At 58.7% G+C, this 230126-nt stretch carries 198 protein-coding genes and 2 tRNA genes (2 of these 200 only partly in view); 121 read left to right on the forward strand and 79 right to left on the reverse strand.

Annotation, left to right across the window (positions count from 1 at the left end; translation table 11 throughout):
- From ung to Q0Y02_RS12420, 3 genes are all read left to right on the forward strand, one after another.
- Window positions 1-482: the 3' portion of a uracil-DNA glycosylase gene (gene ung, locus Q0Y02_RS12410; protein WP_297769442.1), read on the forward strand. The gene continues 181 nt to the left of window position 1, outside the view; only the last 482 of its 663 coding nucleotides appear in the window; its start codon lies off the left edge, out of view; it ends in the stop codon at window positions 480-482.
- A gap of 161 nt (window positions 483-643) precedes the next feature.
- A complete protein-coding gene (locus Q0Y02_RS12415) occupies window positions 644-1756 on the forward strand; it encodes an enoyl-CoA hydratase/isomerase family protein (protein ID WP_297768812.1) in 1113 nt (370 codons plus the stop codon).
- A 259-nt stretch (window positions 1757-2015) separates the two neighbouring features.
- The gene (locus Q0Y02_RS12420; protein WP_297768815.1) at window positions 2016-3509 is read left to right on the forward strand and encodes a cytochrome c peroxidase; all 1494 of its coding nucleotides are present in this window, start codon (window positions 2016-2018) and stop codon (window positions 3507-3509) included.
- Between the two features lie 220 nt (window positions 3510-3729).
- Here Q0Y02_RS12420 and Q0Y02_RS12425 read toward each other — a convergent pair whose 3' ends face one another.
- The gene (locus tag Q0Y02_RS12425) at window positions 3730-4668 is read right to left on the reverse strand and encodes a folate-binding protein (RefSeq protein WP_297768818.1); all 939 of its coding nucleotides are present in this window, start codon (window positions 4666-4668) and stop codon (window positions 3730-3732) included.
- Between the two features lie 230 nt (window positions 4669-4898).
- Here Q0Y02_RS12425 and Q0Y02_RS12430 point away from each other — a divergent pair, with 230 nt between their 5' ends.
- Window positions 4899-5159, forward strand: a complete 261-nt coding sequence (locus Q0Y02_RS12430; RefSeq protein WP_297768821.1) for a succinate dehydrogenase assembly factor 2 — start codon at window positions 4899-4901, stop codon at window positions 5157-5159.
- Window positions 5125-5520 (forward strand): hypothetical protein, encoded by a 396-nt coding sequence (locus Q0Y02_RS12435; protein WP_297768825.1) that lies wholly within the window; start codon window positions 5125-5127, stop codon window positions 5518-5520. Before Q0Y02_RS12430 ends, Q0Y02_RS12435 begins: the two co-directional genes overlap by 35 nt.
- A gap of 151 nt (window positions 5521-5671) precedes the next feature.
- Here Q0Y02_RS12435 and nadB read toward each other — a convergent pair whose 3' ends face one another.
- Window positions 5672-7264, reverse strand: a complete 1593-nt coding sequence (gene nadB / locus Q0Y02_RS12440; protein WP_297768827.1) for an L-aspartate oxidase — start codon at window positions 7262-7264, stop codon at window positions 5672-5674.
- Between the two features lie 169 nt (window positions 7265-7433).
- Here nadB and rpoE point away from each other — a divergent pair, with 169 nt between their 5' ends.
- From rpoE to pdxJ, 12 genes are all read left to right on the forward strand, one after another.
- Window positions 7434-8018, forward strand: a complete 585-nt coding sequence (gene rpoE / locus Q0Y02_RS12445; RefSeq protein ID WP_297768830.1) for an RNA polymerase sigma factor RpoE — start codon at window positions 7434-7436, stop codon at window positions 8016-8018.
- A gap of 4 nt (window positions 8019-8022) precedes the next feature.
- Window positions 8023-8589, forward strand: coding sequence for a sigma-E factor negative regulatory protein (locus Q0Y02_RS12450; RefSeq protein WP_297768835.1), 567 nt, complete (start codon window positions 8023-8025; stop codon window positions 8587-8589).
- Window positions 8590-8592: 3 nt separating this feature from the next.
- Window positions 8593-9558, forward strand: coding sequence for a MucB/RseB C-terminal domain-containing protein (locus tag Q0Y02_RS12455; RefSeq protein WP_297768838.1), 966 nt, complete (start codon window positions 8593-8595; stop codon window positions 9556-9558).
- Window positions 9558-10034, forward strand: a complete 477-nt coding sequence (locus Q0Y02_RS12460) for a SoxR reducing system RseC family protein (protein ID WP_297768840.1) — start codon at window positions 9558-9560, stop codon at window positions 10032-10034. The genes Q0Y02_RS12455 and Q0Y02_RS12460 overlap by 1 nt, the downstream gene beginning before the upstream one ends.
- A gap of 12 nt (window positions 10035-10046) precedes the next feature.
- The gene (locus Q0Y02_RS12465; protein ID WP_297768844.1) at window positions 10047-11495 is read left to right on the forward strand and encodes a DegQ family serine endoprotease; all 1449 of its coding nucleotides are present in this window, start codon (window positions 10047-10049) and stop codon (window positions 11493-11495) included.
- 266 nt (window positions 11496-11761) lie between these two features.
- Entirely contained in the window at window positions 11762-13561 is a 1800-nt protein-coding gene (lepA, locus tag Q0Y02_RS12470; RefSeq protein ID WP_297768847.1) for a translation elongation factor 4, read from the forward strand.
- Window positions 13561-14352, forward strand: coding sequence for a signal peptidase I (lepB, locus tag Q0Y02_RS12475; protein WP_297768850.1), 792 nt, complete (start codon window positions 13561-13563; stop codon window positions 14350-14352). The genes lepA and lepB overlap by 1 nt, the downstream gene beginning before the upstream one ends.
- Before the next feature lie 2 nt (window positions 14353-14354).
- On the forward strand, window positions 14355-14735 hold the full coding sequence (locus Q0Y02_RS12480) for a DUF4845 domain-containing protein (protein WP_297768853.1): 381 nt from the start codon (window positions 14355-14357) through the stop codon (window positions 14733-14735).
- Window positions 14732-15418, forward strand: a complete 687-nt coding sequence (gene rnc / locus Q0Y02_RS12485) for a ribonuclease III (RefSeq protein ID WP_297768856.1) — start codon at window positions 14732-14734, stop codon at window positions 15416-15418. Before Q0Y02_RS12480 ends, rnc begins: the two co-directional genes overlap by 4 nt.
- The gene (gene era, locus Q0Y02_RS12490) at window positions 15411-16319 is read left to right on the forward strand and encodes a GTPase Era (protein ID WP_297768859.1); all 909 of its coding nucleotides are present in this window, start codon (window positions 15411-15413) and stop codon (window positions 16317-16319) included. The genes rnc and era overlap by 8 nt, the downstream gene beginning before the upstream one ends.
- A gap of 164 nt (window positions 16320-16483) precedes the next feature.
- A complete protein-coding gene (recO, locus tag Q0Y02_RS12495; RefSeq protein WP_297768862.1) occupies window positions 16484-17146 on the forward strand; it encodes a DNA repair protein RecO in 663 nt (220 codons plus the stop codon).
- Between the two features lie 149 nt (window positions 17147-17295).
- Complete coding sequence (gene pdxJ, locus Q0Y02_RS12500; protein ID WP_297768865.1) at window positions 17296-18027, forward strand: pyridoxine 5'-phosphate synthase; 732 nt, start codon at window positions 17296-17298, stop codon at window positions 18025-18027.
- A gap of 417 nt (window positions 18028-18444) precedes the next feature.
- On the opposite strand, the gene Q0Y02_RS12505 is transcribed toward pdxJ, so the two are convergent.
- From Q0Y02_RS12505 to Q0Y02_RS12515, 3 genes are read right to left on the reverse strand one after another with little or no spacing between them, the layout of a single operon-like run.
- Window positions 18445-19245 carry a DUF4198 domain-containing protein gene (locus Q0Y02_RS12505; protein ID WP_297768869.1) on the reverse strand — a complete coding sequence of 267 codons (801 nt, stop codon included), beginning with the start codon at window positions 19243-19245 and terminating at the stop codon, window positions 18445-18447.
- A gap of 29 nt (window positions 19246-19274) precedes the next feature.
- Window positions 19275-19763, reverse strand: a complete 489-nt coding sequence (locus Q0Y02_RS12510; RefSeq protein WP_297768872.1) for a DUF2271 domain-containing protein — start codon at window positions 19761-19763, stop codon at window positions 19275-19277.
- Window positions 19764-19775: 12 nt separating this feature from the next.
- A complete protein-coding gene (locus Q0Y02_RS12515) occupies window positions 19776-20384 on the reverse strand; it encodes a PepSY-associated TM helix domain-containing protein (RefSeq protein ID WP_297768877.1) in 609 nt (202 codons plus the stop codon).
- Window positions 20385-20542: 158 nt separating this feature from the next.
- Between Q0Y02_RS12515 and Q0Y02_RS12520 the strand changes: the two genes are divergently transcribed.
- The 3 genes from Q0Y02_RS12520 (at window position 20543) to Q0Y02_RS12530 (ending at window position 24721) form a co-directional block, all read left to right on the forward strand.
- Window positions 20543-21253 carry a response regulator transcription factor gene (locus tag Q0Y02_RS12520; protein WP_297768879.1) on the forward strand — a complete coding sequence of 237 codons (711 nt, stop codon included), beginning with the start codon at window positions 20543-20545 and terminating at the stop codon, window positions 21251-21253.
- On the forward strand, window positions 21253-22593 hold the full coding sequence (locus Q0Y02_RS12525) for a sensor histidine kinase (RefSeq protein WP_297768882.1): 1341 nt from the start codon (window positions 21253-21255) through the stop codon (window positions 22591-22593). The genes Q0Y02_RS12520 and Q0Y02_RS12525 overlap by 1 nt, the downstream gene beginning before the upstream one ends.
- Before the next feature lie 181 nt (window positions 22594-22774).
- A complete protein-coding gene (locus tag Q0Y02_RS12530) occupies window positions 22775-24721 on the forward strand; it encodes a ligand-gated channel protein (RefSeq protein WP_297768885.1) in 1947 nt (648 codons plus the stop codon).
- A 61-nt stretch (window positions 24722-24782) separates the two neighbouring features.
- Here the strand turns inward: Q0Y02_RS12530 and Q0Y02_RS12535 are convergent, their stop codons facing one another.
- Entirely contained in the window at window positions 24783-25181 is a 399-nt protein-coding gene (locus Q0Y02_RS12535; protein ID WP_297768887.1) for a DUF4168 domain-containing protein, read from the reverse strand.
- Window positions 25182-25485: 304 nt separating this feature from the next.
- On the opposite strand from Q0Y02_RS12535, the gene Q0Y02_RS12540 reads away from it, so the two are divergent.
- The 24 genes from Q0Y02_RS12540 (at window position 25486) to Q0Y02_RS12655 (ending at window position 57435) form a co-directional block, all read left to right on the forward strand.
- Entirely contained in the window at window positions 25486-25998 is a 513-nt protein-coding gene (locus tag Q0Y02_RS12540) for an outer membrane beta-barrel protein (RefSeq protein WP_297768889.1), read from the forward strand.
- A 177-nt stretch (window positions 25999-26175) separates the two neighbouring features.
- Window positions 26176-26886, forward strand: a complete 711-nt coding sequence (locus tag Q0Y02_RS12545) for a phosphoadenylyl-sulfate reductase (protein WP_297768892.1) — start codon at window positions 26176-26178, stop codon at window positions 26884-26886.
- Between the two features lie 113 nt (window positions 26887-26999).
- Entirely contained in the window at window positions 27000-29333 is a 2334-nt protein-coding gene (gene pbpC, locus Q0Y02_RS12550; protein WP_297768895.1) for a penicillin-binding protein 1C, read from the forward strand.
- A 348-nt stretch (window positions 29334-29681) separates the two neighbouring features.
- On the forward strand, window positions 29682-30170 hold the full coding sequence (locus tag Q0Y02_RS12555; RefSeq protein WP_297768898.1) for a hypothetical protein: 489 nt from the start codon (window positions 29682-29684) through the stop codon (window positions 30168-30170).
- A gap of 22 nt (window positions 30171-30192) precedes the next feature.
- Window positions 30193-30636, forward strand: a complete 444-nt coding sequence (gene tssJ, locus Q0Y02_RS12560) for a type VI secretion system lipoprotein TssJ (protein ID WP_290510950.1) — start codon at window positions 30193-30195, stop codon at window positions 30634-30636.
- A 26-nt stretch (window positions 30637-30662) separates the two neighbouring features.
- Entirely contained in the window at window positions 30663-32000 is a 1338-nt protein-coding gene (gene tssK / locus Q0Y02_RS12565) for a type VI secretion system baseplate subunit TssK (protein ID WP_297768905.1), read from the forward strand.
- A 2-nt stretch (window positions 32001-32002) separates the two neighbouring features.
- Window positions 32003-32740, forward strand: coding sequence for a type IVB secretion system protein IcmH/DotU (icmH, locus tag Q0Y02_RS12570; protein ID WP_297768910.1), 738 nt, complete (start codon window positions 32003-32005; stop codon window positions 32738-32740).
- A complete protein-coding gene (tssM, locus tag Q0Y02_RS12575) occupies window positions 32740-36360 on the forward strand; it encodes a type VI secretion system membrane subunit TssM (RefSeq protein ID WP_297768913.1) in 3621 nt (1206 codons plus the stop codon). Before icmH ends, tssM begins: the two co-directional genes overlap by 1 nt.
- The gene (tagF, locus tag Q0Y02_RS12580) at window positions 36360-37370 is read left to right on the forward strand and encodes a type VI secretion system-associated protein TagF (RefSeq protein WP_297768916.1); all 1011 of its coding nucleotides are present in this window, start codon (window positions 36360-36362) and stop codon (window positions 37368-37370) included. Before tssM ends, tagF begins: the two co-directional genes overlap by 1 nt.
- Window positions 37367-38866: a TssA family type VI secretion system protein gene (locus Q0Y02_RS12585; RefSeq protein ID WP_297768919.1), complete on the forward strand. Its 1500-nt coding sequence runs from the start codon at window positions 37367-37369 to the stop codon at window positions 38864-38866. The genes tagF and Q0Y02_RS12585 overlap by 4 nt, the downstream gene beginning before the upstream one ends.
- Before the next feature lie 42 nt (window positions 38867-38908).
- Window positions 38909-39421 (forward strand): type VI secretion system contractile sheath small subunit, encoded by a 513-nt coding sequence (gene tssB, locus Q0Y02_RS12590; RefSeq protein ID WP_290538841.1) that lies wholly within the window; start codon window positions 38909-38911, stop codon window positions 39419-39421.
- Between the two features lie 25 nt (window positions 39422-39446).
- The gene (gene tssC, locus Q0Y02_RS12595; protein WP_297768924.1) at window positions 39447-40976 is read left to right on the forward strand and encodes a type VI secretion system contractile sheath large subunit; all 1530 of its coding nucleotides are present in this window, start codon (window positions 39447-39449) and stop codon (window positions 40974-40976) included.
- Between the two features lie 157 nt (window positions 40977-41133).
- The gene (locus Q0Y02_RS12600; protein WP_290510958.1) at window positions 41134-41619 is read left to right on the forward strand and encodes an Hcp family type VI secretion system effector; all 486 of its coding nucleotides are present in this window, start codon (window positions 41134-41136) and stop codon (window positions 41617-41619) included.
- A 61-nt stretch (window positions 41620-41680) separates the two neighbouring features.
- Entirely contained in the window at window positions 41681-42109 is a 429-nt protein-coding gene (gene tssE, locus Q0Y02_RS12605; protein ID WP_290510959.1) for a type VI secretion system baseplate subunit TssE, read from the forward strand.
- On the forward strand, window positions 42093-43805 hold the full coding sequence (gene tssF / locus Q0Y02_RS12610; RefSeq protein WP_297768928.1) for a type VI secretion system baseplate subunit TssF: 1713 nt from the start codon (window positions 42093-42095) through the stop codon (window positions 43803-43805). The genes tssE and tssF overlap by 17 nt, the downstream gene beginning before the upstream one ends.
- Window positions 43769-44749, forward strand: a complete 981-nt coding sequence (gene tssG, locus Q0Y02_RS12615) for a type VI secretion system baseplate subunit TssG (RefSeq protein WP_297768931.1) — start codon at window positions 43769-43771, stop codon at window positions 44747-44749. The genes tssF and tssG overlap by 37 nt, the downstream gene beginning before the upstream one ends.
- Window positions 44750-44764: 15 nt before the next feature.
- The gene (gene tssH, locus Q0Y02_RS12620) at window positions 44765-47440 is read left to right on the forward strand and encodes a type VI secretion system ATPase TssH (RefSeq protein WP_297768934.1); all 2676 of its coding nucleotides are present in this window, start codon (window positions 44765-44767) and stop codon (window positions 47438-47440) included.
- A gap of 30 nt (window positions 47441-47470) precedes the next feature.
- The gene (gene tssI / locus Q0Y02_RS12625; RefSeq protein WP_297768937.1) at window positions 47471-49735 is read left to right on the forward strand and encodes a type VI secretion system tip protein TssI/VgrG; all 2265 of its coding nucleotides are present in this window, start codon (window positions 47471-47473) and stop codon (window positions 49733-49735) included.
- Window positions 49736-49837: 102 nt separating this feature from the next.
- Window positions 49838-53785 carry a contractile injection system protein, VgrG/Pvc8 family gene (locus tag Q0Y02_RS12630; protein ID WP_297768940.1) on the forward strand — a complete coding sequence of 1316 codons (3948 nt, stop codon included), beginning with the start codon at window positions 49838-49840 and terminating at the stop codon, window positions 53783-53785.
- Window positions 53782-54738, forward strand: a complete 957-nt coding sequence (locus tag Q0Y02_RS12635; RefSeq protein ID WP_297768943.1) for an SUMF1/EgtB/PvdO family nonheme iron enzyme — start codon at window positions 53782-53784, stop codon at window positions 54736-54738. Before Q0Y02_RS12630 ends, Q0Y02_RS12635 begins: the two co-directional genes overlap by 4 nt.
- 235 nt (window positions 54739-54973) lie before the next feature.
- The gene (locus Q0Y02_RS12640) at window positions 54974-55600 is read left to right on the forward strand and encodes a hypothetical protein (RefSeq protein ID WP_297768946.1); all 627 of its coding nucleotides are present in this window, start codon (window positions 54974-54976) and stop codon (window positions 55598-55600) included.
- A 25-nt stretch (window positions 55601-55625) separates the two neighbouring features.
- Window positions 55626-55928 (forward strand): hypothetical protein, encoded by a 303-nt coding sequence (locus Q0Y02_RS12645; protein WP_297768948.1) that lies wholly within the window; start codon window positions 55626-55628, stop codon window positions 55926-55928.
- Between the two features lie 166 nt (window positions 55929-56094).
- Window positions 56095-56877 (forward strand): SUMF1/EgtB/PvdO family nonheme iron enzyme, encoded by a 783-nt coding sequence (locus tag Q0Y02_RS12650; RefSeq protein ID WP_297768951.1) that lies wholly within the window; start codon window positions 56095-56097, stop codon window positions 56875-56877.
- A 129-nt stretch (window positions 56878-57006) separates the two neighbouring features.
- Complete coding sequence (locus tag Q0Y02_RS12655; RefSeq protein WP_297768954.1) at window positions 57007-57435, forward strand: hypothetical protein; 429 nt, start codon at window positions 57007-57009, stop codon at window positions 57433-57435.
- A 237-nt stretch (window positions 57436-57672) separates the two neighbouring features.
- On the opposite strand, the gene Q0Y02_RS12660 is transcribed toward Q0Y02_RS12655, so the two are convergent.
- The 6 genes from Q0Y02_RS12660 to Q0Y02_RS12685 all read right to left on the reverse strand — a co-directional run bounded on the left by Q0Y02_RS12660 (window position 57673) and on the right by Q0Y02_RS12685 (window position 65096).
- A complete protein-coding gene (locus Q0Y02_RS12660) occupies window positions 57673-58716 on the reverse strand; it encodes a 3-deoxy-7-phosphoheptulonate synthase (protein WP_297768957.1) in 1044 nt (347 codons plus the stop codon).
- 536 nt (window positions 58717-59252) lie between these two features.
- Window positions 59253-59873, reverse strand: a complete 621-nt coding sequence (locus Q0Y02_RS12665; protein WP_297768959.1) for a hypothetical protein — start codon at window positions 59871-59873, stop codon at window positions 59253-59255.
- Window positions 59874-59934: 61 nt separating this feature from the next.
- Complete coding sequence (locus tag Q0Y02_RS12670) at window positions 59935-61701, reverse strand: DUF1302 domain-containing protein (protein ID WP_297768962.1); 1767 nt, start codon at window positions 61699-61701, stop codon at window positions 59935-59937.
- A 520-nt stretch (window positions 61702-62221) separates the two neighbouring features.
- The gene (locus tag Q0Y02_RS12675; protein ID WP_297768965.1) at window positions 62222-63424 is read right to left on the reverse strand and encodes an acetyl-CoA C-acyltransferase; all 1203 of its coding nucleotides are present in this window, start codon (window positions 63422-63424) and stop codon (window positions 62222-62224) included.
- 77 nt (window positions 63425-63501) lie between these two features.
- Window positions 63502-64422: an SDR family oxidoreductase gene (locus tag Q0Y02_RS12680; protein ID WP_297768970.1), complete on the reverse strand. Its 921-nt coding sequence runs from the start codon at window positions 64420-64422 to the stop codon at window positions 63502-63504.
- A gap of 206 nt (window positions 64423-64628) precedes the next feature.
- On the reverse strand, window positions 64629-65096 hold the full coding sequence (locus Q0Y02_RS12685; protein WP_297768973.1) for a MaoC family dehydratase: 468 nt from the start codon (window positions 65094-65096) through the stop codon (window positions 64629-64631).
- Between the two features lie 214 nt (window positions 65097-65310).
- Between Q0Y02_RS12685 and Q0Y02_RS12690 the strand changes: the two genes are divergently transcribed.
- Entirely contained in the window at window positions 65311-65940 is a 630-nt protein-coding gene (locus tag Q0Y02_RS12690) for a TetR/AcrR family transcriptional regulator (RefSeq protein ID WP_297768976.1), read from the forward strand.
- A gap of 147 nt (window positions 65941-66087) precedes the next feature.
- Here the strand turns inward: Q0Y02_RS12690 and Q0Y02_RS12695 are convergent, their stop codons facing one another.
- Window positions 66088-66864: an enoyl-CoA hydratase-related protein gene (locus tag Q0Y02_RS12695; RefSeq protein WP_297768980.1), complete on the reverse strand. Its 777-nt coding sequence runs from the start codon at window positions 66862-66864 to the stop codon at window positions 66088-66090.
- 183 nt (window positions 66865-67047) lie between these two features.
- Here Q0Y02_RS12695 and Q0Y02_RS12700 point away from each other — a divergent pair, with 183 nt between their 5' ends.
- The 5 genes from Q0Y02_RS12700 (at window position 67048) to Q0Y02_RS12720 (ending at window position 71966) form a co-directional block, all read left to right on the forward strand.
- Entirely contained in the window at window positions 67048-67725 is a 678-nt protein-coding gene (locus tag Q0Y02_RS12700; protein WP_297768982.1) for a histidine phosphatase family protein, read from the forward strand.
- A 51-nt stretch (window positions 67726-67776) separates the two neighbouring features.
- Window positions 67777-68985, forward strand: coding sequence for an acyl-CoA dehydrogenase family protein (locus Q0Y02_RS12705; RefSeq protein WP_297768986.1), 1209 nt, complete (start codon window positions 67777-67779; stop codon window positions 68983-68985).
- Between the two features lie 79 nt (window positions 68986-69064).
- Window positions 69065-70111, forward strand: a complete 1047-nt coding sequence (locus Q0Y02_RS12710; RefSeq protein ID WP_297768989.1) for a phosphotransferase family protein — start codon at window positions 69065-69067, stop codon at window positions 70109-70111.
- Window positions 70112-70182: 71 nt separating this feature from the next.
- Window positions 70183-70947: an SDR family oxidoreductase gene (locus Q0Y02_RS12715; protein ID WP_297768992.1), complete on the forward strand. Its 765-nt coding sequence runs from the start codon at window positions 70183-70185 to the stop codon at window positions 70945-70947.
- A gap of 248 nt (window positions 70948-71195) precedes the next feature.
- Window positions 71196-71966, forward strand: coding sequence for an SDR family NAD(P)-dependent oxidoreductase (locus Q0Y02_RS12720; protein WP_297768994.1), 771 nt, complete (start codon window positions 71196-71198; stop codon window positions 71964-71966).
- Window positions 71967-72309: 343 nt separating this feature from the next.
- Here the strand turns inward: Q0Y02_RS12720 and Q0Y02_RS12725 are convergent, their stop codons facing one another.
- From Q0Y02_RS12725 to Q0Y02_RS12735, 3 genes are all read right to left on the reverse strand, one after another.
- Entirely contained in the window at window positions 72310-74355 is a 2046-nt protein-coding gene (locus Q0Y02_RS12725; RefSeq protein WP_297768998.1) for a TonB-dependent receptor, read from the reverse strand.
- A gap of 246 nt (window positions 74356-74601) precedes the next feature.
- On the reverse strand, window positions 74602-75537 hold the full coding sequence (locus tag Q0Y02_RS12730) for a metal-dependent hydrolase (protein ID WP_297769001.1): 936 nt from the start codon (window positions 75535-75537) through the stop codon (window positions 74602-74604).
- Window positions 75538-75725: 188 nt separating this feature from the next.
- Entirely contained in the window at window positions 75726-77150 is a 1425-nt protein-coding gene (locus tag Q0Y02_RS12735) for an aldehyde dehydrogenase family protein (RefSeq protein ID WP_297769004.1), read from the reverse strand.
- A 286-nt stretch (window positions 77151-77436) separates the two neighbouring features.
- Between Q0Y02_RS12735 and Q0Y02_RS12740 the strand changes: the two genes are divergently transcribed.
- Window positions 77437-78237: an IclR family transcriptional regulator gene (locus Q0Y02_RS12740; RefSeq protein WP_297769007.1), complete on the forward strand. Its 801-nt coding sequence runs from the start codon at window positions 77437-77439 to the stop codon at window positions 78235-78237.
- Window positions 78238-78261: 24 nt separating this feature from the next.
- Window positions 78262-78717, forward strand: coding sequence for a PaaI family thioesterase (locus tag Q0Y02_RS12745; protein ID WP_297769010.1), 456 nt, complete (start codon window positions 78262-78264; stop codon window positions 78715-78717).
- Between the two features lie 310 nt (window positions 78718-79027).
- Here the strand turns inward: Q0Y02_RS12745 and Q0Y02_RS12750 are convergent, their stop codons facing one another.
- The 10 genes from Q0Y02_RS12750 to Q0Y02_RS12795 all read right to left on the reverse strand — a co-directional run bounded on the left by Q0Y02_RS12750 (window position 79028) and on the right by Q0Y02_RS12795 (window position 91768).
- Window positions 79028-79474, reverse strand: coding sequence for a chemotaxis protein CheX (locus Q0Y02_RS12750; protein ID WP_297769013.1), 447 nt, complete (start codon window positions 79472-79474; stop codon window positions 79028-79030).
- A gap of 10 nt (window positions 79475-79484) precedes the next feature.
- The gene (locus Q0Y02_RS12755; RefSeq protein WP_297769016.1) at window positions 79485-80309 is read right to left on the reverse strand and encodes a protein-glutamate O-methyltransferase CheR; all 825 of its coding nucleotides are present in this window, start codon (window positions 80307-80309) and stop codon (window positions 79485-79487) included.
- A complete protein-coding gene (locus tag Q0Y02_RS12760; protein WP_297769018.1) occupies window positions 80306-81421 on the reverse strand; it encodes a chemotaxis response regulator protein-glutamate methylesterase in 1116 nt (371 codons plus the stop codon). Before Q0Y02_RS12760 ends, Q0Y02_RS12755 begins: the two co-directional genes overlap by 4 nt.
- Window positions 81418-81810, reverse strand: a complete 393-nt coding sequence (locus Q0Y02_RS12765) for a response regulator (RefSeq protein WP_297769021.1) — start codon at window positions 81808-81810, stop codon at window positions 81418-81420. Before Q0Y02_RS12765 ends, Q0Y02_RS12760 begins: the two co-directional genes overlap by 4 nt.
- Window positions 81811-81825: 15 nt before the next feature.
- Window positions 81826-83844, reverse strand: coding sequence for a methyl-accepting chemotaxis protein (locus tag Q0Y02_RS12770; RefSeq protein ID WP_297769023.1), 2019 nt, complete (start codon window positions 83842-83844; stop codon window positions 81826-81828).
- A gap of 26 nt (window positions 83845-83870) precedes the next feature.
- Window positions 83871-84344 carry a chemotaxis protein CheW gene (locus Q0Y02_RS12775; RefSeq protein WP_297769026.1) on the reverse strand — a complete coding sequence of 158 codons (474 nt, stop codon included), beginning with the start codon at window positions 84342-84344 and terminating at the stop codon, window positions 83871-83873.
- Entirely contained in the window at window positions 84334-86565 is a 2232-nt protein-coding gene (locus tag Q0Y02_RS12780; protein WP_297769029.1) for a chemotaxis protein CheA, read from the reverse strand. Before Q0Y02_RS12780 ends, Q0Y02_RS12775 begins: the two co-directional genes overlap by 11 nt.
- A gap of 56 nt (window positions 86566-86621) precedes the next feature.
- Window positions 86622-87017: a response regulator gene (locus Q0Y02_RS12785; protein ID WP_297769032.1), complete on the reverse strand. Its 396-nt coding sequence runs from the start codon at window positions 87015-87017 to the stop codon at window positions 86622-86624.
- 395 nt (window positions 87018-87412) lie between these two features.
- The gene (locus Q0Y02_RS12790) at window positions 87413-90544 is read right to left on the reverse strand and encodes an efflux RND transporter permease subunit (RefSeq protein WP_297769035.1); all 3132 of its coding nucleotides are present in this window, start codon (window positions 90542-90544) and stop codon (window positions 87413-87415) included.
- A 27-nt stretch (window positions 90545-90571) separates the two neighbouring features.
- Window positions 90572-91768, reverse strand: a complete 1197-nt coding sequence (locus Q0Y02_RS12795) for an efflux RND transporter periplasmic adaptor subunit (RefSeq protein WP_297769038.1) — start codon at window positions 91766-91768, stop codon at window positions 90572-90574.
- A 160-nt stretch (window positions 91769-91928) separates the two neighbouring features.
- Here Q0Y02_RS12795 and Q0Y02_RS12800 point away from each other — a divergent pair, with 160 nt between their 5' ends.
- The 14 genes from Q0Y02_RS12800 to Q0Y02_RS12865 all read left to right on the forward strand — a co-directional run bounded on the left by Q0Y02_RS12800 (window position 91929) and on the right by Q0Y02_RS12865 (window position 111224).
- Window positions 91929-92573 (forward strand): TetR family transcriptional regulator, encoded by a 645-nt coding sequence (locus Q0Y02_RS12800; RefSeq protein WP_297769043.1) that lies wholly within the window; start codon window positions 91929-91931, stop codon window positions 92571-92573.
- Window positions 92574-92891: 318 nt separating this feature from the next.
- Window positions 92892-94583: a long-chain fatty acid--CoA ligase gene (locus tag Q0Y02_RS12805; protein ID WP_297769046.1), complete on the forward strand. Its 1692-nt coding sequence runs from the start codon at window positions 92892-92894 to the stop codon at window positions 94581-94583.
- 150 nt (window positions 94584-94733) lie between these two features.
- The gene (locus Q0Y02_RS12810) at window positions 94734-95585 is read left to right on the forward strand and encodes a branched-chain amino acid ABC transporter permease (RefSeq protein ID WP_297769049.1); all 852 of its coding nucleotides are present in this window, start codon (window positions 94734-94736) and stop codon (window positions 95583-95585) included.
- Window positions 95585-96649: a branched-chain amino acid ABC transporter permease gene (locus Q0Y02_RS12815; protein ID WP_297769052.1), complete on the forward strand. Its 1065-nt coding sequence runs from the start codon at window positions 95585-95587 to the stop codon at window positions 96647-96649. The genes Q0Y02_RS12810 and Q0Y02_RS12815 overlap by 1 nt, the downstream gene beginning before the upstream one ends.
- Window positions 96642-97409 carry an ABC transporter ATP-binding protein gene (locus Q0Y02_RS12820; RefSeq protein ID WP_297769055.1) on the forward strand — a complete coding sequence of 256 codons (768 nt, stop codon included), beginning with the start codon at window positions 96642-96644 and terminating at the stop codon, window positions 97407-97409. Before Q0Y02_RS12815 ends, Q0Y02_RS12820 begins: the two co-directional genes overlap by 8 nt.
- Window positions 97396-98103: an ABC transporter ATP-binding protein gene (locus Q0Y02_RS12825; protein ID WP_063508089.1), complete on the forward strand. Its 708-nt coding sequence runs from the start codon at window positions 97396-97398 to the stop codon at window positions 98101-98103. The genes Q0Y02_RS12820 and Q0Y02_RS12825 overlap by 14 nt, the downstream gene beginning before the upstream one ends.
- A gap of 69 nt (window positions 98104-98172) precedes the next feature.
- Window positions 98173-99360: an ABC transporter substrate-binding protein gene (locus Q0Y02_RS12830; protein WP_297769062.1), complete on the forward strand. Its 1188-nt coding sequence runs from the start codon at window positions 98173-98175 to the stop codon at window positions 99358-99360.
- Between the two features lie 250 nt (window positions 99361-99610).
- Window positions 99611-101698 carry a 3-hydroxyacyl-CoA dehydrogenase NAD-binding domain-containing protein gene (locus tag Q0Y02_RS12835; protein WP_297769065.1) on the forward strand — a complete coding sequence of 696 codons (2088 nt, stop codon included), beginning with the start codon at window positions 99611-99613 and terminating at the stop codon, window positions 101696-101698.
- Window positions 101699-101962: 264 nt separating this feature from the next.
- Window positions 101963-103159, forward strand: a complete 1197-nt coding sequence (locus Q0Y02_RS12840; RefSeq protein WP_297769068.1) for an acyl-CoA dehydrogenase family protein — start codon at window positions 101963-101965, stop codon at window positions 103157-103159.
- 12 nt (window positions 103160-103171) lie between these two features.
- Window positions 103172-104314 carry an acyl-CoA dehydrogenase gene (locus Q0Y02_RS12845; RefSeq protein ID WP_297769072.1) on the forward strand — a complete coding sequence of 381 codons (1143 nt, stop codon included), beginning with the start codon at window positions 103172-103174 and terminating at the stop codon, window positions 104312-104314.
- A gap of 256 nt (window positions 104315-104570) precedes the next feature.
- Complete coding sequence (locus Q0Y02_RS12850) at window positions 104571-105599, forward strand: NADP-dependent oxidoreductase (RefSeq protein ID WP_297769075.1); 1029 nt, start codon at window positions 104571-104573, stop codon at window positions 105597-105599.
- 170 nt (window positions 105600-105769) lie between these two features.
- Window positions 105770-106690: a 2-dehydropantoate 2-reductase gene (locus Q0Y02_RS12855; RefSeq protein WP_297769078.1), complete on the forward strand. Its 921-nt coding sequence runs from the start codon at window positions 105770-105772 to the stop codon at window positions 106688-106690.
- A 311-nt stretch (window positions 106691-107001) separates the two neighbouring features.
- Entirely contained in the window at window positions 107002-110355 is a 3354-nt protein-coding gene (locus Q0Y02_RS12860) for an Ig-like domain-containing protein (protein WP_297769080.1), read from the forward strand.
- A gap of 14 nt (window positions 110356-110369) precedes the next feature.
- Window positions 110370-111224, forward strand: a complete 855-nt coding sequence (locus tag Q0Y02_RS12865) for an OmpW family outer membrane protein (protein WP_297769083.1) — start codon at window positions 110370-110372, stop codon at window positions 111222-111224.
- A gap of 154 nt (window positions 111225-111378) precedes the next feature.
- Here Q0Y02_RS12865 and Q0Y02_RS12870 read toward each other — a convergent pair whose 3' ends face one another.
- The gene (locus Q0Y02_RS12870) at window positions 111379-112347 is read right to left on the reverse strand and encodes a zinc-binding dehydrogenase (RefSeq protein ID WP_297769085.1); all 969 of its coding nucleotides are present in this window, start codon (window positions 112345-112347) and stop codon (window positions 111379-111381) included.
- A 172-nt stretch (window positions 112348-112519) separates the two neighbouring features.
- Between Q0Y02_RS12870 and Q0Y02_RS12875 the strand changes: the two genes are divergently transcribed.
- A complete protein-coding gene (locus tag Q0Y02_RS12875) occupies window positions 112520-113539 on the forward strand; it encodes an MBL fold metallo-hydrolase (RefSeq protein ID WP_035250328.1) in 1020 nt (339 codons plus the stop codon).
- A 178-nt stretch (window positions 113540-113717) separates the two neighbouring features.
- Here Q0Y02_RS12875 and Q0Y02_RS12880 read toward each other — a convergent pair whose 3' ends face one another.
- Both Q0Y02_RS12880 and Q0Y02_RS12885 read right to left on the reverse strand, forming a co-directional pair.
- A complete protein-coding gene (locus Q0Y02_RS12880) occupies window positions 113718-115130 on the reverse strand; it encodes a hypothetical protein (protein WP_297769089.1) in 1413 nt (470 codons plus the stop codon).
- A 50-nt stretch (window positions 115131-115180) separates the two neighbouring features.
- The gene (locus Q0Y02_RS12885; RefSeq protein ID WP_297769445.1) at window positions 115181-116338 is read right to left on the reverse strand and encodes an acyl-CoA dehydrogenase family protein; all 1158 of its coding nucleotides are present in this window, start codon (window positions 116336-116338) and stop codon (window positions 115181-115183) included.
- Between the two features lie 323 nt (window positions 116339-116661).
- On the opposite strand from Q0Y02_RS12885, the gene Q0Y02_RS12890 reads away from it, so the two are divergent.
- The 5 genes from Q0Y02_RS12890 to Q0Y02_RS12910 all read left to right on the forward strand — a co-directional run bounded on the left by Q0Y02_RS12890 (window position 116662) and on the right by Q0Y02_RS12910 (window position 121626).
- A complete protein-coding gene (locus Q0Y02_RS12890; protein WP_297769092.1) occupies window positions 116662-117864 on the forward strand; it encodes a 3-oxoadipyl-CoA thiolase in 1203 nt (400 codons plus the stop codon).
- 45 nt (window positions 117865-117909) lie between these two features.
- On the forward strand, window positions 117910-119076 hold the full coding sequence (locus Q0Y02_RS12895) for an acyl-CoA dehydrogenase (protein WP_297769095.1): 1167 nt from the start codon (window positions 117910-117912) through the stop codon (window positions 119074-119076).
- A gap of 150 nt (window positions 119077-119226) precedes the next feature.
- Complete coding sequence (locus Q0Y02_RS12900) at window positions 119227-120069, forward strand: YbaY family lipoprotein (protein ID WP_297769098.1); 843 nt, start codon at window positions 119227-119229, stop codon at window positions 120067-120069.
- Between the two features lie 82 nt (window positions 120070-120151).
- A complete protein-coding gene (locus tag Q0Y02_RS12905; protein WP_297769100.1) occupies window positions 120152-120499 on the forward strand; it encodes a DUF3302 domain-containing protein in 348 nt (115 codons plus the stop codon).
- Complete coding sequence (locus Q0Y02_RS12910; protein ID WP_297769103.1) at window positions 120499-121626, forward strand: HlyD family secretion protein; 1128 nt, start codon at window positions 120499-120501, stop codon at window positions 121624-121626. Before Q0Y02_RS12905 ends, Q0Y02_RS12910 begins: the two co-directional genes overlap by 1 nt.
- Here Q0Y02_RS12910 and Q0Y02_RS12915 read toward each other — a convergent pair.
- On the reverse strand, window positions 121620-121865 hold the full coding sequence (locus tag Q0Y02_RS12915) for a hypothetical protein (protein WP_297769106.1): 246 nt from the start codon (window positions 121863-121865) through the stop codon (window positions 121620-121622). The two genes, Q0Y02_RS12910 and Q0Y02_RS12915, sit on opposite strands and share 7 nt — an antisense overlap.
- A 57-nt stretch (window positions 121866-121922) precedes the next feature.
- On the opposite strand from Q0Y02_RS12915, the gene Q0Y02_RS12920 reads away from it, so the two are divergent.
- The 3 genes from Q0Y02_RS12920 (at window position 121923) to Q0Y02_RS12930 (ending at window position 123983) form a co-directional block, all read left to right on the forward strand.
- A complete protein-coding gene (locus Q0Y02_RS12920) occupies window positions 121923-122540 on the forward strand; it encodes a YigZ family protein (RefSeq protein ID WP_366516924.1) in 618 nt (205 codons plus the stop codon).
- Window positions 122541-122684: 144 nt separating this feature from the next.
- Complete coding sequence (locus Q0Y02_RS12925; RefSeq protein ID WP_297769109.1) at window positions 122685-123092, forward strand: DUF1330 domain-containing protein; 408 nt, start codon at window positions 122685-122687, stop codon at window positions 123090-123092.
- 159 nt (window positions 123093-123251) lie between these two features.
- On the forward strand, window positions 123252-123983 hold the full coding sequence (locus tag Q0Y02_RS12930) for a dienelactone hydrolase family protein (RefSeq protein WP_297769112.1): 732 nt from the start codon (window positions 123252-123254) through the stop codon (window positions 123981-123983).
- A gap of 105 nt (window positions 123984-124088) precedes the next feature.
- Here Q0Y02_RS12930 and Q0Y02_RS12935 read toward each other — a convergent pair whose 3' ends face one another.
- Together Q0Y02_RS12935 and nth are read right to left on the reverse strand one after the other, a co-directional pair.
- Window positions 124089-124508, reverse strand: coding sequence for a DUF3617 domain-containing protein (locus tag Q0Y02_RS12935; protein ID WP_297769115.1), 420 nt, complete (start codon window positions 124506-124508; stop codon window positions 124089-124091).
- Window positions 124509-124580: 72 nt separating this feature from the next.
- A complete protein-coding gene (gene nth / locus Q0Y02_RS12940; protein WP_297769118.1) occupies window positions 124581-125219 on the reverse strand; it encodes an endonuclease III in 639 nt (212 codons plus the stop codon).
- Window positions 125220-125304: 85 nt separating this feature from the next.
- On the opposite strand from nth, the gene gltS reads away from it, so the two are divergent.
- Window positions 125305-126489 (forward strand): sodium/glutamate symporter, encoded by a 1185-nt coding sequence (gene gltS / locus Q0Y02_RS12945; RefSeq protein ID WP_297769121.1) that lies wholly within the window; start codon window positions 125305-125307, stop codon window positions 126487-126489.
- 60 nt (window positions 126490-126549) lie between these two features.
- On the opposite strand, the gene Q0Y02_RS12950 is transcribed toward gltS, so the two are convergent.
- Both Q0Y02_RS12950 and Q0Y02_RS12955 read right to left on the reverse strand, forming a co-directional pair.
- Window positions 126550-127080 (reverse strand): glycine zipper 2TM domain-containing protein, encoded by a 531-nt coding sequence (locus Q0Y02_RS12950; protein ID WP_297769124.1) that lies wholly within the window; start codon window positions 127078-127080, stop codon window positions 126550-126552.
- A 389-nt stretch (window positions 127081-127469) separates the two neighbouring features.
- Window positions 127470-128033: a hemerythrin domain-containing protein gene (locus Q0Y02_RS12955; RefSeq protein WP_297769127.1), complete on the reverse strand. Its 564-nt coding sequence runs from the start codon at window positions 128031-128033 to the stop codon at window positions 127470-127472.
- 113 nt (window positions 128034-128146) lie between these two features.
- On the opposite strand from Q0Y02_RS12955, the gene Q0Y02_RS12960 reads away from it, so the two are divergent.
- Window positions 128147-128572 carry a hypothetical protein gene (locus Q0Y02_RS12960; RefSeq protein ID WP_297769130.1) on the forward strand — a complete coding sequence of 142 codons (426 nt, stop codon included), beginning with the start codon at window positions 128147-128149 and terminating at the stop codon, window positions 128570-128572.
- A gap of 253 nt (window positions 128573-128825) precedes the next feature.
- On the opposite strand, the gene Q0Y02_RS12965 is transcribed toward Q0Y02_RS12960, so the two are convergent.
- From Q0Y02_RS12965 to rsxA, 6 genes are read right to left on the reverse strand one after another with little or no spacing between them, the layout of a single operon-like run.
- On the reverse strand, window positions 128826-129539 hold the full coding sequence (locus tag Q0Y02_RS12965) for an electron transport complex subunit E (RefSeq protein ID WP_297769133.1): 714 nt from the start codon (window positions 129537-129539) through the stop codon (window positions 128826-128828).
- Entirely contained in the window at window positions 129532-130179 is a 648-nt protein-coding gene (gene rsxG / locus Q0Y02_RS12970) for an electron transport complex subunit RsxG (RefSeq protein WP_297769136.1), read from the reverse strand. Before rsxG ends, Q0Y02_RS12965 begins: the two co-directional genes overlap by 8 nt.
- Window positions 130176-131216: an electron transport complex subunit RsxD gene (gene rsxD, locus Q0Y02_RS12975; protein WP_297769139.1), complete on the reverse strand. Its 1041-nt coding sequence runs from the start codon at window positions 131214-131216 to the stop codon at window positions 130176-130178. The genes rsxG and rsxD overlap by 4 nt, the downstream gene beginning before the upstream one ends.
- Window positions 131216-134101 (reverse strand): electron transport complex subunit RsxC, encoded by a 2886-nt coding sequence (rsxC, locus tag Q0Y02_RS12980; protein ID WP_297769143.1) that lies wholly within the window; start codon window positions 134099-134101, stop codon window positions 131216-131218. Before rsxC ends, rsxD begins: the two co-directional genes overlap by 1 nt.
- Window positions 134098-134682 carry an electron transport complex subunit RsxB gene (rsxB, locus tag Q0Y02_RS12985; RefSeq protein ID WP_297769146.1) on the reverse strand — a complete coding sequence of 195 codons (585 nt, stop codon included), beginning with the start codon at window positions 134680-134682 and terminating at the stop codon, window positions 134098-134100. The genes rsxC and rsxB overlap by 4 nt, the downstream gene beginning before the upstream one ends.
- A complete protein-coding gene (gene rsxA, locus Q0Y02_RS12990) occupies window positions 134679-135263 on the reverse strand; it encodes an electron transport complex subunit RsxA (RefSeq protein WP_035250378.1) in 585 nt (194 codons plus the stop codon). Before rsxA ends, rsxB begins: the two co-directional genes overlap by 4 nt.
- A gap of 281 nt (window positions 135264-135544) precedes the next feature.
- On the opposite strand from rsxA, the gene Q0Y02_RS12995 reads away from it, so the two are divergent.
- The 4 genes from Q0Y02_RS12995 to Q0Y02_RS13010 all read left to right on the forward strand — a co-directional run bounded on the left by Q0Y02_RS12995 (window position 135545) and on the right by Q0Y02_RS13010 (window position 139671).
- The gene (locus Q0Y02_RS12995; protein ID WP_297769151.1) at window positions 135545-136681 is read left to right on the forward strand and encodes an aminotransferase class V-fold PLP-dependent enzyme; all 1137 of its coding nucleotides are present in this window, start codon (window positions 135545-135547) and stop codon (window positions 136679-136681) included.
- Between the two features lie 189 nt (window positions 136682-136870).
- Window positions 136871-137521 carry an alpha/beta hydrolase gene (locus Q0Y02_RS13000; protein ID WP_297769154.1) on the forward strand — a complete coding sequence of 217 codons (651 nt, stop codon included), beginning with the start codon at window positions 136871-136873 and terminating at the stop codon, window positions 137519-137521.
- Between the two features lie 1189 nt (window positions 137522-138710).
- Complete coding sequence (locus Q0Y02_RS13005; RefSeq protein WP_297769157.1) at window positions 138711-139100, forward strand: hypothetical protein; 390 nt, start codon at window positions 138711-138713, stop codon at window positions 139098-139100.
- 199 nt (window positions 139101-139299) lie between these two features.
- Window positions 139300-139671, forward strand: coding sequence for a hypothetical protein (locus Q0Y02_RS13010; protein WP_297769160.1), 372 nt, complete (start codon window positions 139300-139302; stop codon window positions 139669-139671).
- On the opposite strand, the gene Q0Y02_RS13015 is transcribed toward Q0Y02_RS13010, so the two are convergent.
- The 4 genes from Q0Y02_RS13015 to metG form a co-directional block, all read right to left on the reverse strand.
- On the reverse strand, window positions 139668-140024 hold the full coding sequence (locus Q0Y02_RS13015; RefSeq protein ID WP_297769163.1) for a hypothetical protein: 357 nt from the start codon (window positions 140022-140024) through the stop codon (window positions 139668-139670). The genes Q0Y02_RS13010 and Q0Y02_RS13015 overlap by 4 nt on opposite strands.
- Window positions 140025-140141: 117 nt before the next feature.
- Window positions 140142-141482 (reverse strand): oxygenase MpaB family protein, encoded by a 1341-nt coding sequence (locus Q0Y02_RS13020; RefSeq protein ID WP_297769166.1) that lies wholly within the window; start codon window positions 141480-141482, stop codon window positions 140142-140144.
- Window positions 141483-141757: 275 nt separating this feature from the next.
- Complete coding sequence (locus Q0Y02_RS13025) at window positions 141758-142543, reverse strand: class II aldolase/adducin family protein (protein ID WP_297769169.1); 786 nt, start codon at window positions 142541-142543, stop codon at window positions 141758-141760.
- 202 nt (window positions 142544-142745) lie between these two features.
- Window positions 142746-144776 carry a methionine--tRNA ligase gene (metG, locus tag Q0Y02_RS13030; RefSeq protein WP_297769173.1) on the reverse strand — a complete coding sequence of 677 codons (2031 nt, stop codon included), beginning with the start codon at window positions 144774-144776 and terminating at the stop codon, window positions 142746-142748.
- Window positions 144777-145023: 247 nt separating this feature from the next.
- On the opposite strand from metG, the gene Q0Y02_RS13035 reads away from it, so the two are divergent.
- A complete protein-coding gene (locus Q0Y02_RS13035) occupies window positions 145024-147114 on the forward strand; it encodes an ATP-binding protein (protein ID WP_297769176.1) in 2091 nt (696 codons plus the stop codon).
- On the opposite strand, the gene Q0Y02_RS13040 is transcribed toward Q0Y02_RS13035, so the two are convergent.
- Entirely contained in the window at window positions 147081-149879 is a 2799-nt protein-coding gene (locus Q0Y02_RS13040; RefSeq protein ID WP_297769179.1) for a hybrid sensor histidine kinase/response regulator, read from the reverse strand. The genes Q0Y02_RS13035 and Q0Y02_RS13040 overlap by 34 nt on opposite strands.
- A gap of 129 nt (window positions 149880-150008) precedes the next feature.
- Between Q0Y02_RS13040 and Q0Y02_RS13045 the strand changes: the two genes are divergently transcribed.
- From Q0Y02_RS13045 to Q0Y02_RS13080, 8 genes are all read left to right on the forward strand, one after another.
- Window positions 150009-151421 carry an alkaline phosphatase D family protein gene (locus tag Q0Y02_RS13045; protein WP_297769182.1) on the forward strand — a complete coding sequence of 471 codons (1413 nt, stop codon included), beginning with the start codon at window positions 150009-150011 and terminating at the stop codon, window positions 151419-151421.
- A 282-nt stretch (window positions 151422-151703) separates the two neighbouring features.
- Window positions 151704-152018 carry a DUF2288 domain-containing protein gene (locus Q0Y02_RS13050; protein WP_272979952.1) on the forward strand — a complete coding sequence of 105 codons (315 nt, stop codon included), beginning with the start codon at window positions 151704-151706 and terminating at the stop codon, window positions 152016-152018.
- A gap of 264 nt (window positions 152019-152282) precedes the next feature.
- On the forward strand, window positions 152283-157094 hold the full coding sequence (locus Q0Y02_RS13055) for an NAD-glutamate dehydrogenase (RefSeq protein WP_297769189.1): 4812 nt from the start codon (window positions 152283-152285) through the stop codon (window positions 157092-157094).
- A gap of 206 nt (window positions 157095-157300) precedes the next feature.
- A complete protein-coding gene (locus tag Q0Y02_RS13060; RefSeq protein ID WP_297769192.1) occupies window positions 157301-158356 on the forward strand; it encodes a PA0069 family radical SAM protein in 1056 nt (351 codons plus the stop codon).
- Window positions 158357-158524: 168 nt separating this feature from the next.
- A complete protein-coding gene (locus Q0Y02_RS13065; RefSeq protein WP_297769195.1) occupies window positions 158525-159286 on the forward strand; it encodes an SDR family oxidoreductase in 762 nt (253 codons plus the stop codon).
- Window positions 159287-159470: 184 nt separating this feature from the next.
- Window positions 159471-160088 (forward strand): TetR family transcriptional regulator, encoded by a 618-nt coding sequence (locus tag Q0Y02_RS13070; protein ID WP_297769198.1) that lies wholly within the window; start codon window positions 159471-159473, stop codon window positions 160086-160088.
- The gene (locus Q0Y02_RS13075) at window positions 160088-160726 is read left to right on the forward strand and encodes an alpha/beta fold hydrolase (protein WP_297769450.1); all 639 of its coding nucleotides are present in this window, start codon (window positions 160088-160090) and stop codon (window positions 160724-160726) included. The genes Q0Y02_RS13070 and Q0Y02_RS13075 overlap by 1 nt, the downstream gene beginning before the upstream one ends.
- Window positions 160727-160756: 30 nt before the next feature.
- Window positions 160757-162157 carry a hypothetical protein gene (locus Q0Y02_RS13080; RefSeq protein WP_297769201.1) on the forward strand — a complete coding sequence of 467 codons (1401 nt, stop codon included), beginning with the start codon at window positions 160757-160759 and terminating at the stop codon, window positions 162155-162157.
- Here the strand turns inward: Q0Y02_RS13080 and Q0Y02_RS13085 are convergent.
- Complete coding sequence (locus Q0Y02_RS13085) at window positions 162141-163463, reverse strand: rhomboid family intramembrane serine protease (protein ID WP_297769204.1); 1323 nt, start codon at window positions 163461-163463, stop codon at window positions 162141-162143. The genes Q0Y02_RS13080 and Q0Y02_RS13085 overlap by 17 nt on opposite strands.
- A 164-nt stretch (window positions 163464-163627) precedes the next feature.
- Complete coding sequence (locus Q0Y02_RS13090) at window positions 163628-164101, reverse strand: hotdog fold domain-containing protein (RefSeq protein ID WP_297769208.1); 474 nt, start codon at window positions 164099-164101, stop codon at window positions 163628-163630.
- 131 nt (window positions 164102-164232) lie between these two features.
- Between Q0Y02_RS13090 and Q0Y02_RS13095 the strand changes: the two genes are divergently transcribed.
- Both Q0Y02_RS13095 and Q0Y02_RS13100 read left to right on the forward strand, forming a co-directional pair.
- A complete protein-coding gene (locus Q0Y02_RS13095; RefSeq protein WP_297769211.1) occupies window positions 164233-167175 on the forward strand; it encodes a DUF748 domain-containing protein in 2943 nt (980 codons plus the stop codon).
- 2 nt (window positions 167176-167177) lie between these two features.
- Complete coding sequence (locus Q0Y02_RS13100; protein WP_297769214.1) at window positions 167178-167924, forward strand: class I SAM-dependent methyltransferase; 747 nt, start codon at window positions 167178-167180, stop codon at window positions 167922-167924.
- A gap of 92 nt (window positions 167925-168016) precedes the next feature.
- Here Q0Y02_RS13100 and Q0Y02_RS13105 read toward each other — a convergent pair whose 3' ends face one another.
- A complete protein-coding gene (locus Q0Y02_RS13105) occupies window positions 168017-169957 on the reverse strand; it encodes a transglycosylase SLT domain-containing protein (RefSeq protein WP_297769217.1) in 1941 nt (646 codons plus the stop codon).
- Window positions 169958-170139: 182 nt separating this feature from the next.
- On the opposite strand from Q0Y02_RS13105, the gene Q0Y02_RS13110 reads away from it, so the two are divergent.
- A complete protein-coding gene (locus Q0Y02_RS13110; protein WP_297769220.1) occupies window positions 170140-171114 on the forward strand; it encodes a methyltransferase in 975 nt (324 codons plus the stop codon).
- Between the two features lie 99 nt (window positions 171115-171213).
- On the opposite strand, the gene Q0Y02_RS13115 is transcribed toward Q0Y02_RS13110, so the two are convergent.
- Window positions 171214-172194 (reverse strand): SDR family oxidoreductase, encoded by a 981-nt coding sequence (locus Q0Y02_RS13115; protein ID WP_297769224.1) that lies wholly within the window; start codon window positions 172192-172194, stop codon window positions 171214-171216.
- A 163-nt stretch (window positions 172195-172357) separates the two neighbouring features.
- Between Q0Y02_RS13115 and Q0Y02_RS13120 the strand changes: the two genes are divergently transcribed.
- Window positions 172358-172431, forward strand: a tRNA-Gly gene (locus Q0Y02_RS13120).
- A gap of 54 nt (window positions 172432-172485) precedes the next feature.
- Here the strand turns inward: Q0Y02_RS13120 and Q0Y02_RS13125 are convergent.
- Window positions 172486-172770, reverse strand: a complete 285-nt coding sequence (locus tag Q0Y02_RS13125) for a hypothetical protein (RefSeq protein ID WP_297769228.1) — start codon at window positions 172768-172770, stop codon at window positions 172486-172488.
- Window positions 172771-172937: 167 nt separating this feature from the next.
- Here Q0Y02_RS13125 and umuD point away from each other — a divergent pair, with 167 nt between their 5' ends.
- Complete coding sequence (umuD, locus tag Q0Y02_RS13130; protein WP_297769231.1) at window positions 172938-173375, forward strand: translesion error-prone DNA polymerase V autoproteolytic subunit; 438 nt, start codon at window positions 172938-172940, stop codon at window positions 173373-173375.
- Between the two features lie 5 nt (window positions 173376-173380).
- Complete coding sequence (gene umuC / locus Q0Y02_RS13135) at window positions 173381-174652, forward strand: translesion error-prone DNA polymerase V subunit UmuC (protein ID WP_297769234.1); 1272 nt, start codon at window positions 173381-173383, stop codon at window positions 174650-174652.
- Between the two features lie 22 nt (window positions 174653-174674).
- Here umuC and Q0Y02_RS13140 read toward each other — a convergent pair whose 3' ends face one another.
- The 4 genes from Q0Y02_RS13140 to Q0Y02_RS13155 all read right to left on the reverse strand — a co-directional run bounded on the left by Q0Y02_RS13140 (window position 174675) and on the right by Q0Y02_RS13155 (window position 178618).
- A complete protein-coding gene (locus tag Q0Y02_RS13140) occupies window positions 174675-176135 on the reverse strand; it encodes a DUF3336 domain-containing protein (RefSeq protein WP_297769237.1) in 1461 nt (486 codons plus the stop codon).
- 247 nt (window positions 176136-176382) lie between these two features.
- Entirely contained in the window at window positions 176383-176691 is a 309-nt protein-coding gene (locus tag Q0Y02_RS13145; RefSeq protein ID WP_297769240.1) for a hypothetical protein, read from the reverse strand.
- Between the two features lie 197 nt (window positions 176692-176888).
- On the reverse strand, window positions 176889-177917 hold the full coding sequence (locus Q0Y02_RS13150) for an AraC family transcriptional regulator (RefSeq protein WP_297769243.1): 1029 nt from the start codon (window positions 177915-177917) through the stop codon (window positions 176889-176891).
- A complete protein-coding gene (locus tag Q0Y02_RS13155) occupies window positions 177917-178618 on the reverse strand; it encodes an SIMPL domain-containing protein (protein ID WP_297769246.1) in 702 nt (233 codons plus the stop codon). Before Q0Y02_RS13155 ends, Q0Y02_RS13150 begins: the two co-directional genes overlap by 1 nt.
- Before the next feature lie 163 nt (window positions 178619-178781).
- Here Q0Y02_RS13155 and apbC point away from each other — a divergent pair, with 163 nt between their 5' ends.
- Window positions 178782-179867 (forward strand): iron-sulfur cluster carrier protein ApbC, encoded by a 1086-nt coding sequence (apbC, locus tag Q0Y02_RS13160; RefSeq protein WP_297769250.1) that lies wholly within the window; start codon window positions 178782-178784, stop codon window positions 179865-179867.
- Between the two features lie 95 nt (window positions 179868-179962).
- Window positions 179963-180532 carry a dCTP deaminase gene (gene dcd / locus Q0Y02_RS13165; RefSeq protein WP_290538703.1) on the forward strand — a complete coding sequence of 190 codons (570 nt, stop codon included), beginning with the start codon at window positions 179963-179965 and terminating at the stop codon, window positions 180530-180532.
- Between the two features lie 36 nt (window positions 180533-180568).
- Here dcd and Q0Y02_RS13170 read toward each other — a convergent pair whose 3' ends face one another.
- From Q0Y02_RS13170 to purM, 4 genes are read right to left on the reverse strand one after another with little or no spacing between them, the layout of a single operon-like run.
- Window positions 180569-181282 (reverse strand): DUF3108 domain-containing protein, encoded by a 714-nt coding sequence (locus Q0Y02_RS13170; RefSeq protein WP_297769257.1) that lies wholly within the window; start codon window positions 181280-181282, stop codon window positions 180569-180571.
- A gap of 2 nt (window positions 181283-181284) precedes the next feature.
- Window positions 181285-182007, reverse strand: coding sequence for a DUF3108 domain-containing protein (locus Q0Y02_RS13175; RefSeq protein ID WP_297769260.1), 723 nt, complete (start codon window positions 182005-182007; stop codon window positions 181285-181287).
- Complete coding sequence (gene purN, locus Q0Y02_RS13180) at window positions 181967-182608, reverse strand: phosphoribosylglycinamide formyltransferase (protein ID WP_297769263.1); 642 nt, start codon at window positions 182606-182608, stop codon at window positions 181967-181969. Before purN ends, Q0Y02_RS13175 begins: the two co-directional genes overlap by 41 nt.
- Window positions 182605-183648: a phosphoribosylformylglycinamidine cyclo-ligase gene (purM, locus tag Q0Y02_RS13185; RefSeq protein WP_297769267.1), complete on the reverse strand. Its 1044-nt coding sequence runs from the start codon at window positions 183646-183648 to the stop codon at window positions 182605-182607. The genes purN and purM overlap by 4 nt, the downstream gene beginning before the upstream one ends.
- Before the next feature lie 213 nt (window positions 183649-183861).
- On the opposite strand from purM, the gene Q0Y02_RS13190 reads away from it, so the two are divergent.
- The 3 genes from Q0Y02_RS13190 (at window position 183862) to Q0Y02_RS13200 (ending at window position 190166) form a co-directional block, all read left to right on the forward strand.
- Entirely contained in the window at window positions 183862-184860 is a 999-nt protein-coding gene (locus Q0Y02_RS13190; RefSeq protein WP_297769269.1) for a DUF2066 domain-containing protein, read from the forward strand.
- Window positions 184861-184863: 3 nt separating this feature from the next.
- On the forward strand, window positions 184864-185553 hold the full coding sequence (gene hda, locus Q0Y02_RS13195; protein ID WP_297769271.1) for a DnaA regulatory inactivator Hda: 690 nt from the start codon (window positions 184864-184866) through the stop codon (window positions 185551-185553).
- 161 nt (window positions 185554-185714) lie between these two features.
- Window positions 185715-190166 carry a choice-of-anchor Q domain-containing protein gene (locus Q0Y02_RS13200; protein ID WP_297769274.1) on the forward strand — a complete coding sequence of 1484 codons (4452 nt, stop codon included), beginning with the start codon at window positions 185715-185717 and terminating at the stop codon, window positions 190164-190166.
- Here Q0Y02_RS13200 and Q0Y02_RS13205 read toward each other — a convergent pair.
- Complete coding sequence (locus Q0Y02_RS13205) at window positions 190128-190424, reverse strand: hypothetical protein (RefSeq protein ID WP_297769277.1); 297 nt, start codon at window positions 190422-190424, stop codon at window positions 190128-190130. The two genes, Q0Y02_RS13200 and Q0Y02_RS13205, sit on opposite strands and share 39 nt — an antisense overlap.
- A gap of 153 nt (window positions 190425-190577) precedes the next feature.
- Here Q0Y02_RS13205 and sthA point away from each other — a divergent pair, with 153 nt between their 5' ends.
- Complete coding sequence (gene sthA, locus Q0Y02_RS13210) at window positions 190578-191975, forward strand: Si-specific NAD(P)(+) transhydrogenase (RefSeq protein ID WP_297769280.1); 1398 nt, start codon at window positions 190578-190580, stop codon at window positions 191973-191975.
- Between the two features lie 148 nt (window positions 191976-192123).
- On the opposite strand, the gene smrA is transcribed toward sthA, so the two are convergent.
- Complete coding sequence (gene smrA / locus Q0Y02_RS13215; protein ID WP_297769283.1) at window positions 192124-192717, reverse strand: DNA endonuclease SmrA; 594 nt, start codon at window positions 192715-192717, stop codon at window positions 192124-192126.
- A 90-nt stretch (window positions 192718-192807) separates the two neighbouring features.
- Here smrA and Q0Y02_RS13220 point away from each other — a divergent pair, with 90 nt between their 5' ends.
- Window positions 192808-193131 (forward strand): hypothetical protein, encoded by a 324-nt coding sequence (locus Q0Y02_RS13220; protein WP_297769286.1) that lies wholly within the window; start codon window positions 192808-192810, stop codon window positions 193129-193131.
- 347 nt (window positions 193132-193478) lie between these two features.
- Here the strand turns inward: Q0Y02_RS13220 and Q0Y02_RS13225 are convergent, their stop codons facing one another.
- Window positions 193479-194237, reverse strand: coding sequence for a glutathione S-transferase N-terminal domain-containing protein (locus Q0Y02_RS13225; RefSeq protein WP_297769288.1), 759 nt, complete (start codon window positions 194235-194237; stop codon window positions 193479-193481).
- Window positions 194238-194516: 279 nt separating this feature from the next.
- Here Q0Y02_RS13225 and Q0Y02_RS13230 point away from each other — a divergent pair, with 279 nt between their 5' ends.
- Both Q0Y02_RS13230 and Q0Y02_RS13235 read left to right on the forward strand, forming a co-directional pair.
- Window positions 194517-195728 carry an acetyl-CoA C-acetyltransferase gene (locus tag Q0Y02_RS13230; protein ID WP_297769292.1) on the forward strand — a complete coding sequence of 404 codons (1212 nt, stop codon included), beginning with the start codon at window positions 194517-194519 and terminating at the stop codon, window positions 195726-195728.
- 29 nt (window positions 195729-195757) lie between these two features.
- Window positions 195758-197923 carry a 3-hydroxyacyl-CoA dehydrogenase NAD-binding domain-containing protein gene (locus tag Q0Y02_RS13235; RefSeq protein WP_297769294.1) on the forward strand — a complete coding sequence of 722 codons (2166 nt, stop codon included), beginning with the start codon at window positions 195758-195760 and terminating at the stop codon, window positions 197921-197923.
- Between the two features lie 76 nt (window positions 197924-197999).
- Here the strand turns inward: Q0Y02_RS13235 and Q0Y02_RS13240 are convergent, their stop codons facing one another.
- Window positions 198000-198410, reverse strand: coding sequence for a VOC family protein (locus Q0Y02_RS13240; RefSeq protein WP_297769297.1), 411 nt, complete (start codon window positions 198408-198410; stop codon window positions 198000-198002).
- A gap of 66 nt (window positions 198411-198476) precedes the next feature.
- On the opposite strand from Q0Y02_RS13240, the gene Q0Y02_RS13245 reads away from it, so the two are divergent.
- Both Q0Y02_RS13245 and Q0Y02_RS13250 read left to right on the forward strand, forming a co-directional pair.
- Window positions 198477-199292 carry a PPK2 family polyphosphate kinase gene (locus Q0Y02_RS13245; protein WP_297769300.1) on the forward strand — a complete coding sequence of 272 codons (816 nt, stop codon included), beginning with the start codon at window positions 198477-198479 and terminating at the stop codon, window positions 199290-199292.
- A 9-nt stretch (window positions 199293-199301) separates the two neighbouring features.
- Window positions 199302-200825, forward strand: a complete 1524-nt coding sequence (locus tag Q0Y02_RS13250) for a Na/Pi symporter (protein ID WP_297769302.1) — start codon at window positions 199302-199304, stop codon at window positions 200823-200825.
- Between the two features lie 9 nt (window positions 200826-200834).
- Here Q0Y02_RS13250 and Q0Y02_RS13255 read toward each other — a convergent pair whose 3' ends face one another.
- Window positions 200835-201230 (reverse strand): response regulator, encoded by a 396-nt coding sequence (locus Q0Y02_RS13255; protein ID WP_297769306.1) that lies wholly within the window; start codon window positions 201228-201230, stop codon window positions 200835-200837.
- Between the two features lie 274 nt (window positions 201231-201504).
- On the opposite strand from Q0Y02_RS13255, the gene Q0Y02_RS13260 reads away from it, so the two are divergent.
- Entirely contained in the window at window positions 201505-202524 is a 1020-nt protein-coding gene (locus tag Q0Y02_RS13260; RefSeq protein ID WP_273009443.1) for an AraC family transcriptional regulator, read from the forward strand.
- 24 nt (window positions 202525-202548) lie between these two features.
- Window positions 202549-203421 (forward strand): formyltetrahydrofolate deformylase, encoded by an 873-nt coding sequence (gene purU, locus Q0Y02_RS13265; RefSeq protein WP_273009441.1) that lies wholly within the window; start codon window positions 202549-202551, stop codon window positions 203419-203421.
- 61 nt (window positions 203422-203482) lie between these two features.
- Here the strand turns inward: purU and Q0Y02_RS13270 are convergent, their stop codons facing one another.
- Complete coding sequence (locus Q0Y02_RS13270; protein WP_297769311.1) at window positions 203483-204154, reverse strand: outer membrane beta-barrel protein; 672 nt, start codon at window positions 204152-204154, stop codon at window positions 203483-203485.
- Between the two features lie 77 nt (window positions 204155-204231).
- Between Q0Y02_RS13270 and rlmM the strand changes: the two genes are divergently transcribed.
- Genes rlmM through tusA form a run of 3 tightly spaced genes read left to right on the forward strand, consistent with a single transcriptional unit; the run spans window position 204232 to window position 206770 of the window.
- Complete coding sequence (gene rlmM, locus Q0Y02_RS13275) at window positions 204232-205293, forward strand: 23S rRNA (cytidine(2498)-2'-O)-methyltransferase RlmM (protein ID WP_297769313.1); 1062 nt, start codon at window positions 204232-204234, stop codon at window positions 205291-205293.
- A 2-nt stretch (window positions 205294-205295) separates the two neighbouring features.
- On the forward strand, window positions 205296-206537 hold the full coding sequence (locus Q0Y02_RS13280; protein WP_297769315.1) for an MFS transporter: 1242 nt from the start codon (window positions 205296-205298) through the stop codon (window positions 206535-206537).
- A complete protein-coding gene (gene tusA, locus Q0Y02_RS13285) occupies window positions 206534-206770 on the forward strand; it encodes a sulfurtransferase TusA (protein ID WP_297769318.1) in 237 nt (78 codons plus the stop codon). The genes Q0Y02_RS13280 and tusA overlap by 4 nt, the downstream gene beginning before the upstream one ends.
- A 165-nt stretch (window positions 206771-206935) precedes the next feature.
- Here tusA and Q0Y02_RS13290 read toward each other — a convergent pair whose 3' ends face one another.
- Window positions 206936-207622, reverse strand: a complete 687-nt coding sequence (locus tag Q0Y02_RS13290; protein WP_297769321.1) for a hypothetical protein — start codon at window positions 207620-207622, stop codon at window positions 206936-206938.
- Window positions 207623-207908: 286 nt separating this feature from the next.
- On the opposite strand from Q0Y02_RS13290, the gene Q0Y02_RS13295 reads away from it, so the two are divergent.
- Window positions 207909-208364, forward strand: a complete 456-nt coding sequence (locus Q0Y02_RS13295; protein WP_297769324.1) for a gamma-glutamylcyclotransferase family protein — start codon at window positions 207909-207911, stop codon at window positions 208362-208364.
- Between the two features lie 160 nt (window positions 208365-208524).
- Here Q0Y02_RS13295 and Q0Y02_RS13300 read toward each other — a convergent pair whose 3' ends face one another.
- Window positions 208525-209880, reverse strand: coding sequence for an MATE family efflux transporter (locus tag Q0Y02_RS13300; protein WP_297769327.1), 1356 nt, complete (start codon window positions 209878-209880; stop codon window positions 208525-208527).
- Between the two features lie 112 nt (window positions 209881-209992).
- On the opposite strand from Q0Y02_RS13300, the gene Q0Y02_RS13305 reads away from it, so the two are divergent.
- Entirely contained in the window at window positions 209993-210493 is a 501-nt protein-coding gene (locus Q0Y02_RS13305; RefSeq protein ID WP_366516926.1) for an elongation factor P hydroxylase, read from the forward strand.
- Between the two features lie 177 nt (window positions 210494-210670).
- Here Q0Y02_RS13305 and Q0Y02_RS13310 read toward each other — a convergent pair whose 3' ends face one another.
- Genes Q0Y02_RS13310 through arsC form a run of 9 tightly spaced genes read right to left on the reverse strand, consistent with a single transcriptional unit; the run spans window position 210671 to window position 218689 of the window.
- Window positions 210671-211981 carry a DUF58 domain-containing protein gene (locus Q0Y02_RS13310; protein ID WP_297769334.1) on the reverse strand — a complete coding sequence of 437 codons (1311 nt, stop codon included), beginning with the start codon at window positions 211979-211981 and terminating at the stop codon, window positions 210671-210673.
- Window positions 211978-212949: a MoxR family ATPase gene (locus Q0Y02_RS13315; RefSeq protein ID WP_297769337.1), complete on the reverse strand. Its 972-nt coding sequence runs from the start codon at window positions 212947-212949 to the stop codon at window positions 211978-211980. Before Q0Y02_RS13315 ends, Q0Y02_RS13310 begins: the two co-directional genes overlap by 4 nt.
- Window positions 212946-214253, reverse strand: coding sequence for a DUF4350 domain-containing protein (locus Q0Y02_RS13320; RefSeq protein WP_297769340.1), 1308 nt, complete (start codon window positions 214251-214253; stop codon window positions 212946-212948). Before Q0Y02_RS13320 ends, Q0Y02_RS13315 begins: the two co-directional genes overlap by 4 nt.
- Window positions 214246-215751 (reverse strand): DUF4129 domain-containing protein, encoded by a 1506-nt coding sequence (locus Q0Y02_RS13325; protein ID WP_297769343.1) that lies wholly within the window; start codon window positions 215749-215751, stop codon window positions 214246-214248. The genes Q0Y02_RS13320 and Q0Y02_RS13325 overlap by 8 nt, the downstream gene beginning before the upstream one ends.
- On the reverse strand, window positions 215732-216724 hold the full coding sequence (locus tag Q0Y02_RS13330; protein WP_297769346.1) for a stage II sporulation protein M: 993 nt from the start codon (window positions 216722-216724) through the stop codon (window positions 215732-215734). The genes Q0Y02_RS13325 and Q0Y02_RS13330 overlap by 20 nt, the downstream gene beginning before the upstream one ends.
- Entirely contained in the window at window positions 216721-217401 is a 681-nt protein-coding gene (locus tag Q0Y02_RS13335) for an RDD family protein (protein WP_297769349.1), read from the reverse strand. The genes Q0Y02_RS13330 and Q0Y02_RS13335 overlap by 4 nt, the downstream gene beginning before the upstream one ends.
- Entirely contained in the window at window positions 217391-217732 is a 342-nt protein-coding gene (locus Q0Y02_RS13340) for a DUF2069 domain-containing protein (RefSeq protein ID WP_297769352.1), read from the reverse strand. The genes Q0Y02_RS13335 and Q0Y02_RS13340 overlap by 11 nt, the downstream gene beginning before the upstream one ends.
- A gap of 2 nt (window positions 217733-217734) precedes the next feature.
- Window positions 217735-218328, reverse strand: a complete 594-nt coding sequence (gene wrbA / locus Q0Y02_RS13345; RefSeq protein ID WP_297769355.1) for an NAD(P)H:quinone oxidoreductase — start codon at window positions 218326-218328, stop codon at window positions 217735-217737.
- 7 nt (window positions 218329-218335) lie between these two features.
- Window positions 218336-218689 carry an arsenate reductase (glutaredoxin) gene (gene arsC / locus Q0Y02_RS13350; RefSeq protein ID WP_297769357.1) on the reverse strand — a complete coding sequence of 118 codons (354 nt, stop codon included), beginning with the start codon at window positions 218687-218689 and terminating at the stop codon, window positions 218336-218338.
- Between the two features lie 77 nt (window positions 218690-218766).
- On the opposite strand from arsC, the gene Q0Y02_RS13355 reads away from it, so the two are divergent.
- The 5 genes from Q0Y02_RS13355 (at window position 218767) to Q0Y02_RS13375 (ending at window position 223966) form a co-directional block, all read left to right on the forward strand.
- Window positions 218767-220062: a YihY family inner membrane protein gene (locus Q0Y02_RS13355; protein WP_297769360.1), complete on the forward strand. Its 1296-nt coding sequence runs from the start codon at window positions 218767-218769 to the stop codon at window positions 220060-220062.
- Window positions 220046-220321, forward strand: a complete 276-nt coding sequence (locus Q0Y02_RS13360; protein ID WP_297769363.1) for an acylphosphatase — start codon at window positions 220046-220048, stop codon at window positions 220319-220321. The genes Q0Y02_RS13355 and Q0Y02_RS13360 overlap by 17 nt, the downstream gene beginning before the upstream one ends.
- Window positions 220318-221193, forward strand: a complete 876-nt coding sequence (locus tag Q0Y02_RS13365; RefSeq protein WP_297769365.1) for an alpha/beta hydrolase — start codon at window positions 220318-220320, stop codon at window positions 221191-221193. Before Q0Y02_RS13360 ends, Q0Y02_RS13365 begins: the two co-directional genes overlap by 4 nt.
- Before the next feature lie 356 nt (window positions 221194-221549).
- Window positions 221550-223052, forward strand: a complete 1503-nt coding sequence (locus Q0Y02_RS13370; RefSeq protein WP_297769368.1) for a fumarate hydratase — start codon at window positions 221550-221552, stop codon at window positions 223050-223052.
- A gap of 143 nt (window positions 223053-223195) precedes the next feature.
- Window positions 223196-223966 (forward strand): hypothetical protein, encoded by a 771-nt coding sequence (locus Q0Y02_RS13375; protein ID WP_297769371.1) that lies wholly within the window; start codon window positions 223196-223198, stop codon window positions 223964-223966.
- Window positions 223967-224437: 471 nt separating this feature from the next.
- On the opposite strand, the gene Q0Y02_RS13380 is transcribed toward Q0Y02_RS13375, so the two are convergent.
- Together Q0Y02_RS13380 and Q0Y02_RS13385 are read right to left on the reverse strand one after the other, a co-directional pair.
- Entirely contained in the window at window positions 224438-227098 is a 2661-nt protein-coding gene (locus Q0Y02_RS13380; RefSeq protein WP_297769373.1) for an MMPL family transporter, read from the reverse strand.
- 25 nt (window positions 227099-227123) lie between these two features.
- Window positions 227124-227555, reverse strand: coding sequence for an SRPBCC domain-containing protein (locus Q0Y02_RS13385; protein ID WP_062816225.1), 432 nt, complete (start codon window positions 227553-227555; stop codon window positions 227124-227126).
- 163 nt (window positions 227556-227718) lie between these two features.
- Here Q0Y02_RS13385 and Q0Y02_RS13390 point away from each other — a divergent pair, with 163 nt between their 5' ends.
- Together Q0Y02_RS13390 and Q0Y02_RS13395 are read left to right on the forward strand one after the other, a co-directional pair.
- Window positions 227719-228738 (forward strand): AraC family transcriptional regulator, encoded by a 1020-nt coding sequence (locus tag Q0Y02_RS13390; protein ID WP_297769379.1) that lies wholly within the window; start codon window positions 227719-227721, stop codon window positions 228736-228738.
- Window positions 228739-228826: 88 nt separating this feature from the next.
- On the forward strand, window positions 228827-229891 hold the full coding sequence (locus tag Q0Y02_RS13395; RefSeq protein ID WP_297769381.1) for a transporter: 1065 nt from the start codon (window positions 228827-228829) through the stop codon (window positions 229889-229891).
- A gap of 66 nt (window positions 229892-229957) precedes the next feature.
- Here the strand turns inward: Q0Y02_RS13395 and Q0Y02_RS13400 are convergent.
- Together Q0Y02_RS13400 and Q0Y02_RS13405 are read right to left on the reverse strand one after the other, a co-directional pair.
- Window positions 229958-230033: transfer RNA gene (locus Q0Y02_RS13400), tRNA-Thr, on the reverse strand.
- 56 nt (window positions 230034-230089) lie between these two features.
- Window positions 230090-230126 carry the 3' end of a 4-hydroxyphenylacetate 3-hydroxylase N-terminal domain-containing protein gene (locus Q0Y02_RS13405; protein ID WP_297769384.1) on the reverse strand. It continues 1475 nt past the right edge of the window, so only the last 37 of its 1512 coding nucleotides appear in the window; its start codon lies beyond the right edge, outside the window — the gene reads right to left on this strand; it ends in the stop codon at window positions 230090-230092.

Here is a 230126-nt window from a genome sequence, read left to right on the forward strand (position 1 = left end):
AGGACCCATACCACGGTCCGGATCAGGCCCATGGCCTGTGTTTTTCCGTGCAGCGAGGCGTCAAAACCCCACCGTCGCTGGTCAATATCTACAAGGAAATACATCGGGATCTGGGTATCGAGATCCCGCCCCATGGCAATCTGACTCACTGGGCGGAGCAGGGCGTGCTGCTGCTCAATGCGGTGCTTACCGTGGAGGCCGGCCAGGCCGCCTCTCACCAGAAGCAGGGCTGGGAGCAGTTCACCGACCAGGCCATCGAGCACCTGAACCGGGAAAGAGAGGGGCTGGTTTTCCTGCTTTGGGGCAGCCATGCCCAGAAGAAGGGGAAGCTGATCGACCGCAACAAGCACTGCGTACTCACCGCCCCGCACCCGTCGCCCTTGTCCGCCCACCGGGGCTTCCTCGGCTGCGGCCATTTCTCCAGGGCCAATCAGTATTTGTTGCAGCAGGGTAAGACGGCCATCGACTGGAAAATCAGTTAATAGTGAACAGTTAAGAGTGAATAGCTCGCGAGAGGTTCTTTTGTTTTTCAAAGCAAGAGGCCGCGCCCAGAATTTTGGCGCGGCCTCTTGGCTATCAACATCACTAGCCCGCGCGCTATTAACTGTTCACTATTAACTATTCACTGCTTTATGGAGTTGTCGTGTCTGACTGCGTGTTGTTTTCCGAAATCGAAACCCGCTGCGGCCGTGTGATCGCCCGGGCCACCCTGAATGCCCCCAAAGCCCTCAATGCCCTGAGCCTGGAAATGATCCAGACCCTGAGCAAGCAGATGGACGAATGGGAGCAGCGTGACGATGTGGTGGCGATCTGGCTGGACGGCGCCGGGGGCAAGGCGTTCTGTGCCGGCGGTGATATCGTGCAGATGCACAAGTCCATGGTGAAGCATGCCGGGCAGGGCAGAAATCCCTTCACGGAGCAGTACTTCGCCGAGGAATACGCCCTGGATTACCGCCTCCACACCAGCCGGATCCCGGTGGTGGTGTTTGGCGATGGCATTGTCATGGGCGGTGGCATGGGGCTGCTGCAGGGCGCGGATTTCCGTCTGGTGACACCGCGTTCGCGCATGGCCATGCCGGAAATTACCATTGGCCTGTTCCCGGATGTGGGCGGCAGCTGGTTCCTGAATCGTTTGCCGGGTCGCGCGGGGCTGTTCCTGGGCCTGACCGGTGTGCACATCAATGGCCGCGAAGCGGTGGAAATCGGCATGGCCGACCGTATGGTGGATGGCGATGCGGATAACCTGCTGGCGGCGCTGGCGGAGCAGGACTTCGCCGATGACGTCACCGACAACCGGGCCGTGCTCTATCGTCTGTTCAAGCAACAGGCCGCGGACATGAGTGAGCTGCCTCAACCGCTGATGGATCACCTGCCGCAGATTAATCGCCTCTGCGACGGCGAGAGCCTGCCGGTGGTGGTGGAGCAGCTGCTGACTGCCAAGGATCGCGATGCCTGGCTGGACAAGGCGCTGGGTAACCTGGAGCGCGGCTGCCCGCAAACCGCGCACCTGGTGTGGGAGCAGCTGGCCCGTTCCACCTATTTGTCCCTGGCCGATATTTTCCGCATGGAATGGTGTCTGGCGGTACAGTGCTCTCTGCACGGCGACTTCCGCGAAGGGGTACGCGCCTTGCTCATCGACAAGGACGGTAACCCCGGCTTCCGTCACCGCAGCGTCAATGATGTTCCTAGAGAATACATTGAGGGTTTCTTCGAGTGCCCGGCGCCAAAGCACCCGTTAGAGGCAATTGATAGTTGATAATAGATAATTGATAACGGCGCGAGCCGGGCTTTCATGGTTCGTAAAGCAAAGAGGCCGCGTCCGCTGTTTGGGCGCGGCTTCTTGCGTTTGTGGCCACTGCCACGACCAAGCTGCAGGCTATTCACTGCTCACTAATGACTAGACCCCTTCGCCCTCATTGCTGTGAATTTTTTATAAATGCCTTGTTTATTGTGTGGGTTTGGTAAAAAATCAGCCCGCAAACAATATGCAATAAATCACACTTTTGGGGAAAGGGATGATACAGAGTCCATGGACGGTCAGTGGGGTACTGGCGTGTCTGTTGCTGCTAGGTGGTTGTGGTGGTGACAGTAATGACAAAGCGAGTTTCCAGCCAACGCTGGATGAACGAGTGTCCGCAGTAGCACAGCAGCAGGGAATCAGTGGCGACCCGAGTGTGGGCCGGAGCCTACCGGATATTGCGTCGCCCAAGGCGCAGCTGGGCATGCAGCTTTTCTTTAGCAAGGGCCTGGGGGGAGATCTGGACTCCGCTTGTGTTTCCTGTCACCACCCCATGCTGGGTGGCGGTGATGACCTTTCCCTGTCGATTGGCGTGGAAGCAGTTCAGCCGGACCTGCTGGGGCCAGGGCGCCTGCATTTGAGCACCGGAACGCATTTTGACGGCGGGCCGACGGTGCCACGTAATGCGCCTTCCACGTTCAATATCGTGTTCTACGATGAAGTGCTGTTTCACGACGGCCGGGTAGAAAGCCTGGACAAGACTGCCGGCCTGAATGGCGCCGGTGGGGGCATCCGCACGCCGGACAGCGCCTTTGGAGTGGCGGACCCGGATGCCGGAGCCAACCTCTCCATAGCCCAGGCTCGTTTCCCGGTAACATCCCCGGAGGAAATGCGCGGTTTCAGTTTTGAGGCTGGCAATAATAATGCCGCGTTGCGTACCCACCTTGAGCAGCGGTTGCGTGGCAGCGATGTTGAGCTCGCGCTAGTGACCAATCAATGGCTGGATGCCTTCCGTCAGGGGTTTGAGCAACCGGCAGCGGATGCGAATACCCTGATCACCTACGACAATGTGGCAGAGGCGCTCGCCAGCTACCAGAACTCTCAGGTGCTGATCGACTCACCCTGGAAGGCTTACCTGGAAGGGGAGCTACAGGCGATTAGCGATCAGGCCAAGCGTGGCGCCTTGTTGTTTTATAACGGCAAGGAGCAAGGCGGCGCGGGCTGTGCGGGTTGCCACAGTGGTGATTTCCTGACCGACGAGCAGTTCCATGTGGTGGGAATGCCCCAGGTGGGCCGCGGTAAGGGTGATGGTCCGGATGGCAGTGAAGACTTTGGCCGTTTCCGGGAAACCGGTGATGCCGACGACAAGTACGCTTTCCGCACCCCGCATCTGCTTAATGTGACCGAAACCGGTCCCTGGGGGCATGCTGGTGGTTATACTTCGCTGGAAGCCGTTATACGCCATCACCTGAATCCGCAGCAGGCCATCGACAACTTTGATTTCAGCCAGCTGGACCCTGCCGTGCAGGTGAGCAATATGACAGCCAATACCCAGAAGGCGCTGGACCAGTTGGCCAGCCTGCGACTGGCAGGCAAGTCACAGCTGCCGGACACCGTGCTGAGCGATGAACAGGTGGATCAGTTGCTGGCGTTCCTGGAGACGCTCACCGACCCTTGCCTGAAAGATCGTGACTGCATGGCGAAATGGATCCCGGACAACACCGTGGCCGACCCGGACGGGTTGCGGCTGCAGGCCCAGTCCACACTCTAAGGTTGAGTGTCGCTTGTGGCGCGATGTTGTTGTGGCGAATGCCGCCATCGCGACGCCAGTGCTCCCCTCATTGATAGGGGCGTGGTTTTCGTAGGGTCCACTGCTTTACAACCCAAGAGGCCGCGCCCAGGCATTAGGCGCGGCCTCTTGCGTTTGAAGATAACAACGATGCGGCCTCGCGCCGCTGTTAACTATTCACTATTAACTGTTAACTGAATTCTCACTCTTTCCACGGCAACGAATAAGGCAACGCGCCAAGCTGGCTCTCCAGCGCCTGTTCTTCCCGGAATAGCACCCCATCGGTATCCCTTCGCAGCACCACCAGAGCGGCACCGCCATGTGGGGTGCGGGCGGCGCTGACCACCTCGCCGGCGGCTTTGCTGTTGCTGTCGCGCAGGGTTTCGCCCGGAGTCAGCTCCACATCGGCGCTGTAGTTGATTCGCTGCATACGCTGCTTGAGCTTGCCCTTGAAGTGCATGCGGGCGACGACTTCCTGGCCGGTGTAGCAGCCTTTCTTGAAGTTCACCCCGGCGGTGACGTCGTAATTGAGCACCTGGGGCAGAAACAGGTCTTGCGCACCGGGGTAGACCATGCCTTCGCCAGCATCGATGTCGGCGAGCTGCCAGCCGTTGGCGCCAGTGGTGGCCCGATCAGTAGCGAGGGTCTGCCAGACGTGTTCGGCGTTGTCCTGCTTGACGAGCAGCAAGGCATGGTCGGTGAAAGGGTAGCGCAGCCACAGGCCCTGATCGGTCTCGGCGCTGTTGCCGTGATCGGGGGCTTCGGCGGGGAGATTACCGGCCAGACCCAGCACCACGACATCGTCGTCCACAGTGAATTCCACCTTGGCGCGCAGCCGGTATTTCATCAATGCCTTGATCACCGCGTCGCTCAGATCCGCAGGGCATAGCAACAGGTAATCGTCGCCATCCCGGGCAATACGTGCGCTGATCAGGCCGCGGCCTTTGAGAGTCAGGTGCATGCCGTTGCGGTGGCCCTGTTGATCCACTTCGCGCAGATCGCAGGACACCTGGCCCTGCAGATAATGGCCGGCTTCTTCGCCATGGGCGCGGATCACGGCCAGGTGGTCGCAATGACTGATGTAGGGAGCCTCGGCACTGTTGGCCAAGGCCTGGGCGGCAATGAAATCGGACCAGCTCATGGGGCTCCTGTTATTGCTCGTTTGGCGTGCGATAGAGATGAAAAATCATCGGACATGGTACCTGAATCCAGGCCTGCCGCGTGGTTCCATGAGGCAGGAATTTGCTGTCTCTGGCAATTTTTTGACGGCAAAGACCGGGGCTTGACGCTGGAGTCAGTAGGGCAGGTGTTGGATAATGGGCATACGGCGCGGAACGCGGTGCCGCAATTTCTGATCAGGATAATGCAGTAATGAGTCATGATGACCTGAAACGTCAATATCGTTGGCAGTGCCGCCGCGGAGCTTCGGAGGCAGAGGTAGTGTTGTTCGCCTACCTGGACGATCACTTCGATAATGAATCGCCGGAGCATCAGGCCTGGTTCCCGAAGCTGCTCGCCTGTGAAGATGCGGACATGTTCGAGTGGTTTACCCGCCGCAGTGAGCCACAAGACCCGGCATTGCGTGAGTATGTACGGCATGTCCTTGCTCTGGTCTCCGCGAAAAAAAGTTGAGCTGAATTCCTCTCGCTATCCCGCCCGGATTCGCTGGCTGGCGATGGCGGCGGTGGCCCCGGCGATTTTGCTGGCGCAAATGCCGTGGTGGGCGTCGGTATTGATGCTGCTGGCGTTGCCGCTGTTGGTATGGAGATGGCGGCCTGCCCAGCTCGCCCAGATGGAACTCCACGAACAACGCCTTACCCTCATCGGTCGCCACTGGCAGGAGCTGGAGAGCCCCCGCCGAGTCCTGCGCGCCGGCCCCTGGATGGCCATCCAGACCCCCAAAGGTTGGCTACACCTGTTCGACGACCAGGCCCCCCGGGAGCAATTGCAGCCGTTTTATCAGTGGCTGTGGACCAACAGGAAAAGCAGTTAATAGTTAACAGTGAATAGTTAACAGCGCGCGCGACAGGTTTCCGGTTCTGTTACGCAAGAGGCCGCGCCCAGAGTCTGGGCGCGGCCTCTTGCTTTGAAAATAGCAACAACGCCAACTCGCGCGCTGTTCACTATTCACTGTTAACTGTTCACTACTGTTCCGGCGTCAGCACCGTATCCACAATCTCATCATTCACCCCCGGGAAGTCGCGCATGAAATGCAGCCCCCGGCTTTCCTTGCGTTGCATGGCGGAAAGGATGATGAGTTCGGCGATGACGACCAGGTTGCGCAGTTCCAGCAGGTCGTTGCTGATGTGGTAGTTGCTGTAGTACTCGGCAATTTCGCTTTTCAGCATGTCCACCCTGTGCTGGGCGCGCTGCAGGCGTTTTTCGGTGCGTACGATGCCCACGTAATCCCACATGAAGCGGCGGAGCTCGTCCCAGTTGTGGCTGATGACCACGTCTTCGTCGGAATCAGTGACCTGGGATTCGTCCCATTCCTTGTGCTCGCGGGGGTCGGGGACGTCGGCCAGGGTGGCGCCGATGTGTTCGGCGGAAGCCTTCCCGTAGACCAGGCATTCCAGCAGGGAATTGCTGGCCATGCGGTTGGCGCCGTGCAGGCCGGTGAAGCTGGTTTCGCCGATGGCGTAGAGGCCGGGCACATCAGTCTGGCCGTTTTCGTTGATCATCACGCCGCCGCAGGTGTAGTGGGCGGCGGGCACCACCGGCATGGGATCGCGGGTGATATCCAGGCCCAGTTGCAGGCACTTGGCGTAGACGGTGGGGAAGTGCTCGATGATGAAATCTGCCGGTTTGTGGCTGATGTCCAGATACAGGCAGTCGGCGCCAAGGCGTTTCATCTCATGGTCGATGGCGCGGGCCACCACGTCCCGGGGCGCCAGTTCGCCGCGCTCGTCAAAGCGATGCATGAAGCGCTCGCCGCTGGGCAGTAGCAGGTGGCCGCCTTCGCCGCGAATCGCCTCGGTAACCAGGAAGCTCTTGGCCTTGGGGTGGTAAAGACAGGTGGGGTGGAACTGCATGAATTCCATGTTGGCCACCCGGCAGCCGGCCCGCCAGGCCATGGCGATGCCGTCGCCGGTGGCCACGTCCGGGTTGGAGGTATACAGGTACACCTTGGAGGCCCCGCCGGTGGCCAGCACCACGGCTCGAGCCAGGATCACATCGGTTTCGCCGGTGTCGATATTATGTACATAGGCCCCACAGCAACGCTTTTCGCCGTTGTGCTCCTGCAGGATCAGATCTACCGCTACCCGGTATTCAAAGCGGGTGACGTTGGGGCGGTTGCGCACCTGGCCGATCAGGGTGCCGGAGATAGCCTTGCCGGTGGCGTCGGCGGCGTGAATGATGCGCCGATGGCTGTGGCCGCCTTCGCGGGTCAGGTGATAGGGCAGGGAGCCTTCGTTGTTGCCGGCCAGACGGGTGAAATCTACCCCCAGATCAATCAGCCAGCGGATCGCATCGGGGCCGTTTTCCACGGTGTAACGCACCGCATCGTCATGGCACAGGCCGCCCCCGGCCACGTGCGTATCGGCCACATGGCTTTCCAGGGAATCCTCCTGATCCAGCACTGCGGCGACACCGCCCTGGGCATAATAGGTGCTGGCGCTGGTCAGCTCGCCTTTGGATAACAGGGCGATCCGGCAATCATCAGGCAGGCGCAGGGCGGTGGTTAATCCCGCCGCTCCGGAACCAATGATGAGTACATCGTGTCGGAAGGTGGCCATGAGCAATCCTTAGAACGCCCGAACAAATGTTCAAGCAATGTGAAAAGGGTAGGCAAAACAGCCCCATAGTATAGCCGGGACCCTCACACCTGCTACAATGGCCTGCTTTAATTGGTCGTTATGCGACCATTGCCATGTATCCGCGTTTCGCGAAAGATCCGGGGGATCGGTGTCAGACGAAGAGTTGGTCAAGAAAGCCAAAACCGGCGATCAGCGTGCCTTTGAAGTGCTGGTGCGTAAATATCAGCAGCGTATTTTCGCCCTGATCAGCCGCTATGTGCGTGACTCCGATGAAGTGCAGGACGTGGCCCAGGAAGCCTTTATCAAAGCCTGGCGTGCATTGCCCCGTTTCCGGGGTGATAGTGCTTTTTACACCTGGCTTTATCGTATTGCCGTGAATACCGCCAAGAACCATTTGGTGGCCGCTGGTCGGCGGCCACCCGGCTCGGACCTGGATGCGGCCGAGGCCGAGCAGTACGCCGGTGCAGAAATGCTGCACGAGATTGGAACCCCGGAGTCCCTCGTGTTGTCACAGGAATTGGAGGCAGTAATCCATCGAGCCATCGAAGAGCTGCCCCATGAACTGAAAACTGCCGTGACCCTGCGTGAATTCGAGGGTCTCAGCTATGAGGACATCGCGGCGGTAATGGAATGCCCGGTGGGAACTGTTCGTTCCCGTATCTTCCGGGCCCGGGAAGCAATTGATACGGCTGTGCGCCCGCTTTTGGGCTCCCAGCGTGGCGACAAAGGGTGAGTGTATGAGCAGGGACCTGGAAACACTGTCTGCGTTCCTTGATGGGGAAACCAGCGAGCTGGAAACCCGTCGGGTAATGCGTGATATCGACAATGCCGATCTGGATGCACTGTCTCGTTGGCAGCTTGCCCGGGATGTGATGCATAAGCAGCCATCCACGAGCGTGCCCGCGGGCTTCAACGCCAGCCTGTCTGCGGCACTGGCCGCCGAACAGGCGCCAGCGCGTCGCCCGGCCTGGCTGGGCAGCGTGAGCCGTCTGGCGGTGGCTGCGTCCGTGGCAGCGGCTACGGTGGTGGGCTGGCAGAGCTGGGATGCAACCCAGTCTCCCGGTGCTGCGCCGGTGATGGCGTCGGCCCAGGATAGCCGCATGAGCCGTCCGTTTGCGGAGGCGTCGCTGGTATCCCGGTCTTTCAATGGCAACAATCCGGTGGCAACACCGGCAGCCCAGGTCCAGCCTCGTGGTAACGACATGTTGCTGCGGCACAGTGAGTTTGCGGCCCGTAACAGTGGCCAGGGGATGATGCCTTTTGCTCGCCTGGTCAGTATGGACGCACGCAGTGGAGCCCGCTAACGGATGATGCTGCGCGCACTCGCCCTTTCCCTGTCTCTATGTACGCCCCTGGTGGCGCTGGCGGATGATTCGTCGGCGCACAACCAGCTTCAGGCCATGGCCGAGGCCAACCGTTCCCTGAGTTACACCGGTCGCTTTCTTTATCAGTTCGGCGCTGAAATCAGCACCATGGAAGTCAGCCACGCGGTTATCGAGGGTCGCCAGTACCAGCGTCTGACCCATCTGGACGGCCGCCTGGTGGAAGTGATCCGCCGTGGTGACGAGGTGCTCTGTCTGCACCCGGATCGCAGTCTCACCCGCCTTAATAGTCAGCAAGCCGGCCCCCTGGCATTGGGGGATCGCCTGGCCAGTGACCTGCCGGAACAGTACAACATCCTGGTGGATGGTGATGGCCGGGTAGCCGGCCGCCATGCCACTCGTATGCGGGTGGCGCCGCTGGATACCCATCGTTACGGGTATCGTTTGTGGCTGGATCAGGAATCCCGCCTGCTGCTCAAATCCGAAATCGTGGATGGTAGTGGTGTAGCCCTGGAGCGCGTGGAATTTGTCACTCTCACCTTGTCACCGCAGCTGGGTCTCGATCATTTCGCAGTGCCGGAAGCTCGCCATGAAAAAGCGCTGGCGCCGGTAGCCGAGTCTCATCCTTCCATGAAGCTGACCGTCAGTCCGGAATGGCTGCCGGCCGGTTTCCGTGCCATGAAGCAGGATTGGCGGCAGGCGACAACGGATCGCGCGCCGGTGGCGGCCCGTGGTTTCAGTGATGGCCTGGCGGCCTTCACGGTGTTTGTGGAAGCTATTGGCGAGAACAGCGTGGAAGAGGGGGTCAGCCGGGTTGGGCCGACGGTAGCGGTAAGCCGCCGCCTGGCCGCCCCCAGCGGTGTTTATCTGGTGACCCTGGTCGGTGAAGTGCCTCAGAGTACGGCGCTGCGTGTGATCGATGGCATCAGCGTCAGGGACAGCCAACCGTAATGCTTCTGGAGCAGGGCACAGTGGTCGCGGTGGAAGCCGAAGCCATCTGGGTAGAGACCATACGTGCCTCGACCTGCGGTGCCTGCAAGGCCAAGGCCGGATGCGGCCACCATCTTGTCAATCAACAGCAGAGTGGGCAGCGTGCCCACCTGCGTGTTCCTGTTTCTTCCCGTGAGATTCATCAGGTCGGTGATACGGTGCAATTGGCACTGCCGGAAGGCGCGCTCATGCGTGGCGCCCTGTGGGTCTATGGTCTGCCGCTGGCTCTGCTGGTGGGCGGGTCTGTGCTGGGGACGTTGCTGCCGGTGACGGCGTTTGATGCATCGGCCCTGTTTGGCATGGGTGGCCTGGTGCTGGGGTTTGTAATCAACCGTGTACTGAGTCGAAGCGCGAGTCATAATCGGGCTTATCAGCCGTATCTGGTGACATCCGGGGACGACGGTTGCCAGGCGGTTGTGGTGCAGCCTGCAAAATAAAAGGAGAGCCCAATGAGCGGATTTCAGCGAGTGGCGACACTGTGTCTGGTGATTTTCACGGGCCTGTTGGTGGCTTGTGCCGAGCCGGAGAGCAAGGCTTCCCGGGAACGGGCCGAACCGCTGGTAACCGGCCTGCCGGATTTTACCCGCCTGGTGGAGAAAGAAGGCCCGGCGGTGGTGAATATCAGCACCATCACCCGTCAGAGCGAAGAATCTGTTCGTGATCAGCTTGATCAATTGCCGGAATTCTTCCGTCGCTTTTTTGAACAGTTCGGAGGTGAAGACGGCGTGCCCTCCATGCCTCAGGAACGAGAGGCGCGTTCGCTGGGGTCCGGTTTCATAATTTCCGCCGATGGCTATGTCCTCACCAATAACCATGTGGTGGCCGAGGCGGATGAAATCATTGTGCGTCTGCAGGATCGCCGTGAGCTGAAGGCCGAGCTGGTCGGTGCCGACGAACAGAGCGATCTGGCCTTGCTGAAGCTGGATGGCGAAGACCTGCCGGTGGCCAATATCGGGTCCTCTGACGATCTCAAGGTCGGCGAGTGGGTGCTGGCCATTGGTGCGCCTTTCGGCTTCGACAGCAGCGTCACTGCCGGGATTGTCAGCGCCAAGGGCCGCAGCCTGCCCAATGACAGCTATGTTCCCTTTATACAGACCGATGTGGCGATCAACCCGGGCAATAGTGGCGGCCCGCTATTCAATCTGAGCGGAGAAGTGGTGGGCATCAACTCCCAGATCTTCAGTCGTTCCGGTGGCTATATGGGGGTCAGTTTTGCGATTCCCATTGATATGGCCATGGACGTGGTCAGCCAGATCAAGGAGTACGGTAAGGTCAGCCGTGGCTGGCTGGGTGTGCTGATTCAGGAAGTGGATCGCGATCTGGCGGAATCCTTCGGGCTGGATCAGCCAAAGGGGGCGTTGGTCTCCCAGGTGCTGGAAGGCTCCCCCGCTGAGGCGGCCGGTATCCAGGCCGGTGACATCATTGTCTCGTTCAACGGTGAAACCATCTATCGCTCCTCCGAGCTGCCTCGCTGGGTTGGTCGGGTGAAACCGGAAACGGATGCCGACATGGTGGTCATCCGCGACGGCAAGGAAAAGGAACTGGAAGTGACTATTGGGCTGCTGCCGGACGACCCGGAGATGGCTCTGCGTGGTGCCGCCGGCCAGGCTGCGCCGGATGGCGCCAATGCTCTGGGGCTGAAAGTGCGCGCCGCCAGTGCCGCCGAGCTGAGCCGCCTGGATCTGAAAGCCGGGGTGATCGTCACCGAGGTGGGTGATGGCCCGGCCGCCAAGGCAGGCATTGCCAGCGGGGATATTCTGGTGACGCTGAACAATGAACCGGTGAACGACCCGGAATCCTTCGGTGAGGTGGTGGCGGCTCTGCCCGAGAGCGGCACCGTGGCCGCCCTGATCAACCGGGACGGCAATCCCCGTTTCCTGCCCATAAAGTTGCCCTGAGGGCCTCCCAGCAGACTCACAGCGCTGCAGGAACGGAGCCGTGGCCCAGTACGCACGTATTACAGTGCGGCCCGAAGGGTGAGTGTAGTGAATAACCTATGCTTGCATGGCGAAATTGGGCCTCTGCCCCGTTCCCATGCAAGCTGTTGTCATGCGCTGGCGGGCACAGGATAGCCAACCCCCGTGCAACCCCCTCCCGTTCAGGCTAGAATCGCGCCCCACTGCGTGCCGTTTTCACGGCAACACTCTTTTGTGCAACAGGCCCTATGACTGACATCAAGAATATTCGCAATTTCTCCATCATCGCCCACATTGACCATGGCAAATCCACCCTGGCGGACCGCTTTATCCAGGTCTGCGGGGGGCTGACCCAGCGCGAGCTGAAAGAGCAGGTACTGGATTCCATGGAGCTCGAGCGTGAGCGGGGCATCACCATCAAGGCCCAGAGCGTGACGCTCTATTACAAGGCCCGGGATGGGGAAACCTACCAGCTGAATTTCATTGATACCCCGGGACACGTGGATTTCTCCTATGAGGTATCCCGTTCCCTGTCCGCCTGTGAAGGGGCCTTGCTGGTAGTGGATGCAGCCCAGGGCGTGGAAGCCCAGTCCGTGGCCAACTGCTACACCGCTATCGAGCAGGACCTGGAAGTGCTGCCGGTGCTCAACAAGATTGATCTGCCCCAGGCTGAGCCGGATATGGTGATCAACGAGATCGAAGAGATCATCGGCCTGGATGCTCACGATGCCTGCCGGGTTTCCGCCAAGACCGGGGTTGGCGTGGATGATCTGCTGGAGCAGTTGGTGGAACGCATTCCCGCCCCTGAAGGCGAGCGGGAAGGGAATATGCAGGCGCTGATCATCGATTCCTGGTTCGATAACTACCTGGGCGTGATTTCCCTGGTGCGGATGAAGCATGGCCGCCTGAAAAAAGGCGACAAGATTCTGGTGAAATCCACCGGGCAGACCCATGTGGTGGATCAACTCGGTATCTTTACGCCGAAACGGACCGAGACCAAACACCTGGAAGCCGGGGAAGTGGGCTGGGTGAGCGGCAGCATCAAGGATATTCATGGTGCGCCGGTGGGCGATACCCTGACTCTGGCCAAGACCCCGGATGTGCCGGCTCTGCCGGGCTTCAAGAAAGTGAAGCCACAGGTGTATGCGGGTATGTTCCCGGTCAGTGCCGATGATTACGAAGACTTCCGTGATGCCCTGGCCAAGCTGACCCTCAACGATGCCTCGCTGTTCTATGAACCGGAAACCTCCGATGCCTTGGGCTTCGGTTTCCGGGTGGGCTTTCTGGGCATGCTGCACATGGAGATCATCCAGGAGCGTCTGGAGCGCGAATACGACCTGGACCTGATCACCACCGCGCCCACGGTGGTCTATGAAATCCTGCTGGTCGATGAATCCGTGCTTTACGTGGATAACCCCTCAAAGCTGCCGGACGCCAACAAAATTGAGGAATTCCGTGAGCCCATCGCCCGCGTCAACATCCTGGTTCCCCAGGAGTTTGTGGGCAATGTGATTACCCTGTGTGTGGAGCGCCGGGGCTCGCAGATCAATATGCAGTATCTGGGCAAACAGGTGGCGCTGACCTACGACATCCCCATGGCCGAAGTGGTGCTGGATTTCTTCGATCGCATCAAGTCCGTGAGCCGGGGTTTTGCCTCCATGGACTATGCCTTCGAGCGCTTCGAAGCCACCAAGCTGGTGCGGGTTGATGTACTGATTAACGGCGACAAGGTGGATGCCCTGGCGATGATTTGTCACCTGGACCAGTCCGCCTATCGCGGCCGGGCCCTGTGCGAAAAGATGAAGGAGCTGGTGCCGCGGCAAATGTTTGATGTGGCCATTCAGGCGGCCATCGGCAACAAGGTCATTGCTCGCCAGACCGTCAAGGCATTGCGCAAGAATGTGACCGCGAAGTGCTACGGCGGTGACGTATCGCGCAAGAAAAAGCTGCTGCAGAAACAGAAAGAAGGTAAGAAACGCATGAAGCAGGTGGGTAATGTGGAAATCCCCCAGGAAGCGTTCCTTGCAGTACTCAAGGTGGATGATTGATGGATATCGATATTGGTTTCTGGCTTTCCCTGGCGCTGCTGCTCACCGTTACAGTCTGGGTCATCGACAAGATCTTCAAGCTCAAGCAGAAAGGCGGGCGCGTGGAAGGGGCTGTGGAAACCTCAAATTCCCTGATTTCCGTTTTCTTCGTTGTGCTGGTAATTCGCTCCTTCATCATCGAGCCATTTACCATCCCGTCCGGATCCATGCTGCCGACCCTCCAGGTGAACGACTTCATTCTGGTGAACAAATTCGCCTACGGCCTGCGCCTGCCGGTGACCAACACCAAGATTGTCGAGACCGGTGAACCCCAGCGTGGCGACGTTCTGGTATTCAAATTCCCGGAAAATCGCAGCCAGAACTTCATCAAACGAGTGGTTGGTCTGCCTGGTGATAGCGTGCAGGTAAAAGACAACATGGTCACGGTCAATGGCGAACCGGTGAAGCGGGAGCTGGCCCGGGAGTGGGAAGGCTCCGGTGCCTGGCGGCGCGAGTATGTGGAGCAACTCGGTGACAGCCGCCACCTGATATGGCAGGAAGGCAAGATCAACCCCTTCACCGGCCGCAAAGTGCCGCAGAGCCGGACTCAGGGTGAATGGCAAGTGCCGGAAGGCGCCTACTTTGTGATGGGCGACAACCGGGATAACAGTAACGACAGCCGATTCTGGGGTATAGTCCCGGAAGAGCTGGTAGTGGGGGAGGCTTTCCTGATCTGGATGCACTGGAAGCCGATCTTCTCGATACCCAGTTTTTCTCGTAATGGCGCCATAGACAAGGTGGAGGCGAACTAACAATGATGACAAAGCCATCACAGCAACGTGGGATCTCTTTGGTGGGTTGGGCGGCGATACTGCTGGTTGCTGCTGTCCTGGGCACTGCAACACTGCGAATGGTGCCCGCCTACATGGAACACAACACCATCTCTTCGTCAGTCAAGTCCTTGATGCAGGATAGCAAGACCGCATTGATGTCACCCCGAGAGGTGCGTGACGCGCTGAGAAAGCGGTTCTCCATCAATCAAGTCACCGTGATAAACGTCGAGGATCTGGCAATCACCAAGGATGCCGGGGTGCTCAAAATTACTACTGATTATGAAGTCCGCGAACCCATGTTCTACAACGTCAGTATCGTGATGACCTTTCAGGACGAGTTCAGCAAAGACGTTCGCCAGTGAATAATGATCTCGACAGGTTGATGGCTCGCTTGGGCTATCGTTTCAATGATATTGAACTGCTGGCACTGGCACTGACCCATCGCAGTGTCAGCCGCCATCGCAACTACGAACGCCTGGAATTTCTTGGTGATGCCCAGCTCGGGCAAATCATTTCCATTGCCTTGTTTGAGCGCTTTCCGGATGCGGCAGAAGGGCAACTCACCCGGATGCGGGCCTCGCTGGTTCGCGGCCAGACTCTGGCCCTGGTGGCGCGAGAACTGGGCCTGGGAGATTATCTGGTGCTGGGCGGTGGCGAACTGAAAAGTGGTGGCTTTCGCCGCGATTCCATTCTTGCTGATTCTCTGGAAGCGATAATCGGTGCCATCCTGCTGGACGGTGGTGAGTCACCCTGCCGGGACGTGGTGTTGAACTGGTTTGATGAACGGCTGCAGATCATTACTCCGCAGAGTGCCCAGAAAGATGCCAAAACCCGCCTGCAGGAGTGGCTGCAGGCCCGCAAATTCGAATTGCCCACTTACCAGGTCACTCAGGTGGAGGGTCTCGCTCCCAAGCAGACCTTTGAAGTGACCTGCGAACTGGAGCAGATGCAACAAACCTTCAAGGCCCAGGGAGCCAGTCGCCGCAAGGCCGAGCAGCAGGTCGCGGCCACTGTCCTGAGCTGGCTGGAGCAGCAGTATGACTGACGTAACACCGACCCGTTGTGGAATGATCTCCATCGTTGGTCGCCCCAACGTGGGTAAATCTACCCTGATGAATCACCTGATCGGGCAAAAGGTCAGCATTACCTCGCGCAAGCCGCAAACCACCCGTCACCGTATCCACGGTATCCATACCCGTGACAACTATCAGATTATCTTTGCGGACACCCCGGGGATTCATACCGGTCAGGAGCGAGCGCTTAATCGGGCCATGAACGAGGCCGCAGTATCCACGCTCAGTGGCGTGGATGTGGTCTGCATGATGGTGGATGGCCTCAAGTGGACTCCGGCAGATGAGTATGTGTTGTCGCTACTGCCCGAACACCCGGAAATGCCGGTGCTGCTGATCATCAACAAGGTGGACAGCCTGGACGACAAGGCCCAGTTGCTGCCGCATATAGAAGCGCTTACCGAGCGTTACCCTTTCGATGCTGTGGTGCCTGTGTCTGCGCTCAAGGAACAGAACCTGATGGAGCTGGAAAAGGCGCTGGTCGAGCGCTTGCCGGAAGGGGAGTTCTGGTACGACGAAGACCAGCTAACCGACCGCAGCCTGCGCTTCATGGCGGCAGAAATTATTCGTGAAAAAGTGGTGCGCCAGCTGGGCCAGGAGCTGCCCCATCAGGTCAGCGTGGAAGTGGAAATGTGGGAAGAGGGCGCCCGCGTCACTGAAATTTCTGCCGCTATCCTGGTGGAACGTCGTGGCCAGAAAAAGATTCTCATTGGTGATGGTGGTGACCGTATCAAGCAGATCGGCACCCAGGCCCGGGAAGACATTGAGCGCCTGATTGATCGCAAGGTAATGTTGAATCTATGGGTGAAGATCAAGGCTGGCTGGTCCGACGATGCCCGGGCGTTGCGCTCGCTTGGCTATGACGAACGGAATTGAGCTGCGAGCTTCTAGCTACTAGCTGCTAGAAAATATTGTATTTGGCTTTAGGCGAGGCACCATTCTGAAAGCTAGAAGCTAGAAGCTAGAAGCTAGAAGCTAGAAGCTAGAAGCTAGAAGCTAGAAGCTAGAAGCTAGAAGCTAGAAGCTAGGAGCTGTCCCCCGTGAACCCCACCCTGCAACCCGCCTGGCTCTTGCACCGCCGGCCCTTCCGTAACACCAGCCTGATCGTGGAACTGTTTGTGCCCGCGCTGGGGCGTGTGGGGGCGGTGGTGCGAGGTGGGCGCAAGGATCCGTTGCTGGCACCCTTTACCCCGCTGTGGATCGAACTGAAAAGCGCCGGCGAGCTTTACAGCTTTCGTGGCTGCGAACCTCGTGGCCAACGCCTGGCCTTGCAGGGCAAGCCTCTGTATTGCGGCTTTTACCTTAATGAGCTTCTGACTCGCCTGTTGCACCGGGACGACCCGCACCCGGGGCTCTGGCCTCTTTATGAACAGGCGCTCAATGCTTTGCAGGAAGGGCAGTGGCTTGATGTGGCTCTGCGGCAATTCGAGTTGGGCCTGCTGGAGGAAATGGGCTACGGCATCGCACTGGGGTACGATATTCACGGCGAGGCATTGCGCCCTGACGGATACTACCTGCTGGACCCGCAGCAGGGCCTGTTGCCCGCACAAGAGGGGTATCAAGGCAACGATTTACTGGCCATCGTCAACGGTGACTGGCAACCGCCAGCCCGAAAAACCGCCCTCCACCTGTGCCGGGCTTTGCTGGCTCCGCACCTGGGGGACAAACCCTTGAAAAGCCGCGAGCTGTTTCGGGAGAAGTGAAAAGCAGAGTCTAGCTTTGAGCTACTAGCAACTAGCAACTAGAGAAAAAAAACATTGTGTGCCGATTCAGGCGGAGCTCCATCCTGAAAGCTAGAAGCTAGAACATCGAATTGCCCGCTACGCAAAGAATCCGTTTTAAGGTGAGTATTATGTCCAGAGTATTGCTCGGCGTTAACATCGATCACATCGCCACCCTGCGCCAGGCCCGTGGCACCCGCTATCCGGAGCCCGTGCAGGCGGCGCTGGTAGCGGAGCAGGCGGGGGCGGATGGGATTACTGTGCATCTGCGTGAGGACCGCCGCCATATCAATGACCGTGATGTGGAGTTGCTGGCGCAGACCCTGCAGACCCGCATGAACCTGGAGATGGCCGCCACCGAGGAAATGGTTGCCATTGCCTGTCGCATCAAGCCGCCCCATTGCTGTCTGGTGCCGGAAAAGCGAGAAGAGCTGACTACGGAAGGTGGTCTGGATGTGGTGGGTAACCAGGCATGGATTGCCCAGTGCTGCCAGCGCCTGGGGCAGGCGGGTATCGATGTGTCCCTGTTTATCGATGCGGATCCGGCGCAAATCCGTGCCGCCCGGGAATGTGGTGCGCCGACCATCGAAATTCATACCGGGCATTACGCCGATGCCACGGACCCGGCCAGCGAGCAGCAGGAACTGGCAAAAATTCGTGATGGCGTCGCCTATGCGCTGGAGCAAGGTCTGGTGGTTAACGCCGGCCATGGCCTGCATTACCACAACACCTTGCCCATCGCCGCTATCCCGGGCATCAACGAACTGAACATCGGCCATAGCATCATCGCCCGGGCCGTGATGTCCGGGCTGGATGAAGCGGTGCGCACGATGCGGGGTCTGATTGACGGGATTAGCCGCTAGCTCGAGCCACGCTCGTTGGATAACGAAAGGCCAAAAACTCCCAGGATCTCTGCATTTCTACGAAGCCGCTCGTGGGAGCTATTCTTGTCCCCCCGGGGGATCTGCGACATCCGAACCGAGCGTAGCGAGGCGACAGAGCTCAACCTCTATTTACCATTATTTCTGGAGAGACCTGTTCCGCTTTGGGATGCCGGATCACCTTTCGATGATTTCCGCGCAAGCGCGGTTTGCGACCCAAACTCCGTATTCGCTACGCTCAGCCTTCGGGCCGACCTACGGTCGTTACTCCCCCTACGCTACGTTCCTGCAGCGGCTTCGTAAAAGAATTAGGGATAACTGTCGCGGACAGGGTGCGGGCCGTCTGGCTCGGCCCCTCCCGCCTTGTAGCATGAAGCTTGTGGCTCGCAGCTGTTCTCTTCACATCGGCAACACTTCTACCGTTCCCAGATACTGCAGCCGTCGCTGATCGGCTTTTTTGTTGCTGACCTTGTCATCAGAGCTGGAGGCTTCCAGGTAGTAGCGACCGGCCTGGGGCCAGGTGATGGACAGCATGCCCTTGTCGTCGCTGGTCACGATCCAGTTGTCCTGGCTGTCGCGGTAGCGGGTGCCACCGGAGACCAGTTCCATCTCCACACCAGAGGCCGGTTCACCGTCCACCAGCAGGCGCCACTGTGCGGTCTCGCCGGCATAAAGGTCGTTGGGGTGAGTGAGCATTTCCAGTTCCATGCCCTTGCCGGTGGGCCGGATGGTCGTCGGCGCGCCCAGGGTGATCACGGTTTCCAGACGGTTGTGGACTTCGCTCAGTGTCACGTCACTGGCATTTTCCGGCAGCTGGGCTAACAGTGTGCCGGCATCCATACCGCGGGCGCGTTTGCGCTCACCATCCACCTGGTACATCAGAAAATAACCGGGTTTGGCCACGGCGATGCGATAGCTGCCGGGCTTGTCCAGATTCACATCGAAGACACTTCGACGGTGGCCCTTGAGGAGATTTTCCACAGTGGCGGCCTTGCCATCAGGCCCGGTCACTTCCAGGTCGTCCAGCGGGTAGGGGCGCTCTACGCCGAAGATTTCGTTGGAAATGCTGGCATCCACGGTGACCCATTGCGGTTCGGAGACACTGGTGTGGCTGGGTAGCAACCAGAGTTTGTGAGCCTGGACCGGCAAAGCGGTTGCCAGTAGCGACAGCATGCCGAGGCGTTTTAGCGTGATGTTCATGGCGTTTTTCCTTTTCATGTTTATTGGCTTCAGGGTTTTACGCTGAGCGTGACGGTGCCCAGCTCGCTGGTACCGTCAACCTGTCGTTGCTGGTGGTTTTTGGCCGGCCATTGGAAGGGCAGGTGCACCACTTCCCGGCCGCCGACTTCCCGGGAGGCTTCCACTACCAGTTGGTAGTCACCCGCGGCAAGATTCTGCAGGCTTTGCAGGTCGCTGAAATCCATCGGGTGCTTGCCAGGGCTGCGGGTGGCGCCGGTGAGACCGTCATAAGGTTTTTGCTGGCTACGGCCGGTACGTCGCCACCACTGGCGAATATCCTTGAGCCACTTTTCCTGGTCGTCGTACCACAGGCCCAGGGGCACGATGGTGCTGCGGTCGGCGTTTTCCACCCAGAAGGCCACGTAGGGAGCGTGGTATTCCGCCACCCGCAGCCGGGGGACTTCGACTTCTACCAGGAAGGTGTCGGCGCTGGCATAACTGGCCAGCAGGGAAAACAGTGCGAGGGGGAGTAAACGCATAGGACTGTCCTTTTAATGCATGAAAACCACGATCAGCAGCCAGGGCAGCACCAGCCCGGCCAGTGTGACCGGCCAGGTGGCCGGCCGGCGTTTGGCGTGCAGCATCATCAGTCCCAGGCCGGTGAGTGCGAACAGCAGGCTGGCCACGGCAAAGATGTCGATAAACCAGGACCAGGCGATGCCGGTGTGCCGCCCCTTGTGCAGGTCGTTGAAAAACGCGATCCAGCCTCGGTCGGTCTGCTCGGCCAGCACGGCACCATCATCAAGATCAATGGCCAGCCAGGCATCGCCGCCGGGCCGGGGCAGGGCCAGGTAGACTTCCCCGGCAGACCATTCGGCGGCCTTGTCGCCGACGCGGATCTGCATCTCCCGATCCAGCCAGTTGCGCACCGCAACGGGTAGGGCACCCGCTTGGTGAAAGCCGAGCTCTTCCAGTAGAGGCGCGGGCAGGGAGGCTACCTGTTCCCGGATGGCCGGGTCGGCGCTGATGGCACTGGCATGGTTCAGCGTGATTCCGGTGATGCTGAACAGCAGCAGACTGATCAGGCACAGGGCCGAGGTAATCCAGTGCCACTGGTGGAGCTGTTTTAACCAGAAGGCTTTGCGTTTCTTGTTCACCACGGAAAAGGGCTCGGCATATTTCGATGGCAGCGATGTTAATGAGAATGGTTCTTTTTAAATAGTCGTGAGGGTGTAAAGAATGTAAGGGATATTGGCGGGCAGTGAATTAAGTTCAAATAACCCTGGATTTGTTAAATGATAATTTCTATCATTCGCGAATGAATGCTGTTGCCCAAATTCCCTCCCGTTTGCTGGTCATCGAAGACGATGCTGTGCTCAGCGCGCATCTCCATGATTTCCTGTCTGAGCGCCGTTATCAGGTCACCCTCTGTATGGATGGCACGCTCGGCTTGGCGGCGGCGTCATCTGGAGACTTTGATCTGGTATTGCTGGATATTTTGCTACCCGGGATGAATGGCCTGGAGTTGCTGGGCCAGCTTCGCCACAGGAGCCCGGTGCCGGTGATCGTGGTTTCTGCACTCGGTGATGAGCAGGCCAGGATTCAGGGCCTGATCGGCGGGGCGGATGACTACCTGCCCAAGCCGTTCAGTATGGCCGAACTGGCGGTGCGGGTAGAGGCAGTGCTGCGCCGGGTGAGCATGGAGCGACACCGGGCGGTGCCGTCGAATTCAGTGGGTGGGCTGGTTCTGGAAGAGGCGGCCGAGACCGCTTGTTATCGCCAGCGTGATCTGGGGCTGACCACCACGGAATTTCGTTTGCTGCAGGTCCTGCTGGAGCACCATGACCAGGTTCTCAGCAAACCCTTTCTTTACCAGACTGTGTTATATCGGGGCTGTGGTCGCCATGACCGGAGTCTGGATCTGCATGTAAGCCACCTGCGTCGCAAGTTGCGTGATGCCGGCGTGCCCGAATCCTCTGTTCGCACCGTCTGGGGCCAGGGATACACCCTGATTACCGAGAACTTGTGATGCTGCGCCGACATTCCCTGTTGTGGCGGCTGGCGTTGCTGTTGATGGTGACGGTGGTTTGCACCGTGACACTGAGCGACTGGCTTAACCGCACTCTCAGTAGCCGTGCCCTGTTACTCAGCGATGAGGCGAAAAACGTCATGCGCGGTTATGCCGCCGACGCGGAGCAGGCCTGGCGAGTGAACGGTGCAGCGGGGGTGGAGCACTGGATCGCTGCCATGCGTGATCGTGAACCCGGTGACATCATGGTAGTCAGCCAGGATGACCAGTCACTCAGTGGCATTCCCCTGACAGAATCGGAACGGGCCGGCCTGCGATTTCAACGGGGTCTGGAGTGGCGCATGAGTTTTCGCTATCGCTCCATGCCCTATATCGGAGTGCCTTTCCCTGACAACGCGGAGCAGGGCAGCCTGGTGATGCAATTGCCACCCCGTTATATGCCCGGGCAGGACTGGCCACTATGGAAGTCCTTGCTGATGGTGGGTCTGCCGGCATTGGTGGCACTGATTCTCGGTCTGTTGCTGTTTTGGCGCCTGCGTGTGCCGCTGCGAGAATTGCAGCACCAAGTGCTGCAATTCAAGGATGATCCGCAGGCCCGGGTCCAGCCGTCGCTGAGCAACCGTCGTGATGAATTTGGCGATGTGGCGCGCAGTTTCAATCACATGGCCGAGCAGGTGTCGGCCATGCTGGCCACCCAGCGTCAGCTTCTCAACGATATGTCCCATGAGTTACGCACGCCACTCAGTCGTCTGGCGGTGGCATTGGAGGGTGATCTGGATGAAGCGAGGCTACGACAGCGGGTGGCACGTGAGCTGGTCCAGATGCGTACCCTGGTCAACGATACGCTTACCCTGGGTTGGCAGGATACGGAATCCGTTGACGGTGGGCAGGAGCCGATCCCGTTGCAGGCTCTATGGGATGTGGTAAGCGACAACGCCGCCTTCGAAAGTGGCTGGCTCCAGTCACGCTTTCCCTGCGACCTTCCTGCCGATGCGCAGGTCCGTGGCAATCTCAATGCGCTGGCTCAGGTGCTGGAAAATCTGGTGCGCAATGCGGTGCGCTATTCTCCGGCGCAGGGGCGGATTTCCCTGTCGGGGACCCGAGAGGGGGAGTGGTGGCATCTGTGGGTCACTGATCAGGGACCCGGTGTGCCTGCGGATCGGCTGGAGGACATCTTCGCACCTTTCGTCCGTCTGGATAGTGCCCGGGCCGGCAACAGTGGTTTCGGGTTGGGGTTGAGCATTGCCCGCCGTTCCGTGCAGCGGCTTGGCGGCCAGTTGTGGGCAGAAAATACCGTCCCCGGCCTGCGGGTCCACCTGCGATTGCCGGCCGCTGTATAGTTTGTAAATCTGCTTTATCTGCAAATAAGAATCAATATCATTCTTTCCCGTGAAGCATGTCCCTACATGCCCTGTGCGGCCCTATGGCCGCGTTTCGGGGGATCAGTCTCTGTCTGACAGTCAGGGGGTGTCTGGGCCCCGACCGTATGTCGAGATAATTGAGGAGAGAAGGAAGATGGTAATGCGTTTGGGGAACCTGGGGTTGGTGCTGGTAGCGACCAGCGGTATTGCCTGGGCTGAGCAGGAAAGCCACGAACTGGGTCAGATTTCGGTGACTGCCGGGGGGTATGCCCAGCAGGTGGAAGATGCGCCGGCTTCCATCAGTGTGATCAACCGGGAGCAGATCGAGCAACGCTATTACAAGGATGCCACCGATGCTCTGCGGGATATCCCCGGGGTGATCGTGACCGGTGGCGGTTCCGGCGATCGCGGCACGGATATTGTCATGCGTGGTATGCCTTCGTCATACACCCTTATCCTCGTCGACGACAAACGCGTCTCCACCCGCGAAACCCGCCCCAACGGCAGCGCCGGTTTCGAGCAGGACTGGTTACCGCCCTTGCAAGGCATCGAGCGAATTGAAGTGGTGCGCGGGCCCATGTCCACCCTGTACGGCTCCGATGCTCTTGGTGGCGTCGTTAACATCATCACCCGTAAAGTGGCTGACGAGTGGGGTGGCTCGGTCCAGCTGGATACCATCATCCAGGATGATTCCCGATCAGGAGATATCAAGCAGGGTAATTTCAGCCTCAACGGCCCCCTCAAGGAAGGGCTGGTGGGGTTGCAACTCTATGGTCGCTTTCAGGACCGGGAAGAGGATTTGTTTGAAAACGGTTTTGAAGAAAAATCCCTGAAGAACCTGACTGCCAAGGTATCGGTGACGCCCAGCGAGGATCATGACCTTGTGCTGGAGGCCAGTCAGGTGGATCAGCGTCGTCGTTCGCTGGTCGGTTACAGCGCTCAGGCCACCGGCTGTCGTGGTGGCTGTACGGATTCCGATAATCGCAGCAGCCGCGAAGCGTTCTCGCTGAGCCATACCGGGCGCTGGGCGATCGGTACCTCCGACACCTACGTGCAACGGGAAAGAGCGGAAAACGAAAACCGCGAGATGGTGATTACCAACACCACAGCGAAATCGTCACTGGTAATGCCGCTGGGTAATCATAGGGTCACCATGGGGGCGGACTTTATTGAGGAAGCGCTCTCGGACAAGACGTCCAACCGGATTTCCGACCTAACCCGTATCGATACCGCAAAATATGCACTGTTCGCAGAAGACGAATGGATGCTGACTGATACCTTCTCTCTCACCGCCGGGGCGCGGATGGATGACGATGACAATTTTGGTAGTCACTTCAGCCCCCGACTTTATGGCGTGTGGGGCTTCAGCCCTCGCTGGACCCTGAAAGGGGGTGTCTCCACCGGTTTTCGTTCTCCCTCGCTGCGGGAAATTACCCCGGACTGGGGACAGGTGAGTCGTGGTGGCAATATCTATGGCAACCCGGATCTGGAACCGGAAACGTCGGTAAACAAGGAGCTGGGGCTTTACTTCAATGCCGGACGTAGCCTGATGGCGAACGTCACCGTTTTCCATAATGATTTTGAAGACAAGATAACCCGCATTGCCTGCCCGGTTGCTATTTGTACTGACGGTGCCAACCAGTTCGGCTCTGACCCCACCTACCGAGTCAATGTGGACGAAGCGGTAACCCGGGGGGTGGAAGCTGCCCTGTCGACTACGCTGTATCGAGTGCTGACACTGAACCTCAGCTATACCTATACGGATTCCGAGCAGAAATCCGGCGAATACAAGGGAGAACCGCTGAATCAGTTGCCGGAACATCTGGCCAGTCTGCAAGCCAACTGGCAGGCCACAGATACCGTATCGCCTTGGGCGACTGTGCGCTACCGCGGGGAAGAGAGTCAGCCGACTACCGGGCCTTCCAGCAGTGCCATTATCGCGCCGTCAAATACGCTGATCGATGCGGGGGTGGGGTTCCGGTTGTCGCCGCAGGCAAAGCTGAACACTGGCATCTATAACCTGACGGACAAGGAAATCCTGATGGATGAGTATGGTTATGTGGAAGATGGCCGGCGTTACTGGTTGGGGGTAACCGTGAATTTCTGATGGTTTTTGAAACAAAAAAACGCCGGCTAATGCCGGCGTTTTTTTGTCTTCAGCCTTACGGTTACAGTTTTTCCTGAAGGCTGGCGCGGAAGTCCGCATCATACTGTGCCAGACGAACGATCTGGTTGTATTTTTTCAGTTCCAGGCCGTTGTCTTCCACGGCTTCTACCATTTTTTGCTGGGCTTCCTGCTGTACTTCCATCGCTTTCTTGGGCTTGTCCTGGTTGGCCTTCAGCTTCTGGGAATACTTTTGTTGAATGCCTGCCATGTCTTTCTGAGTGGCAACAAATGCATCCAGGTCAGCATCGGAAAATTCGGATGCATCCGGCAGGTTCTGTTGCTGAGGCATGTTCTGGGATTGCGGAGCGCCTTGTTGCGTGCCGGGCTGCTGTGCGGTGGCGGTGGCGGTCAGAGCGCTGGAAAATAGCAGTGCGGCCATGGCGATTATTGGCTTTTTCATAGATCAGTCTCCTTTACGTCTTCATGCCCCCCTGCATGGGTGAGAGGGCAATGTTGTACCACGGCGTATCGATTCGTCGCGTATGGCACCTGCCAATTCCGACAAGTCTGACAGTATCCGTTCCGTGTCTTTTGTTAAGTTATGTAAATAAGTGCTGCAGTCGTCATTCACCGCGTGTCACTGGTAATTGACCGTCAAACATCCCGCTACGCCCAACACTTTCCTTTTGACGCTATGACCGTTTCAATAGGTATGTGGACTTTTGTCCACGATGGGACTGATAAGAAAAACCAAGGAGAGCTGAATGTTGAAAAGATCCGGAATTTTTCGCGGAACGCTTGCAGCAGGAATGTTGTTTGCCGGCACGGCGGCACAGGCAGAGTTCTACACCGGTGCCCAGGTCAATATGATGAACATCGATCGTGGTTCGGTCAGCAATGTGACCCTCACTGGTCTGACACTGCGTGGTGGCATGGTACTGCACGAGCTGGTTAGCGCCGAGGTTCATGCCGGCAAGGCATTCGATGATGATTCCTACCGCGGTGTGGAAGTGGAGAACGACTTTCACTACGGCGTCTACGCCCGGCTGACACCACCGCTGGCCGGTCCGGTTCGCCCCTATCTGATCGGGGGCTACAGCTATGTGGAAAATGACTTCAATGGCGAAACCCTGCGTGACGATGGCGCCTCCTACGGCGGTGGCTTTGATCTGGGCATGGAAGAGCACATCAGCATGAGCCTGGAGTATTTGCGTCTGGTGGATAATGACTTCGGTACCCAGGAACTGATCGGACTGGGGCTTAACTACAAGTTCTGAGGCAGTAAATGTCGGGTCGTACCGGGGATAAGGCGAGTAGTCCATGTTCCCGGTGCGATTACCGGTTGCCGTTTCATATGTCTCATAGTTATAAAAGTATCACTATATATTCCTTTATCTTCTTCGCTGACCCCCTATCATGGCACTCGCAATTCCTGTTTTGAGGTGCTGTAGATCATGGGTAGTGCACAGCTTATTACACGATTCGGAGACAACACCGCCGGCCTGTCCAAAGAGGCACTGGAGGAGCTGAACCGTGTCTATGGTCCGTTGAGTTTTGAGGAACGTATCGCCCGCGTATTCGAGGATTTTTCCCCCGAGCGGATTATGGTTACCTCTTCCTTCGCGGCGACCTCCGCCTATTTTCTGCACATCATCTCAACGATTCGTCCTGAACAGCCAGTACACTTCATCGATACCGGCTATCACTTTGAGGAAACCCTCAAGTATAAGGACTACCTGGTGGAGCGCTTTGGCCTGACTGTCGTTGACGTGACGCCGGACCCGGATCATCACCAGGTGTCCCTGGAAAACCGCATGTGGGAATCCGATCCCGATCTGTGCTGTCAGGTGAACAAGGTGAACCCCCTGGATGAGGCCAAGGAAAACTACGACCTGTGGATTTCCAGCCTGATGGGTTGGCAGACCGAGCACCGCGCCGGGCTGCAGGTATTCGAAGAGCGTGGCGGGATGATCAAGTTCAACCCTATGATCGACGTCACCAAGGAACAGCGCGATAGCTATATCGAAGAACACGATCTGCCGTTCCATCCGCTGGTGGCGGAAGGCTATAACTCTATCGGCTGCAGCCACTGTACCTTCAAGGGCGAAGGCCGCGAAGGTCGCTGGAAAGGTCAGCAGAAGACTGAGTGTGGCCTCCACCTTTAAGTCCTTCCTGAACCACACAAACCGGGCGCTTAATGCGCCCGTTTTTTTGTTCGGTCGACCCTCTCCCCATTGTTGAGTAGGCTTTCGGTTTCTCTCTCTCTGCCTGCCAGCCCATGAAGCGACAATATTCCAAAAGACGATTTCTTCTGACAGGCGTGTTGCCTGGGTTGCTACTGATGCTGGCGGCCCTGCAATGGTGGCCACTGCCCGAGCGACTGCATAACACGCCTTATGCCACCTTGATGCTTGATCGTAACGGCCGTTTGCTGGACGCCCGGATTGCCGAGGATCAGCAGTGGCGCTTTGTGCCGGTGGATCAGCTGCCTGACAAGTACGAGCAGGCGTTACTGCTGTTCGAAGATCGACGTTTCTACCAACACCCGGGCATTGACCCGCTAGCCATCGCCCGCGCCATGCGCCTGAACCTGGAAGCGGGCAAGGTGGTCAGTGGCGGCTCCACCCTGACCATGCAGCTGGCCCGCCTATTGCGCGATGACCCGCCGCGAACCCTGATTGAAAAAGCTCGTGAGGCGCTACTGGCATTGCAGCTGGAGTGGCACTTCAGCAAGCCGGAGATCCTTGTGCAGTACGCCAGCCGGGCTCCCTTCGGTGGCAACATTGTCGGTTTGCGTGCCGCATCTTGGCGTTATTTCGGCCGCCAACCGGGTGCCCTGAGCTGGGCGGAAGCGGCCTTGTTGGCGGTGCTGCCCAATTCGCCTTCGCTGATCCATCCTGGGCGTAATCGCGAACGCCTGCTGGCCAAGCGCAATGCTTTGCTGCAGCAGCTTCACCACCAGGGTGCCATGGCAGAGGCAGATCTTCGCCTGGCGCTGATGGAGCCTTTACCTGCTGCGCCCAGGCCCCTGCCGGGTCTGGCCCCTCACTTGCTCAACACTTTGTCAAAGGCTTCCTCGCGGCGACTACTGACCACAACGCTGGATGCGGATATCCAGCAGCGAGTTCAGGAGCTGGCCCGGCAACATGGCCGGCGGTTGGTCCGCGATGGAGTGCATAACGTGGCAGTGGTGGTCATTGATCATCAGCAACGGGAGACCCGCGCCTATGTGGGCAATGTCTCCCACGGTAATCCTGTGGAATACGGGGCTGCCGTGGATATCGCCAGTGCCCCTCGTTCCACCGGTAGCGTGCTCAAGCCGTTACTGTATGGTTTGATGCTGGATGACGGGCGCTTGCTGCCCGGCACCCTGGTGGCGGATCTGCCTACCAACTACGGCGGTTTCAGTCCGGAAAACTTTGACCATGGCTATCGGGGGGCGGTGCCAGCCCACCAGGCCTTGAGCCAGTCGCTGAACATTCCCGCCGTACGCATGCTGAAAGACTACGGGTTGGGCCGCTTTCATAGCGAGCTACGGCGTCTGGGCATGACAACCCTGTTTCGCAGCGCGGAAGACTACGGGCTCACTCTGATTCTCGGCGGCGCAGAGGGGCGCCTGGATGAGCTCACAGCAATTTATGCACAGATGATGGCGAGCGCCAGCGGGCTACCAGCAGACCCGGTGCGAACACTGGCAGGGCAGCAGACTGTGACAGCACCGGGAATGGCAATGAGCCCCGGCGCTGCCTGGCTGACCCTGGAAGCGTTGCGAGAGGTCGCCAGACCGGGCACGGCACAACAGTGGCGACTGTTCACCTCCAGTCAGCCGATTGCCTGGAAAACTGGCACCAGCTACGGTTTGCGCGATGCCTGGGCCATCGGCAGTAATGGGCAATACACGGTGGGTGTCTGGGCGGGTAACGGCAATGGTGAACCTGCTCCGTCCCTTGGCGGGGCAGCGACGGCTGCACCACTGATGCTGGATGTGTTTAGCCTGCTGGGCACGGCGTCCTGGCCACAGCCGCCACTGGGTGAACTGAAAACCGTTCAGGTCTGTGCCGATGATGGCTACCTGGCAGGGGGGCGGTGCGAGACCGTGGACCAGTGGGCGCCGAGACAAAGCCATTTTCAGGCCGTCACGCCACACCATATCCGTGTGCACCTGGATGCTAACGGCCAACGGGTGCACAGCCAGTGCGAATCAGTGAGCCAGATGCATCATCAGGACTGGTTTGTGCTGCCACCGGCCCAGGCCTGGTTCTATCGCCGTCACCATCCTCGTTATCGGCCCTTGCCCGCCTGGCGTGCCGACTGTGTAGCCGGCGCCCGCGCCATGCAAAGCGAGCCACCCATGGCGCTGGTTTATCCCCACGCCGGCACCGCCATTTATATTCCTGTTGAGCTGAATGGTCGTTTGGGCCGGGCGGTGTTCCGCGCCGTCCACCAACGCAGCAAGGCAGAACTGTTCTGGCATCTGGACGACAATTTCCTGGGAAAAACCCGACACTTCCACGAACAGGCCATCGTCGCCGAACCCGGCTGGCATACGCTGACACTGGTCGACGACCAGGGGTTCCGGTTACGTCATCGCTTCAAGGTGTTGGGGAAATAGCAGCTGATTTTTCTGCAAATAGAAAATCAGTATTGCAAGCCAGGCTCTGGATAATGACCGCAATTTAAAGAGTTTATCCTAACTTCGTGTAAGCAATATCTGACAGTCTCTGTAGGTGAAATTTCTTCCCTTTGTAAATACCAAGCGACTGCTCGTGAGACATCTCACACTAATGCATGTACTACCGTTTCAACTGGCTTAAATTTGCTTAAATAACAAGCAGTCGAGAGGAATTTCATCACACTTTCGATAAATTTTGGGTTTTTGACTCTGCTCTTCATTACCGAAAAAATCGCCCCCGGATTTTGATCATCGACTGGATTTGTCGAGCAAATCTCTGGGGGCGGCATGGATAGCGGCACAAAAAGGAAAAACCGAAAAGCATTGTCATCACGCTCAATCAGCGCATTGGTTTCTGGCGTGTCCCGTCTGGTAGATGGGCAGAAGCAGTTTGCTGACGAAATGGGTTTGCCTTATGCGCGTATCTTTCAGGACGGTTTTGAAGCGTTCAAGGATGCCCCGGTCGAAGAGGTAATTCTTTCCTGGCTGGACTCCGGCAGCGGCGGCCATGAAAACATTGAGCAGCTTTTCGTGGATCTGCTGGGCCACCAGATGGCGTTGGTGGAGGCCCTGGCGGAAATTCGCAGCCAGCCGCCAATGCGCCCCGCCTCACTACAAAACCTGTTCGGGCTGTTCCAGTCCGGCAGCAATCATCACACACAAGCATCGCATCGCAGCTATATGGAAGTGACCGCACCTGCGTTCATCGCTGCGTATGCACGTGCCCGGGAGCAGGGACGCTTCGACAGGCCGTTAATGGATAGTCGTTCAAGATAACTTCACTTTGGTAGGTCTCATTATGCGTTTATTCGTTGTAATAGCGTGCGCTTTTCTTTTGTCCGCTTGCGGTACCCCTGCACTGAAATTCGGCGTGTCGTCCACCGCAGACATCAACAAGAACGAGTATGGCGAACCCCTGGCCGTGGTGGTCAGGGTCTACCAGCTCAAGGACAAGCGCAGTTTCGAAAATGCCAGTTTTGATGAGCTGTGGAAGGAGGATTACAAGGCATTGGGTAACGACCTGGTGATGAAAGAGGAAGTCACCATGGACCCGGCCTATCAGCGCCACCTGGAACTTCCCCGTCATGATCAGGCCGAGTATCTGGCCGTCATGGCGGTCTACCGCGAACCGGAAAACATGAGCTGGCGGGACATCGACGAGATGCCGGGTAATTTCTTCACCCGCCGTTTTGACAAGAAAGTGCGCATCACCCTCGAGAAGAATCGCATCCTCCTTGACTGAATGACCTTGATTTGACGAGTAGTGCCATGAGTCAGCGACAGCAGAAAATTGTTTGGGCAGAGGGCCTGTTTCTTGGACAGCAGCATTTCCAGCAATGGGACCGGGTATTCCAGCGGGAGCTGCAACAGCGTAGCCAGCTCACCACTCCACACTGCTGGGGCCTGGTATCGCTGAACCTGCTGGAAGAGGCGCTGGAAATGGGTCAGTGCCGCCTCGAATCCATTACCGCCATTCTGCCCAACGGTCAATGGGTTGTGCATGACAGCCAGCGCGATGGCGGTCCGCTGTTGTGTGATCTGACCGCAGGAGGCGACCGGGTGGATGTGTGGCTGGCGTTGCCGGATAACGATCGGGTGGCCGGCATCAATGGCTACCGGGAGCAGGGCAGGCTGTGTGCCTGGCGGGCGGATTACCAGGAAGTGGCGGATGAACACGACCCCTCCCGTACCCGCGAAATCATTGTCGGCAAGCCCAACCTGTCCCTGCTGCGGGGCGATGAAAGCCGCGAGCATTATTCCTGTTTCAGGCTGGCCAGCTTTGAGCAACAAGGCGATGGCCGTTATGCCCAGGTGGAAAACTATATTCCCCCGGTGGTCACGTTGCAGGCCAGCGAGCAGTTGCAGGCCTGGATGGCACGCATTCGTGACCTGCTGTCTGCCCGGGTTCGCCAGTTGTCGCAACAGCGCAACAGCTATGGCGATATCGCCGATATGGGCAGCCGGGAAATGGGCCAGTTTCTGCGCCTGCTGCAACTGCGGCCCGCGCTGGCCACCCTGGATCATTTGATCCAGCAGGAAAGCAGCCAGCCGGAAACCCTTTACCGGGAGATGCTGCGCTTGATCACCGGCCTGAGAGATTTTCAGGCGGATATGCCGGAGCTGGAGTTGCCGCTGTATCAGCACGGGGATCTGGGATCGGTGTTCGCCACCCTGGAAACCCTGTTGCGTGAATCCCTGGCGCAAAGTGCCAAAACCGCCAGTACCGCACTGTCTCTCAATCAGGAAAGCCCGGCCCTGTTACTGGCGGAGGGGGTTCCCTGGAGCAACCTGGACAAGCAACACCTGTATCTCGGTGTATACCACGAATCCGAAGACCCGAACTGGGTCACCGACTTTTCCCGTCAGGCTAAATCCGGCAGCCGTGAGGATCTGGAGCTGATTCTGGCATCCGCATTACCCGGTATCAGGCTGGCCCATACCCAGCGTCCGCCCAACAAATTGCCGGTGAAAAGTGGCTTCGAATATTTCCGTTTCGAACCCAGCGGCGAATTCTGGCCCCGGGCCATGGAGGCGGAAAGCCTGGCGGTGTTCCTGCCCGGTCAGTTCCAGGGTAGCCGTTTTGAACTGCTGTGCGTGGAGGATTGATTATGAGCGACTCACTCGTAGCAACTACCAATCCTTTGCTGGAATGTACTGCGCACCTGTTCACTCTGGTTATGCCTCTCCGGGCGGGCGGCAGCGACGCGCCGGATGATCTTTACGAACAGGTATTGAATGGGTTCGATCTGTTCGAGCGGTTGGCGTTTGAACGGCAGATTCCCACCGCCGATGTGCAGAACGCGAAATTTGCTATTGCCGCTTTCATTGATGAAGCGGTCATGGCCTCTTCCTGGGCACGCCGTATGGAATGGATGTCCCAGCCCTTGCAGCTGAAGCTGTTTGGCGAACATCTGGGGGGCGAAGCATTTTTCATCAAGCTGGGAGAGCTGCGCCAGCGTGGTGAGCAGAACCTGCACCTTCTCGAACTGTATTACGTCTGTCTGCAACTGGGGTTTGAAGGCGTCTACAAGTTACGCGGCCTGGAACAGTTGATGGCGTTGCAGGTAGATCTGCGCAGCCAGATTGATGGCCACCGTGGTGTTCCCGATCCGCGTCTGGCACCCAACGGTGCCGCCCGCGAGCATGTGCTGGCCCGGGTGGGGCGCCAGATTCCCTACTGGGTCATCGCAGCGGTGACCGTGGCCATCGTCTTCTTCAGTTATACCGGCTATACGGCCGTCAGCATGAAAAGCGCCAGTGATGCCGCCGCGGACATTGCCCTGTTTCGTGAAAACCTGTTGACCTCGCCTTCCTACTCCTCGCTGTCAGAAGGGGACCTGAAATAATGTCGCTGGGCTCATTTTCTCAAATACTGAAAAAACTCGTTCTGTCACGCTTTGGCAGCTCCGCCATCGGTCTGCTGGCGGTAGTTGCCCTGATCTGGTTTGCCGGCCCGCGTCTGGGGCTGACAGGTACCAATCGTTATCTGGCGGTGGCCGCCGTTGTCGGGGTTTTTGCCCTGATCATGGGGATTCGTTTCCTGCTGGCACGTCGACACGGCTCACGGTTGCAGAAAGAAATCGGTGGCAACGAGGGCAGCGATGATGTGGATGCCCTCAAGGAAAAAATGACCGATGCCATCTCTTCATTGAAGGCGTCGCAGCTGGGGGCCGGTTACCGGGGCAGTGCCGCACTCTATGCCTTGCCCTGGTACATGGTGATCGGCCCGTCTGCAGCTGGCAAAAGCACCTTGCTGCGCAATTCCGGCCTGCACTTTCCCTATGCCGATGCGGACGATCTGCATTTTCGTGGCGTGGGCGGTACACGTAACTGCGACTGGTGGTTCTCCGATCAGGCGGTGCTGCTGGATACTGCCGGGCGTTACACCACGGAAGAGGATGATCGTCAGGAATGGTTTTCTTTCCTGGAAATGCTGCGCAAGGAGCGCAAGCAAACGCCGATAAACGGTGTCATGGTAGCCATAAGTGTGGCGGACCTGCTCACCGCTGACAGCGAAGCCATGGAAAGGCATATCAAGATCATCCGTGAGCGCATCAATGAGCTCATGGAGCGTCTTGGGTTGTTGTTCCCGGTGTTCATCGTCTTCACCAAGACGGATTTGATTCCCGGTTTCGAAGAGTTTTTCGAAGACCTGAGTCACAGTGAAAGGGAACAGATCTGGGGCGCTTATCTGTTGGAAGAGGGCGCTGATTCCAGCCCCGCCGAGCAGTTCGAAAACCATGCCCAGGAGCTGTATCAGAAGCTCTGCGACCTGCGCCTGCGCAAGCTGTCCATGCAGAGAGACCTGGAGCGCAAAGCCGCCCTGTACGGCTTTCCTGACCAGTTTCAGGTGGCCGCAGAAAAACTGTCGGAATTCATCAACCTGTTGTTCCGGGACAATCCCTATCAGGAAATGCCCCGTTTTGCCGGCGCCTATTTCACCAGTGGCACCCAGGAAGGCACCCCGTTGACCCGACTGGTGGGCAATATTCGCCAGGCCTTCGGTCTGCCCAGCCAGGAACGCCCGGCATGCAGTACTCCACCCAAACCCTTTTTCATCCACCGCTTTTTCACCGAGGTGGTCATCCCGTTGCAAGGCGTGGCTCAGGGCAACCGCCGAAGTTTGATATGGCAGCGTGGCCTGAAAACCCTCTCCATAGGGGTTGCCCTGTCGATGGTGGTGGGCACGCTGCTGTTGCTGGGGGCTTCTTACGGGACCAACAAGATGCTGCTCGACAAGGGAGTGGCCCTGTCCCAGAAGGCAACCCTGGCCCTGCAGGATGACCGCTACGACAGCCTGGAACGGTTCCAGGTGCTGGACGCGCTTTACCAGCATTACCAGCAGCTCAAGGCCTATGAAGACCACAAGCCCTGGCGTTTTCGCTTCGGGGTCTATACCGGAGATCGCCAGCTGCCGGAGTTGCAAGACCTGCTGATGACGTCCATGGACGTGCTGTACCGGGATACCGCTATCCAGTCACTGGAGTATGCACTGGAAAATCATGCCAGAGCCTGGGAGTCCTCGGACCGTCAGGGCCAGGAAGCGATTCGGGAAGATTACTATGCTGCCCTGAAAAGTTATCTGATGCTGTCACGGGCGCCGCAGCGCATGCAGGCGGATCAGGCTGTCCCGGTGCTGAATCGTTTGTGGCTGGACCGTAAGGGGCTGCAGAACGAAGCGGTGTTCAAGGAAGCAGATACCGATAGCTCTCATTCCCTGTACGGCATTGCCCATTTTTATCTGACTGAACGGGCAGAGCGGGACCAGCGCTGGAAAGCCCGCCAGGAACTGATCGACCAGGGGCGAGCTCACCTGAAAACCCCGCCCAATGCCCAGCAAATGTATGCCCAGGTGATTTCCAAAGGCAGCACCGAGCTAAAACCCTATGGCATCGAGGACATGCTCGACCGCAATGCCCGCAAGGTAATCGGTGCAGGCACCAAGGTGGAAGGGGTGTACACCCGTCACGGCTGGGAAGACTTTGTGATGCCGCAGATTGATGCGCGCATCGAATCTGCCACTCGCGGTGACTGGGTGCTTACCGGGCAATACGGTCTGCGCGAAGGCGAAGATGCGGATGGCCAGCTGATTGATGAAGCCCTGGCGACGGAGCTGCGTGCGCAGATTCGCGATCTGTACTTCAGCGACTATGCCAAGGCCTGGCTGAGTTTCCTTTCTGATGTGCGTATCAAACGCTTCACCTCCCTGGATGACGGGGTGAAAAAGCTTGATCGCCTGTCTCGGGGGGATGGCCCCATCGGCCAGCTGATGAACCAGACCAGCAAGAACCTGGCGCTTTATGAAGCCGCGCCGGATCTGGTGGATGGCGCTGTTGAGGCGGCGGCGCTGGAGCAGCGCAGCACCATCAAGGCACTGGATGAGCGCACCACCGAACTGCGCCGTTTCACCAAAGCCGCGGAAGAGCGCTCGGTCAGTGAGCTGATCCATCAGTATCTGCTGATCGTCTCTGCCCTGAAAACTGACATGGAACGCTTGTCATTGTCCGTGGATGTGGGACGTGAAGCAGAAGTCTATGCAGGTAGTATTCTCGGGCGGGGTGGCTCGGAAACCGAACTGTACAAGAGCTGGGTCACCATCAGCAGTCTGCTCAGCGGTGCAGACGTTACCACCCGTGAGGCGCTGCGCCCGCTGTTTGAAGGTGCGATGCGGGAAAGCTGGCGCAATGTGCTGGTGGAAGCCCGTGGCGGCATCGCCGACCAGTGGCAGACCGAAGTGGCCAGTGTGTTCGACAGTCGGCTGCGCAAGAAATTTCCGTTCGCCGAAAAAGGTCGTGATGCCACCCTAGATGACATGGCCGATTTCTTCCAGCCGGGCAATGGCCGGCTGTGGCGGTTTGTCGACGACAGCTTGAGCCCCTTCCTGGAACAGACCCGCCGAGGTGGCTGGACAGAGCGGCAATGGCTGAACCAGGGGCTGGGTCTGTCCAGACAGTTCATGGGTAGCCTGGCGTCGGCTCAGGTGATTACCGAGAGTCTGTTTGGTCGGGGTGGGCGCCGTCCGGAAATGAGCTTCTATCTGTATCCGCTGCCGGCCCGTGGTGTCAGTGAAATCATGCTGGAAAGCAATGGCCAGTCCTACCGTTACCGCAATGGCCCCCAGGAATGGCGCCGGTTTACCTGGCCGGGTGATCAGAACACTCTGGGTGCACGGGTAGCAGGGGTGTCCCGCCGTGGGCAGGTTCGTGACGAGGTGAAGGTCAGCGGGCCCTGGGCACTGTTCCGCCTGCTGAATCAGGCCGCCATTTCCCGGGAAAGCAGCTCCGAGTTCGTATTGAAGTGGGAGCTTAACGGCGGGCTCAGCGATCCGCTGGTGGTGCGCTATCGGCTGCGTGCTGATCGTCAGGCCAATGTTTTCAGTCAGCGGGTGCTGAGCAGTTTCAACCTGCCCCATGACATGTTGCGGCCCCTGGTGCCGTCCGCTGGCAGTGTGCTGGAGGCGGGCTGATGCTTGGATTTCTGAAACAGCCCAAGCCGGTTGCCGCCAGTATGGCGGTGGCGAGCAAGCCGAAAATCGCTGCCTTTGGCAAACTTCCCATTCGTGCGGATTTCATCAAGCTCAATGTGGTTGAGCGGGAAATTCGCGAACTGGACGGTTGGGTGCAGGAAGGCTATGCATTGATCTCCCGGCGCCTGAATGGCGCCCAGGGTGAGCAGGCGTTTCCCTCTGCTGGCATCCACCATCTGGTGTTCTCGGCCACGGAAGAGCGGCGCCCGGTGCTGGCCACCATTGGCCCGGGCAGTGACCAGAGCGGGCGCTGGTATCCCTTTCTTATCAGCACCGTTACCCAGATTCCCTACCTGAAAGAAACCCAGGCGGCCGTGCCGGTGGTGTATCAACGGTTTTATCAGCAATCCGCCTCTGTGATCGGGCAGCGCTGGAAGACCGAACCACTGGATATTCTGCTGGGCTGCCTGGAAACCATTGCCGGTGAATGCCATCAGGATGAGCGCTCCCAGGCGGTCAAGCAGGAGCTGGGGTTGCTGCGTGCCACCTCGGTGGATTGTATTCATGAGCTGGCCGCAGCCTACGGCGATACCGCGCTTTTTTATCAGGGAGTCTGCGACCTGCTGGCCAATGTCATGCGCCGTGGACCGGCGAGAACCGGTTGGGGGATTCGTCTGCCATTACCGGGCGGCGAGCACGGTCAGGTGTGCCTGGTGTTCTGGCTGCGGCTGATTGACAGCCTGCTGGGTGGCAACTGGTCGGCCAACTATTTCTGGCGCTGGGGACAGGAAGGGGCGCAGGGGCAGTTGATCCTGTTTTTTCGCCGCGTTCCCCCCAGCTTTCTGCCTTACCTGTTTGATCCGACCCTGCGCGACGGCAATGTGCAGACCCTGTCCGACATGCTCAAGGGAACGGTGACGCCGTCCCAGCGAGCCAGAGACCTGGCGGCACTGGAGCAGGGCAGCTTGCTGGATCTGCTCAGCCGCTTTGTCAGTGGAGGCCGGCTATGAGCAAGACGCAGAGCGAACTGCTGGCAATTCTGTCGCAGTGGGAAAACCGGGAAGCCGGTGAAGACCCCCGTTACAGCGATGGCTTTGCCCAGCTGCGCGGTGAAGTGGAAAAGCTCAGCGGCAACGACTTCGAGCGCATCCGCGATCTCTCCCATGCGGTGCTGCGTGAGCAGGCCCTGGATCTGCGGGTGCTGGCGTATACGTCACTGGCCTACGCCTACTTGTATGGGGTCAAAGGCCTGGCGGATGCGCTGGCGGGATGGTGCTGGGCGATCGAGTATGCCTGGGAAAACTGTCATCCCGCTCGCCCCAATGCTCGCCTGGGCGCTTTTGAATGGCTGAGGAATGAGCGCTTCCCGGTTTATCTGAACAAGCATGTTTGCAACCAGGATGATCTGGAACAGCTGGAAACCCAGCTGACACGTTTTCACACCTTGCTGGATTACAAGATTGATGACGGCCCCCGTCTGAAAGCGATTACTGACTGGTTGGCCGAGCAGAAGAAAAAACAGCCGGCAGTTACCGAGTCGGCTGCTCCAGAAGAGGACAACGCTGATCAGCCACAAGCGGAGTCAACACCGCAGACATCCACACGGCAGGAATTCGCTGCCGGCCCGGCGACACCGGTGGGCAATATCGACAACGACAAGGCAGAGCGGAAGGCCCTGCGCGAATTGCTGGCCTGGTATCGCCACGAAAAACGCTATGAACCCATGGTGCGTCTGTCTCGCTCCATGCGCTGGTCTGCGTTGGCAGTGCCTCCCGCGGACAAGGGAAAAACCCGTATTGCACCGCCGCGCCCGGCTTCGCTGAATGCAGTGTCTTCGGCATTGGATCGACAGCAATGGGATGAGGCCCTGTTGGCTGCCGAGCGCACTTTCCTGGAACCGGGCGGGCAGTTCTGTCTGGCGTTGCAGCACGCTGCCTTCCAGGCCGCTCAGGGTTTGGGGCTTGGCAACCTGGCGGATCTGATCAGCCGAGAATGCCGGGCCCTGCTCACTGCCCGGCGCGATCTGATCAAGTTGCAGTTCAGTGATGGCACTCCCTTTCTGGATGGCACCGCCGCCAACTGGGTGGAATCGCTGATGACCGATGACAAGGACAGTACCGCCAGCGATGACAGCCTGTGGGGCCAGGTGGGGGTGGAAGCCGCCGCCGCCAGCCAGCAGGACGGCTTGGTGGCCGGGCTCAAGGTAATCGATCAGACACCGACCCGGGGGCGAAAAGCCCGCTCCGAGCAGGATCTGCTCAAGGCCGAGCTGTGTTTGGTGAACCAGCGCCATGATCTGGCGCTGCCCTTGCTGGATGCCGTTGCAGAACGTCTGGACGACCACGGCATACCCGCCTGGGAGCCCACGTTTGCACTGCGCGTCTGGCGCCTGCTGCAGCAGGCGCTGCGTGCCCAGGATAACAACGAGCAGGCGCAGATGCGTCTGGAGCAGATCGGCCAGCACATCAGCCGCACCGATATCACCGCCGCCGCAGCCATGCTGTAACGGCACTAATGTTCATGGATCGACAAGTCAACGAGGGGAATCATGTCTAAAAGCTTTCAGAATGAAGTGCCGCGGGCACGGGTCAATATCACCCTGGATCTGGAAACCGGTGGCGCCAAGAAGAAACTCGAACTGCCGCTGAAACTCCTGGTCATGGGGGACTACAGCAATGGTCAGGCGGAAGGACGGCTGGCCGAGCGCGAACGGGTACGTATTGATCGCAACAATATCGATGATGTGCTCAAGGACATGGCTCCCCGGGTGAAATACACGGTGGAGAACCAGCTCCGTGAAGACGGTTCCGAAATAGAAGTGGACCTGGCGTTCGACAGCTTCAAGTCATTCAAACCGGAAGCGGTGGCCCAGAGCATCCCGCAGCTCAACGACATGCTGGCCATGCGCAGCCTGCTCAAGGATCTGAAATCCAACCTGCTGGATAACAGCAAATTCCGCCGCGAGCTGGAGCGCATCGTCAAAAATCAGCCCGAGCTGGAATCCCTGATGGGCCAGCTGGAATCCCTGGTGCCACTGGATGGCGAAAGCAGCGGCGAATAAGTGCAGTGCAGCAAGGAGAGATCGCATGAGTACACAACAGACACAACAGGCCACCACCGAGGTGGAAAGCAAGGAAGAAGGCAGCATCTACGAGCGCCTGTGCAGCATGGTGGATATCGATCCGGTGGGGCAGCCACTGACCCTGCAGACCTTTCACCACAGCGAGAACCTGGCAGAAGTGCCGCTGGAGCAGCGATTGACGGCGGCGCTACAGGTCTTTCTCGACCTGGCCAGCCGCAGCGACAAATTCGATCGTATCGACAAGACCCTGCTGGACCAGTACATCGCCCGCATCGACAGCGCCATCAGCACGCAACTGGATGCGGTCATGCACCACCCGGAATTCCAGAAAGTGGAATCTGCCTGGACCTCCCTGAAGTTCCTGGTGGACCGGGCCGATCCCAAGGCCAACATCCGCGTGGAGTTGCTGGATTCCAGCAAGGAAGACCTGGCCGAGGATTTCGAGGATGTGCCGGATGTGACCCAGTCCGGGCTGTTCAATCATCTCTACATCCAGGAATACGACACCCCGGGCGGTGAACCCATGTCCGCGGTGATTTCCAACTTCGAGTTCGACTGTTCCGCACCGGATATTTCCCTGCTCACGGAAATCTCCCGGGTGGCCGCCGCGTCACATTGTCCCTTCCTGGGCAGTGCCGGCAGCAAGTTCTTCGGCAAGGATGCCATTGAGGAAGTGCCGAAGATCCAGGATATCGGCAGCTACCTGGAAAAAGCCGAGTACACCCGCTGGCGCAGTTTCCGGGAAAGCGAAGATTCCCGTTATGTGGGCTTGGTAATGCCGCGTTTCCTGCTGCGTCTTCCCTATGGGGAAAGTAATCCGGTGCGCCAGTTCAACTACCAGGAAAGCGTGGCCGGCGAAGACCACGAGAAATACCTGTGGGGCAATGCCACTTTCGCTTTCGCATCCAACATGGCGCGCAGTTTCAAACAGTACGGCTGGACGGTAAACATCCGTGGCCCGGAAGCGGGCGGCAAGCTGGAAAACCTGCCGCTGCATCATTACGACGTGGGCCGTGGCACTCAAGCCAAGATTCCTACGGAAATCCTGATTTCCGAAACCAAGGAACTGGAATTCGCCGAGGAAGGGTTTATTCCACTGAGCTTCTACAAGAACAGCGACTACGCCTGCTTCTTTTCAGCCAATTCCGCCCAGAGACCGGCTGAATATACGACAAAAGAAGCCACCGCTAACTCACGCATTAATTCGCGTTTGCCTTACATCTTCCTGGTGTCGCGTCTGGCACATTACCTCAAGGTTCTGCAGCGCGAAAACATTGGTGCCAGCAAAAGCCGCCAGGAACTGGAAAACGAACTCAATGACTGGCTCCAGGGCCTGGTCACCAAGATGAACAATCCGGACCCGGAACTGGTGGCCAATTACCCGCTGCAGGATGGCTATGTGAAAGTGCAGAGCATTCCTGAAAACCCGGGCTACTACCGGGTGGACATGGCCGTCATGCCGCATTTCCAGATAGAAGGGGTGGATGTGCGCCTGTCACTGGTGTCCCAGTTGCCGGCAGGCAAAGACGGCTGATCACTTTAGCAGGCAGAGAGCTAAAGACGCTCCTTGCCTGCATGGAACACATCCTTGAGCCGTGAGTAACAACAAGGTTGTTGCCCTGGGGGGAGGGTGTGCGGGGCTGGCATCAGCCGGCCTTTGATAAAACTGAAACTGAACAGGAGGTTTTCCTATGGCGATTCCCGCCTATATGTGGATCAAGGACGATCAGGGGAGCGAGATTGAAGGGTCTGTTTCCATTGCAGATCGGGAAGGGAGCATCGAGGTGCTGCATTTCGATCATGAGCTGCGTATCCCCACCGATGGTGATACCGGCTCCCTGACCGGCACCCGCAAGCATGAACCCTTTGTCTTCACCAAGGGTTTCGACAGTGCCTCACCGTATCTGTACAAGGCTTGCAGCAACGGTCAGACCCTGAAAGAGCTGGTGCTGCGTTGGTTCCGCATCGACGATACCGGTACCGAGAAGGAATATTTCCGTCACACCCTCAAGGACGTGAAAATCACTTCCGTGAAGCCGGTGATGCACAACGTGAAGGACATCGACAAGGAAAGCTATCCGCATCTGGAAGAGGTGTCCGCGCGCTATGCAGCGATCACCTGGACCTATGTGGACGGCAACATTGAGTTCTCCGACTCCTGGACCGAAGGCCGCTAAGAGCCCGGGGGCGGATTTTGTTCGCCCCCACCCAATCCATTTTGTTGCATCACGAGGGATTATGTCCGCTGCCCTGTTCGAGATCATTCATGGCCGGTTTGCCGATGGCACACCGGTGGCATCGCTGGAAGGTCGCGAGGCGCGCCTGCGTAGCATTCACGATCATCTACAGCGATTGCTCAATGCCCGCTATGACGTGCTGGAGCACCTGCCCGAACACGGCTTGCCGGATTTGCCGTCTCTCTATGATGCCTTGCCCTATTCAATCGACACCCTTGCTCGCCTGGTGCGCGAGACCATCGTTCGCTTCGAACCGCGCTTGCAACATATCCAGGTAACGGCGCGACGGGAGAGCTCCACGGACTGTGTAGTGCAGTTGGAAGTGACCGGTGTGGTACCGGAAGGCGGCGTGGCCCGTTTCCGTACCTATTTCCAGAGCGACGGGGGTGCCGATATCAAGGCGGGAGCAGCCAATGCGCGAGTATTTTGAATCCGAAATGCGGTTGCTGCATGAGGCTGCCGCTGATTTTGCCAAAGCCCATCCCGAGCAGGCCAGGATGCTGAACCTGGCCGAAGTCCGTGACCGCGATCCCTATGTGGAGCGTTTGCTGGAAGGGATGGCATTTATCGCAGCACAGATCCGCACCCGTATTGATGACAGCGAAAACGCTATCAGTGAGCAGCTGCTTGAGCAGCTGTGCCCAGGGCAGTTGCGTGGCTATGCCAGCCGCACGGTGATGAACTTTGCCCCGGATGCCAATGCCCAGGGTGGCAAGAGCCTGCCGGCTGGCAGCATTATCCGTTCCGCTCCGGTGGGGGAGGGCAGGCAGCAATGTCACTTTTCCACGCTGGCTGACTTACAGATCCTGCCATTGCAGGTCAGCGGCGTTCAGACCCACGAAACCGGTAATGGCAGCACTGAACTGACCCTGACACTGGCCCATGCTGGCGCCGGTAATCTGGCGGATCTGGATCTGTCTACTCTGGAAATTTACCTGCACTGCGACCCGGCCCTGGCGCTGGCGTTGTGTCATGGCCTTAGCCGGCCGAAAGGAAAGCTGGGCTTTTCGGTGGATGGCTCATCCTGTGGTGAACTGGACGCCGCTGATGTCAGCATGCCGTATCTGGAGGAGTTGTCCCATACCGGTCACCACCGTGGGCTGCCCGGTTTTTCCCTGCTACAGGATTATTTTGCCTGGCGGGAACGGTTTTTCTTTATTCGTATTGCCGGTCTGTCGCAGCTGACCTTCCCGGACAAGGGGCGTGAATGTCAGTTGCAAGTGGAACTACCTTTGCAGCTGCCGGCGGAGCATCAGCTCAAGCGCGAGCATTTTCAGCTTAACTGTGTGCCGGCCGTCAACCTCTACGAGCTGGACGCGGACCCCCTCGATGTGGATCAGAAACGGGCGGAATACCGTTTCCTGCCGGACCAGAAATACCCGGATACGGTGGTGCTGCATGAGATCCTGTCGCTGACCGGCCGCGATCATCGCAGTGCCCGGCTTACCGATTATCAGCCGTTCTATCGTGCCCATGATTTCAGCCAGGGCGAATACTGTTATCGATTAACCCGTCGTGATCTTGGGCTGGCCACTCCACAACCGTTTATCAGCCTGTCTGGTCCCGGCCTGATCCCGGCGCAGACGCTGTCTGCTCGTGTCAGAGTCAGTGACGGCTATTTGCCACGCCGTTATCTGGCGGAAAACCAGATTACCCGGCCCGGTGAGGGCGTGCCGTCGTCCCTGTCGATCCGTAACCTCAATCGCCCCTGCAGCTACCTGCCGTGCCCGGACAGCAGCGCCTACCGTTGGCAATTACAGGCCCTAATGCAGCTTTCTGCGGTGGGGCTGGCCAACCGTAACAGCCTGCAATCACTGATGGGTTTGTTGGACTGGACTGACCGGCAGGAAAACCAGCGCCGGCGCCAGGCCCTGCAGGAGGTGAGTGTCACGCCGGTGACTCGGATGCTCAAGGGAATGCTCTACCGGGGCGCGGTGGTAACGGTGCAGCTGAGCCAGGGTGATTTTTTATCGCTGGACGATATCTACCTGTTCGGCTGCGTACTACACCGCCTGCTCAGCCAGCTTGCACCGATCAACGAGAGCGTGGAATTGCGCGTTATCGCTCAACCCAGTCAGAAGGAGTTTGTATGGGAACCTCAGGTGGGTTGCGCGGCGCCGATGTAATGCAGGGGCTGTTACGAACGCCCCAGCAATTTGATTTTGCCCAGGCCATGGAGTTGCTGGAAGCCAGTGACCCGGAAGGGGCGGTGTTTGGTCAGGGGTTGGAAAAGCGGGTACGCCTGTTGCCGGATGACAATCTGGTCTTTCCGGCTTCCGATATCCGTGGCTGCCAGCAACAGTCAGCACAGTTGACCTTGTTGATGGGCTTTTTCGGTTTGTATGGCGTTGATGCACCGGTGCCCCATTACCTGCTCGACCGGACCACTGCCGAGGATGACGATGCCGCACGCATGCGCGACTTCCTCAATATTTTCAATCCACGCTTTTATGCCCTGTTGTATCGGGCCATGCAGATTTCACGGCCGGCGGCGGGGCGCTTACCCGCCGCCTTCCGCGGCAGTGCAGATGCGCTTTCCGGCCGGCTTGGCGGAGGCAATGATCAACAAGGTGAAGCTGACAGGGACAGACGCTATTTCCCGGTAACGAAAATCCGCAGCGCCGGTGGCTTGCAAATCCTGCTGCAGGATCGCCTGCCCGGCATCGACGTGGATGTGCAGGATCGGCAGCCCGCCTGGCAAGCCCTCGGCGAGGGCTGTGTGCTGGGCCGCAATGACTGCGCCCTGGGGGATAACGCCATCCTCGGCGGCCAGGCTTATATGGCCAACGGCAATGTGGCCGTCCGCCTGGGACCGGTGGATTCCCGGGCCGCACAACAATTGCTGCCCGGTCACAGCCAGGGCGACAACCTGAGACAACAACTGGATGACTACCTGCAAGGGCAGGTGGGGGCCGAGCTGCAAATCCGCGTGTGTCCCTCGCGGCGTCGCAGCGTGGGGCTGGGCACCGATGAACAGCGTCTGGGCTGGTCTGCCTGGCTGGGTGAGCGCCTGCAACAGGAATACGTCATCCGCGTGGCACCGGAAACGGCGCGCAGTAACGGGAACTAATCCATGGAGGGGAACATGCAAGGTCAAACCATCCGCCGGCTGGTGGAAAAACTCAACGATACCTGTGCCCGTGCACTGGAACAGGCGGCGGTGTTCGCTGCCGCGCGCAGCGATTACGAAGTGCGCATTGAGCATGTGCTGATCAAATTGCTGGAAAGTGATCTGCGCAATGACCTGCAACTGGCATTGGCCCACAGCGACATCAGCGCCGATCAGGTGTTCGAATCGCAGATGCAGGCCCTGTCACGGCTGCGCACCTCCAACCCGGAAAAACCGGTGTTTTCTGCCCGTCTGGTGCAATGGCTGGAACAGGCCTGGCTGGCTTCCAGCCTGTATTACCAGGGCGACACCATTCGCAGCATCAGCCTGCTGGATGCCTTGCTGGAACTGCTGCCGCGCCTGGGCGACAACGCTTTTGCCTTGTTGGAGCCCATGTCACTGACGCAATTGCGCGAACACTTTACGACCTGGACGGCGGCTTCCGTAGAGCAGCCGCGCAGTGCCACGGATGTTGCCGGCGAACCGGGCAGTGCCGGCGCCGCATCCCGCCCGGCAGGTGAAGAAGCGTTAGGCCAGTTCTGTCAGGATTTTACCGCCGAGGCCCGTGAAGGGCGTCTTGATCCGGTGGTTGGTCGGGGTGACGAAATCCGCATGGCGATCGATATTCTCTGTCGCCGTCGCAAGAACAACCCGATCCTGGTGGGTGAACCCGGGGTGGGTAAAACCGCGGTGGTGGAAGGTCTGGCCCAGCAAATCATCAACGGTGAAGTGCCCGAGGCACTAAAAGACGTGCGCTTGCTGGGGCTGGATCTGGGCCAGTTGCAGGCCGGGGCCAGCGTCAAAGGGGAATTCGAGCGTCGCCTGAAACAGGTGATCAGCGAAATCCAGCGTTCACCCACTCCGGTCATTCTCTTTATCGATGAGGCCCATACCCTCATCGGTGCCGGCGGCGACGCTGGTCAGAACGATGCCGCCAACCTGCTCAAGCCGGCCCTGGCCCGGGGCGGCATGCGCACCATCGCCGCCACCACATGGGCGGAGTACAAGCGCTACTTCGAACGGGATGCGGCCCTGGATCGCCGCTTCCAGCGGGTTCCCGTTGATGAGCCCGATGGCGAGCGGGCTCTGCTGATGCTCAGTGGCCTGAAGGACAAGTTTGCCGACCACCATGGCGTACACCTGACCGACGAAGCTCTGTCTGCCGCTGTCACCTTGTCCCAACGCTATATCACCGGTCGCCAGTTGCCGGACAAGGCCATTGATGTTCTCGATACCGCCGCTGCCCGGGTGCGACTCAGTCAGGCCAGCCAGCCCCGGGGTCTGTCACAGGGCGCCGAACGTCTGCGTTATCTGGAACAACGGCTTGCCGCCCTGCAGCAGGATCTGGCTCAAGGGCTGCCTGCCGATGAACGTCTGCGCCAACAATTGACGGCAGAGCAGAATCAGGTAGCCGCCGAAATGGAAACCACCGAACAGCGCTGGCAGCAGGAACAGGCCACCGTGGCCGCCCTGGATGGCAGTCGCGAACGGCGCGAGGCGCTGCATGCGGTGCAGGCCGGTGAGCCCATGATTCACCCGGAAGTGAATGCAGCCACGGTAGCGTCGGTTATCGCAGACTGGACCGGGGTGCCGCTCGGGCGCATGCAGCGTGATGAAGTGTCGGTGCTGCGTGACCTGGAGCAGCGCCTGTCGCAGCGGGTGGTGGGTCAGGATGGCGGGCTGAGCATGCTGGCGCGGACCCTGCGCGCCGCCAAGGCGGGGCTGCGGAAAAACGAAGGCCCCCTGGGTGTCTTCCTGCTTGCCGGCCCCAGCGGTGTGGGCAAAACCGAAACGGCCCGCGCCCTGGCCGATGAACTGTTCGGCGGTGAACGATTCCTGGTCAGTATCAACATGAGCGAATACCAGGAAGCCCATACCGTGTCCCAGCTCAAGGGCAGCCCGCCGGGGTATGTGGGGTTCGGTGAAGGCGGCGTGCTTACCGAAGCAGTGCGCCAGCGTCCGTACTCGGTGGTCCTGCTGGATGAAGTGGAAAAAGCCCACCCGGATGTGATGAACCTGTTCTATCAGGTATTCGATCGCGGTGTATTGCGCGATGGGGAAGGGCGGGAAATCGATTTCCGTAACACCGTTATTCTGATGACCTCCAACCTGGGCAGCGACACCCTGCAACAGCTGGCGTTGCCACCGGAAGAAGAACCGGCGCAGGCACAGGACGATCAAGCCGATAATAACGATAACGACGGTGAAGAGGAGAACCCCTGGCAGGCACCAACCGATGCACAGCTGATCAGCGCCATCGAGCCGGATCTGCGCCGCCATTTCGCCGCAGCCTTGCTCGCCCGCATGCAGGCGATTCCTTTCCGTCCCCTGGATCAGGACATGCTCAATGCGGTGGTGGCCATGCGCCTGGATGCGGTGGCCCAGCGGTTGATGCAGGCCCACGGCATTACCTTCCGGGTGGACCAGAAAGTCATGGAGCAATTGTCGCGGCAATGCCAGGTGGCCGAGAGCGGTGCCCGCCAGGTGGAATCCGTCATCGAGCAGCAACTGATGCCGGGCCTGGCCCAGCAACTGCTGGGCTACATGGCCGACGACGACATGCCCGATATTCTGACCCTGGAACTGGATGAACAAGGGCAGATCACGGCCGTCTTCGCGGACCAGCCGGTGCCGGAATCCCTGAGCGCCTGACGATAACCACAACACAACAAGGACAGTTCCATGGGTATCGACAAGTATCTGGACCGAGCCAAAGACCTGATAGGTGACGCAGGGATTCCCTCATCGGGCAAGTCGGCACTGTCCGGCTCGGGTCTGCCTTCCGTTGATGGTGGAGGTTTGCTCAATGGCAATATGTTGTCCGGGTTGGCTAACGGGGACGTTTCCCTGGACAGCCTGAAAGCCTCTGTCATGCAGCAGCTGGAGCAGGCCGCCGGTGGTGCCATGCAGCAATTGATGGACGCCCCCAAGTGTCGTTTCTTTATTGATGTGGCGGGCATGGGCGAAGAGGCCCTGGCCGTGGAGTGTTTCGCCTCGCAGGATCTGGCGCTGTCTTCCCTGGGGCGCATGCAGGTGGATGTGCTGACGCGTATCGAGCCTTCGCTAGGCTCCTTGCCCGGGGAATCTGCCATCCTGCGAGTGGAAGGAAGCGGCGGTCAACAACAGCACTTTGCCTTCATGGTGGAAGCGGTGGAGGAGCTTAGCGCCAGCCCGGAAGGTGCCCGCCTGCGCCTGCATCTGGTGTCGCCGTTGTTCCCGCTGGCCCTGAATCGTCACAACCGGGTCTTTCTCAACAAGACCGTGCAGGAAATTATCGAACAAGTCCTGGAAGAAGCGAGTTTCAACGCCGATGACATCACCATCGAGTTCAGCCAGCCCCAACCTGCGCGAGCCATGACCGTGCAGTATGAAGAAAGCGACCTGGATTTTCTGGAGCGGCTGCTGGCCCGTGACGGCGCCTTTTACGCCGTAGTCCATGGCGACAGCGGCCCACACTTTCACTTTCATGATGACAGCGCGGCCCTGCAGGAAAACCTGGGCAGCGCCATGCTGGAATTTCATGCCGAAAGTGGCCAGGCAGCCGGCAGTGAGCGCGTGTTTCAGGTTACCCGAACGATTCGCTGGCGCAGCGGTACGTTCAATGTTTATGACCATAACCCGGACACGCCGGATAACCCGCCCCAGGGCTATGCCGAAGGCCTGGGCGGTCGGGGCGACCAGTGCCATTGGGGCGTTAACGCCGTGGACGCGGAGCAGGGTAATGCCATGGCCCGCGTTCGCTGCGAAGTGGAAGATGTACAGCGGCAGACGGTGATCGCGAGGGCTGACACTGGCCAGTTCGTACCTGGCATGAAGCTGATCCTCGCGGGCCACCCCAGCCACGACGGCGAATGGCTGGTGTCAGCGGTGAGCATTCAAGGTGACCAGCGCGTGGGCCACGCCTTCGGCCAGAACAGTGACCGTCCTGGCCTGCAAAGCGAACTGACCCTGGTACCGGTATCCATCCCCTGGCGCAGCGCAGCGGCCTGGCAGCGGGCACCGGTTCACGGCAGCTTTTCTGCCGTGGTGGAAGGGGATGGCAGCGATTATGCCTACCTGGACGATCAGGGCCGTTACCGTATCCGCCTTCCCTTTGATCTCAGTGATTCACCGCAGGGGGAAGCCAGCCCGCCGGTACGTCTGATGCAACCCTACGGTGGCCCGGACAGTGGCATGCACCTACCCCTGCATGGCGGTACCGAAGTGTTGCTCAGTTGCGTCAACGGCGATATCGATCGCCCCATTATCCTTGGGGCTCTCAGTAACCCGACCACGCCGGGGCCGGTCACCGCGTCCAACCCCAGTCAGCATATCCTGCGCACCCGTGGTGGCAACGAACTGTTGATGGAAGACCGGGCTGGCGAAGAACGCATCGAACTGTTCACCCATGAACGAAAAAACCGTTTGAGCCTGGATGCCCGGCAAGACGCCCATCAGGCAACCCTGGAAAGCGTGGAAGGGGATATGGCACTGCGTGCCGGTGGCAACATGACCACCGAAGTGGGCGGCTCGCAGAATACCCAGGTTGGCGAAGATCAGACAGTGACCGTGGCCCGCCATCTCAAGTTGATGACTCAGGAAGGCGAGGTGGAGCTACAAGCCGGCTCGGACCTGCTGTTCAAGGCCGGCGACAATCTTCGCATGGCAACGGACAAGGGCGATATGACCCTGCATGCCGGCAAGGACCTGATTGCGAAAGCCGAAGCCAACTTCTCCATGGACGTGGTGTCCGGTGACGCAACAGTGGTGGTGGATAACGGCAAGCTGGGCATGGATGTACAGGGTGCCATCACGATTCGTGGTTCAGGCAGTGCGCCCATTCGCCTCAGCCAGGGCGGCGGCACCATTGAAATCACTCCCGGGGGGGATCTGATTATTGACGGCCCCAATGTGGAAATCTCGGGCGGCTCCATCAAGGTGGATGGCCAGATGGTAGGCAGTAACTAAAACCTTCACCCGAAACAAAAGTAGGGTGGGTCAGCCGCAGGCGTAACCCACCACCCCAGGATCGACGTAATACGCATAACCAAGCAATCAGGGAAGGCTGCGATGGGTTGGCTGGATAATATCGAAGGCAAACTGGACGACGCTCTGGATGACGTCAAAGAAGAAATCGGTGAACGTCTGGAGCAGGCCGGTGCGTCATTGTTTGGCAACGGTAATGAAGGCCTCGGCGGGGGTGAAATTATCCTCACCGTTGATGGGCTGCCATTGGAACCCTATGCCCTGACTGCGAATTCTTCTCTCAGCCAGATCAGCGAATACCGGTTTTATTGTGCGGTTGCTGTTGGTGTGGAAGCGGGCAGCTTTCTGGATAAACCTGCGCAATGGAGCTGTACCAGTGCAGACGGCCTGAGCCGGGATTATGCTGGCAAGGTGACCCGTATTGATCAGGGGCGGATCCTGCCTGATGGGCAGGAGGAGTGGGTGCTCACGGTCTCCTCAGGCCTTGCGGCACTGCGACAGCAATCCCGCTATCGCATCGTTCATCGCCGTACCGTCATCGAACTGGCGGAAGTGTTACTGCAGGAATATAGCCTTACGGTGGACAACCGCACCCATGAACACTATCCGCCCATGGACTGGACTGCGCAGGTAGGAGAAACCGACCTGCAGTTCCTGCAACGCCTTCTGGCCCGGGATGGCATCTGGTTCTATTCCACCTTGGCAGAGCAGGGCGAGGTTATCGTTCTGGCCGACGATCAGCATGGCGCCAGCCGCGCAGACCGGGGTGAGCTGGCTGTTACTGCAGAAACCGGCGGGAGTCGCAGTGTGGCTGGCCATGCCACGGTCGCATTGCGCCAGTCACGTCGATATTACCGCTGGCAGCCCGACCGCAGCCGGGTTCATCAGCAAGTGTGTCCATCGGAAGCCGCTGCCCTGACAAGGGAAAGTCAGTCATCGGCAGGCAAGGTGGCAACCCGGCAAACCTTTTTCCAGTCTGGTAGCGGTGATGCCCATGCCAGTCTGACGCAAGCACGTCTGGAGCAGGAAAGGCAGCAATGTCGGTCCCATACCATTCTGGTGTCCGGTGCGGTGGGGGACTTGCAGGTTGGCCAGTGGCTGCCCGTTGCAGGGCATGGCCCTTGCCTGATTACCCGTGCCGCTCTGACGTTCTCCTCTCCCAGAAACCACCTGGGTAACAGCCCCAATGGATTTACCTGGGAGGCTGAACTACTACCGTTAGCGCAGCCCTTTCGCCCGGCGTTGCCTGCTCAAATCTCGCTACCTCTGGTCTTCCCGGCACGGGTCGAAGCTGGCGGCCCCTATAGTCATGTGGATGGCATGGACAGCCGTAAAGCCCGCATTGATTTTGACGATGGCGACCAGCCTCTTACCGAATCCAGCCCACCCCTGCGCCAGCTACAGCCCCACGGCAGCTTGCCCGGCAAAGACGGGCAAGCCACTGGTTGGGACTGGCCGCTGAGAAACGGTGCTGAAGTGCTGTTGACCTGCCTGAACAACGACCCGGACAAGCCGTTGATACTGGGCTATGCACCAGCAGCATCCCAACCGGGCCCGGTGAGTAACCGAAACGCGCCGGAAAATCGTATCCTTACCCCGGCCGGTCATTTGTTGAATCTCAATGACAGAAAAGAGGCGCAAGCAATTACCCTGAACACCCCGGATGGGCAATGTCTCCTGGACCTGAACGCCAACAGCGAAAGCCCGCTGGTGACTCTCGCCTGTGAGCAGGGAGCATTAGTGATGCGCGCAGGCCAACATCAGAATATTGACGTCGGGAAAAACAGCCAGATCCGAATCGGCAGCGACAGCACAACGCAAGTCCTGAATCGCTCTGTGATCCACACCGATTCCGGTGTGATACACCACCAGTCCCAGACCAACACCCATCTAACCGCCACCGCCAATGCCACCCTGGAATCCGGCAAAAACCTGGAACTGTACAGCGCTGCCAACAGCCAGCTGCGGGTGCAGGGGAGCGCAGCCATTACTGCCAGCAAAGGCCTGGCTAGCAAGGTCGGCAGCAACCTGCACCTACAAGCGACCGACGCCATCGACATCCGTGGCGATGGCAGCGGAGATCTCACCCTGCATCAGGGTGGTGGCGGTATCACCATTAAAGCAAATGGCACGGTGCGCCTGTTCGGCAATACGGTGACCCTGAAGGGGAAAAGTGGCGTCACTTTTAACGGTAACAAGGAATACAGTGTTCCGGCTGGCGTAAAGGCGGACAGCCCAATGCCTGAAGTGCCCAAGGCGCCAGAAGCGATTGTTGCGATAGAGGCAGAGGCACAATCAGTTTCACAGGGCGATTTAGTGGAGCTGTGTTATGTCCCCGCCGAGCAATGCTTTTACGGACTCACTGCTGAGGAAATGGAACAGCTGGACGAAGAAGAGCGAATCCTGGCTAAACCGATGCAGTCATTGCTACAGGCCAAGCAAAGCAGAGATAAAGATGCCATTGCCAGTGCCCAGGACAAGGTGGCGGAAGAAATAAAACCCGTCATCAATGGTGCAAGTGTCGATGGCTTGACCGAGATCGTTCGCCTACGGGGCAAGAAGTATACCTATGTCCGTTCAGACAAGATGAAAAACCATGTTCGTTCTTACAAGTTGGACGCGGACGACCGAAAACGCCGGGCATTACGGGATAAAGACGGCAACTATGACCTTGAGAAAGTTAAAAAGCAGTTGAGCCAAGTGACGGGTAAGGTGACTTGGGGGCTCGGAAAAGCCGAGACCAGCGGTGCCTTTACCGAATGGGCGCGAAGCATCAATAAAAACGCCAAGGCAGGGACCGACAATCTGGACGACCCGTTGCGCACCTATGATGCCACTGCCCAAGCGCAATTGATGCGCTACTATGCCGGCGCGTCCGGCGCCATCAATTTCAATCCACAGAAAGGCCAGTTCGGTATTGAAGGGCAGGTGTCCGGCAGTCTGGCGCTGGCAGAAGGCAAGGTGACTGCCAACGGCTATTTCCCCCATGCCGACGGCCATCATATTGTCTTTGATCACGAAGATGCCAAAGACGGCAAACCTGTGCAGCTTGGCAAGGTTCGCGCCCACTTCGAGATGAGCCTGGCCGGCTTCGCCGGGGCCAGCGCCATGGCCTGCGGAAAACTGGAATTCCAGCACAGGGGCGGCGGACTGATGTTCAAGGGGGCCGACGCCGGTGGTAGGTTCAGCGGTGAAGTATTCGCTGGAGCCAAGGTGGAATGCCAAGCCAAGGGCGCACTGGAATGGGCCAATCCGGATGAGCATTATCAATTCAAAGCGTTAGCGAGTACTGGTTACAAAGCTGCGGCTCAGGCAGGTGTAGGTGCTGCCGCCGGTTTTACCCTTAGCTATGAAGAAGGGCGTTTCATGCTTCGAGCCAAGGCGGGTATTGTCTGCGGCATTGGAGCTCAAGGTGGCTTGGAATATACCGTTGATGTGAAGTATATCAGTGCCTTCGTGGCCTTCTCCTATCACTCACTGCGTGATGCGGACTACACCGTGGGCATGATTATGGAAGAAAGCGCCGAAGAGGCGATGATGGCGCTGGTGTATTGTCTGGTATGGAAAGGGAAGAACACCGTGGAGGAAGTGCAAGACGCTTACCAACAAATGACCACCAACATTTTGAACTGGAGGGATGAAGCGTCTCAGGTTTTGTCTAAAGCTAACGATATATTAGATACTCTGAATGACTCTTTCTGGTTCCGCTATTCTCCGCCGGCACTGCTAATCCGACTTATGGAGAGCTTTATCAACCTGGGCGAACAAGCCCGGCTCAAGGGTGATGACTCACTGCAACATAAGGTAGACAAGGGGCTGGTGGCCATTGGCACGCACAGCCAGGGGGAAAATGAATGGCAAACCATCGTGCGTGGCGTGGCAGCCCGTACGAACAGCAGTCCAAGAGAGGTAGAAATGCGGCTGGCTCAGCTTCGCCTTAACCGTACCAACCAGATGCTGGCAAGAAGGCGTGATGTGCTGCCAGACGTTGCCCAGGCTAACCACCCCCTGACCATAAAGGATATGGTATGAAGTGCTCATTATTGATGATCGTCGCAATTTTCTTGCCTCTTGGTGCCTGCGCAGATGCCGGTGAAAGCATGACTGAAGCAACCATTAGCCAGGAGATACCGGAAGATGTGCAAGAGTTGTTGCGCGGCTCTGTCAAGAACCAAGTGTTCGTGAAAGGGGGGGGCTTTCAGATGGGAGACTTCGGTACTTATATAACGAAGAAAAGTTTCAACGAAGGCAGTTTTGATTATAAGTATGTTGATAAAGATCATCCCGATGCTATGTGGCTCCCGTGGCTACGTCCTGATTTTGATTTAAAAAAACAAACTTCCGAACCCGTTCACAAAGTCACTCTATCCAGCTATTCGATAGGAAAATATGAGGTGACGTTTTCGGAGTATGATGTTTATACTCGCTCTGAAGGAAAGGCTACTCTGGCAGAGCATAAAATAGGAAAGCAAAGTCGTCGCCCTAAAAATCCTGCGCACATGATGACATGGGAAAATGCGCGTAATTATTGCCTATGGTTGGGAAAACATACCGGCCTTTCTTTTGACCTTCCCACCGAGGCGCAGTGGGAGTACGCAGCCCGGAGCCGAGGCAGGGATGTTGCCTACGGCACGGATAGCGGAATGCCCCAAAAAGGAACTAATATTAATTCGAGCCTGGGGGTAAAAAAAGTAGGCTCCTACCCACCAAACCCTCTTGGATTATATGACATGAGCGGCAATGCCAAGGAATGGGTGTTGGACTGGTTCGATCCAGACTATTACAAAGTCTCGCCCGAGAACAACCCAAAGGGGCCGAAACAAGGAGAAAAAAGAGTAGTTCGAAGTGCAAAAGTTGTTTTAAAGCGGTTGCATGAAAAGCCGAAGGCTGACCCCGATACCGCCAAGGAATTCGGTTTTAAAGGCCACGCTTATGTGGGCTTCCGCTGCGCGGTTAACGAAGAAAAGCCTGTGACTCTGAAATAATGGGGTGCGATGAATCCAGTCGCATTCTATCCAAGGCAAAAGAAATACGGGGTAACGTATCCAGTTCACCCTGGTTCCGCTATCCCCGACGGGTCTGTTGATCCGCCTGATCAAAAAAGAGAATAGGGACACGCACGACTTGGAGAATCTCTTACACTGAGCGGGGAAAATTGCTGATTTTATGCTGATTATTTGGTCAGTATTGTCGAGTCATGGATATGCAAGGAGGCAACCCATGACCCGTGCTCGCTATACCCAGGTATCCCTGGACTCTACCCCTTACTATCACTGTATCTGTCGCTGCGTACTACGGGCCTTTCTTTGCGGGAAGGATCGCTACTCCGGCCAGAACTATGAGCATCGCCGCCAGTGGGTGGTGGATCGTCTGGCCGCCTTGGCGGAGGTCTTTGCTATCGATCTCTGTGCTTATGCCGTGATGTCCAATCACTACCATCTGGTTCTCCGCATCAATCAACAAAAGGCGCTGGACTTGACAGATCAAGAGGTTGCGGAGCGCTGGATGCAGCTGTTCAGTGGTCCTCTTATCGTGAAGCGTTGGATCAAAGGACAGACTGAGGAGGGGGAATCCCTCAAGGCTCTGGACATGATTGGTCAATGGCGTGAGCGGCTTCATGTGGAGGGTACGGGCAGGGCGATACTAGACGATAAACGAGGATCAATACCCAGGAAATCGATGAAAATACTGGATCGCTTGGGGATAGATGAGAAAGCCTGGCTTTCCCATATGAGATCACGAAAACAGCGCCAGCCTGTTGCGGTCGGCGCCTTGGCGAGGGTCCGTGAGTATGTCCAGCAAACTGGCAGGAAATGGGTGGCAGGGCAAAGCCTGGCAGGGTGGTAGGCTTTGCTTTTTCATAGTTGAATTTATGCGTGTCCCCTATATCGTGCTATATCGTGCTGATGAAGCCCGCTTCAAGGGTGACGTAACCATGCAACAGAAAGTGGACAGGGGCCTGGCAGCCATTGGCCATCACAGCCAGGGTGAAAACGAGTGGCAAACCATCGTGCGCGGCGTGGCTGCCCGCACCAACAGCACCCCCGAAGGGGTAGAAACCCGACTGGCCCAGCTCCAACTCCCGCGCACCAACCGTATGCTGGCCCGACGTCAAGAAGTTCTGCCTGCCATTGCTTTGGCAGACCAACCGCTACAAGCCCAGGAGACGGCATGAAGTATTTAGTGCTGACCATGTTGGCAGTTTTACCGTTCGGCGCGTGCGCTGGTGCCGATGTACCCAAAACTGAAGTGACAATCAACCAAGAGCTACCGAAAGAGGTGCAAACGGTATTGCGTCGTTCCGTCGAAAATCTGGTTTTTGTGGAGGGGGGGGCTTTCAGATGGGTGATGTTGGCGCCTACATTACGAGTAAAAGTTTCAATGAGGGGCCATTAGGCTCTTATGAATTTGTTGATAAAAACCACCCCGATGCCATGTGGATGCCTTGGGTATTTCAGGTTGCAGGAGAAAAACGCACTGCAGAACCCGTCCATAAAGTCACCCTTTCCAGCTATTCCATGGGGAAGTATGAAGTGACGTTTGAAGAGTTTGATGTTTATACCCAATTTACAGAGAAGCCGCTGCTGGTCGAACGTAAGTTGGGAAAAAGAAGCCGAAAACCTGCAAAACCGGTTCGTTATATGACATGGCAGCAAGCCCGCGATTATTGCTTTTGGCTGGGAGAAAACACGGGCCTGAATATTGACCTCCCCACAGAAGGTCAGTGGGAATATGCGGCGCGCAGCCGGGGCAAAAAGGTGGCGTATGGCACGGATACCGGCATGCCGAAAAAGGGAACCAATATCGGGTCTGGTCTCGGTGTGGAAAAAGTTGGATCTTATCCGCCGAATCCACTCGGTTTTTACGACATGAGTGCTAACGTCAAAGAGTGGATTCTGGACTGGTTCGACCCGGATTATTACGCCAATTCTCCCGAAGTGGACCCGCAGGGGCCGGAAAGCGGCACTGAGAAATCAGTACGAGGTGGCAAGGTGGTTTTGCAGCGCTACCACGAACCACCAAAAGCCGCCCCCAGAATCACCAAGGAATTTGGCTATGAAGGGCATCCCTATGTCGGCTTCCGCTGCGTTGTTAATGAAGACAAGCCTATTATCCTGAAATAATTCTCTGTGAATGAAACATAATAGCGCTTCGAGTCACGTTAGCTTTTCCCGCCACAGTGAAATGCACTGAAACCTATGCCCAACGGGGCGGCCAGGGGCGCCTTGCCTTCGACCACATAGAACAAGCCCATGGTGGTCAATGTGGATACGCCTACGTTGATCATTCCGGTTACCAAGCCAGAGCATGTGCTGGCGGCGAGTTTGAATGCGGAGCGGTGGGCCGATCTGTTTGGTGGTGTCTATACCTCGGAATTGTTCCTGTTTGCACCGGGGAGTATTACCGGTAGTTCGGAATTTCATGGGCGCTTGCTGAACCCGAACCTTCCCCGGGATGTGTTCCCTCCCATCGGTAATGTGATGCCGGAATTTATAGCCTATCTGGCGGAGCAGCAGGATACCGCTGCGGGGACGCACACACTGTCTATTGATCGGGGGAGCTCTGGTACCCGCAAGAGTATTCTGCATGCGGAGTTCGACAAGAAGCCGGGCAAGGAAGTGAAGTGTCGCATTGGTGGTAACGTGATCAAGATGGGGGTGGGTGAGCTGCTTTACAGCTGATTTCAATGGTCTGCGATTTATCGTTTGTTGGACTGATTCTTCAGATAAACAATAAATGCCACCACGGCAATGCCGCAGAGAAACAACACGAAAGCGGTAATTAATTGTTCCAGTGTCATGATGCTGCGCTCCTGTCTGTTATGTCGACATTATCACGGGACCGGCGCCTTTACCGAATAGGCGCCGGTTTCGTGATTTGCATCAATTTTTCCGGCAGATTCGTCCCTCTTAACCGCTCTAGTCAATGCCACAGAGTAACTGCTCTGTCCTGTCCCAGCCCAGGCAGCCATCGGTGATGGAAAGGCCGTATTGCAGCGGTTTCTGCAGGGGCTGTTTGCCATCTTGCAGGTGACTTTCCAGCATCACGCCGGCGATTGGGTTTTCGCCTCTGGCACGCTGTTCAAGCAGATCACGCAGTACCTCCGGCTGTCTCAGTGGGTCTTTGCCGCTGTTGGCATGGCTGCAATCCACGATCAGTCGCGGGTTGCGGCCTTTGCTCTGCAGGGCATCGACGGCAGTGCGGATGCTATTGGCATCGTAGTTGGGGCCATGGTGGCCACCGCGCAGTACCAGGTGGGTATCCGGGTTGCCGGCGGTTTGTAGCAGCGCACTGTGGCCGTTGTCATCGATGCCCAGGTGCGTGTGGGGATGCTCGGCTGCTCCCATGGCGTCACTCGCCACGTCGATACTGCCGTCGGTTCCGTTCTTGAAACCCACTGGCATGGGCAGGCCGCTGACCATTTCCCGGTGGATCTGGGATTCGGTAGTGCGCGCGCCGATGGCCGCCCAGCTGAGCAGGTCGCCCAGGTAGTCGGCGGCCATGGGGTGCAACAGTTCGGTGGCCAGGGGCAAGCCCAGCCGTGCCAGGTCCAGCAACAGGTGGCGAGACACGTTCAGGCCGGTGGCGATGTCGTTGCTGCCGTCCAGGTGCGGGTCGTAGAGCATGCCTTTCCAGCCCACGGTGGTGCGGGGTTTTTCCACGTAGGCGCGCATCACCAGAAAGACCTTGTCGCCCAGCTGGCGGGATAGTTCGCTCAGGCGATGGCCGTATTCCAGTGCGGATTTCGGGTCATGGAGCGAGCAGGGGCCGGTGATCACCAGCAGGCGGTCGTCGGTGCCGTTGAGAATATCGCGTACGGTCTGTCGATGGGCCGTGATCTGTGCTGCCAGCTGGGCGTCCACTGGCAGGCGTTCGCGCAGCACGGTGGGGGAGGGCAGCGGCAGGCTGCGTCGCGGGCTGATGTCGGCCTGGCTGGCGGTAGAGCTCTGAGTCTGTTGCATGGTCGTTCCTTACTGTTCGGTGCGCGGTTACCGTCGCGCGTGATTCGATCGTAGTGTTCGCTGGAGTGGGCGTTGCCACTGGCTAAATAGCGTGTCTTTGTGGTGCTGGCCATATCGATACATGGTGTTTGTCCTCTGTGGTGCGGTTGTCTGGGCAATAAAAAACCCCGGGCGGGATACCGACCGGGGTTTTCGTGATTCGGCAGGCGTCCCGTAGCGGGCGCGCCTGGGTAACGGTCAGGCGCGCGAGCGGCTAAACCAATACCCGTAATAGAAGGCAGCGGGCACAACCGTGCCGACCGGCTTGCGGTCTGCATTGATGCTGTGATTGTGCAGGGCTGCGTTCATGGTGAAATCTCTTTGAATTCAGTTCTCAAGCCTAGCGATGGCGCCCGCCAGAAGCAAGAGGGCGGGCCTCTCTCCTTGATAGGTGGTCAATATGCCGGGTCGGCATGACAGGATCGTGACAGGACAAGGCAAAAAAATGCCCACCGAAGTGGGCAAGGAAGGTGGAGACAATCAAGGAGAAAACAGGATCAGAAGATATCGGCCTTACCGATGGCGTTGGTGATGACCTGGGCAAAGTGGCCTGCGCCTTTTTCCAGGCCCTTGAAGCCGCCGGTATTGAAGCTGACGGTGTTGCCTTGCCAGATAATCGCTTGCTGGTTCACGTCCCAGAGGTCCAGCCGAACCACATAGATGTCCTCATTCACAAAAAAGTCATCGCTGAATACCTGAGGACGCATGGTCATGGTGCCGGCGATCGGTACCGCGGCGCCGGGATCACCTTTTACTTCCAGGGTTTCGCTGCGCTGTTCTTCCAGGTGAATGGCCAGGGCACTGTCGAAGCCGTTTTCTTGCATGCGTTCTGCCAGATAGTCGCGGCTTTTGCCTTCGATGCCTTTGTCACCAAAGACCGTATGGGCGGCGGTGGCCTTGATGCCTTGCTCGGCAAACCTGGCAACGATGGCGTTTTCCAGGTGGCCACGCAGTTCGTGCTCAACGAGGACCCCCACCACCAATGACTGGTAGGGACCCTGTGGGTCTTTTTCTACGCCGGTCTGGGTGTTGACCATACGGGTGTCGTGGTAGCCGGTGACACAGGCGGCGAGCAGTGCAGCGAACAGGGCCACCATGGCAAATTTCACTTTTCTCATCGTTCCATCCTCATTCTGGTTGGCAGGCCACTGAGGAGCAGCCTGCGGTGTCCTTGCCTTCTCAGAAGTTGTAGGTGGTGCTCAGGGACAGATAATCCCGGTCGTTGACCACGCTATAGCTGGCATCGTTATAAGTGGTGTAGGACAGGTCGGCGCTGAGTTTCTTGTAGCTCATGCCTACACCCAGACCCAGGCTGCGTTCGTCTTCCTGCAGGGCGTCATCGCTGGAATAGCCTTCCACGCCATGCTTCATGGTCAGCGACGGGGTCAACGCCACCGGACCAATGACGTTGGCATAGGTGGATTTGAGCGTCAGTTGGTAGCCCCAGCTGAAGTCAGTCACATAGCCATCCTCTCCGAGCTCGCCAACCCCGAAGTTGGTGTGGCGGCGGAAGCGCATGTCTTCCTGATCCGGCAGGTCATCAATGAACTCGGAACCTACCTGAGCTGAGACAATGGTCTTCTGTGCACCCAGCAATTTGGGAATGACTGTGGTGAAGGTCACTTCGGCACGCTGGATATCGAATTCCTGGAAACCGGTGACTTCGTTGCCGGAGCCGTAGACATAGTCGATGGTGTCCTGGGGAACGGTGGCAAACCCCTGTGCGGCGGCTGCTGGCACGCCATTGGCTTCCAGTACCCGCGCGGTAGTCAGATCCGGGGTGTTGATCTGGACTGGCATATCCGGCAGGTAGCTCAGGTTCATGGCCAGATTGCCGACACCCTCAAAGGTCTTGTCAGCGGTGAGGCCGATCACCTGAATGTCTTCCGGGTATTCATAGAAGTAGGCGATGTCGTTGCCAGCGGTAATCCCCTGCGCCAGCGGGCTGTCTTCCTTGGTCACCGAGTAGATCGGTAGACGCATGTGATAGTTCAGGAAGTAGGCGCCCACCTTGGCCTTGGATTTCGGGAAGGCATAGTCGAATTTCAGCCCGTACTGACCGCCATCATCCGGCTCTTTTTCGTCCCGGCGTGGAATGTAGACGCCATTTTCGTAGGCGGTCTTGTTGGGAATAATCACCGAGCTGGAGAAGGTGGCATCACAACCGACGGCGGTGTTGTCGAGGGTGGAAAAGAAGGTGCCGCAGCCATCCAGGTTCGCGGCCCGCCACTCATACTGGTAGAAGGATTTCATGGAGAGCCGGTCGGTAAACTTGTAGTCAGCGGTCACCATGCCAGCGGGCTTGAAGAACTCGGTGTACTCGGCACCGGGGCGGTGCAGGGCTGCCAGGTCGATGGCGTTGAGCGCACTGAGGGAACCACGGGAATACAGGCTGCGTCCCCACAGCAGAGTCTGACGACCCGCCTTCAGTTTCAGGGGCTGCTCATTGACCTGAAAGGTACCGTGGACAAAGACATCCTGAAAGGTGGCTCCCTGGAATTTGGAGTTGCGATCAAAGCCGTCATCGCTGAGCGGCTCGCCGCCGACAAATTCATTGGGGAAGTTGCCGTGGGGAACATCCTTCTCTTTCTGCACGTAGTCGTACCAGCCCTTGGCGCGCACAAACAGGCCATAGTTCTTGTACTGCAGGTTGACGTCGCCCACTGCCTTGGCAACGGCAGACACCACTTCACCACCATCATAGTTCAGGTTGCCGTCGTCAGAGACGGCGGAACCGGACGTGCCGCCGGGGGTATCACCGGCAAACAGATTTTCCTTGCGGGCAGACTCCATACGGGAAATAGCGCCCAAGGAGGCTTTCAGGTTCCATTTGACGCTGACGTCTTCATTGAACTGTTTTTCGCCAGCCATGGCCGGGGCTGCGGCTGTCAGCAGGCCCAGAGCCAGGGCACTGCTGCAGCCGACAGCGATCGCTTTGCTTTGCATTATTTTGCTCTCCCACTACCCGGTGATGAGCCGGGTAGAAATTCCGTTTGTTGTTGTGAACGTTGTTGTAGCGCACTTGTTGTCACGCCCGGTCCCATCGGGCGCTAAAATCCTGACTCTCGCTTTTTTTGAACCGTTATTTCAAAAAGCGATGTGTCGGATTCAATTCATACATACCGGTGGGTATGTGGTCAAGACAGACCAACGTCGAAGTTGAGGGGGAATGGGGAGCGAAGAGCCTGTTTCTGGAATAAAGACGTTAGCTTTTATGGATTTTCGTGATTCAAGACCACGATAAAGAAACGATATTAAAGGGGATGTTTACCGTTCTCGGTGATTCGTTACCCAGGGTAACAAATAAAAGAAGATTTCATTTTAGTGTTATTTGTGAGCGTTGACACATTTGCTAAAGAATTCCATCGCAGAAAACACAGTAAGGTTTGTCCCGGCAGTGGACCCTGATCATGAAAACAAAAAAAAGGCGCCGTAAGGCGCCCTGAAGGGGAAGTCAAAACAGAAATCAGAACACTTCAAACAGGCCAGCGGCGCCCATGCCGCCCCCGATGCACATGGTGACAACCACATACTTGACGCCCCGGCGCTTGCCTTCGATCAGGGCGTGGCCGGTCATGCGGGCACCGGACATGCCGTAGGGGTGGCCGATGGAAATGGCGCCGCCGTTCACATTGTATTTCTCCGGGTCGATGCCCAGGCGGTCGCGGCTGTACAGGCACTGACTGGCGAAGGCTTCGTTAAGCTCCCAGATGCCGATGTCATCCACGGTGAGACCGAAACGCTTGAGCAGCTTGGGTACCGCAAACACCGGGCCGATGCCCATCTCGTCCGGGTCACAGCCAGCGACAGCCATACCGCGGTAGGCCCCCAGTGGTTGCAGGCCCAGGCGCTCGGCTTCCTTCGCTTCCATCAGCACGCAGGCGCTGGCGCCGTCGGACAGCTGGGAAGCGTTACCGGCGGTGATGAAACCGCCTTCCTGTACCTGCTGGCCGCCCTTGAATACAGGCTGCAGGGACTGCAGGCCTTCCAGGGTGGTTTGCGGGCGATTGCCTTCGTCTTTGCCCAGGGTGACTTCCTGATCGGAAATCTCTTTGGTTTCCTTGTTCATCACCTTCATGACGGTGGTCATGGGGACAATCTCGTCATCGAATTTGCCTGCTTCCTGGGCGGCGGCGGTACGCATCTGTGACTGGAAGGCGTACTCGTCCTGGGCATCGCGGGATACGTTGTAGCGGTCGGCCACGATCTCGGCGGTTTCCAGCATGGACATATAGATGTCCGGGCGATGTTGCTTCAGCCAGGGGTCGGCGGCGCGGAAGGTGTTCATCTTGTCGTTCTGTACCAGGGAAATGGATTCCAGACCGCCGGCAACAGCCACATCCATATTATCGACGATGATTTCCTTGGCGGCAGTGGCAATGGCCATCAGGCCGGACGCGCACTGACGGTCCATGGACATGCCGGACACGCTGGTGGGCAGGCCGGCACGCAGGGCGCACTGGCGAGCCACGTTGCCACTGGTGCTACCCTGCTGCAGGGCCGCGCCCATGATCACGTCCTGAATGGATTCCGGGTCGATGCCGGCGCGATCAACGGCGTGCTTGATGGCATGGCCCCCCAGCGCCTGGGCCTGGGTGTCGTTGAAGGCGCCCCGGTAAGCTTTGCCAATGGGGGTGCGGGCGGTGGAAACGATGACGGCTTCTCTCATGATGCCTCTCCAGATTGATATTCGGTCGGTGTCTCACTGCAGGAGCTTGCCTGCAGCCGGTTGCTGAGCTGCTGCGTCTAACCCAGCTTGATGCCTTTGGCCTGAGCTGCCTTGGTAAGAATCTTGGTCACATGGTCGCCGCCGGCAAGAATCTCCCGAGCGTTATCCATGTTGCCGATCTGTTCAAAATGGGCGGCGACGCCATCCACATTTCGCTCGTCTTCATTCAGGTAGACGCCTTCGCTTTCCATCAGGCGAACCATGGCGTAGCAGCCGGCGCCAGCCAGTACGATGCGGTGGGTGGGGGCGTTGTTACTACACAGGAACAGGACCGCCGGGGTGATTTCCTTGGGCTCCAGCATGGCCAGCACTTCCGGGGGCATCAGGTCTTCGGTCATGCGTGTGGCTGCAGTGGGTGCAATGCAGTTGACCTTGATGTCGTATTTTTCCCCTTCGATGCAGAGAGTGTTCATCAGTCCTGCCACGGCCATCTTGGCAGCGCCGTAGTTGGCCTGACCGAAGTTGCCGTACAGGCCGGAGGTGGACGTGGTCATGACGATACGGCCGTAGCCCTGTTCGCGCATGATCGGCCAGACTGCTCTGGTGCAGATCTCGGAGCCGGTCAGGTGAACGGCCACCACCTTGTCCCAGTCGTCCTGGGTCATTTTCACAAAGCTCTTGTCGCGCAAGATGCCGGCGTTGTTAACCAGCACATCAATGCGCCCCCAGGTGTCCATGGCCTGCTTCACCATGGCATCCACCTGTTCTGGGCTGGAGACATCAGCGCCGTTGGCAATGGCTTTGCCACCAGCGGCCTGGATTTCCGCGACTACCTGCTCGGCAGCGTCGCTGGAGCCGCCACTGCCATCGCGGGCCCCGCCGAAGTCATTGACCACGACCTTGGCGCCGAGACGAGCCAGTTCCAGCGCATGGCATTTGCCCAGGCCGTTACCGGCGCCGGTGACAATGGCCACCTGATTGTCAAAACGGATTGTCATGTTTCTCTCTCCGGATGTTTTGTGAGTTGAAAGTTCAAAGTTCAAAGTTGAAACGCGCGTAACGGCACTGCCAAACGATTGGCTCCAGTGCCGCGACGCAGGCGTTAACTGGCTGAACGTTTCAACTCACTGGAATAGGGCTGCGGGTAAAGGCGTTTCGTTCAGCACGCCTTCTCCCGCGCTTTTCAAATTTAAACTTTGAACTTTCAACTAATTATCGCCAGGCTCAGCCATTCGGCGATCAGAGCGGGTTTATCCTGCCCTTCGATTTCCACTTCCACACCATGGCGCAGTTGCCATTCTTTATCGGAGCGCTGCTTCACTTCCAGCAGTGTGAATTTGCCGCGCACCTTGCTGCCTTCACGCACCGGGTTCATGAAACGCACCTTGTCGAAGCCGTAGTTGATGCCCATTACTTGCCCCTTGATGGTGGGCAGCACGTCCATGGCCATGGCGGACAGCAGCGACAGGGACAGAAAGCCGTGGGCGATGGTGGTGCCGAAAGGGCTTTCCTTTGCGGCCCGCGCCGGGTCTGTGTGGATCCATTGGGGATCTTCGGTCAACTCAGCAAAGCCGTCGATGCGCTGCTGGTCCACGGCTCGCCACTGGGACACGCCCACAGCTTCACCGGTTTTTGCCTGCAGTTCCTCAATCGTAATTTGCGCTCTGCTCATGCGGCTCTCCCTGTAGAGGCGCGAATGCGCCATATTTTCAGAATATCATTTTAAAAATAATAGTATGAAAGCGGCGTAATTGGCCGTAAAGGGTGAAAAGCGCCACGAAGGGCGAGAATTCCGTCACTGCTGTGCGGGAGGGTCAATGGTGGGCGGGCCCGGTTATGTCACTATTTTCCGATAATATTGGTCTGCACCGTTATTGAGGAGCACCATGTCAGAACAAAGTGAAGCCCTGCTTACCGACCCCCGCGATGCCATTCTCGACGCGGCGGCCCTGTGTTTTATGGAGAGGGGTTTCAATGCCACCAGCATTGATGACATTGCCCGGCGTCTTTCTGCCACCAAGGGAATGGTATATCACTACTTCGACTCCAAGGCGCAGCTCTTCTTCGAAATTCATCATCGGGCCATGGATGCGCTTTTTGAAGAGCTGGAGCCGGTCGTCGGTTCCGGTCTGCCGGCCCCGGAACGTTTTACCGAAATGGCTCGCTGTTATGTGCGCACCCTGATTCGTACCCAGCCTTACCAGCGCACGGTCTCCGAAGCGGTGCAGATGTTGCTGCGCAGCAGCACCACCGAGGCCCAGCGGGCCCAGCTCGAGCGCCTGCAGGAACGACGCAAACGCTGCGAAGGGCTGTTCCTGACGGTGCTGGAAGAGGGCATTGCCAACGGCTCCATGCGTGCGGCTCGCCCGAAGATGTCCATCAAACCCGTCTTCGGCGCCATGAACTCGGTGATCAACTGGTATCAACCCCGCGACACGGAAACGCCGGCACAACGGCAGGATGTGGTGGATGAGGTGGTGTTGGTGGCGCTGCGGGGAGTGATGAAAGGCAGTTAACAGTGAATAGTGAATAGTGAATAGTTAACAGCGCCGCGCGTCAGAGCGTAATGGTTTCAACGCAAAGAGGCCGCGCCCATCCCCTGGGCGCGGCCTCTTACGTTTGATAACAGCAACACAAGATTCGCGTCGCTGTTAACTGTTCACTTATTTCCCGCCTTTCAAGAATCCCGCAAACCGCTCCCTTGTATCCTCACTGAACATCCTTTCCGCAAACAACACACTTTCCTTTTCGATCTGGGTCTTGATGGCTGTCTCGCTCTGGCGCAGTAGCTGCTTGGTCATGGCCATGGCGGCCGGGGATTTCTCGGCCAGCCGCTGTGCCAGAGCCTGGGCGGCGGGCTCCAGTTCGTCTGGCGTTACCCGGTAGGCGACCAGGCCACAGCGCTCCGCTTCTTGCGCTGTCAGGGTATCGCCGGCCAGTAGCAGGCGGTTGGCGTTCTGGCGACCGATCAGGGCGGGTAGCAGCAGGCTGGAGCCGGCTTCGGGTACCAGGCCCAGATTGATAAAGGCGGTCTGGAAGCGGGCATCGTCGGCGGCTACCACCAGGTCCGCATGGAGCAGCAGGGTGGTGCCGATGCCAGTGGCGTTGCCCTGCACGCCAATCACCACGGGCTTGTCCAGGGCCATTAGGGCATGCACCAGCACCATGGCAGGGCTGAGAGTGCCGTTGTCCCGGCTGGCCGGGTCCGCATTGAGGAAATCGCCGATATCGTTGCCGGCGCACCAGGCGCGGCCGTTGCCGGTGAGCAGTAACACATGCAGATCGTCCCTTTCTGCCAGGTGGTTCACCGCACGGGTCAGGTCCTGGTACATGCTGGCGGTCATGGCATTGAGCTTGTCCGCTCGATCCAGCGTCAGATGCAGGACGGCACCCTTTTCCCTGGCCTGCACAAAGCCGCTGCTGAAGGTCAGATCTGTCATAAGGGCGCTCCGGCTGTTAGGTGTGAGGGTCGAAGATATCGAAACGTTATTTCGAATAACAGTCAAATCGCCATGCAGCATATTCATTCTGCCGGATTCAAAATATCAATTTCACTAACTCAAGGGGGTGCACTAGGCTGGGGTAATTGCTATTCGATCTCTTGCCCGTTGTAAGGATTCCACATGGCCCAGTTCTATCTTGTCCGTCACGGACAGGCATCGTTCGGCACCGACAACTATGACCGCCTCTCGGAACTCGGCCATCAGCAGGCTCGCTGGCTGGGGGAGTATTTCGCCGAACGGGACATGGGTTTCGACGCACTGCTGTCAGGAGACCTGGTGCGCCACCGGGAAACCGGCGCGGGCATCTGTGAAGGGCTGGGCGTGGCGTTACCGGAAGATATTCACGCCGGGCTTAATGAGTTCGATTTCCAGTCTATCGTCGATGCCTACCTGACCCAGTACCCGGAACAGGCACCCGGGGAAGGGGCGCCTGTGGCAGCATTCTACAAGGCGCTGAAAACGGCCATGAAGCATTGGCGCCTGGACGAGCTCACCGGTGATCTGCCGGAAACCTGGCAGTCCTTCTCTGACCGGGTACTGGCGGCCCGCCATCATATTCAGCAGCAGTACAGCGACAGAGATCGCATTCTGATTGTCAGTTCCGGCGGTGCCATGGCCATGTTTCTCAAACATGCCCTCAATGCCGCCGATGACACCGTGGTGGAATTGAATCTGCAGATTCGCAACAGCAGCGTTACCCACGGTTTCTTTAATAACAAGGTGGTGCGTATGGCCAGTTTCAACAATGTGCCGCACCTGGATCGTCCGGATCGGTTCGAAGCCATTACCTATTTTTAATTTTCAACGCAGCACAAAGACTGTAACGAACAAGCGACAAGGGAGAGCGTCATGGATTTTCAATACACAGAAAAAGTGCAGGACCTGATCAACCAGGTACGTCATTTCATCAATACCGAGATTCGCCCGGTGGAAGGGCTTTATCACGAACAGCTGGAAAAAAGTCCGTGGGAAACGCCGCCGGTAATGGAAGAGCTGAAAGAGAAAGCCCGGGCCAAGGGGCTGTGGAACCTGTTTCTACCCAGTGAATACGGGGAATACAGTGCTGGCCTGAGCAATCTGGAATACGCGCCGCTGGCCGAGGAAATGGGCCGAAGCCGTATTGCCTCCGAAGCCTTCAACTGTGCCGCGCCGGATACCGGCAACATGGAAGTGCTGGCCAAATATGGCAATGAGCAGCAGAAGAAAGACTGGCTGCAGCCGCTGCTGGAAGGGCGTATCCGCAGTGCCTTTGCCATGACCGAGCCGGAAGTGGCGTCGTCCGATGCCACCAATATCGAAACCCGGATTGAGCGTGACGGCGACGACTACGTGATCAATGGCCGCAAGTTCTATATCAGCGGTGCCATGCGCAAGACCTGCGAAATCATGATCGTGATGGGCAAGACCGATCCGGACAATCCGAATCGCCATGCGCAGCAGTCACAGATTCTGGTGCCCACCAACACTCCCGGGGTGAATATCGTGCGCCCGATGCAGGTGTTTGGTTACAACGACGCACCGGAAGGTCATGCGGAAGTGGTCTTCGACAACGTGCGGGTGCCCAAGGAAAACATGATTCTGGGTGAAGGCCGTGGCTTTGAAATCGCCCAGGGTCGCCTGGGGCCGGGCCGTATCCACCATTGCATGCGTCTGATCGGTGCTGCCCAGGAGTCCTTCGAGCTGATGGCCAAGCGCGTCAACGAGCGTGTGGTATTCGGCCAGCCCATGAGCAAGCAGGGCTCGGTGCGTGAAGATCTGGCTCGTTCCTACTGCGAAATCGAGCAGGCACGGCTGATGACCTTGAAGGCGGCGGACACCATGGATCGCGAAGGTAACAAAGTCGCCAAGGATTTGATCGCTATGATCAAGGTGGTTGCGCCCAATATGGCGTTAAATGTCATTGATCGGGCGATTCAGGTCCATGGGGCGGCGGGGCTGAGCCAGGATACCCCGCTGGTCAACTTCTTCAGCTATGCCCGCACCTTGCGGCTGGCGGATGGACCGGATCAGGTGCACATGATGCAACTGGGCCGCAACCTGGCCAAATACTTCGCCTGAGAAGCGGTGTTTGCCCGGGGTGTTTACTGCACTCCGGGCTTTGCCTATTGCGCAGCAGACAGAATAACAGGAGAGCTCCATGTCCCAGGTGGATACGCTGGATACACAGAAACTGGCCGAATACCTTGAGCAGCACATCGGTGGCTTCAACGGGCCCATCGAGGCTGACAAGTTCGAAGGCGGTCAGTCCAACCCCACCTTCAAGATCACCACACCGTCCGGTGCTTATGTGTTGCGCCGGCAGCCGCCGGGCAAGCTGCTCAAGTCAGCCCATGCGGTGGATCGCGAGTTCCGCGTCATGGCGGCACTGAAAGACACGGATGTGCCGGTGCCACGGGTACTGCATCTGTGCGAAGACAGGGACGTAATCGGTTCCATGTTCTACGTGATGGAGTTCTGTGAAGGCCGCATTCTGTGGGGCGCCTCGTTGCCGGAAGCCGGCGAGGGGGAGTCAGGCAATGCTACCCGTGCGGCCATGTACGAAGAAATGAACCGGGTGCTGGCGGCCCTGCACAGTGTGGATCTGGACAAGGTTGGCCTGGCGGATTACGGCAAGCCCGGCAACTACTTCGAGCGGCAACTGGGTCGCTGGACCCAGCAGTACGAAGCCTCCAAGTTGCAGGACATCCCTGCTATGGACGAGTTGATCGCCTGGCTGCAGGCCAACCAGCCGGAAGACGATGGCCAGGTATCGCTGGTTCATGGCGACTATCGGCTGGACAACATGATGTGGCACCCCAGCGAACCCAAGGTCATCGCTGTGCTGGACTGGGAGCTGTCCACCCTGGGACATCCGCTGGCGGACCTGGCCTACCAGTGTATGGGGATGCGCATGCCACAGCGGGGCGCCAAGATGGCGGGCCTGCAGGGGGTTGACCGCAAGGCACTGGGGATCCCCACGGAAAAAGAGTATGTCGATCAGTACTGCCAGCGTCGCGGCATCGACCGCATCGACAACTGGGAATTCTATCTGGCCTTCAGTTTCTTCCGTCTTGCTGCCATCTGTCAGGGTGTGGCGAAACGGGCCGTGGATGGTAATGCCTCGAGTAAGGAGGCTGCTCAGGTCGGTGCGCTGGTCGAGCCGCTGGCGTCCATGGCCGTGCAGATTATCAAAGAAGGGGCGTAAAGCCTCATTGTAGGAGCCATGCGAGCATGGCTCCTACAGCATTATTTTTGCTTTTTATCGGGAGAGTAGTAATGAGTACCACCCTTTTTAATCTTGAGGGCAAGATTGCCCTGGTCACCGGCGCCAGCCGCGGGATTGGTGAAGAGATTGCCAGACTGCTGGCGGAGCAGGGCGCCCACGTGATCGTCTCCAGCCGCAAGATCGATGGCTGTCAGGCGGTGGCAGACGCGATCCAGGCAGACGGTGGCAGTGCGGAAGCCTTCCCCTGCCATATCGGCGAAATGGCACAGATCCAGGCGATCTTTTCCCATATCCGCGAGACTCACGGCAAGCTGGATATTCTCGTCAACAACGCCGCAGCCAATCCCTTCTTTGGGCACATTCTGGACACCCCGGTAGATGCCTTCGACAAGACCGTGGATGTGAACCTGCGCGGCTACTTCTACATGTCCGTGGAAGGCGCCAAGCTGATGCGCGAACATGGCGGTGGTGCCATCGTGAACACCGCTTCGGTGAATGGCCTCACTCCGGGCGACATGCAGGCTATCTATTCGATCTCCAAGGCGGCAGTGATCAGCATGACCAAATCTTTCGCCCAGGAATGCGCCCCGTTCAATGTGCGGGTCAATGCCTTGCTGCCGGGCCTCACCAAAACCAAGTTCGCCGGTGCCCTGTTCACCAACGAGGACATCTACGATTCCGCCATCAGCCAGATCCCCATGCGTCGCCATGCCGACCCGAAAGAGATGGCGGGCACCGTGCTGTATCTGGTCTCCGATGCGTCCAGTTATGTGACCGGGGAGTGCGTTGTGGTAGACGGTGGCATGACCATCTAATAGCTACGAGCTACGAGCTACGAGCTACGAGCTACGAGCTACGAGCTACAAGCTACAAGCTACAAGCTACAAGCTACAAGCTACAAGCTACAAGCTACAAGCTAGAATTGGGAAAGCCAAAGAGTTCCTGAATTTGGTGTTTTCTTTTCACCTGGAAGCGCGGGCAATGCGTAATTTGGTTAGCACGGCCATGCCCGTGTTGTGGCTTGAAGCTTGAGGCTTGTAGCTGTTCGACGAAGGAGAACACAATGGATCCAATTCTGGATTTTACCGGCAAGACAGCGCTGATTACCGGTGCGGCCAGTGGTTTTGGCAAGTTGCTGGCTGAAGAGCTCGGCAAGCGCGGTGCGGCGCTGGTGTTGGGGGATATCAATATGGATGCCCTGAACACGCAAGCCGAAGCGCTGGCCGATCAGGGCGTTAAAGTGGCGGCGTTGCGTTGTGATGTGTCCAGTGAAGCGGACTGCAAGGCCATGGTGGAAACCGCGCTGGCGCAGTTTGGCCACCTGGATATGGCGGTGAACAATGCCGGCATCGCCCACGGTTTTATTCCTTTCGATCAACTCACCGAGGAAGTGCTGGACCAGCAGGTGAACGTGAATGTGAAAGGGGTGATGTTCGGCATGAAGCACCAGATTGCTGCCATGAAGGAAAACGGTGGCAGCATCGTCAACGTGAGTTCCATGGCCGGGCTGGGTGGCGCGCCGAAAATTGGCGCTTACTCCGCGGCCAAGCATGCGGTGATCGGGCTGACCAAAACCGCCGCGGTGGAAGTGGCAAAGCGCAATATTCGTGTCAACGCGATCTGCCCGTTCTACACCCACACGCCCATGGTGGACGAAGGCAACCTGTCCGAAGACAAGGCCACCATGCATGCCATGCTGGCGTCCGGTTGCCCCATGAAGCGGCTAGGTCAGCCGGAAGAAATCGTTACTGTTATGTTGATGATGCTGTCCCCGGCCAACAGCTACATGAATGGTCAGGCCATTGCCGTGGATGGTGGCGTGTCTGCGTTCTGATTGTAGTTAGCGAAAAAAGCACCGGTGGCGTTTTCGCGGCCGGGGCTTTTTTATGTTCGCAAAACCGGTGGTTTTTCAGCACGTAGGGTGCACTGAGCCTCAGGCGAACTGCACCGATCCGGCGTTTGATGGTGCAGTTCGCCTTAGGCTCAGTGCACCCTACGCAATCTGTGGCGACGGTCAGGGGTTAAGCTTTAAGGCTCTGCCATCAGGCATCCAGCCCCGCAAGCCGCCTGACACCTTAACCAAGAGCAGGTCGCTTCGGTCCACGCTGCCTGGGTTTTGTAGGAGCGCCGCTTGAGGCGCGAACACACCGCCTACCACGAAGCCGCGTAGGAGGCTGCTACCAGTCCAGCGTAAACCCGGCGTAGTAACCGGTACCCGGGCCGGGCTCGAAGTAGCCGCGATTTTCCACCGGCCGGTCGCTGTTCGCATTGATGCGCAGGTTACTGTAATAGTCGCGATCCAGCAGATTGTCGATGCCGGCAAACAGGGTCAGCGTTTGTCGATTCAGTGTCCATGCCTTGCCGCCCCGTACGTTCACCAGCCACTCGCTGCCGACCCTTGTGCGATTGGTATTTTCCGCATAGCGGTGGCTGCCGAGTAGCGATTCCACTGACGCAAACAGACCGCTGTCGGCCTGCCAGTCAATCCCGGCAAAGAGCTGGTGCTGCGGGATACCGGGTAGTCGTTCGCCGCTGACATCCGCATTCTGCTGGGTGTCGTAAAATTCCTGGAAACGAAAGTCGGACCAGGTCCATGAAAAAGCCAGGGTCAGATGGTCTGTGGTGGCGTGTTCCAGGCCCAGCTCCAGGCCATCGCGGCGTGTCTGGCCGGCGTTTTGGTAAAAGGTGCGACCGCCGATTTCGTAGGGAGTGATTTCATCATCCACATCCACCCGGAACAGGGCTGCTTCGTAAAAGAGCCGATCGCCCAGTGCACCACGGGCGCCCACCTCCCGGTTCAGTGCGGTTTGCGGTTCCAGGTCCGGATTGAACCCCCCCGCTCCGGAAGGGTTAGCCAGCTCGGTAAAGGTGGGGCTTTCAAAGGCAGAACTGACCGTTGTGTAGAGTGTGTGCGCGGGGCTGACTTGCCAGCTTAGCCCGGCGCTGTAGCTGTTTTCTGCAAACTCACGGCGACCACTATCGTTGCCATCAGTCAGTAATGCATCGTTGATGGTCATGCGCAGTCGGTCTGCGCGCCCCCCGATTGTGAGCATAAGGCGATCGGACAAGTGACTGTCCAGTTGCAGAAAAATGCCGTTGGCGCTGGCCTGTTGTTCTTCGTCAGCGGTGACAGCAGTGATGTTGCCAGTGGGGCTGACCGCCCGGCGACCACGGTCGTCTTCCTGGCGATCCATATCGACGCCCAGTAACAGACGGTGCGGTAGCGTCAATACGGTAAAGGGCAGGGTGTAATCCAGCCGAGCGCCGTAAAACAGCCGCTGGTAATCAATCAGGCTGCTACCGGGAAAGGGCAGTTGCTGGCGAAAATCCCGTTGGCTGATAAAGGCGCGGGCATTGAGCAGCCCGTTGGCGAAGGCGTCATCACGATAATGCAGCCCCAGACGTTGCTGGTCGACCTGCTGACCGGCATTCAGCCGGGAGGCAAAGCGGCTGGCTTGCCGCCGATCCTGGTGGGCCTGTTGGCGGGTCAAGCCCCCCGGGTCCTGGGCAACGGGGGTATCCATGGCGGTGAGAAAGACTGTGACCGTGCGGGTGTCCGCAAGATCCCAGCCGGCCTGGCCGGTGAACTGATATTTACGAACCTCGCTCTGTTCGCGAAAACCCGGGTAATCCAGAGCTGTCAGGCTGAGAGCGTGATGGCCCTGATCATGACGGCCTGTGGTCTGCACATTGGCTTGTTTCAGCCCGTGGCTGCCGCCGACCAGCGATACGCTGGCACTATCATTGCGGGTTTTTCCGGATTGCGTGGTGATGTCCACCACGCCACCGGTGGCGTTGCCGTAGAACAGCGAGCTTGGGCCTCGCAGTACCGTGATTTGTTCCACTGCAAACAGGTCGATGCTGTCCAGTTGCGACTGGCCGTCCGGCAGGGTTTCCGGGAAACCGTCCACATTCAGGCGCAGCCCCCTGACCCCGAAGGGGGCACGGGAACCAAAACCCCGTGATGACAGGCGCAAGCCCTGGGCGAAGTTGTAACGGTTCTGCAGATAAAGCCCCGGGACACGGTTGAGGCTTTCATCCAGTTGCAGACGGGGCTGGCCCAGTTTGCTCCCTGCGTCTACCACCGTAACAGCGGCTGGTGTGTCGGCCAGAGGCCTTTCCATACGGGTACTGGTAACGGTCACCGGTTCCAGGGTTGCCGGCTCGGCAAACAGTGACAGCGGTACCAGCAGAGGGAAAACGGTTAAATGCAGACACTTCATGAATGACATCCCATGGTTGCTACTGTTCTACAGGACGTCGTCGTGGAAACAAGTGAATAAACGCAGAAATCGGTGGGCAGATTGAGCTTCAAGCGAACTGCACCGATCAGGCGCCCGAATGGTGCTGTTCGCCTGAGGCTCAGTGCACCCTGCATATTGCGTGGAGCATGAAGCGTGGTACGTGCTGGGTCTGCCAATAAAAAAGGCCGCATAAAGCGGCCCTGAAGAGGAGAGAAACAGAATGTATCAGTGGGCTTTCTTGCCCTTGCGCTGGCTGGCCTGGGCATGTTGCTCGGTGAGCAGGCCTTCGGCGCCGAACAGCTTTTCCCGCCACTCGTCCAGCAACGCGTCGGTGTCGTGCTGGGAGGGGTGGAAGTCGCGCTTGAAGAAATCCAGGTACTGGGGCGCCAGCTTGGTGAACAGGCCCTTGCGACCGAACAGGAACTTGATGCCGTTCCAGTTGTTTTTCACGTTCAGCAGGTGGCCATCGGAGGCCAGCATGCGAGCCTGAAATACGCCCAATACGGCGAAGAAAAGCACCGTGGTAGGAATCATGGCACCGGCACGGATGGCATAGCTGCCACTGACTTTTTCGTAAACGTCATAGGCAACGGTCTTGTGTTCGTTCTCTTCCAGCGCGTGCCACAACCACAGTTTTGCGGTGGCATCGTCGAGAATGCGGGCCTGGTGCTCCGGCTCACGCAGCAGCTGCTCGGCGATGATGGCAGTGTAGTGCTCCAAGCACACGGTGGCCGCCAGCTGGAAAATCTTGGGGGTGCGTTTCTGCACCAGGCCAAGCAGCTTGCCCAGCGACTTGTCCAGCTTGTCGGTGGGGTAGCCGAATTTCACGCCCATCTCGTTCCAGGCTTCATGCTCTTTACTGTGCATGGCTTCCTGGCCAATAAAGCCCGCTACCTGAGCTTTCAGTTTGGCGTCGGTAACCTCTTTGCGGTAGTGGCGCACGGAGTCCACGAAGAAGGCTTCGCCTTCCGGGAACAGGGCAGACAGGCTCAACCAGAAAGCGCTCAGGAAGGGGTCGTTATCGTAGAAATAGCGCGCCGTGGTCTTGTCGTCGAACTGGAAGTCCAGACGACGAGGGGGGATGTTCACGGTGGCGCCCAGCGGCACCTTCTGTGCGTTCTGTTCACCGGCCTTGATGTTGCTGGATGCTGTTGTTGTCATGTGTCCTCCTGGTCCCGACCGGTTATCACCGGTGGATGTCAAACTGTGACATTAAAGAATGTCACGATACTCAGGGTTACAGCAGGACAGGTAAATGGCACTTTCGCGCCCCGGACGGGGCGCTAGTGCCAGTACACAAAACAGGCCACTTTGTGTCCGTAAATGACGGGTGAAGCTTTGGGCCGGGATCAGCCCGGCAGGAACAGTGACTGAGTCTCCAGGAATTCTTCCAGCCCGAAACGGCCCCATTCGCGACCGTTACCGGATTGCTTGTAGCCGCCGAAGGCCCCCTGCAGATCCGGGCCGGCGCCATTGATATGCACCATGCCGGTACGCAACCGGGCCGCCACCGCGCGGGCTGCGCTGTCCTCCCCGAACACATAACCAGAGAGGCCATAGTCCGAGTCGTTGGCGATGGTCACTGCCTCGTCCACATCCTGATAGGGGATCATCACCAATACCGGGCCGAAGATTTCCTCGCGGCCAATGGTCATGGTGTTGCTGACCTGGCTGAAGACAGTGGGGCGGGCGAAATAGCCGGCTTCCAGTCCCTCCGGCTTGCCGGTGCCGCCGGCAACCAGTTTGGCCCCTTCTTCCACGCCTTTTTCGATCATGGATTGCACCCGCTGGTACTGGCGGCCATTGGCAATGGGGCCGATTACGGTGCCTTCGTCCTGCGGGTCGCCCGCCACAATCGTACTGCAGGCTTCGGCGGCAATGGCCTCTGCCTCCGCCAGCTGCTCGGCGTGCACCAGCATCCGCGAGGGCGCGTTACAGCTCTGGCCGGTGTTGTTCATCATTGCCCGCACCCCGTGGGTAACGGCCTTTTGCAGGTCACAACCGGGCAGCAGGATGTTGGCGGATTTGCCGCCCAGTTCCAGGGAGACCCGCTTGATGGTGGCGGCGGCCTCGCGGCTGACGGACTCGCCGGCCCGGGTGGAGCCGGTGAGTGACACCACATCAATACGCGGGTCACTGGACAGCAGCGGACCAACCTGGGCGCCATCACCATGGACCATATTGAACACCCCGGCCGGCAGGCCCGCTTCGTCAATGATCTCGGCCAAAATCTGTGCCGACAGTGGGGCAAACTCACTGGGCTTGAGCACCATGGTGCAGCCAGCGGCGATGGCGGGTGCCACCTTGCACATGACCTGGTTCATGGGCCAGTTCCAGGGGGTGATCAGAGCACAGACCCCGGCAGCGGCCCGCCGAATCTGCGCCTGACCGAGCTGTTCTTCAAAGGGGTAATCCCGAGCCACGGCCAGGGTGGTTTTCAGATGGCCGAGGCCCATGGGGGCCTGCACCTTGCGCGCCAGACTGATGGGCGCGCCCATTTCCTGGCTGATGGCCTGGGCGATCTCTTCCAGTCGCGCCTGGTAACCCTCGGCAATCTTTTCCAGGTAGCCCAGCCGGGTTTCCAGTGGCTCGGCGCTGAACGCCGGAAAGGCCGCCGCGGCGGCACTAATGGCGGCATCGATATCCGCTGCGCCGCCCATGGCCAGCTCACCCAAGGGACTTTCCGTGGCCGGGTTGATCACGGTATGACTGCTGGCGCCATCAGCCGGGTTGACCCATTCACCATTGATATAGAACTGTTGCAGCGAGCCCATGGGGATGTCCTTTTGTCGGTTGCTTATTGAGTCAGAATGCCCACAATACAATAATGAAACGAAGTTTTAAAATATTGACCACTCGGTCCGTGGCATGACATGGTTAAGTTGCCTGCAATGTGGATTCCATTGTGCGCGAGGCCTTGGGTCATGACCATGACTGGCTTATGCAGGTGAAACCGCTTTTTGCTATATTTGCGCGGTGAATACATAACTATAAGTGGAATCTATGCCCGCTGTGCCGGGGAACGGTTCCCGATCCCGAAGCCTGAAAGGAAATACAACAATGCGCAGAGCTGTTGCCGACGTGGGCACCAACGACAAAGACCGGAATTTCGTCACCGCCCTGGCGCGGGGGCTGGATATTCTCCGCTGTTTCGGTCCGTCCGATGAATACCTTGGCAACGCGGAGCTGGCCAAGCGCACCAATATCCCGCGTCCGACGGTATCGCGCATGACAGCCACCCTGACCCAGCTCGGTTACCTGCGCTATGTGCCGCAACTGGAGAAATACCGTCTTGGCCCGGGGGTGCTGGATCTGGGCTACCGTTATCTGGCCAGCGAAGGGGTGCGTGAACTGGCCCGTCCCTTTATGCAGGAGCTGGCCGATGCCACCGATTGCATGGTGGCCATCGGCGCCCCGGATGGCGCCCAGGTAACCTACATTCAGGTATGTCAGGGCAATGGCCCGCTGGTGCTGCGCCTGAACATCGGCTCCCGCGTGCCCATGGCCACCTCGGCGCTGGGGCGTGCTTTTCTGGCGGCGACTCCGGAATCCGAGCGCGAGCAATATCTCGAACAGATCCGCCGGCAGGACCCGGCGGCTTGGCCGGAACTGGAGCGCAGCCTGCAGTCCGCCTATGAGGAGTATCAGGAGTACGGTTTCTGCATTTCTGACGGCGAGTGGAACCGGGATGTGAGCGGCGTTGCCGTGCCGCTGATTCTGGATGGCGGTGCCCAGGTGGTGCCGTTCAACTGCGGCGGTTCGTCACTGCGTCTCAGCCGCCGTACCCTGATTGAAAACCTGGGGCCCAGACTCAAGGATGTGGTGGCTCAGGTAGAACAGATGGTGCAAGGGCGGGCCTGATCCCGCTTCTGCCGAGGACAATACATGTCAGCAGTACCGCCGTCCGCGTTTTCCATGGAAGACGCCAATGCGCGTTTCAATAATGGTTTCCCCGCCCTGGTCGGGCTGCATTTTCTGGAATGGCAAGAAGACCGGGCGGTACTGGGGCTTCAGGTACGTCAGGAACATCTGAACCTGGGCGGCGTCATTCATGGCGGTGTACTGGCGACGCTGATGGATGTAGCCGGTGCCTGCGCCGGCACCTATTGCCCCTATCCCGAGCGCGTCCGCAAGGCGGTTACCCTGTCCATGACTACCACCTTTACCGGGCAGGCTGGTGAAGGCTTGATCCGTGCCATCGGCACACGTCGTGCCGGTGGTTCCCGAATCTATAACAGCACCATGGAAGTGTTCGATCAGCAAGGACAGCTACTGGCCATTGGCGAGGGCACGTTCCGGTTGCGGTCCAGTAGTGCGGGGCCGGATGGCGAGCCGGTCTGAGGCGAGCTACACTTGTTGTATAAGGAACGACTGAGCGGTTCTCTGGATTTCTACGAAGCCGCTGTAGGAACGGAGCGTAGCGGAGTAACGCACGTAGTTCTGTGCGGCCCGAAGGGTGAGCGAAGCGAATACCTATGCTTGCCCCCCAAGGGATCTACGAAATGCGAACCGAGCGTAGCGAGCCGGCAAAGATCAAAGTCTGTCCGCAGTGTTCTGGAAGCTGTCGAGCCCTGATAGTCCTGATCGCCCTACGGACGATTCCCGCGCAAGCGCGGTTCGCCATGCAAGCATAGCTCCTACATGAAAGGCCTCAATGCTCCGCCGGCTGCAGGCTGATTCGCAGCATCCCCTGACGATCATCGAATAACTGTACATCCACATTGTTGCGATGTTCGCTGGGCAGTACTGCCAGTGGCACAGGTAGCGATAGCTGGCTGGGGCCGGGCAGGATGGCCTTGATGTTGCCGGCAATGATGTTGGTCAGTTCGGTGAGTGCGTCGACCACATCTTCACCGGTCACCGCGTCATCTTCTTTCCTGAACATCTGGCCGGCGATTCGTTGGCCCAAGTTTTCGCAGGTGCTGACGGTAACGCTACCTTTCCACTTTCCCGAAATCGAAATCTCTGCGCCATTGTGAATCATCGGTGGCGGGCCGCTCTGGGCGCGCACCGGAATTTTCAGAAAATCGCTGAGCACATTGGCGCCGATACGGGCAATTTTCTGTGACAGCATGGCGGGTTGTGACGACATATCCATGTGAGCACCTTCAAGCGGGTTGGTAAAAAGGGCGGTGATTTCCCGGAATGGCCGGGACAAAGCCGGCGGTTTTTTCCAGGCTTTCGGTGGAGCCAAGCAGCAGGTAACCGTCATTGGCGGTATGTTTGCGCACTCGGCCCAGTACCCGCTGGCGGTCCTCCATGGAAAAGTACAGCAGCACATTGCGCAGTAAGACGATGTCGAACACGGGCAGGTCCTCCGGCCATTCCCGCACCAGATTGATTTTCTGAAAGCTGATTCGCTCGCGGATTGCCGGTTTGACTTGCCAATCCAGGCCCTGCTGCTCGAAATAGAGCGCCATGTTGCGGGCGGGCAGTCCCCGGTTCATTTCGTTGAGGCCATAACAGCCTTGTTGCGCTTTGTTCAGTGCGGACTGGGAGAAATCGCTGGCGATCAGGGTGACCTGCCAGTCTTTCAATTGCGGGAAGTGTTGGTCCAGCAGCATGGCCACGCTATAGGCTTCCTGACCGGTGCTGCAGGCGGCGCTCCAGATGCGCAAGATCTTGTCGCGTCGCCGTTTTTCCAGCAGGGCAGGGATCATGGTGTCCAGAAAGCTCTGGCTGAGAATCGGGTCGCGGAAAAAATAGGTTTCGTTGATTGCCATGGCTTCCACCAGCTCTGTCCGCAAGGCATCGTCAGCGACAGTGGAGGCTTTTTCGATCAGCGCATTGATGTCGCCATGGGTGTGTTGTTTGGCCAGGTTCTGCAATCGGGCCTCGGCCAGATACACTTTGTCCGGCGGCAAGCTGAGCGCGATCTGGTCACAGAGGAGATTGCACAGGGTTAAATAGCTGCTTTCGTTGATACAGCTCATCCATGTACCTCGGGATTCATGGCGGCTCGCTGTCGTGCACGAAACGTGGGCCGGCCACGGTTAACCCGTCGCATAATCTCCGCCGCCATGTCCTGCAACGGGAGCTCCGCGCAGGCAAGGCCGGCCCGTGATACCACCCCGGGCATTCCCCATACCGCGCTGGTGGGTTGGTCCTGCACCAGGATCTGTGCGCCGGCCTTGGCCAGTTGGCGACAGCCTTCCAGGCCATCCTGGCCCATCCCCGTCAACACCACAGCCAGCACATTGGGACCATAGGCTTTGGCGGCGCTGGCAAACAGAATATCCACGGCGGGCCGGCAGAAATTCACCGGCTCGCTGCGCTGGGGAGCGACCAGGGTGTTGTCGCCAACCTTATCCACGGTCATGTGATAGTCACCGGCGGCCAGCCAGACCTGGCCTGGCTCGGCCCGCTGACTACTGTCGCACTCTGCCACACGTAACGGCGCGTTCTGATCAAGCCGTGTGGCCAGGGCGCGGGTGAACACCGCCGGCATGTGCTGCACCACCAGAATGGGAACCGGAAAATCACCAGGCAGGGCCGGGATCAGCTGGCCCAGGGCCCGTGGTCCGCCCATGGAGGCACCAATCACCACCAGATCCACCCGGGAAGGAATGCGATGATGCGGGAGCTGTGAGGCTACCGGGCGGGGGCGTGGTGGTGGTGCGGCTGATGGTTTGCTCTCCCGTCGCAACAGGGTTTTGATTTTTCCCAGCAGGCTGGTCTTGATGTAGTCCCGGGCTTCGGCGGCAGTGCCCACCATGGCGGGTTTGGGCACATAGTCGCTGGCGCCCAGGGACAGGGCCTCAATGGTTACCATGGCGCCGCGTTCGGTAATGGAGCTGAATACCAGCACCGGAAGTTCCGGGCGGCTTACTTTCAGTTCCTTGAGCATTTCCAGCCCGCCCATGCCGGGCATTTCCACATCCAGGATCAGCAGATCCGCTTCTACCCGTTGCAGACGATCGAGGCCCTGGCGTCCATCGCAAGCCGTGCCCACCACAACGATGTCAGGATCTTCTTCCAGAATCTGGGTGAGGATATGCCGCACGGCGGCGGTATCATCCACCAGAAAGACACGAATGTTGCTCATGCTCTCTCTGCTCTGTGCAGCCCCATCATTTCCAGCTTGCAGGCAAGAGCCTCCGAGGAAAACGGTTTCATCAAGTATTCATCGGCGCCAGCAGTCAGGGCTTCCACCATCTGGCCCACTTCCGCCTCACTGGTAACCACCAGTAACTTCATATCCCGATAGCACGATTTCTGCCGTACGGTGCGGATAAATTCCAGGCCGTTCATGACCGGCATGTTCCAGTCCACCAGGGCCAGGGAGGGGATGCTGTCATCCCCCTCCAGCAGGGTGATGGCCTGCTGGCCATCACCGGCTTCGGTAGTTTCATAACCCAACTGCTGAAGCAGGTCGCCGAGGATCAGGCGCATGGCCCGGGAGTCATCAATGACCAGTGCTTGTGTAGTCGTCATGATTTTGCTCCCTCATTATTTCTGGTTGTCCGCGCGTCCGGTGCGCTCTGCATCCACCACCAGGGTCTGCAGGTCTGCGGCCAGTTTGGCCAGATCCGTGGCTGCCTGACGCATGCTGTCCACGCCGGCATTGGTGCTTTTCGCCGCTTCGGCAACGCCACCGATATTACCGGCCACTTCGTTGGTGCCCTTGGCGGCGTCGGCGACACGACGGCCCATTTCGTTAGTGGTGATGGTCTGTTCTTCCACCGCGGAGGCAATGGAACCCTGAACCTGGCTGATGTGGTGAATGACCTCGCTGATACGGGCGATGCCTTCGATGGCGCCTTTCACATCCACCTGGATGGCCTCGATCTTCTGGCCGATGTCTTCGGTGGCGCGGCCGGTTTCCTTGGCCAGTTCCTTCACTTCATTGGCGACCACGGCAAAACCGCGACCGGCATCCCCGGCACGGGCAGCCTCAATGGTGGCATTGAGTGCCAACAAGTTGGTTTGCTGGGCAATGCCGGTAATTACCTTGATCACCTTGCCAATCTCCGCGCTGCTGGTGCCCAGGCTGCTGATGGTGGTGTTGGTGCCTTCGGCAATGCTCACTGCCTCGTCGGCCACGCGGGCGGCGTCGGTGGCGTTCTTGGCGATTTCCTTGATGCTGGCACCCATTTCCTCGATACCACTGGATACTGCCTGCACGTTTTCGTTGATGTCTTCGGCGGTGCGAACCGCGGAATTGGCCTGGCTACTGGTAACGCCGGCGTTGGAACCCATCTGGTCACTGGTGGCAATCATTTCCTCGGAGGAGGTGGCCAGCACTTCCACGGTGCCGCGAATACGTTCTTCCAGCAGCACTTTTTCGGTGATGATTTCCCAGGTGAGCATGGGGCCCACGTAGTTGCCTTCCGCGTCGTAGATCGCGTTTACCAGCAGGTCAGCCTTCTCGTCACCAATATTGATGCGTGCACGATAAGGCAGGTTGGTGGGATCGGACAGAATGCGGCGCTGGTGCTCTGGCTGTTTGTGGAAAACATCAATGTTGGCGCCCAGCAGTTCGCTTGCCTTGATCGGCAGGTAGGATTCCAGCTTTTCCATGGTGGCGGTGGCGGCCGGGTTCAGGTAGATGATTTTCAAATCCCGGTCACAGAGGAAAACATTGGTGGGCATCTGGTCCACCATGTTCATCACACGCCGGAATTCGTTTTCCTGGCGCAGCTCCGTGGTCACGTCTTCCCAGCAAACGGTGTAGCCAATGATTTTTTCTTCCGAGCTAATCACCGCATTGATGCGGGTGCGCAGAGTCACGCCACCGAAGTTGAAGTCGGCAGAGTGAGGCATGGCCTTGGGATCGCGGAGGATGGTTTCCACCCGTTTCGGGTCGCGGTGAAAGCGGTGGATATGGCCGTTGAGGATGTCCTCGATTTTGACCCCGAAGGTTTTGAAAATCGGTTGGGCAATAGTCGACAGGGTTTCTGCGGCACGGGGGTTGATGTAAACGATGTTGAGGTTGGTATCAGCGACAAACACGTTGGCTTGCAGGCTGGCCATGGTGCTTTTTACGCCTTCCAGGCTGTCGGTGACGGACTTGCTGGTGTCCACATCGCGAAGGGCGCTGTCGCTATGGGTCGGCTGGCTGCTGCCGTTGGTTGTGTCTGTGGCGTTTTCGTTCACGATGTCCCCCTTCAATGGCGCAACGGTATTCATGATGGTATCGATGTGGCTGGACTCCACACCCAGAGACTCCAGTGTCTCTTTCAGGTGAACGGCGACCCGGTCGAAGTTTCTGGCGGTGATATGCAGGTTCTTGTGGGCGTCGGCCATGGACGGGCCCTGATAAATCTTCGGCCCACCCAGGGCCTGGGTGAAGAACTGCACCTGGGATTCTTCCAGGCCTTTGCGCTGTTTGTGGCGAAAGTAGGGGGCCAGGGCCTGATCACTCAGCACCCGGTTGTAAAACTCGGTTACCACGGCGCGGACAGCGGCTTCGCCACCTACCTGGCTATAGAGAGAGTTATCGTTTGCGTGATCCAGATTATCTGTCATTGCTGTCTATCCCCGTGTTGTCCTTGTTATTGCAATACTGAGTGTGAAGCGCGACTGGCTGAGCGGCTGCACAGTTCGTCCGCCAGCAGGGTGTCCAGGTCCAGTAACAGATAAAGCGTGCCCTGGACCGGGAAGACGCCGCGCATGAATTTTCGTGGTGCCCCCTTGAGTGTTTCCGGTGGTGGTTCGATCTCTTCTGGCTGCACGCTGACAATGTCACCGATGCAGTCCACCATCAGGCCCACCTGTTCGCCACCGTGATTGATGACGATGTTGATGGTGTCTTCTTCATCGCTTTCGCCGGGCAACCGCAGCACCTTGCGTAGGGCGATGGCCGGCACGATACGTCCGCGGATATTCATCAGCCCGAGTACCCCGGGAGGCGCCAGCGGAATATTGGTAATCTGGTGGTTGGCGAGCACTTCCTGAACATTGTCGACCACCACGCCGTAATGCTTTCCCGCAACGGAGAACGTGCAGATCAGTTGTTTAGTGTCCATTGCTGTCCTCACTTCGGTGCTTGCCATGGAACTGGCTGAACAGGGCTTCACAATCGATAAAGTCCGTCACATGGCCTTGCAGGATGCCAGCGCCAAGAATGCCTTCGGTCTGGGCGCTCTGTTGTATGGCGGCTTCGTCGTCACTGACGATATCGATGATGTCGTTGACCACCAGGCCTACTTCACCGAAGTCGGTGGGTTGCACCACAATGCGGATAATCTCTTGGTCAGAGGGAGTGCTGCGGTTGGCGTCGCCAAGGCGAATCAGCGGCAGAATGCCACCGCGATACTGAATCACTTCCCGGCCGGCGGAGTATTCGATCAGATCGGTACTGATTTCCTCCAGGCGTGACACTCTCGACAGGGCGATGGCAGAGCGGCCAGTACTGTCATCCGGGCGTACCAGCAGGTAGCTCTCGGCGGCGCGAATGGGTTTGGCTTCTGCGTCTAGTGGGTTTTCCAGCTGGCGCAGTTTGCGCTCGTGGCGGGTAACGCCGGCAAAGTCGGCAGTGGACTTAACATCCAGAATCAACGCTACCCGACCATCACCCATGATGGTGGCGCCGGCAAAGCAGGGGTTGTCCTTGAGGAGTCTACCCAGGGGTTTGACCACGATTTCTTCCGTATCGCGAACGTCGTCCACCAGCAGTCCAAATTCCTGCTGGTCGGCGGTGAGCACCAGAATGAACTGATCTTTATGGGTTTCCTTGTCGCCCATCTGCATCAGCGAGCGCATGTCGACCAGCGGCAGCAGTCTGCCGCGAAGCCGATAGACCAGGGCGTCGTGGACTGTCTCGATATCCTTTTCGAGACGGTCGGCTTCTACGTAGACCACTTCCATCAGGTTGACCTGGGGAATGGCGAAACGCTGATGGAGGCAACGCACGATCAAAGCCGGGACAATGGCGAGGGTGAGCGGGATTTTCAGTTTCAGTGTCGTACCACGGCCGGGGATGCTCTTGATATCAATGGACCCGCCGATGCGCTCCACATTGGTTCGCACCACATCCAGGCCCACGCCGCGGCCTGACAGGTCGCTGACAGTGTCTGCAGTGGAAAAGCCGGGTTCGAATATATAGCGGATCTTTTCCTGTTCGGTGAGCTGTTCCGCCTGCTCCGGGCGCACCAGACCGACCTCCATGGCTCGCCGGATAATTTTGTCACTGTCCAGGCCGGCGCCATCGTCGCTGACCTCTACGGTGACGTTGCCACTTTCGTGATAGGCGCTCATGGTCAAGGTGCCGGTTTCCGGTTTGCCTCTGGCGCGACGATGTTCCGGCGTCTCGATGCCATGATCGACGGCGTTGCGAACCAGGTGGATGAGGGGGTCGCGAATGGCTTCGAGCAGACTGCGATCCAGTTCTGTATCCCCGCCCCTGAGTACCGGAGTCACCCGTTTGCCGGTTTTTCTTTCCAGATCCAGAAGCAGGCGAGGGTAGGTGGACCAGGCATTGCGGATCGGCTGCATGCGGGTTTGCATCAGGCCTTCCTGCAGCTCACTGGTGACCATATTCAGGCGTTGGGACAGGTTAACCAGTTGAGCATCGTTCTGGTTGGCGGTGTGCTGCAAAAGCTGGTTGCGGGTGAGTACCAGCTCGCCTACCACATTCATCAGCTTGTCCAGCAGCATGACATCCACACGTACGGTGGTATCGCTCTTTCCTGCCTGTTGCTGGCTGGTGATTTCCGGCTCTGCTTTTTCCGGCGAGGAATGGTCGCTCGTCGGCATGACATTCTGTTCGCTGGTTACCGCTGGGTTTGTATGCTCAGGCTTCGCCGGTTCAGTGGGGGGCTGTGTGATTTGAGATGGACTGGCGGCAGCCTCATTTTCCGTGCGGGTGGGGATCAGTGCATGTAAGCGGTCGATCAAGGCCTGTGGTGCCGGGTCTCCGTCTTTACCATCATTGTGAATACGCTTGAGGAAAACACGGATTTCATCCACCCCGTCCAGTAGCGCGGTGGCATGCGGAAGATCCATGTGTTGATCTCCGTCGCGCATGGCGCCGAGGATATCTTCCAGAGCATGGCTTAGGGTCTCCAGCTGCGTGAAGCCGAAAAAACCGCAGGTGCCCTTGATGGTATGGATTGCCCGGAAGGCGCTGGCAATACGCTCACTGTCATGGGGTAAGCGCTCCAGTGCCACGATATCCTGTTCCAGTTGCCCCAGATTTTCGTCACTTTCGATCAGAAAACTTTGCAGTGCCTTGTCGTTTTCCTGCATTGGGCCTTCTCCCCCTTGAACCTGTCATGCGTTGTTATTGGTATCGACGTTGCTGTTCAGCCGGCGGCGAGTTTGCGCAATGAAGCCAGTCGTAAGATGGAACGCAGATCGGCGTCATGCGGAGGTTTGACAAGATAGTTGTCACACCCGGCCTGGCGACCGGCCAGGTGAGCTTCTGCGGAGGTCATGCTGGAAAGCATGGCGATGCGGGCCGGGCTGCCTTTCTGGCGCAGGGCGCTGCAGGCTTCCAGGCCGCCCATTACCGGCATCTCCACATCGAGGAAGATTAGATCAAAGGGGCGTTTTTCGGCGCACGCCAGTGCCTGGCTACCGTCAGCGGCCTGGGCGATGTCCAGGTCGTAGGAGCCGGCGGCCAGTTCGTGCAATTTGGCGGTGATAAGGCTTCGTATGGCGGTGCTGTCGTCCACCACCAGGATGTTGAGTCTATCCATGACCCTTCCCCGTGTAGCTGCTACTTCCATTCTGTTCCCCGGATCCCGGTTTATACCGTTAAAGCAGCGCGGGCTGCTTTCCCCCTTAGAACAGGCGCAACTATTTTTATATATGCAGAATATGGAAATGAAAGTGAGGAGGGACGAACGGTGCCGTTTCGTCGATGTTCGCCCGGTACCTTATTGGTATGCTTTTTTCCAAATCTGCTTCACAAAAAATGGCCATGCCCTTGGTAGGGGAATAAGTACCATGGTTCATTTCACGCAAGCTTCACGTAGGGGATAAACGAAAACCGGGAGGCGACGAACGGGCGTCGGAAGAGGAGAAATAGTGTTGCGGGGAAGGAAGAGCAATCTGCCAGGCCCACCCGGGGCCCGGCAGATTGAAAGCCGGATCAGTGGTCTGCTGTTTCCTTCGGCTTGCCATTCAGCGGAACGCCAGCGAGCTTGCGGACGACCACATAGAACAGCGGAATAAAGAAAATCGCCAGCACCGTAGCGGTGAGCATGCCACCGAATACCCCGGTACCGATGGCGTTACGGGCGCCGGCGCCAGCGCCGGTGCTGATCATCAGCGGGGTAACCCCGAGCATGAAGGCCAGTGAGGTCATTAGGATGGGCCGCAGCCTCATACGTACCGCTTCCAGGGTGGCCTTGACCAGGTGCTCGCCCTTCTGCTCAAGCTCCAGGGCAAATTCCGCAATCAGAATGGCGTTCTTCGCCGATAGCCCGATGGTGGTGAGCAGGCCAACCTGGAAGAACACATCGTTCTCCAGCCCGCGGAAGGTGGCAGCCAGCACGGCACCGATCACGCCGAGCGGGACCACCAGCATGACGGCGAAGGGAATGGACCAGCTCTCGTAGAGCGCCGCCAGGCACAGGAACACCACCAGCAGGGAAATCGCATACAGGGCCGGCGCCTGATCACCGGACTGGCGTTCCTGATAGGATAGGCCGGTCCATTCGGAGCCGAACCCGGCTGGCAGCTTGGCGGTCAGTTCTTCCATGGCATCCATGGCGTCACCGGTACTGTAGCCGGGTGCCGCGTTGCCCTGAATGTTCACCGAGGAAACGCCGTTGTAACGCTCCAGTTTGGGTGACCCGTAGGTCCAGTGGCCGGTGGCAAAGGCGGAGAAAGGCACCATTTCGCCCTGATTGTTGCGCACATACCAGTCATCAATGTTTTCCGGCAGCATGCGATAGGGCGCGTCAGCCTGCACATACACCCGTTTCACCCGGCCCCGGTCGACAAAGTTATTCACATAGCTCGAGCCCCAGGCAATCTGCAGTGTGCTGTTGATATCGCTGATACTGAGCCCCAACGCCTTGGCTTTCTGTTGGTCAATGTCCAGTTGATATTGCGGGCTGTCTTCCAGGCCATTGGGGCGCACGCCGGCAAGACGAGGGTCCTGGCTGGCCATGCCCAGTAACTGGTTACGGGCCTGGATCAGCGCTTCATGACCACGACCGGCCTGATCCAGAAGCTGAAAGTCAAAGCCGCTGGCGTTACCCAGTTCGGGGATCGAGGGCGGGTTGAGGGCAAAGATCATGGCTTCACGAATGCTGGCGAAGAAGCCCATGGAGCGGCCTACCACCTGGTTGACGCCATCGGTTTCCAGATTCCGTTCGGACCAGTCCTTCAGGTTGACGAACGCCAGCCCGGCATTCTGGCCCTGGCCGGTAAAGCTGAAACCGGCCACGGTGAACAGACCATCCACGGCGGAGGTTTCCTCGTTGAGGTAGTAATTCTCCATCTTCTTCAGGACGTCCACGGTCTGCTCCTGGGTGGAGCCCGCCGGCAGCGTGACCAGGGTAAACATCATGCCCTGATCCTCTTCCGGCAAGAAGCTGGAGGGCAGGCGCATGAAGGAAAAGCCCAGCACACCGACAATCACCACATAGATCGCCAGGTAACGCCCGCGGCGGCCCAGTATTTTTTCCACCCGACCCTGGTAGGCCAGGCTGCTGCGATCGAAAGTGCGGTTAAACCAGCCGAAGAAACCCTTGTTGGTCTGGTGCTCTGCATCCTTGGCCTTGAGCATGGTGGCACACAGGGCGGGGGTGAGGATCAGGGCAACCAGCACGGACAGCACCATGGCGGACACAATGGTGATCGAGAACTGCCGGTAAATCGCCCCGGTGGAGCCGGGGAAGAACGCCATGGGGATAAATACCGCTGACAGTACCAGGGCAATACCCACCAGGGCGCCGGTGATCTGGCCCATGGATTTGCGGGTGGCTTCCTTGGGGGGCAAGCCTTCTTCGTGCATGACCCGTTCCACGTTTTCTACCACCACGATGGCATCGTCCACCAGCAGACCAATAGCCAGCACCATGCCGAACATGGTCAGGGTGTTAATGGAGAAACCAAAGGCTGCCAATACACCGAAGGTGCCGAGTAGTACCACCGGCACCGCAATGGTGGGAATCAGGGTGGCGCGGAAGTTCTGCAGGAACAGGTACATCACCAGGAAGACCAGGATGATGGCTTCGAACAGGGTGTGGACCACTTCCTCAATGGAGATCTCCACGAACGGGGTGGTGTCGTAGGGGTAATCCATCTCCATCTTGTCGGGGAAGAAGGGCTTCAATTCTTCCAGGCGAGCGCGCACCGCATCCGCGGTATCCAGCGCGTTGGCGCCGGAGGCCAGGCTGATGGCCAGGCCGGCGGCAGGCTGGCCGTTATAGCGCCCCACCACATCGTAGTTCTGTGCGGCCAGTTCCACCCGGGCCACATCCCGCAGGAACACCTGGGATCCATCCGGGTTTACTTTGAGCAGGATGTTCTGGAACTGTTCGGTACTTTGCAGGCGCGTCTGGGCAATGATGTTGGCATTGAGCTGCTGGCCTTCCACTGCAGGGGCGCCACCCAACTGGCCACTGGCCACCTGGTTGTTCTGTACCTGAACCGTCTGGGTAATGTCCTGGGGCGTCAGGTCGTATTTGTTCAGTTTGTTCGGGTCCAGCCAGATACGCATGGCGTAGGGGGAGCCGAACAGCTGGATCTTGCCGACACCCGGTACCCGACTGATCGGATCCTGCACATTGGAGGCCACATAGTCGGCCAGATCGGCCCGGCTGAGGCTGCCGTCCTCGGAGGAAAAGGACACCACCATCAGGAAGGAATCCGAGGATTTGCTTACCTGGAGACCCTGTTGCTGCACTTCCTGGGGGAGTAGGGGGGTGGCCAGTTGCAACTTGTTCTGCACCTGAACCTGGGCGATATCCGCGTCGGTTCCCGGGGCGAATGTCAGCGTGATCTGGGCGTTGCCGAAGGAATCGCTGCTGGAGCCGATGTAGAGCAGGTTATCGATGCCACTCATCTGCTGCTCGATCACCTGGGTGACCGAGTCTTCCACGGTTTTTGCCGAGGCGCCGGGATAGTTACCGGCAATGGTCACCGCTGGCGGGGCCACTGCCGGGTACTGTTCCACCGGCAGGGTATAAATGGCCAGGGCACCCGCCATCATCATGATGATGGCGATAACCCAGGCAAAAATCGGGCGGTCAATAAAGAATCTGGCCATGGTATTCCCGTTTCTCGTTACGTCGCGTTATTGCGCTGCGCTTTGATCCCCGCCTTGAGTGGCGGGGGCCTGGGATGCTTGAGCCTGCTGTTCGGTATCCACGGGACTAACCGGAATGCCGGGCTGGATTTTTTGCAGCCCATCCACGATCAACCGGTCTCCGTCTTTCAGGCCGCTGGCGATCAGCCACTGACTACCCACGGCGCGTTCGGTGACCACGTTCACCTTTTTTACCGTGTTGTTGTCGTCGATGAGCATGGCGCTGGCCTGGCCGGTGGGGTCACGGGTAATGCCTTTTTGGGGAACCAGAATGGCATCTTCTCGCTGGCCCTCGGGCAGGCGACCGCGGACAAACATGCCCGGTAGCAGGTCGCCGTCCGGGTTGGGGAAGAGTGCGCGCAGGGTCACCGAGCCGGTGCTTTCGTCCACCGCATACTCGGAGAACTGCAGCGCGCCGGGTTTGCTGTACTGGCTGCCGTCTTCCAGGATCAGGGTAATACGCGCTTCATCGTCGCTGACCTGCTGCAGTTCGCCGGCTTCCATGGCCTGGCGCAGGCGACGCAGCTCGATGCTGGACTGGGTCAGATCCACATAGATAGGGTCCAGCTGGCGGATGGTCGCCAGGGCATTGGCCTGGTTGGCGGTGACCAGTGCGCCGGCCGTCACGGTGGATCGCCCGATGCGGCCGCTGATCGGCGCCTCGATGGTGGCGTAATCCAGGTTGATCTGTGCGCTTTGCAGATTGGCTCGGGCGGCGGCTACAGCGGCCTTGTTTTCATCCAGGGCGGCTTTGGCTTCGTCATATTCCTGCTGGCTGACAGAGCGGCGTTCCAGCAGCGTCTTGAAGCGTTCCACACGCAGGGTGTTGGAGTTCAGGGTGGCCTGGGCCCGGGCAAGCTCCGCCCGGGCAGACGCTACGGTTGCCTGGTAGGTGCGTGAATCGATCTTGTAGAGAGGTTGCCCGGCTTCGACTTTCTGGCCTTCTTCGAACAGGCGCTTTTCGATCACGCCGCTTACCTGCGGGCGCACTTCAGCAATCTGGTGAGCGGTGGTGCGCCCGGGCAGCTCCCGGCTAAGGGTGGTGGATTTGGCCTTTACCGTAATAAAGCCAACCTGCGGGGCCTGTTGCTGTTGTTGCTGGCCGGCCTGGTCAGCGTCACTGCAACCGGCAAGCTGCAGGGCAAGGGCGCCCGCCAGAAGGGAGAGAATCAAACCGCTGCGCATAATCACCTCTGTTTTCAATACACGCCGTCAGGCACCGACTCGACGAAGGGGCGGTGCTTGCAGGAAATATGAATCAGGTTCAGTATATACATTCAGCAATGTATGTATAGGCCCGAAAGTGAAATCCATTCAATTTTCTTGAGTCCATTAAGAGTCTTCCATGGTCAGGCGAACAAAGGCAGAAGCGCTGCAAACCCGGGCTCAGATCCTGGATGCCGCCGAGCAGGTTTTTCACCGTAAAGGGGTACTGTCCGCCTCTTTAAAAGATATTGCCAGTGAGGCCGGGGTGACGCGAGGGGCGATCTACTGGCACTTCAAGAACAAGCATGATGTGTTCATGGCCATGGTGGATCGCAGTCGCTTGCCATTCGACAGTCTGGCGGAGCGCGCAGAGGATGCCAGTGAGCCGGATCCGCTGGGTCGCCTGCGTGAGTTTATGGTCTATCTGTTACAGCAAGCGGTCTGTGATCCCGGCCAGCGGCGGCTTTTCGAGATCATGTTCCAGAAATGCGAATTCAGCGGCGAAAATGCCGATTTGCTGGATCGTCAGCGTGACGCCTGCCGAGACTCCGCCGGGCGACTGACGCGGACCTTTGCCAATGCCATCGCCCGTGGGCAACTCCCGGAAAATCTGGATAGGGTGAAATCTGTTACCTGGTTACACAGCCAGCTCACTGGCGTGATCATGTACTGGTTGCTTGATCCGCAGGTGTTGGATCTGGAGCGGGCGGCCACGGATTTTGTCGATACCTGTCTGTTTGCCCTGCAGCATTCTCCTTCCCTGCGAACGTCTCCCGAGCTGTAATTCCAAGCCACTGAATTGGCAACTGAAATACCGGTCCGCATTTCCGATAACTGGTCTGTGCAGAGCACATACCCGGTGGTATGTTTTTGGTCCCTCCTTGAGAGAATCCTCTTTCTAGCCTTTGTCAGATTTCGTTTCAAAAAACGAAACGTCATTCCAAAATAGTATTGACGACCCTCCCGAGCCATGTCAGATTGACTGGCGAGTCAACATCTTGTTTCCGCTGAAGGGCGGTGGGACCGCCGATTCCCTTCAGCATTCGCTACAGCAGCAACACAAATAAAAGGCGTTCATTGAAACGCCGCGGGAGAGCTCAACATGTTTGATCGGCACTATGCGGTCTGGCCGGAGAATATGCCGCGCCACCTCAGCCTGCCGCAGACCAGCCTCTATACCAATTTGGAGGTCTCGGCCCTGCGTTATCCTCACCGGGATGCAATCAACTATTACGACAGCCCCATCACCTTTGCCGAACTCAAGCAGCAGGTGGATGCCCTGGCGGGCTATCTGCAATCGCTGGGGATAGAGAAGGGCGACCGGGTGCTGCTGTTCATGCAGAACGCGCCCCAGTTCATCATCAGCTACTACGCCATCCTCCGTGCCAATGCCATCGTGGTGCCGGTGAACCCCATGAACCGGGCCGCCGAACTGGAGCATTATCTGGAGGACACCGAAGCCGCCGTGGCCATCTGTGGCCAGGAACTGTTGCCGCCCGTGGCGCCGGTGGTGGGCATGGTGAATCTTCGCCATGTGATCGTGGCGGCCTACAGCGATTACATCACCCGTGATACGGACCTGCCGTTGCCCGCCGAGGTGGAAGCACCGGCGGTGGCGCTGAACAATCCGGCGCACATTGCCTGGAAAGATGCCATTGGTGCCGGTGAAACCCCCAGTGAACTCTTGGTAGGCCCGGACGATCTGGCGGTGTTTCCTTATAGCTCTGGTACCACCGGTGCTCCCAAGGGTTGTATGCATACCCATCGTTCGGTGATGGCCACCTGTGTGCAGGGCGGTGTCTGGAGCCACGGCACCACCGAATCGGTAACCCTGGCCACGCTGCCGTACTTTCATGTGACCGGCATGCAGGGCTCCATGAATACGCCGATCTACGGTGGCTCGCTGATCGTGCTGATGACCCGCTGGGATCGCCGTGTGGCGGCAAAGCTGATCGAACGCTACAAGGTCAGCCGCTGGGTGAACATCGTCACCATGGCCATCGATCTGCTCTCCGATCCGGACGTGGAGAAGTACGACCTGTCCTCCCTGGAGAATATCGGTGGCGGCGGGGCGGCCATGCCCGCGGCGGTCTCCGACAAACTCTTCCAGCTTACCGGCCTGCGTTACATGGAAGGCTATGGCCTGTCCGAAACCATCGCCGGTACCCATATCAATCCCACCGATAACCCTAAGTCCCAGTGTCTGGGAATTCCGGTGTTCGATATCGATTCGCGCATTGTGGCGGTTGAAGACGACGGCCAGACCGGCAAGGAACTGGGCCCCGGCGAGGTAGGGGAGATCCTCATCCATGGCCCGCAGGTGTTCCAGGGCTACTGGAAGCGTCCCCAGGAAACGCAAAAGGCGTTTACCGAACTGGATGGCAAGCGTTTCTTCCGCACCGGTGATCTGGGCTACTACGACGAAGAGGGCTATTTCTTCATCGTCGACCGGGTCAAACGGATGATCAACGCGTCCGGCTTCAAGGTCTGGCCGGCGGAGGTGGAAAGCCTCATGTACCGCCACCCGGCCATTCAGGAAAGCTGCGTCATTTCCACTCCTCACCCGCGTCGCGGTGAAACCGTGAAAGCCTGCGTGGTCCTGCGCAACGAGATGAAAGGCACGCTTACCGAGCAGGCCATCATCGATTGGTGCAAGGAAGAAATGGCCGCCTACAAGGTGCCGCAGGTGGTGGAGTTTCGTGATGAGCTGCCCCGTTCGCCCACCGGCAAGGTGATGTGGCGAGCCCTGCAGGAGCAGGAATGGGCCAGCGAACAGGAACAGCAGGCTTGCTAGTAGGCAGGAACAAACCCCAGTCAGCACCACAATAAAACCTACGCGGCAGCGCTACGTCGCAGGGGCTGACATAACAAAGGAAAAACGGGAAACGCGATTGCCGCTTGGCAACCGTTCCCACACACAGGAGGCTTTGCCTTGGACTTATTCATGCAGCAAGTGCTTAACGGCCTGACGCTGGGCAGCATCTACGGGCTGGTGGCCCTGGGGCTGACCCTGGTGTACGGCATTTTGCACGTACCGAACTTCGCCCACGGGGCGCTCTACATGGTGGGCGCCTATGTGTCCTACGTGATCATGGTCGATGTTGGCGCCAACTACTGGCTGGCCATGCTTGGCGCCGCCGCTGCGGTGGCGTTGCTGGCGGTGTTGTGCGAACGGCTGGTGTTCAACCCCTTGCGTGATGCGCCGCCGATCCACGACAAGATTGCCGCCATCGGCATCATGCTGTTTCTCGAGGCGCTGGTGCAGATGCACTGGGGCGCGGAATTCCGCCGCATGCCCACGCCTTATACCGGCATCGTCGAATTTGCCGGCCTGACCATGCCGGCCCAACGGATACTGATCATCGTCGGCGCCTTCTCGCTGATGGCGGTCCTGCATCTGTTCCTGAAAAAGACCATGACCGGCTCCACCATTGTGGCCATGGCCCAGAACCGGGAAGGGGCCTTCCTGGTGGGGATCGATGCCAACCGGGTGGCGATGATGACCTTTGCCATCTCCGGGGTGCTGGCGGCGGTGGGGGCCACCTTGTTCGCGCCGATTAACCTGGTCTACCCGGCCATGGGGCATCTGCTGATCATGAAAGCCTTTGTGATCATCATCCTTGGCGGCATGGGCTCCATCCCTGGTGCCATCGTTGGCGGCTTGATCATCGGGTTTGCGGAAGCCTTTGGTGGCTTCTACATCTCCACTGACTACAAGGACATCATCGCCTTCGCCTTGCTGGTGGTGATTCTCTCTATCAAGCCCACCGGTCTGTTTACCAAGGGGGTGCGCTAATGAACGCCCTGCAGAAGATTTCCGAGTTCTTTATGACGCCGGCGATGAAGATCGTGATGATCCTCGCGGCACTGTTGTTCCCCTTTGTGGCGAGCAATGAATACCAGATCTATGTGATGGCGCTGGCGTTTGTCTGGGCTATTGCGGTCTACGGTATGAATATCATCACCGGGCTTTGTGGCCAGTTGAATCTGGCCCATGGCGGCTTCTTTGCCATCGGCGCCTATACCCTGGCGATTCTCACCGTGGATCATGGCTGGGCGTTCTGGTGGGCCTTTGTGGCTGCCGGTGTGTCCGGTGCGTTGTTGGGCTTCCTGGCCGGGGTGGTGTCGCTGCGCCTGAAGGAGCATTACTTCGCTATTTTCACCCTGTGTGTGGGGTTCATCATTTATCTGCTGATCGATAAGTGGGAAGAGCTGACCCACGGTGCCCTTGGCATTATCAATATTCCGGCGCCATCAGGTTTCGGCCTGGTGGATTTCACCGAGACCACGCCGTTCTATTACCTGGCTCTGGTATTCATGGTGCTGTCCATCTGGTTGGCCGCACGTATTGCCAATTCCCTGCTGGGCCGCAGCTTCCGGGCCATTCGTATCAGTGACGAGCTGGCCGCGTCCCTGGGTATCAACCTGATGCGCAACAAGGTTCTGGCGTTTGTGCTGTCCACCACCTATGCCAGCGTGGCCGGTGCGCTGTATGCCGGCATGGTGCGTTTTATCGGCCCGGCGGAAGCCGACGTGGTGCATACCTTCGACATGATTACCTTCCTGCTGGTGGGGGGCATCGGCACCCTGATGGGGCCGTTGTTCGGCACCCTGGCGATTACCTGGCTGACCCAGTCTCTGCAGTTCCTGGAAGAGTACCGGATGATCGTGTTCGGCCCGTTGCTGGTGGTGCTGGTGATCTTCTTCCCACGAGGCGTGGTGGGCACGTTCCTGACCTGGCGTGGTCGCCGTCTGGCCGCAGCTCATGAAACTGCTCAAAAGGAATCTGCCAGCGAAAAAAAGCCGTCGTCGAACAAGGCGACGACACCTCGCAATCAGGAGGCCGGTAACCATGCTTAAGATCAATAATCTGACCAAACGGTTCGGTGGCCTGGCGGCGGTGAACAACGTCAGCATCGAATTCGAAGCCAACAAGATCAACGCCATCATCGGCCCCAACGGGGCCGGCAAGAGCACCTTCTTCAATCTGGTGGCCGGGGCCATGGCGCCCACCGAAGGTTCCATCGAATACCAGGGTATGGATATCACCGGTATGGCCTGTGATCGCATCGCCCGGCTGGGTATCGCGCGAACCTTCCAGACCACTTCGCTGTTTGATGAGTCCACGGTGCTGGACAACCTGATCGTAGGCCACCGTCTGCGCACCCAGTCGCGCCTGTGGGATGTGATCATCAACTCCAAGCGTCTGCGTGATGAAGAGAAGAAATGTCGTTCCCGGGCCCAGGAAGTGCTGGATTTCGTCGGCCTGTCCCATATCGGTCATCGCATTACCGCGGACATCAGCCAGGAAGAAAAAAAGCGCGTGGCCTTTGCCCTGGCCCTGGCCACCGATCCGGAGCTGGTACTGCTGGATGAGCCCGCCGGTGGCATCAACCCGGAGGAGACCGAGAACCTGGCATCGCTGATCCGCAAGATGGTGGAGCACGGCGTCACCGTCTGCCTGATCGAGCACAAGATGGACATGATCATGAACCTGGCGGACAAGATCATGGTGTTGGATCACGGTGAAAAAATTGCCGAAGGCACCCCGGAACAGATTCGAAGCAATCCGGTGGTAATCGAAGCCTATCTGGGGAGTGATGACGATGCTGCAGCTTAACGATGTGGAAGCGCGCTACGGCAGCTTCAAGGCCCTGGAAAAAGTCTCCATGACGGTGGGGGAGGGTGAACTGGTGGTATTGCTGGGAGCCAATGGCGCCGGCAAGAGCACGCTGTTCAACACCATAAGTGGCCTGCTCAAACCCACCGCCGGCAAGATTTCCCTGAATGGCAAGGATGTCACCGGCCTGAAGCCCTCCGGCCTGGTACAGAGTGGCGTGGTGCAGTGTCCGGAAGGGCGCAAATTGTTCCCGGAAATGTCGGTGCTGAAAAACCTGATGCTGGGTGCCTATGTGCATCGCCGGGACAAGGCCGCCATGAAGAAGACGCTGGACCAGGTGCTGGCGCTGTTCCCGATTCTCGACGAGAAAAAGGACCATGCGGCCGGATCTCTCAGTGGTGGCCAGCAACAGATGGTGGCCATTGGTCGCGCCATGATGGGGCGGCCCAAACTGCTGCTACTGGACGAGCCTTCCCTGGGGTTGGCTCCGCTGGTGGTGAAGCAGATGTTTGAAACCATCAAGGGCATCAACGAACAGGGCACCACGGTGTTGCTGGCGGAGCAGAATGCCTTCGCCGCACTGAAAATTGCTCACCGCGCCTACGTGATCGAAAACGGTCGCCTGGTGATGGAGGGTGATAAGGACGCGATGCTGGGTAACGAAGAAATTCGCAAGGCCTATATCGGGGCCTGAGACATCTTCACCAAACCCGCACCGTGTGCGCTACAACAAGCTTGAGCAAAACAATAACGGGAGAGTTTCATGAGCAACGGAAAAAATACCCTGGTTAAGCGCTTCTGCCGTCTGGCCTGCGCCAGTGCCATCGCACTGGCTGCCAGCGGCGCGCAGGCGGCCGAAACCGTTACCATCGGCTTCACCGGCCCACTGAGTGGCGGTGCTGCCTTGTACGGCCAAAACACCCTGGAAGGCCTGCAAATGGCCGCCAAGGAAATCAACGACAAGGGTGGTTTCAAGGTGGGTGATGACACCTACGAGATCAACCTGGTATCCCTGGATGACAAGTATGCCCCCAGTCAGGCGGCGGTGAACGGCAAGCGCCTGGTGCAGCAGTACAATGCACCGGTGATCTTTACGCCGCATTCCGGTGGTACCTTTGCCCTGCAGGCGTTCAATGAGCGGGATGATTTCCTGGTGATGTCCTATACCTCGGTGCCCACGGTGACCGAGAAGGGCAATGAATTGACTGTGCGTATCCCGCCCACCTTTACCGGCTACATGAAGCCGTTCACCAAGATCGCCATGGAGCAGAATGGCAAGAAAGTGGCCATCGCCAATGCCACCCATGACTACGCCAAGTACTGGACCAAGGCATTCGTCCCCACCTGGGAAGCCATGGGCGGTACCGTGGTAGCGGATAACCCCATGGACTACAACAAGTCGGCGGACTTCTATACCGGCGTGAGCAAGGTACTGGCAGAGAAGCCTGACGTACTGTTCATTGGCGGGGCGTCCGAGCCCACTGCACTGGTGGCCAAGCAGGCCCGCCAGCTGGGCTTCAAGGGTGGCTTCGTGATCATGGACCAGGCCAAGATGGGTGAAATGTCCAAAATCATTGGCGGCTACAAGATGCTGGAAGGCTCCGTGGGTGTGGTCCCGCTGACCATGTACGAAGAACAGGGTGCCAAGGACTTCGTCGCCAAGTACCAGAAGCAGAATGATGGCGAGGATCCGACCACGGAAGTGGCCTACAACTACTTCGCCATGCACACCGTGATTCAGGCCATGAAGGAAGCCGGTACTGTGGAGGACTCCAAGGCAATTCGTGCGGCTATGGGCGATGCCCTGAAGAGCCTTGCGGAAGAGCATAATCCCTACGGCGTGACGGAAATCGATGCCAAGGGCGGCATGATGGCTGACCCCAACATCGCCACCGTCAAGAAAGGTGGCACCGTAGAGCTGCAGCGTATTTCCGAGGTGCTGGGGGAATAACCCGGCGAGGAGGGGAAGCAGGGCGCCAGGCGCCCTGTTTTTCGGCCTGTTTCAAATAATGAAATATAATTCCAAAATAATTGAAACCGGTTCGCCTTTGCTTATACTAGAGCCTGTTGGCAGTCATGTGCGTTGCCCTTGAGGCATCGCAGATCAGTGTCAACATATCCATATCTTCCTGACCCGGCGTGAGACCGGGCGGACACTGTCATGCTTCACCGAAGCATGGCAGTTCAATGAGGAGAGTACTATGAGTCATCCGGTCAGCCTCAGTCGCGATAGCGATATTGGCGTAATTCGAATCAACTATCCCCCCGTCAATGCGCTTGGCCATGGGGTCCGGGAAGGACTGCAGAGCTGTCTGCGCGAGGCCCTGGCGGACGACGGCATCAAGGCGGTGGTGGTCATTGGTGAAGGCAAGACCTTCCCGGCCGGCGCCGATATCCGTGAATTCGGCAAGCCGCCCCAGCAGCCGGTACTGCCGATGGTGATCGATGAATACGAAGCCAGCGACAAGCCGGTGATCGCTGCCATCCACGGCACCGCACTGGGTGGCGGGCTGGAAGTGGCGCTGGGCTGTGATTATCGCGTGGCCCTGGATAGCGCCCGCCTGGGCCTGCCGGAAGTGAAGCTGGGCCTGCTGCCCGGCGCCGGTGGCACCCAGCGCTTGCCGCGTCTGGTCGGGGCTCAGAAAGCCCTGGAAATGATCGTCGGCGGTAACCCGATCAAGGCAGCCGAGGCCCGGGAACTGGGCCTGGTGGACGAGGTGGTCAGCGGCGATCTACTGGAGGGTGCACTGGTCTTTGCCCGCAAGCTGGTGGCTGGTGGCGCGCCGCTGCGCAAAATCTCCGAACTGGACGTGCCCGGTGATACCAGTGCCGAGCTGTTCGACCACTTCGAGCAATCCATTGCCAGAAAACAACGGGGTTTAAAGGCGCCGTTTTCCTGTATCAAGGCGGTCAAGGCAGCGGTGGAGCTGCCCTACGACAAGGGTGTTGAGCGCGAACGGGAGCTGTTCTTCAAGCTGATGGTCTCCAGTGAGTCCGCGGCCCAGCGCCACGTCTTCTTTGCCGAGCGGGAAGTGGCCAAGGTGCCCGGCCTCGACAAGAACACGCCCAAGCGTGAGATCAAGCTGGCGGCCGTGATTGGCGCGGGCACCATGGGTGGTGGCATCGCCATGAACTTCGCCAATGCCGGCATTCCGGTGAAGATTCTCGAGGTGAAGGAAGAGGCCCTGGAAAAGGGCATCGCCATCATCCGCAAGAACTACGAAAACACCGCCAAGAAAGGCCGCATCACCCAACAGCAGGTGGAGCAGCGCATGGCGCTGATTCAGCCTACCCTCAGCTACGATGACCTGAGCGATGTGGATCTGGTGATCGAAGCGGTGTTCGAGAACATGGATGTGAAGAAGGCCGTGTTCAGTGAGCTGGACCGGGTTTGCAAATCCGGCGCCATTCTTGCCACTAACACCTCCACCCTGGACGTGAACCGCATTGCCAGCTTCACAAACCGTCCCGAAGACGTGATGGGCATGCACTTCTTCAGCCCCGCCAACGTGATGAAGCTGCTGGAAAACGTGCGCGGCGAGAAGACCTCCGACGAGGTGATCGCCACTGTCATGGATCTCAGTCGTCGCATCGGCAAGGTCGGGGTACTGGTGGGCGTTTGCCATGGTTTTGTCGGCAACCGCATGCTGCACAAGCGCCAGGCAGAAGCCATTCAACTGGTCAACGAAGGCGCCAGTCCCCAGCAGGTGGACAAGGTATTGTTCGATCTGGGCTTCCCCATGGGGCCCTTTGCCATGTCTGATCTGGCCGGTATGGATGTGGGCTATCGCATCCGCGAGGAACTGCGTAAGGAAGACCCGGACACTGCGCCACCGCGCAACTGGACCGACGAACTGGTGGAAGCCGGCCGATTGGGCCAGAAAACCCAGGCTGGCGTATTTGACTATAAAGAAGGCGATCGTACCCCTGTGCCTTCACCGGATGTAGACGGCATTATTGAACAATACCGTAGTGACAACGGGATTGCCCCGCGCGAGATCAGCGATCAGGAAATCCTCGAGCGCTGCATGTACGTGATGGTCAACGAGGGCGCGAGGATCCTGGAAGAGGGTATCGCCGCCCGGCCGCTGGATGTGGACGTGATCTGGATCTATGGCTACGGCTTCCCGGTGTATCGTGGTGGGGTGCTGTTCTGGGCGGACCAGGTGGGCGTGAAAACCATCCATGACAAGATCAACGAGATCTACCAGCAAACCGGCTCGGATGTCTGGAAACCGGCCAAACTGCTCAGCGATCTGGCAGAGCAGGGCAAGGGCTTTTACAAGTAATCTGAATAACGAACGGCTGCAGAGGGAGTTAGTTGAAAGTTAAAAGTTGAAAGTTAAAACGCGAATTAGTGGGGTTGCCAACTGAATAGGGACTGAGCCGCGCCGCCTGACTTTAATTTGTAGCAAATAAAGTCTGGGTCGCGGCCACCGAGTTTCTCGATTGCTGGTGACCTTGACCGCGCTTTTAAACTTTGAACTTTATACTTTCAACTCGATGACCACGGTGGTGAAAACGCTCAACAACCTTTCAAGAGGTTCTGAAAGATGGATATCAATTACACCCCGGAAGAACTGGCGTTTCGCGATGAAGTGCGCGCCTTTCTGGACGAGAAGCTGCCCAAGGAAATTGCCAGCAAGGTGAAAAAAAACCAGCACCTGGGCAAGGAAGACACCATCCGCTGGCAGAAAATTCTCAACGAAAAAGGCTGGATGGCCCTGCATTGGCCGAAGGAACATGGCGGCACCGGCTGGTCCCCGATCCAGAAGCATATCTTCGAGGAAGAGTGCGCCGAGTACGGTGCCCCCACCGTGTTGCCCTTTGGTGTGAACATGGTGGCGCCGGTAATCATCAAGTTCGGCACTGAAGAGCAGAAGAAAACCTATCTGCCCTCCATCCTTAACAGTGATGTGTGGTGGTGTCAGGGGTATTCCGAGCCGGGTGCCGGTTCGGATCTGGCCGGGTTGAAAACCAAGGCCGTCCGTGAAGGCGACCACTATGTGGTCAACGGTCAGAAAACCTGGACCACCCTGGGCCAGCATGCGGACTGGATCTTCTGTCTGGTACGCACCGACCCCAACGCCAAGAAGCAGGAAGGCATTTCCTTCCTGCTGATCGACATGCAGACCCCGGGCATCACTGTGCGTCCGCTGATCACCCTGGACGGCGAGCACGAAGTGAACGAAGTGTTCTTCGACGACGTGAAAGTGCCGGTGGAAAACCTGGTCGGTGAAGAGAACAAGGGCTGGACCTGCGCCAAGTACTTGCTGACCTTCGAACGTACCGGTATTGCCGGTGTGGGCCAGTCCAAGGCGGCGCTCAAGCATCTCAAGGACGTGGCTGGCAAGGTTCAGCAGAACGGCAAGCCGCTGATTGAAGACCCGCTGTTCCGCAACCGTCTGGCGGATGTGGAAATGGAGCTGATGGCCCTGGAAATGACCAACCTGCGTACCGTGGCAGCAGCCCAGGCCGGCGGTGTCCCCGGCGCGGAAAGTTCCTTCCTGAAAATCATGGGTACCGAGCTGCGTCAGGAAATTACCGACCTGTTCCGTCGTGCGGCGGGCCCGTACGCCCAGCCGTTCCTGCCGGAAACCTTTGAAGCGGATTACGACGGCGAGATGGTGGGCCCGGACTTTGCCAACAGCGTTTCCACCAAGTACTTCAATATGCGCAAGCTGTCGATCTTCGGTGGTTCCAACGAAATTCAGAAGAACATCATCGCCAAGATGATTCTCGGTCTGTAAGGAGTATTGAGCATGGATTTTAAACTGAGCGACGAACAACGCATGCTCGAGGAAACCGTGGGCCGTCTGGTTCGCGATGGTTATCCCTTCGACGTACGTGAAAAAGCCCGCACCAGCGAGTTGGGTTACTCAACAGAAATGTGGCAGCAGTTCGCCGAACTGGGTCTGCTGGGCGTGCCATTTGCCGAAGACTTCGGCGGCTTCAATGGTGGTGGCCCGGAGCTGATGGTAGTGGCCGAAGGGTTTGGTCGTGGCCTGGTGCTGGAGCCCTATCTGGCCACTGTGGTGCTGAGTGGCACCCTGATCGATTCCCTGGGCAGCGACAGCCAGAAAGAGGAATTGATCAGCGCCATCGTTGGCGGCGAAGTACGACTGGCCCTGGCCGCCTACGAGCCGGAAGGCCGTTATGACCATACCCATGTGGCCACCAGCGCGGAAAAGAGTGGCGATGGCTATGTGATCAACGGTAGCAAGGCGGTGGTCCTGCACGGCGATAGCGCCGACAAACTGGTGGTGATTGCCCGCACCGCTGGTAGCACCAATGATCGTAATGGTCTGTCTGCCTTTGTGGTGGATGCTTCCGCCGATGGTGTGAGCCGTCGCGGTTACGAAACCATTGATGGCCTGCATGCGGCGGAAATCACCTTCAACAAGGCGCCGGCGGAGCTGCTGGGTGAAGAAGGCAGCGCCATTGACGCCCTGGAGAAATCCCTGGCGCTGGGCATCGTTGCCCTGTGTGCGGAAGCCACCGGTGCCATGGAAGTGGCCTGTGACCACACCTTGAACTACATCAAGGAACGCCAGCAGTTCGGCGTACCCATCGGCAAGTTCCAGGCCCTGCAGCACCGTATGGTGGAAATGCGCATGGAACTGGAAAAGGCCCGCTCCATGACCATTCTGGCCGCCTGCTCCCTGGAGCTGTCAGCGCCGGTGCGCGCCAAGCGCCTGGCCGCCGCCAAGGCCCTGATCGGCAAGTCTGGTCGCAAGGTGGCGGAAGAAGCCATCCAGCTCCATGGTGGCATGGGCATGATGGAAGAAACCGCACTGTCCCATTACGCCAAGCGTATCGTGATGATCGATCACCAGCTTGGTGATCTGGGCTACCACATGCAGCAGCTGGAAAGCCTGCTGGATGTGGACGAAGACGCAGCGTAACGCAAAACACCAAGGCGGCTTCGGCCGCCTTTTTTGATAAATAATATTTCTTACCCGTAGGAGCGTCGCTGGCGGCGCGATAAAAGACCAGGATCAAAAGCACTCTCACCACAGAGGGCACAGAGTACACAGAGAAGAACCCGTTTTTTTCTCAGTGATCTCTGTGTCCTCTGTGGTAAATACCGCTTTTCAGGTTTTGGGTGATCGCGCCGCCAGCGACGCTCCTACAGGTAGGTTTGAAATCCGGGAGAGCACCATGACAATTAACCGCCAGATCATTCTGTCCGAATACCCCAAGGGCATGCCTCAGGCTGAGCATCTGCCCATGCGCGAAGGGGAGATGCCGTCTGCGAAAGACGGGCAGGTTCTGATTCGCACCATTTACCTGTCCCTGGACCCCTATATGCGTGGCCGCATGAGTCCGGCCAAGTCCTATGCCGCCAGTGTGGAGCTCGGTGATGTGATGCAGGGCGCCACCGTGGGCCAGGTGGTGGAATCGCGCCTCGAAGGCTATGAAGCCGGCGATTACGTGCTCGGCTTTGGTGGCTGGCAGGAATACTCCGTACAGGGCAAGGAGATGCTGCGCAAGCTGGATCCGAAGCAGGCGCCCATCAGTACCGCCGTGGGGGTGCTGGGTATGCCGGGCTTTACTGCCTATGCCGGGCTGCTGGAAATCGGCCAGCCGAAAGAAGGCGAGACGGTGGTCGTTTCTGCCGCCAGCGGCGCGGTGGGTCAGGTGGTCGGTCAGATCGCCAAGCTCAAGGGCTGCCGTGTGGTGGGCGTGGCCGGTGCGCCGGATAAATGCCAGCACGTGATCGACACCTATGGCTTCGATGCCTGTGTGAACTACAAGGACGACGACTTTGAAGCCCAGCTCAAGGCGGCGTGCCCGGACGGCATCGATATCTATTTCGAAAACGTGGGCGGCAAGGTGTTCGATGCGGTGATGAAGCTGGTCAACGATTTTGCCCGCATTCCACTGTGTGGTCGCATCGCCCACTACAACGATACCGAAGCGCCCCAAGGGCCGGATCAGTTGCCAGCGTTTCTGACCAAACTGCTGGTCAAGCGGATCCTGATCAAAGGGTTTATCCAGTTCGATTATGCCCACCTGATGAAGGATTTCGTCCGTGACATGGGTAGCTGGATGCAGGCCGGAAAAATCCAGTATCAGGAGGATATTGTCCAGGGGCTGGAAAATACCGTGGATGCCTTCCAGGGCCTCCTGGAAGGGCGCAACCGGGGTAAATTGCTGGTGCAGGTCAGCGAGGATACTTCACGGTAACGGCGACAGAGGGTGCGCAGTTCCAGGCGCTTTTCGCGTTGCATACCGTGCACTATCACTGGCCAGCCTCGATAACGGTGAGGCTCGGTACAGGTTGTTGTTGATCGTTATCCTGCTGACATAGTGCTTTTGCATGTCATGCGGCAGGGATTGTTCAGAGAGAAACCCTTATGACGAATAAACCCAGCATCCTGGTCGTCGGCGCGGGCGCCATCGGCAGCTTTTACGGTGCCATTCTCAAGCGTGCCGGCTGTGAGGTGAGTGTGGTGCTGCGCTCGGATTATGACGCGGTAAAGGAGGGCGGGTTTCGCTTTACCAGCCCGCTGGGCGACTTGTCCTGGCAGCCAGACCGGGTGTATCGCCCCGATGACACACCGGACGCGTTTCCTGACTATGTGCTGCTGTGCGTCAAGGTGCTGCCGGGCGTGGATCGTGCCGCGCTGGTCCGTCCCTGGATGGGCGAACACACCGGCCTGGTGCTGATCGAAAATGGCCTGGATATCGAACGAGAGTTGGCTGATGCCTATCCACAGCATCCACTGGTGAGCTGCCTGGCATTTATCGCTGTCAGCCGCACCGGCCCCGGTGAGGTCCATCATCAGGCCTATGGCCAACTGGTCATGGGCAATTTTCCCGCTGGCTTTGATGATCACTGCCGTCGGTTGAGCGGCCTGTTCAAGGAAGGGGGCATTGACGTCAACGATAGCGAGGCGGTGGTGGGCGAACGCTGGCGCAAGTGTGTCTGGAATACACCGTTCAATCCCCTAAGCGTGCTGTGTAATGGCGCCGATACCCTGTCGATTCTCGACGCCCCTGGTGGTGAAGATCTGGTCCGTACGATGATGGAAGAGGTGATGGCCGTGGCCGCTGCCGATGGTTATCCATTGCCGGTAGATCTGGTGGAAAAGAATCTGGCAGGCACTCGCAAGATGGGTGCCTACAAAAACTCCATGGCGCTGGATTATCTGAACGACCGACCCATCGAACTGGATGCCATCCTGGGCAATGTGGTGGCGATTGCCAAACGATGCGGGGTAGCTGTCCCACACCTGACGACGGTGCTGACAGCACTGCGTATCCGTTACCAATGAGGCGTCATTCTGACCGCAGCATGATACAAAACGTCATGTTGCGGTTTTTCTTGTCAACGAAGCATTACGAACAAAGTTTTAGTGCAGAAATCCTGATGGCAAAGTCGGTTTTCAAAAGCCGTTGAATTGCTTGATAATTTGCTGCGTGAAGTATACGTGAATATAAAAATCGTCTATTTATCAGGTAGATAAAACGCACCAATATGTCGATTTTTGCTTACAAACGATAACTTGTCCCTGTCCGCTCCCCGCTTAATCCTGTCCCGGTAAACAGAAAAATCTGTCGCCAAAAACAAGAAACGTGTGAAAGGATGCGCACAACAACTATTCAGCGTCTGGCTGTCTTATCCCTGCTTTATCCCTTACTGAATGCCTGCGAAGACGACCCGGATTTGTTTATCCCACCGGAGCCCGGTGACGCACTGATCTATGCCTATCCCTCGGACGGTATGGTGGATCTGCCTCTGGGCAGTAAATTGCTGCTGACCTTTTCCAGTGATATCGACGAAGCAGCGGCCAAGGCGGAGTGTCAGCCTGACGGCGATAACTTTGTGGGTACGCTGTGTCTTGCCGACAGCGAGGGGAGTCTGGTGGATCTCAGCAGTGCTGAAGTCTCCAACCGGAAACGTACCCTGACGTTCTCCATGTCTGGTCTGCGTGCCGGTGAAGAATACCGACTGTGGGTGTCGCCGGAGATCGCTTCCGGAGTCGTCAACCTGGATGATCAGGACGGCCCGCTGATTACCTTCCGTACCCGTCAGTACAACCCGCTTCCCGACCAGGCGCCCCAGGTGCTGGCCATCAATCAGGAAATGCCCAGCGTTTACCTGCCCGAGCCTGTCGGTGAGGAACGCTTTCCGTTCATGGATTTCTCGCCAGTGCGGATCACCTTTACCGAGCCTCTGGTGGAAACCACCGTCCGCTACGGTGACAGCGTCAAACTGGAACATCAGGAATCAAGGGAACTGGTGGATGTAAGGATTCTCAATGAGCGTCACTACATCACACTGGATCCCAAGGAAGATCTGATCGGTGGCGACACTTACACACTGACCCTGCAAGGCCTGGAAGATTTTGATGAGGACCTGCTGGAGACGGTGACCTATGAGTTGACGCCCACGCTGTCCAAGGATGACGTGGTCGATCTCAACCCGCCGATCAAGCAACTGATGAAAGCCCAGCCGGCACTGGGGGACCCGGGCTACCCGCAAACCTCGCGTCTGCATGGGTTACCCCTTAACCAGTTCAACCTGGTTACCGAAGCGCTGGGTGTGACCCAGGTAAATGCCATGCCGCTGGTGCTGGAAGGCTGGATGGGCCGACCGGATGTGCATGTGGATGCTGTTCCAGTGGTTGCTCGTGCCGGCCAGCAGCTGCGCATTGCCGGCATCGATCCGATCAAGCTCGGTGGCGAGGTGCGCACGCCCATGTTCACCGGTGACATCATCGGTACCTTTGTGACCGACGTGACGGGCTACCTGGTGACTAACCCCTATCGCCCGAAGGGCTTTCAGCCCGATGACGATTATGCGCCGATGTTTGTTTACATGAATTTTGACCTTGCCATGCATGCGGAAGAACCACGCGGCAATGCCTCGGTAAATCAGAATCTGATGCATATCCAGGCGGTTGGTGTGGTGGATGTGAGGGATGGTGCGCTGACATTCGAGGTGTTTCGAACCCTGGAACTGGACGTGCTTAGCGGTGCCGCCAAAGTCAGTGCGGACTTTGCACTGGGGGTGCGTGCGGATGTGGATTTCGAGTTCGAACAGCTCAATCGCGATCCGCTTCAGGCAACCGGGTCGTTTCCCGAACACAATCAGGCCCAGGTAGAACCGAGTAACAATATTGTTGTGGTATTCAACGAGCCGGTACACGACGAAGGAATGGAACAGGTGAAGTTGTTCCGCCAGGACAGCAACGAACCGGTGCCGGTGCAGGTGCGAAGCAGTGGTTCCAACCTGGTGATTACTCCGCTCAATGAACTGGCAGCGGGGCAGCGCTATTACCTGGATCTGGGCGATGGCCTGAAAGACCAGGATTTGTTCGATCCTTCGCACCTGCAGTTCGTGCCCGGGGATGCCACTGATGGCACTGGCCAGATTGTTTTCGATACCGCCAGTTATGCGGCCAACGATGATGCGCCGGTGCTGCCGCCGGTAGTACTGGGGGCCTACCCCGGTATCGGTTGTGCGTTGCAGGACCGCGGTGTTGAGCGCCAGGATGCAGACGGCAACACGGTGAAAATGGCTGGCCGGTGTGTGGGGGGGCTGGCGTCGGATTCGCTCTTCTACCCTTTCTTCTATGACGTCAGTCGCCCCATCGAGATCAGTTTCAATATGCCCATGGAAATGGCCTCCATGACTTTCGGCACCATTGCCGCTGACGGTGAATCCTGCGAAGGCGGGGCCATGTGTCTGGGCGAACAGGCCAATGGACAGTGGCAGAATATTCCCATGTCGGCACGGCGCAACAGCCTGCGTCTGCGGGCACTGCCGGCACCGGACACCATTGTCCCGGGTAATGCCTACCGGCTGGTGATCAACGGTGGCGACAATGGGGAAGCGGTATTCCGCAGCCACGACCGCTTCGGCAACCTGGATATCAATACGGACCCGCTCAACGGCATGGGTACCTGCGGTCCTCTCTCTAACCAACCCTGTGAGGGTGGTCCGCCGATTCTGCTCGATTTCACCGCCACGCCGGATGAAGGCGCCGCCTATGCCACCGTGCTGACCCGGGAATACACCGACGTCAATGGCAATGGCAACTGGGATGATGATGAAGTGGAAGCGGTCAACAACCATGCCCGTGGCCATGTGAAAAGCACAGGAGGGCTGATTGGTGGCGCCAACCTGGATGACGGCGACCAGATCTTTACCCATGCGGCTCTGCCCATGGCGTTCCTGCCCAAGGAACCCCTGGACCTGAGTTATATCGGTCTGGTCGATGAAGGCAATGGCCGCTGGTGTGCCACCCAGGAAGATGCCGATGGCGATATCTTCTGTATCCAGACCGTGGGGGAGTCAGCGATCCCGGTGGAGATCAATGCCCAGCATGTGATGGGCACATCACTGACCGCCAACGCTACCCTGGCCATTCCGGTTCTGGGCGATCTGATTCCGTTACCGCTGGAAACCGGAGCACTGGTGCTGCGTTTTCGGCCCTATGACGACAAGCCCCCGCAGCCTTTGCGCGGGTTTGTGGTGAACCAGATTGACCCGGACACCGGTGAGGAAATCGACAATCCGATCTTCATCACCCGCCTGGATGCCTGGCTGGATGCACCGGACCTGCGGCTGCTCTCCGCTTTGATCCCCGGTGGGCAAGCTATCCCCAATGTGGCGGATGCCAACGTGAGAAGCCTGCCGGTCTCTGCCTACCTGACCGGGCCGGTGAAATTCCTGCGCAACGGGCAGATCACGCTGGAGTCGCGTAATGCGTCCGCCATTGCCGCAACGCTGAACCTGTCGGTGGATCTTGGCGCCCTGATTCCGGTGCTGGGCGATCTGCTTGATCTGATCATCGGCGGCATCGTCCCCGAAGAAGGTGTGGGCTCTCTGGAGCTGGGCATTGCCAAGGACGACTTCCGCATCCGTGTGGTCAACAACCCGACCCACGCACGCCTCACTACGGCTGGTCAGGAAAATGCGGGGGAGCTTTGATAATGAGAAGAATAATGGATCATAAAAAACGGTTTCTCCTGTTTGTCGTGCTGGGGCTCTTTTCTGCCAATGTTGCCAGTCAGGACAAATACGGCCCGGATTATCCCGGAGTGAAATTTACCCAGAAGATTTTTGGCGAGGACCGGCTGTATTTCCGCTTCGGCGCGATCCACATGTCCCCGGACATAAAAACCCGCTCGATCACTCTCAGTAATCTCTCTGAAATTGCTGAAGTGGCGGTGGAGCCTGGCGAGCAGGAAGGGGAGGCGTTCAGTGACCCGCTCACCATTCCGGCCGCCATCATCGGCTACAAGCTGCGCTGGGGGGATGGAGGCTGGTCCATTGAAACCATGGTGGCATTACCGCCCACGCTGGAGCTGAAGGCCAAGGGCAAGCTGGCGGATGAGCCCCTGGTCACCGAGGCCAACGGCATTCCCACCGGGGTGCCGGCACTGGGCGAAAAGGTGGGCGAAACCAAGGTGGCACCGCCCATGGTGACCCTGGTGAAGCGATTCCGCATGGATCACAACTTCCGGCCCTATGTGGGCCTGGGAGCCGTGTACCTGTTTACCTACGATAGCCACGTCACCAACCCGATTCTCACGGAAGTGGGAGAACCGGAGCTGGAGATTCAGGATAAATTCGGCTGGGTAGGGCAGATCGGCGCGGATTGGCGGCTGAGCGATCACTGGTGGCTGGCGGCGGATGCCAAGTACATCAGCGTCAAGGAAGTGAAAGCCAAGGTGGATCGCACCTTCATCCGCGCCCCGGGCCTTCCCCAGTATCAGTTCGCGGAAGTGGGTGATGCAGAATTCGTGGCTGACATGAATGTGTATGCCTTCCACCTGGGGGTGGGGTTCACGTTCTGACTTGCCGGCGGTAATGCGCCGGTATCAGGGGAAAGCGCTTTCGTTGACCATCGACACAAACCGTAGTCAGGCCTGATGTTTTTGGTCATTGAGGCCTTGGCGGGAAACGTGAAATAGTATTTCAAATACTGTTTCCCGCTGGGCCTTGCTCATGTCAGTCGCCAACCACAATCACACGCTTGCCACTAAAGTCGTTACCGGCCATATGGTCGTGGGCGGCTTTGGCGTCGGTGAAGGTGAAGGTTTCCAGCGGCAGGGGCAGCAGGCGACCGCTGGCAAACAGGGGTGCAAGACGGTCATTGAAGACCTGCGCCATACGGATGCGGTTTTCCAGTGGCTGGCTGCGCATGGTCATGCTTTTCAGGGTCTGGCGTTTCATCAGCAGGGCGCCCAGATTCAGCTCCGTGGTCAGCCCGCCAAGAATGCCGATATTCACCAGGGTGCCCTCGGCGTGCAGGCCGCCGAGCAGGGCGTTCCAGTCCGGGCCGACCATATCCAGAATTACCGCCACACCCTGTCCGTCGGTGAGCGCATCAAGCTGGGCTTTCAAGGTACCGTCCTCGCACACCTGAGCCGCCAGGCCCATGTCGTTGGCGGTGTCCAGTTTACTCAGATCCCGGCTGCTGCCGATGGGGCGGGCGCCCAGCGCCGCGGCCAATTGGGTGGCGGCCAGGCCGACTCCGGCGGTGGCCGGGCGAATCAGGCACCACTGGCCGGGCTGCAAACCGCCTTCCAGAAACAACGCCCGGTAGGCGGTCAGAAACGCCTCGGGCAGGGTGGCGGCGCGGGCGAAGTCCATGCCCTCGGGAACGGTCAGCGCCTCCCGTTCGTGGGTGACGATCTGTTCGGCATAGGCACAACCGGGCACCAGGCCCATCACCGCATCGCCCACTTGCCGTTGCTGCACCCGCTCACCCACGGCGCTGACCACCCCGGCGTATTCCAGCCCGGGAATGCGGCTGTCGGTGCCCGGCGGTGCCGGGTAGCGGCCCAGTACCTGCAACAGATCCGCCCGGTTCACGCCGATGGCTTTCACCTGCACGCAAATTTCCCCCGGCCCCGGTTGCAGGTCCGGCAGTGTGTCCAGTTGCAGTTGCTGATCCTCAATACACCAGGCACGCATGGCTGTGCTCCTATCAATAATGGTTTACCACAGAGGGCACAGAGTGCACTGAGAAAACCCCTTGCCTGGAAGGCCTGTAAGCGGCTTTCAGAAACCAGCGGCGTTGCAAACAGCAGTTTGTTTTTCTCTGTGTACTCGGTGACCTCTGTGGTGAAAAAACAAAAGGTTGGTTATGTCACTACACTATCCGTTCACTGATCTGCCGCCGGCAGGCCAGCGTTTCAAGGTGGCCGACGGGGTTTACTGGCTGCGTTTCCCGCTGCCCTTTGCCCTCGACCATATCAATCTCTGGTTGCTGGAAGATAACCATGGCTGGGTAATCGTGGATACCGGCCTGGGAGTGCGCCGCAGCCGGGACATCTGGCAGCAGCTGTTGGCCGAACAACTGGACGGCAAGCCGGTGACCCGCATCATCGTCACCCATTACCACCCGGACCATCTCGGCATGGCCGGCTGGTTGCAGCAACACTGCCAGGCGCCGGTGATCATGAGCCGCGGCGAGTGGCAGTTGGCCAGCCATATCTGTGACGCCAGCGATGAACAGACCATCCAGCGCTTCAAGCATTTTCTCGGCAGCCATGGCCTGCAGGGCGACAACCTCGACAAGGTGGCCGGCAAGGGCAATGGCTTCCGCCGGGTGGTGATGCCCATGCCTACCGACCCGCAATTTGTCGGTGCCGGTGACAGCCTGACTATCAATGGTCAGCACTGGCAGATTCACATCGGTCGTGGCCATGCTCCCGAGCACCTGTGTCTGTACCGGAATGACGATCGCTTGCTGATCAGCGGCGACCAGGTGTTGCCCACCATTTCCAGCAATCTTATGGTGCGGCCCACGGAACCGGAGGCGAACCCGGTGGTAGCGTTTGTGGACAGCCTCAAGGCAATTCGCGATGCCCTGCCGCAGGACACCCTGGTTTTGCCGGCCCACGGCCTGCCGTTCCGGGGTCTGCATCACCGCATCAATGCGCTGGTCGCCCATCACGACCAGCAACTGGACCAGGTACAGGCCGCCTGCCGTCATCACCCCCACAACGCCCACGATATTCTGCCGGTGATGTTCAACCGGGAGCTGGATGTGCAGCAGCTCATGTTTGCCATGGGTGAAAGCATTGCGCATCTCAATTGTCTGGTGGAGCAGGGGCGGGTGCAGCGCGAAGACCGCGATGGGATCTGGCACTTCGCGGCCTGATCAAGAAGGTGAGCTACAAGCTTCAAGCTGCAAGATACAAGGCACGGAGAACGGTATAGCCATCCGACCAGCGCTTTCCTCCGCGTTGCAGCAAACGCTGTAACGCGGGCATGGCTTGGCAGTTTATTCGTGGCTCGCACGCGCCTTGTAGCTTGTAACTTGAAGCTTGTAACTCTTCTCATAACCACTGCCCCAACACCCCGATCCACAACGCCAGCATCGGCACCACCAACAAGAAAAAGACCCCATTCCAGCGCCAGGCAATCCGGTAGGGCGAGCGGCCGATCAATTGGCTGAGGACCAGCATGGACGCGGTGAAGGGTGAGGAGATCATCGACAGGCTCCAGGCGCACATCAGGCCCACGGCCAGCAGGCGGGGATCCGCGCCCACACCATCGCCCAGCAACGATGCCAGTAGCGTTACCGACACAATCGGGTTGAGGCCGATCTGGGCCAGCGCCACTACCAGCAACATGGCGGCCACGGCCATGGCGGCGCCCTGAAGATGAGTGGCCAACAGCAGCTCATGCAGCATCTGCGGGTCAATCAATGGCGTGATCAGCGCGCCCAGGCAGGCGGAGCCACCCAGCACCGCAATTTCCCCCCGGTTGGCGCCAAAGATCAGCCGTGAATGTCGCCCCAGTAATGTCAGTGCTCGAGGCAAGCCGGTGCCGCCACCCAGTCGCTGCCGTTGCAGGGCCATCCACAAAATAGCTGACAATGGGCAGGCCACCAGTACCGCCACCGGTAGACGCAGCTCGGCTGCTATCGATACCGCAAAGACTCCCAGGGTGATCGCCAGTGCCAGCAGGGTGAATTGCCACAAGGGTGTCAGGGAGTGCGGCGCAGTGTGTGGAACGCGGCTGGCCAGATGACCGGGGCGCAGACGCCAGTCCAGCCACCAGCCGAGCAGGAAGAACAGGCCGGCGGTGGGCAGTGCCACCGGCGCCAGTGTGGCCCAGGTAAGGCTCGGCATATTCGCCAGAATCACCGCCATGGTGATACCCAGTGGCGACACCAGCGGAGCCAGGGCAAAACCACGCAGAATCGACAGCATCATGCGTCGCTCCCGCGCCGCCTGAATATCATCATGGCCACCGGCGGCTTTCAGGGAATTGCTGCGCAGTACCATGGCGCCGAACAGATTGAGCACACCGATATTGATGATGACCCCGAACAGGGCGGTGCCCAGGGACAGGGTGGGGTAACGCAGGGTGGGCTTCTGCCTTATCAGGGTATTGCCAGCCTCGCGCACCAGCCGCGAGCGCATGGCGGAGACCCGCAGCAGACCCAGGGACGACACAAAGGTGGCAAAGAAACAGAGCCGGTCGAGAGCCTGTAGCAGAATGGGGATAGGGTGGGTTTCACGCCAGACAACCACGCCGGCCATGGCGATAACCACCAGCAGAATCCCCTTTGCCATCCGTGTCTGGCGCGGCCATTGCACCAGCAGATAAAGCAGCAGTGCGATCCGCGCCAGCCAGGCACCGGCTTGCAGATCGAACACCAGAAACAGCAGGGTGCCCAGCATGCACAGGGGAAGGGTGGTGTTAAGCGCTTTACTCAATCGCCGTGGGAGCCATGCTTGCATGGCGAATCAGCGTGCCCTTCGCCATGCAAGCATCGCTCCTACAGGGATCATCATGATTGTGCTGCCTGCCGGGCCAGCTCCCGGGCAATGACGATCTGCTGGATCTGGGTGGTGCCTTCGTAGATCCGAAACAGGCGCACGTCACGGTAGAAACGTTCCACCGCGTAGTCAGCCATATAACCGGCACCGCCGTGAATCTGCACCGCCCGGTCGGCCACGCGGCCTACCATTTCGGAACAGAACAACTTGCAGCAGGACGCATCCAGGCTGACTTTTTCACCCCGGTCCTTGCTGCGGGCCGCTTCCAGCACCATGGACCGGCCGGCGAACATTTCCGCGCGGGAATCCGCCAGCATGGCCTGGATCAGCTGGTGCTCGATGATGGGTTTACCGAACTGTTTGCGATCGGCGGCAAAATTCACTGCGTCTTCGATCAGTCGTGTGGCCACGCCCACACAGATAGCAGAGATATGCAGACGGCCACGGTCCAGGACTTTCATGGCGGTCTTGAAACCCACGCCTTCCTTGCCACCGATGATGTTCTCGGCGGGCACCCGGCAGTTGTCGAAAATGATGTCGCAGGTGTGGGCGCCTTTCTGGCCCATCTTCACGTCGGCCTTGCCGCGGGAAATGCCGGGGGTATCGCCTTCCACAATAAAGGCGGTGACGCCGCCGCCCCCCTGGATCTCCGGGTTGGTGCGGGCCATTACCGTAAACAGGCCCGCATGGGGACCATTGGTGATGTAGCGTTTGGTGCCATTGAGAATGTAGTGATCGCCGTCCCGCTGGGCGCGGGTTTTCACTGAGCCGGAATCTGAGCCCACATCCGGCTCGGTGAGACAGAAGGCGCCGATCACCTCGCCGGTGGCCAGCGGTGGGACGTACTTCTGCTTTTGCTCTTCGGTACCATCAATGAGAATGCCCTGGGCACCGATGCCATTATTGGTGCCCATCAGGGAGCGGAAGGCAGGGGAGGTACGACCCAGCTCGAAGGCCACCAGCACTTCCTCCTCCATGGTTAGCCCCAGACCGCCATATTCTTCGGGGATCGACAGACCGAATAGCCCCATGGCCTTCATGTCGGCGACAATGTCCTCGGGAATGGTGTCCGTCTCGGCCACGTGCTGCTCGGCAGGCACCAGCCGTTCACGGACAAAGCGGGCAATGGTATCGGTCAGTTGAGTGAGGGTTTCGGCATCACGGATCATGGTCGGGTCCGGCTGTAGCGTGGCTTCTTTTAGGGGTGTTATCGCAGGGCGAATCTCTTGCATCGCACTCTGTCACGGCCTATCCTGCTCGTCAAGTTATTCAAAATAACATTCCGCACAGCGGACAAGAGTGGTTGAAAGTGTAAAGTTCAAAGTTGAAACGCGACTGAGTCAGTCGCCACCCCTTGCACTCATTCCCTCGCAATGGCGGGCTTGAGAGCCAGCATTGGGGCGCGACGATATCGCTTATCGAATGGCAGATTCCCATCCCGCGTTTCAACGTTAAACTTTGAACGTTCAACTCTCTGAATGGGAGAGTGCAAATGCTGGATGCCTATATTTACGACGGCCTGCGAACCCCCTTTGGTCGCCATGGTGGCGCCCTGGCACCGGTGCGGCCGGATGATCTGTTGGCCGGGGTGATCCGTGAGCTGGTGCAGCGCAACGGGTTCGAGCTGTCCCGCTATGAAGATGTGGTGATCGGTAATACCAATCAGGCCGGGGAGGATGCCCGCAATGTGGCGCGCCACGCCGGGTTGCTGGCGGGGCTGCCGGAATCCGTGGCCGGGATAACCGTTAACCGCCTGTGTGGCAGTGGCCTGGCGGCGACGCTGGATGCCGCGCGCATGGTGACGGTGGGCGAGGGCGAGCTGATCGTGTCTGGCGGTACCGAATCCATGAGCCGGGCGCCCTTTGTGATGGCCAAGGCGGAGAAAGCCTTTAGCCGCGACATGACCATTTTCGATAGCACCATCGGTGCCCGCTTTCCCAACCCGGCCATTCTCCGCCAGTTCGGTGCCGACACCATGCCGGAAACCGCCCAGAACGTGGCGGACGATCTGGGCATCAGCCGTGACGCATCAGATGCGTTTGCCGCCCGCTCGCAGCAGCGCTACCAGGCCGCCCGGGAGCGCGGTTTCTACCAGGCAGAAATTCTGCCGGTCACCGTTCCCCAGGGCCGCAAGAAAGATCCGCTGACTGTGGCAGAGGATGAGCATCCCCGTGCCGGCACCACTGCCGAAAAATTGGCAAAACTGCCTGCTATCGTTGAGGGTGGCACCATCACCGCAGGGAATGCATCGGGCGTGAATGACGGCGCGGCGGCACTGATTATCGGTTCTCGCGCTGCCGGTGATGCGGCGGGCATTGCGCCCCGCGCACGGATTCTCGCCGGTGCCGTGGCCGGTGTGGCGCCCCGTGTGATGGGGCTGGGACCGGTAGAGGCCTGCAACAAGGCACTGGCCCGGGCCGGGCTGACCCTGGACCAGATGGATGTGATCGAAATTAACGAGGCGTTCGCCACCCAGGTCTTAGGCTGTTGCAAGCAGCTGGGCCTGGCCGGCGATGATGAACGCCTGAACCCGAATGGTGGCGCCATTGCTGTGGGCCATCCACTGGGGGCGTCCGGCGCTCGCCTGGCCCTCACCGCCATGCGCCAGCTGGAAGCCATTGGTGGTCGCTATGCGCTGGTCAGTTTGTGTATTGGGGTGGGGCAGGGCGTGGCCATGGTGATTGAAAGGCAGTGAACAGTTAATAGTGAATAGTTAACAGCGAAAAATTCAGGAAAAAACATGCAGAGATTCGATTGGAAAGACCCGTTATTGCTGGAAACTCAGCTCACCGAAGATGAGCGCATGATTCGTGATGCGGCCCATGATTACTGTCAGAGCAAACTGATGACCCGGGTGCTGGAAGCCAACCGGCACGAGATTTTCCACCGGGACATCATGACGGAAATGGGTGAGCTGGGTTTTCTCGGTCCCACCATTCCCGAGCAATACGGCGGCGCCGGCGTGAACCATGTGAGCTACGGCCTGGTGGCCCGGGAAGTGGAGCGGGTGGATTCCGGTTATCGCTCTGCCATGAGTGTGCAGTCGTCGCTGGTAATGTTCCCGATTCATGCCTTTGGCAGTGAAGCGGTGCGCCAGAAATACCTGCCGAAACTGGCCACTGGCGAGTGGGTCGGCTGCTTTGGTCTTACCGAGCCGGATCACGGTTCTGACCCGGGCTCCATGAGCACCCGCGCCAAAAAGGTGGACGGTGGCTACCTGCTCAACGGCGCCAAGACCTGGATTACCAATTCCCCCATTGCCGACGTGGCGGTGGTGTGGGCCAATCTGGACGGCAAGATCACCGGCTTTGTGGTGGAGCGCAGCTTTGAGGGTTTCACCACCCCGAAGATCGACGGCAAGTTTTCCCTGCGCGCCTCCATCACCGGGCAGATCATGCTGGATGACTGCTTCGTGCCGGACGAAAATCGTCTGGACGTAGAGGGGCTGAAAGGCCCGTTCAGCTGCCTGAACAAGGCCCGCTACGGGATCAGCTGGGGCGCCATGGGCGCGGCGGAATTCTGCTGGCAGGCGGCGCGCCAGTACACCCTGGACCGCAAGCAATTCGGTCGGCCACTGGCCGCTACGCAGCTGATCCAGAAAAAGCTGGCGGACATGCAGACCGAAATTACCCTTGGCCTGCAGGGTGCGCTACAGCTGGGCCGACTGATGGATGCCGGCAACTGGGCGCCGGAAATGGTGTCGCTGATGAAACGCAACAACTGCGGCAAGGCCATCGATATCGCCCGCCAGGCCCGTGACATGCACGGCGGTAACGGTATCAGCGACGAGTACCACGTGATCCGCCATGTGATGAACCTGGAGGCGGTAAACACCTACGAGGGTACCCATGATGTTCATGCCCTGATTCTGGGCCGGTCACAGACCGGGATTCCGGCTTTCGGTTAATTGCCTCTAGCGTTAAGAACCTTGAAGAAAGGTAAAAAAGCAGTCCTCAGGGCTGCTTTTTTATTTGGGTTCCTTTAATAGTGTTACCACGGCAGGGAACCGCCGAACGTCCAGGGACTCTGACCATGCAGACGACAACAAGGAATCATTATGCGCCCTTCAACACTTACTATCCCTTCTCTTCCCGTTTTGCTCGGCTCCGCCGGTATTGTTGTCCTGTTTGCTCTCTCAGGCTGTGATCAGGGAAAACCGGAATCTGATAGCCAGCAACCTACCGTTGAGCAGCAGAGTGAAAAGACTGAGCAACAGGTTCTCAGTGGTAAAGTGATGTACCGCGAGCGCATGGCCATGCCGCAAGGGGCAACGCTCACGGTAACCCTGGAGGATGTATCGCTGGCCGACGCGCCGTCCAAAGTGATCGCCGAGCAGCATATCGACGACCCGGGCCAGGTACCGGTGCCCTTTACCCTGCGTTATGACAGGGATGCCGTAATGCATGATCATCCAATGGCTTATGCAGTACGCGCAGAAATCCGTGGCGCGGATGGGCAGTTGCTGTGGCTCACCACCGAACGACACACCGCTGAACTGGGCGAACGTGCCAGTGGTGAAGAGATCACTGTCATGTTGCAGCGGGTTGGCGCCGAGCAATCCGCGGAGGCACGACCGAAAACAGCCATGGTGAAGGCGAAGGAAGCGGGAGCGTCATTCTGGGCCGTCGGTAACGAGCCTGGCTGGCATCTGGCAATTTACCCGGACGAAAAGCTGGTCTTTGTGGGCGACTACGGTGAAACCACGGTAACCACTCCGGACCCAGGGGCGCAGACCGAAGGCACGGAAACCATTTACCTTGCCAACACCGACACTGACCAGCTGAAAGTGGAAATTAGTGAAATGCCCTGCGAGGATACCATGAGTGGCGAGACCTTCGATTTTCAGGTGAAGGTCACCAGTAACGAGAAGCTCTACGGTGGTTGCGGCCGAGATCTGTAGACGGCCATACATGCTGGCGTTTGCTGCTGGCATGGATTAGCGGTGAAGGAAATCCGCTGAAACTGACAAGGGGGAAGGATGAATGTTGAGTTATCTGGCTCTGGGCTTGCTGATATTTGTGGCGCTGGTGCTGTTTTACGGCATCATCGTTATCCACGATATCCCCTATGAAATTGCGAAGAAACGGAATCACCCTCACCAGGATGCCATCCATGTGGCCGGTTGGGTGAGCCTGTTCACTCTGCACGTGCTTTGGCCTTTCCTGTGGATCTGGGCAACGCTTTATCGCCCTGAGCGGGGCTGGGGCTTTCAGCAGATTCAGGAACAGCAACAGGTTGATGAGGCGTTGTTGGTTGCCTTACAGGAAAAGCTGGATGCCCAGGCTGAGCGGATTGCCAGCCTGGAAAGCAGATTGGAGGAGAAAGCCTGATGGAAATGCTCATTCTCCTCACCTATACCGCGATCTGTGTTTTTATTTTCAAACTGTTCAAGATTCCGCTGAATAAATGGTCGGTGCCCACCGCTGTACTCGGGGGCGTTGTTCTGGTGGGGGCCATGGTGCTGGCCATGAACTACAACCACCCGTTCACCCGCAAGGTTCGTCAGGTCTATGTGGTGACGCCGATAGTGCCGGAGGTGCGTGCCCGCGTACAGGAAGTCCTGGTGACACCAAACACCCCGGTGAAGCAGGGTGATCCACTGGTCATTCTCGATGATACCCGCTACAAGGCCAGGGTGGCTCAGTTGGAGGCGCAGCTGGCAGATACCAGTCAGCTTGCACAAGGCAATGTGGTGTCCGTGGCGGAAGCGCGAGCCAGAGTCAGGCAGGTTACGGCCAAACGTGACCAGGCGGTAGGCACCCTGCGCCGCTACGAAGGGGCGTTGTCTGCGTTCAGCAAGCAGCAGGTCGATACGCAGCGTCAACTTGTGACGGCGGCCAATGCGGAGCTGGAAGCCGCGCGAGCAGCGTTGGCCAAGGCAGAAACCCAGCTCAATGGGTCCGTGGATGGTGACGACCCGGCGGTAGCCGCCATCAAGGCGCAATTGGAAGAGGCGCGTTTTGATCTGCAGAACACCATCATTCGGGCTCCCCTGGATGGGTTTGTTACCCAGCTGGCGGTTCGTCCGGGCATGATGGCGGTGCCTTTGCCGCTCAAGCCGCTGGCCAATTTTGTGAATAGCGAGAAACGCCGCTATGTGGGCGCCTTCCGCCAGCAGTCCCTGCTGCGTTTGCAGGCCGGCAACGAAGCGGAGATCACCTTCACCTCGTTACCAGGGCAAGTGTTCACTGGCAAGCTTGTGGAAGTACTGCCGACGATTGCCGAATCCCAGTTGTCGGCGGGTCAGCAGTTGCTCGGTAGTGACGCCTTCCGGCGCATGGATAATGAAGCCCTGGCGATCATCGAACTGGAACCCAATGAGAGTGTAGAGGCACTACCGATGGGTGTTAGCGCCCAGGCAGCCGTCTATTCAGAGCATCTTCACCATGTGGCGATTATTCGCCGCATGCTGTTGAGGATGATGAGCTGGCAGCATTACCTCTATGTGGATCACTGATCCTTATCGCGGGCGGCCATGTGCCGCCCTTTTTCATCCGGTGCCAGCAGGTGATAGACAAATCGCCCGACGCCAAGCCATAACAGGGCACAAAGCGCAAAGAAGAAAATACTGCCGTCCTGGTACAAGGCCCACAGTAGCGGTGCGAAAATGACACCGGTGACGGGCAGGGCAACACCGACGGCCAGCCGCTTGCGGCGGCGCAGGCTGTCATCGTCTCGGCTGAGGGGATCGGTCATGGCAAGTCGCGTATTCGGATAAAGGCGGCATTTACCTTACCATAGCGGCTCTCGCCAGTGATCACCCCGGAGTGTGCCATCAAAGGTTATCCCGTTCCCGCCGGTCCCGTTGACCGGGAACTGCTGATCAACAAAAGCCGTTTCATCACCTGGCTGCGCCCGGTAGCCAGCCGCGAACAGGCCATGGCCGTGATCGACGAGGCCAGGGCTCGATACCCGGATGCAAGCCACCATTGCTACGCCTACCTGCTGGGTAATCCGGCTTCTGCGCAAGCCGCCATGAATGACGATGGCGAGCCCTCCGGCACCGCCGGCAAACCCATTTTCAATGTGATCCAGCACAAGGGCATGAGTGATGTGCTGGTGGTGGTGAGTCGCTATTTCGGGGGAGTGAAACTGGGGGCGGGCGGTCTGGTCCGTGCCTATGCGTCAGCGGCAGAAGCGGTGCTGGCGGAAGTGGAACGGGTGGAAAGTGTTCCGCAAGTCACCTGCCGGCTGGAATTGGACTTTCCCCTGGAGCAGCGCCTTCGTCACTGGGCGGACCAGAATGCGGCAGAGGTGCTGGAGGTGCACTACAGTCAATCGGTGGCGATGACGCTGCGCTGTCCGACGCAGTATCTGGAGGATCTGGAGAGTCTCTGTGCGGCGGAACAGATTGCCCTGATAACACTGTGACCGCTTTGGCGGTCAGGGCGTCGTTATCGGCCCTGTCTTTCTTCCTGACACGGCGGCAAGGTGGTGATTGCGCGTCGCCTTGCCAGCAAAGCGACGGATGAATAAAAGCCTGACCTTGCCGATAAGAAACCAGACGGAGTCACCATGTCAGAGAAACCGGTCATCGACCCGAATCCTCATACCTTGCCCGATATCCTGGCATCCCTGCCGGATGATACCCCCATCGTCATGCTCAACCTGCTGCGCTTTAACGAGACCGCGCGCTACAAGGATGGTGAAGCCGATTACAGCGGTCGTGAGGCATACCAGAAATATTCTGACGTGGCCTTTGGCAAGGTACGCGGCGTTGGCGGTGAGCTGGTCTGGAAGGGCAAGGCCCTGGCCGGCGTGATTGCCCCGGACGCAGAGAAATGGGACGACGTGCTGCTGGTACGTTACCCCTCCAAACAGGCCTTCGCCTCCATGCTGGCCGACCCCGAATACCGCGAAGCCACCAAACACCGCACCGCCGCCCTGCAGGAAGCGCGGCTGGTGGCCATGCAGGAAGGGTGAGAGGCAGTTAATAGTGAATAGTTAACAGTTAACAGCGAAACCAGTCGTAGCGTCAGACGTGGGAGCTATCTTGAATGCGTCGTTTGGCCTGAGGAGAGTGGTGATTGGGAGCATAATTCGCTATTACTTGTTCACTGTTAACTGTTCTCTGGGTTTCTCATGTCCAACCAACCTGTAGGCATTCCCATTCCCGGCGGTCACACCATGCGTGCCCGTTGGCTGCGCCCTGAAACGGCCAATCCTCACCAGGCGGCGGTGATCGCGATCCATGACATCTTTGGCTACACCGAGGATATCGAGCGCATTGCCCAGCGGCTGGCCGATAACGGTTATCCGGTACTGGTGCCGGATCTCTACGATCTGCCGGGCAGCAAGGCGCTTTGCGTAGTGAAAACCCTCAAGGCCCATGAAACCGGTAAGGGCCAGACCTTCGAGCAACTGGACGCCTGCCGTGAATGGTTGCTGAATCAGGGGGAAGAGGCGGTCACCCAGGTGGGGGTGATGGGCTTCTGCATGGGCGGGCGCTTTGCGGTGCTCTACGCCAGCCAGGCACCGGTCCAGGTGGTGGCGCCTTTCTATGGTGGTATGCCCAAAAACGTGAAAGAGGTGAGTGGCATCTGCCCGGCTGTGGGGGGCTGGGGACGCACGGACATGCTCTTTGGCGATCATGGTGATCGTCTGGCAAAGCATATGGAGGCGCTGGGTGTGCCCCATGACATCAAGACCTATGAAGACGTGGGCCACTCCTTCATGAATGACCACCAGACCTTTACCTTCAAGAAACTGGGGCCGTTGCCGCCGCTACGTTCAAAATTCGATGCGGGTGCGTCAGAGGACAGTTGGAAGCGGGTGCTGGCGTTTTTTGAGAAGGTGTTTGCCGGAGAGATCTGACGCTCACGGCACCTTTGCCGTAGCTGTTGGAGCCATGCAAGCATAGCTCCAACAGTCAGGTCAGGATCCTGTTGGCGCCTTGTTTACAAGGCGAACCTTATCGGATTACTCGGGGCAGTCTGCGCTTACCCATTCCCCTTCGCTGGTCGACACCATCTTGTTGCCCGGCATGGTCATGTCGATGACGCTGGTGTAACCGGTGTCGCTGTGTAGCGTCACTGAGCCTTTCATTGTGCTCTTCATGCCATTCTGGTTGCAGGATGCCTCCCAGGTGAGGTTATCTCCGTTGCGATCAACCTCGCCCAGGTCACACCCTTCCGCGTTCCAGTCCTTGCGCAGGGCAGTCACCACGTCCTCTGCCTGACCGGCGCTGAGGCAATCCTGCTGAGTATGAGCCCGCATCTGCGGCGGCAGGTTGTCGCCTTCCATGGTGGTATTGATCTGCCACAGGCCCGGCTTCAGGTCGCCGGCCAGCACCGGGGCGCACAGGCCAAGCAGCGTTGCCAGCAGTATCTTGTGTTTCATGTCGCGTCCCTTTTGTCACAAAACGGAATATCATCCAGCCTAGCAATGGCCGGTGATGTGCTCAATTGCCGCTTACGATGGCCGCTGGCTTGCCGGGAATTCGCACAGATCTGCGATCAGACATTCGCCACATTTGGGTTTGCGGGCCGTACACACATAGCGGCCGTGCAGGATCAGCCAGTGATGCGCATCGCGCAGGAATTCCTCCGGCACCAGCCGTACCAGCCGTTTTTCTACTTCCAGCACATTCTTGCCCGGTGCAATGCGGGTGCGGTTGGATACCCGGAAAATGTGTGTGTCTACCGCCATGGTGGGCAGCCCATAGGCCGTATTGAGCACCACATTGGCGGTTTTGCGACCCACACCGGGCAGCGCTTCCAGCGCTTCGCGGGTACGCGGCACCTGGCTATCATGCTGCTCAAGGAGAATTTTACACAGCTGAATGATGTTTTCGGCCTTGGAATTAAACAGGCCGATGGTCTTGATGTACTCTTTAAGCCCGTCGACCCCCAGGGCGAAGATCGCCTCTGGGGTATTGGCCACCGGATAGAGCCTGGCGGTGGCCTTGTTCACGCCCACGTCCGTGGCCTGGGCAGACAGCACCACGGCCACCAGTAACTCGAAATCGCTGCTGTATTCCAGCTCGGTGGTGGGGTGGGGGTTCTGATCCCGCAGACGGGTAAAGATTTCAGTTCGTTTTTCGCGATTCATAACAGCTTCCCGTTGTCGCGGGCAGTATAACGGATCAATCGGTGGCTGTGAGGGGCAAGCCTCAGCCGCCTACAAGGAGAAAGGGATGCAGTTTTCCGCCATGGAAACCCTCATGGTCGCATTGTTGGTTCTGGGCGCCGGGCAGTGGATCGTTCACAAGGTGGACTTGCTGTCGCGGCTGAACATGCCGGAGCCGGTTGTGGGTGGTTTGCTGGCGACCATTGTGGTCACTGCCATGCAGCTTTCCGGTATCAGCCTGACCTTTGATGAAAGCATCAAGACACCCGCCATGCTGTTTTTCTTCGGTGCGGTAGGCCTGGCCGCGGACTTTCGCCTGCTGCGCCGGGGCGGCTGGGCCATGCTGTTGTTCGCGACACTGGTAATCGTGCTGGTGGCACTGCAGGATCTGGCCGGGGTGATGATGGCCAAGTTGATGGGGCTGGATGCCTGGTATGGCCTGATTGGCGGCTCGGTGACCATGACCGGTGGCCACGGCACGGGGGCCGCCTGGGCGGGGGTCTTCGAGCGGGACTTCGGTCTTACCGGCGTCAGTGAACTGGCGGCGGCGTCTGCCACTTTCGGTCTGATATTCGGGGCGCTGCTGGGCGGGCCACTGGCCATGTTCCTGATTCGTCGCTACCGGCTTGCCGCACCGGCCCATGGTGCGGCGGCGGAAGACGCCGGGCATGACGAAGCGGAAACCCCTCGTCCCATTTCCGCCGCCAGCGTGATTCGCATCATGATGTTGCTGTCAGTGGGTGTGGTGGTCGGCACGGTGGCGGCGGAAGAGTTTGCGTCCGTGTTCCGGTTGCCCACCTTTGTCTGGGTGCTGTTTGTCTGCATTGTGCTGGGTAACACGGCTCGCCGACTGTGGCAGGTCAACGATGCCACCATCGATGTGGTGGGTAACACGGCGTTGGGGATTTTCCTGGCGATTACGTTAATGAGTCTGCAATTGTTGCAGCTGGTGGATCTGGCCCTGCCCATGATTGCCATGCTGCTGGTGCAGGTGGGGCTGGCGCTGGCGTTTATTACCCTGGTGACCTTCCGGCTGATGGGGCGCAACTATGATTCGGCGGTGCTCTGTGCGGGCCATTGCGGTTTTGCCATGGGGGCGACGCCCACAGCGGTGGCCAACATCCAGGCGGTGACCCAACATCATGGCCCGTCACCATTGGCGTTTATCATCGTGCCGGTGGTAGGGGGCTTTATCGTGGATATTGCCAACGCGACGATCATCCAGACGTTTGTATCGGTGTTGTCGGGGTGATCGTAAAGGCGCCATAAAAAAGCCCGCAGACGCGGGCTTTTTTATCCAGGCAGGAAAGGGTTACTGGGTAACCACTTCCCCTTCTTCGATACGCAACCGCTCGCCGGGCTTTTTGTCCATGCGAATAGTGTCTTCCTGATCATTGAAGACATAGGTCACGTCATAACCTTCTGTACGACTCTTGTCTTCCATCACGGTGTTACAGCGCTGCTCCGTGGTGGTGTAGGTATTTTTTTCCTGCATGCCTTTCTGGATTTGATTACCTGCTACACCACCGGCAATGGCACCACCCGCGGTAGCCGCATCTTTACCGCTACCACCGCCAAACTGGTGGCCGATCACACCGCCAACCACAGCACCGACAACACTCCCGGTAACCCTGTGTTGGTCTTTGACCGGTTTCTTGCGTTCCACGGTTACCTGCTGACAGACCTCACGGGGTTCCTGCCAGGTTTTCACAATCGGGTCCACATTCACCACTTCGGCATAGCCTGAGGTAGCGGGGGTTATGGCCTGGTAAGCGCCATAGCCGACACCGGCGATGGCCACGGCCCCTACGATACCCAGGGCGGCAACTGCTGCGCTTTTCATGGCTCACTCCTTATTGGTTGGTTGTGCCTAGTATGATCCTGTAATGGCCATAATGTTCGTTGCCTGGCGCACACCAAGTGCAAAAGAATGTGAATTTAAGGGAGTCTTTGGGTCACTCCTTGCATACTCAGCGTGGCCTGAAGGGTGCAGCTGTTGTGTTTTGTCGCGACGGACAGGGTGGCTCCCTTTCCTAGCGACAAAGCGCAGCAGATGGGCCCTTCAGGCCGCGCCCTCCGGGTCTTCCAGGCTGGCCCGTACTCGTTGTTGCAATGTCTCGATGGGTGGACACACACCTTCAACATTGCGCCTAGATTACGAATCAGTCTGAAAGACTGAGTATGCAAGGAGTGACCCAAAGACTCCCTCGCCGTTCAATAGAACGCAAAAAATTACATGTACAGCAAATAAATGGGCATGATGATCTCTTCTTCATCGTCCATGTGGCGGTGCAGCAGCCGGATCAGTTTGTCGGCCTGGGCGTGGGCTTCACTAATCACCTGGGTTGCCGGTTTTTGTTCTGCAAAACGGCGCAAATTGCGATCCAGTTCTTCCAGGCTGGCCTCCAGCACCCCGTGATCCTGCTCGAGAAGATCGAAGCCGGCGGTCAGTCTGGGATGATCCCGGCGCAGAACCGGAAACACGCTACTGTCCTCGTAGCCATGATGGCTGTGCAGATTGCGCAGCAGGCTTTTACCAAGCTGCTCCACCTCCACCATTCCATCCATGTCTGCACCGGCTGATTCGCGCTGGTTCAGTAGCTGCTCAAGGCTTGCGTGGTAATGGCGAGCCTGTCGTTTCAGGCTGTTGTGGTTGCGCTGCAAGGGGCGAGCGTTGCTGATCAGGTAATTTTCATGCTCACGCCATTCCTCGCGAGGCAATGCGATCAGTCTGTTGCGCACCTCTTCCGGCAACCCTTGCCGTGATAGCACATGATGATCTGATTTGAATGCCATGATTCGCTCCCTGGTTGATGGGGGCACTATAGGTTTTTGTTTGCCTGCAATGAATCGGGTTAAATGATGCCGTTTTATCAGACCATCTGATCTTTGGGGAACGGGGAACAACAATGCTGGATACACAGCTGCAAGCGGAATACTTTCATCTTACCAACCTGATCGATGCCTTCGACCAGAAGTCACTCACGATCAAGGCCTGGAGCGTCACTCTGGCTGGCATTCTGGCTGGGTCCGGTGCCTTCTTCGACCGGCCGGCGCTATTGTGGGTGGGTGTGCTGGGCAGTTTGCTGTTCTGGTTGGTGGAAGGGCACTGGAAGGCGTTTCAGTCGGCGCATTTTGCGCGTATCGAAAAGATTGAAGCCTATTTTCGTGGCGAAGTAGACGATATAGCCCCGTTCCAGACCGCCGCCAGCTGGGATCGCAGCCGCAAGAGCGGTGGCTTTGCCGAGTTGCTGCGCATTCTCCGCTGGCGCCATGTGTTTCTGCCACATGGGTTGGTGGCGGTGGCGTTATTGGTGGCGGCAGGGCTTGTGTAGGAGCGAAGTGAAGCAGCTAGTGGCGAGTAACGAGGAGCGAGTTTTGAAAACCTAAACAATCCTGGGTTTTGCCTTTCGTGGCTCGCTTCTCGTTACTCGTTACTGGGCAAGCGAACGCTCCTACGGAGAGGTGGGTTCGGCTTGGGGGGAGAGGTGGATAACGCCTGCCGGCTAATCCACCCTACGGGAGGTTGGTGTGTGGGTAGGGTGGATTAGCCGGCAGGCGTTATCCACCATGATGCGATGACGGTTGTTAACTGACTTTCCCGGTGGTGCGTACCCGGCGGCTGACCTTGGGTTCGTCGCTGGCCCTGGCTTTCTGGATCGCCTTGAGGCGTTTGTCGATCACGTTCTTGCCGGCAATGATCAAACCCAGGCCCACGAAAGCGCCCGGGGGCAGGATGGCGAACAGGAAGCCGCCGTAGTTTTCCACCACCTGTAGCTGCCAGTCCGCCGCCATGGGGCCGAACAGCAGCTGCATGTTGGTGAACAGGGTGCCCTGGCCGATCAGCTCGCGCATGCCGCCCAGGATCAGCAGAATCACCAGAAAGCCCAGCCCCATCATGAAACCGTCCAGTGCTGCTGGCAGTACCGGATTCTTGCTGGCAAAGGCATCGGCACGGCCCAGCACGGTGCAGTTGGTAACGATCAGCGGAATGAAGATGCCGAGGATTTCGTACAGCTCGAAGGTGAAGGCCTGCATCATCATTTCAATCACCGTCACCATGGCGGCGATGATCATCACGAAAGCGGGAAGACGTACCGCGTCGGTCACGTACTGGCGAATCAGTGACACGCAGATGTTGGAGCCCATCAGCACCACCAGGGTGGCCAGGCCAAGGCCCAGCGCGTTGACCACGGTGCCGGTCACCGCCAGCAGGGGGCACAGGCCGAGAATCTGCACGGTGGCCGGGTTGTTGTTCCACAACCCGTCCATGCTGATCTTCTTGTAGTTCACATCACTCATCACACGTCTCCACCGATACCGCTTCCGCCGGAGCACTGAATACAGCGTCGCGGTTGGCGTCGAAATATTGCAGGGCACGGTGCACGGCCCCCACCACGGCACGGGGGGTGATGGTGGCGCCGGTAAAGCTGTCGAACTGGCCGCCATCCTTTTTCACCGCCCAGCCCTCACTGGCGGGGTTGCCCAGTGACAGGCCATTGAAACCATAGATCCAGTCGGATTTTTTGGTTTCGATTTTATCACCGAGCCCCGGGGTTTCATTGTGTGGAGGCACCACGCGCACGCCCTGAACCTTGCCTTGTGTATCCACGCCGACGATCAGGGCAATATTGCCACCGTAACCGTCCGCGGCGGTGGCTTCCAGCACGGCCCCACTGGGCTCGCCATCAAGACGGGCCCGGTAGACATGGTGGCCGTTGCGGCCCAGCAGGGGGGCGCTGACGGTAAGGCGGTCGGCGAGCAGGTCATTATCGTGCTGCTCGTGGGGCATCACTTCGTTGAGCGATGCCATCAGTGCGGCCTGCTTGTTGCACTCGACCTTGCCGATAGTCAGCTCGTTGGTGATCGCCAGGGTGGCAGCGGTGCCGATGGCGAACACGCTGAGGATCACCATATTCCGGGAGATGGCCTGGCGCATCATGAGTCACCCCCTTGTTTGGCGCTGTTGGTGCCCCGGTTCGCCTTGTTGTGCCCGTAGGTCCGTGGCTGGGTGTAGTAATCGATAAAGGGGGCGCACAGGTTAAGCAGCAGCACCGAGAACGCCACCGCATCCGGGTAGCCGCCAAAGCTGCGGATCACCCAGATCAGCACACCGATCAGCGCTGCATAGATCAGCCGGCCGCTGCGGCTGGTGGCGGCGCTCACCGGGTCGGTGGCGATAAAGAAGGCGCCCAGCATGGCGCCGCCGGAGAATATCTGGAACATCGGGTCGGAAAACCGCACCGGGTCGATCAGCCAGGCGACCAGGGCGGGCAGCGCCAGGCCGCCCAGAAAGCCCACCGGGATATGCCAGGTAATGATCTTGCGGCTGATCAGATACAGGCCGCCCAGCAAGAAGGCCAGGTTCAACCATTCCCAGCCCAGCCCGGCAAACTGGCCATGCAGGATGCTGTGGCTGGCCAGTTCGCTCTCGTTGCCGGCCCAGGTGCGGAAGGTATCCAGGGGCGTGGCGCCGCTCAGGCCGTCCACCGGCAACTGGCCGGTAAACAGCTGCCAGCTTTGCGCCAGGCTGGGCGCTTCGCCGGGGGCGATCCACTGGGTCATGGCCACCGGGAACGAAATCAACAGCAGCACATAGCCGACCATGGCCGGGTTGAACGGGTTCATGCCCAGGCCACCGTAGAGCTGCTTGGCAACGATAATGGCAAAGCCCACCCCGATCAGGGTCAGCCACCAGGGGGAGGTGGGCGGCAGGGCCAGGGCCAGCAGCACGGCGGTGAGCACCGCACTGTAGTCCTTCAGGTAGAAGGCAACCGGACGACCGCGGGCTTTCAGGATCAGCGCCTCACTGACCAGTGCCACCACCACGGCCCACAGCACATTGATCACCGTGCCCCAGCCAAACAGCCAGGTCAGTACCGCCAGGCCGGGCAGGGTGGCGTAAATCACCTGGCGCATGAAGGCACCGGTGTTGTTGCTCACCGTGGTGTGGGGCGAGGTTGAAGAGATCAGTGCCATCAGTCTTGCAGTCCTTGTTCTTCTACCGCCTGCTTGAGCGCCATGCGGGCGATCTGGGCTTCCGCCTCCAGGGCCTGTAATTCGGAACTGAGGGCTTCCAGAGTGTCTTCCGAGGCGCTATCGCGCTGTTGTTCGAGCTCGCGCTGTTTGTCGCCAAGGGCACTTTCTGCCCGGGCGGCTTCCAACTTGAGGGTTTTCAGGTCCTTGCCGGTGTGAGCGCGGATATCCGCCTTGGCTTCTTCCACCAACGCATCCAGGGCATCGCGGGCCACGTCGGCCTTGCCCTTCAGCTTGTCCACTTTGCGCTCCATGGCATTGAGCTCTTCGGCGGGAATATCGCCGTTACGCTCGCCGCGCTCCAGGGCGGCATGGGCTTCCTTGTACTGTTTGTGGGCCATGTTGTAGGCGGTTTTCAGGGCCTTGAGCCGCTTCTGGCGCTTGGCAGCCACCTCTGGATCTACCGCCGTCAGAGCCTGCGGGGCCTCGGTTTCCGGGGCTTTGGGGGTATCCGTGGGGGCCGGTGGTGTTTTGGGTGTAGCCGGCGCGGGGGCGGAGGCTTTTGCTTCGCGGAGCTCGGCTTTCCAGTGATCGGCCTCGGCTTTCAGGCGATCCGCTTCGGCGCGCAACTCGGCAGCGTTGTCGGCCCCGTTCTCGTCGGCCTCTTTGGCGGCTTTGACGGCGGCCTTGTAGGTGGAGGAGACCTCGCCCACTTTTGTCTTCAGGTCGGCCAGCGGGTCGGCTGGTGCTGCGGCAGGTGCCGGAGTGGGCGTAGCCGGCGCATTGGCCTTGGCGTCGCGCAGGTCGGCCTTGAGCTGGTCCGCCCTGGCTTTCAGTTCGTCCGCCTGGCTGCGGAGTTCGGCAGCGTTGTCGGCGCCGTTTTCTTCCGCTTCCTTGGCCGCTTTCACCGCTGCCTTGTAGGCGGAAGAGGCGTCACCCACCTGTTTCTTCAGGTCTGCCACCGGGTCAGCCTGGGGCGCTGCTGCCGGGGTGGCGGGGGCGCTGGCCTTGGCGTCACGCAGTTCCGCCTTGAGTTTGTCGGCGGCGGCCTTGAGCTCATCGGCTTTGGCGCGTAGCTCGGCGGCGTTGTCGTCGCCATTGGCTTCCGCTTCCTTGGCGGCTTTCACCGCCGTTTTGTAGGCAGTGGACGCCTCGCCAACCTGCTTCTTCAGATTGCCTACCAGGTCTTCTGCCGGTGCGGCGGCGGGGCCCGCATCCTTGGCGTCACGCACGGTGGCCTTGGCCTTGTCGGCCTCGGCTTTCAGGCGATCCACTTCGGCTTTCAGTTCATCGATGTTGTCGGCGCCTTCCGCCTCGGCGGCTTTAGCCGCTTTCACGGCAGCCTTATAGGCCTTGGAGGCGTCCAGGGACGCCTGTTTGAGGGCGGCCGTGTCGACTGAGGGTGCGCTGGTCTCGACTTTCTTCTTGCGGTTGGCTTCCAGCCGCGCCTGACGACGGGCTTCTTTCTCGGCCTTTTCCGCTTCGATGCGGGCCTGGCGGGCTTCAAAGCGCTGGCGGGCCTTGTCGGCTTTTACCTGTTCCGCTGCCTGTTGGCGCACTTCTGCCTTGGCATAGCGGTAGTACTGCACCAGCGGGATATGGCTGGGGCACACATAGGCACAGGCGCCGCACTCGATGCAGTCCATCAGGTTATGGTGCTGGGCCTTTTCCAGATCGTCGTTCTTGGCGTGCCAGTAGAGCTGCTGGGGCAGCAGATTGGCCGGGCACACGTCGGCACAGGAGCCGCAGCGAATGCAGGGCTGTTCCGGCGGTGGCTCGGGCAGTTCTTCCAGGGTGGCGGCGATGATGCAGTTGGTGGTTTTCACCACCGGCACTGCCGGGTTGTGCAGGGTGAAGCCCATCATCGGGCCGCCCATGACCAGGCGGCCGATATTGTCCGGGTCTACGCCGCCATGCAGCAGCAGATCGCGTACCGGGGTGCCCAGTAGCACCTCCATATTGCCCGGCTGGCTCACGCCTTCGCCGGTGAGCGTGGTCACCCGCGAGAGCAGGGGCTCGCCGTCGATCACCGCTCGCTTGATGGCGTAGGCGGTGCCCACGTTCTGGCACACCACACCCACCTTTGCCGGTAGCTGGCCGCTTTTCACTTCCTTGCCGGTGAGCAGCTGAATCAGCTGTTTTTCGCCGCCGGAGGGGTACTTGGTGGGCACTACCCGCACGTCGATGTCGCAGCCCTTGCAGGCTCGCTTGATGGCGGAGATGGCGTCGGGCTTGTTGTCCTCGATGCCGATCAGGGTGCGGCGCGGATTGAGCAGGTATTGCAGGATGTTGATGCCGGCAATGATCTCGTCGGCGCGCTCGCGCATCAGGCGGTCGTCGGCGGTGATGTAGGGCTCGCACTCCACCGCATTGATCACCAGTTCTTCCACTCGCTGGTGGTCGCCCAGGTTCACCTTGATGCTGGTGGGGAAGCCGGCGCCACCCATGCCGGCGATGCCCGCATGGCGGATGGTGTCCACCAGTTCGCCGGGGCTGCGCTCGGTGTAGTCGGCCACACCGGTGTGCTCGATCCATTCATCCTTGCCGTCGGTGTCGATGACGATACAGATGGCATCCATCCCGGACGGGTGCTGAATAGCGCGCGGGCCGATGGCGTTGACGGTGCCGGAGGTGGGGGCATGAATGGCCGCGCTCACCGCGCCGCTGGGCTCGGCAATCATCTGGCCTTTCAGGACTCGCTCACCGGGTTCCACCAGCGGTTTGGCCGGGGCGCCGATGTGCATGTTCAGTGGCAGTATCAGCTGCGCCGGCATCGGGCCGGGGACAATGGCGGTGCCGTTGGAAAGCGCTTTCCTTTCCGGCGGGTGAATACCGCCGTGGAAGTCGTAGACCTTGCGGCTGCGCGAACTGAACAGGGTACGAATCACAGGTTCACCACTTCAATACGGCTGTCCGGGCGCTCGCCGATACCGGCCGGGCGGTTCCAGCCCCAGGTCTGCAGGGTGGGCTTCACTTCCACCATGTCGATGCAGTCCACCGGGCAGGGCTCCACGCACAGGTCGCAGCCGGTGCATTCGTCCACGATCACCGTGTGCATCAGCTTGGCAGCGCCGACGATGGCATCCACCGGGCAGGCCTGGATGCACTTGGTACAGCCAATGCACTCGTCTTCGCGGATATAGGCCACCTTGGGGATGTCCGCATCCTCGGCGCCTTCGTCATCCAGGGTCAGCTCGTCACGGCCGAGCAGGTCGGTGAGCGAATCCACGGTGTCCTGACCGCCTGGCGGGCAGCGGTTGTGGTCTTCGCCCTCGGCAATGGCTTCGGCGTAGGGGCGACAGCCCGGGTGCCCGCACTGGCCACACTGGGTTTGCGGCAAAAGTGAATCGATCTGGTCGACAATGGGGTCGCCCTCGACCTTGAATTTCTCCGAGGCAAAGCCCAATACCGCGCCGAACACGGCGGCCAGGGCAAGCAGGGCGGCCACGGCAATCAGTACAGCGGTCATAACTTGATCAGCCCGGAAAAGCCCATGAAGGCCAGCGACATCAGGCCGGCGGTGATCAGGCCGATGCTGGGGCCACGGAACGCTTCCGGCACATCGGCCACGGCAATACGCTCACGCATGGCGGCAAACAGCACCAGCACCAGGGAAAAGCCCAGCGCCGCGCCCAGCCCGTAGGTGAGCGATGACATAAAGGTGGCATCTTCCTGGCGTACATTCAGCAGTGCCACACCCAGCACCGCACAGTTAGAGGTGATCAGCGGCAGGAACACGCCCAGCACCCGATAGAGCAGGGGGCTGGCCTTCTTCACGAACATCTCGGTGAACTGTACCGCCACGGCGATCACCAGAATAAAGCTGATGGTGCGCAGGTACTCCAGCTCGAAGGGCACCAGAATATAGGCCCAGGTCAGGTAGGCGAGCACGGACGACAATGTCAGCACAAAGGTGGTCGCCAGGGACATGCCCATGGCGGTCTCGATCTTGTTGGAGACCCCCATAAAGGGACACAGCCCCAGGAACTGCACCAGGACAAAATTGTTTACCAGCACAGCGCTGATCAGAATCAGGACGTACTCTGTCATGTGATCGTGGCTCGCTTGCCGAAGAATAGGGGTTAAACGCTGTGTTTACAGGGCGTTAAGGGCGCATAGTATGAGGCAGCGCCCCGGTTGGCTCAAGAATGATAATGCATAAGCTTACTTGACTGCAGACGACAGTCATTGACTGCGAATTAACCAGTTGATGCCCCTTTTGCCATGCTTTTTGCCCCGGACGGTTGCGGCGCTGCCAGCAATCCAGTATCCAAGGCAGACAATAACGCGACGAGACCGGCCAGCGCCGGTTGCTGCAGAGGTGACCCCCAGTGACAGATTTGCCCCGTGACTTTGACCGAGACGGCCTGCTTGAGTATTCCGTGGTTTTCACCGACCGCTCCCTGAACCACATGTCCCAGCGTTTCCAGCAGGTGATGCGGGATATTTCCAGCAACCTGAAGCAGGTCTACAACGCCCACTCGGTTACCGTGGTGCCCGGTGGCGGCAGCTTCGGCATGGAAGCAGTGGCCCGTCAGTTCGCCACCGCCCAGCATTGCCTGGTGATCCGTAACGGCTTCTTCAGCTTCCGCTGGAGCCAGATCTTTGAGATGGGCAGCATCCCGTCCAAAGAGACCGTATTGAAGGCCGCCCCCATCAGCGACCAGCCCCAGGCACCGTTCGCCCCGGCACCCATTGAGCAGGTGGTCGATACCATCAAGGCCGAAAAGCCGGCCATGGTGTTCGCCCCCCATGTGGAAACCGCCTCCGGCATCATCCTGCCGGACGACTACCTGAAACAGGTGGCCGATGCCGTACACAGCGTGGGCGGCCTGTTCGTACTGGACTGCATTGCTTCCGGCACCATCTGGGTGGACATGAAAAAGGTCGGTGTGGACGTACTGATCAGCGCCCCCCAGAAAGGCTGGAGCTCCTCGCCCTGTAGCGCCCTGGTGATGCTCAGCGAAGCCGCCGACCAGCGCCTGCACGAAACCACCAGCACCAGCTTCGCCTGCGACCTGCGCAAATGGCGCGACATCATGATCGCCTATGAAAACGGCGGCCATGCCTACCACGCCACCATGCCCACCGATGCCCTGCGCGGCTTCCGTGACACCATGCTGGAAACCATGAAAGAAGGCCTCACCGCCGTGAAGGAACGCCAGTGGAAACTGGGCACCGCCGTGCGCGAGCTGATGGCGAAGCACGGCTTCGCCAGCGTCGCCGCCCCCGGCTTCGAAGCCCCCGGCGTAGTGGTGTCCTACACCGACAACGACACCATCAAGAGCGGCGCCGCCTTCGTCCAGCTCGGCTTGCAGACGGCCGGGGGCGTGCCCCTTATGTGCGACGAACCGGCAGACTTCAAGACCTTCCGCGTGGGCCTGTTCGGCCTGGACAAGCTGGGGGATGTGGATGCGGCGGTGGCGCGGCTGGAGGCGGCGTTGAATCAGTTAACAGTTAACAGTTAATAGTTAATAGTTAATAGTTAATAGTTAATAGTTAATAGTTAACAGCGGAAAGCCGGTAAAGCGATGGCTAGCCTGATTCTGAGGTTCTGTATCGGCTTGATGCTTGGGGTTTGTTCAAGCCCTTCTCCCCTTGCGGGAGAGGGGCTGGGGAGAGGGGGAACGGCCTTGCTGAATAAAGAGGGCGCAACAATGAAAACCCAGAACCCTCAATGCGTCATCCTGCTCCATGGCCTGGCCAGAACTGCCCACGCCATGAAGAAAATGGAAAAGGCCCTGGTGAACACCGGCTACACCGTAGTGAACCAGGGCTACCCCTCCACCAAAAAAGACATCCAGACCCTCGCCGCAGAGACTCTGCCCAAAGCCCTGGCTAAATGCCCGGCCACCGGCACCATTCATTTCGTCACCCACTCAATGGGCGGCATCCTGCTACGCCAGTACCTCAGCCAGCACACCATCGAGAGAATGGGCCGCACCGTCATGCTCGGCCCGCCCAACCAGGGCAGTGAAGTGGTGGACAGTCTGGGTGACTGGGCCCCGTTCCAGTGGTTCAACGGCCCCGCCGGCAGCCAGATGGGCACAGGCCCCGACAGCGTCCCCAACCAGCTCGGCCCTGTGGACTTTCCCCTGGGCGTCATCGCCGGTAGCGACACCATCAACTTTCTGCTCTCCACCCAATTACCTGGCCCCAATGACGGCAAGGTCACCGTGGAAAGAACCAAGGTCGAGGGCATGCAGGACCATCTGGTCTTGCCGGTGACGCACCCGTTCATGATGCGTAATGGGGAGGTGATTGAGCAGGTGAAGGCATTCCTGGCAACGGGGGCGTTCAGCAAATAGGGATTGCGATTCCCCTTTTCAACGGAAGCTTCCGTTGAACCCGGAAAGGGAAATGCCAACATGTTGATTTAGTGGGGCTTTGGTTTTTCTGTCTCCGAGTTCAAAGGAAAGGAGTTATAAGGAAGGTTCCGCATAACTCCGTGTAGGAAATTGGCTATAGCCTGCCAAACGATTGTTATGGCAGGATTTTTTTCTGGTGCGGGGGTACGGTTCCAGAGTTATACGGAACCGGGTTATGCGGAACGTTCTAATTAATATGCTGTTAGGCGATAAAGACGTATGAGTGTTGAGCCACTAGCCGTCAAAGATGAAGAATCAGCTCATCCTATAGCAGGAAGCTGGCGGCCAGTCTTCCGAGCGGTTGTAAAAGCCTTTTCGGAGGATGACTTTGAGCTTTCTCGGGGAGTGGCCGGAGTGGCGCCAGTTGACTCGGGAATTGCCTCTCAAAACCGAGCATACGTCAGAAACTATGGCGAGCTCTTGGTGGAGTTGCCGGAAGATACATGGGCTACATCATGTGCGCAGTGGATGGGGAAGCATTGGGACGTTTTGGTTGACTTATATACTGAGGGCGAGGGAGCTAGCGATCTAGTTCTCACGGGCCAAATGAATGAACTGAACGGAAAGCCGCAATTTTCGGTGGGGCTTGTCTATGTTCCGTAACGCATCCGAACTGAGCCGCCTAACCAGCCAAAGCAGAGGGACACATTTTTGCTTCGCTGCGCTCAAAACGCAAATATGCGCCCCTGTTTGGGGCGTTAAAAGGCAATGCAAATGAGCGATGAGGGTGACTATGTTGAATGTTGCGAGCATGGCAAGCAGCAGGCGACGTATGTTTGCCAGCATATAGTGCAAAGTCTACGAGATGGAAAGCCGCGAGGATTCTGGTCTTCGGAAGAAAGTCCAGAGAACCCCCGTCCGGATTCTTGGTGTTCGGCCTGCGAGGATGTCGCAAATCGCGTAGGCGAATGGAACGATGAATCTGAAGCGTTTGCTGGCGTAAAGCTGCTTTGTGGAGCCTGCTACGATAAAGCCAAGCAAATGAACTTGGTTAACCGGAAGCGATGGTGGCAGCTATGGAAGTAAAACCTTTTAGCAAGGCCAGGAACGGCGACGACTTTTCCGTTGCGGCTTCGCCTCCACTACAAAACCGAGCGTGCTGGCGGCGTTAAGTATTTGAGGTGGGAATATGGATGAAACAATTGAAGTAAGTATTGTTTTCCCTTACATGATTTTGGTGCCCACATTTTGTGGAATTGTCACGAGCATAGTTTTCACATTTGCATCAAGTAAAAAGGTAAGCTCAACATTTTCACTTTTAGCTGCTGGTGTCGTACTGGCAGTTTTCTTTTCTCTTCTTGCCGGAGATGTTCCTGGGCCTTGGCAGGCCCCAAATGGATATCTCTTGGAAAGTCCAAGTCCAGGATCTGAGGAAATCGTTGAAGATTTCTTATCGTCAGAGAGAAGGAGAATATTCTACCAAGTTATATTCACTGTCGCGTGCTTAGTTCCTTCTTTGTTTATGGTTCGTAGGCTTGTTGGTCCTTCGAATGAAAACACTAATAAGTCAGGGCGGTAGGGCTTATCTTGCACCGCGCAATAAAAAAGCGAGAAGCAAACAGGCTTAGATCTTCCCATGCGCTAATATAAGGTCTAAACGTCCTCGGACGTCTCAGACTTGTGGCCGGGGCTTCGGGCCACTATCGATTCTCTCCGTAAACCAGCAAGCCGCCCCATTGTGGTAAAGTGGCCCCACAATCCCAACCCCGGACTCCGATATGCTCGTCTACCTCCTCGTCGCCTCCGACCGCCTGGATGAAAAGCAAGAAAAGAAGCTCAAGCGCAACCTGGCTGACCTGCAAGCGGCGTTGCAGACTTATGTGGATGAGAATGAAGCAGGCAAGGTCACTCTGATCAATGACTGCGAGAGTGACGATTGTGAGGACTGGCAACTGGGTATCAGCCAGCCGGTGAAGAAGAAGGCGCAGCTCAAGACGCCGGTCGCTCTGTTCAATGATCTTGCCAAGCAATACGCCATCGATTGTGAGGTCGGCTCTATTGAGAACGGTGAGCGTGATCCGGTGAGCTACTTTGGCAAGCAGGAAGGGCAGGGGGATGCGTTTCTGATCGGGGAGTATCTGGGCGTCTAGAGGGCGTTATTCCCGTTTACTGGCTCCGGAGCTGATCCTCTCAGCCTGCCGATCAGCATGAGTCTTGTGCAAGTCTGCATATCTTGAGCAATGCTCTTTGCGAGTCGCTTTTCTCCAGCCTTGCCATCAAGCGTGTGGCTGAATCTGCAGCCATTTTCCACTTTCTCTCCCTGACGAAGCTCGTAATACAGGGTCTCGAATTCCTCCTGGCTGGTTTCCCGGCGAATGCTGACGGATGGGCTGGATAGAAAGTCATCAAAGTCTGCCAGATTCTGGCTTTTGCGTAGTAGCGAATCAGCGTTCGCGGGGCTGGCCATGACGCAGGGCAGCAGTATCAGAAGCGTCTTTTTCATCACCCTCTCCTGAAAGACTCATGCCGTACAGCATAGCAGGGCCGTAGAGGGAAGAGCTCTCGGATGGCGATGGTAAATCGCCGTCCGAGAGACGGCTCCCACAGTGGGTGGGATGGGTCAGGTAACGCTTTTGATGGTGGGAGTGTACTGCGCCGCGTCGGTGGTGAATTCCGCGTGGCCATAGTCCACCAGTAGCTCGTTGATGCGCCTGACCAATATCTTGTCTGCAACCTTGTTGGCCACGGGAATGTCTTGCAGTGTCCGGTAGGCGATCAGGCGGGGCATGATGAATAGCGTGCCGATGCTGGACAGGGCGTAGTCGATCAGGTGCGGCTCCACGCCCATTTCTTTCGCTTTGGATTTGTCGTTTTTGCCGAGAAATGCCTGGTTGAAGAACACCTTGGAGACGCTGCGCTCTACCAGGTTGTGGAGCTTGCTGGTGAGCTTGTTGTCCTTTGGGCGGTAGACGGACATGGTGGCGCGAGTGAGTTCGCCGCAGGTGTCGTCGTCGTAGCCTTCGCGCAGGGTGCCGGAGTAGGTGAGCATGGTGTCGATAATGTCCGGCGCCTCGGCGGGTAGCAGTTCTTCGGGCAGGCCCAGCAGGAAGCACTGGTAGCGGGACAGCTCGACGATGGCCCGCTCGTTGTCGGTGAAATGCTTGCGGCCCTTGCGCATGGCTTTGAAGGCGGCCAGGTAGGCGGGCATGGTGCCAGCGGGCATCTGGTCTACCTGGGGGATGGGGATGCCGTAGATAGCCGGGTCCCATTTTTTTACGCGCTTGAGGATGTTGAAGCGGACCATGGAGTGCATCAGGCGGACCATGGCGGCGGCCTTGAAGCCGGGGCCGAAGCGTTCCAGGGCGCCGGGCAGGGTGGCGGTGGTGAAGAAGCTGGCGGTTTCGTTGATGCGCCGGTTTACCGAATCGTTGGCCAGGGTGCCGGTGATGGCCATGGGCAGGCCGGAGTACTTGTTCATGAAGGTGGCCACGAAGGCGCCACGGATCACGTAGGGGGCCAGGTTGGCCATCTGGTTGCGGCTCAGACGGGCGCCTTCGCGTACCAGGTCCATGTCCACCCAGTCCGGGGTGGTTTCCATGGCGGTGATGAAGTCCACCAGTTCCTGCGGCGCATCAGGGACTGCGTCGAGTCCTTCGTCGCAGGCTTTCTTGAGCATGCCGATCAGGTCGCGGAAGCTGTATTCCGGCATCAGCGCGGCGTAGGCATCGGCCACGGTGTCGCCCAGCAGGGTGTAGGCGCGGGCGCGCTCCACTTTCTCATTCTCGGCGAGGATTTTTTCGCGGTACTTCCTGGCGAAATGGCTCGGCAGGGTGCTGCGGATGTCCATGGAATCGGTGAAACGCTCCGGGGTGACATCGAAATCGATATCGCCATAGAGAGAGGGAATCCGGGTTTTCTGTAAGCGAACTTTTTCCCAGAGTGCGTCCAGTGACTGTGTCATCGGTAACCTCGGTAGACAGTGTCTTTCAATGCCCTACACATTGCGTATACCTGTCTGGCAAGACAATTAACGGAAGTCGCCTTTCTGTATAGGTTGGCCGGTTTTGGCCTGCTTTGACAGGGGAAAGTGGGCGGGAGGAAACAGATTTGGGTTGGGTGTTTGGGTTGGGCCAAGTGTTGTAGGAGCTATGCTTGCATGGCGAAAGGGGTGGGTTGGTTCGCCATGCAAGCATAGCTCCTACAGAGGCAAGCTTGGTGCTGTAGGAGCGTGCGGGTTTATTTCTCGTAGCCGGGGTTCTGGCGGTCCAGTTTGCGCAGCAGGCCGGGCCAGGCCAGGTTGCCGCCCATGCCTTTGGTGACCTGGGACGCCTGCTGTTTGATGGTGTTGACGATGCCATCCGGGATCGGGGTGAGCGGGCGGTTGCCGGACAGGGCCTGGAGCTGGATTTCGCAGGCGCGCTGGAGGATGAACATGCCCAGGAAGGCATCGGCGATGCTGCTGCCCACGGTGAGCAGGCCATGGTTGCGCAGGATCATGAAGTTGGCGTCGCCCAGGTCGGCCTGCAGGCGGGCCTTTTCGTCTTCACGCAGGGCCACGCCTTCGTAGTCGTGGTAGGCCAGGCTGGCCAGCGGGAACAGGCTCTGTTGCGACAGAGCGAGCAGGCCTTCCTGCTGGGCGGACACGGCCACACCGGCGGTGGTGTGGGTGTGCATCACGCAGTTGGCATCCTCGCGCACGGCGTGGATGGCGCTGTGGATGGTGAAGCCCGCCGGGTTGATATCGAAGTCACTGTCATCGAGTTTGTTGCCGGCCTGATCCACGCGCACCAGGCTGGAAGCGGTGATCTCGTCGAACATCATGCCGTAGGGATTGATCAGGAAGTGATGCTCGTCGCCGGGGATGCGGGCAGACAGGTGGGTAAAGATCAGGTCGTCCCAGCCGTGCAGGGCGATCAGCCGGTAGGCGGCGGCCAGATCCACACGCAGTTGCCATTCTTCTGCGCTGACGGTGTTTTTCTTGGACTGGATGGCATCCGGGGTCAATGTTGCCTGGCGGTTCATGGTAGCGCTCTCCCTTGTTTTTCGTTTTTACAGTGTAGAGGGAAAGACCTTATCCGGGGCAAGGGGAAAGCGATTGTACGTCGTGGCTGGCCGCAAAGATGGCGGTAACGGCACAGGGGAGGGATGTCGGGGTGAGTTCGGGAAGGAACGCATTCGCGGTGGCACCACCGCTCCCACGAGGGGAGCGGGGATCGGTGCCGGGTTAGCGCACTTCCATACCGGGCTGTGCACCACTGTCGGGGCTGAGGATGTGGATGTCCTCACCGCCGGGGCCGGCGGCCAGCACCATGCCTTCGGAAACGCCGAACTTCATCTTGCGCGGGGCCAGGTTGGCCACCAGTACCACCAGTTTGCCTTCCAGGTCTTCCGGGCTGTATTTGGCCTTGATGCCGGCAAACACATTGCGTTCGCCCAGTTCGCCCACGTCCAGGGTGAGCTGCAGCAGCTTGTCGGCCCCTTCCACATGGGCGGCTTTGGCTACGCGGGCCACACGCAGTTTTACCTTGAGGAAGTCATCGATGGTGATGGTGTCGTCTGCCACGTCGTCGGCCTTTTTCGGTTCGTTTTTGCTGCTGGCCGGTTTGGCCGGGACGTCTTCCTTGGAAGCAGTGAGCATGCTTTCGATCTGCGACATGTCGATGCGGTTGAGCAGCGGTTTGAACTTGGCGATCTCGTGGCCCAACAGCAGGGTGTCGCTGTCGTTCCAGGTCAGCGGCTCCACCTGCAGGAAGGCTTCCGCGCGCTCGGCCAGGGCCGGCAGTACCGGCTTCAGGTAGATCACCAGCAGGCGGAACACGTTGATGGCGGTGGTGCAGATGGCCAGCACTTCCTGTTCCTTGCCGTCTTCCTTGGCCAGGGTCCAGGGGGCCTTGTCGGCGATGTAGCCGTTGGCGTGGTCCGCCAGGGCCATGATTTCGCGCATGGCCTTGCCGAATTCGCGCTTCTCGTAGAAGTCGGCAAGGCGCGGTGCCGCTTCCTGTACTTCGCGAACCAGCAGCGGGTTGTCCAGCTCGTCGCTGAGGGTGCCGCCGAATTTCTTCACGAAGTTGCCGGTGCGGCTGGCGATGTTCACCAGTTTGCCCACCAGGTCGGAGTTCACTCGCTGGGCGAAGTCTTCCAGGTTCAGGTCGAAGTCATCCACCCGGCTGGAGAGCTTGGCAGCGAAGTAGTAGCGCAGGTATTCCGGGCCCAGGTGATCCAGGTAGGTGCGTGCCTTGATAAAGGTGCCGCGGGACTTGGACATCTTGGCGCCGTTCACGGTGACGAAGCCGTGGCTGTAGATGGCGGTGGGTTTGCGCAGGCCGGCGCCGTCGAGCATGGCGGGCCAGAACAGGCCGTGGAAGTTGATGATGTCCTTGCCGATAAAGTGGTACAGCTCGGCGGTGGATTCCTTGCCCCAGTAGTCGTCGAAACTCAGGCCTTCCCGGTCGCAGTAGTTCTGGAAGCTGGCCATGTAGCCGATGGGCGCGTCCAGCCACACGTAGAAGTATTTGCCCGGGTAGCCGGGGATTTCGAAGCCGAAGTAGGGGGCTTCGCGGGAGATGTCCCAGGGCTGCAGGTCTTCGATCCATTCCTGCAGCTTGTTGGCCACCTGCTCCTGCAGGGCGCCGGAGCGGGTCCATTCGCGCAGCAGGGGCTCGAACTTGGGCAGATCGAAGAACAGCTGGGTGGTTTCCTTTTCCACCGGGGTGGCGCCGCTGACGGAGGAGTAGGGTTCGATCAGCTCCGCCGGGGTGTAGGTGGCGCCGCACACTTCACAGTTGTCGCCGTACTGGTCTTCGGATTTGCACTTGGGGCAGGTGCCCTTGACGAAGCGGTCCGCCAGGAACATGCCTTTTTGCGGGTCGTAGAGCTGGGTAATGGTCTTCTCGACGATATAGCCGGCGTCCTTGTTGCGCTGGAACACCATTTCCGACAGGGCACGGTTTTCCGGGCTGTGGGTGCTGTAGTAGTTGTCGAACTGGATCTGGAAGTCGGCGAAGTCCTTCTCGTGGTCCGCTTTTACTTGCGCAATTTGTTGCTCCGGGGTGATGCCGTTTTCTTCCGCCTTGAGCATGATGGCGGTGCCGTGGGCATCGTCGGCGCACACATAGGTGCACTGCTCGCCGCGCAGTTTCTGGAAGCGTACCCAGATGTCGGTCTGGATGTATTCCAGCAGGTGGCCCAGGTGAATGGGGCCGTTGGCGTAGGGAAGGGCACTGGTCACCAGGATTTTGCGGGGCGTGTCACTCATGGGGTCGACGTCGTCATTCCGGAAAAAGGGTGGCCTATGATACGGGTGCGGCGGGGCTTTTTCATCCTGTGGGTGAACGGCTGTGCGGCATCTGCCACCGCTGATGACAGCAGGGGCCCGCTGCGGGGAATCTTGTGCTAGGGTTTCGCCTCAAAACAATTCTTTCAAGCAAGTGATTCCGGGGGCTCACGCAGGCCATGGGACGGCACCTTTTGCCGTCCGGCCACCCGGTCAGGGGAAGGTAACGATGTCACTGAGAGTGCGCATTCGGTGGTTGCTGGTGATTTCTGCGGCATGTTGTGTGGCCCTGGCCACCGTGGCGTTGTATTGGGTGAACCTGTCGCTGGTGGAAACCCTCACCGAGCGCAACGCCGAGCGGGAGCTGGAAAAGGTGGAGGCCTCGTTCCTGGATCAGCTTTCCATCCTGCGGGTGCGGGCGCAGGACTGGAGTCAGCAGCCGGACAAACCGCCTACCAATCAGGGGGGGTTAGGGTATCTGGATCTGATGATGGAACTGCGAGGCAGCTCGGTGGTGTGGAATAACGGCGCCGATGAGATCGCGTCTCCGGTGTTTGCCACCCTGGCGGAGCGGTTTGACGAGCAGGGCTGCATGCCGATCTGGGGAGTGGTAAAGGTGGAGGGCCGCCCCCTGTTGTTCAGCACTGCGGTGGAGGTGGGCTGCCAGGCCTACCTGCTGGGGGTATGGCTGGACAGTGACTGGATGAGCTATCTGTCGGACCGGGTGGGCCACGCGTTGTACGTGCGCGAGGTGCCCGCTTCATTGAAGCCGCAACGTGGCCTGACTGTGGCTGAGAGTGATCAGTTGCTCGGGCGTTTTCCTGTGCCGGATTTTCTCGGTGGCAATCCGCTGGAAGTAGTGGTGGAACTGCCTCGCGATGGCTACAAATCCTTGAACCTGTCGGTATTGGTGATCGGATTGATCATGGCGGTGCTGGCCGGGCTTACCGTGATGGTGATCAACTACCGGATTCAGCCGATGTTGTTCGGACGCTTGAACCTGGTGCATAACGCGGTGCGTTCCATCGCCCGGGGAGGGGCGCTGGACCAGCGGGTGCCGGTGCTGGGTAACGATGAAATCGGTGCCCTGGCGGAAGATTTCAACGCCATGGTGGACAGCATCAACCACGCCCAGACCCAGCTGGCGGATGCCCGCCGTCAGGCGGAAGAGGCGAGCCAGACCAAGAGTCAGTTTCTGGCCAATATCAGCCATGAAATCCGCACCCCGATGACGGCGATTCTCGGTTATACCGAACTGTTGCGTGATGGTTCCCTGAGCCAGGCAGATCAGAATCGTTATCTCACCATTATTCAGCAGAATGGCGATGCCCTGCTGGCACTGATTAATGATGTGCTGGACCTGTCGCGTATCGAGGCGGGGCAATTACATAACGAGCAGCGTCTGTTTTCCGTGACCGAGCTACTGGATGAAGTGGTCGATAGTCTGCAATTACGGGCGCAGGAAAAGCAGATTGATCTTGGTCTCAATTATCTCTCGGCCATGCCGATGACCGTGTGTGGCGATGCCTTCCGGCTACGCCAGATTCTGGTGAACCTGGTAGGCAATGCAGTGAAGTTCACTGAGGAAGGCCAGGTTCAGGTCCGCGCTAGCTGGTCGGAAGTGGAGCAGCAGCTGCAGGTGTCGGTGGAGGATTCCGGCATTGGCATCAGTGACGCGGAGCAACAGAAGATTTTTCAGCCGTTTTCCCAGGCGGACGCTTCCCATTCCCGTCGCTATACAGGAACCGGGCTGGGGTTAAGCATTGCCCGCCAGCTGGCCCGTTCCCAGGGTGGTGATATCTCGGTGTTCAGTGAGCTGAACAAGGGCAGCCATTTCTCCCTGGCAATGCCACTGTCTCAGGCGACTGAAGTGGATATGCGGGACGCTGCGGCCCAGCAGCTGCCTGAACTGGCCGGGACCGCCATGGAGCTGAAAGGCCGGGTGTTACTCGTGGAAGATAACGCGGTGAATCGTTTGTTTGTCCGCAAAGTGCTGGAAAAATCCGGTATGCAGGTGGTTGAAGCCGAGGATGGGCGCGAAGCCTGCCGTTATTATACCGAGGACAGTTTTGATCTGGTGGTGCTGGATATGCAGATGCCGGTGATGGACGGCTATGAAACCGCCCAGGCTCTTCGTGACCGGGGTTTTGCGGGCCCGATACTGGCATTAACCGCCAACGTACTGGCGGTGGACCGCCAGCGCTGCATGGATGCGGGCTGCAATGCCTTCCTTGGCAAGCCCATTCGCGTGAAACAACTGATTACCGTGTGTGCAGGGTTGCTTGCTCAGCCAGAGATCCCTGAAGGGGTAGCGACCTGACCGCGATGGAGCGCTTCGCGCACCTGTTGCTGGGAAACCGGTTTGCTCAGGTAGTCATCCACGCCGGCGTCGCGGGCTTTTTGTACATAATCGCCGGTGGCATGGGCTGACAGGGCGATAATCCAGCAATGTGGGTGAGCGGTGGATGCCTGCTCCAGGGTGCGGATTTCCCGGGTTGCCTGGTAACCGTCCATCACCGGCATCTCACAATCCATGAAGATGATGTCCCAGTAACCGGGTTGTTCGCCAACCAGTTCCAGAGCCTGCTCGCCGTCACTTACCAGGGTCGCGTAGATACCCAGGGATTTGAGAATGCTGTCGATCACCAGCTGATTGACCGGGTTATCTTCGGCCACGATCACGTTCAGGGCGTTGCCCTTGTCCAGCACGATGGCGGGTTCTTCAGCGCTTTGTTGGGCAAGCTGTTCGTCATGGCCGGTGAGTAGGCTGCGTTTGAGAGCCTGACAGGAGAACGGCGTTTCGATCAGCAACAGGTTCTCGGGCAGATTGTCGCTCAGCGGTTTGCCGGTGGGGTGTAGCAGTACCAGCACCGGGTTACCGAAGTGTTGTTTCAGCCGTTGCACATACTGCGGGTTTTCCAGCACCGCATGCTCGGCGATGACAAAGTCCACCGGCCGTGACGGATTGGCCGGATCCAGAGCGCTTTCCACATCACGGTATTCCAGGGTCTTGGCTCCCCAGCGCGTGAGAATCTGGGACAGGCTCAGCAACTGGGCCGGGGTATTGGAAATGAGCAGGGCACTGCGGTTGCTCAATACCGGTTTGCTTTGCGGTTTTTCCACTTCCACCGGCAGGGACAGCCAGAAGGTGGCGCCACGGCCCAGCGAGCTGGACACACCGATATCGCCATTGAGCAGTTCGATCAGCCGTTTGCAGATCACCAGCCCGAGACCGGCGCCAGTATGTTTGCCCTTGCCGGACAGCTCGTGGAATGCCTGGAACAAACTGTTCTGCTGCCCTTCGTCCAGGCCGACACCGGTATCCACCACTTCAAACATCAGCACGCAGAGGTTTTTTTCATTCACCGGTTGTTTCACGGTGACGTGCAGCGAGACATTGCCTCGCTCGGTGAATTTGAAGGCATTGCTGAGCAGGTTGGTAATGATCTGCTTGAGACGGATCGGGTCGGTCTTGATGCGTTCGGGAACGCGGCTGTCGATATGGATATACAGCGGCAGTTGTTTCTCGCTGGAACGCAGGGCAAACAGCCGCACACAGTCGTCGACAATGCTTTCCAGCTGCACGCTCTGGTAATCCAGCTCCAGCTTGCCGGATTCAATCTTGGAATAATCGAGAATGTCGTTAATGACGGTGAGCAGGGACTGGGTGGACTGGTAGATGGTGCCCACATACTGAGCCTGCTGCTGGGTCATGGAGGTGCGACGCAGCAAGTCGGTCATACCCATGATGCCATTCATGGGGGTGCGGATTTCATGACTCATGGTAGCCAGGAATTCGCTCTTGGCATGGTTGCGAGCGCCGGCTTTGAAGGCTTCCATTTCCGCAATCGCTTTTTCGCGAATGGAGTCGGAATGGGCTTCCTTGAGTCGGCTGATGCGCCGGGCCAGCGCCAGTGACAACAGAATGACTTCCAGGAACACACCGGTCTGGACCAGGTTTTCCGTGAGGCTGGTGCGGGGCAGTACGCCGTATTTGTTCAGCGCCATGGCCGCTACACCGGTAATGAAGCAGGCCCAGGCAATGGTGAAAATACGGGCGTCCGGGTCGCCGGCGCGGGCACGTAACAGGCCGACCACCAGGATGCTGAAGTCCATCACCAGAATGGCGCTGACGGAAATCGGAATCAGGAAACCCCGGCTGGTAAAGGGGGCGGCGAGAAACAGCAACGTACCGATAATCACCAGGCCTTTCAGCCATACCGCCAGGCGCGGCGCCTTTTCCCGCAGCGACAGAAAATGCAGCGTAAACAACGGCGGCAGCAGCACGATCAAGGGTAGCAGGTAGTGAATGATGTACTGGCTGACAAGCGGAGAATGCGGCCACAGGTAACGGTGGGCATAGCCGTGGAGTACCGCCAGGAACAGGGTGACCACCGCCGACCAGCACACATATAGCAGGTAGACCTTTTCGCGAATGGAGAAAAACAGCGACAGGTTGTAGAGAATCATCACCAGCATGCCGCCGAAAAAGAGTCCCTGGATAATGGTCTGGTTCTGCGAGGAGCGAGCGAATTGTTCCTGGCTAAGCAGTTGTATAGGCAACTGGATGCTGTGGGGAGAGGTGACCTTGAGATAAAAACTGCTGTCCTTGCCGCTGGGCAGAGACAGCGGGAAAGCGGGAGTAGGGTAGTTGCCCGGGCGAACGGCAAAATCCCGATCCATGCCGGCCTGGAAGTGACTGATCAGGGTGCCGCCGGCATCCAGCTGGTAGACGTCCAGCTCGCCAAGCATGGCGTAATCAACCAGCAGCTGCCAATCGCTGTGCCGGGGGTTCTGATTCCGCACGGCAAATCGGAACCAGCAGTGCTGATTGGTGAATCCCAGGTTTGGCATTTCTCCCCGGCTGGATTGCCAGGGTAACGTCGGGCGTTTTTGCAGGGCATTAATGGTCGGCGACTGTGCCGCAGGGGTACAGAAGTAATCCAGCCCTTGATAGGGGTGTAGTTCTTCCTGCTTTTCGCCAATAATCTGCAGCTCGGGACCGTTAGCCCATACGGCTGATGTCAGCCCGAGTGAGAGAAAGGCAATAAGCAGAATAAAGGCAGTTTTCGCATCCTTGAGCAACGTTTTTATTCCTGACAGAGGGTGCCGTTTATTTCGGGCCCGGACGAGTGACCATGAGGCTGCCTGCACCGCTTAACCGTGATGCTAGCAGCGTGGGCCGGGGGGCTCAATGCAGGGGGGACATAAGCCATGAGTCAAAGTGTGAACCGTTTTGCCGTAGGGCCGGTGGTGGGTGAGGCCGGTGACACCCATGTAAGAGTGTTCGGAGCGCTGCCAAAAGGGAAGCTGGGAGCCGGAAAAAAATGGTTGTGGGGGCGGATTCGCTGGCGCAGCAAGGGAAGCACTGACTGGTCTCCGGCGAGAGAGTTTCGGCTTAACGGCAATTTCGATGGCTCCGGTGTGGTGATTCTCAATCAGTTGCAGCCCGGCACCCGCTATGAATATCAGGCTGGCTGGGTGGCTACGGAAGATGAGGTGGCGCTGGACTGGGATACCGCCGATCAGGGAGAGTTTCTTACCAATCAGCCGGATGCGGATGCCACGCGCTTTTTTTTCGGCTCCTGTTGTTACCGGTTTGTCGGCCTGGATGGTGAAATTCAGGATGATCGGGCAGACAAGATTTTTGCCGAAATGTCCTCGCGGGCGGATAGCTCGAAACCGGATTTTGTCCTTTTCGGCGGAGATCAGGTGTACGCCGATTCCATGTATATGTTCGGTGCTGCCACTACCCGAGAGGATTTTGATGCGCTTTATCGGGAAAGTTTTTCCCAGCCCCACCTGGCGAAATTGCTGCGGCATACCAACAGCTACATGATCCTTGATGATCACGAGATCGAGAATAACTGGCCAGCACGGGCTAATGCAGAGTTGTGGACCAGCAAATATCCCGCCGCCATCAAGGCCTATCAGATTTATCAGGCCTCCCATTCTCCGGCGGCACCCCTGAATCAGGCGGGCACCTATCTGGATCGTGATCCGGACCGGTTCTGGTACACCTTTTCGCGGGGGCCGGCGGATTTCTTTGTCATGGATGTGCGCACCGAGCGGGTATTGAGTCGCTGGCCCTGGCAGCGCCGCATGATCGGCGATATTCAGGAGCAGGCTTTTATCGAGTGGCTGGATCGTGACCCGGACCGCATCAAGGTGCTGGTCACCTCCGTCCTGCTGTTCCCGGAACAGCGACGCCCGTTCCGCGGCAAGGATGCCTGGGAGGGGTTCATGCACCAGCGCCAGCGGTTGCTGGAGGCTATGGGGCGCAGCCGTAGCGACAAGCTGGTGGTGCTGAGTGGGGATGTGCACGCCTCTCTCTACGCCTGTTTGACGTTGAACGGTGGCAAGCAGGTGCATAGCTGGACCTGCTCCGGTTTGTTCTGGCCCACCGCGCTGCGGGCGTTCCGTTGGTATCGCCCCATGATTCGGGTGCCGGGTGTGCTCCATGGGGGCTGGGGCAAGCCTCTGGGCCGGGTGGAAGTCCCCGGCGAGGTATTCAGCGATAACGCCTTCTCCGAGGTGAGCTTGAGCGCCGAGGGTGCCAGCTTCCAGCTGTTCGATCGCAGGCAGCGGCCGATAAGCGAGGCAAGCCGTCAGATTCGCTGGCGTTGATCCAGGTTGCTGGTGCGTTCCTGCAATAATCCCCATGGCTTGCCGGGGCCACCACGTCCACCTATGGCAAATGGCTTACAGAAGATGTAGCCAATCGCGTCTTATGCCGCCCCGGCGGTTTCCCTAAAGTGGATCTCGCAAGGACGCAATCGAACAAGGATGTTCAATTTCGGCCCCGGTACAGCCCGCCCGCCATTCCCCAAGTGGCGGGCGTTCTTTTTCCCTCTTTGATTGCACCCCCTCGAATACGGATAATGCACGGCCCTGAACACGGAGCCGCCCATGTCTGACTCATCCGCAGATCGCGATATTCTCAAAGCCAAACTCAATCAGGAAACCGCCAAGGCCAGCTGGAAAGAGCTGCAGCCGTTTTTCGCCCGTGGCCAGACGGTCTATGTGGCACCAGAACTGGATCTGATCGAGGTGGCACTGGCGTTTTCAGAAGACCAGGCCGATACCCTGTCTCTGTGGCGGGACAAGGGGCAGGTGGACAAGGTCACTGATGATCAGGCCGCCAAGTGGTTTGAGATCGATCAGGGCCTATGGACGGTGGTGGTGATGCCCTGGGTGCTGGTGCAGCCGGTGCAGGTGCAGTAAGACTGCTAGAAACGTAGGGTGCACTGAGCCTAAGGCGAACTGCACCGATTCGCCGCCGGAATGGTGTAGTTCGCCTTAGGCTCAGTGCACCCTACGCAGCGATAAAGCCTGGTTGTGCGCGCTACTGCTTTCCTGTCTCCCCCTGTGGCACTTTGCCGATCAAATCACGGCAACGGGCTGGTATTGGTCTATTCCTCCGGTATAGAGTGAAACCGAGGCCGCTGGCCCCTTGCCGGCGCGCCCGAACGGACGCCGGAGGATTCGATGCAGGATGACGTCGCGCAGCGCCAGGCCCTGTTACAGGCCCAGCTTGAAGCGCTGGCTACCGCCCACGTCGGGGTTGAACATCAGCCCCTGTTCCGCAGTTTCATGGCGGCTTATTTTGAAATGAGCAGCCAGGCGGCGCTCACCGCCCGTACCCCCGAGCAGCTTTTTCATATCGCCCAGCAACACTGGATGATGGCCTTCCAGCGCCACCCTGAAGAAACCCTGATTCATTTGAAGCCACCCACCCGCCCAGGTGGGCTGGCGGCGCTGCGAACGGTGACCGATGACGTGCCATTTCTGGTGGATTCGATCGCCATGGCAGTACGAGATGCGGGGACGGCCATCGACTGGACCATTCATCCAGTGATCCAGGTGCTTCGTGATACTCATGGGCACATGACCCGGGTGGTCGGCGTTGGCGATGGCGAGAATCCGGCGGAATCCCTGGTCTATGTAGAATTCGAACCCCTGGCCAGCGACGAGGCCTATGAGCATCTTCAGGAATCCCTGGAGCAGGTGCTGGGTGAATTGCGTCTGGTGGTGCAGGATTTCCCGGCCATGCTGGATAACCTGGAAGCCACGCAGAAAAATCTCTCTGCGGATTTTCCCGGTCGTGACCAGGAAGAGCTTGCCGAGGCCCGGGCCTTTATTGACTGGTTGTCACTGGACCATTTTACCTTTCTGGGCTATGCCCGCTCGCGGGCAGAGCCTGTGGATGATGGCATCAAGCTTTCCCTGGATCATGATGCCGGGCTCGGCCTGGCCCGGCCCGGCAGCCGTTATGCCAACGCGGAAGAATTTATTGCTCCCCACGACGAGATGGCCAAGTACATTGCCCATGGTCGTCTGGTGGTGGTGACCAAGGCCAACGCCCGTTCGCCGATCCACCATCCCCATTACATGGATGTGGTATCGGTAAAACGGTTGGCCGAGGACGGCACCGTTGAGGGGACCGATCGTTACATCGGCTTGTTCTCGCTGGATGCCTATATCAATCGCCCCCGGGACATTCCGTTGATCCGTCGCAAGGTCAATTATGTGTTGGATCGCTCCCGTCTGCCCGAACGGTCCCACTCTGGCAAACATCTGCGCGACATCATCTATCAGTTACCCAGAGACGAACTGTTCCAGTGCAGTGAAGAGGAGCTCTATAGCATTTGCATGGGGATCCGTGCCCTGCGGGACCGTCACCACCTCAGTCTGTTCATGCGACGAGATCGTTATGGGCGGTTCTATTCCTGCATGGTTTATCTGAGCCGGGAGCGTTATTCCCGGGAACTGCGTGATCATGTCACCGCCGAGTTGAAGCAGCTCTGCAATGGCAGTTCGGTGGAACGCACGGTGGATTTTCTGCGTGAGGGGCTGGCACGGATTCATTGCATTATCCGCATTCCCCAGGGGACCCATCTGGCCATGTCACAGGCCCAGGTGGAAGAACGCTTGTTGGCAGTCACCCGCACCTGGGCTGATCAGCTTCGCGACATCCTGCGTCAGGAGGGTGAGCATGGCGAAGAGGGTGCCGCGCTGGCGCAGCGCTATGGCGACGCTTTCCCGTTGGGCTATCAGGAAAGCACTGACCCGATGGAAGCTGCGGCGGATATTCACTACCTGGCGCAATTGAATGACCGCCAGCCGGTGCTGCCCTCGCTATCCATCAATAGCGGCGACGGGGCTGCCTGCCCCACCAGCCTGCGTCTCTATAGCCAGAACAAACCGATTGGCCTGTCAGATGTGCTGCCCGCACTGGAAAATTTCGGTCTGCGAGTGGTGAGACAGGAGCCTACTCAGGTCATGCCCCGTGATGGTGGGGCCCAGTGGGTGCAGGTGTTCGATGTGCAGGTGCATGGCGACTGCGCGCTGGGGCCGGTGCAGCAGAAGCGCTTTTTTGAGGAGGCGTTTCTGGAATGCTGGCACGGCAACACGGAAAACGACGGCCTTAACCGGTTGGTACTGTTGGCCGGTCTCAATTCCCGGCAGATCGTCTGTTTGCGGACGCTGACCAAGTACCTGGTACAGACCGGTTTGCCCTATTCGCAGAACTATATGGAACAGTTGCTGGCGGACCATGCCAGCATTGCCCGTTCCCTGGTGCAGCTGTTTGAAACCCGTTTTGACCCCGCAATCAGCGACGAGCGCCGCAAAAACGAGGGCATCAAGCTGGCCCAGACCCTGGATCACCAGCTGGACCAGGTGGCCTCGCTGGATGCAGATCGGGTGTTACGTGCCTTCCTCAGTGTGGTGCGGGCCGGCTTGCGTACCAATTTCTACCAACCGGATGCGGCCGGCCACGACAAGTCCTACGTGAGCCTGAAGCTGGACCCGAGTCAGGTATCGGAACTGCCGCCGCCGCTGCCCATGTATGAAACCTTCGTCTATTCACCCCAGATGGAGGGTATTCACCTGCGCGGTGGTCCGGTGGCCAGGGGCGGGCTGCGCTGGTCCGACCGGCGTGAGGATTTTCGTACCGAGGTGTTGGGCCTGGTGAAGGCGCAGATGGTGAAGAACGCCATTATCGTGCCGGTGGGGGCCAAGGGCGGCTTTGTGCTCAAACGGGGCACCCCGGCGGACCGGGACGCCTGGCAGCAGCAGGGTGTCACCTGTTACAAGGAATTTATTCGCGGGCTGTTGGATATCACTGATAACCGGGTCGCAGATCAGGTAGTGCCGCCGGCCGCCGTGGTTCGCCATGATGGCGATGATCCCTATCTGGTGGTGGCCGCCGACAAGGGCACCGCCACCTTTTCTGATATCGCCAATGGCCTGGCCGAAGAATACGGTTTCTGGCTGGGTGATGCTTTTGCCTCCGGCGGCAGCGCCGGCTATGACCACAAGAAGATGGGCATTACTGCCCGCGGTGCCTGGGAAAGCGTCAAGCGTCACTTCCGGGAAGCGGGCAAGGATATCCAGACAACGCCCTTTACCGTGGTGGGCATCGGCGATATGGGCGGCGATGTGTTCGGCAACGGCATGCTGTTGTCTGAACAGATCAAGCTGGTGGCGGCCTTCAACCACATGCATATCTTCATTGATCCGGACCCGGACCCGGAGACCACCTTTGTCGAACGTCAGCGGCTATTCACCACGCGGGGTACCACCTGGGAGGATTTCGATGCGTCGCTGATTTCCGACGGTGGCGGGGTCTGGTCGCGCAGTGCCAAAAGCATCACTCTCAGTCAGCAGGCCTGCGACGCTCTGGGTATTGAGCAACGCACCCTGACACCGGCGGAGTTGATCACCGCCATCCTCAAGGCACCGGTGGAGCTGCTCTGGAACGGGGGGATCGGCACCTACGTAAAAGGGAACAACGAAAGTCCGGCACAGGTGGGAGACCGGGCGAATGATGCCATCCGCATCAATGGTCGCGACCTGCGTTGTCAGGTGGTGGGCGAGGGCGGCAACCTGGGGCTGACCCAGCTGGGCCGCATCGAGTACGCGCTGAACGGCGGCTGTATCAACACCGATGCCATCGACAATTCCGGTGGTGTGCACAGCTCCGACCGAGAAGTGAACATCAAGATTCCACTCAACCAGCGGCTACGTGATGGTCGCCTGGACCGGGAAACCCGTGACCCGCTACTGGAGCGGATGACCGATGACGTGGCAACGGCCGTGCTGCGCGATAATTATGTGCAATGTCTGGCCCTGAGCCTGCTGGAATTCAATGCCGCCAGCCGTCTCGACGAACACGCCAACCACTTGCGCACCCTGGAACGCCAGGGCTCGCTCACACGCTCGGTGGAATACCTGCCGGATGATGAAGGGCTCAGCGAGCGACGCACCCGTGGCAAGGGGCTGACCCGGCCGGAACTGTCGGTGTTGTTGTCCTACACCAAGAACGCCCTGTTTGATGCCATGCTGGCCACGGATGTGCCGGACGACCCCTTCTTCGATCAGGACGTACTCAACTACTTCCCGAGCGAGTTGGTGGAATCCTTCCGCGAGGATCTATTGGCCCATGGTTTGCGCAGGGAGCTGATTGCTACTGTGCTGTCCAACGCGGTGGTCAATCGCATGGGCTTTTCCTTTGTTCACCGTTATGCCGATGAGCATGGGCTGTCCTTGCACCGTATCGTCAAGGCCTATGCCATGGCCCATGCGGTATTCGATGGGGACCTTTACTGGGCACCGGTGGATGGCCTGGATGGCAAGGTGGACAGCCAGGTTCAGCTGCGCCTCTATGGTCGTGTCATCGGCCTGATGAAGCATGTCACCACCTGGCTGATTCATTACAAGTGGGGCCGCCGCCCGGTGGCGGAAGCGGTCAACCGTTATCGCCAGTCCATCGGTGAGCTGGAAGCCATGCTGCCGGATATCCTGCCGGGCATTTACCGCCAGGAATGGGACCAGGCCGTGGCCGGTATGGGCGACGATGGCGTGCCGGAAAAAGAGGCTCGCCTGCTGGCCAACACCATGGTGCTGGGCAGTGCGCCGGACGTGATCGAATTGGCCTCCCAGGCTCAGGTGCCGCTGAAACTGGCGGCGGAGGTCTACTTCCTGGTGGGCGACCGCCTGCAGATCCTCTGGCTGTTGTCCGCCATCATCGACCTGAGCGTACAGGGTCGCTGGCAGGCCCTGGCCCGCGCCAACCTGCGCGAGGACTCTTATCGCCTGCATCGTCAGGTGGCTGCCAAGGTGCTGGAACAGGAGGGCGACAATGCCGCCGCTCGCTTTGCTGCCTGGGAAGAAAAATCCAAGCGCAAGGTCGCCTTCGGCATTCACCGGCTGCAAACCTTACAGGCCGACAGTCCCCACGACTTCATGACCCTGGCAGTGGGGGTGCGCGAGTTGCGCAAGCTGAGGAGTTTGTAGGGGGCGCAGGCACCACCTCCCCCGTTGGAGCCTTGCTCGCAAGGCGAAAGGGTTGCCCGTTTCGCCAAGTGCTGGCAGTAAATCGCCGCCATTCGCCTTGCAAGCAAGGCTCCAACGGATTGGCTGGGCAAGGTTGGTTAAAAAGTATTGAGTCCGGGCTCTTCTCGATATACTGTACAAAAAGACAGTATTCGACAGGAGCCATTATGCCTGCTCTGAACCGGGGTACCCTCAGCCAGATACCGGGGCGCTTTGCCGCCAGCCATAGCGATATGGATGATGCGCCGGTGAACCGGCCCACCCGCTATCACCATGAACAGGCGAAAAGCCTGATCATGACCAACCGCAGCCCGGACCTGCCATTCGAGCAGAGCATCAACCCTTACCGGGGTTGCGAGCATGGCTGCATCTACTGCTATGCGCGCCCCAATCATGCCTATGTGGATCTGTCGCCGGGGCAGGATTTCGAGAGCGAAATCTTCTGCAAGGACAATGCGGCGGAGGTGCTTCGCGACAGCCTGCGCAAGCCTTCTTACCGCTGCCGCCCCATTGTGTTGGGCACGGTGACAGATCCTTACCAGCCCATTGAAAGAGAGCGTCGTATCACCCGCGAATTGCTGCAGGTGCTGGTGGATTGCCAGCATCCCTTCAGCCTGATCACCAAGAGTACCCTGGTACTGCGCGATCTTGACCTGATTGCGCCCATGGCGCGCCAGGGCAGAGCGTCGGTGGCGGTGTCCGTGACCACACTGGATAACCGTCTCAAAGGCGAGCTGGAGCCCCGGGCCAGTGGTGGCCGTGAGCGTATCAAGGTGATTCGTGAGCTGAGCCGGGCCGGGGTGCCAGTGACTGCTCTGGTGGCGCCGGTCATTCCCTTCATCAACGACCATGAGCTGGAAGATATTGTCGAGCAGGTGGCCCAGGCCGGTGCTCAGCAGGCGGGTTATGTGGTGTTGCGATTGCCCCATGAAGTGGGGCCGCTGTGGGAGGAATGGTTGCACGAGCATTACCCGGAGCGGGCGGAGAAGGTGATGTCGGTGATGCGGGATCTCCATGGTGGTGCCGTCTATGACAGCCGCTGGCACCAGCGACAAAGCGGGCAGGGGGCCTGGGCGCATTTGCTGCGCCAGCGTTTTGCATCTGCTTGCAAAGCGGCCGGACTGCTGGCCCAGGAAGAGCAATCTCTGGATTGCAGTGGCTTTGTGCCGCCAGGCCCCCATGGTCAGCTCAACCTGTGGGGCGTGGCAGAAGGCATGGCCTGAAGCGATGGCGCTGTTGGAGCTTTGCTCGCAAAGTGAAGATTCCCGTGAAAGCCAAGGCTCTCCAGAGGTAGTGATAAGGCGCACTTCAGTTAAGTGACCATTGGTTATTTACAGGGGCGGGCCTTTCCTCTAAATTAGTGACCAATGGTTACTTAATGGAGAGAAAGCATGCAAGCGGTCGTTATCACTGGCGCCAGCGCCGGTATTGGTAAGGAATTTGCCCGGCAGTTGGCGGTGGAAGGGAAAAACCTGGTTTTGGTGGCCCGACGGCTGGATCGCCTTGAGGCCTTGGCTGGCGAGTTGCGTGAGCGACACGGTATTGAGGTCGCCTGTATCGCCTCGGATCTGGCACAGCCTGACGCCTCGGCCGAGCTGGTAACGGCACTGGAACAACAGCAGATCGGAGTGACTGGCCTGATCAACAATGCAGGTTTTGGTGACCGAGGTCAGTTTGCGGATCTGGATCTGCAGCGCCAGCTGGATATGGTGCAGGTGAATGTCACCGCTCTGGTGGATCTGACCTGGCGCCTGGTGCCGGCGCTCAAGCAGGCAAAGGAGGCGTTTGTGATCAATGTGGCGTCTTCAGCGGCCTTCCAGGCTGGCCCGAACATGACTATTTATTACGCCACCAAGGCGTTTGTCTTGTCGTTTTCTGAAGGCCTGCACGAAGAGCTGAAAGGTAACGGAATCGCGGTCAGCGCTCTGTGCCCCGGTGCGACCGATTCAGAATTTGCCAGCGAAGCCCACATGACCGATACCTTGTTGTTCAAGGCCGGCACCATGACGACCGAGGCGGTGGTGAAAAAATCCCTGGCAGGACGCCGACGCGCCATTGTGATTCCCGGCCTGAAAAATTTGTTGCTGGTGTGGATGGGCAAGTTCTCGCCCCGTATGATTACCCGCCGCATGGCAGGCATGCTGCAGGCGTAATCTGCGCTGGCGGATCTCTGGCGTAGGGTGCACTGAGCCTTAGGCGAACTGCACCACCAAACGGTGGGCTGCACCCTGCGCTCAGCGCCCCCTACAGGTCCCGACTGGATAATAATGTCGGCCGGATATCATGCTTGCATGATTAAAAGCTGGCACTGATTCCTGATTCAAACAGAGGTTCCCTATGGCCGAATGTGTTTTTCAGCGTGCCCGCTCACCGGAGCAGAAGGCCGAACGGCGCGCCCAGATTCTTGCGGCGGCGGCAACCTTCTTTGAGCAGGAGCGTTTTGAAGCCATCAGTCTTGCCTCCATTGCTCGCAGGGCCGGCGTCACCAAGGCAGCGTTGTATCGTTACTTCCCTTCCAAGGAAGCACTGTTTCTTGGCTTGTACCTGGATGAACTGGAGCGGGTAAGCCATGCGCCAGTGGATGACAGTTTGCCACTGTGGCAGGCCTTGTCGGAGATGCTGGTGGCGCGCACATTGTTTTGCCGGCTTACAGCGATCCTCCACTCGGTGCTGGAACAGAATCTGGATGAGGCGGCGGCCCTGGCGTTCAAACAGTCCCTGCTAGCGCATTTCGCGCAATTGGCTCAGCGTCTGCAGCAGGCCTATGGTCTGTCCAGCGATAAGGCGGCCACTTATCTGATGCAGGTACAGCAAACCTTGATTGGTTGCTGGGCTGTCAGTCATCCGGCACCGGTGGTTGAAAAGGTGCTGGATGCCCCCGGGCTGGATCTTTTTCGGGTGGATTTCCAAGCGGCGTTGCAGGCTCAGCTCAAGGCGCTGGAGATGGCGCTGTGATGGATTTGCTGTGGAACCGGGCCGAGCAGCCTGTGGCGCTGTTGGTGCTGGCCCACGGCGCCGGCGCGCCCATGGACAGTGACTTCATGAACGCCATGGCGGAGGCAGTGGCCGATCAGGGAATCTCCGTAGTCCGGTTCGAGTTTCCCTATATGGCGCGTCGTCGCCAGGAACAGCGCAAGTTCCCACCCAATCGCGCCCCGCAGTTGCTGGCGCACTTCCGGGACGTTCTGGCGGCATTACCGGACGACAACCTGCCGATCTGGATCGGTGGCAAGTCCATGGGCGGCCGCATGGCATCACTGCTGGCAGCGCAAGCCGACTGCCCACCTATCCATGGCGTGGTGGCGTTGGGTTATCCGTTTCACCCACCGGGAAAACCGGAGAAAACCCGCACTGAGCATCTGCCACATCTGGCTGTCCCCATGCTGATTTGCCAGGGTGAACGTGACCCCTTCGGCAAGCCGCAGGAGGTGACGAATTATGGTTTGCCGCAAGCCATCTCTTTACACTGGCTGCCCCATGGGGATCATGATTTTCGACCACTAAAGCGCAGTGGTCTTGAGCAGACCGATTTGATTGGCGACGCTGCTGTCAGGGCAGCATGGTTCATCAGGGAAATAAGAGAGGCACAATGACGTGCCGGTAGGGAAGGGAAAGGGAGTGACATGGAAGCCTGTAATTATCACCTGAAGAAGCCAGGGAGCTGGCATTGCTCCGGGTGCAGCAAACGGTTTTGTGGGCAGTGTGTGCCCGGTGGAGAAGAGAATTTTCGTCCTGGTCTGCCGCGCTGTGTGTTGTGCAGCCAACAACTGGACTGGCAGGGCGATGGTGAGCCTGGAACGCCATTCTGGCAGCGCTCCGGGGAAATCCTGCAATACCCGCTCAAGCCGCCGGCGTTATGGCTGATTCTGTCTCTGGGCATTGCCAGTGTGCTGCCTCTGGGGCTGCTTACGGGCCTGTTGTTATTGTTTCTGGCTCTCACCCTGTTTGTTTATTCGCTGGTAGTGATCGCGGAGGTCGCCGGCAATGACTGGGTGCCGCCATCCCCGATGGATGTGATGTCCGAGGGAGGCTTGCTGGTCAAGCAAATCGTCCTGTTGATTACCTTGTTTACGGTGCCCCTGTTGCTGGTGTCAACGTCCATGGTTCTGGCCATGGGGCTGCTGGCCCTGGCTGCGCTGGTGTTGCCGGCGGCGGTGATGATTCTTGCAGTGAGTCGATCTCTGCGCATGGCGTTGAACCCGTTGCGCTGGTTGCAGCTGGTGGTCACTGTCGGGCTGTCCTATCTGCTTTTGTGGTTTGCCGTTATGGCGGTGACGGCGGCTCCGTCGTTACTGCAAACCCAGAGTGATTTTCAATTGTTGGTATTTCTGGGCACGGCGTTCTCGGTTTATACGACGATTGTTGCCTCTGCCATGATGGGCGCCATGCTCAATGAAAAAGCTCGCGAACTGGGGCTGGCAGAAGATGAACCCCGGGGGCGTTCTCTGGCCGCTGATGATTTTGATGTGGCAGAAGCGCTGGGTTCTGCCCACATCTATGCTCAGGAAGGGCGTTTTGATGATGCGCTGGGCGTGGTGAATCGTGGCCTCAATACCGCCCCAATGCACCAGGAACTGAACTGGCGCCGGCTGCGTCTGTTGCGCTTGCTGGAAAAGGACAAACCCTGGCAGGCGCATCTTGCTCGTTTTCTTCGCCAGCAATTTGCCAGTGGCAACGATGGATCCGCTGTGCAGATCTGGCTGGAAGTCCAGCAGCAACAGCCTGGATTTCGCTTTGATGAAGAGGGAAGTTTGACGCTGTCGTTAGCGCAGGCACTGTACCAAAGAGGGCGATTGAAAGAAGCTCGGCATTTATTGGTAAACCTGCATCAACGGGCACCAGGATTCCCGTTGTTGGGTGAGGCCTACGTGCTGCTGGCGCGACTTTATATGGAGCTGGACGGGGATTTGATCCGATCCGGCAAGTTGTTGGCCTTTGTAGAAAAGCATTTTCCTGATCAATTTCAGAGTCAGGAATCCTGCGAAGCCAGGCAAGTGTTCCAGCGTCTTAAAGACGCTGGCTAAGCCTCTCAAGGCGGGGATGTTGCCACTGTTTCTTTTCCAGATCCTGCAAGATCTCGCGCACCCGTTTGCGACGCTGTTGGCGCCAGGCCAGCTCGCCCAGCAGTAGTTGATGGGCGGGGGGCAGGGTGCGGATATCTCCGCCGAGCCGTTCGTATTCCTGCCATAGCAATCCCAGCAGGGCGTCGCTGTCCTGCCGTTGGCTCAAGGTTTTTAGCGCTTCTTTCATGGCCGCATCCAGCTGTTTGCGGCGCAGGCCCATCTGCAGGAAGAAAAACCATAAGGGGCGGCTTTTCGGGTGGTTGGCAAGCCATTGACGGCAACGGGACTGGGCATCATCAAAGCGTAATTGTTCGGCCAGTTGCTGGCATATTGCAGGCACCTGTGTGTCGTCCCCGCCAGTGTCGGGCTGAGTGTCTTTCAGCCGGTTCGGTTGCCCGGTGAAAGGAAGCAGGAACGCCAGAGCCAGCCCGGTCAACAGGCCGCCGGCGTGAGCCATATAAGCGACATTGCTGTTCATTGTCGCCGCCTGTATCAGTTCCCAGCCCAGCCATACCGGAAACAGCACCAGTGCCGGTGCCCGGAAGCTGCCGAAGAAAAATCCCAGCGTGTAAAAAAACTCCAGCTTGCGCAGACGGAATGTGCCGGCAAACAATCCCATCAGGCCGGAAATGGCGCCGGATGCCCCCACCAGTGGAATGCCGCTGTCCGGAGCGGATGCGATAAACAACAGGCCTGCACCTATGCCACAAAGCAGATAAGCAGTCAGGAAACGCCGGGCACCCCAATGCCGTTCCATGGCAATGCCAAACATGATCAGGAACAGCATGTTGCCGAGAAGATGAAACCAGTCACCATGCATGAACTGGGAGCTGAGCAGGGTAGCCAGGCCGGGATCATTGGGAATCAGCCCCCAGCGAATAGTCGATTGCTGATGCAGCCAGGCTTCAAGGTCGTTGCGAAGCTGGCGCCACTGGTTGGCAGGGGGGTGTTGCTGCCAGTACTGGTGAACATGCAGGGCGAATGCCTGATCGTACCAGCCGTAGGCCATCATGAAATCCGCACCCTTGTTGCTCATGGCCACGGCATCGGCATAGGTCCTGCTGTCCTGCTGTGATAGCCAATGAAGAAGCAAATCCACTTCATAGTCCGCCAGCAGATCGGCCTGTTCTGGCGTCAGCGGGTCATCTCTTTGCAGATCCTGGTGAGTGGTCCAGGCATAGACGACAATATTGATCAGGATCAGCAGAATGCAGATCCAGGGCGTAGTGCGGCGCGCTTCCTTGTCACCGACAGGTACGATAAGCATGTGGTTCCCCCTTTTCGGCGACAGTGTAGCGTCATCCTTGCCAGTGGGGGAGGGCTGTCAGAGCTCCGCGGGTCCAGAACCACAGAAGCCGCGCCCAAACGGGTGGACGCGGCTTCATAGCGTGACGCGAGCATGGGACTTCGCGAACTGTTAACTATTCACTGTTAACTGCTTTTACCAGGCTTCTCACTGATCCACAGATTGATCGTGCCTTCCACTACCACGGTGCCATCATCGCGCATGGCTTTGACGGTGACCGGCAGGTTGCCGGGTTTCCAGTCTTCCGGATTGGCTTCGGCGGTGGCAGTAATATCGCTGGTGGCCTTGGCGGTGTAGTTTACATCCATGCCTTTGGGAATCCAGCGCAGGTGCTTGGGCACAGAGGATTCCGCCATGGCGCCCATGGCACATTCCAGTGCGTTGCAGATGGCGATTACATGCACTGTCTGGATGTGGTTTTCCACGCCTTTACGTTTCTTGAACTTTACCTCACAAAAATTGGGGCGAAGTTCGCTGATGATCGGGGTAATAGTGGCGAAGTAGGGGGCTTTGCGGCTGAACACCATGGAAAACAGCTTGCGGCCAGCGGGCAGCTTCAGGGCTTTTTCGTACATGTTCAGAAGGTAGTTGTCGCTCATGGCAGGACTCCTGTGCAAGATGCGCCCATTTTCCATAGCCGCCATGGCGACGCAATGGGTTTGGGGCGCCAGTGGGGCGCGCAACTGCTACCATGGCGTCAAAATCGGAGCGTCTTGATAGGGAGACAGATGTGAAGGTGTTACAGGCCTGGAAAAGCAGTAGCTGGAAAGTGAAAACCCTGATTATTCTGGCCAGCCTTTATCTGCTTTACGCCTTGCTCGGCTTTTTCCTGGCGCCGGGACTGGTCCGGGATAATGCCAGCCAGGCACTGGCGGATCTGACCGGTCGGCAAGTCACCATTGATGAGGTGAAGATCAATCCTCTGGTGCTGAGCGCCACGGTGAATGGTTTCTCTATCAAGGATGACCAGACCGAGGTGCTGCTCGGATTCAATCAGCTGTATGTGAATTTCCAGTTGTCTTCCCTGTTCCGCTGGAGCTGGCATTTTGATGAAGTCATGCTCGATGCCTTGACGGTGCGTGCCCAGCGCAATCCCGGTAATACCTTCAGCTTTGATGATGTGCTGACACATATCCAGGAACAGCTTGCCCAGACGCCGGAAGAGGAAGCCCCGGAGCCGGAGCAAGAAGAGCCTGGCTTGCCGGCCATTTCCATTGCCAACCTCAGCCTTACCGGGGGGGATCTGCGTTTTACCGAGGCCACCGGTGACGAGCCGGAGAACCTGGTGCTGCCGCTGGCCTTCACGGTGAGCAATTTTTCTACCAAGGGCAAAGGCGAAAACAGCAATGACTACGCGATCCGCCTGGAAGGGCCGGACGGTGGCGTGCTGGATTGGCAGGGCCATTTTGAGTTCGCCCCCTTCATTGCCCTCGGCCATTTGGATGTGGAAAAGGTAGACCTTGTTTCGCTGGCGAAGCTGCTCAAGAACGAAGTCCGCTTTACCGTGCCGTCCGGCGAACTGGATGTGGAAACCGCCTATCATTTTGTTGCGCAGCCGCAACCGAAGGTAGTACTCAGCAATGGTCAGGTGATATTACGACAGCTTCAGCTGCTCAAGCCCGGTGAAGATGTCCCCAGCGTGTCATTGCCGACAGTACGTGTTGAAGGTGTGGCGCTGGATTCCCTGGCTCAGGAAGTGAAAATCCCCAAGGTGACCGTCACTGAGCCCGCTCTGGGCGCGGTGCTGGATGAACAGGGCATCGACCTGGCAACGCTATTTCTGCCGGCGGATCGGCAAGCCGCTGAAGAGCGGGTGGAAGAGGTAAAGGAAAAAGCCGAGCAGGCGGCCCAGAAAGTGCAGGAAGGCAAGGCTGACTGGATCGTGCGCCTGGATACCCTGCAAGTGGACGGCAGTGGGCTGCGCTTTACCGACCGCACCCTGCAACCCGCGCAGACCCTGACCCTTTCGGATGGTCAACTGACCCTGAAAAACCTGATCATCGGTGAGCCTGCTACCTTCACCTGGCAAGGCAGCAGTAAGATCCAGCAGAGCGGCACCCTGACACATTCCGGGGAAGGCAATCTGACACCCTTCAGCCTTGATGCACAGGCAGCCTTACAAGGATTGCCGTTGGTTCCCTTCTCGCCCTGGCTGGAGCGCGAGGTGCCACTGGTTCTGGCCGACGGGGTTTTGTCTGTGGATAGCAGCGCCAGTGTGAAAGGTGAGAACTCGGCGGTAACCGTCAGCGCCAATGCGTCCCTGGAAAATTTCAGTTTGCTGGAGAACGGCGAGTCCCTGCTCAAGATCAACCAGGGCAGTGTGACCGATCTGTCCTTGGCCACTGCCGGGCAGACGGTACGCATTGGTGAAATCGGCCTTACCGGTATGGATATGGCCAATCGGGTGGATGCCCAAGGCCGGGATGTGGCCACGCGGATTCAGGCGGGGATGGCTTCCGGTGATGCCAGCGGTAGCGGCAGTGATACGAGCCAGGGTGAGCAGGGTGAATCCTGGCAGGTGACGGTGGATCGAGTCCGTCTTATCGGCAGCCAGATCCGCCACGAGGACCTGTCGCTCAGTCCTAATTTCCGCATTGGCCTTTATGAGCTTTCCGGAAACCTGCGCAATCTGGATACCCGCCCGGGTAGAAAGGCCACCATGGACCTGAATGCCCAGGTGGATCGCTATGCGCCGTTCAGCATCAAGGGCGCGCTCACGGCAGAGCCTCTGTTTACTGACTTGAACGTTTCCCTGAAGAATTACGAAATGACTGGCCTGACCCCCTATACGGGGCAATACCTGGGTTACAAGGTGGAAAAGGGCCAGCTCGGTGTGAACTCGGGCGTGTCCATCGACAACAACCGGCTCAGCAGCAGCACGGATATTCTTGCCGATGAATTCTACCTGGGTGAGAAGGTGCCCAGTGATACGGCGGTGAATGCGCCGGTGAAACTTGGGCTGTCGGTGCTGCGTAACCGTTCGGGGCAGATTACCCTGCCGGTCAGCATGGACGGTGATCTGAATGATCCGAGCTTCAGCGTTGGTGGCATGGTTCTCAAGGTGTTGAGCAACGTTGTGGTCAAGGCGGCGACGGCGCCGTTTTCTGTGTTGTCGGCGCTGGCGGGCGGTAAGAACCTGGAGAGTATCGCTTTTGAGCCAGGGCTGGCAGCAACCGGTCAGGACACCGCTTCTTCCCTGGACGCGCTTGCCAAGGTACTCAATGAACGCCCGGAACTGCGTGTGGGCCTGATCGGCACTACCAACGCTGAGGATCGCACCGCCCTGGCCGCGCAGGCCATCGGCCGTGAGGTGGCAGATGAGGACTGGCTGGGTATTGATGATGCCTTGCAGGAAAAGAAGTGGCGCCGAAAATTGATTCGCCGCTATGAATCCAGCACTGATCGGGACGTGGAAAGCCTGGTCAGCAGCGCGCTTCCCGAGGATGACGAGCAACGCGAAACGCTACTGGCGAAGGCTGCGTGGGAGAGCATGCTGGCAACCGACGCCAAGGCCCTGGACCGGGCACAGCTCACAGAGCTGGCACGTCTACGCGGCGAGAATGCCAAGGCGCTGCTGGTGCAGACATTGGGTATTGAGCAGAACCGCATATTCCTGAACGAAACCAACGTCGATGGCAAAGTGGCTGGCCTGACTCTGACCCTGGAAAAATAAGTGTGGCGCTAATCTGGAAAACCGAGCTGCAGGGAGTGCATTACGAAGTGCGCCGTGCGGGTAGAACCCTGCGGCTTTATGCCAATGGCGTGCAACACTCCGAGTTTCACCCCAAGCGACTGCTCACCGGCAGCGTCTGGGATCTGCTCTGGTTGCCGGCCCTGCTGCACGAGCCCTCCCGGTTTCGACGGGTTTTGGTGCTGGGCCTGGGGGGCGGGTCCTTGATCCCGCCCATTCGCCAGTTACTGAACCCTGAGACGCTGGTTGCTGTGGAGCTGGACGCTGCCCATCTGCAGGTGGCCCGTGATGTGTTCGGCATGGACGCTTTCGGCGTAGAGACCTATGAAGGCGATGCCCAGGCATGGCTGCGGGCGTATCAGGGGGAACCGTTCGATCTGATCATCGAAGACCTGTTCGCTCCCAGCAATCAGCAGGTCAGCCGGGCGGTGCCGGCAGACAAGCCGTGGCTGCAATGCCTGGCGGATAATCTGTCGGCCAGCGGTACCCTGGTGATGAACTTTGGTGACTGGAAGGAATACCGGGAAAGTCCCGCTGCCACGGAGGAGGCCATGGCCGGTTATGCCAGCCGTTTCCGGTTGTCATGCAGCGATTGCCACAATGCGATTATCGCTTTTACCCGGGAACCGGCTCGCAGTATTCATCTGCGCAGAAGGGTAGAAGCCACCACCTCCCTCAGCACTCGCGATGCCCGCGCCCGGCTGGATTATCACATCCGGCAGCTGGATTGAGAGAAGCCAGCTACTAGCTACGAGCTGCTAGCTGCTAGTCAAACCCAACGGGTTCTATTACTAGAAGCTAGTAGCTCGCAGCTCGTATCCTTTCAATCCAGCATCGACACCGAATACAGGTCCTGGCTTTCCTTTTCGGTGAGCAGTTGTGAGGTGCGTGCCTGATTGTCGTGCAACCCCACAAACAGAGCCCGATAGGTGAGTACAGCCTGAACATAATCCCGGGTTTCCCGGAAGGGAATGGATTCAATCCAGATATCGGCGGGCACGGCCTCGTCCTCTTCCCCCAGCCAGTTGTTCACCCGGTGCGGGCCAGCGTTGTAGGCGGCCAGCGCCAATACCCGGTTACCCTTGAACTCATCCAGCAGCTCCGCCAGATAGCGGCTGCCGAGCTGGATATTCAAGTCAGCGTTTTGCAGGGTGTTGGTGGTGGGGCGGCCCAGGTTGGCATCCTTGGCAACCTTGCGGGCGGTGCCCGGCATCAGTTGCATCAGGCCCATGGCGCCGACCGGTGAACGGGCCTGGGGATTGAAGGCACTTTCTCGCCGAGCGACGGCCATGGCCAGCCATGGGTCCAGATCATGCCTTTTGGCTTGCTGTTCAAATTCGCTTTGATAGGCCGGCGGGAAACGCCAGGCGAGCACATCCCAGGCCTTGGCCTGGATGGATGCCTGTACTGCCAGGTCGTACCAGTGCTGCTCGAGCGCGTGCTGGGCAAGCTGGCGGACGTTGGCATCATCGTTGTGCCACATCAGCCACAGCCATTCCTGACGAGCCGCGTAATCCTCGTTCAGCTCGCGCAGCAGGCGTACACGGGCGATGGCCGGCGGCGGCGTGAAATCCGCTGACGGTTTCACCTGGGCGTTGGAGAAATGGTAGGGCTCGCCCAGGCGGTCGGCGGCCATAAAGGCAAAAAAGTTTCTGTGTCTGGAGGCTTGCCGGTAGAGGGCACGGGCCTGGTCAGGCTGGTTCAGTTCTTCCAATGCCCGGGCGCGCCAGTAGAGCCAGCGCGAATCCTGCTGCTCGCTATCAGGTAAACGGGTGATCCACAGTTCCGCGCTCTCCCAGTCCTGTTCGATAATGGTGCGGCGGGCACGTTGGTCCAGCAGCTCTGCATCTGGATTGAGCGCCAGCCAGCTGTCCAGCCATTGGCGGTTTTCTTCGATGCCACGAATGGTGGAATACCAGGCGATGCGCCGGCCGGCATCTTGCCGCATGGCGTCATCGCGGAGGCCTTGACGACGACTGTGATCATCGAACCATTGCCGTGCCTCAACGGTGTCCTTGTAGGCCCAGCGATGTATAGCGGCGGCTAGCAGTTGCTGGCGTTGTTCCGGCTTGATGGTGGTGGGCAGGTTGTCCACCTTGTCGGGATGACGATAAAGGGTTTCCAGCCAGTCGCTGGCGGTGTCGTAATCCGTATCCGTGAGTTTCCTGCCCAGGTAGCGAACCAGGCCATGGCTGTTGGCCTTGAAGGCCAGCAGCTGTCTTTCCCAGATTGCGGCATCATCAATGACGCCGCGGGCCTGGGCCTGATCAAACAGCGGATCACACTGATTGGGCCGTGACTGGCCGCTGGCCCAGATGTCGGCAGCGGCTTGCAGGGCACTGTCGTCACCGTTGGCCAACTTGGCCTGATAGTAATAACACTGGCGCGCGGTGGCAGAGGGCTCGTTGCTGTTGACGGCCAGCAGGGCGTCCCATTTTTCCGCTTTGCCATAAGCCACGTTGGCCAACTGGCGAATGTCGTTTGGCAGCGGAGAATCGGGATAGCGCCGGGCGTAGTCGTTTATCTTTTCCGGGGCCAGCTCTGGCAGGGCCGCCCGCAGCCGATGAAAATCCAGATAGGCTTGCAGGGGGTGATCATCGCCCAGCTGTTTTTCCAGTCGGGTCAGGGTATTCCAGTCATCATTGCGTGCTGCGTCCAGTGCCTGGCGGAAGACGCCGCTATCCGTAGCGGCGACTACCAACGAAGAAAACAGACAACAGCTAAACAGTACTACAGCGCGAATGCAGGGTGCAGCGCTAACCATTTGAGCCTCCACATCGTCGGGTCAACATCACAAGTCTACCGGGGCGGTAGACGCTTTGGCGTGGTGAATGTGTAAAACTTTCAGGCTGGTACAAAAGGCTGAGAGTGCGTTATGCCTGACATGAAAACGCCTGCTGCTCTATACTGCGGCGCACTTTACTCCGCCGGTTCGGGCTTGCTGCTATGGAAAATACGACACAATTGTTACTGCGCCAGGCTGGCGCTTTGTCGGGCCGTCAGGTGCTGGTGGTCGATGCCAATGATCCGGCGTTGAAAAGCCTGGATGTGGATGCTCAGCTGCAGTTGCATGCGGATGACTTTACCGTGGGCGCCCAGCAATGGGCGCCGGCACCGACGGTGCCACCTGAGGTGGATCTGCTGGTGTTGCCTCTGCCCAAATCCATCGACCGCTTGCGGTTCCTGCTCAATTGGCTGGCTGGCGAAATCAGTCAGCCGGTGGAGTTGTGGCTGATCGGGCCGGCGAAGGGCGGTATCCGCGGGGCACTGAAACATCTGCAGGCACATGTGGACGATGCGGTGCTGGTGGATAGTGCCCGCCATTGCAAGCTGTATAGCGGGCAGCTGCAGCCGGGAGAAACGCAGACCCTGGCTGCCTGGGGTGAGGTAATCACGGTGGGCGACCTGGAGGTAGTCAGCTACCCGGGGGTGTTCAGCCATGGCCGGCTGGATGAGGGCACCCGGTTGTTGCTGGATCTGATGGCAGAACATCGCTTGCCCAGACGGGGAAGCATGATCGACATGGGCTGTGGTGCCGGTGTGATCAGCGCCAGCCTGGCCAGCCAGGGGTGGAAGGTGCAGGCGGTGGACGTGAGTGCCTCTGCGGTAGCAGCGACAACTGCCAGTCTGGCCCGCAACGGGTTGCAGGGCCGGGTGACTGGCGGCGATCTGTTCTCCCCGCTGGCCGGCCGGGTGGACATGATCGTGACCAACCCGCCGTTCCATGACCGGCGCCAGCGTACTACCGATATCACCCGACGATTGATCGCCGAGGCGCCAGCCTATCTGAACAAGGAAGGGGTAATGTGGTTGGTGGCGAACCGCGAGCTGCCTTATGTCCAGTGGCTGGACGATGCTTTTTCCCATGTGCAGGTGGCAGGGGAGACCACACGTTTTCGGGTATACCGGGCGGTGGTCTAAATCAGGAAAAGGGCATTACTGCCCTGATTTTTCCTGCCAACGATTTTTTGTAGCAGCCATGCAATGCATGCATGGCGAATCCCCCACACTGCTTCGTCCTTACAGGCGTTTTTCCTGCACCATCCAGCGAATACAGTTTGCGATCATGGTGGCCAGTGGCACCTGATCGTTAAATCCCAGTTGCTGGACGGCTTTACTGCCGTCGGCATGCACCCGGCTGGTGACCAAGGCCACTTTTTCCGGTGTCAGCCGAGGCTCATTACCGGTAAACAGGCTGCCGATGGGGTATAGCTGTCCGGCCAGTTTCAATACCGCCGGCGGTACGGTTCGCGACGGGGCTTTTTTACCGAGTTGCCCGGCAATGGTCTGCACCAGCTCCAGAAAGCTGGCTTCCACCCCGGCCAGGATATAGCGCTCGCCGCATTGGCCGTGTTCCAGGGCTGACAGGTGGGCCTTGGCCACCTCTTCAACGGCACAGAAGTTACCCCCGCCCGGCGGCACCCCCGGCAGCTTGCCGTCCTGGATCAACTTGATCATCTGCGACCAGTTATGGGTGTCACCAGCGCCGATAATGCCGCAGGGATTCAGGATCACCGCGTCCAGCCCCTGGCGGATACCATTCTCTATTTCCTGTTCGGCGAGGTTCTTGCTGCGGTTGTAGCCGATCCAGTCGTTGGCCGCATTGGAGGGCGTCTGTTCGTTGATGGGGGTGTCCTGAATGCCCCAGGCGGAGATTGAGGAGGTATGGACAAATCGGGCCGCCACGTTTTTCAGTGCCGCGCTGACCATGGCTCGGGTGCCCAGTACGTTATCCCGGTACTGTTGCGCGTTGCCACGCCGCCACAGGCTGGTATTGCCGGCCACGTGAAAGACGGCATCCGGCGCTGCCGGCATCACCAGGGCCAATTCGGTGGCATTATCCAGCGGAGCCTGTACTACCTGAATGCCTTTGGCCTGAAGCGCCGCGGCATCACCCCGTGGCCGTATGACCGCAGTGACGTCCCAGCCTTTTTCCAGTAGCTGGTCGACAATGTGTCCACCGAGAAACCCCCGGGCCCCACTCACAAACGCCATTGGCATGGCCATGCTCCTCTTTGTCATTCTGATCTTTAGGCAGTCTCTGAGCACGCAAACGGTTACTTAGAGACTCTTTCCGCAGTGTAACCTCAAACCTGTCATGATGGCGTGCCCACATCAGCGCTGGCAAAGGCGCATCCTTTTGACTATATTGCCGGTTGTTCAAGCGGGTGTAGTTCAATGGTAGAACGGCAGCTTCCCAAGCTGCATACGAGAGTTCGATTCTCTTCACCCGCTCCATATCAAAAAAAGCCACCCATCGGGTGGCTTTTTGTTTTTCCGGCTCCGGCGTTTTCAGATCGGGTAGGCAAGAAACTGTCCGCCGAGCCGGAACAGCACCTGCACCTGCATGCCGTCCTCCATGTCTGTGGCGGCGTCCCGCGCCAGCATGATGTAAGGGTAGCGGTGAGCCCAGGCGCAAGGCTTCACATAATGGGGAAAGGACGGGTCAGGTGCGTCGGCGACAAAGCTGTCACTTTCTCGGTGATAGAGCACATATCCCTGAAACGCGGCGCTGGCCGGCAGCCCCATTTCTTCCAGAAAGTCGGACATCCAGCCCGGGTTACCTTCAAGCATCATGACTACACCCTGATGGCGGCATTGTTAATGCCAACCCTAAGGCAGCCATGGCGGCGTTTGGATATGCCTTTCTTTGCGTTTTGTTACGTTGCTGTGTGTTCTGTCAGGGCCGGTATCGATGGTGTGGAAATGTCATTTAACTGTACATAAGTACAGTATTTGATAGCATGGCTCCATCGTTATCTTTCCTGTGGTGTCCCATGATTGCGCTGCCTTTTTTCACCGAATGTGTTGCTGCCGGTTTTCCGTCCCCGGCCCAGGGTTATATGGAGGCGCCGCTGGATCTGAATCAGCTATGCATTGGCCAGCAGGAGGCCACTTTTCTGCTTCGGGTAGAGGGGGACTCCATGCTGGACGCGGGAATTTTCCCGGACGACATTCTGGTGGTGGATCGCTCCCTGGAGCCATCCCACGGTGATGTGGTGGTGGCGTCGCTGAATGGGGAGTTCACCGTGAAGGAGTTGCGGCTGAGGCCACAGCCCATGCTGATGCCACGTAACCCCCGCTATGCAGCGATATCGCTGTCAGATCAGGAGTGGGAGTTGTTTGGTGTGGTGACATTTTCCCTTCATGCACACCGGTCGGTGGCCCGGTCCCGGCGGTGAGTGCCATGTTTGCCCTGGTCGATTGCAACAGTTTCTATGCCTCCTGTGAGCGCGTTTTTCGACCGGATCTGGCGGGGCGTCCGGTGGTGGTGCTGTCCAATAATGACGGCTGCATCGTGGCCGGTTCTGCCGAGGCCAAGGCGCTGGGAGTGAGAACCGGCATGCCATTGTTCGAGGCTCGGGATCTGATTCGCAAGCACCGGGTCGCGGTGTTCTCCTCCAACTATGTACTCTACGGGGATCTCTCCCGGCGGGTGATGGCGTCACTGGCTACCCTGGTGCCAGCGGTGGAGGTGTACTCCATTGATGAGGCCTTTCTGGATCTGTCCCTGATGCGACCTGAGGAGCTGCAGCCGTTGGGGTTGGCGCTCCGCGAACGGGTAGGCAAATGGGTGGGTGTGCCGGTGTGTGTGGGAGTGGCTCCCACCAAGACCCTGGCCAAGCTGGCCAACCATGCCGCCAAGACGTACCCACAGACCGGGGGTGTGCTGGTGCTGACGGATCCGCGGTGGCGTGAGCGCTTGCTGGCACGTACGCCGGTCTCGGCGGTTTGGGGCATCGGCCGGCGGCTGGGGCAGCGTCTCAATGATATGGAGATCGAGACGGCTCTGGATCTGGCCCGTGCCGATTGCTGTCTGATCCGTAAGCGGTTCTCTGTGGTTCAGGAACGGGTGGTACGGGAGTTGAACGGTGAGAGTTGCCTCCCCCTGGAAGCCCGTCAGGAGCCCCGTCAGCAAATTATCCATTCCCGCTCTTTCGGGGAGCCGGTGGCGTCGCTGGCAGCGGTGCGTCAGGCGGTTAGTGACTTCGCTGCCCGGGCGGCAGAAAGCATGCGTGCAGAAGGACTCAGTGCCGGTGCTATCAGTGTCTATCTGCGTACCGCCCCGATGGGTAAGCCGCAGCAGTTATTCCCCGATTCTGCCCGGGCAAGTCTGTCGCCAGCCACGGTAGATACCCGGGTAATGGTGCGCCACGCGGTGGAGATGGTAGAGGCCCTCTGGCAGGCCGGTTATCGCTATGGCAAGGCGGGTGTCATGCTGACGGACCTGGGGCCGGCGGGGCGCGAGCAGGTCACCCTGTTTCGGGAGGACGACAGCGCGGAGGAAGGGAAGGCGTTAATGCAGGTGATGGATACCATCAACCGCAGCGGCAAGGGCAAGGTATGGTTGGCGGGCCGGGGGATGAATCAGAGTGAACGGTGTGTCTGGGCCATGCGCCGGGCCCATTTATCGCCGGCCTATACTACCCGCTGGGCCGATCTGCCCCGGGCTCGATGAGCCGCGGGGCAGAGGGTAGGGCTCAGACAGCGGTCATCGGTACCTGTTCGAGCATACGTTCCTCGATACGGTCCAGACGGGCACGACAGTCGCGGAAGGTGCGGCTGATGGCGGTGGTGTTGGCCACCATGTCGAGCTTGGGCCAGGTGGCCTTTTCCCCCTTGCGGATGTAGTTGCGTACATCCTGCAGGGTAGGGTTATTAAGCACTTTGAAGGCATTCATGGGCTGGCGCGGCGGGATCATATTGATATCGCCGATATACTTCTGGGTGACCATGCTCTTGGCCTTGTCGAACATCAGACCCACGTCGTTGGATTCCACCCGGCGCTGTATCAGTTGCAGAGCGTAGCGCAGATTCATGGAGACATTCTTCAGTCCCCAGTCCGCCAGGGTGCTCATTGAGCTGTCGGTATTTTCGTTACGCGACAGGAAAGGCACCACATGGGGGTTGGTCTGGCTGACGATGGAATGGTTGACGCCATACAGCCGTGACAGGCGGCGGATGGGCAGGTCGTCGACGATGGAGCCATCCACGAACTTGCGGCCGGGAATATAGGGTACCCGCTCGCCATCAATATTCTTGGCCCACAGGGAGACCGGCGGATAGATGCCGGGAATCGCGCAGGATGCCAGTGATGCCTTGCGGATCAGCACATTGGGCGAGGTGCGCCAGTTGAGCAGACGGGCATGCTGATTACGGTCGTAGGGGCTCACGGTAATGTTGATTTCACGGCCGGTGTGCCGGTAGGCCTCCTCGAAGGTCATGTCGAGGATGTTTTCTTCCAGGCAGGCTTCCAGGTGGTCGCCATCCAGCACCGGGGTGCCACGGACGATGCCCTTCCAGCCCAGCACCTTGAAGGCTTCCAGGTAGATGTTTTCCGGTTCCAGCTTGAGCTTCAGTTCTTCATCGTTGTGGGTACCCACAACGGACGCAATGATGCTGCCGGCACTGGAGCCGGAGATCACCGAAGGCAGTAGCCCCTGTTCCCACAGGCAGCGGGCCACGCCGATATGAAACAGACCCAGCGCGGCGCCACCGGAGAGCATCAGACAGCTCTGGCCAAAGGCCTGGCCGGTGGTTTCGAAGAAATCCAGCTTTTCCTTGAGCCCGAATTCCTTGAAGTTGGTGTCGCACAGGTAGTTCAGGGCGATGGTGACTTCTTCGAGATAATTCTCGATCAGGCGTTTGGTGCCCACGCGGGTTTGTTGATAGAGCCGCGGGTTGGAAATGTTGCCCAGATTGCCATGCAGGCCTTCGTGCAGGTGAAACACCAGCTTGTTGACGTCATTGCGTTCACGGGCCTGGCGGATCTGCCACAGGCGATTGCGGATCAACTCGTAGTCGTAATGGGGAGAGCGATCAATTTCTTTCCATTCGTCCGCCCCGGAAAGACGGTCGTGTTCGCGGCTGGCTTCGTACCACTCTTCGTAGGTTTCAGCGTGCTCGATGGCCCGATCCAGTTGTTTGAGAGTGCCTTTCATGCAGGTCTCCGCCATTGGCAACGTCTGAACACCCCTTGTGCTGCAGGCCACGCCCTTCGAGCCAGCCTGAAAGAAGGGGAGTTCAGAGGCTCCCTTGTTGTCATTAGTTGATGTCAGTATAGCCATGACCGGTGGCGGGTTTTAAGGCTTTGTAGGACAAAAAGAACGCGGCCGAAAAGAAAAGGCCGCGTTTATATGGGCAGAATTGCCTAACAGGCGATCAGCGCAAGCTGATGGGGTGGGGCGGTTAGCCGGGCAGGGCCCGAGCCACATCTTCCAGTACCCGGATCATGTTCATGGCCCGGAATGGATGGGACAGGGTGAAAGGGGCGTCTGGCCGGTCCTGTGAGCTCGGATAAACCAGGATGCAGGGTTTGTCACTCTTGCTGGAGGTGGCTCGGCGGCCATCTTTGGCGGCCACCAGTAGAACGTCGGCCTGCCCCGGGTCGGCATTTTCCCAGATGACACTACAGCGGCCATTGATGATGCCCATCATGGAAACAAAGGCGCTGGCAGAGTCATGGGTGAGGCCGCTGACGGAAATTTTTCGGTTCATGGTGCGTCCCTGTAACGGTTCCCGAAACCGGCGTAGCCGGTGGTTTGAGGGAACTTCGTGATCCCTTGGGAACTGTTGTAGTCAACCTGTGGCGGTATGGGCAAAGCGATAACGACCAGCGGCGGTTAGGTAGACACTGAACGGGATTATGAGGAAATGCGCATAAGAGAAAGCCGACAAAGCGTGTAAGTGATTTCCTACAAATCCGGCTTTTGTTGGGTGCGAAACTGGCCAGGGGTCATCCCCGTATGCCGCTTGAAGCTGCGCTGAAACGACCGAATATCCGAGTAGCCCAGGGCTTCGGCGATCTCCGCCTGGGGGGCCGGGCTCTGGCAGAGTAATTGGCGGGCCTGATGCAGTCGCACCTGGTCCAGCAGTTTCTGCCAGCTGTGGCCTTCATCGGCGAGCCGACGGTGCAGGGTGCGCACGTTCATACCCAGCCGTTCGGCGATGGTTTCCTTGCGCGGCAGGGAATGGCCAATGGCATCCTGAATGCACTGTTTTACCCGCTGGGCCAGGCTGGTTTCCACGCCCAGCTGGTGAAGCTGTTGAATGGCGTGGGCTTCCAGGGTCGACAGCAATAGCGGGTCCGGCTGGCGAATCGGTTGTTCCAGCAGGTCCGGCGGACCGATCAGGGCAGAGCAGGGTTGCGCGAACCGCACCTCGCAGAGAAACACCCTCTGGTACTCCTCAACAAGTGCGGGGCTGGGTCTGGGATGTTCCAGCCAGACTTCGGCGGGGGCCAGTTGGTCATTGCCGGTCAGCCAGCGGGCGTAGCGGATCCAGGAGCCCAGCACATTGTCTATCAGGTGTTGGCGCGCGGGTTGTTGTCTGTAGCGACAGTCCCAGCGAATGGCGGCCTGGTTGTCGTCAATGCGGGTATCGGTGGTACCCATGTCGCCCACCAGCTTTTCATAGAGGCTGACCTTGGACAGGGCCTCCTGAAGGGTGCCGGCACTCATGGCGATGTAACCCATCACATTGTAGGAGCCCGGCTGGACAAACTCGGAGGTGTGCAGGCCGAAGAGCGGGTCGCGGGAGTGATCGATCAGCGTGTGCAGCAGCGCCTGGAAGCTGACACCGGGAATGCGGGCGTCCGGCTGGCGGACCCGTTCCAAATCCAGGGCTGCGGAATCCAACGCGGCAGCAATATCCAGCCCCCGGGCTTCACCGTGGGCAAGATACTGCTGCAGCGCGGCGCTGCAGATCTGACCGAGGCTATCCATTAATCCAGTTCGAAGGTGATCTGGACCCGGGCGGTGATATCGGTTTCGCCGGGCCGGTAGCTGTCGGCGTTACCGCTTTCCTTGCTGCGCGCCATCATCATTACCGGTTGCGGAGGCTGGAAATCCTGGGCCTGGATCTGGATAGCCTTGCCAAGCTCCCGATCAGCGGCCTCGGCGATGATGCTGGCCCGCTGGCGGGCATCTGCCACGGCTTTCTCCAGAGCCTGGTTGGCCAGCTCGTCGGCGTTGCTGACTTCGGTGCCGGCCGGGCGAATATCCCGCAAACCCTGCTTGGCCAGGCCGTCGAGCAGCTGGGTATAGGTGTTCAGGCCATTGGCGCGGAAGGTGACGTCACGGCTTACCTGATGGCCGATCAGTTTACGCTCCGGTTGGTATTGCCATTGCGGCTGAACGCGCAGATCGCTGGCGCGCACCTGTTTTTCCTCAATATCCAGGTCGTCCGCCAGGTCGAGCATATCGGCTACGGTGTCGTCGACGCGGGATTTCATGGCGGCAATGTCGTCGCCCTGTTCGCTGGCAGTCGCTACCACGCGGAAAATATCCGGTTGGGCTGCGATGTCGCCACTACCTGACACGGTGATGCTGTCAGGCCCGTGATTGATAAGATGGGGGGCATCGTTGCAGGCCGTCAGGCTCAATGCCCCCAGGGCGATCAGGGATGCGGCGGTGATGCGTTTCATGGACTCTCCTTGTACTGCCGTGCAATCGGCATTCTATTTTGCGCATTTACAGCGGGATAACCACCCCATGGTTCGCGTTTGTGCAACGAATAACTTCCACGAAGGTGGCTTGGTTGTTGACGGCTTAGCCCCTATCATCGCACCTCTCGAAACGGAGGCCATCATGAGTTCAGCCGAGCAACGCATTCGACAGCAACTGGGCGATTTTATTCCCGACGATCTGGGCGTCAGCCTGACATCGGTGGATGCCATTGAATCACTGACCGTGGACAACAGTACCGTCCATGCCCGAATCGTTCTGGGATTTCCGATTGACGGTATTCGTGAGGACTTGGCAGCACAGATTCGGGAGCATCTGAGTGAGGTGCTGGAAGGCCGTGAGCTGACCCTGGTGCTGGAGGCGGACATCATCCCGCACCGGGCCCAGAGCAGCTTGCCGGCAATGGACCAGGTAGCCAATGTGATTGCCATAGCCTCCGGCAAAGGCGGGGTGGGCAAGTCCACCACAGCGGTGAATCTGGCGTTGGCGTTACAGGCTGAAGGCGCCCGGGTGGGTCTGCTGGATGCGGACGTGTTCGGTCCCAGCCAGCCGCTGATGCTGGGCCTGCCGGACGGCACCCGCCCGGAAGTGCTGGAAGGAAAGTTCTTTGTGCCGGTGGAGGCCTATGGGCTGCAGACCATGTCCATGGGCTATCTGACCACCAAGCAGACCCCGGTGGTCTGGCGCGGCCCGAAAGCCAGTGGTGCACTGGTGCAAATGATGGAGCAGACCCGCTGGCATAAGCTGGATTACCTGCTGGTGGATCTGCCCCCGGGCACCGGCGATATCCAGCTGACACTGGCCCAGAAAATTCCGGTGGCTGGTGCGGTAATCATCACCACGCCCCAGGACATTGCCCTGCTGGATGCCATCAAGGGCGTGGAAATGTTTCGTAAGGTGGATATCCGCGTGCTGGGCATTGTGGAGAACATGGCGGTACATATCTGCAGCCAGTGTGGCCATAAAGAGCATGTGTTCGGTCAGGGCGGCGGGGAAAGGATGGCCAGTGAATACCACACCGAAGTACTGGCGGCCCTGCCATTGTCCCTGCGAATCCGGGAACAGGCTGACAGCGGCCAACCGGTGGTGGCGGCCTGCCCGGACAGTGAGGAGACCGGCCTGTACCGTCAGGCAGCCCGCCGGTTGGCGGCCAGACTGTCATTGACGGAAGCCGGCAAGCGGGCGTTTCCCAAGGTGACACAACATTGAGGGACGAGGTCGGTCAGGCCTGCTGCGTGCGGCGTTTCATGCTGCTACCATTGTCCGCTTGAACGCCAACCACCCCGGAATTTTGAGGCGCAACAATGACGATTAAATCGGATCGCTGGATTACCCGCATGGCCGCCGAAAAAGGCATGATCGAGCCCTTTCAGAGTGGGCAGATCCGCGCGGATGAAAATGGCGAAAAAATGATTTCCTATGGTGTGTCCAGCTACGGGTACGATGTGCGCTGTGCGGATGAATTCAAGGTGTTCACCAATATTCATTCCGCCACGGTAGACCCCAAGGCTTTCGATGAGCGCAGCTTCGTGGACATCAAAGGCGACTACTGCATCATCCCGCCCAACTCCTTTGCCCTGGCCCGCACCGTGGAATATTTCCGCATTCCCCGTAATGTGCTGACCATCTGTCTGGGCAAGTCCACCTACGCGCGCTGCGGCATTATCGTCAATGTGACGCCCCTGGAACCGGAGTGGGAGGGCCATGTGACTCTGGAGTTCTCCAACACCACCACGCTGCCGGCAAAAATTTATGCTCACGAGGGTGTAGCGCAGATGCTGTTCTTTGAATCCGATGAGATGTGCGAAACGTCTTATATGGATCGGGGCGGGAAATACCAGGGCCAGCGTGGTGTGACCCTGCCACGGGCCTGAAACTGTCGCCGCTCCTACAGTGGTTCTATCAACCCACTAGGACAACGGCGGCACATCCGGGCCGTCGTAATCAATCATGATCAGTTCTGCCTTGAGCAGGGTGCTTTCTATGTGCCTGGCCTTGACCACCATGTAGTCCAGGCTTGGCGCCACCCAGAACAGGGTGCGACGTTTTTCCTTGCTGTCCCCTTCGCGCTTCTTTTCCACCAGCAGGGTGTCAATTTCGCCCATAGGCGTATCAATCACTTCCCGGTCGATAATCTCGAAATGATGGGTGCGCAGCTTGTCACCGTAGACGCTGGTGACTTTGTAGGCCTTGTCGCCGGTGGCAAATACACAACGCCCGCGCAACAGAATGGTCAGTTCGTCCAGGGTGTTTTCCGGGATTTCCAGGCTTTCCTGATCGTCTTCGGATTCGTTGTGGACCATGGGTGGGTTCCACTGGAAATCCATATGGTGGTAGCGGTGCTGGCCGAATCCCTTGAATTCATGAACATACTGGGTGGTGCGCGGCTGACAGTCGCGCCAGTGGAAATAGCTCTCTTCGGTATTGGTAAGCAGGAAGGATTTGGCCTTCAGCAGCATGCGGTAATAGTCTTTGCCTTCGGCGGGTTCCAGCACCAGGTCGGCCTTGACCGGGGTGGGCAGCTTGTTCACATAAATGCGGAATTCGGCCGCAAAAGGCGCCAGCGGTTCGGCACTGGCAACGCTACAGGCTGCCACCAGTAAGGCAAGTAAGATCCGTCGCACCGTTAGTATCCCTCCATAGATTGCAGCGTCATCACGTGATCGCCATCACTGTTTTCCTGCAGCAGTTGGACGAGCAGATAATCATGCTGCGGTGCAAACCACATGTAGGTCTGTCGCTTGCTGTTGGTGCCGCGCTGGCGTTGTACTTTTACTGTTTCCACCCGCTTGCCGTCAATATTCAGCTGTTCCTCGCCAACTACACGGTAGCGGTGTGCTTCCATGGAACGCTCATCGGCAACCTGGAGTTTGATGTCACGCTGGCCAGCCTGAAGAGAACATTGCAGGGCCAGAGAGACGGAGAGTTCGTCGGTGGCTTGATCTGTGATCGGGTAATTGCGCGTGGGCTTATCCGTGCGTTCACTGGCGGCGACCCCGGTTTCCCGGTCCAGATGCAGCTTGGCTTCCTTGACCCGCCCCAGGCCACGACGGTAGTAGCCATAGAACGTGCTCTCGGGGATACATTTTTGCCAGTCGAACAGGGTGGTTTCACGGATTTCGCCCAGCCAGTTTTTGGCCTGCACTTCCATTTTCCACAGGCCTCCCTGCATGGGTTTCAGAGTCCGTGTGGCAGTAACGGTGAAAGGAATACCTTCACTTTTCAGGCTGTAATCCAGAGAAAAAGGCGCAACCGGTGGCTCGGCATGGCTGGCCGGAGCCACCAGGGCCAGTGTCAGCAGAAGACTGCTAGACCAGTTGAAACCCCTGTTCGGGGAGAGGTTTGCCATCCAGCATGACTCCGTTCTGATTCAATTCCAGGCGCTGTTCGGCGCGCCATTGCAACACCAGAGGATAAAGCAGGTGTTCGCGTTGTTGTACGCGTTTGGACAAGGAATCAACGGTATCGTTCGCAAGGACGTCCAGCGGAGCCTGGGCGATCAGTGGGCCGCCATCCAGTTCTTCGGTGACGAAATGGATGGAGCAGCCATGCTGTTGATCGCCGGCTTCCAGAGCGCGGGCATGGGTCTGGAGCCCGCGGTACTTGGGCAGCAGGGAAGGGTGGATGTTGATCAGCTGGCCGGCATAGTGGCGGACAAACAGCGGTGAGAGAATGCGCATGAACCCGGCCAGCACCACCGTACCGGGCTGGTAACGGTCCAGAGTCGTGATCATTGCCTGGTCAAATGCTTCGCGGCTGTCGTACTGGCGATGATCCAGTACTTCGGTGGCAATGCCGGCATGTTTGGCACGGCTCAAACCTCCGGCATCGGCACGGTTGGACAGTACCACCACGACCTCTGCATCCAGGCGGCCACTATCAATGGCCGCCATGATGGCCTGCAGATTGGTGCCCGAGCCGCTGATCAGAACAGCAAGGCGGTGCGTCACTCTGCCAGGCCTTCCAGTACCACTTCCGGTTCCCCTTCACCGGCCTGGATCTCACCCATCAGGAAGGCCACTTCGCCTTCTGCTTCCATCAGCGCCAGGGTGGCATCTACCTGATCTGCCGGGACGGCGATGACCATACCGACACCACAGTTAAAGGTGCGGTACATCTCGAAAGCCGGGACCTGGCCTTCCTGTTGCAACCACTTGAATACGGCAGGAAATTCCCAGCTACGGGTGTCGATAACTGCACGGGTGTTTTCCGGCATCACCCGGGGCAGGTTTTCCGGCAGGCCGCCGCCGGTGATGTGTGCCAGGGCATGCACCTGGACCTGCTCGATCAGTTTCAGCAGGGGTTTGACATAGATGCGGGTGGGTGCAAGCAGATGCTCCATCAGGGGCTGACCTTCCAGTTCGATGTCGATATCGGACTGGGCCATGATGCGGCGAATCAGCGAATAGCCGTTGGAGTGGGGGCCGGAGGAAGCGAGGCCGATGAGTTTGTCGCCGGCCTTGAGCTTGCTGCCATCCAGCACGCCATCTTTTTCCACCACGCCGACACAGAAGCCGGCCAGATCGTAATCCTCTCCCTCGTACATCCCCGGCATTTCTGCCGTTTCGCCACCAATCAGGGCGCAACCGGCCATTTCACAGCCTTCGCCGATGCCGGTCACTACGCTGGTGGCGGTGTCCACATCCAGCTTGCCGGTGGCGTAATAGTCCAGGAAGAACAGGGGCTCGGCGCCGCCCACGATCAAATCGTTGACGCACATGGCCACCAGATCGATGCCCACCTTGTCATGGCGACCGGTATCAATAGCCAGACGCAACTTGGTGCCAACCCCATCGGTACCGGCTACCAGAACCGGGTTCTTGTAGCGGCTGGGCAACTCGCAGAGGGCGCCAAAACCGCCCAGACCGCCCAGCACCTCGGGACGACGGGTGCGTTTGGCCACGGGGGCGATACGTTTTACCAGCTCGTTGCCAGCGTCGATATCGACACCGGCGTCACGGTAAGTCAGCGGCCGTTTCTGATCGGTCATGGGGGGCTCCGGATTGGTGAAGGCGCGTATTTTAAGGGTGAGGGGGCTATCTTTCCAGCCAAACCGGCAGAATTGCCGCTGGCAGCAAGCTGCATGCGGTGAGAACAGAAAACCGTTGTGCAATTGCATGGTGTCTGGTGTCAGGCGTCTCGCGTCCCGGCGGGTTATCAGTGATAATAGCGCGCTTGAATTTTCAGGTTGGAATGGCCGGTCATGCGTTTTCTTGGAATCGTGGCATTGTTGTTGGGGTTGGCCCTTGGGGCCCAGGCAGAGTCTCTGAATACAGTGGCGCTGACGGTGGATGGCCGTGGCGAGGCTCAGCGCCAGCAGGCTCTGCAGCAAGGGCTGAAGGACATGCTGGTGCGTCTGAGTGGCAAACAGCAAGTCCTTGAGCAGCCGGTATCCGAGCAGGCTCTGGCGCAGCTGGACCGTTGGGTCACTCGCTACGATTACGACGGTGATCAACTGATGGTCCGCTATGACACCCGCGGCTTGATGGATTTCATGGCGGCAGCGGGCGCGCCGGTATGGGGCTTTCCGCGTCCCCAGGTGTTGATCTGGCTGGTAGAGCAGGGCACCGGCCGTGGAGATATGGTGGCGGGAGATCATGAACTGCGCGAGCACCTGGTTGGCGAAGCCCGGCGCCGGGGGCTATCCCTGGTGGTGCCCGAATGGGACAGTCAGGACCGTAATGCGGTCACCGTAGCGGATGTCCGCGGCCGATTCGATAACCAGTTGCGGTCCGCTTCCGAGCGATACCCTCATGAACTGGTTGTCGCTGCTGTTTTGTATCAAGGCTCGCCGGCCACGGTGAGCTGGCGTGTGTTACAGGGCAAGAAGACCCTGAATCAGGGGCGTGAAGACAGTGCTTCCGCTGAACAGGCGGTGACAACGTTGGTGGATGCGGTGACCGATCAACTCGCTCAGCGTTATGCGGTGGCCAGCAGCGCTTCCGAGCGGCTCACCCTGCTGGAGGTCGAGCAGGTGGAAACGCTGGCTGACTGGCATCAGCTGCAGGGTTTCCTGGCAGGGCTGAGCGGCATGCGGGCCGTCTCGCTGGTACAGGCCTCTGATCAGGGAGTGACTTTCGGCCTGGATTTCGGTGCCAGCGATTCCCAGCTACGTAGCCTGCTGGAGCTTTCCCGACAATTGCGCCCCTGCCCGGACGATTCGGTCGCCGGGCCGCAGTGGCGCTACTGCTGGCGTTCCTGATCCATGAGCGCACAGCTGCCCCTGGCGCTGCAATTGCGTGAGGGAAATGACCTTTCCAATTTCCTGTCCGGCCCCAACGGGGCCGCGCTGGCCGGCGTCCGTGAAGTGGTGCTGGGTGCAGATCGTCAGGCCTTTATCTGGGGCGGGGAGCAACAGGGCAAGAGCCACCTGCTGGAAGGGGCGGTGCGCCTGGCCCAGCAGCAGGGCATGGATGCTTGCCTGTTGCCTGCCAGCGAGCTACTCCCGCTGGTGCCGGCGGTGCTGGAGGCCATGGAACAATTCGATCTGCTGGCGCTGGATGATTGTCAGCGTTTTGCCGGTGATCCGGCCTGGGAAGAGGCCTTATTTCACCTTTATAACCGTCTGATGGCACAGGGCGGGCACCTGCTGGTGACCGCCAATGCCTCTCCGACCGCCACCGGCCTGTTACTGCCGGATCTGGCCACCCGCCTGGCCGCCGGGCCGGTATACAGGCTGGCCCCTCTGGCAGATGATGACCTGCAAAAAATGTTACAGGAGCGGGCCAGGGCCCGTGGGCTACGGATTGAGCAGGATGTAGCTCACTATATCGTGTTGCGCAGTGAGCGTAGCCCCGGGGCGTTGATGGCGCTGCTTGACCGCCTTGACCGTATGGCCCTCGCGCAACAGCGCTCGGTCACTATTCCCTTTGTCAAGGATGCGCTGGGGTGGTAAAAAGGGTCGCTTAACGAAGAAGCAACAGTCTGCTACGTAAGTAACCGCTATATTGATGATTGGTTACATCAGATTACGTTCCGGTGATCAGTGCATTGTCGGACTTTGGATCCAGATTAGAACAATAACGCCAGGCACAAAAAAGCCTGCAGGAGCACAACATGCGCCACATCGCGCTTTGGCAAACCCTTGCTGGCTGCGCCCTTATTCTCGCAGCCGCCACTTCCCAGGCAACCGTTTACAAAATCGAGACCACGGACGATGTGGCGGTTTCTGTTGAACGTGTCGTCTACGAAGAGTCCGATGCCCCCCAGTTCGCTCCGGAAGACAGCTATTACAAAGTAACCCCGGAGTCGAGCGGTGGTCGGTGCACTCTGCGCGAAGCCATTTACGCGATCAGTTACCAAGTCAGCGTCGGGGCCTGTGAGGCGGGCACTGGTAATGACACTATTCGCTTGCTTGAAGGTGAGACGTACCTGTTGACTGAAGGGGAGCTTCCCCTGGGGGGCAGGAAGGTCAAGTTTGTTGATGAGACAAAAGAAGTTGTGGACCCCGAATGCACTCCAACGGCCCAAGATGACTGTCTAGTAGAGATCGTTGTGAAAGTGCCTGTCGATCTTGATGAAGGCGATGACACTCCCATTTCGCCCAATATCAGAATTGATGTGTTCCTGGACAGCTTTGAAGAACCGGAAGACAAGGAAAAGCCTGTCATCTCTGCGGGCGGAAACAGCCGCGTGTTCCTGCTGGAGCGAGGCTCGCTGACGCTGGGTAACCTTATTTTGCAGGAAGGCTCGGCCAATAATGAAGTCGACCCGGCAGAGAGAAATGGCGGGTTGATCCTGGCCCATGGCGGGCTTGGCTTATCAGAGAATGTCGAGTTGCGTGGAGGCCAGGCGATCAACGGTGGCGCGGTATACCTTGAGAACGGTAGCAACCTGGCTTTTCCGGAAAGCACACTGTTCGAAGACAATGTGGCCAGCGGCAATGGTGCCGTGATAGCAACGTCTGCCGAGTTTGATGGGGAAATTACCGGTCACCGCTTTTACATGGCAGGTAACGAGTCTCAGTCTGATGGTGGGCTGTTCTATCTGGATGGAGATGAAGACAAGCAGATTGTGTTTGATCTGACCAATGGAACCATCACCAACAATAGTGGCGGCGTTATCCAGTTGGTAGCGCCGAAGCATCAGCTGGTGCTGCAGAACATGACGATCGTCTTCAACGAAGGCTTGGCGCTACATCTTGATGAAGCTCAGCTGGATGTGCCGACCGATCCGGATGAAGATCCACCAGAAGCGTTCAGTACGGCCTTTATCTTCAATACGGTACTGGCAGGTAACAGCAATGGGGCATGTGCGGGTACTGCGTTGGATGGCACCGACGATGCCGATGCTACCTTGCTTTACACAATTACCGACGACGCGACGTGCCCTTTGCCGCGGGAGCAGACCGAAGGGACGCCGGTGACACTGGACCCGAACGGAGCCTCGGCGGAAGTGCTGCTTGGCTGGAATGAGACAACGGCCAGTCGTGTCACTTGCGTGGGAACCGGCTCCGGAGCCTGCATGCCGATTCCTGCCGAAGAGCTGGGCGGAAATTTTCCTGGCTTTCTCCCTAACCCGGAACCCGCCGGGTTGGATACGACAATACCGGAGGCAACTCCCAGCCTGTTCGATCGCGGTAACCCGGAAACCGTAGATCAATGTGCCAAGCAAGACATGCGCGGTGAGTCGCGTGGTGGCGCTGGTGGACGTTGTGACGTGGGAGCGGTGGAATTTCTGCGTGCACTGGCGCAACCGGATGAGATTGATCTGATTAGCGGCCGGACTGTGCTCGGAGACGTGCTGAAAAATGACAGAAATGACACTGTGGTGGATTGTGGACGTCTGGAACCAATCATTATTGATGAAGGCACCTGCCCGGTCATGGATAGTGCCTGCCTTGAGCAAGAAGTACTTGAGCGTTGCATGACAATTATTGTTGCCCCTGAGCGGGGACGGGCATCAGTGGAAATTGATGGCCAGGGTTACCCTCGTGTTCGTTATTCCCCGGACAGCAGTTTTCACGGCGTAGATCAGCTGCGTTATTTGGTTTCCCGGTATGCCTTTGCTGGTGGTACCGATATCGGTCTGGATCAGAGTGAAATTGCCAATATGGTGGCGCAGCCGTCCAGTGGCCTGACAGAGCCCAAGAGTATTCTGGGTGGCAGCAGCGGTGGTTCTTTTTCAGTCCTGGCATTTTTAACGTTGCTCGTTGGTGGCCTGCTCCGCCGATGGCGTTCAGGGCTTGTTGCCCTTGCCGTGATGCTATCGGGCACAGTGTTGGCTGCTGATATTGAAGTGAACTCCCTGCTCGATGATAACCCTTCCATTACCAACGATGGCCTGTGCACCTTGCGAGAAGCGTTGGCCAATGCCGCTACTTTCAGTAGCCCGGACTGTGATTTCGGTGCCAAAGGCGAAGATCGCATCCTGCTGCCTGCTGGCGATATCCATCTGGAAGGCACACTGGTAATCCAGGGGGGCAGTGTGGAGCTGGTCGGCAAAGGCGTTCGCAATGCAGATGATGCAGAGCCGGATGCTGAGGACACGATTACCCGAATTATCGGGGATGGACAGAGCCGATTGTTCGAAGTGCGAGCGCCAGTTAGTAATGGTCATCCCAGTGTATTGTTTCGCTATCTCCAGCTGGAAGGCGGTAACGCCTCTGTGCCTGGAGGCACCCCCGTGGGTGATCAGGGATTTGGCGGTGCAGTCATTACCGGCGGCTCCGTGGTTTTTGACCGGGTTATCCTTCGCAATAACCGGGCAGACCGTTCCGGTGGGGTTATCTATGTACGGGCCAACGCCGGCAATGAAAAACAGGTGTCCTTCAATCGTGCCTATGTGACAGGTAACGAGGCGTTGCAATCCGGTGGTGTTATGGCAACCACAGCCCAGAATGGAGAGAGTTTCCGGTTTGCCGCTGTTGATACAACGTTTGAGAGCAACCATGCTGACGTTGAGGGTGGCGCCTTTGATTTGAATGTTCCAACCGGCAATTTCATTGCATTTTCCAACAGTACCTTTGTGGACAACAGTGCACCGAAAGGCTCGGCCCTGGATCTCAGTGGCGTGGATATTAATGTCCGTCTGATGAATCTGACCTTCGTGAATAATGCTCCGGGGAATGGTATTGAACTGGGCGACTCTGAAGCCACGGTCAGCTTGGCAAACAGTATTGTTGCGGCCAGTGGAACCAGTTGCTCAACAGGTACCGGGGAATTGCGCGATAGCGTTTACAACCTGTTTTCTGGCGCTGCCTGTACGGCAAGTGGTACAGATGAGAACAATGACGATGGGGAAGGTGGAACCGCGGGCATGTCATCAGTGCTGGAAGGTGAGACGGGTAGTTCTACGGACTATACGCCTCCGTATCTCGTTGCTGCTGATCTCAACGATTTATTAATCATTGATGCCGGCAACGACGAAGAGGATCTGCAATCTGGTACCTCAACTCCGCTGCGCTGCCGCGCTGCGGATTTGCGTGGTATTGCCAGGACTTCTGGTGGCATTTGTGATCGAGGGGCCTTTGAATATCAACAAATTACCGCTGCAGATGACGAGGCCAATAACCAGCGTGCGCCAGATCGCCGCGTCCTGATAGACGTCTTTGATAATGATTTGCCGAGTGATGGAGCCGAGATTGAGCTGCTTGATGGAAATGGCGAGTTATTGGACGATAATTTCGTTTTCACTCCGGCACAATTTGATATTGTCGGCGGGGAAGAAGAGGTCAATCCGACGGCCGGCTCTTACACCTATGATTCAACGACCCGCCGTTATGTTCTAGGTGGTAGTGGATCCCAAGCCGATGGCACCACCATTGAATTTGTCTGGGAATTTTACAGCGAATCGGTTGATGGCTATGACGTGAAATGCGGCGACCCGCTTCCCCAGCGTTTCATCAATCGCAATCCGGACAATTATGATGATGGAGATGTGGCCGAAAATTGTATCGTCCTGTTCACTCCTTCAAATCAGGGCTTCATTCCAGATTCAGTAGATCCAGCCAAGGATGCAGTTTGTGAAGCCCTCAATGATGATGACAGAGACACACCTCGGCTGGTTTTCCTTTACAACTTTGAAGACAACGCGGACCCGGCCCAGCAGTCCTCGGATGCTTTGGTCAGCATGAGTATCACCAACAAGGCGCCGAGTATCACTGGGCAGACCCGTAGTAGCCGTCCTGGTGAATCTGTAACCTTCAAGATTACCGCTGATGACCCCGATGGTGACTCGAGTTCCATCAATTGGCCAACGCTTAGAATCAAGGATGAGCCTAGTTTTACTAAACGTAATAATGAAACGGGTAGTGCTCAGGGCACGGGGATAATCATCAATTCTGACGCGCGCACCGTGACCTACATCCCCGATAGTAACTTCAGCCCGTTCAAGGACAGCTTTACTCTGGAAGTGGAGGATCACTGTGGTAGTACGTCGGCGGCTGCCACCTTCACCATCACCTACCCGGGAGAACAGGAAGACGCAAGCGCCGGTAGCTGGAGCCTTGGCCTGCTCTCCGGTCTGTTATTACTGTTCTGGCGTCGCCGGCGCCTTGCGGCGGCGTAGCAGGCTGCGCCGCAACAGCTCCCAGATCAGCCCCCCGGCCAGCATGCTGGCCAGCAAAAGCAGTAATTTGGGGATGTCCACCAGTGTCCAGAACAGGATGTCGATGCTGGTGGGCTCCAGATTCTGAAGCACGATAATTGCCACCACGATCACCGCCAGAATTTGCAAGGCCCCGATCGGGTGGGTCATCAGCCACCGGCCTGTTGTCTTTCCTCCTCGGGCCAGCTTTGAGGGCTTGTGTTCGCTGCGCTCTTCCATGTCAGACACCTCTGTTATCGGATTGGATCATTTCTTCCATCCTCCCCATCATGCCAGTCTCTGCCAATATGGCTAGGGAGCCTCAGTTTTGGTCTTACTCGTGCCAGCCGGGGGACATGCCTATAATAGTGATGTCGCGGAAAGGAGAAGTGAATGGATATCAGTGCGGGTTGGGATCTGGTGGTGATTGGTAGTGGGCCGGCGGGTGAAGCGGCGGCCATGCAGGCGACCAAGAAAGGCCTGCGGGTAGCCATTGTCGAAGACCAGACATCCCTGGGAGGTAACTGCACACACTGGGGGACCATTCCTTCAAAGGCGCTTCGTCATCTGGTACGCCAGGTGATTCGTACTCAGCGCAATCCTCTGCTGCGTGGCATTCTCAATCCCCGTGAAGTCCGTTGGCAGGATCTGATTGCCAGGACCCGCGAGGTCATCGATTCACAGGTCCAGGTGCGTACGGATTTCTATATCCGTAACCGGGTGACGGTGTTTGGTGGCCGAGGTGAGCTGCTTGGCAATAACGAGGTGAAGGTGGAAGACCGGGAAGGGCGGTTGCATCTGCTCAAAACCCGTAACGTTGTGATTGCTACAGGCTCAAGGCCCTATCATCCGGAGGATGTGGATTTCGAGCATCCCCGTGTCTACGACTCAGACACCATTCTCACCATGGACCATACCCCACGCCATATCATCATCTATGGGGCGGGGGTGATCGGATCGGAATATGCCTGCATCTTTACCGGCCTGGGAATCCGGGTTGACCTGGTCAATTCCCGGCAGCATCTACTGGATTTTCTGGATACGGAAATTTCCGATGCGCTCAGTTATCACCTGCGCGAGCAGGGCTGCACCATTCGTCAGGATGAGGAATACAAGCGGGTTGTTGCCGACGATGATGGTGTCACCCTGGAACTGAAGTCCGGCAAGAAACTGCGCGCCGATGCCTTGCTGTGGTGTAACGGTCGCTCCGGTAACACTCAGGACATGGGGCTGGACGCTGTCGGCCTTGAGCCCAACAACCGTGGGCAGTTACAGGTCAACGAGCGCTACCAGACCAGTGTGGAAGGTATTTATGCCGTCGGCGATTTGGTGGGTTGGCCCTCCCTGGCCAGCGCGTCCTATGACCAGGGCCGCTTCTGTGCGGCGGCCATTGCCGGCGATGACGTCCGGCAGGTGACCGACGTGCCTACCGGCATTTATACCATCCCGGGGATTAGCAGCGTGGGGCGCAACGAGCAGGAGCTCACCGACGCCAAGGTGCCCTATGAGGTCGGACAGGCCTTCTTCCGCAATCTGGCCCGGGCGCAGATTACCGGTGAGCGGGTAGGGATGCTGAAAATCCTGTTTCACCGGGAGACCCTGGCGGTGCTGGGCATCCATTGCTTCGGCTATCAGGCCATGGAAATCGTCCATGTGGGCCAGGCCATCATGCGCCAGCCCGGCGAACAGAACACGCTGGAGTACTTTATCGACACCACCTTCAACTACCCGACTATGGCGGAAGCTTATCGGGTGGCGGCGATCAACGGGATTAACCGGATCAGGCGGTGAGGTAATTAATAATGAATAGTGAATAATTAATAGCTGCGCGGATCAGTCTTCACTGAGCATCAAGGCAAGAGGCCGCGCTCAGCACTTGGGCGCGGCCTCTTGCGTTAATCTCCCCGCGCGTTATTAACTATTAATTCTTAACTATTAACTATCTTTGCTGTTTCCCCGCCTCCATAAAGAATTCCCTATTGCGTTGCCGTGACTGACTGCTTTTCCGTATCAGTACATAGGTGGCGCCGCTGCCGCCCTGGTTCTGGGGGGCGGAGTGGTAGGCGAGTACCAGATGACTCTCCTCGAGCCAGTGCATGACGTAGCTCTTCAGAAAGCCAGGACGCTCGCTGTGCACCCCTTTGCCGTGGCTTATCAGGACGGAACGCAGGCCCTGTTCGTGGGCTTTCATCAGAAAAGCCTGCACCCGGTCTCGGGCGTCCATCAAACGCACCCGATGCAGGTCCAGCAGGTCCTGGGCATCATACTTGCCCAGCCGCAATTTGCGGTATACGCCTTCCTGTACGCCGTTTTTCTTGACCCCGACAATATCGGTGGGGCCAATCCGGGGGACTTGTTCCGGCACGGTGAGGGGATTGCGGTCCTTACGGTCATCCATAACGGCGGCGCGGCGCAGTTGCTCGCGCAGGCTGTCTGGCCGCTTGGTCCGGGGTAGGTTTGCGCGATTATCCGGTTTGATCGGTGTCACATCCGCCATTTCCTGGCGGAACAGATCATCGTCATTGGTGGCCATGGAACTGCTCCACAAAACCCGTTAGTTCATGCTTGCATGGTACACAAAGCGGGCAGAAACTGGCAGTGAGACCCTTCCCGAGAGGTAGTTATGGAGCGACGACGTTTCCGCAGGCCTCGACTGAGACTGAATGTCCGGGCTTCCATCGATCGAAAGCCGGTGGGGCATATTCTCAATCTGACTGACGAGGGTCTGTGCCTGACCGGTCGTGGTTCGCCACCTCAGGGGAGCCAGTCACTGCTACTGCAACTGCCTTTACCTTTATCGGGTCATCGTGAACTGACAGTGATGGCGGAACCCCGTTGGCATGATTATTTGCCCAATGGACATTGGCGGGGTGGCTTCAAGCTTCTGGCGGATGAGAATACAGCTGCAGCACTGACCACTCTTGCCAGCCGTTACGGCGATAATTAGCCAAAAGGAGAGAGGGGCTTCATCCGTGAAGCCCGGTTTTCAGACCTGGAAGCGAATGCTCCCGAGATGGAACCTGTTTCAGTAAGGACGCGAATCGCGGCTTTCGCGCGAGTCACTTTTGTCCTCTGAATCGTGCCGATGACGTTTTGCATCACGTTTGCGACGTTCACGTTCAGCGCGCTTGTGTTCTTCGTTCCAATCGTCCGGTTCATAGTCATCAAAATGTCGACGACCCATGGTGCTACTCTCTTTACAGAATGAAAGGGGGTTCTCAGTGCTTTATATAGCACTAATCCGGCGAAGGGAGAAGTGTCCGGCACACCATTTGTTGGTGCGCCGGGCAGCGATTATCGACCGTAAGTCTGATCCAGGTAATTCAGAATGTCCGCGGATTCGAATAGTTCAGCGCCAGTATTGGGATCTACCAGGTAGGGAACGGCGATGCGGCCGGCTCGTTCCATCAGGGCGACCCGGTTACGCTGACGGGGCGCATAGTCATCAAGAAGACGCCGCCGCACCGGCGGTAGCACCCAGTCCTGCCATTGATCCCGGCCGCACTGACGAAGCAGGTAGGGAAGCTGAAGCTCGGTGAGGCGTTCGCGAACCAGGCGGGCGAAGGGACTGGCCTCAAAAGAGTAGAGTTCCAGTGCCTGTTCGGGCGCCTGGCTGTCCAGGGCGTGCAGGCCACGGGAGGCACGGGGCAGTGACGCGGACACCGCAGCGGCCGTGCGCAGGCTGCGTACCAGCCAGCGGCGCGGCGCTGGGCGGCCACCGTATTCCCGGTACAGGTAGTCGATGATATCGGCGGATTCGTACAGTGCGGCCCCGGTATTCGGGTCCATCAGATAGGGGAATTGCTGGCGTCCACTCAGGCGCTCCACCAGTGGGCGGTAACGCTCACCGCCCTTGGGGCAAGGGAAAATCAGCACATCCAGATCCAGATCCGTCAATGCTTCGCGAACCAGGCGGCAAAACGGGCAGCCTTCCATGTCATACAGTTCAAGGGGTTCCTGGGGCGTCTTGCGGTGGCCTTTGCTGGCAATGCCTCGACCCTGCTGCAGGGCGGAAGCGGCCAGGGAGCGCAGCACCTCGGTGTTATGGGACATAGCGAATTCTCCTGAAACGAATGTCCAGACCTTATCATCTCTCCAGTCCCTCGCATTGGCCCTCAAGACGCCTTGCATATCAAGCGGTTAACCACTGCCCGTTCCGCTCACCCTGGCTGTTAACTCCTGTCATTGAGTGACGGGCTCGGGTAGGGCAATCTCTGCGGTCTACATTTGGCCGGTACCTGTCACTTTGTTGCGAACCCATGCACTGACAGGTTCCGCCCTCCAAAACCCGTCAGCTGTGCTGACATCTGCCTGAGGCAAGAGGAAGGTTCCATGACCGAAGCCTATATTTACGATGCCATCCGTACTCCCCGTGGTCGGGGTAAAAAAGATGGTTCACTGCATACGGTGAAGCCGCTGGACCTGGTGGTCGGCCTGATCGATGAAGTGAAAGCCCGTTTCCCCAATATGGACACCAACCGTATTGATGATCTGTTGTTGGGCGTGGTTACCCCGGTGGGCGATCAGGGCGCCTGTATCGCCAAGACGGCAGCGCTGGCTGCGGGCCTGCCGGATACAGTGGCGGGTTACCAACTGAACCGTTTCTGCGCCTCCGGCCTGGAAGCGGTGAACACCGGTGCCCAGAAAGTGGCCTCCGGCTGGGATGACCTGATTCTGGCGGGTGGTGTGGAAGCCATGAGCCGGATTCCCATGGGCTCCGACGGCGGTGCCTGGGCCATGGATCCGGTCACTAACTACAAGACCGGTTTCGTCCCTCAAGGTATTGGTGCTGACCTGATTGCCACCATCGAAGGTTTTTCCCGCCGTGATGTGGATGAATTCGCCGCGGAATCTCAGGAGCGTGCTGCCACTGCCTGGGAAAAAGGCTACTTCGGCAAGTCCGTGGTACCGGTGAAAGACCTCAACGGCCTGACCGTACTGGATCGTGATGAGCACGTTCGCGCCGGCACTACTGCTGATGGGCTGGCAGGTCTGAATCCCTCTTTCGCCATGATGGGCGAAATGGGTGGTTTCGATGCGGTGGCGCTGCAGAAATACCACTGGCTGGAAAAAATCGATCACGTTCACCACGCCGGTAACTCCTCCGGCATCGTGGATGGCGCGTCATTGGTCGTGCTGGGTAACGAGCAGGTCGGCAAGAATTACGGCATGAAGGCCCGTGGCCGTATTGTCTGCACCGCCATCAGCGGTGCCGATCCGACCATCATGCTGACCGGCCCGGGCCCGGCCGCCAAGAAGGCGCTGGCCAAAGCCGGCCTCAAAACCAGCGACATCGATCTGTGGGAAATCAACGAAGCGTTTGCCGCCGTGGCCATGCGTTTCATGAAGGACATGGACATTACTCCGGATGTGACCAACGTGAATGGCGGTTCCATCGCCATGGGGCATCCGCTGGGGGCCACCGGTGCCATGATTCTGGGAACCGCGCTGGATGAACTCGAGCGTCGCGACAAGAAGTACGCGCTGTGCACCTTGTGTGTGGGCGGTGGCATGGGTATCGCCACCATCATTGAGCGTCTGTAAACCGCGTCGAACGAATTCGGAGAAAGAACATGAGTGAACAAACTGCAATCCGTTGGGAACAGGACGCGGACAACATCGTTACCCTGATTCTGGATGATCCCAATCAGTCCGCGAACACCATGAACGAGCTGTACGGCAAGTCCATGGCAGCCACCGTGGAGCGTCTGGAAAAAGAGAAAGACAACATTGCCGGTGTCATCATCACTTCCGCCAAGAAAACCTTCTTTGCCGGCGGTGATCTGCGTGACCTGCTCAAGGCAAAAAAGGAAGACGGCCAGGTTTTTCTGGATAACGTCACCGAGATCAAGCGTCAGCTGCGGGTGCTGGAAACCCTCGGCAAGCCGGTAGTGGCGGCGCTGAATGGCACCGCCCTGGGTGGCGGCCTGGAAATCGCCCTGGCCTGTCATCACCGTATCGCTATCAACGACAAATCCGCCCAGTTCGGTCTGCCGGAAGTGACCCTGGGTCTGCTCCCCGGTGGCGGCGGTGTCACCCGCGTGATTCGCATGCTGGGTATTCAGGATGGCCTGATGAAAGTGCTCATGCAGGGTCAGCGCATGAAAGCCGACAAGGCCCAGAAAACCGGGCTGATCGACGAGTTGGCCGCTGACCGTGACGAGATGCTGGCCAAGGCCCGCGAGTGGATCAAGGCCAATCCGAAAGCCCAGCAGCCCTGGGACCAGAAGGGTTACAAGATCCCCGGTGGTGACCCCAAGAACCCCAAGTTCGCCATGAACCTGCCGGCCTTCCCGGCCAATCTGAAAAAGCAGATCAAGGGCGCCAACTATCCGGCCCCGCTGGCGATCATGTCGGCGGCTGTGGAAGGGGCCCAGGTGGATTTCGATAATGCCTCCACCATTGAAGGTCGCTACTTTGTGTCTCTGGTTACCAGCCAGGTCGCCAAGAACATGATCACCGCCTTCTTCTTCAACCTGCAGGCGATCAACGCCGGTGCCAGCCGTCCCAAGGATGTGCCGAAATTCCGTGCCGAAAAAGTAGGCATCCTCGGCGCCGGCATGATGGGCGCGGGCATTGCCTACGTGACTGCTCGCAGCGGTGCCCAGGTGGTGCTGAAAGATATCTCCCAGGAAAACGCGGAGAAGGGCAAGGATTACTCCCGCAAGCTGCTCGACAAGGACATCTCCCGGGGCAAGATGACCGAAGAGAAGAAAGAGCAGATCCTGTCGCTGATCCATGCCACGGCAGATGCCAAGGATTTGGACGGGGTGGACTTCGTGATCGAGGCGGTGTTCGAGAGCACCGAACTGAAGCACAAGGTCTTCCAGGAAATCGAGGATGTGGTGAAGCCCGATGCGGTGCTGGGTTCCAACACCTCGTCTCTGCCGATTACCGGCCTGGCCAAGGGCGTGAAGAAGCAGGACAACTTCATCGGTATCCACTTCTTCAGCCCGGTGGATAAAATGCCACTGGTGGAAATTATTTCCGGCAAGGACACCAGCCCGGAAGCACTGGCGAAGACCTACGATTACTGCCAGCAGATCAAGAAGACCCCCATCGTGGTCAACGATGCGCGTGGTTTCTTCACCACCCGTGTCATCGGCACCTTCGCCAACGAAGGCATTGCCATGCTGGGTGAAGGTATCAATGCCCAGTCCATCGAGCAGGCCGCCATGCAGGCCGGTTACCCGGTAGGCACCCTGAACCTGATCGATGAGATCAACATGGAAACCGCCCTGAAAATCGGCAAGGCAGCCCGTGACGATGCCAAGCGTGAAGGTCAGGAGCTGCCGCCAGAGCATCCAGCAGAAGTGGTCATGAAGAAAATGGTCGAAGAGCTGGATCGTCCCGGTAAAGTCCAGGGCAAAGGCTTCTACGAGTACCCGGAAAACGGCAAGAAGCACCTGTGGTCAGGCTTGAAAGACGCCTTTGGTGGTGACAAGGAGATCCCGTTCGAAGATATCAAGGAGCGGATGATGTTCGTGGAAGCCATTGAAGCAGTGAAATGCTTTGATGAAGGCGTGATGGAGTCTGTTGCCGATGCCAACATCGGTTCCATCTTCGGTATTGGCTTCCCGGCCTGGACCGGTGGCGTGATCCAGTACATCAACCAGTACGAGGGCGGCCTGCGTGGTTTTGTGGCCCGTGCCCAGGAACTGGCCAAGTCCTACGGTGATCGCTTCAACCCGCCAGCTTCCCTGGTGGAGAAAGCGGAAAAGGACGAAATCTACAAGTAACGGTGGGTTTTGTCTGATAAGAAAACCCGGCTCTGTGCCGGGTTTTTTTATGTCTGTACGTTGCGCCGATACAGGGCTAGCGTGGCCCTACCCAGAAGTGCGGGTTACAGGCCACTTCCCACAGATGACCATCCGGGTCGGCAAAGTAGCCGGCGTAACCGCCCCAGTCGGTGGGCTGGCCTGGTTTGATCAGTTGTGCGCCGGCTTCCTGGGCCTGGGCCAGCAACTGGTCGACCTGTTGTGGGCTTTCCACATTGTGGGCCATGGCCACACCCCGAAAACCCTCACCGGATGCTGCAACGCCAGCATCAGCGGCAAGATCGTCATGGCCGAACAGGCCCAGCCAGGTGCCGTTCAATTCAAAGAACGCCACCGGCGCATCGTCAGGCATGGGGCGGCGGGGTAGGCCCAGGCCCTGTTCATAAAAACGGATCGCCGTGGTCAGGTCCCTGACGCCAAGGGTGATCATGCTGATCCGTGGTTCCATGAAAATCTCCTGTTTGTCGAGCACGCTGCCCTTTATGCTCAATACGGTATACCCAAGGGAGTACGTATGGAACTGGACCGCTTTGGTTGGCCCTCAGGGCCCACCCTCAACGTGCAGAGTTTGCCAACAGATTACCAGGAGCCGCCGCAACAGGATCTGGATGCGGTGCTGGACGGTCTGCACGAATACCAGCGGCGTCTGTTTGCCAATCGACGTCACGGGGTGCTCCTGGTGGTGCAAGGGCTGGATGCTGCCGGCAAGGACAGCCTGATTCGCACCCTGGCCAGGGCCATGGACCCGGCCGCGTTTCGGGTGCATGGGTTCAGTCGACCGCTGGGTGAAGAGGTGGATCATGATTTTCTCTGGCGAGTATGGCGCCACCTGCCGGCCCGCGGCGAAGTAGTGGCCTTCAATCGCAGCCATTACGAATCCGTGCTCGCTGAACGGTTGTGGCCGGTTACCGAACACAGCAGCGATGACTGGCCGCTCAAGTACGAGGCCATCAACGCCTTTGAGCAACACCTGCATCGGGAAGGGACCCGGATCATCAAGATCTGGCTGAATACCTCGCAGGAAGAACAGCGCCGCCGCCTGTTGAAACGACTGGACAAGCCGCGCAAGCGCTGGAAGTTCGATGCGGCTGATGTAGAAAGCTGGTTGGCCAGGGACGCCTACCTGTCTCTGGTGAACGAGACCCTGACGGCCACCCATACCCTGCATGCTCCCTGGCATCTGATTCCCAACGATAACAAGCAACAGGCCAGGGCGGCGGTGGCGCAATTGCTTTTGTCCACCCTGAAGGAACTGGCGCCTGAGTATCCCCAGGAAAATCCGCAGTGCATCGAGCACTATCGGCGTGTATTGACGCAACAGAATGATTGAGTCGCAGCGATGAACAGTGTGCTGACAATGGTGGCCGGGCTGGGGCTGTTCCTGTTTGCCATGCAGCTGGTGGAGCAGGCGGTGCAGACGCTGTTCAGCGAAAAGGCGTCCCACTGGCTGCAACGCTCCACCAATACCACCCTGAAAGGCGTGCTTGCCGGGGCCCTGGTTACCGCCGTGATGCAGAGCAGCTCCCTGGTCGGATTACTGGTTCTGGCCTTTGTGTCAGTGGGGATACTGCCGCTGCGTCATGCCATGGCGGTGATGCTGGGGGCCAACCTGGGCACCACGGTAACCGGCTGGTTGGTGACGTTGTTGGGTTTCAAGCTCTCGCTTTCCGCGATCAGCCTGCCTCTGGCCGGGGCCGGCGCTCTCTGCTATGTACTGCTGTCGAAAGGTGTGTGGCGTTCTGCGGGCTTGTTCCTGCTGGCTTTCGGCTTGCTGATCTTTGGCCTGGATACCATGAAGGTGGCCGTTGAAGGCGTCGGGCAGCGTTTCGATGTGAGCTGGCTACAGGGTTATCCGCCGCTGGTGTATCTGCTGGCCGGGGTACTGCTGACCGCCATCATCCAGTCCTCGTCGGCAGCCATGCTGATTACGTTATCGGCACTTAACGGGGGCTTGATTGCCTTGCCGGAAGCCCTGGCGCTGGTGATCGGTGCCGACCTGGGGACCACCAGTACCTTGTTGCTCGGAGCGATAAAGGGCTCCGTGCAGAAGAAACAGGTGGCGGCGTTTCATGTGTTTTATAACCTGGGAACGGCGCTGCTGGCCTTTTTCCTGATGATGCCGGTGTGGCCAGAGGTCTCTGGCTGGTTGGGTCTCAGTGATCCGCTATATGGCCTGGTGGCCTTCCATACCGGTTTCAATCTGGTCGGGATTGTGGTGTTCGCGCCGTTACTGGGTGCCATGGAGCGGAGTATTGAAAAGCATATTGGCAAGCGAGGACATCATGACCTGTTCGCCGATATCAGCCCGCAATCGGTGGAGCCGGCGTTGTTGGTGCTCGGCCGCGAGACTGACAGCCTCATCGAGCGGGTCAGGAACTATTGCCTTCACCCGCTCCAGGGGCGCTCCTTGTCTCGTTTCCTTGAGGAATACGGCCGGGTGACAGACATGGAAATGGAATTGGCTGACTATGCCAACCGGCTGGCTCAACAGCCCATGACCGAGGGGCAGGAACAGCGCCTGCGGCGTCTTCGCGCCCGGGTGCGTGAAGCGGTTTATGCCTTGAAGGCGCTGAAGGATGTGGCGGATGATCTGGCGCTTCTGGCAGCAAGCCGTGACCCCGGCCTGCAGGGGTTCAGTGAGCAGATCCTTCAGGCGCTGGAGCGACTCTATCAGGCATCACCCTGCGATGAGCTGGCGGCACAGCATCGCCTGGCCATGGAACAGCTTCAGCGCGACGCCTATTTACTGGTGGCAGATGCCCGTTTACGGGGGATCAGCGTGCTGAATCTGGCGCGGGAAGTGGATGAGAGTGGCCGCCACTGGTTGCGGAGTCTGGCTGTGATGGATGGCGATACCCTGTGAGGGCTGGCGTCAGGCTGACGCCCCGGTGGGGGAGAGGTTGCCGGTGGCTAACTGGCTGAAAGCCACTTCCAGCCAGCGTCGCAATTCACTGGGGCGCAGGGGCTTGGGCATCAAGGTCTCGCCGCCTGCGTCCAGGCATTGTTGCCGGTAGGCCTCGCTGTTGTTGCCGGAGATAAACAGAATGGGGGTCTGGCCATTCTGGTTGCGGATATCCCTGGCCACGCTGAATCCATCCAGTGTCGGTAGTTCCACGTCCAGGATCAGCAGGTCCACATTTCGCTGTCGGTAAAGACGTAGCGCTGCCTCACCGTCGGCGGCCAGCACATATTCATGGCCCAGCTCTTCGATGATACGGCAGATGATAAGACTGACAGCTTTATTGTCTTCGACAACGAGAACATTCATGAATGATTTTGTAACGTAACGGCGCGCTGATAACAAGGGTGAAAGACACGTCAAGGTAGTTTTTGTTATTTCAACGTACAATGGCGCGACCGGATCGGGTAAACACTATGTCAATTATGGCCAGTTTCTTTATTATTGGCGGTCCGGATTCCGGTCAGAGGATTCGAGATACAAGCCCGGCGGACAAGAATGCTGAACGGGTAACGATTTCAGGATACTGAAGAAGCGGTTCAACCGCTTTTTGGCATTGCCAATGGTGTGAGGGTGGCGGTCGATGTACCAGCGCAGAACAATCAATATCAATCGCGTAGTGAAGTTGCTCCAGGGGGCGGGCCGGTCCGGTGCCAGCATTCCCGATCTACTTGATCAGTGCGATATCCCCCGACAGTTGCTCGATGACCCGGACGGTACCATCGAGCGAGACACCTTTATCAAGATGATGCTGCTGATTATGCAGCAGACCCAGGACGAGTTTCTCGGTTTTGGCCAGGGTCGCAAATCAAAGCCCGGCACCTTTTCCATGATGGCCCACGCGGTGATCAATTGCCCGACCCTGGGGGCGGCCATCGAGCGGGGTATCCGCTTTTATGATCTGTTCGAGCTAAGCATGCATTCCCGGATAGAGCGGCACGGAGACATCGCCCGGCTGGTGGTAAAGGCTGACCCGCGCCTGGATTTTCGGGAAGTGATCATTGAGACGTCCCTTTTTGTCTGGCTGCGTTTTATGAGCTGGCTGGTGGGCAAGGCTATCGAGCCCCAGCTGGTGAAGCTGGATTACACCGATGTGAGGAACGATGAGGAACACCGTTTCCTGTTCGATTGCCCCATCGAGTACAGCGCCGACGAAAATGCGGTGAGTTTCCGTGCTGATTTTCTTGACCTGCCCCTGGTGCAAAACGAGCTGTCTCTTTCCAAGTTTCTCAAGGATTCCCTGGCTCAGTTGTTCGATGGCAATATCCACAATGTGGGGTTGCCGGCGCAAATCCGGGCGATCATCTCCAACGAATACGGCAACAGCTTCCCCGATTTCACGGAAATCTGCGGTAAACTCAACATGACGCCGCAAACCCTGCGCCGCCGGCTGAAAGAGGCCAATACCAGCTACCAGGAGATCAAGGACTCCATCCGCAAGGATGCGTCAGTCTATTACCTGTCCAAGCCGGATCTGAGCATCGATGAAATTGCCCTGTTGATGGGCTTCAGTGAAGCCAGCTCTTTCCACCGTGCCTTCAAAAAGTGGACGGGCAAGACCCCATCCAGCTTCCGTAAGGAGCATTTCGGCGTCAGTCATTAATCTGACCGATTACCAGGACCCGCAATGACAGTGCAAGACGCCAACACGGCCCGCCTGCTGGTAACCTGCCCGGACAAGCCGGGTATTATCAGCGCCGTCAGTACCTTTCTGTTCAACCACGGTGCCAACATCACCGATTTCGACCAGCACTCCAGCGATGCCCGGGGTGGCACTTTCTTTCTGCGCCTGGAATTCCAGACACCGGAGCTGGACTGCTCCCGGGAGGCGCTGCGCAACAATTTCGCCAGCCGGGTCGCTGAACCTTACGGCATGCAGTGGCAGATCAGCTATGCCAGCGAGAAAAAGCGCATGGCGGTGTTGGTATCACGCCATGACCACGTGATCATGGATTTGTTGTGGCGTACCTCGCGGGGCGACCTGCCGGCCACCATTCCAATGGTGATCAGCAATCATGATGATCTTCGCGGCGAAGTGGAGCGCTTCGGTATCGATTATCACCATATTCCGGTGAACGGCGATAACAAGGCCGAGGCGGAAGCCAAGGCGTTGGCGCTGTTGGAGGGCCAGGTAGACGTGATCGTGTTGGCCCGCTACATGCAGATTCTGAGCAGCGAGTTTGTTTCGCACCATCCGCACCGCATTATCAACATCCACCATTCCTTCCTGCCAGCCTTCGTGGGCGCCAACCCCTATCAGCAGGCCCACGATCGTGGCGTCAAACTGATCGGTGCCACCAGCCACTATGTGACAGAAGATCTGGATCAGGGGCCGATCATCGAGCAGAACGTGCAGCGGGTCAGCCATCGGCATTCCGCTGACGAGCTGAAGTCGCTGGGGCAGGACGTGGAACGGCAGGTAATGCTGCGCGCAGTTCGCTGGCACCTGGAAGACCGGGTCATCGTCGATGGCAACAAGACAGTGGTGTTTGTGAAGTAACCCCGGACACTGACGCCTGACGCCAAAAACTAAAATCGCACAGGCGTCAGGCGTCAGGTGGTCAGTTGCTATAACGCAGCCCGATCCCCAACGTGCCAAAGTTTTCGGATTCCAGTTGCGTGTGGCGGTAATCCGCAGTTACAGACAACTTATCCAGCACCGGGATTGCCAGGCCTACGCCGAGATAGGGCGCAATACCACTTTGACTATCGCTGCTAGGGGCTTCCGATAGCGACAACACGGTGTCGCCATTATTATCCAGCAGGGTGCGCTGCTGACGGTTCTCCAGCTCAAAATCGTAGATATAGGCGCCGCCTTTCAAGTATACCCAACGCCTGGTCTGCCACAGGAGCCCTACAGTGAAGCCATTGATCTCCAGCGAATCTTCTTCGTTGATGCGGACACTGCTGGCCCCGGCACCCTGTTCCGACACCGTTGGTGCTCTTACAAATTCACTGTCGATGGAATCCTTGCTCTGACGCAGGAAACCTGCCTCCAGTCCCAGACGGGAGTCACCACCCAGATCCACACTGTTGAGCCACATGCCAATGCGTATATTCAGCCCATCGGTGGTATCAAAGCCATAGGGGGCCAGGTCAGCACGTAGCATCTGCGCCTCGGCGTAGAAGTCCACATCTGGTGGCGCCAGTTCTTCCTCGGCATGAGCCAAAGAGACAAAAGGGGAGAGCAGGGCGGCGCCAAGGCCCAGAGTCAGCGGCAATATTGTTTTCATTATTGATCCAGCCGTTGTGATAAGGACAATGTAGAGCCTCAAAGAAGCTCCCATATTGTAACCAGCGCGAGACCAACATGCACAGTGACTTGCAGCACGCCCATGATGAAACCCTGCTGGGGTTGTGCCGACCCGGCTTCGAGAACGATCTGGCGGCGGAGCTGAACTACCATGCGGCGGAGCAGATGGTTGGCGGTTATCCGCGTACCGTCCCGGATAGCGGCTATGTGCTCTGGCACAGCCAACAGGGTTCCATGGCGGCACTGCTGGATAGTGGGCTGATTTTTGCCCGTAGCCTTAGCCTGGCCGAAGGGCAGTTCGTGGATATCGGCGATGACCGGATTGCTGAACTATGGCCACTGCTGAAGCAGGCGGCTCCTTTCAGTGAGGTGTTTCTGGAACATCCGGACACCAATGACGGTCGTGAAATGCAGCGCTTTCTGCGCGGCTTTCGCAAGGCGCTGGAGCCACGTCTGAAAAAGGCTGGTCTGTTGAAACCCGGTGCCCGCCAACGGCTGCACCTGTTCTTCAGTGATTCCCACAATGGCTGGGTGACCAGCAGCCCGACCGCTATCCCACTTGCTGAAGGCGGGGTGCGACGGCTGAAATTGCCGGCTGAAGCACCCAGCCGCTCCGCGCTCAAGGTTGAAGAGGCGCTGATCCGTTTTTTTGGCAGCACGGACGGCCTCACAGCAAAAACCGCTGTGGATCTGGGCGCTGCCCCGGGCGGCTGGAGCTGGCAACTGGCCCGCCGTGGCATCAAGGTGCAGGCGGTGGATCACGGTAAACTGGATACCCGCCTGATGGATGAATATCCGGTGGAGCATATCCACGGTGATGCCTTCACCTGGCGGCCCCGTAGCAGTGTGGACCTGGTGGTTTGCGATGTGGTGGACAAGCCGGCGCGCACCCTGCAGCAAATGGAAAAATGGCTCACCCAGGGTTGGTCCAGAGCGGCCCTGTTCAATCTCAAGCTACCCATGAAGCGTCGTTTCCAGGAGGCATGGCAATTGCTCGAGAAACTGACCGTTGCCATGGAGCGTCACGAGAATCTGGGCGTGCCCGAGATCAAGGCGGCCCAGCTTTACTATGATCGTGAGGAAATTACCGTGTGGGCTGCGTTCCACCGGGACTATTGATCATGCCCACAACCCGTGCCACCCCGGCACTCTTTGCCACCCTGGGTATGCTGTACTTTGCCCAGGGTCTGCCGGCCGGCTTGTTGGGTAAGTCCATGCCGGCCCTGGCCAGGGATGCAGGCCTGTCACCGGAATGGATCGGCCTGCTGGCGCTACCGGCGTTGCCCTGGGCGCTGAAATTTCTCTGGGCACCTTGGGTAGACCGCTGGGGCAGTGGCAAACCCAATCACCGCAAGCGATGGATTCTGGCCTGCGTATTTGCCGTGATGGTGGTGCTGGCCATCACCGCACTGTTCCCCCGGGAATGGCTGTTCGGCCCGGGCTTTGTGCTGCTGGTGGCGCTGCTGTTCCTGCTCAACCTGTTCAGTGCCACCCAGGATATCGCCACCGACGGTCTGGCTACGCGCTTGTTAACGCCGGACCTGCGTGGGCTGGGCAACAGCATCCAGGTCAATGGCTACAAGATCGGCATGATTTTGGGTAGTGGTGCGTTACTGATTTTGGTCGGTCGCTGGGGTTGGCAGGGCACCATGGCGTGCATGATCATCGCCTTGATGCTGGTTGCCCTGGTGGCCTGGCGATTCCGGGAGCCGCCAGAACCGGTGAAGCCCCGCCGGCCGGTTACCTTGCGCTGGTGGCGGCGGCAACTGACGTTATTCTGGTGGCGACCGCAAATGGCGGTCTGGTTGCTCATTCTGCTGGGTTACAAGGTTGGCGATGGATTCGGTTCCCGTATGATCAAACCCTTTCTGGTAGATCGGCAGTGGAGCCTGGAAGGCATTGGGCACCTGGATCTGGTGTCTTCCCTGGTGGGGCTGGCCGGGGCCGCGTTGGCAGGCGTGCTGATGATGAGGATGTCGCGCAAACTGGCCCTGTTCGGTTTTGCCGGCTTGCAGGCCGTGTCCTTTCTTGGCTGGTGGATGGTGGCCAGCAGCCCGGCGGATCACTGGATCTGGCCGGTGGCCCTGTTCGAGCAATTCGCCGACGGCCTTTCCACCGTCGCCCTGTTTGTACTGATGATGGACTATTGCCGCAGCGGCCACGAGGGCAGTGACTACACCATGCAGGCCTCGGTGCAGTTGTTTGCGGTGGGAGCCTTCACCCTGGCCAGCGGCTTCAGTGTGGCCTGGCTGGGCTATGCCAGCCACTTCTTGCTGGCTGCGATTCTCTGCACAGCCGTTATAATGGCCGCCTTTTTCTGGCAAGCGCCCATTGATGGCAACGCAAAAAAGGTAACTCCATGAGCCACGACGCCCAGCACCACCTCGATGCCACCGGCCTGCTGTGTCCGGAACCGGTGATGATGTTGCACAACAAGGTGCGCGACATGGCCCCAGGCGAGGTCCTGGAAGTGCGCGCCACCGACCCGTCCACCGAACGGGATATTCCCAAGTTCTGCCAGTTTCTTGGCCATACCTTGTTGGGGCAGGCGCAGGAAGGGGAGCTTTGGGTTTATTGGATACGGAAAAAGCAGTGAACAGTTAATAGTTAACAGTGAATAGTTGCGCGCCCAAGCGCATTGAAAGTTGAACGCAAAGAGGCCGCGTCCATGGCTTGGACGCGGCCTCTTTGCGTTGTGGATTCACTCACGGATCAATCCGCGTAGCTTTTCACTATTCACTGTTAACGATTAACTGCATTTTCAACTCCTTGCCAGCATGGCCACCGCCGCCAGTGCTTCCGGGTCGCGTTCTTTCAGTTTGTTGGCGATGCCGTGCTGAAAGAAGTAGCGGAAGTCCGGCAATTGTTGCGCCTGGATCAGGCATTTGGCGCCGGGTAGTACCGGGGTTTCCATGGTGCCGCTTTCATCGGCCACCATAGCGGCCAGGGTGCCGTCTGCGGTCAGCCGCCAGCTCACCACTTCCATCAGGCTGATGGTGTGAAAATCATCCTCGGAAAATACTGCGTGAGTGCCGATGGTATCGGGGATTTCCTGAATCATCTGTTGGCCGGGCTGGGGTTTGCCAAAGAAGCCCAGTGCCGCATCCAGCTCCTGTACCTTGTGCTCGGGAGCCTCAACGAACAGGTAGTCGCTTTCCGGCAGCCGGTAGCCTTCCCAGCGGCCGTTCAGAGGATCTGCCAGCGCCATGGCGGTCACCGGTTCTTTCAGCCAGGGAACCATGGCCACGGTATCGCCATTGGCGAGACGAGCCCAGGCCAGGATTTTCAGGGAGAAGAGTTTATCGGGGTGGTGGTCGTTGGCGTACAACAGCTCAATGCCATCGTATTCCGGGGAAAGACGCAAAATGGGGGGCTGTGCCGCTTTGCGGCGTGGAGAGAAAGGAACCACATTGTTCCCGCCAGGGTGTTGCCGGTGAGCCTGAGTCATGGGCACCTCCCGGTACAAGTCCTTGGCGCCGCCAGCCCGACACACAGTGTTCGTTCTGCACGGCCCGTTAATTCACGTTAGCCTGTACGAGGCGGCCATGCAAGCCGGTGCAGAAAGCAATTGATAGTTGATAATGGATAATTGATAGCTGCGCGGTTTTGGTACTGAGGTGGCTCGCCGCGAAGGTGCCCGCGGGTCGGGGTGGCGTAGCCTGTAGGCCTGAACGCGGTTGACTTGTGGTTCGGCGTTATCCCCTTTTAATGTTCATTTCATCCAGGAGGCGGGTGTGCAGTGTGAGTATTATTTTGCCTATGGCTCGAATATGAATCCGGCCCGCATGGCGGTACGGGGCATGCAGTATCGGGAGTCCATGGCGGCGCGGCTTGAAGGGTGGGCGCTGGCATTTAACAAGCGGGCCCATGGCAAGCAGGGCATTGCCTACGCCAACATTGTGCCGACCAATGATGTGGTGGAAGGGGTGTTGTACCGCTTGCGCGATCATCGGGAAATCGAGCGGATGGACCCCTATGAAGGGCACCCGGTCCGTTACCGGCGTGAATGCATGCCGGTGCTGACAGGTGCGGGTGAAGTGCCGACCTGGGTTTATATTGCCAATGCAGACTGGCAGGCGGAAAACCTGAAGCCGGAGCGCTGGTACCTCAACCATCTGTTGAGCGGGCGCCCCTGGTTGACCGACAGTTATTACCGAAGGCTGTTGCAGGTGCCGGTATTTGAAACGTAGGCGGGCGGCTGCCGAGAAGATGCCGGACAGTATCGTAGGGTGGATTAGCCTAAGCGTAATCCACCTGCTGCCTGACTGGGCAACCTGTCATCACGCCAAAACGATGGTGGATTACGCCCAGGCTAATCCACCCTACGGGAGACGCGGGACAGGGATGATGTCAGGTGGTTGGTGACAAGGTTTGCTGCATCCGCCAGCGCAGTCGCCAGCCTAGCAGAATGGCCGCCACGGTCAGGCCGGCGACCAGGCCGATCCAGAAGCCGGCCGGGCCCATGGGCTCGCCGAACCAGTGGGTCAGGCCCAGGCCGTAACCCAGTGGCAGGCCTACACCCCAGTAGGCGAACAGGGTCATGATCATCGGCCAGGCAGTGTCTTCGAAGCCGCGCAGGCAGCCGTTGGCGCAGACCTGCAGGGCGTCGGATACCTGGTATAACGCTGCGAACAGCAACAGATAGGTGGCCAGTTCGATCACGTCCCGGTTATTGGTATAGATATGGGGGATCCAGCTTCTTGCCAGGACCAGCGCCGCTGCTGCCGTCACCCCCACCACGGTGGTGATACACAGTGCCACCTGCACCGCATGTCGCAGTCCCGGCTCGTCGTGGCGTCCCCTGGCATGACCCACCCGGACCGAGGCGGCCAGGGAAAAGCTGAGCGGCACCATGAAAATCAGCGAGGTGAAATTCAGGGCGATCTGGTGGCTGGCCACGATCTGTGCGCCCAGGCTGCCAATCAACAGGGCAATCACGGCAAAGATGCTGACCTCGAAAAAGATCGACAACCCCACCGGCAGGCCCAGGCGCAGCATGTACCCCAGGCTGGCCATTTCAAAATGGCGCCGGCGCAGATTGAGCGGGGCGTGCTGGTACACCGGGTGGCGGTGGGTATAAAACAGCATCATCAGCGCCATGGACCACATCACCAGGGAGGTGGCCCAGCCACAGCCCACACCGCCCATGGCAGGAAAGCCCAGCTTGCCGTAAATCAGCACATAGTTACTGGGAATATTGATCAGCAGCCCGATCACGCTGAACAGCAGCACCGGGCGGGTGTGATTCATGGATTCCGTGTAGCTGCGCATGGCCAGCATCAGGGCGGCACCGGGCATGCCCCAGCTGAGCGCATCCAGATAGCCGCTGACCAGCGGGCGAATGGCCGGGTCCACATCCATCCATACCAGTACCGGGGCGATGCTGCGCAGGATCAGGGCGCAGAGAATCCCCAGCCCCAGGCCCAGCCAGATGCCCTGCTGGGCGAGCGGGTTGATGCGATGGTAAGCTTCGCCGCCGAGATGGCGGGAGAGAATCGGGGTGGCGCTCATCAGCACGCCGGTCATGAACAGAAACAGGGGCACCCAGATACTGGCGCCCACCGCCACTGCGGCCAGATCATTGGCACTGACTCTCCCTGCCATCATGGTATCCACAAAGCCATTGGCGGTCTGGGCCAACTGGCCGCCGAGAATGGGCAGGGCAAGTGTGAGCTGGGCGACGAGCTCCTGACGACGGGATGACATAGGCGCGACGAATCTTATGGGTGATCTTGGCGGTAAACCACAGGGCCAAACAAAGGCGGCTACCATACCGCAAAGCGCTGTCCGGGGGCACCGTAGCGAGGACCTGGACAGACTGTTTAGGGCCACTTTTTTTCATTCCCACACCACTGTGCTGGAAGGTGGCGCGGACGAGCCTGTATATCGTCCGGGCAACCCCCATCGTATCTGTTATACCCGCGATTATTTCCGCAGCGCCCTGCACGAAATCGCCCACTGGTGCGTGGCGGGTTCGGCGCGGCGTCAGCAGGAAGATTATGGCTACTGGTATGCCCCGGACGGACGCAATGCCGAGCAGCAGGCGCAGTTCACCCGGGTAGAAGTGTTGCCCCAGGCTTATGAGGCGCTTTTCTGCGCTGCCTGCGGCCATCCGTTCCGGGTGTCATTGGATAACCTGAATGGGGATGCGGGGGATGAGAGGGACTTTGCAATGAAGGTGCATGACAAGGCGCGCTCCTTGGTAAAAAACGGCCTTCCCGAACGCCCCCGACTCTGGTGTCAGACCCTGGCAGATTTCTACGGTCGCACGTCTATTTCCCTGGAGGAGGGGCTTGGCGAGGTTTTTGATTGCCCTTGATCAGTGGAGTGGAGCGTTTCAGTTAACAGTGAATAGTGAACAGTTAACAGCGACGCGACCGGGCTTTTCTTGTGCTGAAACGAAAGAGGCCGCGCTCAAATTGTGGGCGCGGCCTCTTTCGTTTCTGAATGTGCTGACCCTTGGCGCGAGCTGTTAACTGTTAACTATTCACTGCCCTTAAAGTCTGCCGCTGCGTTTCAGCATCAGATAAAGGTTGTTGATCTGCGCCGGCATGTGCTGCGGGGTGGTAGCAGTGACCAGGGCGCCGGCGTGGCGCAGGCGGGTGTGCAGCTCGTGGCGGGCCTGTTGTTCCTGAGCGTCGGCACACACTTGCAGGGCCTGATCAAAATCGTTGCCCACCGGTTGGCGTGACAGCTGTTGCTGCTCTGGCAGCAGCATGTCGGCAATCAGCACCAGATGGTGACGGCGCAACAGCGACACGGCAGTCATCAGATCGTCCAGGTCTTCCTGCTGCAGACGGGTAACCAGTACCACAAGGGCGCGTCGGCGGCTGCGGCGGACCAGCTGCCGGGCAGCCAGGCTGAAGTCGCTGGCATGCTGGCTGGGGTGTAGATCGTAGAGTCCGTTGAGCAGGTGGTTGATGCCCTGCTGGCCCTGCACCGGCGGCAGCCAGCGTGGCTGGTCGCCGGAGAACAGCATGGCACCGGCCTTGTCCTTTTGCTTTAGCGCGCTCCAGGCCAGCAGCAGGGCGGCGTTGAGGGCGTGATCGAAGCCGGTCAGCGAGCCCACCGGCATGCCCAGACGGCGGCCGCCATCCAGCATCACCAGCACCTGTTGATTCTGCTCATCCTGGTATTCCCGGCTGATCAGGCTGCGCCGTCGGGCTGTGGCCTTCCAGTCGATCTGGCGCAGGCTGTCACCGGGGTGATATTCCCGTAGCTGATGAAACTCCATGCCTTCGCCCCGGCGAGGTTGCAGGCGGGTGCCGGTGAGCAGGTGAGCATGGTTGGCATCCAGTCCGCTGTGGCTGAGCCGGGAAAAGTCCGGATAGACCGGCACGGTGCAGGCGGCGTCGCATACCTTGCGCACCTGCCACAGCTTCAGGCGGCTGGGGAACCAGAACACCAGATCGCCGAACTGTACCGGGCCGCGGCGGCTGGGCCGATAGTGATAGGTCAGCTCGGTCAGTTCTGCCTTGGCCCGCGTCAGGGTGGCTGGCAGGCCGGTGTGGGGATCATCACCGGGGTGCTGGTCGGCCAACTCTACGCTTTCCGGCAGGCTAGCCGAAGAAACCCGTACTCGTACCGGGTGCGGCTGCTGAACTGAAAGGGCGGTGGGCAGCTCCCGCTGCGCCTGCGGTGCAGGCAGGCGGCGGGCGTGCCACAGGTCCAGCAGGGCAATCACCACGGACAAAGCACCCAGCGCCCACCACAGGGCCACGGCAAGAATCCCCGGTATAACCAGCAACGCCAGGGCCAGTAGTGCCCAGAGGCCGGTGAGCAGGAGAAGACGCGGCGCCGGCTTCATTGCTTCGGCGCTTCCACCTGTTCCAGCAGTCGACCCAGGACGGTTTCCGGAGTCTGGCCTTCGATTTCCGCATCGGCGCTGAGCTGGATACGGTGGCGCAGGACCGGCCGGGCCACCTGCTGTACATCGTCCGGGGTGACAAAATCGCGGCCCTCGAACAGGGCCTGTACCCGGCTGGCACGGGCCAGGGCGATGCTGGCGCGGGGGCTGGCGCCGTGGCTCAAGCCGCTGAAATCACGGGTGGCGCGAACGATGCGCAAAGCATAGTCGAGCACCTCGTCATCAATCAGCACGCTGTCGCTGAGCGCCTTCATGGCTTTCAGGCCGGCGGCATCGGTGACCGGGCTCAGGCTTTCCACATCCAGGCTGGCGCGGATGGTGCCGTCCAGCACCATGTTCACCAGACGGGTTTCGTCCGCATGGTCCGGGTAGTCGATCAAGACCTTGAACAGGAAACGGTCCAGTTCGGCTTCGGGCAGCGGGTAGGTACCTTCCTGGTCCAGCGGGTTCTGGGTGGCCAGCACCATGTAGGGTTCGTTCAGAGTGAACGCCTTGCCTTCGATGGTGATCTGCCGCTCCTGCATCACTTCCAGCAAGGCTGCCTGGGTCTTGGCCGGGGCCCGGTTGATTTCATCGGCCAGCAGCAGTTGCGTGAAGGCGGGACCGCGGCGAATGCGGAACTGCTCGCTTTTCTGGTCGTACATGGCGTGGCCGGTCACGTCCGTGGGCATCAGGTCCGGGGTGAACTGGATGCGGTTGAAATCCAGCTCCAGCACCTTGCCCAGGCTGCGAACCAACAGGGTCTTGCCGAGCCCGGGCACGCCTTCGATCAGTACGTGGCCACCGGAAACCAGGGCGATCAGCACTTCACGAACCACCTGGCGCTGACCAATCAGCACCTGGTTGAGGTGGTGTTCAATATCCTGGGCCAGGCGGGCAGCCTCGGCCAGGGTGGTGGGCTGTGTCATGTTTCACTCCTCAGTGCTTGCAGCAGGGCCACCTGCTGGGTGAGCTGGTCGCGGTTTGCCGGGGGCTGTGTCAGTGCATGGTCCAGTTGCGCCACGGTGACCTTCAGATGCGCGGCGGCACGTTCCAGGGCCTGCTGGCGCTGGTGATGGTAACGGTTGAGTCGGGCTTGCGCCTGCTGGCGCAGGGCGGTGAGCAGGGTGTCCTGCTGTTCGGTGCGCCACAGGAAATAGCCACTGGCGTGCAGATGCTGCAGGTAATCCCGGTTGTTGTCTTCGGCCACTGGCTGAATCGGGCCCCGACGGGGGATGCGTGACCATAGCCACAGGGCGACAAGCAGCAGCAGCGCGGTTCCCAGTTCCGGGGCGCGCAGCCATAACCATTGCAGTAGTGGTGGCATGGCTACAGAGCGCACGAACCACACCGGTTGGTTGCCGGTGAGCCAGGCCAGCAGCCAGGCGTGGTCGAAATAATGCAGATTCTGGTTGTCCCACAGCCCCAGGTCGGTGAGCACGGTGACCTGACCGTCGCCCAGGGAGAGCTGGACCAGCTGGCTGCCGTATTCGTTGTCCGCATAGGCTGTCACTTCCACCGGCCACTCGGGGAGAAATTCTTGCTCACCGCTGTCCTCATTCCAGCTGTTGTGCCAGAGCACATGCTGACTGTGCAGCTGGATACGGCGGGAGGGCTGGTCATCGCCGGCATGCAGCAGCAGGGGATCCGGTTGTGGGGGCGCCTCGCAGGCCAGTGCCTCGCAGGTTTCACGCAGTTCGTCGTTATCGGTCTGAAGGCAGTATTGCAGGGGGTTGCCAGCAAAGGCAGGCAGGGCATCGAGCAGTTCGAAAAACGGATCCAGCTCTTCGTCGTCGGTTTCGTGCTCACTTTTCCAGACAGTGATCCCGAGGCTGTAGAGCAGAGGGTCATTGTCCTGCCACTCCATCTCGGTGGCGGTATCTTCATCCCGGGATTTTGGCAGTGGGCGTGCTTCGACGATCAGTTCGCCGCCAGTTTCCACCCATTGCAGGAGCGTTCGGACCTGACTGTGATTGAGCAGGCCGCGCTGTTTATCGATGACCAGGGTGGTGGCGTCTTCCGGCAACGGAAACAGGGCCGCGGCACTGAGCACCCGTTTGCTGGGCTGCCCTCGCTGTGCCAGCCAGTCCTGGGTGGCGCTGTAGGGATTTCTTTGAATGGTGCTATCCGGCGCCGCCCGCTCGATCACAGTGACCGGCTCGGTGAGTGCGTAGTAGGCGATTATCAGGGCCATCACCAACAGGGCGCCCAGCCAGGGGAGCTTTCTACGCATTGGCAGCCTCCTCGGCGTTGATCTGCTCCCAGTCAGTCAGCAGGGCGCGCACCGCATCGGCATCCACCGGACGATGTGCCCAGGCGGTGCTGATCCACGCCTGGATCAGGCGCTGCAGGTAGAGAATCGGCAGGGGCTCGCCATGGGTGGCCTTGAGGTTACGCAGGCATTGCTGCTCGGTGCTGCCCGCCGCCAGTGCTACCGGATAGCGGCGCAGCAGGCTGGCCAGGGCACTGCGCAGCATCAGCGACAGGGCCAGGCGAATGTCGTTGGCGGCCAGTGCTTTTTCTACCGCCTGGCGCAGGTTTTTTGGCAGGCTCTGGCGGCGAATATCCATGCCGGCAACGTGGGTGGGAATCACCGGGGTGGGGGCCTGATGCCGTCTGCCCAGACCCAACTGATCCATCACCTTGGTGAGCAACCAGATAACCAGCCCGGCGAACAGGGCCCAGAACAGAATCCACAGCACGACATCGGGGATGTCGAAGGGCCGAGAGGAAGGTTCCTCTTGCTCATCATCGTCCAGGTTATCGAAGAAGTGCTTCCAGAACTTTTCCAGCCAGCTGTTGCTGTCGTCGTCCCGGTCTTTCCATTGGCGCTCGGTGCGCTCTTCGAAGGGCATATAGTCCGGGCTGGCCAGTAACTCGATGACCTGTTGTTGTTCTTCATTGCGGGGGGCGGGTTGAGCCGACACGGGTTCCGGCAGGGGCAGCATCAGGCCTAGTAGGATGAGCACGGTGGCGCCAGCGCCGGTGCGGGTTGCCCGGTGGCGGCCAAGACGGGTCAGCCCCAGTTGCAGATCCCAGCCTTCCAGCCAGGTGCGCTTGTTAAGATAGAGGGCAAAGCCACAGGCCACGTAGAGCGGTTCGGTGACACACATGACCAGGTACAGGGTGGCACTGGCAATGGCCATCTGCAGGGCGCCCTGATCGTAGAACCAGTCGCTCCATTCCAGGCTGAACTGCCAGGGCACCAGGGTATAAAGCAGCACCATCAGCCCCATGGCCATAAACTGCTCCAGGTGCAGTACCACGATGGTCATGATGCCGGCCCGGTTGGAGGGGTAGCTGTTCAGCGCCCGCAAGCGCTGGCAGAGCTGTTCGCCTTTCGCGCCCTCCAGCTGCCAGACGCAGGTATTGAAACTGCGTGCGGGGCTGAAACGCCGCCAGGTGAGCTGGCTGGCGAGGCCGGGCAGGGCGTAGTGACGCCAGCGCTGGAATAATTGCTTCAGGGTCAGGGTTTCCGCAAACAGGGCATGGCTGTACCAGGCCAGTAACGGACGCTCCCAGAGTGGCTTGAGCCACCAGAAAAGAAACAGCGGCCACAGCGCTTCTGCCAGTAGCGACCAGCCAAGCATGAGTCCGAAAGGCACCAGTGTGAATGCCAGCCATACCCACAACACCGGTGCGGCCCATTGCCGATACAGTTTTGTGCCCAGGTCCACCGTCTGCCAGGGGCTACGCGGTGCCAGGCGGGCGCTAGCCTTTTCCAGCTCCACGTTGACGTCCCCCGAAGAAAAGATAGAGATAAAGCAGTGCCCAGCAGGCGGCACCGACACTGTATTTTATGGTGGCGTCGAAGTCTCTGGGCGACCAGAAGGCTTCGATGAAAGCGGCCAGCAGCAGCAGGGCAAATACCCCGTACATGGTTGGCAATGCATCCCGTGCCGCCAGGCGCAGGGCATCCAGCCGCGACCATTGGCCCGGCGCGATAATCGCCCAGCCCAGTCGCAGCCCAGCTCCCCCAGCCAGCACGATGGCGGTGAGTTCCGGAGCGCCGTGGGCGATCACGAAGGTAAAGAAGGCCTCATGGCCGCCAGTGTTGATCAGGTGGCCGGCGATGGCACCAAAGAAACTGCCGTTGAACAGCATGACAAAAATGGCGCCTACGCCTAAAAGCAGGCCGCCGGCAAAGGTACGAAAGGCAATGCCGATGTTGTTCTTGATGTAGTAACCGAACATCAGCACATCATCTTCGCCCTCGCGCCCGGCATGGATGTCGCCGCCGGCAGAATCCTCCGGCTGGTACATGAGCTCCAGCTCCGAGAGCATGGCTTCGTCCACCACGGTGTAGACCATCTCCGGTTGTTGTTGCACCAGAGCCCAGGCAAGTGTGATGGAGAGAATAAAACTGAGTGCGCTGATCAGGTGCCACTTCCATTGTCGGCGAACGGCACCGGGGAATCCGCTGGCAAAGAATTCGCCAATGCGATCCGCCAGGGGCGGGTTGTAGCGGTACAGTTGGCGGTGGGCGCGCAGCACCAGATTGTTCAGGTATTGCTGAAGTTCCAGGCTGTAGGTGCGCTCCCGGGCCAATGCCAGTTGATGGCAGAGCTGGCGGTAATCCGCCACGAAGCGGTCCAGGGGCAGGCGTTTCTTGCGCGCCACCCGCAGAGCCTCCAGTTGATCCAGTTGCTGTTCCAATGAGTCCCACAGCGGGCGGTACTGTTGTTCGAAGCGAGCCTGTTTCATTGGGCCCCCTCAAGCAGATAACGGGTCACGGAGCGCAGACGTTGCAGTGCCAGTTGCGGGCTCAGTTCCGGGAACGCCAGTTGCGCCAGCTCTTGCTGGCGGGCTTCAGAAAACTGGTCCCGTCGCTCGTGGAAAGCCAGGAGGGCCAGTTGGTCCTGGGCGCTGAGTGGCCAGTCCGGTGGATTGGCCGGGTCGTTATGTTGCTTGCGGGTGGTCTCGGTTTTCTCGATATGCACCACCAGGGTGTTGGCCGCCATATCTCCCAGGCGCTGATAGCGGGGGCTGATCAGTGTTGTGACGAAGCCCAGCAGGTAAAACAGCGGGAAGGCATCGGCGGTGCGCAGCAGATTGCGGATCAGACTGCCGTTGAAACTGAGCGGGCTGCCGTTGGCGTGGACCACGGCAATGCCCATGGCTTTCTTGCCAGGGGTCTGGCCATGGCGCAGGGCTTCGAACAGGGTGGGGTAAAACCATTCCAGAGCAAAGCCGATGATCAGCAGCAGACCGATGCCCATTTTGCCGAGCAGGCTGAGCACAATAGCCAGTACCGCGAAGATAATTAAGCGAAGGGTGAGGTCGATGCCATAGGCCATGGCCCGGGTCACCGGGCCGGCCAGGGACAGGCTGAGCATGGCCCCTTCCGGTGTTTCGACCTCGAACCGTTCGTCAATCAGCATGTTGCCCCTGGCGAATCTGCAGGGCAGAAAACACAAACAGCATTACCGTCAGTGAGGTCTTGGCAATGGCCAGGGTGCGTATCGGCGGCGGGTCCAGAAGCTGGATGGCATAACCGCAGAAATAGAACAACAGGATGAAGCACAACCAGGTGGCCTGGCGCTTGTTGCCACTGATCACGGCCGGCAGCATCAAGAGCAGCGGGGCATAGAGAATCACTGCAAAGATAATACTGGAGACAATATGCACGTCTGGCGGCGCCAGGCTGAACAGCCCGGTAATACCGACAAACAACAACAGTGCGTAGCTGATACGCAGAAGCAGAAGATTCATGTTCAGGCCTTGAGTTGGCGAGCGAGGGTAGCCAGACGTTTGCCCAGCGCCCTTGCCAGAGAGATTTCATGGTCGGTCAGCGACGGGTCTGCGTCGGTGCCGGCGAAGTGGGTGGGGCCATAGGGGGTGCCGCCACTGCGGGTATCCAGTAGTGCTTGTTCGGAATAGGGCACACCGGTTATCACCATGCCGTGGTGCATCAGCGGGGTCATCATGGACAGCAAGGTGCTTTCCTGGCCGCCGTGCAGGCTGCTGGTGGAACTGAACACGCCGGCGGGTTTGCCGATCAGAGTGCCTTTCATCCACAGATCGCTGGTCTGGTCGACAAAGTATTTCAAGGGGGCCGCCATATTGCCGAAGCGGGTAGGGGACCCCAGCGCCAGGCCGCTGCATCCGGCCAGGTCATCCAGGCTGGCGTAGGGAGCTCCCTGTTCGGGTACGGCGGGTTCGCTGGCTTCACAGTTGGCAGAGACTGCCGGCACCGTGCGCAGTCGCGCCTCCATGCCGGTGCTTTCGATACCGCGGGCTACCTGTTGCGCCAGGTTGGCGACACTGCCGTTACGGCTGTAGTAAAGCACCAGTACATAATCCGTCATGATGGTGTCAGTCCAGCAGGTTAAGGGCGTTTTCTGGCGGGCGGCCCAGTGCGGCCTTATTGCCCCTTACCACGATGGGGCGTTCAATCAGTTTCGGATACTGAATCATTGCTGCGATGACATCATCATCGCTGCTTTCCGTCGACAAGCCGGCAGTTTTATAGTCGGCTTCCTTGTTGCGTACCAGATCATGAGCCCTGGCAAAGCCGAGTTTCTTGACCAGGCTTTTCAGGGTGGCGGCATTCGGGGTGTCGTCCAGATACTTTACGATGGTGGGCTGGATGCCGTTTTCTTCCAGCAATGCCAGCGTCTGGCGGGATTTCGAACAACGCGGATTATGGAAGATGGTGTAGTCCGTCATGAGTTTTGCATATTCTGTGGGTGAGGGTGACATTGTAAGGTGCCTGAATCCGCTGGCAAGGAGAGGATGCCGATAACATGGAAACTGATGAAAACGTCATTCCGGTACGCGCCAGGCTGGATTCCATTCGCGCTTTTTTTGCACTGTTGGTGCGTCAGTTCAAGGAAGATGGTTGTCGGGAAAGCGCTGCCGCACTGACGTACACCACGCTGTTTGCCATTGTGCCGGTGATGACAGTGAGTTTTTCGGTGCTGGCCTCGGTGCCTGCGCTGAAAGGCAAGGGGGTTCAGCTCCAGCAATGGGCGTTTGAATACTTCGTGCCGTCGGCGGGCAATATGCTGCTGGAGCACCTGCAGTCGTTTGCCCGGCAGGCCACCAATCTGACCGGCCCGGGGGTGATTATTCTGATCATCACCTCGGTATTGATGCTGCGTACCATCGAGCAGACCGTGAACCGTATCTGGAAAGTACGCAGCGCTCGCAAGGGACTCACCAGCCTGATGATGTACTGGGCGGTGTTGTCCCTGGGGCCGATTTGTCTGGGGGCGGGTCTGGCGATCTCTTCCTACCTGACCTCCCAGGCTATTTTCAGTGATACCGTGAATTATCTCGGTGGGGTCAGGCTGTGGCTGTCGTTGCTGCCTTTCCTCTTTACCACGGCCATGCTTACCTTGATGTATACGGTGGTGCCCAATACCAATGTGCCGCTACGCCAGGGCATACTGGGTGCGGCTTGCGCGGCGCTGCTGTTCGAGCTGGCGAAAAGCGCGTTTGCCTTTTTTATCCGCCAGACTCCCAGTTATGAAGTGGTGTACGGTGCCTTTGCGGCGGTGCCGGTGTTCCTGTTATGGGTCTATATTTCCTGGATTATCGTGCTCGGCGGCGCGGAGCTGGTGCGTGCTCTGGTGGTATTTCAGGAACATCGACGCCAGGTTCCCAGAATGCATGCGTTGATGCGTTTGCTGCATTCCTTCTGGCTGCGTCAACAACATGGCAAGGTACTGCGCAGCAAGGAAGTCCGTCAGGTGATGCGCGACTGCGGCGTGAGCCAGTGGGATGAATTCCGCAATCTGCTGATGGACGCCAAGCTGATACGGCGTACAGAGGAGGGCGGTTACATGTTATCCCGGGATCTGCGCAACCTGACCCTGGGGCAGCTGGTGGCCATGCTGCCCTGGCCTGCCCATAGCCAGTTGCGTGTGCGGCTGGGTAATGATGAATCCGCCTGGGAGCGGACATTGAAGGAAAAGATGGATCAGGCCCGTGACGGTATGATGGCGCCGCTGGAGATGCCGCTGGATACACTCTTTCAACGTCGCGACAGTATTGCCGACGAAGAGGAGAATCGGGAGAGCAATGATGGCGATCACTAAACATGTACTGGTGAGCGGTATGGTTCAGGGGGTAGGCTACCGGGCCTGGACCCAACACCAAGCCAGCCTGCGAGATCTTGCCGGTTGGGTACGTAATTGTGACGACGGCCGTGTGGAAGCCATCTTGCACGGCCCGCCGGATGCGGTATCGGCGATGCTGGACGCTATGCGCCAGGGGCCGGCCATGGCCCGGGTGGAGGAGGTCATCACCCGGGATGCAGAGGCGCCGCAGACCCGGCATTTTGAGGTAACTCGATGAAACAGGTTGAACTGGTAAACGGGGACTTGCGCTTTCCGGCCCTGATGGCTGGCAGCGGCGAGCCCGTGATTTTGCTGCACGGTTTTCCGGACACCTACGAAAACTGGGCGGTACAGATCAATGCCCTGGCGGCGGCCGGGTATACGGCGATTGCTCCGGCTCTGCGCGGTTATGCACCGAGCTGTCAGTCCGGGAGTGGTGATTATTCTGTTTATGCAGGGGTGGATGACCTGATGGTATTCGCCGCTCAGCTGGGCGGCCGAGTCCATTTGATCGGTCATGACTGGGGCGCAGCGGTGGGCTATCTGGCCTGTGCCCAGTCTCCGGAAACCTTCTGCTCTTTCAGTGCCCTGGCGATTCCGCCCTTGAGGCGTATCCCCCAGGCGCTGCTCAAAGTGCCCGAACAAGTGTTACTTAGCGGGTACATGCAATTTTTCCAGTTGCCGGTTGCACCGGAAGCCTGGCTCAAGCGTGGTGATCTCAGTGGTGTGGACACCCTGTGGCGGCGCTGGTCGCCGGACTGGGACCCCGGTCTCTATCTGGACAATGCCAAGCACACCCTGGCCGAACCAGGTGTTATCGGGGCGGCGCTGGGCTGGTACCGGGCCATGTTCAAGCTGTGGAAGAAGGAGCAGCGCAAAGCCCTGAGCTGGCTGGGTCAGGATATTTCCACGCCCACTCAGATACTGATCGGCGAGAATGATGGCTGTATGAGCCCCAAACTGCTCGAACACACTCTGGTAGAGAGTGACTTCAGCGGTGGTGTGGAGCTGCAGCGGATCGCCAATGCCGGGCACTTCCTGCACCTGGAGCAACCGGAAGTTGTCAACGATCATCTGCTGCGGTTACTCAATAATACCCGCTGCGATTGAATGAGCTACGAGCTACGCTCGTTGGATGGGGAAAAGGCTAAACTTCGGTGCTCTCTACGAAGCCGCTGTAGGAGCTATGCTTGCATGGCGAACCGCGCTTGCGCGTAAATCGACCGTTGGCCGATCAGGAAGCCCAGCGCTCGACAGGTTCCAGAAAGAACGGCGGACGACGTGGATCTCTGCCGCCTCGCTGGGCTCGGTTCGCTATGCAAGCATAGCTCCTACAGAAAGGCCTCAATTCTCGACACTCCTGCAAAGAGGGCTGGCTGGCAAGCACTGCCCGCTTTCGGTTTTCACCCCCTTCACACTCTGCGCTATACTACGCGCCCCCAATTTGTCCCAGCAGGAGTAATCCCATGACGGTGATTCGCCAGGATGACCTGATTCAGAGCGTGGCCGATGCCTTGCAGTATATCTCTTACTACCACCCGGTGGATTTCATCCGCGCGGTGAAAGAAGCCTACGAGAAGGAAGAGAGCAAGGCTGCCAAGGACGCCATGGCGCAGATCCTGGTCAACTCCCGCATGGCCGCCATGGGCCGTCGTCCGATCTGCCAGGACACCGGTATCGTGACGGTGTTTGCCAAGGTGGGCATGAATGTCACCTTCGAAGGCGACATGAGCCTGGACGACATGATCAACGAAGGTGTGCGCCGGGCCTACAACCACCCGGAGAACGTGTTGCGCGCCTCGGTGCTGGCGGACCCAGACGGCAAGCGTGCCAACACCAAGGACAATACCCCAGCGGTGATCAACTACTCCATCGTGCCCGGTGACACCCTGGAAATCGATGTGGCCGCCAAAGGCGGTGGCTCAGAAGCGAAATCCAAGTTCGCCATGCTCAACCCGTCCGATTCCGTGGTGGATTGGGTGCTGGAACAGATTCCCAAGATGGGGGCCGGTTGGTGTCCGCCAGGCATGCTCGGCATCGGCATCGGCGGCACCGCCGAGAAGGCCATGCTGATCGCCAAGGAATCCCTGATGGATCCCATCGACATCCACGAGCTGCAGGCCCGTGGCGCCCAGACCCGTTCTGAAGAGCTGCGTCTGGAGTTGTTCGAAAAAGTGAACGCCCTCGGCGTTGGCGCCCAGGGCCTGGGCGGCCTGACCACCGTGCTGGACGTGAAAGTGGTGGATTACCCCACCCACGCGGCCAACAAACCTGTGGCGCTGATCCCCAACTGCGCGGCTACCCGTCATGCTCACTTCATTCTCGATGGAACCGGCCCGGCGGATCTGAAGGCACCGGACCTGGAAGAGTGGCCGGACATTGCCTGGGGCAACGACGAAGGCGCCAAGCGCGTCAATCTGGATACTGTCACCCCGGAAGAAGTGCAGACCTGGCAGCCCGGCGATACCCTGCTGCTGTCCGGCAAGCTGCTCACCGGCCGTGATGCCGCCCACAAGCGCATGGTGGACATGATCTCCAAGGGTGAAAAACTGCCCGTGGACTTCACCAACCGCTTTATCTACTACGTGGGCCCGGTGGACCCGGTGGGTGACGAAGTGGTCGGTCCCGCCGGCCCCACCACAGCCACCCGTATGGACAAGTTCACCCGCACCATGCTGGAAGAAACCGGTCTGATCGGCATGGTCGGCAAGGCTGAGCGTGGCGATACCGCCATTGAAGCCATCAAGGACAACAAGGCGGTATATCTGATGGCCGTGGGCGGCGCTGCCTACCTGGTGTCCAAGGCGATCCGTAAATCCCGTGTGGCCGCCTTTGAAGACCTGGGCATGGAAGCCATCTACGAATTCGAAGTGGAAGATATGCCGGTGACCGTGGCCGTGGACTCCACAGGTGAATCCGTTCACAAGACCGGCCCGGTGATCTGGAAAGAAAAGATCGCTGCACGTTAAGCTCCTGCAAGTCTCGGAGGGGGTAGCCTGGCTACCCCCTTTCTTTCCCGTCCCGATCTCACAGGCGACGTTCTGTTGTGCGTATTGTTCCGGCTTTTCTCATTGGGTGCTTGATAGCGACTGTCAGCGGTTGCAGCACTGTGGTGCCGACCACGGCCGACTGGCTGGGCTGGACCCGTGCGCCAGCCCAGGTGGATGGCCTCGACTACCATGAGATCGACGCGCTGGGCGCCCGCGTAGGAGGCTGTCAGTCTCTCTATCAGCACCACCGGGATGCCCGTTACCTGAAAGAGCAGCAGGCTACGGCATGGCAGGGTGACTGCGTGGAGCAAATCGCCCGAGCCCGCAAGGCCCGGCGTTATGCGCAACAGGTGGATCTGGAGGTAGAAAGGGCCTGGCAGGCCGTGCTGGCCCACAAGGAAGCGCAGCGTCGGCAGGCACAGCGGCGTCGGGAGCTACGCGATGACATGCTTCAGGCCCAGAAAATGGCGGAAAGCCTGCGCAATGCCGAAGAGGAACAGGAAAAGGCCCAGAGCCAGCGTCTGGAAAGGCTGGACGGCGCCAATATCCACAACCTGATGCTGGAAGTGCCGAACCTGCCACTGGCGTTTACCGTGGGCTCCGCCTCGGCAATGACCTTGAAACGGTTTCTGGCCTGTCTGGAAGTGCTGTATCCCAATGAGGGGTATCAGATCCGGCGTGATGGCGACAAGCTGACGGTGAAGGCGGAGCGAGCCACCATGATGCGTGGTGATGTGCTGCTGGAAAGTCGCTATACGAGAATTTGGGACAACTGGACCTTGCAGTACCTGTCTGTGGGTGAGATCCGGGCGGAAAATGCCCAGGATCGCTACGTGCTTGCCCAGAACCTGCTGGGTTCCCAGTGTCAGCCTGACCGGCAAGAGGGCAATTAAGCCGGCTGCTCCCGTTTCTTAACGGCTCACCCCAAATCCTAAATCCCTGACCACGCGATTATCGTTCTGCGCCGTAGGGTGGATTAGCCGTAGGCGTAATCCACATATTCACGGTGTGCTGGTGGATTACGCTTGAAGCTAATCGACCCTACGCAACTGGCTTAGGCTTGAGGTTCGCGTTGCGAAACCCAGCCTGCCAGATCTGTCGAATAAGTCCGGGAGCCCGGCCCCATCCCTGGGGCTACGGAGATCAATCAGGTCTTCCTGGGGTCACAGTACGAAGGCCTGGGGCCACCCGGACAATCAATATACTGTTCATTTGGTCAGTGGTCAATCAAAGTGGCCAAACCCTGTCCAGACTCCACCGTAGGAGCGGCGCTCTCTGTGCTCCGCGGGTATGAGCCGCGAACTGACTTGCGAAGGCATTCCCAAGTACGGTTCGCGGCTTGAGCGCCGCTCCTACAGCTGGCTTCAACCCGCCCGCAGCTTCGGCTTCACCGAGATCAGCAGTGCCGGCAGCAGCGTCAGGTTGCTGAGCAGGGCCACCAGCATGGCCAGACCGGTGAGCAGGCCGAAGTACACCGTGGGGTTGAAGTTGGAGAACGCCAGAATCGAGAAGCCGGCAATGATGGTTAGCGAGGTGTAGTACATGGCCTTGCCGATGGAGCCGTGGCAGCGCTTCATGGTGGCCACGTAGTCGTTGTCTTTCGGCAGCTCTTCATGGAAGCGGTGGATGTAGTGAATGGTGTCATCCACGGCGATGCCGATAGTGATGGCAGTGATGGTGATGGTCATCAGATCCAGCGGCAGGCCGATCCAGCCCATCAGCCCCAGCACCAGCGATGCTGAGATCAGGCTCGGCACCATGCTGATCAGTGCCACAGGCAGGCTGCGGAAGAGAATCAGCAGCATCACCAGAATGGCGGCGAACACATAGCCCAGGGTCTTGATCTGGGAATCGAACAAGCTCTGCAACATGTTGTTGTAAAGCACCATGGCGCCGGTCAGATGCACCTGTTCCGGTTGCAGGCCGAAGTTGTTTTCCATATCGGTGCGGATCTTGGCGAGCAGCTCGTTGCGATTCAGGTTTTCGTCCGAGTCGATCACCCGCACGCTGAAGCGCACCTGGTTGCCGTCGTCTGACAGGTAGGGGCGCACCAGCTGGTCGCGCAGGTCCTCGGGAATGAAGCTGGCCAGCAGCATCAGCTGTACATAGCTGAGCGGCCCCTCGTTCAGTTTTTCCGCAACCTTGTAAGTCGTGGCGATGGACAACACCTTGCCGGTTTCTGGCAGGGATTGCAGGTAGTTCTGGATCTCCACCAGTTGGGCCAATCGGGCCGGGGTGAACCAGTAGGCGCCTTTCAGGGGATTGGGTTTGGCCTGTTGTGGTTCGGCAAACGGGTCGTCGGAAGGGGCGCTGGCAAAGGGATCTTCACTGCCTGAGGCGCCAGAGAACGGATCGCTGCCACTGTCTGCAAACGGATCGGGCTCTGCACTGGTGAACGGGTCGCTATCGCCGCCAGATGCGAACGGATCTTCGGCGCTATCGTCCATGGATTCACCATCCCAGCCGGTAGCCGGCTGGGATGACGCTGTCGCCGTGCGGGCTTCAGTGCTGGGCGCATCGATGACGATATCCAGTGGCGTCGTGCCTCCCAGCTTGCGATCAATCTGCAGCATGCCCTGGTAGATTTCGGTGTCTTCCTGGAAATAGTCGATAAAGCGGTTTTCCACCGTCAATCGGCTGACGCCCCACAGCGAGGCGACTACGGTGATAATGGCCAGCACCATCAGGGTAGGGCGGTGCTGTTCGGTAAAGCTGGCAAACGCCAGTGTGAACTTGCGGCTGAAGTCACGCCCCTGTTGTGGTTGGCCGGCCTTCAACGGACCCAGCAGGGCCGGGAAAACCAGAAAACAGACCACCAGCGCCACGCCCAGGCCAAAGGTCATCATCCAGCCGAAGTCGATCACCGGGCGAATCCCGCTGATCACCAGAGAAGAGAAGCCCACCATGGTGGTGAGGATCATGTAGATCATGGGCCGCATCATGTGGGCGGCGGTTTCCCGGATCAGCCACTTCTGGCTCGCATCCGGGTTTTCCTCATGCAGCTCCCGGAAACGCACGGTCAGGTGGATGGTGATCGACATGGTGATGATCAGCAGCAGTGATATGTAATTGCTGCTGATCACCGAAACCTTCCAGTCCATCCAGCCCAGCCAGCCGGTCACGGTCAGCACGGTGACGCCACAGCAGGCCAGGGGCACCACCACCCAGCGGGGGCGGCGGAAAATCATGAACAGGGTAACGATCAGAAAGGCCAGTACGCCGATCCCGAAAATTTTCAGGTCTGCGCGGATAAAACGCACCAGGTCAGTGGCGATCATGGGGACCCCGCCCAGGAACAGTTTTGCCTCGTCCCGGTAGGTGTCCATGATGTCGCGCACCTGATCAATCTCGCCGGCGGTGCGTTCCTGAATCTTGCTGCTGTAGTCACTGAAGGCCTGTGAGGCCTCTTCCAGCGCCTGTTCGCCGTCTTCGTCCAGTTCGCCCTCGTGTTGCTGAGTGCGTAGCTCATTACGCCGGTAGAGCAGCTCGTAATAGGTTTCGTCGCGCTCGAAACTCACCAGCAGGGCGGTGGTGTTGCCATCGTCGCTGACCAGCAGATCTTCATACAGCGGGTTTTCTTCGGTGAACTCCTTTTCCGCCAATGACAGGTCCACATCCTGGTCCGTAAGGGTACGGTAGTCGTTGGCCAGATCGCTGAATTCCACCTGGGGGCTGAACAGCAACGGCACATCCAGCATGCTGTACACCGAACTGACCCGGTCGACCTGTTTCAGATCGCTCTGTAATGCTTGCAAGTGTTCCAGCGTATTGCGCTGGAACAGCGGCGCCTGGGACGGCGTATAGGTGATGATCAGGAAATCACTGCCGCCATAGCGCTTGGAAATCTTCCGGTAGTACTGCAATGCCTCATCGTTCTCGAGCACCAGCGAATCTGCCGATGCATCAATTTTGAACTCCCGGGCCTGCCAGGCAGCAACCGCACAGAGCAGGGCCAGCAGAGCCAGCCAGAAAACCGGGTGTGCCAGCACAACCCGGCAGTAGGCATTAAACAGTCGATGAGTCATGAAGGAATCCGTTCAGGGTCAATAATCAGAACATGGCAGCGTATTCTGCCGCAAAGCGGGTATCGAAGCGGTGAATCAGTTTGCCGGCAGGCCAGGCCAGCAGGGTGAGCAGCCCTTCGGTCCATTCTTCCTGATGCACTCGGCAGCCACCCTGACCATCGTCGATAAACGTAAAGCGATGGGTAATACGGGCGAAGGGTAGATGCAAACCCCAGGTGATGCGCTCGTTTTCCTTGTATTCCATCACCCGGACCACCACCGGCGCCGGCGGCAGGCCGGGCAGGTCTGCCACAAACAACAGCAGGGCGCCGGGGCGCCAGTTGCCATTCAGGAGACGGGCATGACGCACTACCGAACACCAGTTCTGCCAGTTGGTGGCGTCGGTAAACAGTTTGAAAGCCTGCTTGCGCGAGGCCCGGGTGTCGGTGACCTCGTCGACCAGATAGCGTTTGAGCATAATCGATCCGGTTGTTGATTGGTTGAGCAAGGAGTTGTTCAGCGGCTCCCTAGAGTACTCACTGTCTGAGGGAAGCTCCAGTCGGTCAAACGGGCCAATCTATCAGGGTTGGTTGACCTGTCCGATGCCTTTGCCTAGTTTCGGGTGATTGCGAGGAAACACCATGACCACAACGTTGCTTCCAGCTTCCATTTTACCCGGCCTCCTTGAGGTATCGCTGCGCAGCCGCCTGGATGTGCAATCCCTGTTCGAGCGTGCCGGTATTGATGCGGACATTGTCGGTCGCAACGACCGTTTTATCAGCCTGCTGCAACTGGACGAGTTGCTTTATTCCGCGTTCAGCGACAGTGACGATCCGTTGTTCGGTTTGCATGTGGGGGCTGACAATCACTATGGCAATCTGGATCTGCTTGGCAACGTGATGGCAACGGCCGACACCCTGGAACAAGGGCTGGCCATGCTGTTTCGCTACAAGGATCTGGTGGTCCCTTATCTGGACTTCTCTCTGAATGCCATCGATAACGATGTGATGTTGGCGGTGGCCAGCAAGGACCCGACCCTGCGCTTTACCGCCACCCGCACCCATAACGAAGTGGTGGTGGCTACTATGGTGGCCATCGGCCGCTCCCTGCTGGGTGGCTCCATGCCGGTAAACGGAGCCTGTTTTTTGCACGACGAGCCGGTGGCGGATCAGGTGGCGGTTTACCAGCAGTTTTTTCAGTGCCCGTTGCATTTTGCCCAGCAACACAATGCCATCACTATCCCGGCCAGTCTGCTCAATGAACCGTTGCCCCGGGCTTATCCCAAATACAACGAGCGCCTGCGCAAATCCGCCGATGAGGTACTGTCCGGTTTATCACGGGCTGCCGGTGTGTCCGGCCAGGTGATCAAACAGCTGGAAATCATGCTGGGCGGGCAGGGCGTGACCATGGAAGCGGTGGCCGCCGCCCTGGCCATGACACCCCGCACCCTGCAACGTCGCTTGCAGGAGGAAGGCACCCGCTTTGCCCAGCTGCGCGACCAGGTTCGTCACCAGCACGCCTGTCAGGCCCTGCGTGAGCCGGGTTGTGACATGCAGGCATTGGCCATGGAACTGGGCTTTTCCGACACTGCTAATTTCTACCATGCCTTCAAACGCTGGCAGGGCTGCGCGCCGGGCCAGTACCGCAAGCAATTCGCCTGATATAGACAAGACTGCGACGTTTTGCCGCATTGGCATTGCCGGCGGTATCCGTAAGCTGCTCGCAATTGTTATTCAGTGGGGAAGCGAGATGCGCAGAACAGTTCATCTTCTCGTCGCGGCAACCGCGATGACCAGCATGGGTCAGGCTCAGGCCCATTACGATGGCGGGCGTGCCGACAGCCATGCGCCCATTTCAGTGATGGGCGACCATACCCATGGCAAAGGCGAATGGATGCTGTCCTATCGTTATATGGGCATGGGGATGAGTGGCGCCAGGTCAGGCAGTGAGTCGCTGAGCACCAATGAAGCCTTCGGCGAGATCCCCGGTATGGGCATGATGAACATGAAGGCATTGCCTTATGAGATGACCATGCACATGCACATGCTCGGAGCCATGTACGCGCCGACGGACAATCTCACCCTGATGGCCATGCTGCCGTACACCACCAACAAGATGACCACCAAAACTCGCATGGCCATGATGATGAACACCATGGATGACGAGTTCGACACCGAAACCTCCGGTATCGGTGACGCCAGCATTGGCGGCCTGTACAAGTTCTTTGATCAAGACGGCTATCGTCTTCACCTGAATCTGGTGCTGGGCTTGCCCACCGGCTCCATCGAGGAAGACGACTATGTGCCCATGCAGGGCAAGGAGATCCAGTTGCCATACCCCATGCAGTTGGGCTCTGGCAGCTACGAGGCGCGCCCGGGTATTACCCTGAACAAGCAATATCAAGGCTGGAGCTGGGGAGCGCAGGTCAGTGCCAAAATTGCGCTGGATGAGAATGATCAGGGCTACAAATTAGGCTCCCGGCGTTACTTGACGGCTTGGGCGGCCAAGCCGCTGGCTCCTTGGGCTTCCATCTCCCTGGCTGCCTACAAGAGCTGGTGGTCTGATATTCACGGTGCTGCCGAAGACCTGACTATCTCACCAATGATGAATCCGGCCGCTGACCCGGACGCCAAGGGTGGGCAGCGACTGGATATCGGTTTGGGACTGAACCTGTTGGGCAAGAACGGCACATTGAACGGCCATCGTCTGGCTCTGGAATACAAGGTCCCGGTTCACCAATCCCTGCATGGGGTTCAGATGGAAACCGACTACACCTTCACGGTGGGCTGGCAGAAGGCCTTCGGCGGGAGATAAGGGTTTTTTCGCAGGATGGTCCAAACAAGAAAAGCCGCCTCAAGAGGCGGCTTTTTTGTGATTCGATGGTGCCGGAACGCGGAATCGAACCGCGGACCTACTGATTACGAATCAGTTGCTCTACCGACTGAGCTATCCCGGCATGCCCTCGGGGCGGCGCTAGTTTAGCAGGACGCCCCGGGCTGGCAAGTATCGGCGTCAAGAAACCTGCTTGATGCCGGCCAGTTTGCGGGCG

This window comes from uncultured Alcanivorax sp. (assembly GCF_947258575.1).
GTDB lineage: Bacteria > Pseudomonadota > Gammaproteobacteria > Pseudomonadales > Alcanivoracaceae > Alcanivorax.

Bases quoted from the DNA above. Each gene is read 5' to 3' on its own strand.
- Q0Y02_RS12420 (WP_297768815.1), top strand. From the start codon at position 2,016: ATGATACAGAGTCCATGGACGGTCAGTGGGGTACTGGCGTGTCTGTTG.
- Q0Y02_RS12425 (WP_297768818.1), bottom strand. From the start codon at position 4,668: ATGAGCTGGTCCGATTTCATTGCCGCCCAGGCCTTGGCCAACAGTGCC.
- Q0Y02_RS12430 (WP_297768821.1), top strand. From the start codon at position 4,899: ATGAGTCATGATGACCTGAAACGTCAATATCGTTGGCAGTGCCGCCGC.
- Q0Y02_RS12435 (WP_297768825.1), top strand. From the start codon at position 5,125: ATGTCCTTGCTCTGGTCTCCGCGAAAAAAAGTTGAGCTGAATTCCTCT.
- nadB (WP_297768827.1), bottom strand. From the start codon at position 7,264: ATGGCCACCTTCCGACACGATGTACTCATCATTGGTTCCGGAGCGGCG.
- Q0Y02_RS12450 (WP_297768835.1), top strand. From the start codon at position 8,023: ATGAGCAGGGACCTGGAAACACTGTCTGCGTTCCTTGATGGGGAAACC.
- Q0Y02_RS12455 (WP_297768838.1), top strand. From the start codon at position 8,593: ATGATGCTGCGCGCACTCGCCCTTTCCCTGTCTCTATGTACGCCCCTG.
- Q0Y02_RS12460 (WP_297768840.1), top strand. From the start codon at position 9,558: ATGCTTCTGGAGCAGGGCACAGTGGTCGCGGTGGAAGCCGAAGCCATC.
- Q0Y02_RS12465 (WP_297768844.1), top strand. From the start codon at position 10,047: ATGAGCGGATTTCAGCGAGTGGCGACACTGTGTCTGGTGATTTTCACG.
- lepA (WP_297768847.1), top strand. From the start codon at position 11,762: ATGACTGACATCAAGAATATTCGCAATTTCTCCATCATCGCCCACATT.
- lepB (WP_297768850.1), top strand. From the start codon at position 13,561: ATGGATATCGATATTGGTTTCTGGCTTTCCCTGGCGCTGCTGCTCACC.
- Q0Y02_RS12480 (WP_297768853.1), top strand. From the start codon at position 14,355: ATGATGACAAAGCCATCACAGCAACGTGGGATCTCTTTGGTGGGTTGG.
- era (WP_297768859.1), top strand. From the start codon at position 15,411: ATGACTGACGTAACACCGACCCGTTGTGGAATGATCTCCATCGTTGGT.
- pdxJ (WP_297768865.1), top strand. From the start codon at position 17,296: ATGTCCAGAGTATTGCTCGGCGTTAACATCGATCACATCGCCACCCTG.
- Q0Y02_RS12505 (WP_297768869.1), bottom strand. From the start codon at position 19,245: ATGAACATCACGCTAAAACGCCTCGGCATGCTGTCGCTACTGGCAACC.
- Q0Y02_RS12510 (WP_297768872.1), bottom strand. From the start codon at position 19,763: ATGCGTTTACTCCCCCTCGCACTGTTTTCCCTGCTGGCCAGTTATGCC.
- Q0Y02_RS12520 (WP_297768879.1), top strand. From the start codon at position 20,543: ATGAATGCTGTTGCCCAAATTCCCTCCCGTTTGCTGGTCATCGAAGAC.
- Q0Y02_RS12525 (WP_297768882.1), top strand. From the start codon at position 21,253: ATGCTGCGCCGACATTCCCTGTTGTGGCGGCTGGCGTTGCTGTTGATG.
- Q0Y02_RS12530 (WP_297768885.1), top strand. From the start codon at position 22,775: ATGCGTTTGGGGAACCTGGGGTTGGTGCTGGTAGCGACCAGCGGTATT.
- Q0Y02_RS12535 (WP_297768887.1), bottom strand. From the start codon at position 25,181: ATGAAAAAGCCAATAATCGCCATGGCCGCACTGCTATTTTCCAGCGCT.
- Q0Y02_RS12540 (WP_297768889.1), top strand. From the start codon at position 25,486: ATGTTGAAAAGATCCGGAATTTTTCGCGGAACGCTTGCAGCAGGAATG.
- Q0Y02_RS12545 (WP_297768892.1), top strand. From the start codon at position 26,176: ATGGGTAGTGCACAGCTTATTACACGATTCGGAGACAACACCGCCGGC.
- pbpC (WP_297768895.1), top strand. From the start codon at position 27,000: ATGAAGCGACAATATTCCAAAAGACGATTTCTTCTGACAGGCGTGTTG.
- Q0Y02_RS12555 (WP_297768898.1), top strand. From the start codon at position 29,682: ATGGATAGCGGCACAAAAAGGAAAAACCGAAAAGCATTGTCATCACGC.
- tssJ (WP_290510950.1), top strand. From the start codon at position 30,193: ATGCGTTTATTCGTTGTAATAGCGTGCGCTTTTCTTTTGTCCGCTTGC.
- tssK (WP_297768905.1), top strand. From the start codon at position 30,663: ATGAGTCAGCGACAGCAGAAAATTGTTTGGGCAGAGGGCCTGTTTCTT.
- icmH (WP_297768910.1), top strand. From the start codon at position 32,003: ATGAGCGACTCACTCGTAGCAACTACCAATCCTTTGCTGGAATGTACT.
- tssM (WP_297768913.1), top strand. From the start codon at position 32,740: ATGTCGCTGGGCTCATTTTCTCAAATACTGAAAAAACTCGTTCTGTCA.
- tagF (WP_297768916.1), top strand. From the start codon at position 36,360: ATGCTTGGATTTCTGAAACAGCCCAAGCCGGTTGCCGCCAGTATGGCG.
- Q0Y02_RS12585 (WP_297768919.1), top strand. From the start codon at position 37,367: ATGAGCAAGACGCAGAGCGAACTGCTGGCAATTCTGTCGCAGTGGGAA.
- tssB (WP_290538841.1), top strand. From the start codon at position 38,909: ATGTCTAAAAGCTTTCAGAATGAAGTGCCGCGGGCACGGGTCAATATC.
- tssC (WP_297768924.1), top strand. From the start codon at position 39,447: ATGAGTACACAACAGACACAACAGGCCACCACCGAGGTGGAAAGCAAG.
- Q0Y02_RS12600 (WP_290510958.1), top strand. From the start codon at position 41,134: ATGGCGATTCCCGCCTATATGTGGATCAAGGACGATCAGGGGAGCGAG.
- tssE (WP_290510959.1), top strand. From the start codon at position 41,681: ATGTCCGCTGCCCTGTTCGAGATCATTCATGGCCGGTTTGCCGATGGC.
- tssF (WP_297768928.1), top strand. From the start codon at position 42,093: ATGCGCGAGTATTTTGAATCCGAAATGCGGTTGCTGCATGAGGCTGCC.
- tssG (WP_297768931.1), top strand. From the start codon at position 43,769: ATGGGAACCTCAGGTGGGTTGCGCGGCGCCGATGTAATGCAGGGGCTG.
- tssH (WP_297768934.1), top strand. From the start codon at position 44,765: ATGCAAGGTCAAACCATCCGCCGGCTGGTGGAAAAACTCAACGATACC.
- tssI (WP_297768937.1), top strand. From the start codon at position 47,471: ATGGGTATCGACAAGTATCTGGACCGAGCCAAAGACCTGATAGGTGAC.
- Q0Y02_RS12630 (WP_297768940.1), top strand. From the start codon at position 49,838: ATGGGTTGGCTGGATAATATCGAAGGCAAACTGGACGACGCTCTGGAT.
- Q0Y02_RS12635 (WP_297768943.1), top strand. From the start codon at position 53,782: ATGAAGTGCTCATTATTGATGATCGTCGCAATTTTCTTGCCTCTTGGT.
- Q0Y02_RS12640 (WP_297768946.1), top strand. From the start codon at position 54,974: ATGACCCGTGCTCGCTATACCCAGGTATCCCTGGACTCTACCCCTTAC.
- Q0Y02_RS12645 (WP_297768948.1), top strand. From the start codon at position 55,626: ATGCGTGTCCCCTATATCGTGCTATATCGTGCTGATGAAGCCCGCTTC.
- Q0Y02_RS12650 (WP_297768951.1), top strand. From the start codon at position 56,095: ATGGGTGATGTTGGCGCCTACATTACGAGTAAAAGTTTCAATGAGGGG.
- Q0Y02_RS12655 (WP_297768954.1), top strand. From the start codon at position 57,007: ATGGTGGTCAATGTGGATACGCCTACGTTGATCATTCCGGTTACCAAG.
- Q0Y02_RS12660 (WP_297768957.1), bottom strand. From the start codon at position 58,716: ATGCAACAGACTCAGAGCTCTACCGCCAGCCAGGCCGACATCAGCCCG.
- Q0Y02_RS12665 (WP_297768959.1), bottom strand. From the start codon at position 59,873: ATGAGAAAAGTGAAATTTGCCATGGTGGCCCTGTTCGCTGCACTGCTC.
- Q0Y02_RS12670 (WP_297768962.1), bottom strand. From the start codon at position 61,701: ATGCAAAGCAAAGCGATCGCTGTCGGCTGCAGCAGTGCCCTGGCTCTG.
- Q0Y02_RS12675 (WP_297768965.1), bottom strand. From the start codon at position 63,424: ATGAGAGAAGCCGTCATCGTTTCCACCGCCCGCACCCCCATTGGCAAA.
- Q0Y02_RS12680 (WP_297768970.1), bottom strand. From the start codon at position 64,422: ATGACAATCCGTTTTGACAATCAGGTGGCCATTGTCACCGGCGCCGGT.
- Q0Y02_RS12685 (WP_297768973.1), bottom strand. From the start codon at position 65,096: ATGAGCAGAGCGCAAATTACGATTGAGGAACTGCAGGCAAAAACCGGT.
- Q0Y02_RS12690 (WP_297768976.1), top strand. From the start codon at position 65,311: ATGTCAGAACAAAGTGAAGCCCTGCTTACCGACCCCCGCGATGCCATT.
- Q0Y02_RS12695 (WP_297768980.1), bottom strand. From the start codon at position 66,864: ATGACAGATCTGACCTTCAGCAGCGGCTTTGTGCAGGCCAGGGAAAAG.
- Q0Y02_RS12700 (WP_297768982.1), top strand. From the start codon at position 67,048: ATGGCCCAGTTCTATCTTGTCCGTCACGGACAGGCATCGTTCGGCACC.
- Q0Y02_RS12705 (WP_297768986.1), top strand. From the start codon at position 67,777: ATGGATTTTCAATACACAGAAAAAGTGCAGGACCTGATCAACCAGGTA.
- Q0Y02_RS12710 (WP_297768989.1), top strand. From the start codon at position 69,065: ATGTCCCAGGTGGATACGCTGGATACACAGAAACTGGCCGAATACCTT.
- Q0Y02_RS12715 (WP_297768992.1), top strand. From the start codon at position 70,183: ATGAGTACCACCCTTTTTAATCTTGAGGGCAAGATTGCCCTGGTCACC.
- Q0Y02_RS12720 (WP_297768994.1), top strand. From the start codon at position 71,196: ATGGATCCAATTCTGGATTTTACCGGCAAGACAGCGCTGATTACCGGT.
- Q0Y02_RS12725 (WP_297768998.1), bottom strand. From the start codon at position 74,355: ATGAAGTGTCTGCATTTAACCGTTTTCCCTCTGCTGGTACCGCTGTCA.
- Q0Y02_RS12730 (WP_297769001.1), bottom strand. From the start codon at position 75,537: ATGACAACAACAGCATCCAGCAACATCAAGGCCGGTGAACAGAACGCA.
- Q0Y02_RS12735 (WP_297769004.1), bottom strand. From the start codon at position 77,150: ATGGGCTCGCTGCAACAGTTCTATATCAATGGTGAATGGGTCAACCCG.
- Q0Y02_RS12740 (WP_297769007.1), top strand. From the start codon at position 77,437: ATGCGCAGAGCTGTTGCCGACGTGGGCACCAACGACAAAGACCGGAAT.
- Q0Y02_RS12745 (WP_297769010.1), top strand. From the start codon at position 78,262: ATGTCAGCAGTACCGCCGTCCGCGTTTTCCATGGAAGACGCCAATGCG.
- Q0Y02_RS12750 (WP_297769013.1), bottom strand. From the start codon at position 79,474: ATGGATATGTCGTCACAACCCGCCATGCTGTCACAGAAAATTGCCCGT.
- Q0Y02_RS12755 (WP_297769016.1), bottom strand. From the start codon at position 80,309: ATGAGCTGTATCAACGAAAGCAGCTATTTAACCCTGTGCAATCTCCTC.
- Q0Y02_RS12760 (WP_297769018.1), bottom strand. From the start codon at position 81,421: ATGAGCAACATTCGTGTCTTTCTGGTGGATGATACCGCCGCCGTGCGG.
- Q0Y02_RS12765 (WP_297769021.1), bottom strand. From the start codon at position 81,810: ATGACGACTACACAAGCACTGGTCATTGATGACTCCCGGGCCATGCGC.
- Q0Y02_RS12770 (WP_297769023.1), bottom strand. From the start codon at position 83,844: ATGACAGATAATCTGGATCACGCAAACGATAACTCTCTCTATAGCCAG.
- Q0Y02_RS12775 (WP_297769026.1), bottom strand. From the start codon at position 84,344: ATGGACACTAAACAACTGATCTGCACGTTCTCCGTTGCGGGAAAGCAT.
- Q0Y02_RS12780 (WP_297769029.1), bottom strand. From the start codon at position 86,565: ATGCAGGAAAACGACAAGGCACTGCAAAGTTTTCTGATCGAAAGTGAC.
- Q0Y02_RS12785 (WP_297769032.1), bottom strand. From the start codon at position 87,017: ATGGATAGACTCAACATCCTGGTGGTGGACGACAGCACCGCCATACGA.
- Q0Y02_RS12790 (WP_297769035.1), bottom strand. From the start codon at position 90,544: ATGGCCAGATTCTTTATTGACCGCCCGATTTTTGCCTGGGTTATCGCC.
- Q0Y02_RS12795 (WP_297769038.1), bottom strand. From the start codon at position 91,768: ATGCGCAGCGGTTTGATTCTCTCCCTTCTGGCGGGCGCCCTTGCCCTG.
- Q0Y02_RS12800 (WP_297769043.1), top strand. From the start codon at position 91,929: ATGGTCAGGCGAACAAAGGCAGAAGCGCTGCAAACCCGGGCTCAGATC.
- Q0Y02_RS12805 (WP_297769046.1), top strand. From the start codon at position 92,892: ATGTTTGATCGGCACTATGCGGTCTGGCCGGAGAATATGCCGCGCCAC.
- Q0Y02_RS12810 (WP_297769049.1), top strand. From the start codon at position 94,734: ATGCAGCAAGTGCTTAACGGCCTGACGCTGGGCAGCATCTACGGGCTG.
- Q0Y02_RS12815 (WP_297769052.1), top strand. From the start codon at position 95,585: ATGAACGCCCTGCAGAAGATTTCCGAGTTCTTTATGACGCCGGCGATG.
- Q0Y02_RS12820 (WP_297769055.1), top strand. From the start codon at position 96,642: ATGCTTAAGATCAATAATCTGACCAAACGGTTCGGTGGCCTGGCGGCG.
- Q0Y02_RS12825 (WP_063508089.1), top strand. From the start codon at position 97,396: ATGCTGCAGCTTAACGATGTGGAAGCGCGCTACGGCAGCTTCAAGGCC.
- Q0Y02_RS12830 (WP_297769062.1), top strand. From the start codon at position 98,173: ATGAGCAACGGAAAAAATACCCTGGTTAAGCGCTTCTGCCGTCTGGCC.
- Q0Y02_RS12835 (WP_297769065.1), top strand. From the start codon at position 99,611: ATGAGTCATCCGGTCAGCCTCAGTCGCGATAGCGATATTGGCGTAATT.
- Q0Y02_RS12840 (WP_297769068.1), top strand. From the start codon at position 101,963: ATGGATATCAATTACACCCCGGAAGAACTGGCGTTTCGCGATGAAGTG.
- Q0Y02_RS12845 (WP_297769072.1), top strand. From the start codon at position 103,172: ATGGATTTTAAACTGAGCGACGAACAACGCATGCTCGAGGAAACCGTG.
- Q0Y02_RS12850 (WP_297769075.1), top strand. From the start codon at position 104,571: ATGACAATTAACCGCCAGATCATTCTGTCCGAATACCCCAAGGGCATG.
- Q0Y02_RS12855 (WP_297769078.1), top strand. From the start codon at position 105,770: ATGACGAATAAACCCAGCATCCTGGTCGTCGGCGCGGGCGCCATCGGC.
- Q0Y02_RS12860 (WP_297769080.1), top strand. From the start codon at position 107,002: ATGCGCACAACAACTATTCAGCGTCTGGCTGTCTTATCCCTGCTTTAT.
- Q0Y02_RS12865 (WP_297769083.1), top strand. From the start codon at position 110,370: ATGGATCATAAAAAACGGTTTCTCCTGTTTGTCGTGCTGGGGCTCTTT.
- Q0Y02_RS12870 (WP_297769085.1), bottom strand. From the start codon at position 112,347: ATGCGTGCCTGGTGTATTGAGGATCAGCAACTGCAACTGGACACACTG.
- Q0Y02_RS12875 (WP_035250328.1), top strand. From the start codon at position 112,520: ATGTCACTACACTATCCGTTCACTGATCTGCCGCCGGCAGGCCAGCGT.
- Q0Y02_RS12880 (WP_297769089.1), bottom strand. From the start codon at position 115,130: ATGCAAGCATGGCTCCCACGGCGATTGAGTAAAGCGCTTAACACCACC.
- Q0Y02_RS12885 (WP_297769445.1), bottom strand. From the start codon at position 116,338: ATGATCCGTGATGCCGAAACCCTCACTCAACTGACCGATACCATTGCC.
- Q0Y02_RS12890 (WP_297769092.1), top strand. From the start codon at position 116,662: ATGCTGGATGCCTATATTTACGACGGCCTGCGAACCCCCTTTGGTCGC.
- Q0Y02_RS12895 (WP_297769095.1), top strand. From the start codon at position 117,910: ATGCAGAGATTCGATTGGAAAGACCCGTTATTGCTGGAAACTCAGCTC.
- Q0Y02_RS12900 (WP_297769098.1), top strand. From the start codon at position 119,227: ATGCGCCCTTCAACACTTACTATCCCTTCTCTTCCCGTTTTGCTCGGC.
- Q0Y02_RS12905 (WP_297769100.1), top strand. From the start codon at position 120,152: ATGTTGAGTTATCTGGCTCTGGGCTTGCTGATATTTGTGGCGCTGGTG.
- Q0Y02_RS12910 (WP_297769103.1), top strand. From the start codon at position 120,499: ATGGAAATGCTCATTCTCCTCACCTATACCGCGATCTGTGTTTTTATT.
- Q0Y02_RS12915 (WP_297769106.1), bottom strand. From the start codon at position 121,865: ATGACCGATCCCCTCAGCCGAGACGATGACAGCCTGCGCCGCCGCAAG.
- Q0Y02_RS12925 (WP_297769109.1), top strand. From the start codon at position 122,685: ATGTCAGAGAAACCGGTCATCGACCCGAATCCTCATACCTTGCCCGAT.
- Q0Y02_RS12930 (WP_297769112.1), top strand. From the start codon at position 123,252: ATGTCCAACCAACCTGTAGGCATTCCCATTCCCGGCGGTCACACCATG.
- Q0Y02_RS12935 (WP_297769115.1), bottom strand. From the start codon at position 124,508: ATGAAACACAAGATACTGCTGGCAACGCTGCTTGGCCTGTGCGCCCCG.
- nth (WP_297769118.1), bottom strand. From the start codon at position 125,219: ATGAATCGCGAAAAACGAACTGAAATCTTTACCCGTCTGCGGGATCAG.
- gltS (WP_297769121.1), top strand. From the start codon at position 125,305: ATGCAGTTTTCCGCCATGGAAACCCTCATGGTCGCATTGTTGGTTCTG.
- Q0Y02_RS12950 (WP_297769124.1), bottom strand. From the start codon at position 127,080: ATGAAAAGCGCAGCAGTTGCCGCCCTGGGTATCGTAGGGGCCGTGGCC.
- Q0Y02_RS12955 (WP_297769127.1), bottom strand. From the start codon at position 128,033: ATGGCATTCAAATCAGATCATCATGTGCTATCACGGCAAGGGTTGCCG.
- Q0Y02_RS12960 (WP_297769130.1), top strand. From the start codon at position 128,147: ATGCTGGATACACAGCTGCAAGCGGAATACTTTCATCTTACCAACCTG.
- Q0Y02_RS12965 (WP_297769133.1), bottom strand. From the start codon at position 129,539: ATGAGTGATGTGAACTACAAGAAGATCAGCATGGACGGGTTGTGGAAC.
- rsxG (WP_297769136.1), bottom strand. From the start codon at position 130,179: ATGATGCGCCAGGCCATCTCCCGGAATATGGTGATCCTCAGCGTGTTC.
- rsxD (WP_297769139.1), bottom strand. From the start codon at position 131,216: ATGGCACTGATCTCTTCAACCTCGCCCCACACCACGGTGAGCAACAAC.
- rsxB (WP_297769146.1), bottom strand. From the start codon at position 134,682: ATGACCGCTGTACTGATTGCCGTGGCCGCCCTGCTTGCCCTGGCCGCC.
- rsxA (WP_035250378.1), bottom strand. From the start codon at position 135,263: ATGACAGAGTACGTCCTGATTCTGATCAGCGCTGTGCTGGTAAACAAT.
- Q0Y02_RS13000 (WP_297769154.1), top strand. From the start codon at position 136,871: ATGAAAACCCAGAACCCTCAATGCGTCATCCTGCTCCATGGCCTGGCC.
- Q0Y02_RS13005 (WP_297769157.1), top strand. From the start codon at position 138,711: ATGGATGAAACAATTGAAGTAAGTATTGTTTTCCCTTACATGATTTTG.
- Q0Y02_RS13010 (WP_297769160.1), top strand. From the start codon at position 139,300: ATGCTCGTCTACCTCCTCGTCGCCTCCGACCGCCTGGATGAAAAGCAA.
- Q0Y02_RS13015 (WP_297769163.1), bottom strand. From the start codon at position 140,024: ATGAAAAAGACGCTTCTGATACTGCTGCCCTGCGTCATGGCCAGCCCC.
- Q0Y02_RS13020 (WP_297769166.1), bottom strand. From the start codon at position 141,482: ATGACACAGTCACTGGACGCACTCTGGGAAAAAGTTCGCTTACAGAAA.
- Q0Y02_RS13025 (WP_297769169.1), bottom strand. From the start codon at position 142,543: ATGAACCGCCAGGCAACATTGACCCCGGATGCCATCCAGTCCAAGAAA.
- metG (WP_297769173.1), bottom strand. From the start codon at position 144,776: ATGAGTGACACGCCCCGCAAAATCCTGGTGACCAGTGCCCTTCCCTAC.
- Q0Y02_RS13035 (WP_297769176.1), top strand. From the start codon at position 145,024: ATGTCACTGAGAGTGCGCATTCGGTGGTTGCTGGTGATTTCTGCGGCA.
- Q0Y02_RS13045 (WP_297769182.1), top strand. From the start codon at position 150,009: ATGAGTCAAAGTGTGAACCGTTTTGCCGTAGGGCCGGTGGTGGGTGAG.
- Q0Y02_RS13050 (WP_272979952.1), top strand. From the start codon at position 151,704: ATGTCTGACTCATCCGCAGATCGCGATATTCTCAAAGCCAAACTCAAT.
- Q0Y02_RS13055 (WP_297769189.1), top strand. From the start codon at position 152,283: ATGCAGGATGACGTCGCGCAGCGCCAGGCCCTGTTACAGGCCCAGCTT.
- Q0Y02_RS13060 (WP_297769192.1), top strand. From the start codon at position 157,301: ATGCCTGCTCTGAACCGGGGTACCCTCAGCCAGATACCGGGGCGCTTT.
- Q0Y02_RS13065 (WP_297769195.1), top strand. From the start codon at position 158,525: ATGCAAGCGGTCGTTATCACTGGCGCCAGCGCCGGTATTGGTAAGGAA.
- Q0Y02_RS13070 (WP_297769198.1), top strand. From the start codon at position 159,471: ATGGCCGAATGTGTTTTTCAGCGTGCCCGCTCACCGGAGCAGAAGGCC.
- Q0Y02_RS13075 (WP_297769450.1), top strand. From the start codon at position 160,088: ATGGATTTGCTGTGGAACCGGGCCGAGCAGCCTGTGGCGCTGTTGGTG.
- Q0Y02_RS13080 (WP_297769201.1), top strand. From the start codon at position 160,757: ATGGAAGCCTGTAATTATCACCTGAAGAAGCCAGGGAGCTGGCATTGC.
- Q0Y02_RS13085 (WP_297769204.1), bottom strand. From the start codon at position 163,463: ATGCTTATCGTACCTGTCGGTGACAAGGAAGCGCGCCGCACTACGCCC.
- Q0Y02_RS13090 (WP_297769208.1), bottom strand. From the start codon at position 164,101: ATGAGCGACAACTACCTTCTGAACATGTACGAAAAAGCCCTGAAGCTG.
- Q0Y02_RS13105 (WP_297769217.1), bottom strand. From the start codon at position 169,957: ATGGTTAGCGCTGCACCCTGCATTCGCGCTGTAGTACTGTTTAGCTGT.
- Q0Y02_RS13110 (WP_297769220.1), top strand. From the start codon at position 170,140: ATGGAAAATACGACACAATTGTTACTGCGCCAGGCTGGCGCTTTGTCG.
- Q0Y02_RS13115 (WP_297769224.1), bottom strand. From the start codon at position 172,194: ATGCCAATGGCGTTTGTGAGTGGGGCCCGGGGGTTTCTCGGTGGACAC.
- Q0Y02_RS13125 (WP_297769228.1), bottom strand. From the start codon at position 172,770: ATGATGCTTGAAGGTAACCCGGGCTGGATGTCCGACTTTCTGGAAGAA.
- umuD (WP_297769231.1), top strand. From the start codon at position 172,938: ATGGCTCCATCGTTATCTTTCCTGTGGTGTCCCATGATTGCGCTGCCT.
- umuC (WP_297769234.1), top strand. From the start codon at position 173,381: ATGTTTGCCCTGGTCGATTGCAACAGTTTCTATGCCTCCTGTGAGCGC.
- Q0Y02_RS13140 (WP_297769237.1), bottom strand. From the start codon at position 176,135: ATGAAAGGCACTCTCAAACAACTGGATCGGGCCATCGAGCACGCTGAA.
- Q0Y02_RS13145 (WP_297769240.1), bottom strand. From the start codon at position 176,691: ATGAACCGAAAAATTTCCGTCAGCGGCCTCACCCATGACTCTGCCAGC.
- Q0Y02_RS13150 (WP_297769243.1), bottom strand. From the start codon at position 177,917: ATGGATAGCCTCGGTCAGATCTGCAGCGCCGCGCTGCAGCAGTATCTT.
- Q0Y02_RS13155 (WP_297769246.1), bottom strand. From the start codon at position 178,618: ATGAAACGCATCACCGCCGCATCCCTGATCGCCCTGGGGGCATTGAGC.
- apbC (WP_297769250.1), top strand. From the start codon at position 178,782: ATGAGTTCAGCCGAGCAACGCATTCGACAGCAACTGGGCGATTTTATT.
- dcd (WP_290538703.1), top strand. From the start codon at position 179,963: ATGACGATTAAATCGGATCGCTGGATTACCCGCATGGCCGCCGAAAAA.
- Q0Y02_RS13175 (WP_297769260.1), bottom strand. From the start codon at position 182,007: ATGGCAAACCTCTCCCCGAACAGGGGTTTCAACTGGTCTAGCAGTCTT.
- purM (WP_297769267.1), bottom strand. From the start codon at position 183,648: ATGACCGATCAGAAACGGCCGCTGACTTACCGTGACGCCGGTGTCGAT.
- Q0Y02_RS13190 (WP_297769269.1), top strand. From the start codon at position 183,862: ATGCGTTTTCTTGGAATCGTGGCATTGTTGTTGGGGTTGGCCCTTGGG.
- hda (WP_297769271.1), top strand. From the start codon at position 184,864: ATGAGCGCACAGCTGCCCCTGGCGCTGCAATTGCGTGAGGGAAATGAC.
- Q0Y02_RS13200 (WP_297769274.1), top strand. From the start codon at position 185,715: ATGCGCCACATCGCGCTTTGGCAAACCCTTGCTGGCTGCGCCCTTATT.
- Q0Y02_RS13205 (WP_297769277.1), bottom strand. From the start codon at position 190,424: ATGGAAGAGCGCAGCGAACACAAGCCCTCAAAGCTGGCCCGAGGAGGA.
- sthA (WP_297769280.1), top strand. From the start codon at position 190,578: ATGGATATCAGTGCGGGTTGGGATCTGGTGGTGATTGGTAGTGGGCCG.
- smrA (WP_297769283.1), bottom strand. From the start codon at position 192,717: ATGGCCACCAATGACGATGATCTGTTCCGCCAGGAAATGGCGGATGTG.
- Q0Y02_RS13220 (WP_297769286.1), top strand. From the start codon at position 192,808: ATGGAGCGACGACGTTTCCGCAGGCCTCGACTGAGACTGAATGTCCGG.
- Q0Y02_RS13225 (WP_297769288.1), bottom strand. From the start codon at position 194,237: ATGTCCCATAACACCGAGGTGCTGCGCTCCCTGGCCGCTTCCGCCCTG.
- Q0Y02_RS13230 (WP_297769292.1), top strand. From the start codon at position 194,517: ATGACCGAAGCCTATATTTACGATGCCATCCGTACTCCCCGTGGTCGG.
- Q0Y02_RS13235 (WP_297769294.1), top strand. From the start codon at position 195,758: ATGAGTGAACAAACTGCAATCCGTTGGGAACAGGACGCGGACAACATC.
- Q0Y02_RS13240 (WP_297769297.1), bottom strand. From the start codon at position 198,410: ATGGAACCACGGATCAGCATGATCACCCTTGGCGTCAGGGACCTGACC.
- Q0Y02_RS13245 (WP_297769300.1), top strand. From the start codon at position 198,477: ATGGAACTGGACCGCTTTGGTTGGCCCTCAGGGCCCACCCTCAACGTG.
- Q0Y02_RS13250 (WP_297769302.1), top strand. From the start codon at position 199,302: ATGAACAGTGTGCTGACAATGGTGGCCGGGCTGGGGCTGTTCCTGTTT.
- Q0Y02_RS13255 (WP_297769306.1), bottom strand. From the start codon at position 201,230: ATGAATGTTCTCGTTGTCGAAGACAATAAAGCTGTCAGTCTTATCATC.
- Q0Y02_RS13260 (WP_273009443.1), top strand. From the start codon at position 201,505: ATGTACCAGCGCAGAACAATCAATATCAATCGCGTAGTGAAGTTGCTC.
- purU (WP_273009441.1), top strand. From the start codon at position 202,549: ATGACAGTGCAAGACGCCAACACGGCCCGCCTGCTGGTAACCTGCCCG.
- Q0Y02_RS13270 (WP_297769311.1), bottom strand. From the start codon at position 204,154: ATGAAAACAATATTGCCGCTGACTCTGGGCCTTGGCGCCGCCCTGCTC.
- rlmM (WP_297769313.1), top strand. From the start codon at position 204,232: ATGCACAGTGACTTGCAGCACGCCCATGATGAAACCCTGCTGGGGTTG.
- Q0Y02_RS13280 (WP_297769315.1), top strand. From the start codon at position 205,296: ATGCCCACAACCCGTGCCACCCCGGCACTCTTTGCCACCCTGGGTATG.
- tusA (WP_297769318.1), top strand. From the start codon at position 206,534: ATGAGCCACGACGCCCAGCACCACCTCGATGCCACCGGCCTGCTGTGT.
- Q0Y02_RS13290 (WP_297769321.1), bottom strand. From the start codon at position 207,622: ATGACTCAGGCTCACCGGCAACACCCTGGCGGGAACAATGTGGTTCCT.
- Q0Y02_RS13300 (WP_297769327.1), bottom strand. From the start codon at position 209,880: ATGTCATCCCGTCGTCAGGAGCTCGTCGCCCAGCTCACACTTGCCCTG.
- Q0Y02_RS13310 (WP_297769334.1), bottom strand. From the start codon at position 211,981: ATGAAGCCGGCGCCGCGTCTTCTCCTGCTCACCGGCCTCTGGGCACTA.
- Q0Y02_RS13315 (WP_297769337.1), bottom strand. From the start codon at position 212,949: ATGACACAGCCCACCACCCTGGCCGAGGCTGCCCGCCTGGCCCAGGAT.
- Q0Y02_RS13320 (WP_297769340.1), bottom strand. From the start codon at position 214,253: ATGCGTAGAAAGCTCCCCTGGCTGGGCGCCCTGTTGGTGATGGCCCTG.
- Q0Y02_RS13330 (WP_297769346.1), bottom strand. From the start codon at position 216,724: ATGAAACAGGCTCGCTTCGAACAACAGTACCGCCCGCTGTGGGACTCA.
- Q0Y02_RS13335 (WP_297769349.1), bottom strand. From the start codon at position 217,401: ATGCTGATTGACGAACGGTTCGAGGTCGAAACACCGGAAGGGGCCATG.
- Q0Y02_RS13340 (WP_297769352.1), bottom strand. From the start codon at position 217,732: ATGAATCTTCTGCTTCTGCGTATCAGCTACGCACTGTTGTTGTTTGTC.
- wrbA (WP_297769355.1), bottom strand. From the start codon at position 218,328: ATGACGGATTATGTACTGGTGCTTTACTACAGCCGTAACGGCAGTGTC.
- arsC (WP_297769357.1), bottom strand. From the start codon at position 218,689: ATGACGGACTACACCATCTTCCATAATCCGCGTTGTTCGAAATCCCGC.
- Q0Y02_RS13355 (WP_297769360.1), top strand. From the start codon at position 218,767: ATGGAAACTGATGAAAACGTCATTCCGGTACGCGCCAGGCTGGATTCC.
- Q0Y02_RS13360 (WP_297769363.1), top strand. From the start codon at position 220,046: ATGATGGCGATCACTAAACATGTACTGGTGAGCGGTATGGTTCAGGGG.
- Q0Y02_RS13365 (WP_297769365.1), top strand. From the start codon at position 220,318: ATGAAACAGGTTGAACTGGTAAACGGGGACTTGCGCTTTCCGGCCCTG.
- Q0Y02_RS13370 (WP_297769368.1), top strand. From the start codon at position 221,550: ATGACGGTGATTCGCCAGGATGACCTGATTCAGAGCGTGGCCGATGCC.
- Q0Y02_RS13380 (WP_297769373.1), bottom strand. From the start codon at position 227,098: ATGACTCATCGACTGTTTAATGCCTACTGCCGGGTTGTGCTGGCACAC.
- Q0Y02_RS13385 (WP_062816225.1), bottom strand. From the start codon at position 227,555: ATGCTCAAACGCTATCTGGTCGACGAGGTCACCGACACCCGGGCCTCG.
- Q0Y02_RS13390 (WP_297769379.1), top strand. From the start codon at position 227,719: ATGACCACAACGTTGCTTCCAGCTTCCATTTTACCCGGCCTCCTTGAG.
- Q0Y02_RS13395 (WP_297769381.1), top strand. From the start codon at position 228,827: ATGCGCAGAACAGTTCATCTTCTCGTCGCGGCAACCGCGATGACCAGC.